Origin of the sequence: Pseudomonas fluorescens, assembly GCF_000730425.1 — a bacterium.
GTDB classification, from domain to species: domain Bacteria; phylum Pseudomonadota; class Gammaproteobacteria; order Pseudomonadales; family Pseudomonadaceae; genus Aquipseudomonas; species Aquipseudomonas fluorescens_X.
Genome location: NZ_CP008896.1, coordinates 4,580,681 through 4,809,405 on the forward strand (window position 1 = coordinate 4,580,681; position 228,725 = coordinate 4,809,405).

209 protein-coding genes, 2 tRNA genes, 3 rRNA genes and 5 pseudogenes (1 of these 219 cut by a window edge) are annotated in these 228,725 nt (G+C 59.5%); 101 read left to right on the top strand and 118 right to left on the bottom strand.

Annotated elements, in window-relative coordinates:
* Positions 1–117 precede the first annotated feature (117 nt).
* The 4 genes from HZ99_RS20400 to ureE are packed head-to-tail and all read right to left on the bottom strand — an operon-like array spanning position 118 to position 2,509.
* Entirely contained in the window at positions 118–690 is a 573-nt protein-coding gene (locus tag HZ99_RS20400) for a HupE/UreJ family protein (protein WP_038445614.1), read from the bottom strand.
* 23 nt (positions 691–713) lie between these two features.
* Positions 714–1,328 (bottom strand): urease accessory protein UreG, encoded by a 615-nt coding sequence (gene ureG / locus HZ99_RS20405; protein WP_003217431.1) that lies wholly within the window; start codon positions 1,326–1,328, stop codon positions 714–716.
* 9 nt (positions 1,329–1,337) lie between these two features.
* Positions 1,338–2,012: an urease accessory protein UreF gene (locus tag HZ99_RS20410; protein WP_038445615.1), complete on the bottom strand. Its 675-nt coding sequence runs from the start codon at positions 2,010–2,012 to the stop codon at positions 1,338–1,340.
* Entirely contained in the window at positions 2,009–2,509 is a 501-nt protein-coding gene (gene ureE, locus HZ99_RS20415) for an urease accessory protein UreE (protein WP_038445616.1), read from the bottom strand. The genes HZ99_RS20410 and ureE overlap by 4 nt, the downstream gene beginning before the upstream one ends.
* A 308-nt stretch (positions 2,510–2,817) precedes the next feature.
* Between ureE and HZ99_RS20420 the strand changes: the two genes are divergently transcribed.
* The gene (locus HZ99_RS20420) at positions 2,818–3,336 is read left to right on the top strand and encodes a C40 family peptidase (protein ID WP_038445617.1); all 519 of its coding nucleotides are present in this window, start codon (positions 2,818–2,820) and stop codon (positions 3,334–3,336) included.
* A 5-nt stretch (positions 3,337–3,341) separates the two neighbouring features.
* On the opposite strand, the gene HZ99_RS20425 is transcribed toward HZ99_RS20420, so the two are convergent.
* Both HZ99_RS20425 and HZ99_RS20430 read right to left on the bottom strand, forming a co-directional pair.
* Positions 3,342–3,974, bottom strand: coding sequence for a TetR family transcriptional regulator (locus HZ99_RS20425; RefSeq protein WP_038445618.1), 633 nt, complete (start codon positions 3,972–3,974; stop codon positions 3,342–3,344).
* A 152-nt stretch (positions 3,975–4,126) separates the two neighbouring features.
* Complete coding sequence (locus HZ99_RS20430) at positions 4,127–4,546, bottom strand: hypothetical protein (protein ID WP_038445619.1); 420 nt, start codon at positions 4,544–4,546, stop codon at positions 4,127–4,129.
* 368 nt (positions 4,547–4,914) lie between these two features.
* On the opposite strand from HZ99_RS20430, the gene HZ99_RS20435 reads away from it, so the two are divergent.
* Positions 4,915–6,984 (top strand): AsmA family protein, encoded by a 2,070-nt coding sequence (locus HZ99_RS20435; protein WP_038445620.1) that lies wholly within the window; start codon positions 4,915–4,917, stop codon positions 6,982–6,984.
* Positions 6,985–7,096: 112 nt separating this feature from the next.
* Here HZ99_RS20435 and HZ99_RS20440 read toward each other — a convergent pair whose 3' ends face one another.
* Positions 7,097–7,627: a ferritin-like domain-containing protein gene (locus tag HZ99_RS20440; protein ID WP_038445621.1), complete on the bottom strand. Its 531-nt coding sequence runs from the start codon at positions 7,625–7,627 to the stop codon at positions 7,097–7,099.
* Between the two features lie 177 nt (positions 7,628–7,804).
* Between HZ99_RS20440 and HZ99_RS20445 the strand changes: the two genes are divergently transcribed.
* The gene (locus HZ99_RS20445) at positions 7,805–8,695 is read left to right on the top strand and encodes an esterase/lipase family protein (protein ID WP_038445622.1); all 891 of its coding nucleotides are present in this window, start codon (positions 7,805–7,807) and stop codon (positions 8,693–8,695) included.
* Positions 8,696–8,744: 49 nt separating this feature from the next.
* Here the strand turns inward: HZ99_RS20445 and HZ99_RS20450 are convergent, their stop codons facing one another.
* Entirely contained in the window at positions 8,745–9,623 is an 879-nt protein-coding gene (locus HZ99_RS20450; protein WP_038445623.1) for a DMT family transporter, read from the bottom strand.
* A 97-nt stretch (positions 9,624–9,720) separates the two neighbouring features.
* Here HZ99_RS20450 and HZ99_RS20455 point away from each other — a divergent pair, with 97 nt between their 5' ends.
* From HZ99_RS20455 to HZ99_RS20465, 3 genes are all read left to right on the top strand, one after another.
* Positions 9,721–10,509: an AraC family transcriptional regulator gene (locus tag HZ99_RS20455; protein ID WP_038448138.1), complete on the top strand. Its 789-nt coding sequence runs from the start codon at positions 9,721–9,723 to the stop codon at positions 10,507–10,509.
* A gap of 71 nt (positions 10,510–10,580) precedes the next feature.
* The gene (locus HZ99_RS20460; RefSeq protein ID WP_038445624.1) at positions 10,581–10,880 is read left to right on the top strand and encodes a PsiF family protein; all 300 of its coding nucleotides are present in this window, start codon (positions 10,581–10,583) and stop codon (positions 10,878–10,880) included.
* 136 nt (positions 10,881–11,016) lie between these two features.
* On the top strand, positions 11,017–12,030 hold the full coding sequence (locus tag HZ99_RS20465; protein ID WP_038445625.1) for an AI-2E family transporter: 1,014 nt from the start codon (positions 11,017–11,019) through the stop codon (positions 12,028–12,030).
* 136 nt (positions 12,031–12,166) lie between these two features.
* On the opposite strand, the gene HZ99_RS20470 is transcribed toward HZ99_RS20465, so the two are convergent.
* Positions 12,167–13,435 carry an Hsp70 family protein gene (locus HZ99_RS20470; protein WP_038445626.1) on the bottom strand — a complete coding sequence of 423 codons (1,269 nt, stop codon included), beginning with the start codon at positions 13,433–13,435 and terminating at the stop codon, positions 12,167–12,169.
* A gap of 272 nt (positions 13,436–13,707) precedes the next feature.
* Here HZ99_RS20470 and HZ99_RS20480 point away from each other — a divergent pair, with 272 nt between their 5' ends.
* The 3 genes from HZ99_RS20480 (at position 13,708) to HZ99_RS29290 (ending at position 19,905) form a co-directional block, all read left to right on the top strand.
* Positions 13,708–14,646, top strand: a complete 939-nt coding sequence (locus tag HZ99_RS20480) for a DnaJ C-terminal domain-containing protein (RefSeq protein ID WP_038445628.1) — start codon at positions 13,708–13,710, stop codon at positions 14,644–14,646.
* Positions 14,647–14,773: 127 nt separating this feature from the next.
* The gene (locus HZ99_RS29285; protein WP_235205537.1) at positions 14,774–16,705 is read left to right on the top strand and encodes a dermonecrotic toxin domain-containing protein; all 1,932 of its coding nucleotides are present in this window, start codon (positions 14,774–14,776) and stop codon (positions 16,703–16,705) included.
* Between the two features lie 2,174 nt (positions 16,706–18,879).
* Positions 18,880–19,905: an NEL domain-containing protein gene (locus HZ99_RS29290; RefSeq protein ID WP_235205606.1), complete on the top strand. Its 1,026-nt coding sequence runs from the start codon at positions 18,880–18,882 to the stop codon at positions 19,903–19,905.
* A gap of 33 nt (positions 19,906–19,938) precedes the next feature.
* On the opposite strand, the gene ureC is transcribed toward HZ99_RS29290, so the two are convergent.
* The 22 genes and pseudogenes from ureC to HZ99_RS20595 all read right to left on the bottom strand — a co-directional run bounded on the left by ureC (position 19,939) and on the right by HZ99_RS20595 (position 40,585).
* Positions 19,939–21,639, bottom strand: a complete 1,701-nt coding sequence (ureC, locus tag HZ99_RS20490) for an urease subunit alpha (RefSeq protein WP_038445629.1) — start codon at positions 21,637–21,639, stop codon at positions 19,939–19,941.
* Positions 21,640–21,750: 111 nt separating this feature from the next.
* Positions 21,751–22,056, bottom strand: coding sequence for an urease subunit beta (locus tag HZ99_RS20495; protein WP_038445630.1), 306 nt, complete (start codon positions 22,054–22,056; stop codon positions 21,751–21,753).
* On the bottom strand, positions 22,053–22,586 hold the full coding sequence (locus HZ99_RS20500) for a GNAT family N-acetyltransferase (RefSeq protein WP_038445631.1): 534 nt from the start codon (positions 22,584–22,586) through the stop codon (positions 22,053–22,055). The genes HZ99_RS20495 and HZ99_RS20500 overlap by 4 nt, the downstream gene beginning before the upstream one ends.
* A gap of 2 nt (positions 22,587–22,588) precedes the next feature.
* The gene (locus HZ99_RS20505) at positions 22,589–23,122 is read right to left on the bottom strand and encodes a GNAT family N-acetyltransferase (RefSeq protein ID WP_038445632.1); all 534 of its coding nucleotides are present in this window, start codon (positions 23,120–23,122) and stop codon (positions 22,589–22,591) included.
* Positions 23,123–23,131: 9 nt separating this feature from the next.
* Positions 23,132–23,434, bottom strand: a complete 303-nt coding sequence (locus tag HZ99_RS20510; RefSeq protein ID WP_038445633.1) for an urease subunit gamma — start codon at positions 23,432–23,434, stop codon at positions 23,132–23,134.
* A 166-nt stretch (positions 23,435–23,600) separates the two neighbouring features.
* Positions 23,601–24,440 carry an urease accessory protein UreD gene (locus HZ99_RS20515; protein ID WP_038445634.1) on the bottom strand — a complete coding sequence of 280 codons (840 nt, stop codon included), beginning with the start codon at positions 24,438–24,440 and terminating at the stop codon, positions 23,601–23,603.
* Between the two features lie 30 nt (positions 24,441–24,470).
* On the bottom strand, positions 24,471–25,169 hold the full coding sequence (gene urtE, locus HZ99_RS20520; RefSeq protein WP_038445635.1) for an urea ABC transporter ATP-binding subunit UrtE: 699 nt from the start codon (positions 25,167–25,169) through the stop codon (positions 24,471–24,473).
* A 103-nt stretch (positions 25,170–25,272) separates the two neighbouring features.
* Positions 25,273–26,133: an urea ABC transporter ATP-binding protein UrtD gene (urtD, locus tag HZ99_RS20525; RefSeq protein ID WP_038445636.1), complete on the bottom strand. Its 861-nt coding sequence runs from the start codon at positions 26,131–26,133 to the stop codon at positions 25,273–25,275.
* A complete protein-coding gene (gene urtC, locus HZ99_RS20530) occupies positions 26,130–27,209 on the bottom strand; it encodes an urea ABC transporter permease subunit UrtC (RefSeq protein WP_038445637.1) in 1,080 nt (359 codons plus the stop codon). The genes urtD and urtC overlap by 4 nt, the downstream gene beginning before the upstream one ends.
* A complete protein-coding gene (urtB, locus tag HZ99_RS20535; RefSeq protein ID WP_038445638.1) occupies positions 27,209–28,711 on the bottom strand; it encodes an urea ABC transporter permease subunit UrtB in 1,503 nt (500 codons plus the stop codon). The genes urtC and urtB overlap by 1 nt, the downstream gene beginning before the upstream one ends.
* Before the next feature lie 142 nt (positions 28,712–28,853).
* Positions 28,854–30,119: an urea ABC transporter substrate-binding protein gene (urtA, locus tag HZ99_RS20540; RefSeq protein WP_038445639.1), complete on the bottom strand. Its 1,266-nt coding sequence runs from the start codon at positions 30,117–30,119 to the stop codon at positions 28,854–28,856.
* 180 nt (positions 30,120–30,299) lie between these two features.
* On the bottom strand, positions 30,300–31,310 hold the full coding sequence (locus tag HZ99_RS20545; protein WP_038445640.1) for a FecCD family ABC transporter permease: 1,011 nt from the start codon (positions 31,308–31,310) through the stop codon (positions 30,300–30,302).
* Positions 31,307–32,254 (bottom strand): ABC transporter substrate-binding protein, encoded by a 948-nt coding sequence (locus HZ99_RS20550; protein WP_038445641.1) that lies wholly within the window; start codon positions 32,252–32,254, stop codon positions 31,307–31,309. The genes HZ99_RS20545 and HZ99_RS20550 overlap by 4 nt, the downstream gene beginning before the upstream one ends.
* Complete coding sequence (locus HZ99_RS20555) at positions 32,251–33,039, bottom strand: ABC transporter ATP-binding protein (protein ID WP_038445642.1); 789 nt, start codon at positions 33,037–33,039, stop codon at positions 32,251–32,253. The genes HZ99_RS20550 and HZ99_RS20555 overlap by 4 nt, the downstream gene beginning before the upstream one ends.
* 37 nt (positions 33,040–33,076) lie before the next feature.
* Positions 33,077–33,235, bottom strand: a pseudogene (locus HZ99_RS20560) (hypothetical protein); the annotation flags it as partial.
* A 174-nt stretch (positions 33,236–33,409) separates the two neighbouring features.
* Positions 33,410–34,792: a PepSY-associated TM helix domain-containing protein gene (locus HZ99_RS20565; protein ID WP_038445644.1), complete on the bottom strand. Its 1,383-nt coding sequence runs from the start codon at positions 34,790–34,792 to the stop codon at positions 33,410–33,412.
* 144 nt (positions 34,793–34,936) lie between these two features.
* A complete protein-coding gene (locus tag HZ99_RS20570) occupies positions 34,937–37,012 on the bottom strand; it encodes a TonB-dependent copper receptor (protein ID WP_038445645.1) in 2,076 nt (691 codons plus the stop codon).
* Positions 37,013–37,106: 94 nt separating this feature from the next.
* Complete coding sequence (locus tag HZ99_RS20575) at positions 37,107–37,526, bottom strand: DUF2946 domain-containing protein (protein ID WP_051903198.1); 420 nt, start codon at positions 37,524–37,526, stop codon at positions 37,107–37,109.
* A 19-nt stretch (positions 37,527–37,545) separates the two neighbouring features.
* Positions 37,546–38,028, bottom strand: coding sequence for a copper chaperone PCu(A)C (locus tag HZ99_RS20580; protein WP_038445646.1), 483 nt, complete (start codon positions 38,026–38,028; stop codon positions 37,546–37,548).
* A 45-nt stretch (positions 38,029–38,073) separates the two neighbouring features.
* A complete protein-coding gene (locus HZ99_RS20585) occupies positions 38,074–38,469 on the bottom strand; it encodes a DUF2946 domain-containing protein (protein ID WP_038445647.1) in 396 nt (131 codons plus the stop codon).
* Between the two features lie 203 nt (positions 38,470–38,672).
* A complete protein-coding gene (locus tag HZ99_RS20590; RefSeq protein WP_038445648.1) occupies positions 38,673–39,383 on the bottom strand; it encodes a cobalt-precorrin-6A reductase in 711 nt (236 codons plus the stop codon).
* Positions 39,380–40,585: a bifunctional cobalt-precorrin-7 (C(5))-methyltransferase/cobalt-precorrin-6B (C(15))-methyltransferase gene (locus HZ99_RS20595; RefSeq protein ID WP_038445649.1), complete on the bottom strand. Its 1,206-nt coding sequence runs from the start codon at positions 40,583–40,585 to the stop codon at positions 39,380–39,382. Before HZ99_RS20595 ends, HZ99_RS20590 begins: the two co-directional genes overlap by 4 nt.
* Before the next feature lie 111 nt (positions 40,586–40,696).
* Here HZ99_RS20595 and cobG point away from each other — a divergent pair, with 111 nt between their 5' ends.
* The 5 genes from cobG (at position 40,697) to HZ99_RS20620 (ending at position 46,074) form a co-directional block, all read left to right on the top strand.
* Positions 40,697–42,001 (top strand): precorrin-3B synthase, encoded by a 1,305-nt coding sequence (gene cobG, locus HZ99_RS20600; protein WP_080727786.1) that lies wholly within the window; start codon positions 40,697–40,699, stop codon positions 41,999–42,001.
* Positions 41,994–42,620, top strand: a complete 627-nt coding sequence (locus tag HZ99_RS20605) for a precorrin-8X methylmutase (protein WP_038445651.1) — start codon at positions 41,994–41,996, stop codon at positions 42,618–42,620. The genes cobG and HZ99_RS20605 overlap by 8 nt, the downstream gene beginning before the upstream one ends.
* The gene (locus HZ99_RS20610) at positions 42,617–43,351 is read left to right on the top strand and encodes a precorrin-2 C(20)-methyltransferase (RefSeq protein ID WP_404942416.1); all 735 of its coding nucleotides are present in this window, start codon (positions 42,617–42,619) and stop codon (positions 43,349–43,351) included. The genes HZ99_RS20605 and HZ99_RS20610 overlap by 4 nt, the downstream gene beginning before the upstream one ends.
* The gene (gene cobJ, locus HZ99_RS20615) at positions 43,351–44,988 is read left to right on the top strand and encodes a precorrin-3B C(17)-methyltransferase (RefSeq protein ID WP_038445653.1); all 1,638 of its coding nucleotides are present in this window, start codon (positions 43,351–43,353) and stop codon (positions 44,986–44,988) included. The genes HZ99_RS20610 and cobJ overlap by 1 nt, the downstream gene beginning before the upstream one ends.
* Before the next feature lie 297 nt (positions 44,989–45,285).
* A complete protein-coding gene (locus HZ99_RS20620) occupies positions 45,286–46,074 on the top strand; it encodes a hypothetical protein (protein WP_038445655.1) in 789 nt (262 codons plus the stop codon).
* Positions 46,075–46,082: 8 nt separating this feature from the next.
* Here the strand turns inward: HZ99_RS20620 and HZ99_RS20625 are convergent, their stop codons facing one another.
* The 13 genes from HZ99_RS20625 to HZ99_RS20685 form a co-directional block, all read right to left on the bottom strand.
* Positions 46,083–46,679 (bottom strand): MarC family protein, encoded by a 597-nt coding sequence (locus HZ99_RS20625; RefSeq protein ID WP_003171467.1) that lies wholly within the window; start codon positions 46,677–46,679, stop codon positions 46,083–46,085.
* Positions 46,680–46,784: 105 nt separating this feature from the next.
* Positions 46,785–49,562 carry a hybrid sensor histidine kinase/response regulator gene (locus HZ99_RS20630; protein WP_038445657.1) on the bottom strand — a complete coding sequence of 926 codons (2,778 nt, stop codon included), beginning with the start codon at positions 49,560–49,562 and terminating at the stop codon, positions 46,785–46,787.
* 102 nt (positions 49,563–49,664) lie between these two features.
* Positions 49,665–50,957: a phosphoribosylamine--glycine ligase gene (gene purD, locus HZ99_RS20635; RefSeq protein ID WP_038445658.1), complete on the bottom strand. Its 1,293-nt coding sequence runs from the start codon at positions 50,955–50,957 to the stop codon at positions 49,665–49,667.
* 155 nt (positions 50,958–51,112) lie between these two features.
* On the bottom strand, positions 51,113–52,720 hold the full coding sequence (gene purH, locus HZ99_RS20640) for a bifunctional phosphoribosylaminoimidazolecarboxamide formyltransferase/IMP cyclohydrolase (RefSeq protein WP_038445659.1): 1,608 nt from the start codon (positions 52,718–52,720) through the stop codon (positions 51,113–51,115).
* An 81-nt stretch (positions 52,721–52,801) separates the two neighbouring features.
* Positions 52,802–53,122 carry a DNA-binding transcriptional regulator Fis gene (gene fis, locus HZ99_RS20645; RefSeq protein ID WP_003186237.1) on the bottom strand — a complete coding sequence of 107 codons (321 nt, stop codon included), beginning with the start codon at positions 53,120–53,122 and terminating at the stop codon, positions 52,802–52,804.
* Positions 53,119–54,132 (bottom strand): tRNA dihydrouridine synthase DusB, encoded by a 1,014-nt coding sequence (gene dusB, locus HZ99_RS20650; RefSeq protein ID WP_038445662.1) that lies wholly within the window; start codon positions 54,130–54,132, stop codon positions 53,119–53,121. The genes fis and dusB overlap by 4 nt, the downstream gene beginning before the upstream one ends.
* Before the next feature lie 186 nt (positions 54,133–54,318).
* Positions 54,319–55,530: a DUF3426 domain-containing protein gene (locus tag HZ99_RS20655; protein ID WP_038445663.1), complete on the bottom strand. Its 1,212-nt coding sequence runs from the start codon at positions 55,528–55,530 to the stop codon at positions 54,319–54,321.
* A gap of 30 nt (positions 55,531–55,560) precedes the next feature.
* Positions 55,561–56,439 (bottom strand): 50S ribosomal protein L11 methyltransferase, encoded by an 879-nt coding sequence (gene prmA, locus HZ99_RS20660; protein WP_038445664.1) that lies wholly within the window; start codon positions 56,437–56,439, stop codon positions 55,561–55,563.
* A 283-nt stretch (positions 56,440–56,722) separates the two neighbouring features.
* Positions 56,723–58,084, bottom strand: a complete 1,362-nt coding sequence (gene accC, locus HZ99_RS20665) for an acetyl-CoA carboxylase biotin carboxylase subunit (protein WP_003188188.1) — start codon at positions 58,082–58,084, stop codon at positions 56,723–56,725.
* 17 nt (positions 58,085–58,101) lie between these two features.
* Positions 58,102–58,557 (bottom strand): acetyl-CoA carboxylase biotin carboxyl carrier protein, encoded by a 456-nt coding sequence (gene accB, locus HZ99_RS20670; RefSeq protein WP_038445669.1) that lies wholly within the window; start codon positions 58,555–58,557, stop codon positions 58,102–58,104.
* 24 nt (positions 58,558–58,581) lie between these two features.
* Positions 58,582–59,037 (bottom strand): type II 3-dehydroquinate dehydratase, encoded by a 456-nt coding sequence (aroQ, locus tag HZ99_RS20675; protein WP_038445671.1) that lies wholly within the window; start codon positions 59,035–59,037, stop codon positions 58,582–58,584.
* A 301-nt stretch (positions 59,038–59,338) separates the two neighbouring features.
* Positions 59,339–61,300: a methyl-accepting chemotaxis protein gene (locus HZ99_RS20680; RefSeq protein WP_038445673.1), complete on the bottom strand. Its 1,962-nt coding sequence runs from the start codon at positions 61,298–61,300 to the stop codon at positions 59,339–59,341.
* Between the two features lie 53 nt (positions 61,301–61,353).
* Positions 61,354–63,024: a response regulator gene (locus tag HZ99_RS20685; RefSeq protein WP_038445674.1), complete on the bottom strand. Its 1,671-nt coding sequence runs from the start codon at positions 63,022–63,024 to the stop codon at positions 61,354–61,356.
* 265 nt (positions 63,025–63,289) lie between these two features.
* Here HZ99_RS20685 and HZ99_RS20690 point away from each other — a divergent pair, with 265 nt between their 5' ends.
* The 4 genes from HZ99_RS20690 (at position 63,290) to speA (ending at position 67,598) form a co-directional block, all read left to right on the top strand.
* Positions 63,290–64,357 (top strand): DUF2333 family protein, encoded by a 1,068-nt coding sequence (locus HZ99_RS20690; RefSeq protein ID WP_038445675.1) that lies wholly within the window; start codon positions 63,290–63,292, stop codon positions 64,355–64,357.
* Positions 64,358–64,360: 3 nt separating this feature from the next.
* Positions 64,361–64,897, top strand: coding sequence for an NUDIX hydrolase (locus HZ99_RS20695; protein ID WP_038445676.1), 537 nt, complete (start codon positions 64,361–64,363; stop codon positions 64,895–64,897).
* Between the two features lie 219 nt (positions 64,898–65,116).
* Entirely contained in the window at positions 65,117–65,488 is a 372-nt protein-coding gene (locus HZ99_RS20700; protein ID WP_038445677.1) for a translation initiation factor Sui1, read from the top strand.
* 196 nt (positions 65,489–65,684) lie between these two features.
* Positions 65,685–67,598 carry an arginine decarboxylase gene (gene speA, locus HZ99_RS20705; protein ID WP_038445679.1) on the top strand — a complete coding sequence of 638 codons (1,914 nt, stop codon included), beginning with the start codon at positions 65,685–65,687 and terminating at the stop codon, positions 67,596–67,598.
* Positions 67,599–67,680: 82 nt separating this feature from the next.
* Here the strand turns inward: speA and HZ99_RS20710 are convergent, their stop codons facing one another.
* Positions 67,681–69,024 (bottom strand): MATE family efflux transporter, encoded by a 1,344-nt coding sequence (locus tag HZ99_RS20710; RefSeq protein ID WP_038445681.1) that lies wholly within the window; start codon positions 69,022–69,024, stop codon positions 67,681–67,683.
* A gap of 282 nt (positions 69,025–69,306) precedes the next feature.
* Here HZ99_RS20710 and HZ99_RS20715 point away from each other — a divergent pair, with 282 nt between their 5' ends.
* Positions 69,307–74,202, top strand: a complete 4,896-nt coding sequence (locus HZ99_RS20715) for an alpha-2-macroglobulin family protein (RefSeq protein ID WP_038445682.1) — start codon at positions 69,307–69,309, stop codon at positions 74,200–74,202.
* Between the two features lie 150 nt (positions 74,203–74,352).
* Here HZ99_RS20715 and HZ99_RS20720 read toward each other — a convergent pair whose 3' ends face one another.
* Positions 74,353–74,646, bottom strand: coding sequence for a hypothetical protein (locus tag HZ99_RS20720; RefSeq protein WP_038445684.1), 294 nt, complete (start codon positions 74,644–74,646; stop codon positions 74,353–74,355).
* A gap of 234 nt (positions 74,647–74,880) precedes the next feature.
* Between HZ99_RS20720 and pbpC the strand changes: the two genes are divergently transcribed.
* From pbpC to HZ99_RS20750, 6 genes are all read left to right on the top strand, one after another.
* Positions 74,881–77,181: a peptidoglycan glycosyltransferase PbpC gene (gene pbpC / locus HZ99_RS20725; protein WP_115284410.1), complete on the top strand. Its 2,301-nt coding sequence runs from the start codon at positions 74,881–74,883 to the stop codon at positions 77,179–77,181.
* A 156-nt stretch (positions 77,182–77,337) separates the two neighbouring features.
* Positions 77,338–77,646, top strand: a complete 309-nt coding sequence (locus tag HZ99_RS20730) for a MazG-like family protein (RefSeq protein ID WP_038445685.1) — start codon at positions 77,338–77,340, stop codon at positions 77,644–77,646.
* On the top strand, positions 77,639–78,388 hold the full coding sequence (locus HZ99_RS20735) for a methyltransferase (protein WP_038445686.1): 750 nt from the start codon (positions 77,639–77,641) through the stop codon (positions 78,386–78,388). The genes HZ99_RS20730 and HZ99_RS20735 overlap by 8 nt, the downstream gene beginning before the upstream one ends.
* A gap of 24 nt (positions 78,389–78,412) precedes the next feature.
* On the top strand, positions 78,413–79,027 hold the full coding sequence (locus HZ99_RS20740; RefSeq protein ID WP_038445688.1) for a DUF4136 domain-containing protein: 615 nt from the start codon (positions 78,413–78,415) through the stop codon (positions 79,025–79,027).
* Between the two features lie 45 nt (positions 79,028–79,072).
* Positions 79,073–79,630 (top strand): DUF4136 domain-containing protein, encoded by a 558-nt coding sequence (locus HZ99_RS20745; RefSeq protein WP_038445690.1) that lies wholly within the window; start codon positions 79,073–79,075, stop codon positions 79,628–79,630.
* A 237-nt stretch (positions 79,631–79,867) separates the two neighbouring features.
* Entirely contained in the window at positions 79,868–81,805 is a 1,938-nt protein-coding gene (locus HZ99_RS20750) for a pilus assembly protein TadG-related protein (protein WP_038445692.1), read from the top strand.
* Here the strand turns inward: HZ99_RS20750 and HZ99_RS20755 are convergent.
* Both HZ99_RS20755 and HZ99_RS20760 read right to left on the bottom strand, forming a co-directional pair.
* Positions 81,802–84,546 (bottom strand): PAS domain-containing sensor histidine kinase, encoded by a 2,745-nt coding sequence (locus HZ99_RS20755; RefSeq protein ID WP_038445694.1) that lies wholly within the window; start codon positions 84,544–84,546, stop codon positions 81,802–81,804. The genes HZ99_RS20750 and HZ99_RS20755 overlap by 4 nt on opposite strands.
* Positions 84,543–84,980: a TadE/TadG family type IV pilus assembly protein gene (locus tag HZ99_RS20760; protein WP_038445696.1), complete on the bottom strand. Its 438-nt coding sequence runs from the start codon at positions 84,978–84,980 to the stop codon at positions 84,543–84,545. Before HZ99_RS20760 ends, HZ99_RS20755 begins: the two co-directional genes overlap by 4 nt.
* Positions 84,981–85,052: 72 nt before the next feature.
* Here HZ99_RS20760 and HZ99_RS20765 point away from each other — a divergent pair, with 72 nt between their 5' ends.
* Both HZ99_RS20765 and HZ99_RS20770 read left to right on the top strand, forming a co-directional pair.
* The gene (locus HZ99_RS20765) at positions 85,053–85,526 is read left to right on the top strand and encodes a prepilin peptidase (RefSeq protein ID WP_038445697.1); all 474 of its coding nucleotides are present in this window, start codon (positions 85,053–85,055) and stop codon (positions 85,524–85,526) included.
* Between the two features lie 126 nt (positions 85,527–85,652).
* A complete protein-coding gene (locus HZ99_RS20770; RefSeq protein ID WP_038445699.1) occupies positions 85,653–86,435 on the top strand; it encodes a response regulator transcription factor in 783 nt (260 codons plus the stop codon).
* Positions 86,436–86,525: 90 nt separating this feature from the next.
* Here the strand turns inward: HZ99_RS20770 and HZ99_RS20775 are convergent, their stop codons facing one another.
* From HZ99_RS20775 to cpaB, 8 genes are read right to left on the bottom strand one after another with little or no spacing between them, the layout of a single operon-like run.
* A complete protein-coding gene (locus HZ99_RS20775; protein ID WP_038445702.1) occupies positions 86,526–86,792 on the bottom strand; it encodes a DUF3613 domain-containing protein in 267 nt (88 codons plus the stop codon).
* Positions 86,793–86,811: 19 nt separating this feature from the next.
* Positions 86,812–87,528, bottom strand: a complete 717-nt coding sequence (locus HZ99_RS20780; RefSeq protein WP_038445704.1) for a tetratricopeptide repeat protein — start codon at positions 87,526–87,528, stop codon at positions 86,812–86,814.
* Positions 87,529–87,538: 10 nt separating this feature from the next.
* The gene (locus HZ99_RS20785; protein ID WP_038445705.1) at positions 87,539–88,426 is read right to left on the bottom strand and encodes a type II secretion system F family protein; all 888 of its coding nucleotides are present in this window, start codon (positions 88,424–88,426) and stop codon (positions 87,539–87,541) included.
* A 1-nt stretch (position 88,427) separates the two neighbouring features.
* Entirely contained in the window at positions 88,428–89,309 is an 882-nt protein-coding gene (locus HZ99_RS20790) for a type II secretion system F family protein (RefSeq protein WP_038445707.1), read from the bottom strand.
* A 10-nt stretch (positions 89,310–89,319) separates the two neighbouring features.
* Positions 89,320–90,591 (bottom strand): CpaF family protein, encoded by a 1,272-nt coding sequence (locus tag HZ99_RS20795; RefSeq protein WP_038445708.1) that lies wholly within the window; start codon positions 90,589–90,591, stop codon positions 89,320–89,322.
* A complete protein-coding gene (locus HZ99_RS20800; protein ID WP_038445709.1) occupies positions 90,588–91,781 on the bottom strand; it encodes an AAA family ATPase in 1,194 nt (397 codons plus the stop codon). Before HZ99_RS20800 ends, HZ99_RS20795 begins: the two co-directional genes overlap by 4 nt.
* A complete protein-coding gene (locus HZ99_RS20805) occupies positions 91,778–92,980 on the bottom strand; it encodes a type II and III secretion system protein family protein (protein WP_038445710.1) in 1,203 nt (400 codons plus the stop codon). The genes HZ99_RS20800 and HZ99_RS20805 overlap by 4 nt, the downstream gene beginning before the upstream one ends.
* Positions 92,981–92,999: 19 nt before the next feature.
* Entirely contained in the window at positions 93,000–93,947 is a 948-nt protein-coding gene (gene cpaB, locus HZ99_RS20810; protein ID WP_038445713.1) for a Flp pilus assembly protein CpaB, read from the bottom strand.
* Positions 93,948–94,275: 328 nt separating this feature from the next.
* Here cpaB and HZ99_RS20815 point away from each other — a divergent pair, with 328 nt between their 5' ends.
* From HZ99_RS20815 to HZ99_RS20825, 3 genes are read left to right on the top strand one after another with little or no spacing between them, the layout of a single operon-like run.
* The gene (locus tag HZ99_RS20815; protein ID WP_038445716.1) at positions 94,276–94,464 is read left to right on the top strand and encodes a Flp family type IVb pilin; all 189 of its coding nucleotides are present in this window, start codon (positions 94,276–94,278) and stop codon (positions 94,462–94,464) included.
* 55 nt (positions 94,465–94,519) lie between these two features.
* Complete coding sequence (locus HZ99_RS20820; RefSeq protein WP_038445718.1) at positions 94,520–94,912, top strand: response regulator; 393 nt, start codon at positions 94,520–94,522, stop codon at positions 94,910–94,912.
* A gap of 42 nt (positions 94,913–94,954) precedes the next feature.
* On the top strand, positions 94,955–95,143 hold the full coding sequence (locus tag HZ99_RS20825) for a Flp family type IVb pilin (RefSeq protein WP_038445719.1): 189 nt from the start codon (positions 94,955–94,957) through the stop codon (positions 95,141–95,143).
* A 105-nt stretch (positions 95,144–95,248) separates the two neighbouring features.
* Here the strand turns inward: HZ99_RS20825 and HZ99_RS20830 are convergent, their stop codons facing one another.
* From HZ99_RS20830 to HZ99_RS20850, 4 genes are all read right to left on the bottom strand, one after another.
* Positions 95,249–96,931, bottom strand: coding sequence for a ShlB/FhaC/HecB family hemolysin secretion/activation protein (locus HZ99_RS20830; protein WP_038445722.1), 1,683 nt, complete (start codon positions 96,929–96,931; stop codon positions 95,249–95,251).
* Between the two features lie 168 nt (positions 96,932–97,099).
* A complete protein-coding gene (locus HZ99_RS20835) occupies positions 97,100–98,779 on the bottom strand; it encodes a collagen-like triple helix repeat-containing protein (RefSeq protein ID WP_181883197.1) in 1,680 nt (559 codons plus the stop codon).
* Positions 98,780–99,091: 312 nt separating this feature from the next.
* A complete protein-coding gene (locus HZ99_RS20845; RefSeq protein ID WP_038445723.1) occupies positions 99,092–99,940 on the bottom strand; it encodes a MaoC family dehydratase in 849 nt (282 codons plus the stop codon).
* Positions 99,941–99,942: 2 nt separating this feature from the next.
* Positions 99,943–101,295, bottom strand: coding sequence for a 3-oxoacyl-ACP reductase (locus HZ99_RS20850; RefSeq protein ID WP_038445726.1), 1,353 nt, complete (start codon positions 101,293–101,295; stop codon positions 99,943–99,945).
* A 106-nt stretch (positions 101,296–101,401) separates the two neighbouring features.
* Between HZ99_RS20850 and HZ99_RS20855 the strand changes: the two genes are divergently transcribed.
* Positions 101,402–102,679, top strand: coding sequence for an acetyl-CoA C-acetyltransferase (locus HZ99_RS20855; RefSeq protein WP_038445729.1), 1,278 nt, complete (start codon positions 101,402–101,404; stop codon positions 102,677–102,679).
* A 174-nt stretch (positions 102,680–102,853) separates the two neighbouring features.
* Positions 102,854–103,750 carry a PA4780 family RIO1-like protein kinase gene (locus HZ99_RS20860; RefSeq protein WP_038445732.1) on the top strand — a complete coding sequence of 299 codons (897 nt, stop codon included), beginning with the start codon at positions 102,854–102,856 and terminating at the stop codon, positions 103,748–103,750.
* Positions 103,751–103,882: 132 nt separating this feature from the next.
* Here the strand turns inward: HZ99_RS20860 and cueR are convergent, their stop codons facing one another.
* The 3 genes from cueR to HZ99_RS20875 all read right to left on the bottom strand — a co-directional run bounded on the left by cueR (position 103,883) and on the right by HZ99_RS20875 (position 107,002).
* Positions 103,883–104,290 (bottom strand): Cu(I)-responsive transcriptional regulator, encoded by a 408-nt coding sequence (gene cueR, locus HZ99_RS20865; RefSeq protein WP_038445733.1) that lies wholly within the window; start codon positions 104,288–104,290, stop codon positions 103,883–103,885.
* Positions 104,287–106,488 carry a heavy metal translocating P-type ATPase gene (locus tag HZ99_RS20870; protein ID WP_038445734.1) on the bottom strand — a complete coding sequence of 734 codons (2,202 nt, stop codon included), beginning with the start codon at positions 106,486–106,488 and terminating at the stop codon, positions 104,287–104,289. Before HZ99_RS20870 ends, cueR begins: the two co-directional genes overlap by 4 nt.
* Before the next feature lie 133 nt (positions 106,489–106,621).
* On the bottom strand, positions 106,622–107,002 hold the full coding sequence (locus HZ99_RS20875) for a hypothetical protein (RefSeq protein ID WP_038445736.1): 381 nt from the start codon (positions 107,000–107,002) through the stop codon (positions 106,622–106,624).
* Between the two features lie 147 nt (positions 107,003–107,149).
* On the opposite strand from HZ99_RS20875, the gene HZ99_RS20880 reads away from it, so the two are divergent.
* The gene (locus HZ99_RS20880) at positions 107,150–107,347 is read left to right on the top strand and encodes a heavy-metal-associated domain-containing protein (protein ID WP_038445738.1); all 198 of its coding nucleotides are present in this window, start codon (positions 107,150–107,152) and stop codon (positions 107,345–107,347) included.
* Between the two features lie 86 nt (positions 107,348–107,433).
* A complete protein-coding gene (locus tag HZ99_RS20885) occupies positions 107,434–108,627 on the top strand; it encodes a multidrug effflux MFS transporter (protein WP_038445741.1) in 1,194 nt (397 codons plus the stop codon).
* Between the two features lie 8 nt (positions 108,628–108,635).
* Here the strand turns inward: HZ99_RS20885 and HZ99_RS20890 are convergent, their stop codons facing one another.
* Together HZ99_RS20890 and HZ99_RS20895 are read right to left on the bottom strand one after the other, a co-directional pair.
* On the bottom strand, positions 108,636–108,815 hold the full coding sequence (locus HZ99_RS20890) for a hypothetical protein (RefSeq protein WP_038445743.1): 180 nt from the start codon (positions 108,813–108,815) through the stop codon (positions 108,636–108,638).
* Positions 108,816–108,964: 149 nt separating this feature from the next.
* Positions 108,965–109,978, bottom strand: a complete 1,014-nt coding sequence (locus HZ99_RS20895; protein WP_038445746.1) for a zinc-binding alcohol dehydrogenase family protein — start codon at positions 109,976–109,978, stop codon at positions 108,965–108,967.
* A 121-nt stretch (positions 109,979–110,099) separates the two neighbouring features.
* On the opposite strand from HZ99_RS20895, the gene HZ99_RS20900 reads away from it, so the two are divergent.
* Entirely contained in the window at positions 110,100–111,029 is a 930-nt protein-coding gene (locus tag HZ99_RS20900) for a LysR family transcriptional regulator (RefSeq protein ID WP_038448143.1), read from the top strand.
* A gap of 134 nt (positions 111,030–111,163) precedes the next feature.
* Positions 111,164–111,862 carry an ArsR/SmtB family transcription factor gene (locus HZ99_RS20905; protein ID WP_038445747.1) on the top strand — a complete coding sequence of 233 codons (699 nt, stop codon included), beginning with the start codon at positions 111,164–111,166 and terminating at the stop codon, positions 111,860–111,862.
* Positions 111,863–111,893: 31 nt separating this feature from the next.
* On the opposite strand, the gene HZ99_RS20910 is transcribed toward HZ99_RS20905, so the two are convergent.
* The gene (locus tag HZ99_RS20910; protein WP_038445749.1) at positions 111,894–112,847 is read right to left on the bottom strand and encodes an adenosine deaminase; all 954 of its coding nucleotides are present in this window, start codon (positions 112,845–112,847) and stop codon (positions 111,894–111,896) included.
* A 194-nt stretch (positions 112,848–113,041) separates the two neighbouring features.
* Here HZ99_RS20910 and HZ99_RS20915 point away from each other — a divergent pair, with 194 nt between their 5' ends.
* Positions 113,042–114,130, top strand: a complete 1,089-nt coding sequence (locus HZ99_RS20915) for a calcium:proton antiporter (protein WP_038445751.1) — start codon at positions 113,042–113,044, stop codon at positions 114,128–114,130.
* Here the strand turns inward: HZ99_RS20915 and HZ99_RS20920 are convergent, their stop codons facing one another.
* The 6 genes from HZ99_RS20920 to HZ99_RS20945 form a co-directional block, all read right to left on the bottom strand.
* A complete protein-coding gene (locus HZ99_RS20920; RefSeq protein ID WP_038445753.1) occupies positions 114,131–115,486 on the bottom strand; it encodes an 8-oxoguanine deaminase in 1,356 nt (451 codons plus the stop codon).
* Positions 115,487–115,710: 224 nt separating this feature from the next.
* Positions 115,711–116,397 (bottom strand): SDR family oxidoreductase, encoded by a 687-nt coding sequence (locus HZ99_RS20925; RefSeq protein WP_038445755.1) that lies wholly within the window; start codon positions 116,395–116,397, stop codon positions 115,711–115,713.
* Between the two features lie 46 nt (positions 116,398–116,443).
* The gene (locus HZ99_RS20930) at positions 116,444–117,025 is read right to left on the bottom strand and encodes an IMPACT family protein (protein WP_038445757.1); all 582 of its coding nucleotides are present in this window, start codon (positions 117,023–117,025) and stop codon (positions 116,444–116,446) included.
* A gap of 13 nt (positions 117,026–117,038) precedes the next feature.
* Entirely contained in the window at positions 117,039–117,698 is a 660-nt protein-coding gene (locus tag HZ99_RS20935; protein WP_038445760.1) for a TetR/AcrR family transcriptional regulator, read from the bottom strand.
* An 87-nt stretch (positions 117,699–117,785) separates the two neighbouring features.
* Complete coding sequence (locus tag HZ99_RS20940) at positions 117,786–119,180, bottom strand: uracil-xanthine permease family protein (protein WP_038445762.1); 1,395 nt, start codon at positions 119,178–119,180, stop codon at positions 117,786–117,788.
* A gap of 86 nt (positions 119,181–119,266) precedes the next feature.
* Entirely contained in the window at positions 119,267–120,187 is a 921-nt protein-coding gene (locus tag HZ99_RS20945; protein WP_038445764.1) for a LysR family transcriptional regulator, read from the bottom strand.
* Positions 120,188–120,312: 125 nt separating this feature from the next.
* Between HZ99_RS20945 and HZ99_RS20950 the strand changes: the two genes are divergently transcribed.
* The 13 genes from HZ99_RS20950 (at position 120,313) to HZ99_RS21010 (ending at position 140,886) form a co-directional block, all read left to right on the top strand.
* A complete protein-coding gene (locus HZ99_RS20950; RefSeq protein ID WP_038445766.1) occupies positions 120,313–121,662 on the top strand; it encodes an aspartate aminotransferase family protein in 1,350 nt (449 codons plus the stop codon).
* A 74-nt stretch (positions 121,663–121,736) separates the two neighbouring features.
* Positions 121,737–123,230, top strand: coding sequence for a CoA-acylating methylmalonate-semialdehyde dehydrogenase (locus HZ99_RS20955; protein WP_038445767.1), 1,494 nt, complete (start codon positions 121,737–121,739; stop codon positions 123,228–123,230).
* 629 nt (positions 123,231–123,859) lie between these two features.
* Positions 123,860–125,396: ribosomal RNA gene (locus HZ99_RS20960) — 16S ribosomal RNA — on the top strand.
* An 82-nt stretch (positions 125,397–125,478) separates the two neighbouring features.
* Positions 125,479–125,555 (top strand) — tRNA-Ile (locus tag HZ99_RS20965).
* Between the two features lie 30 nt (positions 125,556–125,585).
* Positions 125,586–125,661, top strand: a tRNA-Ala gene (locus HZ99_RS20970).
* Between the two features lie 247 nt (positions 125,662–125,908).
* Positions 125,909–128,802: ribosomal RNA gene (locus tag HZ99_RS20975) — 23S ribosomal RNA — on the top strand.
* Between the two features lie 168 nt (positions 128,803–128,970).
* A 5S ribosomal RNA gene (rrf, locus tag HZ99_RS20980) occupies positions 128,971–129,086 on the top strand.
* Together the 16S, 23S and 5S rRNA genes with 2 tRNA genes alongside form the textbook arrangement of a ribosomal RNA operon.
* A 156-nt stretch (positions 129,087–129,242) precedes the next feature.
* Positions 129,243–132,692 (top strand): exodeoxyribonuclease V subunit gamma, encoded by a 3,450-nt coding sequence (gene recC / locus HZ99_RS20985; protein WP_038445770.1) that lies wholly within the window; start codon positions 129,243–129,245, stop codon positions 132,690–132,692.
* Positions 132,689–136,369: an exodeoxyribonuclease V subunit beta gene (gene recB, locus HZ99_RS20990; protein WP_038445771.1), complete on the top strand. Its 3,681-nt coding sequence runs from the start codon at positions 132,689–132,691 to the stop codon at positions 136,367–136,369. Before recC ends, recB begins: the two co-directional genes overlap by 4 nt.
* Positions 136,366–138,414: an exodeoxyribonuclease V subunit alpha gene (gene recD, locus HZ99_RS20995; RefSeq protein WP_038445772.1), complete on the top strand. Its 2,049-nt coding sequence runs from the start codon at positions 136,366–136,368 to the stop codon at positions 138,412–138,414. Before recB ends, recD begins: the two co-directional genes overlap by 4 nt.
* A gap of 138 nt (positions 138,415–138,552) precedes the next feature.
* The gene (locus HZ99_RS21000) at positions 138,553–139,125 is read left to right on the top strand and encodes a YfiR family protein (protein WP_038445775.1); all 573 of its coding nucleotides are present in this window, start codon (positions 138,553–138,555) and stop codon (positions 139,123–139,125) included.
* A complete protein-coding gene (locus HZ99_RS21005) occupies positions 139,122–140,390 on the top strand; it encodes a diguanylate cyclase domain-containing protein (RefSeq protein ID WP_038445776.1) in 1,269 nt (422 codons plus the stop codon). The genes HZ99_RS21000 and HZ99_RS21005 overlap by 4 nt, the downstream gene beginning before the upstream one ends.
* A complete protein-coding gene (locus HZ99_RS21010; protein ID WP_404942417.1) occupies positions 140,371–140,886 on the top strand; it encodes an OmpA family protein in 516 nt (171 codons plus the stop codon). The genes HZ99_RS21005 and HZ99_RS21010 overlap by 20 nt, the downstream gene beginning before the upstream one ends.
* Before the next feature lie 182 nt (positions 140,887–141,068).
* Here the strand turns inward: HZ99_RS21010 and HZ99_RS21015 are convergent, their stop codons facing one another.
* Complete coding sequence (locus HZ99_RS21015; RefSeq protein ID WP_038445781.1) at positions 141,069–142,016, bottom strand: LysR family transcriptional regulator; 948 nt, start codon at positions 142,014–142,016, stop codon at positions 141,069–141,071.
* Between the two features lie 131 nt (positions 142,017–142,147).
* Between HZ99_RS21015 and HZ99_RS21020 the strand changes: the two genes are divergently transcribed.
* Together HZ99_RS21020 and mmsB are read left to right on the top strand one after the other, a co-directional pair.
* The gene (locus HZ99_RS21020; RefSeq protein WP_038445783.1) at positions 142,148–143,674 is read left to right on the top strand and encodes a CoA-acylating methylmalonate-semialdehyde dehydrogenase; all 1,527 of its coding nucleotides are present in this window, start codon (positions 142,148–142,150) and stop codon (positions 143,672–143,674) included.
* A gap of 14 nt (positions 143,675–143,688) precedes the next feature.
* Complete coding sequence (gene mmsB, locus HZ99_RS21025) at positions 143,689–144,576, top strand: 3-hydroxyisobutyrate dehydrogenase (RefSeq protein ID WP_038445785.1); 888 nt, start codon at positions 143,689–143,691, stop codon at positions 144,574–144,576.
* A 48-nt stretch (positions 144,577–144,624) separates the two neighbouring features.
* Here mmsB and HZ99_RS21030 read toward each other — a convergent pair.
* The 7 genes and pseudogenes from HZ99_RS21030 to HZ99_RS21055 form a co-directional block, all read right to left on the bottom strand.
* Positions 144,625–144,786 (bottom strand): annotated as a pseudogene (locus HZ99_RS21030) (cupin domain-containing protein); the annotation flags it as partial.
* A gap of 83 nt (positions 144,787–144,869) precedes the next feature.
* Positions 144,870–145,277 carry a hypothetical protein gene (locus HZ99_RS21035; protein WP_038445787.1) on the bottom strand — a complete coding sequence of 136 codons (408 nt, stop codon included), beginning with the start codon at positions 145,275–145,277 and terminating at the stop codon, positions 144,870–144,872.
* Positions 145,270–147,111, bottom strand: coding sequence for a tyrosine-type recombinase/integrase (locus HZ99_RS21040; RefSeq protein ID WP_051903201.1), 1,842 nt, complete (start codon positions 147,109–147,111; stop codon positions 145,270–145,272). Before HZ99_RS21040 ends, HZ99_RS21035 begins: the two co-directional genes overlap by 8 nt.
* A gap of 364 nt (positions 147,112–147,475) precedes the next feature.
* The gene (locus tag HZ99_RS21045) at positions 147,476–148,453 is read right to left on the bottom strand and encodes an IS5 family transposase (RefSeq protein ID WP_033902000.1); all 978 of its coding nucleotides are present in this window, start codon (positions 148,451–148,453) and stop codon (positions 147,476–147,478) included.
* A gap of 234 nt (positions 148,454–148,687) precedes the next feature.
* A complete protein-coding gene (locus tag HZ99_RS28045; protein WP_080727735.1) occupies positions 148,688–149,251 on the bottom strand; it encodes a transglycosylase SLT domain-containing protein in 564 nt (187 codons plus the stop codon).
* Positions 149,244–149,516, bottom strand: a complete 273-nt coding sequence (locus HZ99_RS28050; RefSeq protein WP_080727736.1) for a hypothetical protein — start codon at positions 149,514–149,516, stop codon at positions 149,244–149,246. The genes HZ99_RS28045 and HZ99_RS28050 overlap by 8 nt, the downstream gene beginning before the upstream one ends.
* A 36-nt stretch (positions 149,517–149,552) precedes the next feature.
* The gene (locus tag HZ99_RS21055) at positions 149,553–150,533 is read right to left on the bottom strand and encodes a ParM/StbA family protein (protein WP_038445791.1); all 981 of its coding nucleotides are present in this window, start codon (positions 150,531–150,533) and stop codon (positions 149,553–149,555) included.
* Between the two features lie 323 nt (positions 150,534–150,856).
* Here HZ99_RS21055 and mobI point away from each other — a divergent pair, with 323 nt between their 5' ends.
* Entirely contained in the window at positions 150,857–151,276 is a 420-nt protein-coding gene (gene mobI / locus HZ99_RS21060; protein WP_051903203.1) for a conjugative transfer protein MobI(A/C), read from the top strand.
* A 652-nt stretch (positions 151,277–151,928) separates the two neighbouring features.
* Here the strand turns inward: mobI and HZ99_RS28900 are convergent.
* Positions 151,929–152,273, bottom strand: a complete 345-nt coding sequence (locus HZ99_RS28900; protein WP_154220709.1) for a hypothetical protein — start codon at positions 152,271–152,273, stop codon at positions 151,929–151,931.
* 466 nt (positions 152,274–152,739) lie between these two features.
* Between HZ99_RS28900 and HZ99_RS21070 the strand changes: the two genes are divergently transcribed.
* The 4 genes from HZ99_RS21070 to HZ99_RS21085 all read left to right on the top strand — a co-directional run bounded on the left by HZ99_RS21070 (position 152,740) and on the right by HZ99_RS21085 (position 158,124).
* Complete coding sequence (locus HZ99_RS21070; protein WP_038445794.1) at positions 152,740–153,225, top strand: hypothetical protein; 486 nt, start codon at positions 152,740–152,742, stop codon at positions 153,223–153,225.
* A 237-nt stretch (positions 153,226–153,462) separates the two neighbouring features.
* On the top strand, positions 153,463–153,762 hold the full coding sequence (locus tag HZ99_RS29030) for a hypothetical protein (RefSeq protein ID WP_169898852.1): 300 nt from the start codon (positions 153,463–153,465) through the stop codon (positions 153,760–153,762).
* 709 nt (positions 153,763–154,471) lie between these two features.
* Positions 154,472–155,668: a hypothetical protein gene (locus HZ99_RS21080; RefSeq protein WP_038445796.1), complete on the top strand. Its 1,197-nt coding sequence runs from the start codon at positions 154,472–154,474 to the stop codon at positions 155,666–155,668.
* Positions 155,669–156,183: 515 nt separating this feature from the next.
* Positions 156,184–158,124, top strand: coding sequence for an AAA family ATPase (locus HZ99_RS21085; RefSeq protein ID WP_038445798.1), 1,941 nt, complete (start codon positions 156,184–156,186; stop codon positions 158,122–158,124).
* Here HZ99_RS21085 and HZ99_RS21090 read toward each other — a convergent pair.
* Positions 158,103–158,993, bottom strand: coding sequence for a hypothetical protein (locus HZ99_RS21090; protein ID WP_038445799.1), 891 nt, complete (start codon positions 158,991–158,993; stop codon positions 158,103–158,105). The genes HZ99_RS21085 and HZ99_RS21090 overlap by 22 nt on opposite strands.
* 589 nt (positions 158,994–159,582) lie before the next feature.
* On the opposite strand from HZ99_RS21090, the gene HZ99_RS21095 reads away from it, so the two are divergent.
* The 7 genes from HZ99_RS21095 to HZ99_RS21120 all read left to right on the top strand — a co-directional run bounded on the left by HZ99_RS21095 (position 159,583) and on the right by HZ99_RS21120 (position 163,921).
* A complete protein-coding gene (locus HZ99_RS21095) occupies positions 159,583–160,113 on the top strand; it encodes a hypothetical protein (protein WP_076965109.1) in 531 nt (176 codons plus the stop codon).
* 36 nt (positions 160,114–160,149) lie between these two features.
* Complete coding sequence (locus HZ99_RS29035) at positions 160,150–160,323, top strand: hypothetical protein (RefSeq protein ID WP_162843699.1); 174 nt, start codon at positions 160,150–160,152, stop codon at positions 160,321–160,323.
* A 216-nt stretch (positions 160,324–160,539) separates the two neighbouring features.
* Positions 160,540–160,968: a LexA family protein gene (locus tag HZ99_RS21100; RefSeq protein ID WP_038445802.1), complete on the top strand. Its 429-nt coding sequence runs from the start codon at positions 160,540–160,542 to the stop codon at positions 160,966–160,968.
* Entirely contained in the window at positions 160,958–162,256 is a 1,299-nt protein-coding gene (gene umuC / locus HZ99_RS21105; RefSeq protein ID WP_038445804.1) for a translesion error-prone DNA polymerase V subunit UmuC, read from the top strand. The genes HZ99_RS21100 and umuC overlap by 11 nt, the downstream gene beginning before the upstream one ends.
* Positions 162,257–162,284: 28 nt before the next feature.
* The gene (locus tag HZ99_RS21110; RefSeq protein ID WP_038445805.1) at positions 162,285–162,926 is read left to right on the top strand and encodes an SOS response-associated peptidase; all 642 of its coding nucleotides are present in this window, start codon (positions 162,285–162,287) and stop codon (positions 162,924–162,926) included.
* 150 nt (positions 162,927–163,076) lie between these two features.
* Positions 163,077–163,409 carry a type II toxin-antitoxin system HigB family toxin gene (locus HZ99_RS21115; RefSeq protein ID WP_038445807.1) on the top strand — a complete coding sequence of 111 codons (333 nt, stop codon included), beginning with the start codon at positions 163,077–163,079 and terminating at the stop codon, positions 163,407–163,409.
* On the top strand, positions 163,406–163,921 hold the full coding sequence (locus HZ99_RS21120) for a helix-turn-helix domain-containing protein (protein WP_235205539.1): 516 nt from the start codon (positions 163,406–163,408) through the stop codon (positions 163,919–163,921). Before HZ99_RS21115 ends, HZ99_RS21120 begins: the two co-directional genes overlap by 4 nt.
* Here the strand turns inward: HZ99_RS21120 and HZ99_RS21125 are convergent.
* A protein-coding gene (locus HZ99_RS21125) for an IS3 family transposase (RefSeq protein ID WP_088500423.1) occupies positions 163,918–165,068 on the bottom strand; the annotation gives its coding sequence in 2 pieces (ribosomal slippage) (positions 163,918–164,834 and positions 164,834–165,068; 1,152 coding nt in all). The genes HZ99_RS21120 and HZ99_RS21125 overlap by 4 nt on opposite strands.
* A 387-nt stretch (positions 165,069–165,455) precedes the next feature.
* Here HZ99_RS21125 and HZ99_RS21135 point away from each other — a divergent pair.
* Positions 165,456–166,214 (top strand): phosphoribosyltransferase, encoded by a 759-nt coding sequence (locus tag HZ99_RS21135; protein WP_038445809.1) that lies wholly within the window; start codon positions 165,456–165,458, stop codon positions 166,212–166,214.
* 620 nt (positions 166,215–166,834) lie between these two features.
* Here HZ99_RS21135 and HZ99_RS21140 read toward each other — a convergent pair.
* Positions 166,835–167,377, bottom strand: coding sequence for a plasmid partition protein ParG (locus tag HZ99_RS21140; RefSeq protein WP_038445811.1), 543 nt, complete (start codon positions 167,375–167,377; stop codon positions 166,835–166,837).
* Between the two features lie 305 nt (positions 167,378–167,682).
* Here HZ99_RS21140 and HZ99_RS21145 point away from each other — a divergent pair, with 305 nt between their 5' ends.
* On the top strand, positions 167,683–167,901 hold the full coding sequence (locus HZ99_RS21145) for a hypothetical protein (protein ID WP_038445813.1): 219 nt from the start codon (positions 167,683–167,685) through the stop codon (positions 167,899–167,901).
* A 114-nt stretch (positions 167,902–168,015) separates the two neighbouring features.
* Here HZ99_RS21145 and HZ99_RS21150 read toward each other — a convergent pair whose 3' ends face one another.
* Positions 168,016–168,204, bottom strand: a complete 189-nt coding sequence (locus tag HZ99_RS21150; RefSeq protein ID WP_130898264.1) for a hypothetical protein — start codon at positions 168,202–168,204, stop codon at positions 168,016–168,018.
* A 102-nt stretch (positions 168,205–168,306) separates the two neighbouring features.
* Between HZ99_RS21150 and HZ99_RS29040 the strand changes: the two genes are divergently transcribed.
* Positions 168,307–168,453: a hypothetical protein gene (locus HZ99_RS29040; protein WP_162843700.1), complete on the top strand. Its 147-nt coding sequence runs from the start codon at positions 168,307–168,309 to the stop codon at positions 168,451–168,453.
* 627 nt (positions 168,454–169,080) lie between these two features.
* Here the strand turns inward: HZ99_RS29040 and HZ99_RS21155 are convergent.
* The 4 genes from HZ99_RS21155 to merR form a co-directional block, all read right to left on the bottom strand.
* Positions 169,081–170,052, bottom strand: coding sequence for an ExeA family protein (locus HZ99_RS21155; protein WP_024015038.1), 972 nt, complete (start codon positions 170,050–170,052; stop codon positions 169,081–169,083).
* Positions 170,042–171,679, bottom strand: a complete 1,638-nt coding sequence (locus HZ99_RS21160; protein ID WP_200876640.1) for a DDE-type integrase/transposase/recombinase — start codon at positions 171,677–171,679, stop codon at positions 170,042–170,044. The genes HZ99_RS21155 and HZ99_RS21160 overlap by 11 nt, the downstream gene beginning before the upstream one ends.
* Before the next feature lie 4 nt (positions 171,680–171,683).
* Entirely contained in the window at positions 171,684–172,259 is a 576-nt protein-coding gene (locus tag HZ99_RS21165; RefSeq protein WP_033902375.1) for a recombinase family protein, read from the bottom strand.
* Between the two features lie 217 nt (positions 172,260–172,476).
* Complete coding sequence (gene merR, locus HZ99_RS21170; RefSeq protein WP_000429838.1) at positions 172,477–172,911, bottom strand: Hg(II)-responsive transcriptional regulator; 435 nt, start codon at positions 172,909–172,911, stop codon at positions 172,477–172,479.
* A 71-nt stretch (positions 172,912–172,982) separates the two neighbouring features.
* Between merR and merT the strand changes: the two genes are divergently transcribed.
* Genes merT through merE form a run of 6 tightly spaced genes read left to right on the top strand, consistent with a single transcriptional unit; the run spans position 172,983 to position 176,130 of the window.
* The gene (gene merT / locus HZ99_RS21175) at positions 172,983–173,333 is read left to right on the top strand and encodes a mercuric ion transporter MerT (protein ID WP_001294667.1); all 351 of its coding nucleotides are present in this window, start codon (positions 172,983–172,985) and stop codon (positions 173,331–173,333) included.
* 15 nt (positions 173,334–173,348) lie between these two features.
* Positions 173,349–173,624, top strand: a complete 276-nt coding sequence (gene merP, locus HZ99_RS21180) for a mercury resistance system periplasmic binding protein MerP (protein WP_000735441.1) — start codon at positions 173,349–173,351, stop codon at positions 173,622–173,624.
* Between the two features lie 2 nt (positions 173,625–173,626).
* Positions 173,627–173,872, top strand: coding sequence for a mercury resistance system transport protein MerF (gene merF, locus HZ99_RS21185; protein ID WP_000654684.1), 246 nt, complete (start codon positions 173,627–173,629; stop codon positions 173,870–173,872).
* On the top strand, positions 173,869–175,515 hold the full coding sequence (gene merA, locus HZ99_RS21190; RefSeq protein WP_000136268.1) for a mercury(II) reductase: 1,647 nt from the start codon (positions 173,869–173,871) through the stop codon (positions 175,513–175,515). Before merF ends, merA begins: the two co-directional genes overlap by 4 nt.
* A 16-nt stretch (positions 175,516–175,531) precedes the next feature.
* Positions 175,532–175,897 (top strand): mercury resistance co-regulator MerD, encoded by a 366-nt coding sequence (gene merD / locus HZ99_RS21195; RefSeq protein ID WP_003465059.1) that lies wholly within the window; start codon positions 175,532–175,534, stop codon positions 175,895–175,897.
* Positions 175,894–176,130, top strand: a complete 237-nt coding sequence (merE, locus tag HZ99_RS21200; protein ID WP_001087809.1) for a broad-spectrum mercury transporter MerE — start codon at positions 175,894–175,896, stop codon at positions 176,128–176,130. Before merD ends, merE begins: the two co-directional genes overlap by 4 nt.
* Positions 176,131–176,182: 52 nt before the next feature.
* Here merE and HZ99_RS21205 read toward each other — a convergent pair whose 3' ends face one another.
* The 8 genes from HZ99_RS21205 to HZ99_RS21245 all read right to left on the bottom strand — a co-directional run bounded on the left by HZ99_RS21205 (position 176,183) and on the right by HZ99_RS21245 (position 183,125).
* Complete coding sequence (locus tag HZ99_RS21205; RefSeq protein ID WP_000904941.1) at positions 176,183–176,797, bottom strand: recombinase family protein; 615 nt, start codon at positions 176,795–176,797, stop codon at positions 176,183–176,185.
* A 60-nt stretch (positions 176,798–176,857) separates the two neighbouring features.
* Complete coding sequence (locus HZ99_RS21210) at positions 176,858–178,075, bottom strand: TniQ family protein (protein ID WP_038445834.1); 1,218 nt, start codon at positions 178,073–178,075, stop codon at positions 176,858–176,860.
* A complete protein-coding gene (locus tag HZ99_RS21215) occupies positions 178,072–178,980 on the bottom strand; it encodes a TniB family NTP-binding protein (RefSeq protein ID WP_003465065.1) in 909 nt (302 codons plus the stop codon). The genes HZ99_RS21210 and HZ99_RS21215 overlap by 4 nt, the downstream gene beginning before the upstream one ends.
* A 2-nt stretch (positions 178,981–178,982) precedes the next feature.
* Positions 178,983–180,662, bottom strand: a complete 1,680-nt coding sequence (locus HZ99_RS21220) for a Mu transposase C-terminal domain-containing protein (RefSeq protein WP_003465068.1) — start codon at positions 180,660–180,662, stop codon at positions 178,983–178,985.
* Positions 180,663–181,183: 521 nt separating this feature from the next.
* Complete coding sequence (locus tag HZ99_RS21225; RefSeq protein ID WP_038445836.1) at positions 181,184–181,555, bottom strand: hypothetical protein; 372 nt, start codon at positions 181,553–181,555, stop codon at positions 181,184–181,186.
* Between the two features lie 61 nt (positions 181,556–181,616).
* Entirely contained in the window at positions 181,617–181,802 is a 186-nt protein-coding gene (locus HZ99_RS21230; RefSeq protein WP_090412651.1) for a hypothetical protein, read from the bottom strand.
* A 46-nt stretch (positions 181,803–181,848) separates the two neighbouring features.
* The gene (locus HZ99_RS21235; protein WP_038445839.1) at positions 181,849–182,301 is read right to left on the bottom strand and encodes a hypothetical protein; all 453 of its coding nucleotides are present in this window, start codon (positions 182,299–182,301) and stop codon (positions 181,849–181,851) included.
* 467 nt (positions 182,302–182,768) lie between these two features.
* Positions 182,769–183,125: a hypothetical protein gene (locus HZ99_RS21245; protein WP_038445844.1), complete on the bottom strand. Its 357-nt coding sequence runs from the start codon at positions 183,123–183,125 to the stop codon at positions 182,769–182,771.
* Positions 183,126–183,300: 175 nt separating this feature from the next.
* Here HZ99_RS21245 and HZ99_RS21250 point away from each other — a divergent pair, with 175 nt between their 5' ends.
* Together HZ99_RS21250 and HZ99_RS21255 are read left to right on the top strand one after the other, a co-directional pair.
* Positions 183,301–183,603 (top strand): type II toxin-antitoxin system RelE/ParE family toxin, encoded by a 303-nt coding sequence (locus tag HZ99_RS21250; RefSeq protein WP_038445845.1) that lies wholly within the window; start codon positions 183,301–183,303, stop codon positions 183,601–183,603.
* Positions 183,600–183,893: an addiction module antidote protein gene (locus HZ99_RS21255; RefSeq protein WP_038445848.1), complete on the top strand. Its 294-nt coding sequence runs from the start codon at positions 183,600–183,602 to the stop codon at positions 183,891–183,893. Before HZ99_RS21250 ends, HZ99_RS21255 begins: the two co-directional genes overlap by 4 nt.
* Positions 183,894–184,433: 540 nt before the next feature.
* Here HZ99_RS21255 and HZ99_RS27430 read toward each other — a convergent pair.
* The 13 genes from HZ99_RS27430 to HZ99_RS21315 all read right to left on the bottom strand — a co-directional run bounded on the left by HZ99_RS27430 (position 184,434) and on the right by HZ99_RS21315 (position 197,129).
* Positions 184,434–185,039, bottom strand: coding sequence for a hypothetical protein (locus HZ99_RS27430; RefSeq protein ID WP_051903205.1), 606 nt, complete (start codon positions 185,037–185,039; stop codon positions 184,434–184,436).
* A gap of 38 nt (positions 185,040–185,077) precedes the next feature.
* The gene (locus tag HZ99_RS21265) at positions 185,078–185,380 is read right to left on the bottom strand and encodes a TrfB-related DNA-binding protein (RefSeq protein WP_038445850.1); all 303 of its coding nucleotides are present in this window, start codon (positions 185,378–185,380) and stop codon (positions 185,078–185,080) included.
* Between the two features lie 130 nt (positions 185,381–185,510).
* Positions 185,511–185,939, bottom strand: a complete 429-nt coding sequence (locus HZ99_RS21270) for a hypothetical protein (protein ID WP_038445851.1) — start codon at positions 185,937–185,939, stop codon at positions 185,511–185,513.
* 56 nt (positions 185,940–185,995) lie between these two features.
* Entirely contained in the window at positions 185,996–186,832 is an 837-nt protein-coding gene (locus tag HZ99_RS21275) for a DUF932 domain-containing protein (RefSeq protein ID WP_038445853.1), read from the bottom strand.
* Positions 186,833–187,632: 800 nt separating this feature from the next.
* A complete protein-coding gene (locus HZ99_RS21280) occupies positions 187,633–188,676 on the bottom strand; it encodes a hypothetical protein (RefSeq protein WP_051903207.1) in 1,044 nt (347 codons plus the stop codon).
* A 53-nt stretch (positions 188,677–188,729) separates the two neighbouring features.
* Complete coding sequence (locus HZ99_RS21285) at positions 188,730–191,696, bottom strand: Tn3 family transposase (protein ID WP_023103787.1); 2,967 nt, start codon at positions 191,694–191,696, stop codon at positions 188,730–188,732.
* A gap of 3 nt (positions 191,697–191,699) precedes the next feature.
* Positions 191,700–192,260 (bottom strand): recombinase family protein, encoded by a 561-nt coding sequence (locus HZ99_RS21290; protein WP_003282175.1) that lies wholly within the window; start codon positions 192,258–192,260, stop codon positions 191,700–191,702.
* Positions 192,261–192,546: 286 nt separating this feature from the next.
* Entirely contained in the window at positions 192,547–193,113 is a 567-nt protein-coding gene (locus HZ99_RS21295) for an OsmC family protein (protein WP_004574805.1), read from the bottom strand.
* 14 nt (positions 193,114–193,127) lie between these two features.
* A complete protein-coding gene (locus HZ99_RS21300) occupies positions 193,128–193,904 on the bottom strand; it encodes an SDR family NAD(P)-dependent oxidoreductase (RefSeq protein WP_004574804.1) in 777 nt (258 codons plus the stop codon).
* A gap of 59 nt (positions 193,905–193,963) precedes the next feature.
* The gene (locus tag HZ99_RS21305) at positions 193,964–194,548 is read right to left on the bottom strand and encodes a TetR/AcrR family transcriptional regulator (RefSeq protein ID WP_004574803.1); all 585 of its coding nucleotides are present in this window, start codon (positions 194,546–194,548) and stop codon (positions 193,964–193,966) included.
* Entirely contained in the window at positions 194,545–195,225 is a 681-nt protein-coding gene (locus HZ99_RS21310) for a cupin domain-containing protein (protein ID WP_004574802.1), read from the bottom strand. Before HZ99_RS21310 ends, HZ99_RS21305 begins: the two co-directional genes overlap by 4 nt.
* 233 nt (positions 195,226–195,458) lie before the next feature.
* Complete coding sequence (cydP, locus tag HZ99_RS29045) at positions 195,459–195,635, bottom strand: cytochrome oxidase putative small subunit CydP (protein ID WP_047229596.1); 177 nt, start codon at positions 195,633–195,635, stop codon at positions 195,459–195,461.
* A gap of 171 nt (positions 195,636–195,806) precedes the next feature.
* Complete coding sequence (locus HZ99_RS21315) at positions 195,807–197,129, bottom strand: sigma-54 interaction domain-containing protein (protein WP_038445861.1); 1,323 nt, start codon at positions 197,127–197,129, stop codon at positions 195,807–195,809.
* Positions 197,130–197,366: 237 nt separating this feature from the next.
* On the opposite strand from HZ99_RS21315, the gene HZ99_RS21320 reads away from it, so the two are divergent.
* From HZ99_RS21320 to HZ99_RS29655, 19 genes and pseudogenes are all read left to right on the top strand, one after another.
* Positions 197,367–198,245, top strand: coding sequence for an MBL fold metallo-hydrolase (locus tag HZ99_RS21320; RefSeq protein ID WP_038445862.1), 879 nt, complete (start codon positions 197,367–197,369; stop codon positions 198,243–198,245).
* Positions 198,246–198,297: 52 nt separating this feature from the next.
* Entirely contained in the window at positions 198,298–199,968 is a 1,671-nt protein-coding gene (locus tag HZ99_RS21325) for a bifunctional protein tyrosine phosphatase family protein/NAD(P)/FAD-dependent oxidoreductase (RefSeq protein ID WP_038445863.1), read from the top strand.
* Positions 199,969–199,996: 28 nt separating this feature from the next.
* Positions 199,997–200,800, top strand: coding sequence for a sulfite exporter TauE/SafE family protein (locus tag HZ99_RS21330; RefSeq protein WP_038445865.1), 804 nt, complete (start codon positions 199,997–199,999; stop codon positions 200,798–200,800).
* 192 nt (positions 200,801–200,992) lie between these two features.
* A complete protein-coding gene (locus HZ99_RS21335; RefSeq protein ID WP_038445868.1) occupies positions 200,993–201,484 on the top strand; it encodes an OsmC family protein in 492 nt (163 codons plus the stop codon).
* A 194-nt stretch (positions 201,485–201,678) separates the two neighbouring features.
* Complete coding sequence (locus tag HZ99_RS28060; protein WP_076964601.1) at positions 201,679–202,176, top strand: PaaI family thioesterase; 498 nt, start codon at positions 201,679–201,681, stop codon at positions 202,174–202,176.
* A gap of 192 nt (positions 202,177–202,368) precedes the next feature.
* Entirely contained in the window at positions 202,369–202,683 is a 315-nt protein-coding gene (locus HZ99_RS21340) for an ArsR/SmtB family transcription factor (RefSeq protein ID WP_038445870.1), read from the top strand.
* Positions 202,680–203,120 carry a YeeE/YedE family protein gene (locus HZ99_RS21345; protein ID WP_038445873.1) on the top strand — a complete coding sequence of 147 codons (441 nt, stop codon included), beginning with the start codon at positions 202,680–202,682 and terminating at the stop codon, positions 203,118–203,120. The genes HZ99_RS21340 and HZ99_RS21345 overlap by 4 nt, the downstream gene beginning before the upstream one ends.
* Entirely contained in the window at positions 203,117–203,536 is a 420-nt protein-coding gene (locus HZ99_RS21350) for a DUF6691 family protein (RefSeq protein ID WP_038445874.1), read from the top strand. Before HZ99_RS21345 ends, HZ99_RS21350 begins: the two co-directional genes overlap by 4 nt.
* Before the next feature lie 13 nt (positions 203,537–203,549).
* Complete coding sequence (locus HZ99_RS28065; RefSeq protein WP_047229595.1) at positions 203,550–203,738, top strand: YgaP family membrane protein; 189 nt, start codon at positions 203,550–203,552, stop codon at positions 203,736–203,738.
* A gap of 137 nt (positions 203,739–203,875) precedes the next feature.
* Positions 203,876–204,739 (top strand): MBL fold metallo-hydrolase, encoded by an 864-nt coding sequence (locus tag HZ99_RS21355; RefSeq protein ID WP_038445876.1) that lies wholly within the window; start codon positions 203,876–203,878, stop codon positions 204,737–204,739.
* A 160-nt stretch (positions 204,740–204,899) separates the two neighbouring features.
* A complete protein-coding gene (locus tag HZ99_RS21360; protein WP_038445878.1) occupies positions 204,900–205,457 on the top strand; it encodes a Tll0287-like domain-containing protein in 558 nt (185 codons plus the stop codon).
* 247 nt (positions 205,458–205,704) lie between these two features.
* Entirely contained in the window at positions 205,705–206,070 is a 366-nt protein-coding gene (locus HZ99_RS21365) for a YidH family protein (protein ID WP_038445880.1), read from the top strand.
* 519 nt (positions 206,071–206,589) lie between these two features.
* The gene (locus tag HZ99_RS21370; RefSeq protein WP_051903209.1) at positions 206,590–207,537 is read left to right on the top strand and encodes a Y-family DNA polymerase; all 948 of its coding nucleotides are present in this window, start codon (positions 206,590–206,592) and stop codon (positions 207,535–207,537) included.
* Between the two features lie 113 nt (positions 207,538–207,650).
* Positions 207,651–208,628 (top strand): IS5 family transposase, encoded by a 978-nt coding sequence (locus tag HZ99_RS21375; RefSeq protein ID WP_033902000.1) that lies wholly within the window; start codon positions 207,651–207,653, stop codon positions 208,626–208,628.
* A gap of 155 nt (positions 208,629–208,783) precedes the next feature.
* On the top strand, positions 208,784–211,342 hold the full coding sequence (locus HZ99_RS21380; RefSeq protein WP_327158194.1) for a class I SAM-dependent DNA methyltransferase: 2,559 nt from the start codon (positions 208,784–208,786) through the stop codon (positions 211,340–211,342).
* Positions 211,335–213,254, top strand: a complete 1,920-nt coding sequence (locus HZ99_RS21385) for a DEAD/DEAH box helicase (RefSeq protein ID WP_038445882.1) — start codon at positions 211,335–211,337, stop codon at positions 213,252–213,254. The genes HZ99_RS21380 and HZ99_RS21385 overlap by 8 nt, the downstream gene beginning before the upstream one ends.
* Before the next feature lie 3 nt (positions 213,255–213,257).
* On the top strand, positions 213,258–214,430 hold the full coding sequence (locus tag HZ99_RS21390; protein WP_038445884.1) for a GIY-YIG nuclease family protein: 1,173 nt from the start codon (positions 213,258–213,260) through the stop codon (positions 214,428–214,430).
* Positions 214,431–217,533: 3,103 nt separating this feature from the next.
* Positions 217,534–217,644, top strand: a pseudogene (locus HZ99_RS29650) (hypothetical protein); the annotation flags it as partial.
* Between the two features lie 228 nt (positions 217,645–217,872).
* Entirely contained in the window at positions 217,873–218,577 is a 705-nt protein-coding gene (locus tag HZ99_RS29655; RefSeq protein WP_370588167.1) for a methyl-accepting chemotaxis protein, read from the top strand.
* Between the two features lie 89 nt (positions 218,578–218,666).
* On the opposite strand, the pseudogene HZ99_RS21405 reads toward HZ99_RS29655, so the two are convergent.
* The 4 genes and pseudogenes from HZ99_RS21405 to HZ99_RS21425 form a co-directional block, all read right to left on the bottom strand.
* Positions 218,667–218,968, bottom strand: a pseudogene (locus tag HZ99_RS21405) (hypothetical protein); the annotation flags it as partial.
* A 165-nt stretch (positions 218,969–219,133) separates the two neighbouring features.
* Positions 219,134–219,415: a type II toxin-antitoxin system YafQ family toxin gene (locus HZ99_RS21415; protein WP_011282522.1), complete on the bottom strand. Its 282-nt coding sequence runs from the start codon at positions 219,413–219,415 to the stop codon at positions 219,134–219,136.
* Positions 219,402–219,665, bottom strand: a complete 264-nt coding sequence (locus tag HZ99_RS21420) for a type II toxin-antitoxin system RelB/DinJ family antitoxin (protein WP_020303033.1) — start codon at positions 219,663–219,665, stop codon at positions 219,402–219,404. The genes HZ99_RS21415 and HZ99_RS21420 overlap by 14 nt, the downstream gene beginning before the upstream one ends.
* A 170-nt stretch (positions 219,666–219,835) precedes the next feature.
* Complete coding sequence (locus HZ99_RS21425) at positions 219,836–220,729, bottom strand: cation transporter (RefSeq protein WP_033902376.1); 894 nt, start codon at positions 220,727–220,729, stop codon at positions 219,836–219,838.
* A 100-nt stretch (positions 220,730–220,829) separates the two neighbouring features.
* Between HZ99_RS21425 and cadR the strand changes: the two genes are divergently transcribed.
* From cadR to HZ99_RS21455, 6 genes and pseudogenes are all read left to right on the top strand, one after another.
* Entirely contained in the window at positions 220,830–221,237 is a 408-nt protein-coding gene (gene cadR / locus HZ99_RS21430; RefSeq protein WP_024015046.1) for a Cd(II)/Pb(II)-responsive transcriptional regulator, read from the top strand.
* Between the two features lie 130 nt (positions 221,238–221,367).
* A complete protein-coding gene (locus tag HZ99_RS21435; RefSeq protein WP_024015047.1) occupies positions 221,368–221,715 on the top strand; it encodes a DUF3703 domain-containing protein in 348 nt (115 codons plus the stop codon).
* Positions 221,712–222,221: a signal peptidase II gene (lspA, locus tag HZ99_RS21440; protein WP_003452327.1), complete on the top strand. Its 510-nt coding sequence runs from the start codon at positions 221,712–221,714 to the stop codon at positions 222,219–222,221. Before HZ99_RS21435 ends, lspA begins: the two co-directional genes overlap by 4 nt.
* Entirely contained in the window at positions 222,221–222,967 is a 747-nt protein-coding gene (locus HZ99_RS21445; RefSeq protein ID WP_024015048.1) for a helix-turn-helix transcriptional regulator, read from the top strand. The genes lspA and HZ99_RS21445 overlap by 1 nt, the downstream gene beginning before the upstream one ends.
* A 68-nt stretch (positions 222,968–223,035) precedes the next feature.
* Positions 223,036–223,902, top strand: coding sequence for a sterol desaturase family protein (locus HZ99_RS21450; RefSeq protein WP_024015049.1), 867 nt, complete (start codon positions 223,036–223,038; stop codon positions 223,900–223,902).
* A gap of 279 nt (positions 223,903–224,181) precedes the next feature.
* Positions 224,182–225,717, top strand: a pseudogene (locus HZ99_RS21455) (Tn3 family transposase); the annotation flags it as partial.
* Here HZ99_RS21455 and HZ99_RS21460 read toward each other — a convergent pair.
* Positions 225,694–226,116, bottom strand: a complete 423-nt coding sequence (locus HZ99_RS21460; protein WP_038445889.1) for a hypothetical protein — start codon at positions 226,114–226,116, stop codon at positions 225,694–225,696. The pseudogene HZ99_RS21455 and the gene HZ99_RS21460 sit on opposite strands and share 24 nt — an antisense overlap.
* A gap of 130 nt (positions 226,117–226,246) precedes the next feature.
* Between HZ99_RS21460 and HZ99_RS21465 the strand changes: the two genes are divergently transcribed.
* Entirely contained in the window at positions 226,247–226,546 is a 300-nt protein-coding gene (locus tag HZ99_RS21465) for a helix-turn-helix domain-containing protein (RefSeq protein WP_038445891.1), read from the top strand.
* Position 226,547: 1 nt separating this feature from the next.
* Here HZ99_RS21465 and HZ99_RS21470 read toward each other — a convergent pair whose 3' ends face one another.
* The 3 genes in view from HZ99_RS21470 to HZ99_RS21480 are tightly spaced (each overlapping or abutting the next) and all read right to left on the bottom strand, a layout consistent with a single transcriptional unit that may run on beyond the window.
* Complete coding sequence (locus HZ99_RS21470) at positions 226,548–227,321, bottom strand: PRTRC system ThiF family protein (protein WP_038445892.1); 774 nt, start codon at positions 227,319–227,321, stop codon at positions 226,548–226,550.
* Positions 227,321–228,022, bottom strand: a complete 702-nt coding sequence (locus HZ99_RS21475) for a PRTRC system protein B (RefSeq protein WP_038445894.1) — start codon at positions 228,020–228,022, stop codon at positions 227,321–227,323. Before HZ99_RS21475 ends, HZ99_RS21470 begins: the two co-directional genes overlap by 1 nt.
* Positions 228,012–228,725 carry the 3' portion of a hypothetical protein gene (locus HZ99_RS21480; RefSeq protein ID WP_169899105.1) on the bottom strand. It continues 561 nt past the right edge of the window, so 714 of the gene's 1,275 nt are visible here — the last part of the coding sequence; its start codon lies off the right edge, out of view — the gene reads right to left on this strand; its stop codon occupies positions 228,012–228,014. The genes HZ99_RS21475 and HZ99_RS21480 overlap by 11 nt, the downstream gene beginning before the upstream one ends.

Consider the following 228,725-nt stretch of genomic DNA (forward strand, 5'->3'; position numbering starts at 1 on the left):
TTGCTACCGCTTTCGCGAGCAAGCCCGCTCCCACATTTGACGCATTCCAATGATGGAACCCGGTCAAATGTGAGAGCGGGCTTGCTCGCGAAGAGGCCCTCAACAGCGCTGCATCACTCAGCCCGCCAGCAACCAAACCCCAGTCGCCGCCGAAGCCGCTCCCACCACCCGCACCAGCGGCGCCGCCGCAGCCGGCAGGAACCGCACCAGCGCGTAACCGGCCGCGTGCAACACCGCCGTCGCCCCCACGAATCCGGCTGCATACGCCCAGGGGCTGGTCATGTCCGGCAGCTCCAGGCCATGGGCCACACCATGGAACAGGGCAAACACGGCTGTTGCGGCCACGGCCACTGCCACCGGTGGACGAATCGCCAAGGCCACCGCCAGCCCCAGGGCCAGCACCGACGCGGCAATCCCGCTTTCCAGGGCTGGCAATGCCAACCCTTCAAAACCCAGCACGCCACCGAGCAACATAGTGCCGACAAAGGTACACGGCAGCGCCCAGCGCGCCGCGCCTTGTTGCTGCGCAGCCCACAGGCCCACGGCCAGCATCGCCAGCAAGTGGTCCAGCCCGCCGAGGGGGTGGCCGATGCCGGCTACCAGGCCATTGTCGCCGTGACCCGGATGGGCAAAGGCCAGGGCCGGGACTAGCAGCAATGCGCAGGTGGCCAATAGTTTGTTGAAGGTCATACAACAGCTCCTTGGTAGAGGGCTCAGGCTGCGGTCAGCAGGCCCTGGCGTTCGATAAAAGCGACGATTTCTTCCAGGCCGACCCCGGTTTTCTGGTTGCTGAAGACAAACGGCTTGCCACCGCGCATGCGCTGGGTGTCGCTGTTCATCAGTTCCAGCGAGGCGCCGACCAGTGGCGCCAGGTCGATCTTGTTGATCACCAGCAGGTCCGACTTGCAGATCCCCGGCCCGCCCTTGCGTGGCAGCTTGTCGCCAGCTGACACATCGATCACGTAAATGGTCAGGTCCGACAGCTCGGGGCTGAAGGTGGCCGAGAGGTTGTCGCCGCCGGACTCCACGAGGATCAGATCCAGGCCCGGAAAGCGCCGGTTCAATTGATCCACGGCTTCGAGGTTGATCGAGGCATCTTCGCGAATCGCTGTGTGCGGGCAGCCGCCGGTTTCCACGCCGATGATCCGCTCGGGCGCCAGGGCCTGGTTGCGCACCAGAAAGTCAGCGTCTTCGCGGGTATAGATGTCGTTGGTGACCACCGCCAGGTTGTAGCGATCTCGCAGGGCCAGGCACAGCGCCAGGGTCAGGGCGGTCTTGCCGGAGCCAACGGGGCCGCCGATACCGACGCGCAGGGGTTGTGTGTTCATGGGGTTCTCCTAGGAACGGAACAGGCGGCTGTACTGGCGCTCGTGGGCCATGCATGCCAGGGACAGGCCGAACGCGGCGCTGCCAAAGTGATGGGGATCGCGCTGGCTGGCGTCCTGCTGGGCTTGTTGCAGCAATGGGAGCAGTTCGCTGGTCAGGCGCTGGGCAGCCTGTTGGCCCAGGGGCAGGGTCTTCATCAGCACCGCCAATTGGTTTTCCAGCCAACTCCACAGCCAGGCGGCCAGGGCATCCTCGGGGCTGATCGCCCAGGCGCGGGCGGCGAGTGCCCAGCCCAGGGCCAGATGGGGTTCACCGGTGGCGTCGAGAAACCGGCGTGCTGCTTCATCCAGCTCCGGCAGGCCACTGAGCAGTTGTTGCAGGGAATAGCCCATTTGCCGGCTTTCCTGGAACAGCTCACGGGTTTCGCGGCTGGCGCGGTGTTCTTCACCGAGTTGACGCAGGCGCCCCCAGTCCTGGTCGACGGCGGCCTGGCAATGGGCAAGCAGCAGCGGTGCTTCGAAGCGCGCGAGATTGAGTAGCAACTGGTCGCTGATCCAGCGTCGGGCGCTGTCGGCATTGCTGACCCGGGCGTTCTCCACAGCCATTTCCAGGCCTTGGGAATAGCTGTAGCCGCCAATCGGCAATTGCGGACTGGCCAGACGCAACAGCGCCCAGGCGGGGTTCACAGGCGCACGCCGAACTGATGCAGTTTGGGCGGGTAGTTGAAGTCTTCATCACCGTGGCGCGAGTGATGATGGCCACCACCGTAGGCGCCGTGCTCTGGTTGGAACGGTGCTTCGAGGGTTTGGGTGTGGGCGCCCAATTGCTCCAGCATGGCCTTGAGCACGTAGTCATCGAGCAGGCGCAGCCAGCCGTCGCCCACTTGCAGGGCCACATGGCGGTTGCCCAGGTGGTAGGCCGCACGGGTCAGTTCGAAGGCACTGCTGCAGGTGACGTGCAGCAGTTGTTCAGGGCGTGCGCAGACACGTACGACACGTCCGTCTTCAGCCTGTAGGAATTCCCCATCGTGCAGCGGCGGCTGGCCGCGCTCCAGAAACAGGCCGACGTCTTCGCCCTCGGCACTGAAACAGCGCAGGCGGCTTTTGCTGCGGGCTTCGAAGTTCAGCAGTAACTCTGCGGCCCAGACAGGTTGGGGGGCGATTCGGCGGTGGATCACCAGCATCAGGAAGCTTCCAGCTATGAGCGATAAACAGGCTAGAGCAAGGGGCTTGCCAACCAGGCTTGGCGTAGGAAATCACCGTAGGCTATGGGGGTTGCGCCACTAAACGGGGCGCTGGCTGGTGCTGAAGTGGTCTTTTTTGGTGCGTGATGGGATGTAAAGGCACCTGAATTGGGCGATTTGACCAGGGCCATTTATATGTAGGGACGATTTGGGATTTGTCCTACGAGCATCTTCGACTTTCCGTTCATCTTGCTACGCATCGCTTCACTAGGATTGCACCCCGTGTTTAATCCACTGCGACGTTCATCATGTTCAAGTCATTTTTATGTGTACTGATTGCCGGCCTGTTTGGCGTCACGTCCTCGGCTTCGGCCAACTTCAATAAGCGCCATACCTCGCTGGCTCCCTTCAGCTCATCGCTGCAGAGCGTGCCGCAGCCGAGCATCGACAATGTGGTCGACCGTGCCCATCAATTGCTGGGCACCGCCTACAAATGGGGCGGCACCTCTCAGGAGCAGGGGTTCGATTGCAGCGGTTTACTGGTCTATCTGTTCAAGACCGAGGCCAACATTGTCATCCCACGCACCACGGCGGCGATGCACCGTTCGACGGCGGCGACGATCAAGCGTGATGCGCTGCAGCCGGGCGACGCGGTGTTTTTCAGGGGCAATGGGCGCAACCAGATCAGCCATGTCGGCCTGTATGTCGGCGAGGGCAAGTTCATTCACTCGCCGCGCAAGGGCAAGAGTATCCGCATCGACTCACTGGCCAACAGCTATTGGAAGAAAAACTACACCACCGCCAAGCGTTTCCAAGCGGTGCGCTGAGCGGCCTATTCGGTGCTGCCCAGGCCTTGCCAGTGCTTGAGGCCGATAAAGATAAAGCGCAGTTGCTGGGTGATCTTGGCCTGGGGTGTGAGGTGCGCCGGCAGGGCGGCAGCGGGAGGGTCGATAATGTCGGGCAGGGTGGCGAACACGCTTTTGACGATCAGGTCGGCCATCACATGCAGGCCCTCGGCGTCCAGGTGCTGGAGCTTGGGCATCAGCGTCAGGTCGGCCGCCAGGTCCGAGGTGATGTCTTCGCGCAGGGCGCCGATGGCTTGGCGCACGGCCAGGCAACCGCCGTATTGCTCACGGGCCAGGAACAAAAATTGCGAACGGTTGGCCGCTACCACATCGAGAAAGATCCGTACCGAGGCATCGATGATGCCGCCCATGACGAATTCGTTGTGGCGCACCAGGCGGATAGTGGCGCGGAAGGTCTGGCCGACCTCACTGACGAGCACCAGGCCCAGTTGGTCCATATCGGCAAAGTGACGGTAAAAACCGGTGGGCACGATACCGGCGCTCTTGGCCACTTCGCGCAGGCTCAGGCTGCCAAACCCTCGGCCACACTCCATCAGATGGCGGGCTGCGTCCATCAAGGCAAGGCGGGTCTGTTGCTTCTGTTCGGCGCGGGGGAGCATTGGCGGGTGGGCTTTGTAGACAAGGACAGCGACGCACTCTAGCAAAACAACTTTACCGGCGTCGAACTTGAAACAGGACAAAGGTGGGGCGGGTCACACAAAGTCAAAGCCCGATCGCTGGGGATCGGGCTTTTTTAAGGGCCAGCACAGGCTTAGCTCGTGGCTTTGTGCATTTGATCCAGACGGTCGGAACCGCCTTCGACGATGAATTCGCGTTTTTGCAGACGGTCCGAACCCCCTTCAACCAGGCCTTTTTGTTCCAGGCGATCACGACCGCCTTCGGTGACGAACTCGCGTTTTTGCAGACGGTCGGAGCCACCTTCAACCAGGCCTTTCTGTTCCAGGCGATCACGGCCGCCTTCAGCTACGGCGTCGCGTTCTTTCAGACGGTCCGAGCCACCTTCAACCAAGCCTTTCTGTTCCAGGCGATCACGACCACCTTCGGCAACGGTCTGGCTGATGTGTGCAGCGTCAGATTTGACTTGTGGAATCGCTTGTTCTGCGGCTGGCAGGGCAAAAGCGCTGGTGGCCAGGACAGAGAGTGCAACACTGAGCAGTAATTGGCGTTTCATGATGAGTTGCTCCTTGGGAGGGCGATAAAGTGGGTACAGGACTCATGCTACTCTCGATAACTCGATATAAAAGTTCATAAACACAATGGTAATAATCAACAGAATTGATTGTTCTGCGCCGGGGCTCTAGGTCGCGCCTCTCAAGCCCGCGCTTTTGCACCGGGGTGGGTATTTTCGACACGGGCATGGGTAACAACGGTGCGCCGTCGAGGCGGGAAACTGTCGGATCAGTCAAAAAAAGCGCTTTTGGCCGCTAATTCCCATCTGCGGTTAAACCCCCAGGCCATTTGCCAGTCGTAGCCATATAAGCTTTAGTCCTTGCGCGCGTTGCCAATGGCACGCGCAGTCGTAATCAGGAGCCCTGTGCAATGACGCGCACTCGTAAAATGCTTGCCTGGAGCAGTGCCTGCTTCGTTCTGTTAATCGCCGCAGTGGTCCTGATCCTGGTGTTCTTCGACTGGAACCGGATCAAGCCGCAACTCAATGCCAAAGTCTCCGAAGAGCTGCATCGTGCCTTTGCCATCAATGGCAACCTGGCGGTGGTCTGGCAGCGTGAGCCGGACGAAGGTGGCTGGCGCGCCTGGGTGCCGTGGCCCCATGTGGTGGCCGAAGACCTGAGCCTGGGCAACCCCGAGTGGTCGAAACAGCCGCAGATGGTCACCCTCAAGCGCGTCGAACTGCGCATCTCGCCCCTGGCGTTGCTGGCCCAGCGTGTGGTGATCCCGCGCATCGACCTGACCGAACCGAGCGCCGAGTTGCAGCGCCTGGCCGATGGTCGCGCCAACTGGACCTTTACCTTCGATCCCAAGGACCCGAATGCCGAACCCTCCAGCTGGGTGGTGGATATTGGCGCCATTGGCTTCGACAAGGGCCGTGTGACCCTCGACGACCAGACCCTCAAGACTCGGCTCGATGTGCTCATCGACCCCCTGGGCAAGCCCATTGCATTCAACGACATCGTCGGCGAGCGCGACGCCAAAAAGGCCCAGGAGCAGGGCACCACGCCCCAGGACTATGCCTTTGGCCTCAAGGTCAGTGGCCAGTACCATGGCCAGAAACTGGCCGGTAGCGGCAAGATCGGCGGGTTGCTGGCCCTGCAAGACGCCGCCAAGCCATTCCCCCTGCAAGCCGAGGCCCGGATCGGTGATACCAATATCGCCCTGGCGGGCACCCTGACCGATCCGCTGAACCTCGGCGCCCTGGACTTGCGCCTGAAACTGTCCGGCACCAGCCTGGGCAACCTTTACCCGCTGACCGGCGTGACCCTGCCGGACTCACCTGCCTATTCCACCGATGGACGCCTGATTGCCAAGTTGCATGAAGCCGGCGGTGCGTCGTTCCGGTATGACAACTTCAACGGCAAGATCGGCAACAGCGATATCCACGGCAACCTCGCCTATGTCGCCAGCCAGCCACGGCCCAAGCTCAGTGGCGCGCTGGTCTCCAACCAACTGCTGCTGGCCGACCTGGCGCCGCTGATCGGTGCCGATTCCAATGCCAAGCAAAAGGCCCGCGGCGGTGAAAGCAAGCAACCGGCGACCAAGGTGCTGCCGGTGGAGGAGTTTCGCACCGAGCGCTGGCGCGATATGGATGCCGACGTCGAGTTCACCGGCAAGCGCATCGTGCACAGCGCTGACCTGCCATTTACCGATCTCTACACGCACCTGGTGCTCAACGATGGCCAACTGAGCCTCGAACCCCTGCGCTTTGGCGTGGCGGGTGGCAGGCTCGATGCGCAGGTCCGCCTCAATGGCCGCATCACCCCGCTGGAGGGCCGGGCGAAGTTGACGGCGCGCAACTTCAAGCTCAAGCAACTGTTCCCCACCTTTGAACCGATGAAGACCAGCTTCGGTGAACTCAACGGCGATGCGGATATCGCCGGGCGCGGCAACTCGGTGGCGGCGTTGCTGGGCAGTGCCAATGGTGAGCTGAAAATGCTCATCAACGACGGCGCGATCAGCCGCAGCCTGATGGAGATCGCCGGGTTGAACGTGGGCAACTATGTGATCGGCAAGCTGTTTGGCGACAAGGAAGTGAAGATCAATTGCGCGGCGGCGGATTTCGGCATCAAGACCGGCCTGGCCACCAGCCGGCTGTTTGTGTTCGATACCGAGAACGCGATCATCTATATCGACGGCACCGCGAACATGGCCAGCGAACAACTGGACTTGACGATCACGCCGGAGTCCAAGGGCTTTCGCCTGTTTTCGCTGCGCTCGCCGTTGTACGTCAACGGGCCGTTTATCAAGCCCAATGCCGGGGTCAAGGCGGTACCGCTACTGCTGCGTGGCGCGGGGATGGTGGCGCTGGGTGTGATCGTTGCACCGGCGGCAGGCTTGCTGGCGCTGGTAGCGCCGAGCGGGGATGAGCCGAACCAGTGTGTGCCGCTGTTGCAGCAGATGAGGGAAGGCAAGGCGCCGAAGACGGTGAAAGGCTAAAGGTGGGAGCGGGCTTGCTCGCGAATGCGGTGTATCAGTCAACCTATCCATTGCTGACCCACCGCATTCGCGAGCAAGCCCGCTCCCACATTAGTGAGTGGTGCTGGCTGGCCTACAGGTCTTTGAGAATGTCCGCCATATCGTCAGCGTGCTCTTCTTCCTGGGCCAGGATGTCTTCAAAGATGCGGCGGGTGGTCGGGTCTTTCTCGCCGATGTACTGGATGATCTCGCGATAGCTGTCCACCGCGATGCGTTCGGCCACCAGGTCTTCGTAGACCATGTCCCTCAAGCTCTTGCCGGCCACGTATTGTGCGTGGGACAGCTTGGACAGCAGGTCCGGGTTGAACTCTGGTTCGCCGCCCAACTGTACGATGCGTTCGGCCAGGGTGTCGGCATGTTCCAGCTCCTGGTTGGCGTGCTCCAGGAACTCATCGGCGGCGACGCTGGCCTTCAGGCCGTTGGCCATGAAGTAATGACGCTTGTAGCGCAAGACGCAGACCAGTTCGGTGGCCAGCGACTCGTTGAGCAGGCGCAGGATCTCTTCGCGGTCGGCGCTGTAGCCTTCGGTCACCGCGCCGTTTTCCACATTCTTGCGTGCACGTTCGCGAAGGGTACTTACGTCAGACAAATGCATGTCGGTCATTTCATTCTCCTCAGGGCGACATCCGGGGTTGCGCCACACTCTCGTGATGTGATCACTCAAAGTTGTGAGTGCCGCGCGGCGCAAAAAGTTTTATCGGATGTCGTCGGGTGCCATATCGATTGCCCCAAGGCTGGTCTAGGATCAGCCCAATCGCCTCTCTCAAGGACGTTTACCCTCATGCCGCAGACATTGGCTACACGTTATCCCCTGGTTCTGGTGCCGGGCATGCTCGGGTTTGTGCGGCTGCTGCTGTACCCGTACTGGTACGGCATCGTCCCGGCCTTGCGTGCCGGCGGGGCGCAGGTGTTTGCAGTGCAAGTGGCGCCGCTCAACTCCAGTGAGGTGCGCGGCGAGCAATTGCTGGTGCAGATCGAGCAGATACGCCGCCAGACCGGCGCCGGCAAGGTCAACCTGATCGGCCATAGCCAGGGCTCGCTTACCGCCCGTTACGCGGCGGCCAAACGTCCGGAATGGGTGGCTTCGGTCACCTCGGTGGCCGGGCCCAACCACGGTTCGGAACTGGCGGACTACCTGCACACCCATTACCCGGCCGACAGCGCCAAGGGCCGCATCATGAGTGCGCTGCTGCGCCTGGTGGGGGCGTTGATGGGCCTGTTGGAAACCGGCTACCGCGGCCCGCGCTTTGCAGCGGATATCCACGCCTCCCATCAGTCGCTGACCAGCGAAGGGGTGGCACTGTTCAATCGCCAGTATCCCCAGGGCTTGCCAGATACTTGGGGCGGGCAGGGGCCCGAGGAAGTGGGGGGCGTGCGCTATTACTCCTGGTCCGGCACCTTGCAGCCGGGCAAGACCGATCGCGGGCGCAACCTGCTGGACGGCACCCACCGCAGTTGCCGGCTGTTTGCACGGACCTTCGTCAGGGAGAAGGGCCAGTGCGACGGCATGGTCGGGCGCTATAGCTCACACCTGGGCACGGTGATCGGCGATGACTATGCGCTGGACCATTTTGATATCGTCAACCAGTCACTGGGCCTGGTGGGCAAGGGCGCCGAGCCGATTCGCCTGTTTGTCGAGCATGCCCGGCGGTTGAAGGCGGCCGGGGTCTAGGCGCAAAAGGCTCCCTTGTAGGAGCCGGCTTGCCGGCGATAGCCATCTGTCAGGCGACGCGCCTGACCGGTGTAGTCCACCGCTCCGACAAAATCACCCCGCCCAACGTCAGCACGCCCCCCACCAGGTGATACAGCGCCAACTGCTCCTTGAGCACCACCGCTGCGATCAACGCGGTGATCAACGGCAGCAGATTGAAAAACAGCGTGGTCCGGCTCGGTCCCAGGTTTTTGACCGAATGCATCCACGCCAGCGGCGCGATCATCGAGGCCAGCAGGCAGGCATACACCACCAGGCCAATGTTCGATGGGCCCAGGCCGACCTTGTCCGAGGCCAGGAACAGCGGAAACAGCACCACCACGGCCACCAGCACCTGCAAATACAGCAGCACCAGCGGCGGCAGGCGCAGCTGCCATTTTTTCAGCAGGGTGCTGTAGATCGCGTAGGCCAGGGTGGCCACCAGCATCATCGCATCGCCCAGGTTCACCCCGTGTTGCAGCAGCGCGCCGAGGCTGCCGGACGACACCACCACCGCCACCCCGGCAAATGACAGCACTGCACCGGTCAGGGCGCCGAAGGTCAGGCGCTGGCCGAGGCTGATAATGGCTGCCGTCAGGGCCATCAACGGCATCAGCGACAGGATGATCCCCATGTTGGTGGCGCTGGTCAGGCTCGCGGCGTAGTACGCCAGGCTCTGGTAGACCGCCATGCCCAGCACGCCGAGTACGGCGATCTTGCCCAGGTTGGGGCGGATCAGCGCCCAGTTGGCCAGGACCGGCTTGAGCATGAACGGGGTAAACAGGAGGGCGGCCAGCAGCCAGCGATAAAAACCGATCTCGGCCGGGAAAATCGAGCCCACGGCGAGTTTGTTGATCACGGTATTGCCGGCCCAGATAAAAATGGCCAACAGCGGATAAGCGTATTGCATTGCAAGGAACCAGGAACGTTAGTGAAGGGTGATTATCCTTTGTCTGGATCGAAGCCTATACTTCGATCCGGTCAAGCCACCTTTGTATCCAGACAACATGTCCAAGACCTACATCAACCTGCCTGATTTCGACGTACTGCCGGCCCCGGTGTACTTTCGCTACTCGGAATTTGCCGCCGACAGCCGTGCCTCCCGCCATCAGCATGCCTGGGGTTCCCTGGATTACTCGGCCCGTGGCGTGATGCGCTTTGAAGTGGACGGCAACCGGTTTATGTCGCCGCCGCAGTACGCGGTGTGGATTCCGCCCAACACTCAGCACAGTTCCTACAACGCCCAGGCGATTGTCTACCGCTCGGTGTACCTGGCGCCGTCGTTGTGCGAGCAATTGCCTACGCAGCCCTGCACCCTGACCATCAGCAACATCCTCAAGGCCATCCTCAGTGATTTTGCCGAACGCGACGTGAACATCCCGGCCAACGAGGCTGACGTGCGCCTGGCCCAAGTGCTGGTGGACCAACTGCGCCAGGCGCCGGTGCATGATTGTTTCCTGCCGTATGCCAGCAGCCCCGGCCTGCTCAGCGTGCTCGAAGGCATGCAGGCAGATCCCGGGGACAACCGCGCGCTGGCGCAGTGGGCGCAGCAGGTGCATGTCAGCGAGCGCACCCTGGCCCGACAATTTGTGCGCGAACTGGGCATGAGCTTTGGCGAGTGGCGCCAGCGCCTGCGCTTTCTCGCCGCCATTGAGGCGCTGGAAAGCAATCGCAGCGTGCAGGAAGTGGCGTTTGACCTGGGCTACAGCACCGCCTCGGCGTTTATCGCGATGTTCCAACGCCAGGCCGGCAGTACCCCGGAGCAGTATCGACGAATGAACCTACGTAGCAGGTGAACGTGTAACAGGCTTTGTCTACACTGCAGGGGAGGCCGCGCCCCTCGGCGTGGTAACAGGGAGAAAACTCCATGAAGATGTTGCGTGTTCCGTTGTTGATGATCGGTCTGCTGCTCTGTTCCCAAGGGTTTGCGGCCACTGCCCAGCAAAACAAAATGACCACCTGCAATGCCGAAGCCTCCACCAAGACCTTGAAGGGCGACGAACGCAAGGCCTTTATGAAAACCTGCCTCTCGGCCCCGGCCGCCAACGACGCCAAGACCCTGACCCCGCAGCAGCAAAAGATGAAGGACTGCAACGCGTCGGCGAAAACCAAGGCGCTGGCCGGCGATGCGCGTAAAACCTTTATGAGTACTTGCCTTAAAGGCTGACCCGCTTAGATACCCATGTGGGAGTGGGCAAGCCCGCTCCCACAGGTGATAGCGTTCATTGCCATCAGACTTCTCGCTTGATTACCCCAAGGCTGGCAGACTGCCCATCCTTTAACGCCGTTCGTTTAGAGGCTGTATGCCAACGTTTTCTTCGCGTCATGTGGTGTTGCTGGCCAGCTACATCATCATTTTCGGCGGTTTGTTACTGGTCCTGCCGTTAAAACTGCTGCCCAGCCTGTTGGCCGGCCTGTTGGTTTTCGAACTGGTCAACATGCTCACCCCGCAACTGCAGCGTCTGATCGAAGGCCGGCGTGCCCGCTGGCTGGCGGTGGCGTTGCTCGGCACAGTGATTGTCAGCGTGCTGACCCTGATCTTCGCCGGCGCCATCAGCTTCCTGCTGCACGAAGCGGAAAATCCCGGGGCCTCCCTGGACAAATTCATGGGGGTGGTCGACCGCGCCCGCGGCCAACTGCCACCGTTCCTTGACGCCTACCTGCCGGCCAGCGCCGCCGAATTTCGCGTGGCCATCGGCGATTGGCTGAGCAAGCACCTGAGCGATCTGCAACTGGTCGGCAAAGACGCTGCCCACATGTTCGTGACCTTGCTGATCGGCATGGTCCTGGGTGCCATCATCGCCCTGCAACGAGTCCCCGACGTGACCAAGCGCAAGCCTCTGGCTGCCGCACTGTTCGATCGCCTGCACCTGTTGGTCCAGGCCTTTCGCAATATTGTCTTCGCGCAAATCAAAATCGCAGCGCTCAACACCCTCTTTACCGGGATCTTCCTCGCGGTGGTGCTACCGCTGGCGGGGATCCACCTGCCGCTGACCAAGACCCTGATCGTCCTCACCTTCCTGCTGGGCTTGCTGCCGGTGATCGGCAACCTGATGTCCAACACCCTGATCACCATCGTCGCCCTGTCGTTGTCGATCTGGGTAGCGGTGGCGGCACTGGGTTACCTGATTGTGATCCACAAGGTCGAGTACTTCCTCAATGCACGCATTGTCGGTGGGCAGATCAGCGCCAAGTCCTGGGAGCTGCTGCTGGCGATGCTGGTGTTTGAAGCCGCATTCGGCCTGCCGGGGGTGGTGGCGGGGCCGATCTACTATGCGTATTTGAAGAGTGAGTTGAAGCTGGGCGGGATGGTCTGAGGATTGAGGGGGCCTGGACTGGCCCTTTCGCGAGCAAGCCCGCTCCCACATTTAGACTGCATTCCCAAGGTGGAACTCGGTCTAGATGTGGGAGCGGGCTTGCTCGCGAAGGGCGCACCACGGTTTTAACTAAAGATCAGTAGCCGTAACGCTTGCTGGCCTCGATCGCCAGCCCGCTGCCGATGCTGCCGAAGATGTTGCCTTCGACATGCCGGGCATTGGGCAGCATCGCCGCAATGCTCTGGCGCAGGGCCGGGATGCCGCTGGAACCGCCGGTGAAGAACACCGTATCGACCTGGGCCACGTCCACCGAGGCATCGTCCAGCAGGTGGGTCACGCTGTTGCGCACCCGCTCCAGCAGGTTGTCGATGGAGGATTCGAACAGGGCGCGGCTCAGTTCTACGCTCAGGCCTGCTTCTACCCGGTCCAGCAGCACATGGCGGTTGTCGTCGTGGGTGAGTTGGATCTTGGTCTCTTCCACTTCCATCGCCAGCCAGTGGCCGGCGCGTTGCTCGATCAACTTGAACAGGCGGTCGATGCCACCGGTGTCTTCGATGTCGTAGCGCATGCTGCCCAGCGCAATCTGGGATTTTTGCGAGTACACCGAGTTGATGGTGTGCCAGGTGGCCAGGTTCATGTGGTGGCTGGTGGGCATGTAGGCGCCGCTTTTCATGCGGCTGCCGTAGCCGAACAGCGGCATCATGCCGGCCAGCGAGAGCTGTTTGTCGAAGTCGGTACCGCCGATGTGCACGCCGCCGGTGGCGAGGATGTCGTCATGACGGTTGTCATGCTTGCGCCGTTCCGGCGACAGGCGCACCAGGGAGAAATCGGACGTACCACCACCGATGTCGACAATCAGCACCAGCTCTTCTTTTTCGATGGTGGACTCGTAGTCGAAGGCCGCGGCAATCGGTTCGTACTGGAACGAGACTTCCTTGAAGCCCAGCTTGCGGGCCACGTCCACCAGGGTGTCTTCGGCCTCTTTGTCGGCCATTGGGTCGTCGTCGACGAAAAAGACCGGGCGGCCCAGTACCACTTCTTCGAACTCACGGCTGGCGGTGGCTTCGGCGCGGTGCTTGAGTTGGCCGATAAACAGGCCCAACAGGTCCTTGAAGGGCATGGCCGTACCCAGCACGCTGGTGTCGTGCTTGATCAGCTTGGAGCCCAACAGGCTCTTGAGCGAACGCATCAGGCGGCCTTCGTAGCCTTCCAGGTACTCGTGCAACGCCAGGCGGCCGTAGACCGGGCGGCGCTCTTCGAAGTTGAAGAACACCACCGAGGGCAGGGTGATCTTGTCGTCCTCCAGCGCGATAAGCGTTTCCATGCCGGGGCGGATCCAGCCGACAGTGGAGTTGGACGTGCCGAAGTCAATGCCGCAGGCACGGGCTGGGGATGGGTTGTTCATGTCTAACAGGTTCCGGTTAAAAAACGGCCGCGCAGTGTATGTCACCCGCGCGCAGATGCGTAGGCCGACTATCCGCTAAATACAGCAGACTTGTTACCTTGAAAGGTCGGCTCTTTGCCCCCAACTCCTGTGCATACGGTTGGTGGCTGTCGAAAGGATCAAGTTTGTCCTGCAAGCCGCCGATGATTTTCTGACGCACCTCGAACCGCCTCGCACTGCCCAGGCAGGCAGGGCCCGACTGTGCGATCTCGATAACGGATGGTGATGCCCCCATGGATTTCAAAGACTATTACAAGATTCTTGGTGTCGAGCCGACGGCCGATGACAAGCAGATCAAGGCCGCTTATCGCAAGCTGGCCCGTAAGTATCATCCCGACGTCAGCAAGGAAAAGGACGCGGAAGCCAAGTTCAAGGATGCTTCGGAAGCGTATGAGGCGTTGAAAAGCGCCGACAAGCGCGCCGAATACGACGAATTGCGCCGCTATGGCCAGCACGGTCAGCCCTTCCAGGGGCCGCCAGGCTGGCAGAGCCGTGGCGGGTTTGACGGTGGCCAGGATACTGGCGACTTTTCGGACTTCTTCAGTTCGATCTTCGGCTCCCGTGGCAATGGTTTTGGTGGCGCTCAAGGGCGCAGCCCAGGCCGTCGCGGCCAGGATGTGGAGATGGAGCTGCCGGTGTTCCTCGAAGAGACGCTGTCCACCGAGTCCAAGGCGATCAGCTTCCAGGTACCGCAATACAATGCGGCAGGCCAGCACGTGAGCAACACCACCAAGAGCCTGAATGTGAAGATCCCGGCCGGTGTGGCCGATGGTGAACGGATCCGCCTCAAGGGCCAGGGCGCACCGGGGGTTGGCGGTGGCGCCAATGGCGACCTGTACCTGATCATCCGTTTTGCCCCCCATCCGAAGTTCGAGGTGGAAGGCGAAAACCTGGTGATTACCTTGCCACTGGCGCCGTGGGAATTGGCGCTCGGTGCGGAAGTGGCGGTGCCGACCCTCACGGGCAAGATCAACCTCAAGGTGCCGGCCGGCAGCCAGAATGGCCAGCGCATGCGCGCCAAGGGCCATGGCTTGCTGAACAAGGCCGGGCAGCGCGGTTACTTGTATGTGCAGCTCAAGGCGGTGATGCCAAAAAGCGCGGATGAGGAGGTCAAGGCGTTGTGGCAGGAGCTGGCGCGCAAGGCTGCGTTCAACCCGCGCGAGCAGTTCTGATCCGCTAGCGTCAAGAGGCATCGGGCGGAGTGATGATTTGGCAGGCGCTATCGAACAACTATATGTGCTTTAAGCGCGAGTTCGTTCGATAGGCTGAAGGCTTATGTCTGTTCACGGATGAGCCTAAATGCCAAATACTCCTTCGCCCGTTTCTCCTTCGCTCAGTGCTGTCGCCTCTGGCTATCGGGGGGTGCATTACGACCTCCTGAAAAACCGTGTGCCCTCCTGGTTCATGCAGGCGCCCAAGGCGCGCCAGGAGGAACTGGCCAGCCATTCACTGCAATTGCCCGCTTGGTACCGTAGGGCAAGCCCCGGGGCCCGGCTTGCCCTGGCCGCCGCTCACACACAGTACCGCGAAGCCCAGAACAGCCTTGAAGACACTCTCGGGCGCATTGACGATGTGCTCGATTTTGCCGAGCCGCTGCTTAAGGCGGCGATCCAGAAACGCTTTAACCTGACCCTGGACGTCAGGCAGGTTTACTTCGCTCGTAAGTACGCGCCTAAAAAAGGGCGGGATGACTTCGGCGGCTTTTTGGTCTTCGAGCAGTCCACCGATTCGCAGCTCAATTACCGCTATCGTGCGGTGACACTGCTGGAGGCTGCGCTGGCCAATTTCGACCCCGACGAAGAGCAGCGATCCAGTTGCAGCGATTGCCAGGTGATCACCCGTTTTTCGGCGTTTGATCGCGAGCTGATTCCCGGATTTGAAGACCTTGAGGCTCAGGCGCTGCCAATTTTGCCCCACGAGTTTGCCCAGTTGTGTCGTTCTCTGGACCTGGGCGCGCGGTATCAGGAACATCTCAAAAGTGTGCTTGAGCCACAGGATCAAGCCAGGCGCAAGGCGTTGGAGGACCAATGGCAGGCCCATCGACGCCAGCAGTTCGTACTGAGTATGGAGGTCGCCAGCCTGCAACTGCAGCTTCATCCTGGAGGTGGTAGTCGAATCAAACACGGTATCAGTGCCGACGCTCGGAAAATGCTTGAGCAACTGCTGATCGACCCACACAAGGCTACCCTGGACGGCCGGCCGGTCACGTTTGCCGCCCCCACGATTTTCGGCTCTGTGCTGGTAGGGCCCTTGTTGATCGGGCCGGATCGCCCGGGCAGCCGTCGTACCGAGCGGTTGGTGGTGTATATCCCCAACGATCCGCAGCAGCCGCTCAAGGAATACCCCTCTGGCGACGAGTTCATGGCCGATTTAAGGGTTCGCTTGCACAGCCTCGCCTATCGGCGTTTCTTCAGTCAGTTTGTGCCCTTGCAGGAACAGGGGAGGTTCTTTCAGCAATTCAATACGTTGTACCAGCCGGAGGGCTCTACCGAGGCCACGACGGATTTTGCGCTAAAGGCCTCGCCAGCCACGTTGGTTATCGGCGAGTTTGCGATTACCGGCAACCTGTGGCGCGAGTTGCATCAGGCGCATATAAGCAAGTTGCTCGCCGATGCCAGGGCCGTTGCCGTTACGACCGATGACGAGGATCGGGAGGCTCGGATCAGGCGGCTGGAAGGTTTTCTCGATGCCGTGATCAACGTGTTCAACATGGCCGCGTTTGTGGTGCCGGGACTGGGACCGATCATGCTGGCAGTGGGGGCGGCACAGATGATGTCCGACGTGTTCAGCGGGATTGAGGCTTATGAGCAGGATGAGATCAGAGAGATGTGGCGCTGTTTCTCGTCGGTGGCGCTCAACACGGCCTTTATCGCCACGGGCGCTACCGTATTGCCCCAGATTCAATGGTCGGGCCATGTCGAAGGCCTGAAACGGGTGACATTACCCAATGGCCAGCACGCATTGTGGCGCCCGCGCCTGGATGGGTACGAGCTGCCTGACTCCCGCCTCAGGCTCAGGCCGATGAGCGAGGCGTGTCTCGGCATAACGGGCAACTCACGCTGCATCTGGAGGGCAGGCACTATCGCATCGTCGAGCAGCCCAGTGGCGATCATTACCGCATCCAGCATCCGACACAGCCCGATGCTTACCAGCCGGCGTTACGCAGCAACGGCCAAGAGGCCTGGTTGCATGAGGCCGATCAGCCCGGCCAGTGGACGGGGGCAGTGTTGATGCGCCGCATAGGCGCCTCGATGGAAGGTTTTAGCGAGAGTGAACTGGAGCAGATCCGCCAGGTCAGTGACGTCGACGAAGGCCGGTTACGCCGGATGCACGCTCATCATGAGCCTGTGCCAGCGGTGCTGCTGGATACCGCCCGGCAGTTTCGTGCTTATCGGGATGCGACGGGGTTCGCAGAGCAAATACGTGCCGGGCGCCTCTCGGCTGATCGGGCCGGGTATGCCGCAACCATGGCGATCGAACTACCCCACTGGCCGGCCACCAAGTGCATCGAGGTGTATGAGGTGGGGGAGCCTGGGGTGCGTTACGGAAACCCCCAGGCCTCGGCGGACGATGTGATTCGCATCAGCCGCATGGAGCTGATGCAGGGCGAGCTGCCCAGGCGCATTGTCGAGAGTCTGACCCACGAGCAGTCAATGGCGCTGCTGGGGGAGCGAGTCGCCTCTGACACCCCGTCTCGCGTCGCCGAGCTGACCAATCGCCTGGCGCAGTATGCGGGCACGCAACTTACGCGGCTGTTCAAGAGCCTGTACAGCTCGCGCCGTCCTCCTGAAAGCCCGGAGCTGCGGATTTTGCTGCGAGACTTCAAGCGCCTGTCGGCTTCTATGGCCCAGGAGTTGCTCGACATGGCCTCCCCGCAGGAACTGGAGACGACCGTCACTAAGGAACGTATTCCGTTACGGTTGGGTGAAGAAGCGCGCAAGCTGCAGGCGCAAAGGCGCCTGTTGCAGGCCTATGAAGGGCTTTACCTGGATGCGTTGGATAATCCGGATACCGAGGCGCTGGTGCTTCACTCCCTGGAAAACCTGCCCGGTTGGCGCGATGACATCCGGATTGAGGTGCGCGAGGCTTCCCTGCACGGCACATTGCGCGCCGCTTTCGGCCCCGAAGGCGCGAGCAGTTGCAAAGTCCTGGTGCGGATGTCGGATGGGCGTTATCAGCCATTCGATGAGCGGGGCAATGAGTTGCACGGCATCAACGGCTTGTATGGAGCCCTGCAACATGCCTTGCCCGATGCCCATCGCAAGGCGCTTGGCCTGCCCCATGTCGGGCAGGGTGAACAACTGCGGGGGCTGATCATTCAGCGGGCACTGCCGCGGGATGCATTACGCACCGTACTGCGTATGCAGCCGCGTAAAAAACCCTTTTTCCGCTCTCCCCGTCGCGCATCGGGCGGCAAACGTGGATACCCACTGAGTGGCCGCGGGTCGGGGAGTCAGGCGCTGAGTATCCGTCGCCGGCTGCGGACACTTTACCCCAGCATGACCGATGAGCAGATGGAGGAATACCTGCAAGGGCGCCCTCCCCACGATGATCGTTGGCTCAGGCTGTTGGAGCATGAGTTTGGGGATTTGCAGGACACAATGCAGATGTGGATGTTGCAGGAGGGGCGTGCACGTTCGGTTTTGCGGGCGCGGTACACGATCATGAAAGCCATCCTGGACGCCTGGCAAAAGAGCGGCGAATGGGATCTCGACGCGGGCGGTCACTATCGGGGGATGAAAATTCATCTGCATGCCAACCGTCTTTCGGAGCGACTGGCCCTAGGCGCAGAGCTGGAAACCTTGCCGGCGCTGCCCGCTAACTTTGATCATGTTTCCAACATGCAGATAGCGGATTGCGGAGTGAGCGATCAAGGCGCGCGCTTTCTCTCGGCGTTTCGCGGGTTGCGCCTACTGGACATGAACGGCAACCGCTTGACCGTGCTGCCCCCCGCCCTGGCGAACATGCCGCTTATGGAGGGGCTGGACCTGGCGGATAACCAGGTGGTGCTGACGGCAGAGACCGCCCAGCACCTCAAACAGATGAGTCGAATGGTTTCGTTGTCCCTGGAGGGAAATCCGATTGGCATGTCGCTGAACGTCAGTCGCATGCCGTACCTGCACTGGTTGCACCTGGCGGGTTGTGGCTTGCAGGAATGGCCGGCCGGCCTTTTTGCCCGTCCCAGGCCGCGCAGTTTCTTTCTGGACTTGAGTGGCAATTCGCTCACGCGTATTGCCGATGTGGCTCCAGGCTCGGACAGGGCGCAGATCCTCGCCAGGACCGTGGTGACTCGCGGGCTGCTGACGCCCAGTGTGCTCGAGCGGCTCAAGCTCTATATCGAGTCCATCGGGCTGGATGCCGAGCGTACTTTTCCGCCTCGGGGGACCCTGGAAAGCGCGCATTGGATGGCTGGTTTGACGCAGCAGCAATGGCTGGAAAAATCCAAGCTGTGGGATGCGCTCGAGGAGGTTGAGGGGAGCGAGCCGTTTTTCAATGAGCTGCGCAAGCTGAGCGAGTCATCCGATGCCGGGACAACGGCCTACAAGGCCGACTTGACCGCCAAGGTCTGGCGCATGATCGAAGCGATGCACGATGACAGCGTATTGCGTGAAACATTGTTCCAGATGGCTTTAGCGCCAACGACATGCGTCGATGCCGGTGCGCAGTTGTTCAACGCCATGGGGGCGGAGGTGTTGGTGCATCAAGCCAATGCGATTCCCAGCGCTGCATTAAAGAAAATCGAGCTTCTGGACCTGGCCAAAGGTCGCTCCAGACTTGAGGAGTTAGGTCGGATCGCCCATGCGCGAGTCGCCGAACTGCTCAAACAGGGGCGCAATTTTCCTCAGTCGGACGCAGAAGGCGATCCCATCCAGCAGGTTGATGCACAGGGCAATAGGGTACGCAGTATCGACGAGGTAGAAATCTATCTGGCCTACGCCACCCGGCTGGCCGAACGCCTGGATTTACCGTGGCAATCCAGAAGCATGATGTTCAGGGAGCCAGACGTCACGGACAGAATGTTGGAGCAAGCCTATCTGCGTGTACGGGCTTTGGAGGAGGGAGATCAGTTGCGGAACTTGATCGTGGAGCAACCTTTCTGGGCCGAGTATGTGCAGACGCTCAACAGCAATGATTTCAAGGTGCTGGAGAACAAGGGCGACGCGCTGACCAGCTTGCTTGCCGCCCAGCAGGAGTGGGCGGCAGACGGGAATCTGTCGGCCCAGCAAAAGCAGGTCCTGCGTGAGACCATCGATGCCTGCGCGCGCACCCTGGGCAAGTCTGCGCAAAACGTCACCCCTGGTACGGTGATGAGTGACGAGGAGTATTTTTCCGAGATGGAAAGCCTGGGGGACCAGCGCAAGAACCTGCTGTGCAGCCTCACGGATCAGATCATGGGCCGTGTTCCGGCTCGCGAAGGGCTGCAGACTTGAGGCCCTGAGAGGGCCTCGGTAGGGGGCGAACCGTCAAAACAGGAAATAGCGTTGGGCCATAGGCAATACCTCGGCCGGCTCGCACCACAGCAGCACCCCATCGGCCTTGACCTGGTAAGTCTGCGGATCGACTTCGATGTCCGGCAGGTAGTCGTTGTGGATCAGGTCGGTTTTCTGCACGGTCCGACAGCCCTTGACCACGCCGATCTGTTTTTTCAGGCCCAGCGCCTGCGGCAGGCCCTGGGCCAGCGCCGCCTGGCTGATAAACGTCAGGCTGGTGGCGTGCAACGCGCTGCCGAAGCTGGCGAACATCGGCCGGTAGTGCACCGGCTGCGGCGTGGGAATCGAGCCGTTGATATCGCCCATCAGGCTTGCGGCAATCGCCCCGCCCTTGAGAATCAGCGTGGGCTTGATACCGAAGAATGCCGGGCGCCACAACACCAGGTCGGCCCATTTGCCGACTTCGATGGAGCCCACTTCATGGCTGATGCCATGGGTGATCGCCGGGTTGATGGTGTACTTGGCGATGTAGCGCTTGGCGCGAAAGTTATCGTTGCCTGCGCCATCGCCGGGCAGGGGCCCGCGTTGCTTTTTCATCTTGTCGGCAGTTTGCCAGGTGCGCATGATCACCTCGCCGACACGGCCCATGGCCTGGCTGTCGGAGCTGATCATCGAGAACGCGCCCAGGTCGTGCAGGATATCTTCGGCGGCGATGGTCTCGCGGCGGATGCGGCTTTCGGCGAAGGCCACGTCCTCGGCAATGCTCGGGTCGAGGTGGTGGCAGACCATCAACATGTCCAGGTGCTCGTCGATGGTATTGCGGGTGAACGGTCGGGTCGGGTTGGTGGAGCTGGGCAGCACGTTGGGGAAACCGCAGGCCTTGATGATATCCGGCGCATGCCCGCCGCCGGCACCTTCGGTGTGATAGGTATGGATGGTGCGGCCCTTGAGCGCGGCGAGGGTGGTTTCGACAAAACCTGACTCATTGAGGGTGTCGCTGTGGATCGCCACTTGCACGTCGTATTCGTCGGCCACGCTCAGGCAGTTGTCGATACTGGCCGGGGTGGTGCCCCAGTCCTCATGCAGCTTCAAGCCGATGGCGCCGGCCTTGACCTGTTCGATCAAGGGCTCTGGCAGGCTGGCGTTGCCCTTGCCGGTAAAACCTAAGTTCATCGGGAACGCGTCCGCCGCTTGCAGCATGCGCGCCAGGTGCCACGGGCCGGAGGTGCAGGTGGTGGCGTTGGTGCCGGTAGCCGGGCCGGTGCCGCCGCCGATCATGGTGGTCACGCCACTGGTCAGTGCCTCTTCGATCTGCTGCGGGCAGATGAAATGCACATGGGTGTCGATGCCACCGGCGGTCAGGATCATGCCTTCGCCGGCAATCACTTCGGTGCTGGCGCCGATGGCCAGGGTCACGCCGGGCTGGATATCCGGGTTGCCGGCCTTGCCGATCCCGGCGATACGGCCATTTTTCAAGCCGACATCGGCCTTGACGATGCCCCAGTGATCAATGATCAGTGCGTTGGTGATGACTGTGTCGACCACTTCGGCGGCCAGCAACTGGCTCTGGCCCTGGCCGTCACGGATGACCTTGCCGCCGCCGAATTTCACTTCTTCGCCGTAGGTGGTGAAGTCCTGTTCGACTTCGATCCACAGCTCGGTGTCGGCCAGGCGGACCTTGTCACCGACGGTGGGGCCGAACATGTCGGCGTAGGCTTGGCGGCTGATTTTCATGGGAGTGTCCTGAAGAATTTGTGTTGAATGTGAATCCGCTATCGCAGGCAAGCCAGCTCCCACATTTGAAATGCATTCCCATGTGGGAGCTGGCTTGCCTGCGATGAGGCCCTAAAGATCACCCATGATCTTCCCGGCAAACCCGAACACCCGGCGCAACCCTGCCAGCTCCACCAACTCCACCTCACGGCTCTGCCCCGGCTCAAACCGCACCGCCGTGCCCGCTGGAATATTCAGGCGCATGCCGCGGCTGAGGGCGCGATCGAAGGTCAGCGCGTCGTTGGTTTCAAAAAAGTGGTAGTGGGAACCGACCTGGATCGGCCGGTCGCCGCTGTTGGCCACGCTCAGGCTCAGCGTGCGCCGGCCCACGTTCAGTTCGATGTCGCCAGGCTGGATCTGATATTGGCCAGGAATCATGCAGGTTGCCCCAGGGTCTTGTAGTAGATGGCGGTCGGGCTGTAGCGCCCGTCCGGGCTTTGGCAGTAGTCCGGCAGTTCGCCGATCTTGGTGTAGCGCAAGGCCTGGTAGAAGGCTTCGGCGGGTGAGCCGGCTTCGGTGTCCAGGTACAGCAGGCCGCGCTTGTGCTGGCGCGCGCACAGTTCCAGGGCGCTCATCAATTGCTGGCCGAGGCCGTGGCGCCGGGCGGCATTGAGCACCAGCAGCTTCTGCACTTCGGCACGGTTGAGGCCGTTGGCTTTCTGGCACAGCGCCAGTTGCACGCTGGCCAGTACCTGTTCATCGCGCACCACCACCCACAGCAGGAGGCTGGCATCCTCGACGCCGGCCTGTACACCGTCGAAGTAGCGACGTGCCTGGGCCGCGTCAAGGTCGGCCATGAAGCCTACCGAAGCGCCGTGCTTCACGGCATCCAGCAACAGCTCAATCAAGCCCTGGCGGTAATGGGCAAAACTTTCGGCATTCACTCGACGCAGTTGGGCAGCGCTCATCGTTATGACTCCTTGTGATCCGCCGGCGGTTGGGCGCCAGGGTTGAGCATCAGTTGCATGAAGGTCAGGTCCAGCCAGCGGCCAAACTTGATGCCCACCTGGGCCATTTGCCCAGTGCTGCTGAAACCCAGGCGCTCATGCAGGCGGATCGAGGCCAGGTTGCCGCTTTCGATGGCGGCGACCATCACATGTTTGCCACAGGCTCTGGCGCGTTCGATCAAGGCCTGCATCAGCGACGGGCCAAGGCCTTTGCCGCGTTGGCCGTTGCGCACGTACACCGAATGCTCGACGGTATGGCGAAAGCCATCGAAGGGCCGCCAGTCACCGAATGAGGCATAGCCGACCACCTGGTCGGCCTCCACGGCCACCAGGATCGGATAGAACTGCGCCTGGCGTGCACTGAACCAGGCCTGGCGGTTGCCCAGGTCCACCGGTTGGTCGTTCCAGATCGCCGTGGTGTTGAGCACGGCATCGTTGTAGATGTCGCGGATCGCCGGCAGGTCGCCGTGTACCGCGTCACGAATCAGCAAGGGCATGGTCGGGTCTCAGGCGATGGGCTGGTGGACGGTCACCAGTTTGGTGCCGTCGGGGAAGGTGGCTTCGACCTGGATATCCGGGATCATTTCCGGGATGCCTTCCATTACTTGCTCGCGACTGAGCAGGGTGGTGCCAAAGTGCATCAGGTCGGCCACGGTGCGCCCGTCACGCGCGCCTTCGAGCAGGGCAGCGCTGATGTAGGCGATGGTTTCCGGGTAATTGAGCTTCACCCCGCGCGCCAGGCGACGCTCGGCCAGCAGGCCGGCGGTGAAGATCAGCAGTTTGTCTTTTTCCCGTGGGGTCAGGTCCATGGTCAGCAATCCGTTTTGAAAAACAATTATTAACAACACAGGTCCACTGTGGGAGCGGCGGTGCGACTTGCTCGCAAATGCGGTGTATCAGTCAACATATCCATGACTGACCCACCGCATTCGCGAGCAAGTCGAATCGTCGCACCGCCGCTCCCACATTTTGATCTCATGTGTTCCAAATTCTTGGTGGCATGGCCTCACGCCCCAGCAGCGCCGGGCGCAACAGCCGCCATAAAGCAATCAACCAGGCCCTGGCCTGCAACGTCTCGCCGGCCAGGCAGCGTGCCACCAGCAAACCCGGCAACTGGGTCAGGTCGCCGCGCACCGCGTGGGGCAGGGCGCGACACTGTTCAAGCAGTTCGCTGTCGATTTCACCGGTCACCAGCAAGGTGGCAAACACCGGCTGGCCGTCCAGGCCAATCGGCGAGTCGAGCAGGCCGTCGTCGCCCACGATGCGCTGGCGCTCATGCCAGAGCAACTGGCCGTCGCGGCGGATATCCAGGTGCGACTGAAAGTGCCCAAGGTCGAAACGCTCGCCACTGGCCGGACGCCCCAAGGCGACCACGTCCCAGTAGAACAACCGGGCGTCGCCTTCAAGGTCGATGCGGGTGCGCAGTTCGGCCTGGGCAGCGCTGAACACGATGGTTTCCTGGGGCAGCCATTCCAGGGTGGCGCCGGCTTCGACCGTCAATGCCAACTGCTGATACGCCGGCCCGCTGGCGCGATACCACTTGGCGGCGCCGGGGCTGGTCAGTTGCGCCCATGCGCCCTGCGCGAGATGGGCGGTGATGTCCAGGCGATCCCCCCCGGCAATCCCGCCCGGTGGGTGCACGATGATGTGCTGGCACACCTCGGGGCCTTCGGCATACAGGTGCTTTTGCACCCGCAGCGGGCCCAGGTGGCGGCGCAGCACCGGACGCGTGGTCGCGCCGAATCGTGCATAGCCCAACTCCAGCGCGGCGTGCCAGCTGGGGGTGAACAGGGCGGAGGGGGCAGGAAGGGTCATGGCCGGTGCTTGGTAACGAGACGCTACAGATTAGATGGTAACCAGGCCGCGTACACCCTCGGCCTCCATATTTTCACCACGGCCCTGCTGGACGATTTCACCCCGGGACATCACCAGGTAGTGATCGGCCAGTTCGGCGGCAAAGTCGTAGAACTGCTCTACCAGCAGGATCGCCATATCGCCGCGCTCGGCGAGTCTCTTGATCACCGCGCCGATCTCCTTGATCACCGAGGGCTGGATGCCTTCGGTGGGTTCGTCGAGGATCAACAGGCGTGGACGGCTGGCCAGGGCGCGGCCGATGGCCAGTTGCTGCTGCTGGCCGCCCGACAGGTCGCCCCCGCGCCGGTGTTTCATCTGCAGCAGTACCGGGAACAGCTCGTAGATAAACGCCGGGACTTGCTTGGCTTCGCGGCCGGGAAAGCGCGACAGGCCCATCAGCAGGTTCTCTTCCACCGTCAGCCGGGCGAAAATCTCCCGGCCCTGGGGCACGTAGGCAATGCCGGCGTGTACCCGCTGGTGCGGCTTGAAGCCGGTGATGGCCTTGCCTTCCCAGTTCACTGCACCTTCCTTGGCGGGCAACAGGCCCATCAGGCATTTGAGCAGGGTGGTCTTGCCCACGCCGTTACGGCCGAGCAGGCAGGTGACTTCGCCGACTTTTACCTCGAACGAAAGGCCGCGCAGGATATGGCTGCCGCCGTAGTACTGGTGCAATTTATCGACTTGCAGCATGTTCAAACTCTCCTCAATTCCCCTGTGGGAGCTGGCTTGCCTGCGATGGCGGTGTGTCAGTCACCCTCGCTATCGCCGGCAAGCCGGCTCCTACAGGACGCAATCAGCGACCGAGGTACACCTCGATCACCCGCTCGTTTTCCTGCACCTGTTCCAGTGACCCTTCGGCCAGCACGCTGCCCTGGTGCAGCACCGTGACATGGTCGGCAATCGAGCCGACAAAGCCCATGTCGTGTTCCACCACCATCAGCGAATGCTTGCCCGCCAGGCGCTTGAACAGCTCGGCGGTGAACTCGGTCTCGGCGTCGGTCATGCCCGCCACCGGTTCATCGAGCAGCAACAGTTGCGGGTCCTGCATCAGCAGCATGCCGATTTCCAGGAACTGCTTCTGGCCGTGGGACAGCAAGCCCGCCGGGCGCTGCGCCGAAGTCGTCAGGCGAATGGTGTCCAGTACTTCGTCGATACGGTCTTTCTGTTCGCTGTTCAGGCGTGCGCGCAGGCTGGCCCACACCGATTTGTCGGTGTTCTGTGCCAGTTCCAGGTTCTCGAATACGCTCAGGGCTTCAAACACCGTGGGCTTCTGGAACTTGCGACCGATGCCGGCCTGGGCGATCTGCACTTCACTCATGCGGGTCAGGTCCAGGGTTTCGCCGAACCAGGCCTTGCCGTGGCTGGGGCGAGTCTTGCCGGTGATCACGTCCATCAGCGTGGTCTTGCCCGCGCCATTGGGGCCGATGATGCAGCGCAGTTCACCGACGCCGATATACAGGTTCAGGTCGTTGAGCGCCTTGAAACCGTCGAAGCTGACGCTGATGTCTTCCAGGGTCAGGATCGTCCCGTGGCGGGTGTTCAGGCCCTTGCCGGCGGCCTGGCCGAGGCCGATGGCGTCGCGGCTGCTGCCGGCATCTTTGTTGGGGTCGAGAATAGGTTCGAGCATAAATTCAGCCGTCGGTGTGATTCTCATTGTTCGCCCCTCTTCTTCAGCAAGCCGATGATGCCCTTGGGCAAATACAGCGTGACGATGATGAACAGCGCGCCGAGGAAGAACAGCCAGTATTCCGGGAAGGCCACGGTGAACCAGCTCTTCATGCCGTTGACCACACCGGCGCCGAGCAACGGCCCGATCAACGTGCCTCGCCCGCCCAAGGCGACCCACACCGCCGCCTCGATGGAGTTGGTCGGTGACATTTCGCTGGGGTTGATGATGCCCACCTGCGGCACATACAGCGCGCCGGCCAGGCCGCACAACACCGCGCTCAACACCCAGACGAACAGCTTGAAGCCGCGTGGGTCGTAGCCGCAGAACATCAGACGGTTTTCCGCATCGCGCAACGCCGTCAGCACCCGGCCGAACTTGCTGCGGGCCAGGCGCCAGCCGATGTACAGGCTGGCGACCAACAGCAGCACCGTGGCCAAAAACAACACCGCCCGGGTGCCGGGCTCGGTGATGCCAAAGCCCAGGATGCTGCGAAAGTTGGTAAAGCCGTTGTTGCCGCCAAAGCCGGTCTCGTTGCGGAAAAACAACAGCATCCCGGCAAAGGTCAGGGCCTGGGTCATGATCGAGAAGTACACGCCCTTGATCCGCGAGCGGAAGGCGAAGAAGCCGAACGCCAGGGCCAGCAAACCAGGGGCCAGTACCACCAGGCACAGGGCCCAGAGGAAGTGCTCGGTGCCCACCCAATACCACGGCAGTTCGGTCCATGACAGGAAGGTCATGAACGCCGGCAACTCGCTGCCGGCGGCCTGGCGCATCAGGTACATGCCCATGGCGTAACCGCCGAGGGCGAAGAACAAGCCGTGGCCCAGGGACAACATCCCGGCGTAGCCCCACACCAGGTCCAGCGCCAGGGCGACGATGGCGTAGCAGAGAATCTTGCCCACCAGCGTCAGGGTGTAGGCCGAGACATGCAATGCACTGTCTGCGGGCAACAGCGACAACAACGGCAACGCCAGCAGCACGGCGAGGATCACCGCGCCCACTGCAATCGTCACCTTGGGGCCGGCCTTTTGCGCGGCCGTGAGCATCAATGGCTGGTTCATCAGTCGATCACCCGTCCTTTCAGTGCGAAGAGTCCCTGCGGGCGTTTCTGGATAAACACAATGATCAGCGCAAGGATCAGGATCTTGCCGAGCACGGCGCCGATCTGCGGTTCAAGAATCTTGTTGGCGATCCCCAGGCCAAAGGCGGCCATGACGCTGCCGGCCAACTGGCCAACCCCGCCAAGCACCACCACCAGGAAGGAGTCGATGATGTAGCTCTGGCCCAGGTCCGGGCCGACGTTACCGATCTGGCTCAGGGCCACGCCACCGAGGCCGGCGATCCCCGAGCCGAGGCCAAAGGCGAGCATGTCCACGCGCCCGGTGGGCACGCCGCAGCAGGCGGCCATGTTGCGGTTCTGGGTCACGGCGCGCACGTTCAGGCCCAGGCGGGTTTTGTTCAGCAGCAGCCAGGTCAGCACCACCACGCACAACGCGAAGGCGATGATGACGAGGCGGTTGTAAGGCAGCACCAGATTGGGCAGCACCTGAATCCCGCCCGACAGCCAGGCCGGGTTGGCCACTTCAACGTTCTGTGCGCCGAACAGCAGGCGCACCAACTGGATCAGCATCAGGCTGATGCCCCAGGTCGCCAGCAGGGTTTCCAGCGGGCGCCCATAGAGGTGACGGATCACCGTGCGCTCCAGGGCCATGCCGATGCCGGCGGTGACAAAAAACGCCACCGGCAGCGCAATCAACGGGTAGAACTCGATGGCCTGGGGCACGTAGCGCTGCATCAGCAACTGCACCACGTAGGTGGAGTAGGCGCCGAGCATCAGCATCTCGCCGTGGGCCATGTTGATCACCCCGAGCAGGCCGAAGGTAATCGCCAGGCCCAGGGCCGCCAGCAGCAGGATCGAGCCCAGGGACATACCGCTGAAGGCTTGCCCGAGGACCTCGCCCACCAGCAGCTTGCGCTTGACCTGGGCCAGGCTGGTTTCGGCGGCGGTGTGCACCCCGGCGTCGGCCTCCACGCCGGGAGCCAGCAGGGCCTCCAGGCGGGTGCGGGCCAGCGGATCGCCGGTGCTGCCGAGCAGACGCACGGCGGCCAGGCGCACGGCCGGGTCGGGGTCGACCAGCTGCAGGTTGGCCAGGGCCAGGCTCAGGGCGCTGTGTACCTCGTCATCGGTTTCGCTGGCGAGTTGCCGGTCGAGGAATTTCAACTGCGCAGGCTGCGCGCTTTTTTGCAAGGTTCGGGCGGCGCTCAGGCGCACCTTGGGTTCGGTGGCGAGCAGTTGTTGGCTGGCCTGTACATTGTCGATCAGGCCGCGCAGGCGGTTGTTCAGGCGCACGGTCCGGGTTTCGCCGTTGACGCTGATTTGGCCTTGTTGCAGGGCGTTGATCAACTCGGCACGCGCCGGGTCGGGCTGGGCGGCCCAGTCCTGCAACAGCTTGGCCTGTTGCATGGGGTTGGCCGCAAGGAAGTCTTCGGCATCGCCGGCGTGCGCGGCCAGGGGCAGCAACAGCAGGCAGGCCAGGAGGAAGCGGTGGAGGGCAGTGGGCATAAACAAATGTCCTGGTCATGCACGGACTAGGTTTATGTGGGAGGGGGCTTGCTCGCGAAGGCGGTGCGTCAGTGATGGATATGTTGACTGATACACCGCCTTCGCGAGCAAGCCCGCTCCCACATTTGATCTGTGTTGGGGCTTAGTTGCTCTTCACCGCGTGATCCGGCTTTTTGTCGTTGCCAGGGATGTACGGGCTCCATGGCTGGGCGCGGATCGGCCCTTCGGTCTGCCACACCACCGAGAACTGGCCGTCGGACTGGATCTCGCCAATCATCACCGGCTTGTGCAGGTGGTGGTTGGTCTTGTCCATGGTCAGGGTGTAGCCCGACGGTGCGGCGAAGGTCTGGCCGGCGAGGGCTTCACGTACCTTGTCGACATCGGTGGATTTGGCTTTCTCCACGGCCTGCGCCCACATATGGATACCGACGTAGGTGGCCTCCATCGGGTCGTTGGTCACGGCCTTGTCGGCGCCCGGCAGGTTCTTCGCCTTGGCATAGGCTTTCCAGTCGGCGACGAACTTGGCGTTGACCGGGTTTTCCACCGACTGGAAGTAGTTCCATGCCGCCAGGTTGCCCACCAGCGGCTTGGTGTCGATGCCGCGCAGTTCCTCTTCACCCACCGAGAACGCCACCACCGGTACCTCGGTGGCTTTGAGGCCCTGGTTGGCCAGTTCCTTGTAGAACGGCACGTTGGAGTCGCCATTGACCGTGGACACCACAGCGGTCTTGCCGCCAGCGGAGAACTTCTTGATGTTGGCGACGATGGTCTGGTAATCGCTGTGGCCGAACGGGGTGTAGACCTCTTCGATGTCTTTGTCGGCCACGCCTTTGGAGTGCAGGAACGCGCGCAGGATCTTGTTGGTGGTGCGCGGGTACACGTAGTCGGTGCCCAGCAGGAAGAAGCGCTTGGCACTGCCGCCTTCCTCGCTCATCAGGTATTCCACCGCCGGGATTGCCTGCTGGTTCGGCGCTGCACCGGTGTAGAACACGTTGGGCGACATTTCTTCGCCTTCGTATTGCACCGGGTAGAACAGCAGACCGTTGAGTTCTTCGAACACCGGCAGCACCGATTTACGCGACACCGAGGTCCAGCAACCGAACACCACGGCGACCTTGTCCTGGGTCAGCAACTGCCGACCCTTCTCGGCGAACAGTGGCCAGTTGGACGCCGGGTCCACCACCACCGCTTCCAGCATCTTGCCGTTGACGCCACCCTTGGCGTTGATTTCGTCGATGGTCATCAACGCCATGTCTTTAAGCGAGGTCTCGGAGATTGCCATGGTCCCGGACAGCGAGTGCAGGATGCCGACCTTGATGGTCTCGGCAGCCTGGACGGTCCAGGTCAGGCCCATGGCGGCAATGCTTGCCGTGAGTGTGAAAGCCTTGATCAAGCAGCGACGCTTCATTGTGCAATCTCCGTAACTCAACAGTGTTTAAGGACAATTGAGAGAGGCATTGCAAGGGATGTGCCTAGTCGCGTGAAAGCAGGAAATGGTCGTTTTGAGCCCAGCAGGGCTTGAGGGGTGCACCATGAACTGGCAGGCCGGGCGAGTGGGTGCACGTGCGTGCGCTACAACGGGGCGCGGTCAGCGCTTGCGCATCAAACCGATGAAAAACAGCCCGCCAATGGCTGCCGTGGCGACGCCAATCGGCAAGTCTTCCGGGGCAATCAGCGTGCGTGCGGCCACATCGACCCAGACCAGGAAGACACTGCCGAGCAACACGCACACCGGCAGTAGTCGACGATGCTCGGCGCCCACCAGACGCCGGGCAATGTGCGGCACCATCAACCCGACAAAACCGATGGAACCGCTGATCGAGACCAGCACGCCGGTCATCAGCGAGGCGATCAGGAAAACCTTGAGGCGCACATTGCGTGCATTCAGGCCCAGGGTCACGGCGGTCTGCTCGCCGGCCATCAGCGCGTTGAGCGGGCGCGCCATGCCCAGCAGCAGCAACAGCCCGAGCAGTACGGTAATGGAGGGGATCGCCAGCAGTTCCCAGCGCGCCAAACCGAGGCCGCCGAGCATCCAGAACATCACCGCCGGCGCCGCCCGATGGTCGCCCATGAACAACAGCAGGTTGGCTGCGGCCATCATCACGAATGACACCGCCACACCGCAGAGCAACAGGCGATCACTCTCCAGCCGGCCATTGCGGCTGGCCACGGCCAGCACCGCCAGCATACTCAGCAGTGCGCCGATAAAGGCGGCGAGGGGCAAGGTCAGCAGGCCGATGATTTCGCCCACATGCAGCACCACGATCACCGCGCCCAGGGTGGCCCCCGAGGTCACCCCCAGCAGGTGTGGGTCGGCCAGCGGGTTACGTGTCACCGCCTGCAATACCGCACCGATCAGCGCCAGCCCGGCGCCTACCAGGGCACCCAGTAACATGCGCGGTACACGGATCAGCCAGACGATATGTTCCTGGCCCACCGACCAATCCACCGGCCCGATACCGAAGGCCTTGTGCAGCAGGATCCGCCACACCACGTCCACCGGCACCCGCGCCGAACCGAAGCCCAGCGAGACGACACAGGACACCAGCAGCACTGCGCCAAGGGCGGCCAGCAGCAGGGCGTAGCGGCGCTGGATCATTGGCGGTGGAACCCCTTGGCCAGGGTTTGCACGGCCAGCACATTGTCGATACCCGGCGTGGCCTGCACGTAGGGGATCACGATAAAGCGTCGCTGTTTGATCGCGTCCACCGATTGCAGGGCCGGGTTCTCCAGCAGGAACTGGATTTTCTGCTCGGCGGTGATTTCGCTGTAGTCGACGATCACGATCACCTGGGGGTTGCGCTCCACCACGGTCTCCCAGTTGATCCGGGTCCAGCTGGCGTCCACGTCATCGAGGATATTGCGCCCTCCGGCGGCATCGATCAGTGCCTGGGGCATGCCCAGGCGGCCGGAGGTCATGGCGCGATCTTCGCCGCTGTCGTAGAGAAACACCCGTGGTTTTTCGGCGGGCAGGGTTTTGTGCACCGCGCTAACCTGGGCCTGCATCCGGGCGATCAGGGCATTGGCGCGGTCTTGCACGTCGAAGATCCGGCCCAGGTTGCGCAGGTCGTTGTAGGTGTCGTCCAGGGTGGCTGCCGGGCGCTTCATCACGAAGGCACAGGATTCGGTCAGTTCAAGTACATTGATGCCCAACGGTTGCAGGGTTTGTGGGGTGAGGTCGCCACCCACGCGCATGCCGTAGTCCCAGCCGGCGAAGAAAAAATCCACATTGGCATTGAGCAGGGTTTCCACCGAAGGGTACTTGCTTGCCAGTTCCGGCAGGCCGTCCAGCAGCGAGGCCATTTGCGGGGTCACGGCTTTCCAGCCGGTCACGCCGCTGTAGCCGGCCATGCGCGACTTGAGGCCCAGGGCGAGCATCATCTGGGTCATGTTGATGTCGTGGCTGACGGCGTGCTCGGGGGCCTGATTGAAGGTCACCTCGCGGTTGCAGCTCTGGATCTTCAACGGGTAGCGGGTGGCCTCGGCAAAGGCCTGGGCCGCCCCGCACAGTAGGGTAAGGCACAGCAGGGAGCGCAGGATCATGGTTGGGTTATCCAGGTGATTCGCGGGTAGCCGGAAAGTGGATGGGTATCGATCAGTGCCTCGACACCGAACACCTCGCGCAGCAGTTTTGCGGTCAGTACTTCATGGGGCGTGCCGCTGGCAACGATCTGCCCGTGGTTGATCACGTACAGGCGATCACAGAAGGCTGCGGCCAGGTTGAGGTCGTGGATGCTGGCCAGGGTGCCGATCTGCAGGCGCTTGACCAGCTTCAGCAGCTCCAACTGGTAGCGTGGGTCGAGGTGGTTGGTCGGCTCGTCGAGGATCAGCAGTTGCGGCTGCTGGGCCAGGGCACGGGCCAGGATCACCCGCTGTTTTTCACCACCGGAGAGGGTGGCAAAGGCGTGGTCTTCAAAGCCCAGCAGGCCGACGGACTCGAGGGCGCGTTGAGTCAGTTGGCGGTCGAGCAACGTATCGCTGTCGAACAGCCCTTTGTGGGGTGTGCGCCCCATGGCGACCACTTCGTCGACCCGCAGGCCGAAGGCGTCGGGAAACTCTTGCAGCACCACGGCGATGCGCTGGGCGCACCAGCGTGAAGATTGCTTCCAGACGTTCTGGTGATCGAGGCGCACTTCACCCTGGTCGGGTTTGCTGAAGCGATAGGCGCAGCGCAACAGGCTGGTCTTGCCGCTGCCATTGGGCCCGATCAGCCCGACAAACTCCCCCGCACCCACTTGCAGGCTGGCATCACGCAGTTGGAACTGGTGATGGCAGTGGCCGTGGCCCAGTGGGGCCCAGGCGAGGTGGTGAAGGTCTAGAGTGGGCATCAAATCTCTCAAGTCAAACAGCGATCCAGTGTGGTGGTTAGAAGGTGTAGTCCGCCGTCACAAAGAACGAGCGTGGCTCACCCAGTATCCATTGCGGGCCGTCATTGTGTTGGCTCACGGCGTAGGTGCGGTCGAACAGGTTATTCAATTGCAGGCCCGATGTCGTGTTGCGCATGGCTTTCCAGGTCACGCCGGCACCGGTGCGGTACTTGCTCATCGGACGACAGATCGCTTCTTCGAGACGGCACTCGCCGCTGGACGCGACGAGTAGGGACAGTGCAGCAAGTGTTATAAGTTAACACTTGTTGCGGTGGGGGTGAAAGCCCGCGTAAGACTACACAACGCCTCTATTTAGGGCATCTCGCCTGTCTCATGCAGAAGATGAGGCCGATTCACGTGGCTTGAAAAAACGCGCCAACACCAGACGATCCAATACCCACACCACGATCAGCGACGCGCCGACCAACGGGAAAATGATCGCCAGGCCCAGCATGATCAGCATCGCGGTTTTCCACTTCGGCAGGTCATGGCGCAGTGGCGGAACCCCCAGGCCGCCCTGTGGCCGGCGCTTCCACCAGATCACCACGCCGCTGACCGAACTCAGCAGGATCATCAGGCACACCAGCAGCACGATGATCTGGTTGACCACGCCGAACATCTTGCCCTCGTGCAACATCACCCCGGACTCGGTGACCCGTGCCACGGTGTTGTAGTGTTCCCAGCGCACATCGGCGAGGACCTTGCCGCTGTATTGGTCGATATGCAGGGTCGCGTCATTGCGCGGGTCGTTGGCGAATACCGCGACGGTGAACACGCCCGTGGCCGTGGTGGGGAAGGTGATGCTGTAGCCCGGCTCGACCTGGCGCGCGGTGGCCAAATCCACGACCTGTTGCAGGCTGATCGCCGGGGCGGCCGGGCCGTGATTCATGCCGCCGTGCTGCCTGTGTTCGGCATGCTCGCCGGACAGGGGCATGGGGGTGTTTTCCAGGGCCCAGGGGACGGTCTGTTGGGTTGCGGTGTTGAGGCGGCGGGCCTGTTGGTCGGACAGCGGCACATCGTTCCACATCGCCGCCGGAAAGCGGTTCCACAGGTCGGCGTACTGCTTGCCCCAGAAGCCGGTCCAGGTCAGGCCGCTGAGGATCATCAGCAGCAAAAAGGCGGCCCCCCAGAACCCGGTGACCGCATGCAGGTCCCGCCAGAACAGGCGCCCGCGACTGCCCAGGCGCGGCCACAGGATCCCGGCGCCCGACCTGCCGCGGGGCCACCACAGGTACAGGCCGGAGACCACCAGCATCACGCCCCAGCCCGCCGCGAGTTCAATCAGGCGGTCGCCGGTGGTGCCGATCATCAACTCACCGTGCAGTGCGCGGACGATGGCCTGCAGGTTGTATTTGGCGTCCTGTTCGCCGAGTACGTTGCCGCGGTACGGGTCGATGAAAACGGTCAGCTCGTTGCCCGCGTCGAGCAGCACAAATTGCGCACTGCCGGTGGCGCCCGTGGGCGGCAGGTATTTGCTGAGCGTGGCCTGGGGGTAGGCGGCCTTGACCCGTTGCAGTTGTTCATCGGCGCTGAGGGCCTGCTCGGCAGGCTGCACGGTGAGCAACTGGCCGTACATCAGTGGGTCAAGCTGGGGCTTGAACAGGTAGATGATGCCGGTCACTGCCAGCAACACCATGAAGGGGGCGACAAACAGCCCGGCGTAGAAATGCCAGCGCCAGGCCAGGTTGTAGAAGGACATCTTTGGAGGGTTCATCAGGGGGCTCCGCAAGGCTGGTATTTTATTGGTTTTGATGACGCCATCGCTGGCAATCCCCCTGTAGGAGCCGGCTTGCCGGCGATGGCGTCCTCAAGGGCTTCATCGCCGGCAAGCCGGCTCCTACGGGGGGGCGCGATGCTGTTAGAAGCTCATATCCACCTTGGTCCAGAGCGTGCGCCCCGGTTCATTGATGGCTTGCGGGTCGTTGGCCGGGTAGCCGAACCCGGCATTGCCGGCCAGGTTCAGGTGCTCGGCGTAGGCCTTGCCGAACAGGTTGTCGACCCCGGTGCTGACCTTGAAGTTCTTATTGATGCGGTATGCCGCGTTCAGGGAGAACACACCAAAGCCACCACTTTTGTCGAAGTCTTTGCCGACGACGTTGCCTTTGTTCTGGTCGATGCGGTTTTGCGCTGCCACCACACGCCACAAGGCACCGGCGCTCCAGTCGTCTTCGCTGTAGGTCAGGCCCAGGCGCGCATCCAGTGGCGGCATTTGTGGCAGGGCCTTGCCGTCGCTGCTGTTTTTGCCCCAGGCATAGGCCAGGGTGGCATCGGCTTTCCAGTGGGACGTCAGCTTGTAGGCGGCACCCAATTCACCGCCCATGATTCGCGCGTCGATGTTCTGTGCCTGGGAGGTCATGCCCATCATGCCGGGGGTGTAGTTGAACAGGATGTAGTCGCGCACCTGGCCGACATACCCGGAAGCCCAGGCTTCCAGTTCAGCGGTCTTGTACTGCAGGCCGAAGTCCAGTTGGGTGGTTTTCTCCGGTTTGACCGAATCGAAAGCATTCACCGAGCCTGAGGGGCCACGATTGGGCGAGAACAACTCCCAGTAGTCGGGGAAGCGTTCGGCGTGGCCTAAACCGGCGTAGAGCGTGGTCGGGCTGTCGGCCAGATCGTGTTCGTAACGCACGAAACCCGACGGCAAGGTGTCGGCACGGGTGTCGCCGGCGGTGGGGTTGGCGCGGCTCATCATGCCGCTGCCGATGCGCTGGCGGTAATCCTTGGCGGCAGCGCGATCCAGGCGGGCGCCGGTGATCAGCCGGTCATTGTCGGCGGCATACCAAGTCAGTTCGCCGAACACCCCGTAGTTGTGGGCGCTGGCGTCTTTGCTGCGGGGCAGGTTCTTGTAGGTGTCGACACCGGCGCTGCTGCGCTGGCGGTGCTCGTCGGTCTGCGCATCGATGCCGCTGATCAGTTGCACATCGGCCCAGCGCCAGGTGGCTTTGATCCGCGCGCCGAGGGTGCGGCGGTCGACGTTGGAGGCCATGGGCCCCGCCATCATCCCGGTGCCTGAGGGCGTGCGCAGGCTGTAGTTGTCCATCACGTGGTCGGCGTAGTTGTAGTAGACCTGGGCTTCGACCTTGTCCAGCACCTCGCCGAGATTGGATTTTTCCAAGCGCAGCCCGAGGCTTTCGCGCAGGAACTGCGCCCCATCCATGCCGCGTCCGGCGTAGCGTGCCTGGCCATCGCCACGGCCGGCGGTGAGTTCCAGCAGGGTGTCGGCGTCCGGGGTCCAGCCGAGGGCGACATCGCCGTTCCATTTGTCGTAGCGGGAGGCGACGGTGTCGTTGTTGCCGTCCTTGTAGTCATCGGCGTGGGCCTGGTTGCCGATCACGCGGATATACCCCTGCGAGCCACCCGCGGCGGCATCCAGCACTTTGTCGAAACGCCCGTTGGAGCCGGCGAGGAGGCTGGCGTTGACCCGGGTACCCCGTTCGTCGAACTGCTCCGGCTCACGCTCGAACAATACCGTGCCGGCCGAGGCGCCAGGGCCCCAGAGTACGGTTTGCGGGCCCTTGATGACGGTCAGCTTGTCGTAGGTTTCCGGCGAGATGTAGGACGTGGGCGCGTCCATGCGGCCAGGGCAGGCACCGAGCAACAGGCTGCCGTTGGTGAGGATGTTCAGGCGCGAGCCGAACATCCCGCGCAGCACCGGGTCGCCATTGGTGCCGCCATTGCGCACCAGGGCAAAGCCGGGGATGGTCTTGAGGTAGTCACCGCCGTCACTGGCCGGCACCGGCTGGCGCGGGTCCTTGGGGTTGGTGACGATGGTCAGTGGAGAGCTTGGGGCAACGCCGGTAATCACCGTCGGGATCAGTTCATTGTGGTGCTCGGCGTGGTCGTCGGCATACGCCTGTGGCGCCAAGAGTGCGCCGCACAAAACGGCGAGCACGGGGGTCGATCCCATACGGGTGTCAGCAGGAAACCTGGACATGAAAAATTCCATCAATCAGTCGTAAACAACACGGCCAGCAGCCTGTGGCTGTCTGTGTGAAGGCGGCCGTGGGAAGTTGTTTGTCAGTGGCGGTCTACGACTGGATCGGCGGGGCGCGACTGCGGGCGCCGGGGAAGATGCTCTGCCGGGCATGGCCCAGGCGCGGTGCGGGGATCAGGCCGGTGGCCGGCAGTGGGTGGCCGAGGGCCACGAACGAGACACTGCCAGGCAGGGCCGGGCAACTGAACAACAAGCTGCAATAGCCGCATTTTTCCCACATGACGTGGTCGGCGGCGGGAGCCTTGGCATGCTCGGCCGGGTGCTGGGGTGCGGCATGGCAGATGTCGTCCATGGACATCTGCATGGACATACCGGCGTGATGATCCATCGGCATCGCTTGGGAAATCAGCGGTCCGATAAAGATCATCAGCATGGCAAACAGGCTGATCCAACTGCCGCGTGCCAGCCTTACGGGCTGGCGGCGCAGGGTCGACCTGTTGGCGGATGCACCCATGGGGAGCGGCCTGGACGGGTTACTGGGCGTGCTTGTGCTCGTGGCCGACCGTCGGCGGTACTTTTTGCACCGAGACTTGCACTTTTACCGGCCCGGCCTTTTCGAAGTTCAGGGTCAGCGGAAAGCGCTGGCCGTCGCGCAGCTGGCTGCGATCTTGAAGATCCAGGAGCATCACGTGATAGGCCATTGGCGCGAAGGTCAGTTCGCCCTTGGGTGGCACGGCCACGCTGGGGACCTGTTGCATCTTCATCAGGTCGCCCTGCATCACATGCTCATGCAGCTCGGCCTTGGCCGCCACCGGCGTATCGACGCTGAGCAGGCGGTCCGGGGCGTCGCCCTGGTTATGGATCACAAAGTAGGCGGCAACCGTCGGTGCGTTGGGCGGCAATTCCTGGGACCAGGGATCGCTAACCAGCAGGTCGCCGGCCTTGTAGTCATCGGCATTGGCAGCACTGAACACAGGCAGCAGCAAGGCCGCCAGAAGCAGGGAAGATTTGAGCATGGCAGTTCTCCAGAACGATTCAAACGCAGTTCAATTGCGAAGTGATCAAACGTTCGGAGAGGCGCGGGGGTTGAGGCTGGGCCATTGCTGGCGCGGGGTCGGGCTTTGCAGGGCGGGCGATGGCAGGCCAGTCGCCGGGTCGATCCGTGTGAGATACAACTGCGGCACATGCCCCGGCAGCGCCACCAGCGGCGCCGAGCCCGAACAGCACCAGCAATGCTGCATGGCGGAGTGCTCGTCCTGTTGTGGTGCCGGTATATCCAGCTTGCCCAGGGAGATCGCCACCAGCTTGCTGGCGTTGGACGAACAGAAACTGCCCCACAGCATTTGCTCGGCAGGGCTCTGGCCCTGCTGCATCGCCCCGGCCATCGGCATGGCAAACGCATTGAACAGCACTGCAAGGCAGGCGATCCAGGCAAATGCAAAGCGTTGACGGGCCATGGCGGACAATCCGTAGGGTTAAGCGATCAAGTGGGTATTTAGCCTGATCGGGGGGCATAAGTAAAAGTGAGGGGTGTGGTTTGGTGTCGCAGTGATGCGTATGGGCGATGGCTTTGATGATAGACGCGAACGAGAGAATGCCAATCTCCAAAGTCTAAATGTGGGAGTGGGCTTGCCCGCTCCCACATTTGAGCTGCGTTGTTCTATAAGGCCTGTAGTACCGAATCGACTGTCAAAAACTCCCGATCCACCCCCGCCAGCACCGGCCGCCGCAAAACCACTACCGGCACGCCCCGCTCGCGGGCCACTTGCAGCTTGGGCTCGGTGGCGCTGCTGCCGCTGTTTTTGCTGATCAGCACATCGATCTGCCGCCGTTCGAACAACACCCGCTCATCTTCGATCAAAAACGGCCCACGGGCGCCGATCACTTCGCAGCGTTCGTTGCCGGGGTAGGCCTCCAGCGCGCGCAAGGTCCAGAATTGCCCGGCGGGGATTTCGTCGAGGTGTTGCAGGGGCTCGCGGCCGAGGGTGAACAGAGGGCGCTGGAACGGTTTCAATGCCGCGATCAGCCCGACCCAGTCGCTGACTTCGCGCCAGTCGTCACCGGGTTGTGGCTGCCAGGCGGGACGGCGCAGGGCCCAGCAGGGGATATTGCACAACTGCGCAGCCTGGGCGGCGTTGGCGCTGATTTGTGCGGCGTAGGGGTGGGTGGCGTCGAGTATCAGGCTGATGTTTTCGGCGCGGGCAAACTGCGCCAGCCCCTCGGCACCGCCGTAGCCGCCGACGCGCACCTGGCATGCCAGGTCGCGGGGCACCCGGCCGATCCCGGCCAGGCTGTAGATATGTGGCGGGCCCAGGGTGCGGGCGATGGCCAGGGCCTCCGTCACGCCGCCCAGCAGCAGGATGCGCTTCATCGCGGCTTGATCACTTCAAGCAAGGTGATGGGCAGCGCCTGGCGCCAGGTGTCGAACTCGCCCAGGGGCTGGGCCTGGGCCACATGGATGCGGGTCAGTTCACCGCCATGTTGGGTGCGCCAGTTCATCAGGGTCATTTCACTTTGCAGGGTCACGGCATTGGCCACCAGCCGCCCGCCCGGGCGCAGGTGTTGCCAGCAGGTGTCGAGCACGCCGTCGCGGGTCACACCGCCGCCGATGAAGATCGCATCGGGCGACTCCAACCCCACCAGGGCCTGGGGGGCGCTGCCGCGAATCAATTGCAGGCCGGGCACGCCAAGGGCATCGCGGTTATGCTCGATCAACTGCTGGCGACCGGCATCGGCTTCAATCGCCAGGGCGCGGCAACTGGGGTGGGCGCGCATCCATTCGATGCCGATGGAGCCGCTGCCGGCGCCGACATCCCACAGCAACTCGCCGGGGGTGGGGGCAAGACGGGCGAGGGTCATGGCCCGCACATCGCGCTTGGTCAGTTGGCCGTCATGTTTGAAGGCTGCATCCGGCAGGCCGGCCAGGCGCGACAGGCGTGGGGTATGGGCGTCGGCGAGGCAGTCGATGGCGACCAGGTTCAGCGCGGCAATCGGCGGGGCCTGCCAGCTTTCAGCGCGGCCATCGATGCGCCGTTCGGTGGTGCTGCCCAGGTGTTCAAACACACTCAGGCGGCTCGGGCCAAACCCGCTGGTGTGCAGCAACGCGGCGATGGCGGCCGGGCTCCGGCCGTCGTTGCTCAACACCAGCAAGCGCACGCCGCTGGCCAGATGGGCATTGAGTGCGGCCACTGGGCGGGCGACCACCGACAGGGTCACCACGTCCTGCAACGGCCAGCCCAGGCGCGCCGCCGCCAGCGACACGGACGAGGGCGCCGGCAGGATCAGCAGCTCATCCGCCGCCACCTGCCGCGCCAGGCTGGCGCCGACGCCGTAGAGCATCGGATCGCCGCTGGCCAGCACGCAGACAGGTTCAAAGCGCCGCGCCAGGAGCGGCTCCAGGGAAAACGGGCTGGGCCACAGCTCGCGTTCGCCGCGGATGCACACCGGCAGCAAATCCAGCTGGCGCTGGCCGCCAATGATGCGCGAGGCGCGCAACAGAGCATGCCGGGCATTCCTGCCCAGGCCCTTGAAGCCGTCTTCACCGATGCCTACTACTGTCAGCCAGGGCGACATATTGATTCCTTGAACGACATCCGACGGGCAGGCTTTTCATGCCGCCGGACAAAGCAGGCATAATACCGCGCCTTTACCCGTGAACCGGTAGCCCCTGTGAACCCACTTCCTCTGTCCACTAGCAAACGCCCCTCGGGTTGCCCGGGGTTGCTGCGTATTGTCCAGGCATTGGATGGCGGGATTTGCCGGATCAAATTGGCCGGTGGGGCCATCACGGCTGCGCAGGCAATGGCTGTGGCGCATGCGGCGCAGACTTACGCCACAGGGGTGATCGAGGCAACCAACCGCGCCAACCTGCAGATTCGCGGCATTGGCCTGGCGCACGAGGGCCTGATCGCGGATCTGCTCGCCGCCGACCTGGGCCCGACCACCGCCGGCGGCGATGACGTGCGCAATGTGATGCTCAGCCCCGGCGCTGGCATCGACCGCGCCATGCTGCTGGACACCCGGCCCCTGGCGGACCAGATCCTCGCCACCCTGCAAACCCATCCTCGCTTCCATGAATTGTCGGCCAAGTTCGCCGTGCAACTGGATGGCGGTGAAGCCCTGGCGATGCTCGAACATCATCATGACCTATGGTTATCGGCCTACCAGGTGCAGGGCCAGACCTTGCTGGCGTTCGGCCTGGCCGGTTGCCCCGCGCACGAGGCGCCGCTGGCCGCCGTCCCCCTGGATCAAGGGCATGGGCTGGTCGTCGCGGTGCTGGAGCTGTTTCTCGACCTGGCCCGGGCCGATCAACACCGCATGCGCGACCTGCTGGCGCAAATCCCTGTGGAGACCTTCGTGGGGCGCTTGAACCTGGCGTTGCTCCCCGTCGATGGCTATCGCCGTCGCGCCAACCCGAGCAGCGTGCGGCTGGGTACTTATCCACAGCGCCAACCCGGGCAAGTCTACGTGGCTGCAGGCACGCCACTGGGGCGCCTGGACTCGGCCATGCTGCGCGGCGCCGCGCAACTGGCCCTCGACTACGGCGACGGCACATTGCGTTTCACCCCGTGGCAAGGTCTGCTGCTGCCCAACCTGGCGCCGGACACTGCCGCGCGCGTTACCGAAGGCCTGGCCCAGTTGGGCTTCCTCTGCTCGGCCGAGCAGGCCCTGGCACGGATGATTGCCTGCACCGGGTCCAGCGGCTGCGCCAAGGCCCAGGCCGACACCAAGGCTGACGCCCTGCACCTGGCCACGCTGCTACAGGACCAGGGCCAGGGCCTTGACGTGCACCTGTCCGGCTGCCTGCGCACCTGCGCGGCGGCGCACGTTGCCCCGGTCACCCTGCTGGCGGTGGGTGCTGGTCACTACGACCTCTATTTTCGCGAAGCAGGCCAGCCGGGTCTCGGCCGCCTGCACGCGCACAACCTTTCTATAGAAGCGGCGGGCACCGTGTTGCGTACCCGTCCACGGAGCAGTACCGATGATTGATTACATCCGCGACGGTCAGGAGATCTATCGCAACTCCTTTGCGATCATTCGCGCAGAGGCCCGGCTTGATCGCATCCCCGCCGACCTGGAAAAACTCGCCGTGCGGGTGATTCATGCCTGCGGCATGGTCGAGGCCATCGACGGTCTGCAGTTCTCCGAAGGCGCGGGCAAGGCCGGGCGTGAGGCCCTGGCCGCTGGCGCGCCGATCCTGTGTGATGCGCGGATGGTTTCTGAAGGCGTGACCCGTGCACGCCTGCCGGCCAACAACCCGGTGATCTGTACCTTGCGCGACGACAGCGTGCCGCAGCTGGCGCTGGAGTTGGGTAACACCCGCTCCGCTGCCGCCCTGGAGCTGTGGCGCCCGCATCTGGCAGGCAGTGTGGTGGTGATCGGCAATGCGCCCACTGCTTTGTTCTACCTGCTGGAGATGCTTGACGCCGGCGCACCCAAGCCGGCGTTGATCCTTGGTTTCCCGGTAGGTTTTGTCGGCGCCGCCGAGTCCAAGGCGATGCTCGCCGCCGACAGCCGTGGCGTACCGTTTGTGATCATGCAGGGCCGCCTGGGTGGCAGTGCAATGGCCGCCGCTGCGGTCAACGCCCTGGCCACGGAGATCGAATGATGCAGGCACGCGGACGTTTGATCGGCCTGGGCGTCGGCCCCGGCGACCCGGAGCTGATTACCCTCAAGGCCCTGCGCCTGTTGCGCGAATCGCCGGTGGTGGCGTACTTCGTCGCCAAGGGCAAGAAGGGTAATGCGTTTGGCATTATCGAAGCGCACCTGGTGCCCGAGCAGAGGCTGATGCCGCTGGTGTATCCTGTGACCACCGAAGCCTTGCCGGCGCCATTGTCCTATGAACGGGTGATCAGCGATTTCTACGACGCCGCCAGTGTCGACGTGGCCGCGCACCTGGAGGCCGGGCGCGATGTGGCGGTGATCTGTGAGGGCGACCCGTTCTTCTACGGCTCCTACATGTACCTGCATGACCGCCTTGCCGAGCGCTATGACGCCCAGGTCATTCCCGGCGTGTGCTCGATGCTTGGCGGCGCTTCGGTGCTCGGCGCACCGTTGGTGTATCGCAATCAGAGCCTGTCGGTACTGTCCGGGGTACTGCCCCATGACGAACTCAAGCGCCGCCTGGCCGACGCCGATGCGGCGGTGATCATGAAGCTGGGGCGCAACTTTACCAAGGTGCGCCAGGTACTTGAGGAACTGGGGCTGGCCGGGCGCGCGTTGTATGTGGAGCGCGCCACCATGGCCAACCAGAAAATCGTCGCGCTGGATCAGGTCGAGCCCATGTCTTCGCCGTATTTCTCGCTGATCATCGTGCCGGGCGAAAGGTGGCAAGGGTGATGACGCCTGCGATCGTAATCCTCGGCCAGGGCAGTCTGGCCACGGCCCGCAGCATCCAGCAGGTGTACCCCGGCGCCTTGATCCATGGCCTGGCCGGCCGGGTGGAGGGCGCCGACCAGGCCTACAGCGAATTTGGGGCGACCCTGCGCCAGTTGTATCAGCAGGGCACGCCGATCATCGCCCTGTGTGCGGCGGGGATCGTGATCCGCACGTTGGCCGCGCTGTTGCTGGAAAAGGGCGAGGAGCCGGCGGTGCTGGCCGTCGCTGAGGACGGCAGCGCGGTGGTGCCACTGCTCGGAGGCCTGGGTGGGGTGAATATCATGGCGCGGGAAATCGCCACAGCCCTGGGTGTGGCGGCCGCGATCACCACCAGTGGCGAGTTGCGTTTTGGCACCTGCCTGCTCAACCCGCCCCAGGGCTATCAACTGGCTGACCTGGAATTGGGCAAGCGTTTTGTCTCGGACCTGCTGGCCGGCGAGCACGTGCGTATCGAAGGCGTCGCGCCGTGGCTGGACCAGGCTAATCTGCCCCAGGACCAGCAGGCGCGCCTGAGCATCCATGTGGGCAGTGCCCGGCGTGCGCCGGCGGCCAACGAGTTGCTGATCTATCCGAAAAATACCTGGGTGGCCTGTCGTCCCGGCGACGCATTGGCCGCACGGGTTCGCCAGGCGTTGCAGCAGGACGGCATCGCCGTGCAGTCCCTGGCGTGCCTGCTGGCCGATGAGGCCGATATGGCCAATAGCCAATTGCATGAGGCCGCGCTGGAACTGGGCGTGCCACTGCGGTTTACGGCGCTGGCCGCTGGGCCGGATATGGTCATCCATTGCGCTGCCGCGCCGCTGGATCTGACGCAACTGGGCCGCCCTCGTGGCCGCCTCGCGGTGATCGGCCTGGGCCCCGGCGCTGCCGAGCTGATGGTGCCGGCAGTCAAGGCTGAACTGGCGCGTTGCACCGATGTGCTGGGTTACGAAACCTACGTGCGCATGGCCGGGCCGTTTCGGGCCGACCAGGTGCAGCACTGCACCGACAACCGCGAAGAGATGCAGCGGGCGCGGCATGCCTTCGAGCTGGCGGCCCAGGGGCGTTCGGTGGTGGTGGTGTCTTCTGGCGACCCCGGCGTATTCGCCATGGCCGCGGCGGTGCTGGAGGCGTTGCATGAGTCCAGCGACCCGGCCTGGCAGCGGGTCGAGCTGGAAATCCTGCCGGGCGTCTCGGCCTCCCTCGCCACGGCGGCCCAGGCGGGTGCGCCGCTGGGGCATGATTTCTGTGTGATGTCACTGTCGGACAACCTCAAGCCCTGGGCCATCATCGAAAAACGCTTGGACCTGGCATGCCAGGCCGACCTGGCCCTGGCGTTCTACAACCCCATCTCCCGTTCACGCCCATGGCAACTGGGGCGCGCCCTGGAGATCGTTGCCCAGCACCGCCTCGCCGCCACACCGGTGGTGCTGGGGCGTGATATCGGTCGCCCCGGGCAGACGCTGCGCACTACCACCCTGGGCCAGTTGACCCCGGACCAGGTGGATATGCGCACCATGGTGTTGATCGGTTCGTCCACCACGTGCACCTTTCCCCGGGTGGGCGGTGGAGAGTGGGTATACACGCCGCGCTGGTACGGCGACAGGCCGCGCTCGTAAGGCGACAGCGGCCCCGCAATGGGGCCGCTGGGCTGTCAGAAGTAGCCTGCCTCCAGCTAAGAACTTTCCGTATTCATGTCCGCCGTTTCGCCTGCTTGCAGCGGTTCCTCTTCATATCGTTGCAGAAAGTAAGTCGGCACTGTTCAGGCTTTGCCTTGGCCCCCTATTTGTCGGGCGCGCAGCTGGCGTCGATTTCTCCTACGCCTCAAGGCGTCTGTGCTTACCCTCTGAAAAACCCTGGTGAGTCCGGCTAGTGTTGCCAATAAGCCCGTGTGGGTTTTTTGCGGAGAAACAGTAATGGAGCAAAAACATAAACGAATCAGCCTGGCGAAAAAGAGAAAACTGATTGCCACGTATCGCCTGCCGGTGGCTACGCGACCGCAGGAGGCACCATCACCCGCGTCGACCCAGGCCGACAGCGACTTGAATGGCGCGGTGATCAACAACAGTGTGTTTTCGTTTGTCGCCGGCATGAGCCGCCTCAACAAGGAGTACACCCGCAAGAGTTACCTGTTGGCCAGCGCCTATGTGAGTGATGTGCTCAACGTGGGGCGCGGGACCCAAGCCTGGTACGACGAGTTCATCAAGGTCATGACCAACCTTGGGTGGCTGCCGATTCGCAGCAGCTTCGAGCGGGTGACCACCTCGCGCCAGGGCCTGAGTGTGCAGATGGCGGCGCTGAACATCATCAGTTCCACCGTGGCCTCGACAACCCTTGGCGGCTCGTTGGCCATGGCGCTGCCCAAGCTGGCGGCGGATGCCTTCGAGGCCTTGAAACAGCAAGCGACGCCGTTTGAGTTGTTCAAGCGCAACATCGTCAACCATGAGGGCGGCGACTTTGGCCTGGCATCCTGTTCCGAGGTCGACGGTGAAGTGTTGATGGTGCTCGTGACCTATAGCGCCCATGGCGTTGGCAAGAGCATGGGCATCCCGTTCTTCGAGTGGGACAGCTCCACCGTCGAAGCCTTCAGTGGCCAGACCTGCCTGATGCTCAACCCGGCAGTGGTCAACGAGGCAACGATCCAGCAATTGCGCGCGAGTGCAGGCGACAAAGTAATGCTGGCCATCGCGCAATACCAGATTTGAGCGGGGCTTCAGGGCACGAGGTAACCGCGCACCCCGGTAAAGATGATCTGCGCCGCCAGTGCGCACACGAACAATCCCATCAGGCGGCTGACAATCTGCAGCCCCTGGTCGCCGAGGATGCGTTCGATACGGTTGGACAGGTACAGCACCACTCCCACGGTCAGACTGGCCAAGGCGATACTGAGAATGGCGGTGAGCTTGTCATCCCAATGGGGCTGGCTGACCCCCATCACCAGCAGCGCGCCGATGGTGCCGGGGCCGACGGTGAGGGGGATGGTCAGCGGAACGATGGTCACGTCCTGCTGCACATTGTCGGTCTGTACGGCTGACTTGCCCTGGGCCATGCCCAGGGCCGAGATAAACAGCACACTGCCGGCGCCGATACGGAAGGCGTCCACGGTGATGCCAAACACACTGAAAATCACCCGGCCAAACAGGTAGAGCAACACGCTAGACACCAGCGTTGCCAGAGCGACCTTCCAGGCCAGGCGCCTGCGTTCCTTGCTGGAGTAGCCGCGGGTCAGGCTGATAAAGCAGGACAGGACGAAGAAGGGGCTATACAGCACCAGCATCTTCAAATAAACGCTGAACAACACGTGGAGCATGGCGGGAGCTCACAGCGAAGGAAGGGCGAGTGGGAGTTTATCAGGCTTATATGCCAGAAAGCGCGACACCGAACCAATGTGGGAGCGGGCGTATGTCGTTCCAGTTCAGGACGTATGCGCCTGCTCCACCGGCTGTTCGCGCTGTGTCACCCAGTACTCCACCAGTTCCCGCAGTTGCGACAGCTCCACCGGCTTGGCCATATGGCCATCCATCCCGGCCTGGCGTGCGCGTTCCTTGTGTTCCGAGAGAATGTGTGCGGTCAGCGCCACCACTGGCGTGCGGGTGCGCTGATTGCTGACTTCCCAGACCCGCAACTGTTGGGTCGCGGAGAAACCATCGAGGATTGGCATTTCGCAGTCCATCAACACCAGGTCGTAACGCTGGGCCTTCATCGCCTGCAACGCTTCCTCACCATTGCTGGCGGTGTCGGGTTGCAGGTTGAGCTTGCCGAGCATGCCGCGAATCACTTTGGTGGAGATGCTGTTGTCTTCAGCCACCAGGATGCGGAAGTCGCTGGGCACGGTGATGGCCACGGGCACGTTCGGCGCAGTGTGGCGAGGTTGCACGATGCCTTTGCTGCGCTGGGTCAACTCGTCGGCCAGGGTGGTCTTGAGGGTGTAGCCCGCGACCGGCTTGGCCAGGATGCGCTTGATCCCGCAGTTGCGCGCGATGATTTTGCTCGGTGCATTACTGATGCCGGTGAGCATGATCAGCAGGATGTCGTGGTTCAGGCTCGGGTCTTCCTTGATCTTCGCTGCCAGTTGCATGCCGGTCATGCCAGGCATGTTCTGGTCCAGTAGCACCACGTCGAAATAATCGCGCAGGTGCGCCTTGGTTCGCAGCAGGGCCAGGGCTTCCTTGCCCGACGGCACGGCGCTGACATTCAGGCCCCAGGCGGTGCATTGCTGCACCAGCACTTTGCGGCAGGTGTCGTTATCGTCGACGACCAGGACCCTCGCGTCTTGCAGCGGGCCGTCGAGATCGGAAGTCGGATGCTCCAGGCGTTCAGGGTCCAGTGGCAAGGTCAGCCACAGGGTGCTGCCTTGCTGGCTGCCAGCCTTGATGCCGAATTCGCCATTCATCAACAGGATCAGTTGGCGGGCGATCACCAGGCCCAGGTGGCCGCTCAGGCGGGTGGCCGAGAGGAAGTTCTGGCTGTGCAGTTCGCTGTGTAGCAGGGCATCGCGCTCGGCGGCGTCCATCGGCAGGCCGCTGTCTTGCACGGCAATGCGCAGGCGCGGTTTGCTGCTGCGTTCATCCAGGGCGACCACGATCAGCACTTCGCCTTCGTCGGTCTTTTGCAGGGCATTTTCCAGCAGGCTCAACAGGGCCTGGCGCAGGCGTGTCGGGTCGCCACTGATGACCCGTGGTACCTGGGGCTGGATAAAGCTGATCAGCTCGACGTTCTGTTGTTCGGCCTTGGCGCGGAAAATACTCAGGCAGTCTTCGATCAGGGCATTGAGGTCGAACTGCACGTCATCGAGTTCAATCTGCCCGGATTCGAGCTTGGAAATGTCGAGAATCTCGTTGATCAGGGTCAGCAGCTCATTGCCGGCACTGTGGATGGTCTGCACGTAGTCGCGTTGCTTGACCGACAGCGGTGTACCCAGCAGCAATTCGGTCATGCCCAGCACGCCGTTCATGGGGGTACGGATCTCGTGGCTGATCTTGGCCAGGAACTCGGCCTTGGCTGCGATTTCGGCGTTGCTGGCAGCCAGGTCGCGGCTGAGGCTGAAGCGATCCTCGACGATGCTGCGCTGGCGCTCGCCCAAGGCCTGGCTCATCAACAGGCCGCTGACGCAGATCACCGCCAACAAGGTGATGATCAAGCCTTGCGGGGCCACCAGGGTCAGGCCCAGCAAGGCCGGCAGGATAATCAGCGTACCGGTGTTGAACACCACCATAGCGAGCAGGAACAGCCGTGCCGGCCGATAGCCTTTTTGCCAGTGGTAGGCCGAGACAAACAGCATGCTCAGGCCGGCCAGTGCCACCAGGGCGTAGGTGATGATGTTCAGCGGCAGGGTGTTGACGAACAGCAGCAACAGGCCGCAGAGGACGATCAGCAGGATATCCGCCATCAGTAGCTTGTTCAGCGGGTGCGGCCCCAACGGCGCGAAGAAGCGGTAGGCGAACATCAGGCCGCACGGCGCGGTCAGCAGCAATGCCATATAGGCGCCCGGGGTTTGCAGGGCATGCCAGTTCGGCAACCAGGGGCCCAGCAAGTTGAGCAGCAGCACCAGGCTGAGCAACAGCAGCACTTCGCAGGCCGCCAGCCACAGGCTGCTGCGCGAACGGTGGTAGGCGTAGCGGGCGAGGTTGTGCAGGATCAGCATCAACAGGCAGCCGAACAGCAGGCCATAGACCAGCGTCTGGGTCTGGTTGGCGGCAACCATCACGGCCGGTTCCAGGGTCAGGTAGGGCCGCAGTTCGTGCTCTGAAACCAGGCGCACATACACATCCAGGGGCTTCTGGCTCTGGGGCAGGGGCAGCATGAGGTCGCTGCTGGGCAACGGGCGTTCAGCCTGGGGTTGGCGAGTGCCGGTGTTCACTTGCTCGATCAGCGTGTCGCCGTCCAGCACATACAGATTCAGGTACGCCAGGTCTGGCGCAAAGACCCGCAGCAATTGCTCGTGCTTGCCGGGTTGCAGCTTGAAACGCACCCACAGTGCACCATTGGGCTCGGCGGCGGTGATCCGGTCCAGTTCGATAGGGCTGAATTGGTTGGTGTAGCGTGATGAGCGAATGTCGCTCAATTGCAGGTCGGCCTGCTCATCAAGCAATACGGCCCAGCCACTGCCTTGTGCATGGGCCTGGGCCGGCAACAGGCAGAGCAGGGTCATTAGGCTGACAGTAAAAACTATGGCGATCCTGAGCCAGCGCACGGCGAAATCCCTTCGTAGGTTAATGCACGGGGTTAACTATGCGCGGGACCGTAATAGGACGGCAAGGGCCAAAGGCCCCTGCCTAGCCGAACGGATAGCTGTTTACTGATCTTCGCCCTGCTCACGGGCAATGGCGCGATAGCCGATGTCCTTGCGGTAGAAGCAGCCCTGCCAGTCGATCTTGGCAGCCAGCGTGTAGGCTTGCTGCTGGGCGGCATCGACACTGGCGCCCATGGCGGTGGCACACAACACACGGCCACCGGCAGTCACGACCTGGCCATCCTTGAGCGCGGTACCGGCATGGAACACCTTGCCTTCCAGCGTAGCCGCTGCGTCCAGGCCCTGGATCGGGTCACCCTTGGCGTAGTCGGCCGGGTAGCCGCCAGCGGCGAGCACGATGCCGACGCTTGGGCGTGGATCCCACTGGGCTTCAACCTTGTCCAGCGCCTGCGCCAGGGCGGCTTCTACCAACAGCACCAGGCTCGACTGCAGGCGCAGCATCACCGGTTGGGTTTCCGGGTCGCCGAAGCGGCAGTTGAACTCGATGACTTTCGGGTTGCCGGCCTTGTCGATCATCAAACCGGCGTACAGAAAGCCGGTGTAGACATTGCCTTCATCGGCCATGCCGCGCACGGTCGGCCAGATCACCAGGTCCATGACACGCTGGTGTACCTGGGCGGTGACCACCGGGGCAGGGGAGTAGGCACCCATGCCACCGGTGTTCGGGCCGGTATCGCCGTCGCCGACGCGCTTGTGGTCCTGGCTGGTGGCCATCGGCAAGACGTTCTTGCCATCGACCATCACGATAAAGCTGGCTTCTTCACCGTCGAGGAATTCTTCGATCACTACGCGCGAACCGGCGTCACCGAAGGCATTGCCGGCGAGCATGTCGCGCACGGCGTCTTCGGCTTCCTGCAGGGTCATCGCCACGATCACGCCTTTACCGGCGGCCAGGCCATCGGCCTTGATCACAATCGGTGCGCCTTTTTCACGCAGGTAAGCCAGGGCCGGCTCGATCTCGGTGAAGTTCTGGTAGTCGGCGGTCGGGATCTTGTGGCGCGCCAGGAAATCCTTGGTGAAGGCTTTCGAGCCTTCCAATTGGGCGGCACCGGCTGTCGGGCCGAAGCAGTCCAGGCCACGGCTGCGGAACAGGTCCACGACGCCCGCCACCAGCGGTACTTCCGGGCCGACGATGGTCAGGGAAACGTTCTTTTGCGCGAAGTCGGCCAGTTGCTCAAGGGCCAGTACGTCGATGGCGACGTTTTCGCACTTGGCTTCAATGGCGGTGCCGGCGTTGCCGGGAGCGACGAAGACTTTCTGCACGCGTGGGTCCTGGGCAACTTTCCAGGCCAGGGCGTGTTCACGGCCACCGCTGCCAATGATCAAAACATTCATTTCAAAAACCTCGAATTCTGTAGGCGCTGCAGGAGCGCTTTAAAATGTGGGAGCGGGCTTGTTCGCGAAAGCGGTGGGCCTGTGAGGAATGTGTCGAATGACACACCGCATTCGCGAGCAAGCCCGCTCCCACATAAGCCCCTCCCACATTTGGATCAGTGACGGAAGTGGCGCATGCCAGTGAAGACCATGGCGATGCCGGCTTCATCAGCCGCGGCGATAACCTCGGCATCACGCATCGAACCACCCGGTTGGATCACGGCGGTGACGCCTGCTTTCGCAGCATTGTCCAGGCCGTCACGGAACGGGAAGAACGCGTCGGAGGCCATCACTGAGCCCACTACCTGCAAGCCTGCGTGTTCGGCCTTGATTGCCGCGATACGCGCCGAGTTCACGCGGCTCATCTGGCCGGCGCCGACACCGATGGTCTGGCGATTCTTGGCGTAGACGATGGCATTGGACTTGACGTACTTGGCTACTTTCCAGGCGAAGATCAGGTCGTTGATCTCTTGTTCGGTCGGCGCGCGCTTGGTCACCACTTTCAGGTCTTCGCTACCGATCATGCCGATGTCGCGGCTCTGTACCAGCAAGCCGCCATTGACGCGCTTGTAGTCCCAGGCAGCGGCACGGTCAGCCGACCATTCGCCGCAGGCCAACAGGCGCACATTGGCCTTGGCTGCAACGATGGCACGGGCCTCTTCGCTAACGCTTGGCGCAATGATCACTTCAACGAACTGACGCTCGACGATCGCCTTGGCGGTCTCGGCATCCAGCTCGCGGTTGAACGCGATGATGCCGCCGAATGCCGATTCGGTATCGGTGGCGTAGGCCAGCTCGTAGGCCTGGCGGATCCCGCCTTCAGCGTCCGGGCTCACGGCCACGCCGCACGGGTTGGCGTGCTTGACGATCACACAGGCCGGCTTGACGAAGCTCTTCACGCATTCCAGTGCGGCGTCGGTGTCGGCCACGTTGTTGTAGGACAGCTCCTTGCCTTGCAGTTGGGTCGCGGTGGCGATGCCCACTTCGGCTGGCTTGGCCTCCACGTAGAACGCCGCGCTCTGGTGCGGGTTCTCGCCGTAGCGCATTTCCTGGGCCTTGATGAACTGGCTGTTGAACGTGCGTGGGAACTGGCTGCGATCTTCTGTGCTCAGGGTCTGGGCAGCCTGGTTCACGGTGCCCATGTAGTTGGCGATCATGCCGTCGTAGGCGGCAGTGTGTTCGAACGCCTTGAGCATCAGGTCAAAACGCTGGGCGTAGGTCAGGCCGCCGGCTTTCAGGCTTTCCAATACTTGGGCGTAGTCGCTGGCGTTGACCACGATGGCTACGTCTTTGTGGTTCTTGGCCGCCGAGCGCACCATGGTCGGGCCGCCGATATCGATGTTTTCGATGGCGGTCGGCAGGTCGCAACCTGGCTTGTTGATGGTGGCTTCGAACGGGTAGAGGTTAACGGCCACCAGGTCGATCGGCTTGATGCCGTGCTCGTTCATGATGGCATCGTCGATACCGCGACGGCCGAGGATGCCGCCGTGGATTTTCGGGTGCAGGGTCTTGACCCGACCGTCCATCATTTCTGCGAAACCGGTGTAGTCCGCGACTTCCACTGCGGCCACGCCGTTGTCCTGCAGCAGTTTGAAGGTCCCGCCTGTGGAAAGGATTTCCACACCCAGGGCTTCCAGCTCCCGGGCAAATTCGAGGATCCCGGTCTTGTCGGAAACACTGATCAAGGCGCGGCGGATCGGCAGGCGGGTAGTCTGGTCGGTCATCTCAATTTCCATCAAAAGCAAAGGAGTCAGCAAAAAAGGCGACCGGTTTTACGCGGGCGCCTTTCTGGTTTGATTGAATGCTTACAGCAAATCGTACTGTTTGAGCTTCTTGCGCAGGGTCCCACGGTTCAGGCCCAGCAGCTCACTGGCTTTGGTCTGGTTGCCCTTGACGTAGTTCATCACGCTTTCGAGCAAGGGCGCCTCGACTTCGGAGAGCACCAGGTTGTACACATCCGTGACGGCCGCGCCCTCAAGGTGGGCGAAATAATTGTGCAGCGCTTTCTCGACGCTCCCGCGAAGGGTCTGGCCTTCTTCGCTCGGCGTGTTGAGGTGCTGTTTCAAATTGACGTTGTCGCTCACGGGTGTTGTTCCACTCACTAAAGTCTCGGTCATCATCGTCATGCGGCCACCCCTTCTCCGTCCCCTGCTCTCAGGCTCTTGTCTCGTTCGGCAAAGAACTCACGAACGGCGGTGACCTGTGCTTGCGTTTCATCCAAACGATTGAACCCGGCGCGAAACTCCTTGGCGCCAGGCAGGGTTGCGAGATACCAACCCACATGCTTGCGAGCAATGCGCGCGCCCATCACGTTTCCATAGAACGTGTGCAGGGCGGCCAGATGCTCTAGCAGAATACGTTCCACCTCGATCAACCCCGGTGCCGGCATGATTTGCCCAGTACGCAGGAAGTGCTCGATCTCACGAAAAATCCATGGCCGCCCCTGGGCGGCCCGGCCGATCAACAGGCCATCGGCACCGGTTGCGTGCAGCACGCGCCGGGCTTTCTCGGCTGAATCGATGTCGCCGTTGGCAAAGACCGGAATCGACACGGCCTGCTTGATCGCAGCAATGGTGTCGTATTCAGCCTCGCCGGTATAAAGGTCAGCACGGGTGCGGCCATGTACCGCCAGCGCTGTAATGCCCGCCTGTTCGGCGATCTTCGCCACCGTCAGGCCATTCTTGTTGTCCCGGTCCCAGCCGGTCCGGATCTTCAGGGTGACTGGCACATCCACTGCGCCAACCACGGCCTGCAGGATCTCGGCCACCAATTGCTCATCCTTCAACAGGGCGGAACCGGCGGCCTTGTTGCAGACCTTCTTTGCCGGGCAACCCATGTTGATGTCAATAATCTGTGCACCCAGCTCCACGTTGGCTCGGGCCGCATCCGCCAGCATCTGCGCATCACCCCCGGCGATCTGTACCGAGCGGGGCTCGGGATCGCCTTCGTGGATCATGCGCATCCGCGATTTGCGGGTGTTCCACAAGCTCATGTCGCTGGTGACCATTTCCGAGACTACAAGGCCTGCCCCCAAACGTTTGCACAGCTGACGAAAGGGCTGGTCGGTGACACCCGCCATCGGGGCGAGAATCAAAGCGTTTGGCAATGTATATGGGCCGATGCGTACCGCCGACATAGGACTTCCCTGTTGTGGGGCCGGATCATTAGAGTTCGAAAAAGGGTTGGCATGATACCCGCTCTCGATGACTGGTTAAAGGCTGAATTGGATAAAATCTGAGCAGTTATTTTCTTATCGCCGGCGGTTTGGTCGTGGACGGCCAAGTCAATAACCAGCCGTCCGAACCTTGACGCGCGCCGCGAATCACTCGGGGGAGTGGAAACTGAGACTGTAGTTCACAGCTTTGTTGCCTGGGTCGAGAATGTCCAAGGCGATATGGATCGGGGTCTGGGAGGGCATCTCGGTCTGGCCGGCCAGCTCGCCGCTCAGGTATTCGGCAGGCTTGAAACGCCGGCTGGCGATCATCCGGCCATTAAGGTCGGCGAAGCGCAGTTCCAGCAGTGGGAACGGTTGAGAGAACGTGGCGCGGTTGTAGATGATGGCATCCACCACCAGGGCACCAGCGAACTCGGGATGGCTGCGCACCACCAGGTTGCTGCTCTTGATGTGGGCAATATCGACCCGCGATGGCACGGTGCAGCCCAATTTCGGGCACAGTTCCTGGAACCACGGTCGGTATCTGTCCTGGCGGGCCAGGTCGTCGAACTGGTAGGCGATGTACTGGCCGGCGAGGGTGGCGGCGGCCAGCACCACCAGGGTCAGCCAGAGCAGGCGTCGGCCCCAGCCGGCGGGGCGTTTGCCGGTGTAGAGGTGCAGCGGGTCGTCTTCCAGGTCCTGCAGCATTTCGTCGTGGGCGTTGGACGTGGCGCGGGGGCGCTTGCGGCGTGGTTCGGGCTCGACGGGCTGATCCGGCTCATTGCCGATGATCGGCTCGGGCGGGTCGCGGGCTTCGTCGGTATGCACCGTGGGCTCGTCGTCCACCTCATGAATATCGAAGGACATCGAAGGTTCGGTACGTGGGGGCTTGCCCGTGGAGGCAGGCGCCGGCTCGGCGGTTTCCTCGACGTGGGCGATTGTCGCAGCCCGTTCGTCCGGCGGCTCGCTGAACAGGCTGGCGGCCCACTGTTCCTCTTCGGCCTTGGCTGTGTCGCGGCTGGCGCTCATCGACTCGTCCTTTTGCCGACGGTCTGTGCTGGTCAGGCGCCGTTCGCTGCCCTGGGGTTGGGTGTGTTGGATCTCCCGGCGTTCCAGCTTGGCCAGTTCTTCGTCCAGGTCCAGGTTGTCCAGGTCCAGCTCTTCGGCGGTCCACTGTTTCTGGCTGATGGCGCGTGGTGCAGCTTCGGCGGCCGGCGCTTCAGGTGCGGGGGCACGTTGCTCCAGCAACTGGCGGGCGGCATTGAACACTTGCAGGCAAGAGCCGCAGCGAACCACGCCGCGGGCCACGCTCAATTGAGCATGGCTGACGCGAAAGCGGGTTTGGCAATGCGGGCACTGGGTGACGAAACTGTCGGTCATGCGGCCATCCGATTCATGCAGGCGCTCATTCTAGCGCCGACGACCGCTGATGCGTACCCAGCCATCGCGGTTGGCGATGGGGTCCAGGTCAAAGTCCTGGGCGTAGGCGGCGGCGACTTCTTCGCCCTGCTCGGCGAGGATCCCTGACAGCGCCAGGCGCCCGCCGGTCCTGACCAGGCTCGACAGCTGCGGGGCCAGCGAAACCAGAGGCCCGGCGAGGATGTTGGCGACCAGCACGTCAGCCTGCACCTGGGGCAATTGCTCCGGCAGGTACAGTGGGAATTTGCCTTCAGGGATGTTATTGCGCCCGGCGTTATCGCGGGAGGCTTCCAGGGCCTGTACGTCGATATCGGTGCCGACGGCTTCCTTGGCGCCCAGCAGCAGCGCGGCGATGGCCAGGATGCCCGAGCCGCAGCCGAAGTCCAGCACGTTGCAGCCTTGCAGGTCCTGGCCGTCGAGCCATTCCAGGCACAGGGCGGTGGTCGGGTGGGTGCCGGTGCCAAAGGCCAGGCCAGGGTCCAGCAGCAGGTTGACGGCGTCAGGCTCCGGGGCCGCATGCCAGCTTGGCACGATCCACAGGCGCTGGCCGAAACGCATGGGCTGGAAGTTGTCCATCCAACTGCGTTCCCAATCCTGGTCTTCGATCACTTCGCTATGGTGCTCGGGCAGCGGGCCGCCGGTGAGCAGTTCCATATGGGCAAGCACGCTGCTGGCGTCGGTGCCGTCTTCGAACAGGGCCAGCAGGTGGGTATGGGACCACAGCGGCGTGGTGTTCAGCTCAGGCTCGAAAATCGGCTGGTCTTCGGCGTCCATGAAAGTCACCGACACGGCGCCCACTTCGAGGAACGCGTCTTCATAGGTTTCGGCTTGTTCTGGGCTGATGGCGAGACGGACTTGCAGCCAAGGCATGGCGGGCACCTTTGAAAAAATGAGTGTGCAGCGGGGTGGGGCTGCGAAAGGGCGCAAGTTTACGCGAGAGCAGGCCAGAAGACGACAGTGCCGACGATATGCGGTGCAGCGGGTGTGCACGGAGCAAAATGTGGGAGCGGGCTTGCTCGCGAATGCGGTGGTCAGTGATGGACATGTTGACTGATACACCGCATTCGCGAGCAAGCCCGCTCCCACATTTGGATTGTGTGCATCCATAAACGACAAAACCGCCCGAAGGCGGTTTTGTGGGTGGAGCACAAACTTACTGGTTGGCCAGCTTGTGTTCCAGGTAGTGAATGTTCACACCACCTTCGCAGAAGCCTTCATCACGAACCAGATCCCGATGCAGTGGGATGTTGGTCTTGATGCCGTCGACCACGATTTCGTCCAGGGCATTGCGCATACGGGCCATGGCCTCATCGCGGGTGGCGCCCCAGGTGATCAGCTTGCCGATCAGCGAGTCGTAGTTGGACGGAACCTTGTAGCCGCTGTACAGGTGCGAATCGACGCGAACGCCGTTGCCGCCCGGAGCATGGAAATGCTTGACCAGGCCAGGACTGGGGATAAAGGTCTTCGGGTCTTCGGCGTTGATCCGGCACTCCAGGGAGTGACCGTGCATCTTCACGTCGTCCTGGGTGAAGGACAGGACGTTGCCGGCGGCGATGCTCAGCATCTCCTTGACGATGTCGATGCCGGTGACCATCTCCGAAACCGGATGCTCTACCTGCACACGAGTGTTCATCTCGATGAAGTAGAAGCGGCCGTTCTCGTAGAGGAACTCGAACGTACCCGCGCCACGGTAGTTGATGTCGATGCAAGCCTTGACGCAGCGTGCCAGGACTTCCTGGCGTGCCTTTTCATCCAGGCCCGGTGCCGGTGCTTCTTCCAGCACCTTCTGGTGGCGGCGTTGCAGCGAGCAATCGCGGTCGCCCAGATGAATGGCGTGGCCCTGGCCGTCGGACAGTACCTGGACTTCCACGTGACGTGGGTTGGTCAGGTATTTTTCCAGGTAGACCATCGGGTTGCCGAACCAGGCACCCGCTTCCGAGCGAGTCTGCTTGGCCGCTTCGATCAGGTCTTCTTCCTTGTGCACCACGCGCATGCCGCGACCACCGCCGCCACCGGCGGCCTTGATGATCACCGGGTAACCGACTTCACGACCAATGCGCAGGGCGGTTTCCTCGTCTTCGGGCAGCGGGCCGTCGGAACCTGGAACGGTTGGCACGCCGGCGGCGATCATGGCGTCCTTGGCCGAAACCTTGTCGCCCATCAGGCGAATGGTCTCGGCTTTCGGGCCGATGAAGGCGAAGCCGGATTTTTCCACCTGTTCGGCGAAATCGGCGTTTTCCGCGAGGAAGCCGTAGCCAGGGTGGATGCCATCAGCGCCGGTCACTTCCGCCGCGGCGATGATGTTCGAGACTTTCAGGTACGAGTTCGTGGCCAGTGGCGGGCCGATGCAAATGCTTTCGTCCGCCAGTTTCACGTGCATCAGTTCGGTATCGGCCGTCGAGTAAACAGCGACGGTCTTGATGCCCTCTTCCTTACAGGCGCGCAGGATCCGCAGCGCGATCTCGCCGCGGTTGGCGATCAGGACTTTTTGCAGTTTCTTCGCAGGTTTCAACATCGAAGGCGCTCCGCGGTTCAAACGATGGTGAACAGCGGCTGGTCGTACTCAACCGGCTGACCGTTTTCTACCAGGATGGATTCGATGACGCCGGCTTTTTCGGCCGTGATGTGGTTCATCATCTTCATCGCTTCCACGATGCAGATGGTGTCGCCCACTTTCACGGTCTTGCCCACTTCAACGAAGGCTGGCGAGGTCGGTGCCGGAGTGCGGTAGAAAGTACCGACCATTGGCGACTTGACCACGAAACCGTTGAGCGCAGGCGCAGCCGGTGCAGCGGCAGCAGCAGGTGCGGCGACTGGGGCAGCTGCGGCCGGAGCCGGCGCTTGCATTTGTGGTGCGTAGAACTGTTGGGCTGGGGTCTTGCTGTGGCGGCTGATCCGTACGGACTCTTCGCCTTCCTTGATTTCCAGCTCGTCGATACCGGATTCTTCCAGCAGCTCGATCAACTTCTTAACTTTACGGATATCCATGAATCATCAACTCCCAAGGGTCGGTCAGGGGCGTTTAGCCTGTTCTTCAATGTGTTCCAGGGCGGCCTCCAGGGCCAGTCGGTAACCGCTGGCGCCAAGGCCGCAGATCACACCTACCGCTACGTCGGAGAAGTAGGAGTGATGGCGGAAAGCTTCGCGTTTATGCACGTTCGATAAATGCACTTCGATGAATGGGATGCTCACCGCCAGCAGCGCGTCACGTAATGCAACGCTTGTGTGCGTAAAAGCGGCGGGATTGATCAGGATAAAGTCCACGCCTTCGTTGCGCGCGGCGTGAATGCGATCAATCAATTCATACTCGGCATTGCTTTGCAGGTAGAGCAGATGGTGGCCGGCTTCACGGGCCCGTCGTTCCAGATCGAGGTTGATCTGTTCGAGGGTGACTGCACCGTACACACCCGGTTCGCGGGTGCCGAGCAGGTTCAGGTTGGGTCCGTGCAGAACCAGTAGGGTCGCCATCGGCTGTTCCTTGTTATTGATGTGGGTACGTCAGAACCCGGCGACTATGCCGCAAAGCCTTTGTGACTGTCCAGTTCCCTGCAATAGCCAGCACGATTAGCGAGGATTGCGCAAAGTATGTGACCGAGGTGCACGATCCGGTCATTGGTAATACGGTCCCGAGTGCACAGGAGATCAAAATGTGGGAGCGGGCTTGCTCGCGAATGCGGTGTATCAGTCAACCTATCCATCATTGACCCACCGCATTCGCGAGCAAGCCCGCTCCCACATTTTTGATTCCCGTCTGATTTGGGCGATGGGGTCAGAGGCGGAAGGCCTGCACGGCTGTGTTGAGTTGCCCGCCGAGCACCAACAAGTGCTCGCCCTGGCTGCGCCCCTGGCCAATGCGCAGCAGATTGTCCTCGCCCAACTGGTGGATCCGCTCGCTGTTATCGCGGATTTCGCTGACCGCGCCGCTTTGCTGGGCCGTGACATCGGCAATGCGGATGGCCGTGTCGGAAATGGTCTGGATCGCGCTGACGATTTCATCCAGCGCACCGTCGGCCGCCTGGGCTTGCTGGGCGGTGGCTTCAGCGTGTTCGACCTGGGTACGCATGCCCTCCACCGATTGCCGGGCAGCCGTTTGCAGGCCGGCGATCAGTGCCTGGATTTCAGCGGTGGCACCTGCCGTGCGCTGGGCCAGGGAGCGTACTTCGTCGGCGACTACGGCAAACCCCCGCCCGGCCTCACCGGCGCGCGCGGCTTCGATGGCGGCGTTGAGCGCCAGCAGGTTGGTCTGGTCGGCAATCGAGCGGATCACCGTCAGCACGCTGCCAATGGTCGCGGACTCTTCGGCGAGTTTTTCGATCATCTGCGCATTGCCCTGCACTTCACCCACCAGCGCGTGCAGGCCGGTGAGGCTCAAACCGATTACGCGCTGGCCATGCTCCACCGCCTCGCCGGCGCTGCGGCTGGCCCCGGCGGCCTGGCTGGCATCGCCGGCAACCTGTTGGATCGTGGCCTCCAGCTCGCCCAATGAATCACGGATTTGCGCGGTGTCCCCGGCCTGGCGTTCAGCGCCGTCATGCAGGCCGCCGCTCAGTTCGGCCAGGGCGCGGCTGCTGCCGGCCACTTCTTCTGCATTGGCGCGAATAGTGCCCACCAGGTTCACCAGGTAAGCCCGCAGGCGATTAAGTGAGGCTTGGATGTCATGCAGTTCGCGGTTGGTCGCGCCCAGTGCGATTTCTTGGCTGAAGTCGCCTTCGGCCCAGGTCGACAACGCCGGCGCCAGGCTGGTCAGCACTCGCGCCAGGCGGCGCTGCAGGGTGTCGATCAGCAGGGCGATCAGCAGGATCAGGCCGATCATCACCCCTTGGATCACCCGCACTTCGCCCTGGATTCTGGCGTGCTGGGCGCGTACTTCGGGTTCCAGCGCGGCAATGGCTTGTTGTACGGTATCGATTTTCAGGTGCGTCGCGGCGGCCAACTCGGTGCGTTTCTGGATTTGCTCGCGGGTACGCGCCAGTTCGGCCGGGTAGCGCGTGAGCAGGCTGTTGAGCTCGCGCTTGAGGCCCACGCCGGTGTCCTCGGCCACGCTGGCCTCGCTGCTTTCCAGGCCCATCAACGCAGAAAAGTCGTCGCTGTTGGAGGCGCTGCTGGCGGTCACGCCCAGCAGTGGCAGTTGCTCAAGCAGGTCGGCCTGGCTGCGGATATTGGCCAGTTCGCGCTCGACATCGTCGGCCAGTTCACTGCGCCCGCTGCTCACCAGTTTGTCCCGCGCCAGGGATAGCCGGCCCAGATGCTGTGCGGCGGCGAGCAACGGTGGGAGATACCGCGGCGCGTCCGCCGCATTGGCTCCCATGGCGTACTGGCTCAGTTGCTCCAGATTGGCCCCCAACTCCCGCTCGGCCTGCAGCAGCAAGGCCTGTGGATCACCGGCCAGTTTGCCGGCAGCCAGCAGGTCGGTCTTGCTGAAGCCATCGAGGTCGAGCAGGCCGGGCCGCAGTTTGTGCGCCAGTTCGGGCGGCAGCTCATCCAGGTGCAGCAGCAGGTTTTCCAGGCTCTGGCCGGCAGCACTCAGGCGCAGGGCGTCGCCGCTGGTCAGGTAGTCGTCGATATTGCGCGCGGTCTGGTTCTGGAAGGCCTGGGACAGGCCCAGATAGCGCTCCATCAGCAGATAAGGGCGTTCGAGGGCGCGCTGCGACCACCAGAGCGTAGCGCCCAGGGCCAGGCAAACGGCGACCAGCAGAAGGGTGTTCAGATTCGTCAGCAGCTTCAGGCGCATGCGTGGTTCAACCAACGGCGGAAAGATAAGTGCCTGAAGTTATTGCGTTTTCGTTACAGCGTTATGACGGAGTGAGCGGAATCCGATGAAAAGGTGGCACTTTGCCTTGAGGTGCCCGCTGCGTGTACTCGATTACGCCCGGCGTCCTTGGCGCGGTACAGCGCCTCGTCGGCCTGGGCGGCCATCATCAGGCTGTCGGAGCCGTCGCACAACTGCACAACGCCGGCGCTGAAGGTGCACCACAAATCCTGGGGCTGGGCCGGGTAGTGGATTTCGGCAAAGCGTCCACGGATTTCGTCGAGCACCTTGCAGGCGGCGTCCAGGTCAGTGTCGGGCATGACAATGGCGAATTCTTCGCCGCCGTAACGGCCGATGTAATCGGTCTTGCGCAAGCGCTGCTTGAGAAACAGCGCCAGGCTCTTGATCACACGGTCGCCCATGGGGTGGCCGTGGCTGTCGTTGACCCGCTTGAAGTGGTCGATGTCGAGCATGGCAAAGCTCAGCGGCTTGTTCTCGCGGCGCGAGCGGAAGCTGCAGTCTTCCAGCAGTTGCAGGATATGGGTGTGGTTGTACAGGCCGGTCAGGCTGTCACGCACCATCCGTGCCTTGAGATGGCGGGCGCGGGCGGCGCGGTTGCGCACGGTGGTGATCAGGTGGCGCGGTTTGATCGGCTTGGTGAGGAAGTCGTCGCCGCCTTCGCTCATGGCGTCCAGTTGTTTATCCAGGTCATCCTCGGCCGACAGGTAAATGATCGGCACGCTGACATAGCGGTCATTGTGGCGAATCACCTTGGCCAGTTCGGTACCGGTGCAGGCGGGCATATACATGTCGAGGATGATCAGGTCGGGCTGGAAGTCCGCCAGTTCCGCCATGGCCTGGATCGGTTCGATCAAGGTGCGGGTGACGATCCCGGCGCTGTTGAGCAGGCGCTCGGTGTGCATTGCCTGGGCGCGGGAGTCGTCGATGATCAGCACTTTATAAGGTTCGTACTGGGCGACGCAGGTCAGGACTTCGATTTTTTCCAGCAGGCTCGAAGCTTCCAGGGTGCCGGTGAGGAACTCCTGGCCACCGGCGCGCACGGCGGCCAGGCGGGTGGGGGTGTCGGTTTCGTGCAGGCTGAAGAACAGCAGCGGCAGTTTCTGCTCCAGGCCTTCCTGGGCTTCGGCGGCCAGTTTCAGGCCCAGGCCGGTGCCGCAGAAATCCACATCCATCACAATCGCTGCCGGCAGGCGTTCGGCCATGGACGAGCGGAAGGCGGCCACGCTGTCCAGGGACTGGGCGCTCAACCCAAAGAACTCCAGCTGCTTGGCCAGGCGCTCGGCACGGTCGTGGTCGGCCAGCATCACGTAGATAGGCTTGCGCATCGGCGGCAGGAAGGTCTGATCCAACTGGTCGCCCTGGCGCAGGCCGGTTCGCGACAGGCGCTGCATCAGGCGGTTGAGGTCGGTGATCAGGTTACTGCTCAGGCGGCCACGGTTTTCGTCCACGGCTTTGAGCGACTCGATAATATTGCGGGCCAACTGGCCATGTTCGGGTTGTTCAAAGCGCTCGGCAAAACGCAGCAGGCGCAGGTTGGCCTCACTGAGTTCGATCAATTCGGCGTGCGACCATTCGCTGCGCTGCAAGCGCTGCCAGATCTCAAGAATTTGACGCGCCTGATGAATTACCCGCTGGGCAAAGTGGTGCTTGAGACGCTCACGGCTGGGGTCTTCTGGCTCGGTCATATCCTGACTACTAGGTAAGGGTGCATGCTGAGGTCGACTGGTGGCTCTATGCTAGCACCTCTTTTCATTTGCACGAGTGTCATACGTCAATTAACTGCAACCACCAGGGCATTCATTTGCAGACTGTTGGGTCGCATCAGCGCCCATCCTTTATAGTTGAGTGCCAGCTTTGCGCCACCTTGATTAAAAGCCCGCACAGGCGGGCACGATGGGGTAGGGTTGTGGTCGTAGCTATTGAACTCAAGTGACTGAAAGGATATCCGCCATGCTGGACTGGAAAAACCGTGCAGGCAGCGCCCCAGGCCCAAGCCCTGCGCCCAAGTCGGCCTCCCGCAGCTATTTTCGTAATCTGCTGATGAGCCGGGCCCTGCTGACCCTGATAGTGATTTATCTGTTGGTCACCGGTGGCCTTGGCTGGTATTGGAGCCAGGAGCCGGCCTTGTTCCCGGTCCAGCAAAACGCGCAAATTGCCGCCGAAAAAGAAGGCCGGCAAATGGTGGTCGGCTTTACCACCGTCGAAACCGTCAAGACCGTGGTCGGCACGCTGCTGAACAAACCAGGCGGCTATATCTCCAATGACCGCTTCCCGCCAGGGTTGTGGATGGACAACATGCCCAGCTGGGAATATGGCGTGTTGGTCCAGGTGCGTGACCTGACCCGCGCCCTGCGCAAGGACTTCGCCCGCTCGCAATCGCAATCGGCCGAAGACGCCGACCTGGCCAAGGCCGAGCCGCGTTTCAACTTCGATAACAAGAGCTGGGTACTGCCCTCCAGCGAGTCGGAATACCAGGAAGGCATCAATTCCCTGAGTCGCTATCAAGCGCGGCTGTCCGACCCCAATCAGAAAGGCGCCCTGTTCTACGCGCGCGCCGACAACCTGAACAACTGGCTGGGTGATGTCGCTACCCGCTTGGGGTCGTTGTCGCAGCGCCTGTCGGCCAGTGTTGGCCGGGTCAAGCTCAACACCGCGCTGAAAACCGAAGCGCTGGCGCCGGGCGAAGTGCCGCAGGTCGATGAAGAAGTGGTAGAAACCCCATGGATGCAGATCGACAACGTGTTCTACGAAGCCCGTGGCCAGGCGTGGGCCCTGTCCCACCTGTTGCGTGCCATCGAGGTCGACTTTGCCGACGTGCTGGCCAAGAAAAACGCCACGGTCAGCGTGCGCCAGATCATTCGTGAGCTGGAGGCGTCCCAGGAAACCCTGTGGAGCCCGATGATCCTCAATGGCAGCGGCTACGGCGTATTGGCCAACCACTCGCTGGTGATGGCCAACTACATTTCCCGTGCCAACGCGGCGGTGATCGACTTGCGTCAACTGCTGAACCAGGGTTGAGGCATGGTCGATAGCGCCAAGGAGGTCGCGCACCGCGCGGCCTCGGATGCCGAGCACATCGCCTGGGTTGACGAACAGGACAACCTGCTCGGCGCCCTGGTGCGTGCCGACCTGCGCGAACGCGGGCTGATCGGGCGCGGTACCTACATCATGTTGTTCAACTCTGCCGGTGAGCTGTGCGTGCATCGGCGCACTCTGAGCAAAGCCATCTATCCCGGTTACTGGGACGTGGCAGCGGGCGGAATGGTGGCGGCTGGCGAGACCTATGAGCAGTCGGCGGCCCGTGAGCTGGAAGAAGAGCTGGGCGTCAGTGGTGTGCAACTGACTGCTCACGACCACTTCTTTTTCGAGGATACGGGCAACCGCCTCTGGTGCTCGGCGTTTTCGGCGGTCTGGGACGGGCCGCTGCAGTTGCAGCCTGAAGAAGTGCTGGAAGCGCGTTTTATGAGCATCGAGGCGGTGCTTGCCGATATCGAGCAAAAGTCCTATTGCCCCGACTCCCTGGCCGCATTAAAACGCTATCTGGCGGCACGTCGCTAAAGTTGCATAAATTGGCGCCATTTGGCTCTTAGCAAGTAGGCTTTTTGCCGTTACACTGCGCGACTTTTCAAGCCGAACCGCTACAGCGACTCCCCGGCTCCTACAGGGGGCGGGGAGGCCCAGGCGGTTTGGTAGCGCTGCCCCTGCCTGAGTGGGGCTTCGCGGTCAGCAGCCCGTTGCGGGCACTGATCAGTCTTCATCCTCCCAAGAGGATTGCCGGTGGCCAAAAAAGCCGCATCCTTCGCCGCCCTTGGTGGCCTGGTGTTTTCCACCGACGCAGGTCGGCATTGCCCGGACTGTCGCCAGCCCGTGGACGCCTGTACCTGCAAACAGACCCTGATTCCCGAAGGTGACGGTATTGCCCGCGTACGTCGCGAGAGCAAGGGCCGTGGCGGCAAGACGGTGACCACCATCACCGGCGTGCCCCTGGCCAGCGACCCGCTCAAGGAATTGGCCACCGTGCTGAAAAAGCGCTGTGGCACCGGTGGCGCCCTGAAAGACGGGGTCATCGAAATCCAGGGCGATCACGTCGAGTTGCTGTTGGCCGAGTTGATCAAGCTGGGTTACAAGGCGAAGAAATCCGGCGGCTAGCAGCCTCTGTGAAACCCGCACCGATGAGCATGCTCGTCGTCTCCATGGTTTCACAGAGCCTGTTCCTGACCGGTGTCTAAACTCTGTCCTGCAAGCGGGGTCTATCCCTCTCACAGGCAAATCGTCATTTTCACTCTTTAGACTGCGCCAGCCTCTGACTTGGGTGGCGCTCTTCGACTTTATATAGGGGACTTCGATGTCCGTACGACGCACACGCAAAGACGATGGCAGCCAATGGACAGTTGCGGACAGCCGCAGTGTTTACGGGATTCGCCATTGGGGGGCCGGGTATTTCGCGATCAATGATGCCGGTCGCGTTGAAGTCCGTCCGAACGGCCCGAACAGCTCGCCCATCGATTTGTACGAGCAAGTGGATGAACTGCGTAAAAGCGGCCTGTCCCTGCCATTGCTGGTGCGCTTCCCGGATATCCTGCAAGACCGCGTGCGCCAGTTGACCGGTGCCTTCGACGCGAACATCGAACGCCTGGAATACCAGAGCAAATACACCGCGCTGTACCCGATCAAGGTCAACCAACAGGAAGCGGTGATCGAGAACATCATCGCCACCCAGGACGTGTCCATCGGCCTGGAAGCCGGTTCCAAGCCCGAGCTTCTGGCGGTGCTGGCCCTGGCGCCGAAGGGCGGCACCATCGTCTGCAACGGTTATAAAGACCGTGAGTTCATCCGCCTGGCGCTGATGGGCCAGAAGCTGGGCCACAACGTGTTCATCGTGATCGAGAAAGAGTCCGAAGTGGGCCTGGTGATCGAAGAAGCGGCCAGCCTCAAGGTCAAGCCACAGGTTGGCCTGCGGGTGCGCCTGTCTTCCCTGGCATCGAGCAAGTGGGCAGACACCGGCGGCGAAAAATCCAAGTTCGGCCTGTCGGCGGCGCAACTGTTGTCGGTGGTCGAGCGCTTCCGCGCTGCGGGCCTGGACCAGGGCATCCGCCTGCTGCACTTTCACATGGGTTCGCAGATCGCCAACCTGGCGGACTACCAGCACGGTTTCAAGGAAGCCATCCGTTACTACGGCGAGTTGCGCAACCTCGGCCTGCCGGTGGACCACATCGACGTCGGCGGCGGCCTGGGCGTGGACTACGACGGTACGCACTCGCGTAACGCCAGCTCCATCAACTACGACATGGACGACTACGCCGGCGTGGTGGTGGGCATGCTCAAGGAGTTCTGCGATGCGCAGAGCCTGCCGCACCCCCACATCTTCTCCGAAAGCGGCCGCTCCCTGACCGCCCACCACGCCATGCTGGTGGTGCAGGTGACCGACGTCGAGAAACACAACGACGATGTGCCGGTGATCGAGAACAAGGAAAGCCTGCCCGAAACCGTGCAATGGCTGGTCGACCTGCTGGGCCCGACCGATATTGAAATGGTCACCGAAACCTACTGGCGCGCCACCCACTACATGAGTGACGTGGCTGCCCAGTACGCCGACGGCAAGCTGACCCTCGCGGAAAAGGCCCTGGCCGAGCAGTGCTACTTCGCGGTATGCCGCCGCCTGCACAACTCGCTCAAGGCCCGCCAGCGCTCGCACCGCCAGGTGCTGGACGAACTCAACGACAAGCTGGCCGACAAGTACATCTGCAACTTCTCGGTGTTCCAGAGCCTGCCGGACACTTGGGCCATCGGCCAGGTCCTGCCGATCCTGCCGCTGCACCGCCTTGACGAAGAGCCGCTGCGCCGCGCGGTATTGCAAGACCTGACCTGCGACTCCGACGGCAAGATCAAGCAATACGTCGACGAGCAAAGCATCGAGACCAGTCTGCCGGTGCACGGCTTGAACGAAGGTGAGGATTACCTGCTGGGGATCTTTCTGGTGGGCGCCTACCAGGAAATCCTCGGGGACATGCACAACCTGTTTGGTGACACCGACTCGGTGAACATCTATCAGCGCGAGGACGGCTCGGTGTACAGCGCCGGGATCGAGACCCACGACACTATCGAAGACATGCTGCGCTACGTGCACTTGTCGCCGGAGGAGTTGATGACTCACTACCGCGACAAGTGCGCCAGCGCGAAGATCACGGCGGCAGAGCGCACCCAGTTCCTGGATGCGTTGCGCCTGGGCCTGACCCGCTCCTCATACCTGTCCTCCTAAGACCGGCAGGCAGCGATTCAAACTGTAGGAGCGCTTGTGTGGGAGCGGGCTTGCCCGCTCCCACACAAACCAGCTCCCACCTTCAGTGTGCGCCCAGCCACAGCCCTTGCCGACTCAGGCGCCAGGCAATCGCCCATAACGTCAGACTGCGCACGGCCATAAACAGCAGGAAGGTTATCCACAGCCCGTGGTTGCCCAGCCCCTGCAGCGCCCAGGCTAGCGGCAGGACAATCAGCACCGTCAGCAACATGCCATTGCGCATCTCCCGCGCGCGGGTCGCGCCGATAAACAAACCGTCCAGCAGATAACTCCACACCGCAATCAACGGCAGCACCGCAAGGTACGGCAGGTAGATATCGGCGGTGGCGCGCACGCTGGGGATATCGGTCTGCATGGCGATAAACAAGTGGCCGGCGAAGGTAAACAACAGCACAAACCCGAGGCTGGCGATCAGTGACCAGCCGCAGGCGACCACCAATGAGCGACGCAGGGCCTGGCGGTCATGGGCACCAATGGCATGGCCGCACAGCGCCTCCACCGCGTGGGCCAAACCATCCAGGGCATGGGCGGTCAGCAATAGCCCGTTCAGCAGCAGGGCATTGGCCGCCACGGTGGCATCGCCCAGCCGTGCGCCTTGCACCGTGATCATGAAAAACACCGATTGCAGCGCCAGGCTGCGGATAAAGATGTCGCGGTTGACCGCCAGCAACGCACGCCAGCTTTGCCAGACCTTGAGCGCCGCCCAGGCGATATGCCCGGGATAGGCACGCAGGGCTTTTTGCGTCAGGGCCAGGCCGAGCAGGGCGCCGGCCCATTCGGCAATCACCGAGGCTCGCGCCGAACCGACCACACCCCAGTCCAGTCCCAGTACAAACCACAGGTTCAGGGCAATGTTCACCAGGTTGGTAGTCAAAAGAATCGCCAGCGGCGCCCGGGCGTTTTGCGTGCCGAGGAACCAGCCCACCAGCGCATAAGTGGCCAGGGCGGCGGGCAGGCCGAACAGGCGGGTGTGGAAGAATTCGCGGGTCAGTTGGTTCAACTCGGCCGAAGGCTGCATCCATTCCAGCGCCAGATGGCTCAGGGGAATGCCCACCGTGCCCAGCACCATCGCCAACCCGAGCGCCAACAGCAGGCCTTGCAACAGGATTTGCCGCAGCGCCGCGCCATCATTGCGTCCAGCGGCCTGGGCGGCGAACCCGGTGGTGCCCATGCGCAGAAAACCCATGGCCCAGGCCAGGAAGGTATATAGGCTGGCTCCCACGGCCACGGCGCCCAGTTGATGGGCATGGGGCAGGTGGCCGATGACCATGCTGTCCACCAAGGCCACCAGCGGCACCGAGATATTCGACAGAATCATCGGCGCGGCCAGGGCCCAGACACGGCGATGGGTGGGGCGGTGGCGCCAGTCGGCAAGTAAGGTGGGCATGCGGGCTCCTTGGGGGAGCGGCATTGTAACTGGCCCTCAACAGCGGCGCAGATCCAAATGTGGGAGCTGGCTTGCCTGCGATCGCGGCGGATCATTCACCGGATGAGTCGCCTGAAACTCCGCCATCGCAGGCAAGCCAGCTCCCACATTTGATTCTGTGTTGCCTTTAGGTTGCACGCAGAACCAGGCCACCCTCTGTCGGTCAATGTGAGCAGCGCCACAGCCACTTCGCTGGCACTGATATATAGTTCACCCCTCAGACACCCCGACAACGAGTACCCCATGCTTAACAAAGGATTGTTCCTGGCCTGCGCGCTGGTTCTGCTGAGCGCCTGCGATTCTTCCGAAAAAACAGCATCCCCGGCCGCGCCTGCCGCAGCGGTGACGGTGCCGGCCAAGCCTGCGGTGGATGTGGCGACGCTCAAGCAGCGTTATGCCGGCCGTGAGTTAAGCGTGGTGGACGTGTCTGAGGTGCAACTCGATGGCGCCAGCACCTTGTCGGTGAGTTTCTCGATCCCGCTGGACCCGGACCAGAAGTTTGCCGACAAGCTGCACCTGGTGGACAGCAAGTCCGGCAAGGTCGACGGTGCCTGGGAGCTTTCCGACAACCTGATGGAGCTGCGCCTGCGCCACCTGGAGCCCCAGCGCAAGCTGGTGCTGACCGTGGACGCCGGCCTGCGCGGGGTCAATGACGCCAAACTCGCCGCCGAGTACGTCAGCCGCCTGGAAACCCGCGACCTGCAAGCCACTGTCGGCTTCGCCAGCCGTGGCACGTTGCTGCCGACCCGCCTGGCTGAAGGCCTGCCGGTGATCGCGCTGAATGTCGACAAGATCGACGTCGAGTTCTTCCGCATCAAACCCGAATCACTGCCGGCCTTTCTCGCCCAATGGGGCCGCAATACCAGCCTGCAAAGCTACGAGTCCCGTGAGCTGCTGCCGATGGCTGACCTGGTGTACGGCGGCCGTTTCGACCTCAACCCTGCACGCAATACCCGCGAAACCCTGCTGTTGCCGATCGCCGGTCTCAAGCAACTGCAACAGCCGGGGGTGTACCTGGCGGTGATGCGTGCGTCGGGCACCTACAACTATTCGCAACCGGCCACGCTGTTCACCCTCAGTGATATCGGCCTGTCGGTGCACCGTTACGCCAACCGCCTGGATGTGTTTACCCAGGCGTTGGAAGGCGGCAAGGCGCTGGACGGTGTCGAGCTGGAAATCCTCGATGCCGAAGGCCGCGTGCTGGGCCAGGGCAAGACTGAGAAGGGCGGCCACGCTGAACTGCCACTACCGAAAAAGGCCCAGGTATTGCTCGCCAAACAGGGCGAGCAGACCAGCCTGTTACGCCTCGACAGCGCAGCGCTGGACCTGGCCGAGTTCGATATCGGCGGCCAGCCCGCGCACCCGTTGCAATTCTTCGTGTTCGGCCCGCGCGACCTCTACCGCCCTGGCGAAACCGTGCTGCTCAACGCATTGCTGCGCGACAAGGACGGTAATGCCGTCAAGCCGCAACCGGTGAGCGTCGAAGTACGCCGCCCGGATGAGCAGGTCAGCCGCAAGTTCGTGTGGGATGCGGATGCTTCCGGCCTCTATCAATACCCACTGCAACTGGCCGGCGAAGCGCCGACCGGGCGCTGGCAACTGGTGTTCGACCTGGGTGACGGCAAGCCGCAGTTGTATGAATTCCTCGTCGAGGACTTCCTGCCCGAGCGCCTGGCCCTGGAACTCAAGGGCAGCGATGCACCGTTGAGCCCGGCTGAGAATGCAGTCATCGAGGTCAACGGTCGTTACCTCTACGGCGCCCCGGCGGCGGGCAACCGCCTGAGCGGGCAAGTGTATGTGCGGCCGTTGCGCGAGGCGGTCAAGTCGCTGCCCGGTTATGAGTTTGGCTCGGTGACTGAAGAAGAACTGAGCCAGGATTTTGAACTCGATGAAAGCGTGCTCGACGCCAAGGGCCAGGAAAAACTGACCCTGGAAAGCAAGTGGAGCGAGGCAAAGTCGCCGTTGCAACTGATCGTCCAGGCCAGCCTGCAAGAGTCGGGCGGGCGCCCGATCACCCGGCGCCTGGTGCAGCCGGTATGGCCGGCCGAGCAACTGCCCGGCCTGCGTGGGCTGTTCGATGGCAAGGAAACCAATGGCGATGGCCCGGCGGAATTCGAAGTGCTGCTGGCCAACCAGGATGGCCAGAAACTTGCCGCCGACAACCTCAAGGTCCGCCTGGTTCGCGAGCGCCGCGACTACTACTGGAACTACTCGGACAACGATGGCTGGAGCTATCACTACAACGAAAAATTCCTCAACCTCGATGAGCAGACCGTCAATATCAAGGCTGGCGACACGGCCAAGGTCAGCTTCCAGGTGGAGTGGGGCCCGTACCGCGTCGAGGTCGAAGACCCGCAGACCGGGCTGATCAGCAGCAAACGTTTCTGGGCCGGCTACCAGGCCCAGGACAACACCGAAGGCGGCGCCGTGCGCCCGGACCAGGTCAAGCTGGCGCTGGACAAACCGGCGTATGGCGATGGCGATACGGCCAACGTTACCGTCACCCCGCCGGCAGCTGGCAAAGGCTACCTGTTGGTGGAGTCCAGCGAAGGCCCGTTGTGGTGGCAGGAGATCGAGGTGCCGGCCGAAGGCAAGAGCTTTGCGGTGAAGCTTGACCCGAAATGGTCGCGCCATGACCTGTATGTGAGTGCGCTGGTAATCCGTCCCGGCGAGCGCAAAGCCAATATCACCCCGAAACGCGCCGTGGGCTTGCTGCATCTGCCGCTGGACCGTACCCAGCGCAAACTGGGCCTGACCCTCACCGCGCCGGAAAAAATGCGCCCCAAGCAGCCGTTGACGGTCAAGGTCGCGGCCAAGAATGCTGATGGCAGCGTGCCCAAACAGGTGCATGTGCTGGTGGCTGCGGTGGACGTGGGCATCCTCAATATCACCGAATACCCGACCCCGGATCCGTACTCCAGCCTGTTTGGCCGCAAGGCTTATGGCGTGGACCAGTTCGATATCTATGGGCAGTTGATCGAAGCCGGCCAGGGTCGCCTGGCCAGCCTGGCCTTTGGGGGTGACGCAGCGCTGGCCAAGGGTGGCAAGCGCCCGGACACCAGCGTCACTATCGTTGCCCTGCAAAGCGCGCCAGTGACGTTGAACGAGCAAGGCGAGGGCGAAGTCAGCGTCAATATCCCCGATTTCAACGGCGAGCTGCGCCTGATGGCCCAGGCCTGGAGCGATGACCGCTACGGCATGGCCGAAGCCAAGACAGTCATTGCCGCGCCGCTGATTGCCGAGCTGTCGGCCCCGCGCTTCCTCGCCGGGGGGGACCAGACGCGCCTGGCGCTGGACCTGTCCAACCTGTCGGGCAAGGCGCAGAAGCTCGACGTGCAATTGACAGCCGAAGGGCAACTGACCCTGCTGGGCGAACCCTCGCAAAGTGTGCAACTGACCCAGGGCCAGCGCACCACCTTGCAGATTCCGGTGCGTGCGCTGGGCGGTTTTGGCCAAGGCAAGATCAAGGTCACGGTCAATGGCCTGGACCTGCCGGGCGAGAACCTGCCGGCGTTTACCCGTGAGTGGACATTGGGCGTGCGCCCGGCTTACCCGGCGCTGCTCAAGCAGTACCGCGCGGTGCTCAAGGATGAGGCCTGGAGCTTGCCGGACAGCGAGCTGGCGTTGTTTGAGCCGGCGGGGCGCGAGGCGCTGTTGAACCTGTCGAGCCGCCCGCCATTGAACCTTGGCGAGCAGATTCGTGCGCTCAAGGCGTACCCGTATGGCTGCCTGGAGCAAACCGCCAGCGGCCTGTATCCGTCGCTGTATGCCGATGCCGCCGTGCTGACGCGCCTGGGGTTGACGGGCGAGCCGGATGCCGAGCGCAAGCGCAAGATTGAACTGGGTATCGAACGCCTGTTGGGCATGCAGCGCTACAACGGCAGCTTCGGCTTGTGGGGCGCCGAGGGTGAGGAAGAGTACTGGCTGACAGCGTATGTCACCGACTTCCTGCTGCGCGCCCGCGACCAGGGTTTTGCCGTACCACCCGAAGCGCTGAAAAAGGCCAGTGAGCGCCTGTTGCGGTATGTACAGGAGCGCAATCTGATTGAAGTCGACTACAGCGACAACGCCGACCACACCCGCTTTGCCGTGCAGGCGTATGCCGGCCTGGTGCTGGCGCGTACCCAACAGGCACCGTTAGGCGCGTTGCGCAGCCTGTTCGAGCGCCGCAGCGATGCGCGTTCCGGCTTGCCCCTGGTGCAGTTGGCGATTGCCTTGCAGAAAATGGGCGACCAGCCGCGTGCCGACCAGGCATTGCTGTCCGGTCTGGCGGTGCGCCGCAAGGCCAATGAATGGCTGGCCGACTATGGCAGCCCGCTGCGTGACCAGGCGATGATCCTGGCCTTGCTGGAAGAAAACGACCTGGCCAAGGGCAAGCGCGAAGAGCGACTTTTTGAACTGTCGGACCAGATGGCGGCCAGCCCATGGCTGTCGACCCAGGAGCGCAACTCGCTGTTCCTTGCCGGCCGTGGCCTGCTGGGCAAGCCGGAAACCAACTGGACTGCGCAGTTGCGCAGCGGCGGCGAAACCCGCGAGCTGAACAACGGCCAGTCCGGCCTGAAGCTGGAAGGTCCGTTGCTGGCCTCGCCGCTGACCTTGCTTAACCAAGGCAGCGAGCCGATTTACCAGCAACTGAGCATCTCCGGTTATCCACAGCAGGCGCCGGCGGCGGGGGGTGAAAACCTGAGCATCCGTCGCGAGTACCTGGGGATGAATGGCCAGCCGCTGAACCTGCAAAACTTGCGCAGCGGCGACCTGGTGCTGGTACACATTGCGGTCGGCGCCAACAAGCAAAGGGTGCCAGACGCGCTGGTGGTAGACCTGTTGCCGGCTGGCCTGGAGCTGGAGAACCAGAATTTGGGGCAAAGCGCCGCCAGTCTTGAAAATGCCAGCAGCCAGGTCAAGGAGTGGCGTGAGTCGATGCAGAACGCGTCGATCAAGCACCAGGAGTATCGTGATGATCGTTATGTGGCCGCGCTGAACCTGGATGGCTACGGCACCACGCACCTGCTGTACCTGGCCCGTGCGGTAACGCCTGGGACCTATCGCGTACCGCCGCCGCAAGTGGAGTCGATGTACCGGCCGAACTGGCAGGCAGTGGGGGAAACCCCGGCGGATATGGTGATCAAGGGGCGTTAAGCGCCCTACCTGTGGGAGCAGGCTCTATCTTTAATGTGGGAGCGGGCTTGCTCGCGAAAGCGGTGTATCAGTCAAGTATTCATCAACTGATCCACCGCTTTCGCGAGCAAGCCCGCTCCCACACAAGCCCTTCCTCCATAGGTTGTGTATTTAATGCACCACCCAACTGAGCAGCCACAACCCAAGCATCAACCAGATAATCCCCATGATGATCGAGGCCCGCATAAATGCCCGGACTGCCGAGTACAGCAGCATCAGGCCAATGACCAGGGTGATGATGCTGATGATCGAGGTATCCATGCCCAAGGTGCGGGACAGGCCATCGATAAAATTGCCGCCGGCATTGGTCAGGGCGCCGAACAGGCCGCTGAGCCCGTCGACGATAAAGCGGATGACCGAACCAAGCGCCTGGCCCAGCCATTCAAAAAAGCTTTCTACCTGCATATGAGTTTCCTGATCAAAGAGTGGGCGTATCTGCCGGACTTGAGCCTTTGGTCGCCAATCCCCTGGGCGAGTTCCCTTGAAGCATAGAGGTTTGCCCGTTTGAATTTGCGATTACTGATCCAAAAGCTGCGCCGCCTTGTAGGCGCCGGCTTGCCGGCGATGGCGCACGACCAGGCGATACCTGACCCGGCCGGTCACACGCGATCGCCGGCAAGCCGGCTCCTACGGGGGATTTTGATCAGCGTAGTCACGGTCATTGCCCTGCTCTGGCTGGCCGACCGTCTCTGGCCCCTGCCGCTGCCCAAGGACGACCTGGCCCGCGTGGTGCTGGCCGAAGACGGTACGCCCTTGTGGCGTTTTGCCGATGCCAACGGTGTGTGGCGTTACCCGGTCGCTACCCAAGAGGTCTCGCCGTACTACCTCGATGCGTTGCTGACCTATGAAGACCGTTGGTTCTACCAGCACCCCGGCGTCAACCCGCTGGCCCTGGTGCGGGCGACCTGGCAGAACCTCAGCGGCGCGCGGGTAGTGTCCGGTGGCAGTACCTTGTCGATGCAAGTGGCGCGCCTGCTCGATCCCCATTCGCGCACCTTGCCAGGCAAGTTGCGCCAGTTGTGGCGCACCGCGCAGTTGGAGTGGCACCTGTCCAAGGACCAGATCCTCAACCTGTACCTGAACCGCGCGCCGTTCGGCGGCACGTTGCAGGGTGTGGCAGCGGCCAGTTGGGCGTATCTGGGCAAGTCGCCGCAACAACTGACCCATGCCGAAGCGGCGCTGCTTGCGGTGCTGCCCCAGGCACCGAGTCGCCTGCGCCCGGATCGCCACCCGCAGCGTGCCCAGGAGGCGCGGGACAAAGTACTGCGGCGCCTGGCCGAGTTCCAGGTCTGGCCGTCGTCGGCGGTCGACGAGGCCCTGGAGGAGCCGCTGCTGCTGGCGCCGCGCCTGGAACCCAGCCTGGCCCCTCTGCTGGCGCGCCGCCTGAACCGTCCCGACAGCCCGCCGCTGATTCGCACCACTGTCGATGCGACCCTGCAACGCCGTCTCGAAGACCTGCTGCTGGGCTGGCGCGCACGGCTGCCGGAGCACACGTCGGCGGCCATCCTCGTGGTAGAGGAAGAGAGCATGGCCGTGCGCGCTTACCTGGGCTCGGTGGATATCAACGATGCGCGGCGCTTTGGCCATGTGGATATGATCAGCGCCCTGCGCTCGCCGGGCTCGACCCTCAAACCTTTCCTGTATGGCATGGCCCTGGACGCGGGGCTGATTCATTCCGAATCGCTGCTGCAGGATGTGCCGCGACGCTATGGCGATTATCGGCCGGGCAACTTCTCCATGGGTTTTACCGGCGCGGTGCCAGCCAGTACGGCGTTGTCCAGCTCACTGAACCTGCCGGCGGTGCAATTGCTGGAGGCCTACGGGCCCAAGCGCTTTGCCGGGGAAATGCGCATCGGCGGCATGCCCCTGGCGTTGCCGGCACTGGCCGAGCCGAACCTGGCATTGATCCTGGGCGGTGCCGGCAGCCGCCTGGAAGACCTGGTCGGCGGTTACAGCGCCTTGGCCCGTGACGGCAAGAGCGCCGCTATCCGTTTGCGGCCCGGTGATGTGCTCAAGGAGCGCCCACTGTTATCGCCGGGTTCGGCGTGGATTGTGCGACGTATCCTCAGTGGCCAGGCGCGGCCAGACCGTGATCCCCGGGCCGAACTGGTGCAGCGCCCGGTGCTGGCCTGGAAGACCGGCACCAGCTACGGCTTTCGCGATGCCTGGGCCATTGGGGTCGGGCCGCGCTACTTGATTGGCGTGTGGATCGGCCGTCCGGATGGCACCCCGGTGCCCGGCCAGTTTGGCCTGGCCTCGGCGGCGCCATTGATGCTGCAAGTGCACGACGTGTTGGCCAACCGCGACAGCCAGCGCGGCATAACGGCGCCCGTTAAACCGGTGCCGATGAACGTCGGCGTCGCGGCGATCTGTTGGCCCCTGGGCCAGCCCATGGGCCGCAGTGACCCCAACTGCCGGCGCCAGCGGTTTGCCTGGACGCTGGACAACACCACGCCGCCGACCTTGCAGGCCCTGGATCAGCCCTTGGGTGTTGGCTTGATGGAAACCGTATGGGTCAATGCCAAGGGCTTGCGCGTGGCCGCCAGTTGCCCGGGCGCGGTATCGCGGGATATCGCCCTGTGGCCCGCGCCGCTGGAGCCTTGGTTGCCGAGGATTGAGCGGCGTGATGCACGCATCCCTGCGCCAGACCCGGATTGCCCGCCACCGGCGCTGGCGGCGTCCTCGCCGTTGTCGGTGGTGGGCGTGCGCGAAGGGGACCAACTGCGCTTGCCAGCAGGCAGTCAACAACAACTGCGTCTGAAACTCTCGGCGTTGGGCGGCAGTGGGCGGCGCTGGTGGTTCCTCAATGGTGCGCCGCTGGGGGACAGTGCCAACCAGGACAGCATCAATGCCAGCCTGGAACAGTTGGGGCGCTATCAACTGAGTGTGCTCGATGAGGCGGGGCAGACGGCCAGGGTTGAGTTCAGCGTGGTGGATTAGATCGCTATCGCCGGCAAGCCAGCTCCCACAGTTTGATTTGTGCACGCCGTCAAATGCAGGCGCTGGCTTGCCAGCGATAGCGCCCTGACAAACGCCACAAATTTAGTTGCCATCCCCACCTTAGAGCCCGAAGCTATACCCCTTCAGGAGCCCCCCATGAATCTCGAACACCTCACCGAACGCATGCATCGCATCCGCGATAACAACGACTGGAAACAGTTCCACAGCCCGAAAAACCTGGCCATGGCCGCCAGTGTCGAGATGGCCGAACTGGTGGAAATCTTCCAGTGGCTGAGCGAAGACCAGTCTCGCCAGTTGCCCGCCGACAAACTTGCCCACGCCGGGCAGGAAGTGGGGGATATCGTGCTCTATCTGCTGTTGCTATGCGGCGAGCTGGGCCTGGACATGAACCAGGTGGTCAGCGCCAAGCTGGCTGACAACGAACGGCGGTTTATCCATGAGTGATCGTCATTTCGACCAGTTGGCCACGCGCTTTGCCGAGAAGATCTACGGCGGTGCCAAGGGCGCGATTCGCCTGGCCGTGCTGCAGGCCGACTTGGCCGAGGCGTTGCCGGATCGCCCCTTGCGTGTGCTGGATATCGGCGCCGGCCTGGGCCATATGTCGTTGTGGCTGGCCGAGCGCGGGCATCACGTCACCTTGGCCGAGCCCGCCGAGCCGATGCTCGAAGGCGCGCGCCAGCGTTTCGCCGAGGCGGGACAGGATGCAACCTTCATCCAGGCGCCATGGCAGGACCTGCTGGGCCAGCTTACCGAGCCCTACGATCTGGTGCTGTGCCACGCCGTGCTGGAATGGCTGGCCGAGCCCCATGGGATCCTGCCGGTGCTGCACCAGTTGACGGCGTCGGGTGGTTGGCTGTCCCTGGCGTTCTATAACCGCGATGCGCTGATTTACCGCAACTTGCTCAAGGGCCACTTTCGCAAGATGCGCAAGAACGACATGGCCGGCGAAAAGCAGAGCCTGACCCCGCAACAACCCCTGGACCCACGGGAACTGGCGGCGCAACTTGATGGCCTGTGGCAGGTCGAAAGCCAGAGCGGGGTGCGGGTTTTCCATGACTATATGCCGGTGGAATTCCAGGCCCGCGCCGACTTACAGGACGTGTTGGAGATGGAGCTCGCTCACCGTCGTCACCCAAGCTTTGCCGGACTTGGGCGTTATTTGCACTGGATCTGCCGTCCGGTTTAAGCGGCCCAGTCTGCGGAGATCGAAATGAAACGCTGTGGTGGATTGATTCTGCTGTGCCTGGGGCTGGGTGCCTGCTCCAGCAACAACCCTTATGTGGCGGCTTCCAAACCCATGCCGCCGGCGCCTGCCCAGGCGGCCAACACCTTTGATGCCAGCGCCTACCCGGCCCCGGTGCGTGACTATGGCGCGTACCGCAACTGGGCCTGGCGCAACGGCCAGTTGCCGGCGGGCTCGGCCTGGGCTGACCCGGCACAGATCGCCGACGCCGTCAGCGGTGCCCTCGACCAGCGCGGCCTGCGCCCGGTGCATGACCAGCGTGCGCCGGACTTGCTGGTCAGCGCCGATGTGCATCTGGAGAAGCGCCTGCGCCAGGTGCAGGACGATTATGGCTATGGTTACGGTGGCTACGGTGGCTACAACCGCTACGGCAACAGTTACGGCATGTACAACTCGGTGCCGATCGTGCGCACCTATGAAGTGCAGGTCGTGGTGGTGCGCGTCAACCTGTTCGATGCCCGCACGGGCCAGCCGGTATGGAGCGCCAGCGCCGAAACGGGCAGCCAGGGCAGCCTGAGTGAACGCGGCGATGCCTTGCGCCAGGCTGTGCAGAAGGCGATGACGGCGTATCCTCCGAGTTAACAGCTATTCTCATCTCAGGATCGGTTTGCCCTTCGGAGAACTACCATGTTGCGTCGTATCGCTTTGCTTGCTTTTGTCGTGCTGCTGGGCGGTTGCCAGACCAGCCAGGTCAACCATGATTTTGATGCCAGTCGCGACTTTGGTGCCTACCGCAGTTGGGCCTGGAAAGACCCGGCGTTGCAGTACCGCCCCGACGATCCGCGGATCAAGAGCGACCTTACCGAACAGCGCATCCGCCAAGCGGTGGCCGACCAGCTCGACCAGCGCGGCTTGCGCCCGGCAGCCAGTGGGGCCAAGGCTGACGTGAACGTGCAGGCCTACCTGATCGTCGAAGACCGCCAGCAGCAAGTCACCACCAACTACGGCGGCGCCTGGGGCGGCCCGTGGAATGGCTATTGGGGGGCGCCGATGTACAACGAAACCCGCAACATCACCTACAAGGTCGCCACCATCCAGATCGACCTGCTCGACGGTAAGGACGGCAAGCTGGTGTGGCGCGGCAGCGACGAGCAGATGATGAGCAGCTCGCCCAACCCACAGGACCGCAGCGCGGCGATCCGGGCGACAGTGACCAAGGTGCTATCCAACTACCCGCCACGGTAAGGGGTATTCGGCCCCTGTAGACGCTGGCTTGCCGGCGAGGCGGGCGCTACGGTGTAACAGGTACACCGAGGCGATTCCATCGCCGGCAAGCCAGCTTCTACAGGGTTTTGTGTGCCCTTGAGCGTTCCGTCAGTCGCCAAAGTGGCGACTTGCCAGCGTACCTTCCAAGCCTTGTCTACACTGCAGTTCACTACAGGAGAGTAAGCGCTCGGCAGTTCGCCGGCAAAGGAGTGCTCGATGTCTCCCCGACTTCGTTCTGGCCAACGTGGCGCAATCGGTCTGGTGTTTGCCGGTACCCTGGCATTGGCTCTGGTGTTTCTGTTGCTGGTGGTCGATAGCGGTCGCCTGTATCTGGAAAAACGCAAACTGCAGGCCGTCGCCGACACCGCGGCCCTGGAGGCCGCCAATCGCGGCGGGCAGTGTTCCGGCAGCACCACCGCCGTCGATTACGCCAAGCAGAATGCCACTCGCAATGGCTTCACCGTGGTCGCCAACGACCCCAGCCGCGCGCTGGCGGTGACATGCGGGACGTTATTGACCAATGCCCTCAACACCCGCGTCTTCACCGCCGACGCCACCAAGAATGATGCGATTCGCGTTGTGGCCAGCCGCACGGTCTCCACGGGTATCGCCAATGGGGTGTGGAAGCTGTTCAGTGGCACGTACAACGCCAATACGACATTGACCGCGACAGCGGTGGCGGCATTGGCGCCGCCGGTGGCGCAGCTGACGATTCGCAGTTCGTTGCTGACGATTAGTTCGGCTCAGTCAGACATTTTGAACAAAACCATCGGTGGCCTGCTCGGTGGTAGCCTTTCCCTGACTGCCGTGGGTTGGCAGGGCCTGGTCAACACCAATGTGAACCTGCTCAGTTACCTGGACCAGTTGGCCATTCAAGCGAATGTGGCAGCGGGTGACTATACGACGCTGCTCAACACCGCCGTGTCGGCGACTCAATTGATCGACGCAGCGGTCAAGGTTTTGCAAGCCAACGGCTCGGCGGTAGCTGCGACGATCACCAATGTGCTGGCCATTGAGGCTATTGCTCCGAATACAAAAGTGCTCAAGCTAGGTGACCTTTTAAATGTCGCGACAGGTACGCCAACGGCCGCTTTGAACACGGATGTGCAGTTGTTCCAGCTGCTACAGGGCGTAGTCCAGCTTTCCAATGGCAACAGCCTGGTGAAGGCCGATTTTCAGTTGAGCGTGCCACTGATCGCTACCTTCTCAGTCAAAACCAAAGTCATGGAGCCGCCACAGCTTTCCGCCATCGGCAACCCGGCCCTGGCCAAGGCCGGGTTGCTCGCGGGGACCAATCAGATTTCCGTGCGGACTGCGCAAGTGCGTACGTTGATATCGGTGGATGCGCCGATATTGAGGACGGTTTCTTCTGTGCTATCGGGGCTGTCAGCCTTGACCGACCCAGTGACCAAGGTGGTGAAGGGGCTTTTGAATCTGGATCTGGCGGCTATTGTGAATGCGCTTTTATGTGCCTTGAGTTGTGAGTACACGAGCGTTGATATTGCCAGCAAGCTGGATATCTACATCGAGGCTGCCAGTGGCGAAAGTCATGTCACCGATTTCACCTGTGCAACGCCCGCCACCAAGACACTGACCGCGCAAGCCACCAGTTCATTGGCTACCCTGGCAGTCGGCAACATTGACCCGGCCAAGGCGTTTTCCTCATCGGTAGCGGTTGATGTCCAGCCGATACGCCTGATTGATATCGGGACCCAGCATTGCACGTTGCTGGTGGGCTGCGACCCACGCAAGGCCAACGTCGGCGGCGGATTTTTGCTGATGGCTCAGTCGGCCGTGGGGCAGAGAACGGAAAGCCTGTTTTATTCACCGGTGGCAGAAATGAACCTGCCGCCGACCTATAAAAGTATTTCCAGTATCAACATCATCAACAGCCTGGGTACCACGTTGAACGGGCTTCAGGTGACCTATGCACCGCCTCCTGCCCCGGCTGTTCCGAATGGCGCCCTGGCGGGTGTCGCGACACTCCTGGCAACGATCACCACGACCCTTGTCGGGCTCGTTCAAGGGCTCTTGTCGCCGCTGCTGGACCCCATCGTCAATACCCTACTGAGTGCCTTGGGCATAAGCCTGGGCAATGCTGAAGTCGGCGCCAACCTCACGTGCCATATGGGCCGCGCCTACCTAGTCATCTAACCCCCACCCACCAGCGGCAACTCCACACAAAACCGCGCCCCGTGCTCACTGTTGGCGACGCTCAGGCGCCCGCCCATGTTTTCTACGATGCCGTAGCTCACTGACAATCCAAGCCCGGTGCCAACCCCTATGGGCTTGGTGGTGAAGAACGGCTCGAAAATCCGCTCCAGCAACCGTGCATCAATCCCGCCGCCGTTGTCTTCGACCCAGATCCGTACATGGCGGCTGTCGTGTTCGCTGTACAGCGCGATCCAGGGTTGGAAGCCGGGTTTTTTTTCGTGCCGTGCCATCAGTGCATCGCGGGCGTTGACCACCAGGTTGATCAGCACCTGTTCCAGTTGGTCGACGTGGCCGTTGACCTGCACGGGCATGTCCAGGGGCGTGATGCGCAGGTCCACGCCTTTGCCGCGCAGGCCTTCGCCCAGCAGCGACTGGGTGCCTTCCACCGCCTGGGCCGGGTCGAAGGGCTGTTGCTCGACCTCCGAGCGGCGGCCGAATACGCGCATATGGTCCACCACCCTGGCGGCGCGTTGGACCTGGGCGTCGATGCGTTGGAGTTTTTCCGTCAAGTAATCGATTTGCACCTCGCCGTTGCCCAGGCGCTTGAGCACATTGACGATGGCCATGCGCATGACGTTCAGCGGCTGGTTGATTTCATGGGCCAGGCCCGTGGCCATTTCGCCGAGGGTGGCCATTTTTGCGCTTTGGGTCAGTTGCTGCTGGGAGCGGCGTACTTCGGTGTTGTCGCGGCCCACGGCCTGGATTTCCTGCAACTGGCCGTGCGCGTCGAATACCCCACGGTCGGACCAGACCCACCACGCATGCTCGCGCCCCGGCAGTTGCAGGCTGATTTCGGCGGTGCTGACGGGAAACTCCGGGCTCAGCTGGCCGATGCGTTTTACAAAGGCGTTGCGTTGCTCGCTCGACAGCCATTCACCCAGGTTGATGCCCGGTAACTGCGCGGGTGTGCATTCCAGATAGTTGGCCAGTGGCGTGTTGCCGAAGGTCAGGGTCAGATCCGGGCGGTAGCGGCAGATCATCGCCGGCGAGTCTTCGACGAGGATGCGGTAGCGTTCTTCGCTGTCCTTGATCTGTTGCGCCGCCAGGGTCGCGTCGGTGACATCCAGCCACAGGCCGACGGCTTCCACCGGCAAACCGAGGTCGTCGCGCAGTAGCTTGGCTTCGTCCAGTAGCCAGTGGTAATTGCCCTGGCGATCGCGCACACGGTAGCGGCTGCGCACGCTGCCTTCGCGCAACAATTGCCGGGTGCGTTCAAAGTACAGGTCACGGTCTTCGGGGTGTACCCATTCCACGGAGGTGTCGTGGGTGCATTCGGCCAGGGTCCAGCCCAGCAGCGGCAACAGGCTGTCGCTGAAGAACGCCGGGTGCAGCGCGCCGTTGACGTAGCGCTGGACGTAGATCACCGCCGGGGAGCTGGCGATCAGGTTGTCCAGGCGCGCATGGGCGGCGGCGGCCTGTAGTTGCTGGTTCTTGATATCGCTGATGTCGAGCATGAAGCCGATCCAGCGCCGCTGCTCGCCGGCGCCCAGCACCTGGCCCTGCACGCGGTACCAGATGGGGTTGTGCTTGGCGTCGGTGCGTTGCAGGCGCACGCTGGTCAGCAAGGGTTTGCCCAGGGCCTGCAGGTCTTGCAGGCGGCTGTTGAGTTCCTGGCGGTCGGCGGGGTGGATCAGCTCCAGCCAATTGGCCAGGACTTGTCTGGTCGGTGCATCTTCCGAGCTCAGGCTGTGCATCAGTTGCGGCGCCAGCAGGATCTCTTCACCGCTGGACAGAAATTCCCACCAACCGGTGCCGAGCAGGCCTTGCAAGGCTTCCACCCGTTCCAGTTGCTGGTGGTGACGCTGCTCGCGCAGGCGGCTGAGCAAGGGGGCGGCGAGGGCGGCAGCGAGGTTCAACCAGTCACGCTCGCTGACATCGGGGTGGCCACTGTAGAACCCGCACAGCAACCAGGCGGCGACCCCCTGGCTATCACGATAGGGCACCAGCAGGCCCTCGGCATTGCCAAACACGCTGTACAGGCGCGGGTGCTCGCTGCGGCCCAGGAGGTGTTTGAGGCTCAGCGGGGTGTTGCCGTTGAGGCTGTCCAGGCAGGTGCCCAGGCGTTGGCCCGGTTGCCACAGCTGCGGCGCGTCATGGGCGCTGTAGCCGCTGTAGACCAGCCAGTCCTGATCCTGCAGGTCGAGCAGGACCATGGCCACGCAAGGGATGCGCCAGCGCTGGGCCAGGCTGCGCAGGTGCTCGTTGAACACCTGCGGCAGGCGCGTGAGGCTGCATACCCGCAGTTGCTCGCTCATCTGGCTGGCGAGTTGATGGTTCTGTTCGCGCTGCTGGGCCAATTGCCGGCCGGTCAGCAAGTCACTGATATCCAGCAGGTGCAAGGTCCAGCCATCGCCGTCCGGCTCGATCCAGCCCCGGGTATGCAGCACCGTGTCGCCAAGACCTTGGAAGTCCAGGTCCAGGTTGTGCCGCTGCCAGTCGGCGGGGGTGCCTTCGATGCTCAGTGCGCCAGGCAGGCACAGCAGGTCGCGCAAGAGTAGGTGGGGCTGGGCGCCGAGGTGATGGGCCAATTGCTGGTGCAGCGCACGGCTGATCTGCAGCACATGGCCTTGCGGGTCCAGGTGCACGTGCAAGCCGGGAGCGGGTGGGCTGGCAGGCGTCTCCAGGGCCTGGGCGTTGCTGCGGCCGAGCAGCCTGCCGAAGATTTTGTCACCGGAGGTCAAAATTGCAGGCTCGACTGGGCGTGCAACGTAGCCGGCAACCGGGGCACTGTGCCAATGCCCGGCAGCACAATAAACGGCAGGACGTTCTTCAGGTTGGCCGAGGGGTAATTGATCTCGACGGTGAGTACCCCAGCGGTGTAGGTCGGGTTGATATGGGTCGCCTGGAACTGGAAGGTCGCAGGAATCCACTGCAATTGGCTTTGCACGGTCTGGGTCGCCCGCTGTATGAGCGCCGTGTTGTAGTTGGGGGTGCTGGGGTCCAATGCCACGCTGCGGCGCACGGCTTCGGCGGTGGCCTGGTTGAACGACTGCAACAGCAGCAGTGGCAGGCTGTAGCTGACCATGGCATAGAACACGGCAAAAAAAATCACAAACACCGCCGCAAATTCGATGGCGACGGCGCCTTTTTGCTTTCTAGGGAGGCTGGTTTTCATCACTGCGACTACCCTGACGGCTACTACCTGATATCAGCATAGAATCAATCAGCAAAAAGGGACGGTTTTTACGTGATCCAAGGCCTCGTGGTAGTTGTCTGGTTGGTGGTGTGTGCGGTGCAGGATGTTCGCCAGCGGCAGATTGCCAATCGTTTGACCCTGGGCGTTGTGCTGCTGGCGCTGCTTTACCTGATAGGGAGCGGCTCGACATGGCTGGGCGCTTCCAGGGCTGACGGTATCTGGGCGTTCTTCCTCGCGCTGCTGTTGACGCTGCCTGGCTACGCCCTCGGGCGGCTGGGGGCCGGTGATGTGAAGTTGCTCGCGGGGCTGGCGCTGGCGTCGAATTCGACCTACCTGTTGTGGTCGTTGATCGGTGCCGGTGTGGCCAATGTGGCCTGGCTGGTGTATGGGCCACGGCTGTTACCTCTTGCCAGTCAAGGCGTTAGGGCGCGCCTGGGCTACCTGGTGGTGGACTCGTCAAAAAAACTGCCCTTTGCGCCGTTTCTCTTGGTGGGTTTCACCCTGGCCTGGCTGTGCCTCCATTAGTCGCAGGTGCTCTCTATCGCTATGTACATAGTCGGAAAGTACGTCTACGTTTATTCATACAAGTAAGTAGGAAAGTTCTTCGGGACGGATAGGTCAATTTTTGGCTTGCCAGGCATGGAGTAGCGCGTGAACAAGCTTACGTCTGCAGTAAAAGTGCTCGTGGTTGACGATCAGCCGCTGATCGTGGAAGAGCTTTGTGAATTTCTCGAAAGCAGCGGTTATCGCTGTGTCCCGTGTGGCTCCAGCCAGCAGGCTGTGCAACGTTTCAGTGAAGACCCGCAGATCGGCCTGGTGCTGTGTGACCTGCATATGCCGGACATGGACGGCATCGAGCTGGTGCAGGCCCTGCAGAAAATCGCCGGCAAGCAGCGGGCATTTGAAGCCATCATGTTGACCGGCCGGGCGGACAAGCAAGACGTGATCAAGGCCTTGCGTGTGGGAATCTCCGATTACTACCAAAAGCCCATTAACCTCAATGAATTGCTCGAAGGCTTGCAGCGCCAGGAAGCTGCGTTGCAAGAGCGCCACAAGAACCTGCATCTGGGGAATTTGAACCAGAAGCTGCAGTACCTTTCCGAGTCCATCGATGACTTGTACCAGGATCTGGACAAGGTCCGTCGTGGCCCGGCGCCGCAAGCCGATGGCGAGGGGGCAAGTGAGGAGGCCGAGCGCCTGGAAGTCCCGGCGATCTTCAATCAGCTGTCACCGCGGCAACTGGATGTCGCACGGTTGGTGGGCAAGGGCCAGACCAACTACCAGATTGCCTGTGAGCTGGGTATCACCGAGAACACGGTCAAACTGTACGTGTCCCAGGTGTTGCGCTTGACCCATATGCACAACCGCACCCAACTGGCGTTGGCGCTGTCGCCGAGCAACTCGGCATTGCGCCAGCGGGTGACGGCGCACTGAGATCGCATATCCCCTGCAGGAGCGGGCTTGCCCGCTCCTGCATTTTGAATGGGATAGGGCTGCCATCGCCGGCAAGCCGGCTCCTACAGGTTATTTGCTGCTGCCTGGGCTCTTGCTGTCTTCATCGAATTTTTCCGGGATCGCGAATTTTTTGCTTTGCAGTAAACGCTGCATCGCCAGTTCGCGCTCTGTGGCGGTTGCCTGCTGTACCGTGGGCGAGGCGGCTTGCCCACTGACTTGCAGCCCCAGCCAGTGCTCGGTTTCCTGCTGGGCCTTGGACGAGGGCCCAGGCTCGATGGCCAGTGCCGCCAGGGGGAGGGCCAGCAGGGTCAGGCTGGCGAGGTAATGGAATTTCATTATCGGCTCCTTCAAGCGCTTACTGGATTATGGCGGGGGCTGAACCATGGGCCGCCGCAACCTGGCCTTTGGCCGCTGAGGCGTGGGTGGCCTTGAGTTGCTCGGCCCGGGCCTGGGCCTGGGTGACCTGCTCGGGGCTCAGGCCCACCTGGCTGGCCAATTGCGCGGCCTGGCCCCAGTTGTCCTGGTAGATCAACAGGGTTACCAGGTTGACCGCCGCCAGTTGATCGCTTTGCTTGAGCTCCATGGCTGTCATGAACTCAAAGCGCGCCTCTTCCAGGCGCCGTTGGTTGAGGTAGACCACCCCCAGGTCGTTGCGGATTTTTTCATCGGTGGGTGCCAGTTGCGCTGCCCGTTGCATATGGGCCAAGGCTTGCGCGTTGTCGCCCCGGGCTGCTGCCAGTTGACCCAGGCCGTGTTCACCTTCGGCCGCCATGCAGGTGCCCAGCAGGCTGCGGTACAGCGGTTGCGCTTCGCTGCGCCCGAGCAGGCGGTAGACCTTGGCCTTGCGCTGGCGCACTTGGGGCAAAGAGTCCGGCAGGCTTTGCAGGTTGGCCAGGCTGGCGTGCATCTTCCCTTCATTGGCCATGTCGTCGGCCAGGTTCAACGACAGTTCCTGTTCGGCGCTGGGCTTGGCGCAACTGCCCGGGGCCATCAGCGCCGACCAGGGCGTCTGGCCGTTGCTGGCACAGCCGCCGAGCATCAACAGGCTCAGGCCTGCAATCAGTGCTTTCATCGTGCGCTCCTCAAAAACTGCTCAGGGCCCGGGAGATCGCAATGAATGCCGGCCCCCCCAGCACAATCAATAAAGCGGGAAACAGGAAGACCATCATCACCACCGACATCTTGGCCGACATCTTCGAGATGAATTCCTGTAGACGGGTCAGGCGACGGTCATCGAGCAGTTGCTTGAGGGCCAGCAGCGACTTCATGGCGCCGCCGCCCTGCTGGATCAGTTGCTGAAGAATGATGCAGGTGTCGGTGAACTCGTCCACGGCCAGCAGCCTGGCGGTCTTGCCCAGCTCTTCGCTCAGTTCCAGGCCGGAATCGACCCGTGACAGGATCAAGCGCAGTTCCTGGGTCAGCGCGGGCAGCAGGCGCTGGGCTTCAACGCTCAACACCCGCAGGGACTGCTCTACGGCCATGCCCGACTCGAACAAGATGCGTAGCAGCGGGATAAAGGTCGACACCTCGCGGGAGATTTGCTGCTGCCGGGCCTTGGCCGCGCTGGCGAGGATGCGCTTGGGGATCAGGTAGCCCACGCCCAGGCCGAGCAGGGGCGCGATCCACGGCGAGTCGGCTCCGGGGAAGATCAGTTCCTCGCCCACCAGGATCACGCCCGCCAGTACCAGCGGCACGCCAATCTGGCAGGCGGCGAAGATCGAGCGCTGATTGGCTTTGCGCCAGCCCACGCGGTTGAGCAGGATCTGGGTTTCGTTATCCATGCTCACCGAGCGCTGGGCCAGTTGGCTGCTGCCAAACTGGCTGAGCAGGGTGCCGAGACGGTCGCCCCGCACCATCTGGCCTTGCAGGCGCTGGTTGACCAGACGCTGGCGGCGGCGCTGGGCCAGCAGTTGGCCGGCGATCAGTACGAGCGCAGCCAAAAACAACAAGGCACTGATCAGCAGGACCATCTCAAATACTCCGCAACATGCGCCACATCGTCAGACAGCCCAGCACCTGCATGGTCAGGGCGGCCAGCAGCATGTAGCGGCCGCTGTCGTCATTCCACATGGTCAGCAGGTAGCCGGGGTTGATCATCATGAAATAGCCCACCATCGCAATCGGCATGCCGGCCAGCACAAACGCGGTGACGCGCGTCTCGCCGGTCATGGCGCGTAATTGCCGCGCGCCTTGTTCCCGCTCGCGAATGACCTTGATCAGGTTCTCCAGCAAGTCGCTGGCGTTGCCCCCGTAACGGTGGTTGACCTTGAGCCCCAGGGCGAGCATGCGCAACTCGTCCTGCTCGTAGAACTCGGCGAAGTCATTGGCGGCCTCGGGCAGGCTGATGCCCAGTTGCACGTTGCGCTGGATGCGCCCCATGGCGGCTTTCAAAGGGTCCTCGGTGCTGTCGATCGAGCCCAGCAAGGCATCGGCCAGGGTGCGCCCGGACTTCAGGCTGCGCACCGTATGGTCGAGCACTTGCGGCAACTGTTCGATCATGCGTTTGACCCGCCGCCGATAGCGCCAGGCGATGTACAGGCGCAACACCAGTGGCGGAACGACTACCATGACCAGTAAGCCAACCCAGCTCCACACCAGAAACCCCAGGAGTGCGCCCAGCGCCCAGCAGGTCACCCACAGGCCCAGGCTGTCGGTGGGCTTGCCCAGGCCTGCGCGCTGGAACATGCGCTCCAGGCCGACCCAGCGCCCACGCTCTTCGGCCAGCAGCGGCTGGCCTTCGGCGAGCCGTTCCAGGACCCGGTCGGTTTCCGCCTGGCGCAGGCCACTGAGGAACAGGTGCAACGACACGCCAATCAGGATCACGCAACTGAACATCAGGATGGCGCCGGTCATGGTGACGCTCCTATAGCGACAGGACGGATTCGCGGCGCAGCTTGTCACCCGCCGGGTTGACAGCCTCGCGCAGGAAGCCGAAGCCAGTGCGTCGGTCATGGCGGAACAGGGTGTTGGTGACATACACGTCATCGCGCACACCCACCACTTCCACCACTTCGCTCACGCAACGCCGGCCATCGGGCAGGCGGGTCAACTGAATCACCACATCCAGTGCCGCGCAGATCATCTGGCGCAGGGTTTTTTCCGCGACCACACGACCGGTCAGGCCTACCAGGGTTTCCAGGCGCAGCAGGGCGTCCTGGGCGTTGTTGGCGTGCACGGTACTCATGGAGCCGTCGTGGCCGGTGTTCATCGCGGTCATCACATCCAGCACTTCCACGCCCCGGATCTCGCCGAGGATGATGCGGTCGGGGCGCATCCGCAGGGCGTTGCGGATCAGGTCGCTGGCTTTCACCTCGCCATGCCCCTCGGCATTCGGCGGGCGTGTTTCCAGGCGCACCACGTGGGGGTGGCCCAATTGCAATTCGGCGACGTCTTCGATGGTCACCAGGCGCTCGTGAGGGTTGATCAACTGGCTGAGGATATTGAGCAAGGTGGTCTTGCCGGTGCCGGTGCCGCCGCTGATCAGGATATTGCAGCGCTTGCCCACGGCTTCCTGGAAAAACTCAAAGATCGATTGGTCGATGGTCTGCATCGCCACCAGGTCGCTGCTCTTGAGCATGTCCTTGCGAAACTTTCGAATCGACAGGCACGGACCGTCCAGGGCAATCGGCGGGATGATCGCGTTGACCCGGCTGCCATCGGGCAGCCTTGCATCGACCATCGGTGACGACTCATCCAGGCGCCGGCCCAGTGGCGCGAGGATGCGCTGCATGACCCGCTCCACATGATGGGCGTCGATAAAGCGCAGATCGCTCTGGTGCAGCAGGCCGTCGCGCTCGACAAACACCCGGTGCGGGCCGTTGACCAGGATCTCGGTCACCGAGGGGTCGCGCAGCAGCACTTCCAGCGGGCCGAAGCCAGTCAGTTCATCAACGATTTCTTCGGCCAGGCGTTCCATTTCGTAGCGGGAAATCGCCAGGTGCATGCGCGTGATGTACTCGGAAACCTTGTCGATGACAAATTGCGCCAGGGATTGGCGCGAGCCTTCCAGCAGGTTTTTCCCCGATTCTTCGATGGCATCGATGATGTAGCGGTGCAGCACCAGTTTCAGGCCGTCGTGATCCACCGCGCTGTTCAGCCCACGAGCGGGCGCGCCGAAGAGTTTTTCGCTGCTCATTTGGCGGTCCTCAGCAGCCGTTCAAACCAGCGGGTGGAGGGTTTTTCAAGGCCCTCGGAGCGTTTGGCCAGGCGTTCGCCCAGGGTTTTCAGGTTCTGTGTCAAGGTTTCCCGGGGGGCGAGGTTGAACAGGGTCTGCCCCTGGTTTTTGGCGTTCAGGCGCACCTCGGGGCTGAACGGCAGGACGGCGATGACTTCCAGGCCGAAGCTCTTTTCCAGGGCTTCGGTGTCGGGGGCGGCGCCCTTGAGGTAGCGGTCGATCAGCAGTCGCGCGTGCTCCAGTTTCATGCCCTTTTCCCGCCACTGGTTGAGTACGGCCAGGTTGCGCCGGCAGTCGAGGACGTTCTGGTCGGTACACCACAAGAGCTTGTCGCAGTGGCTGACAAAGGTACGCAAGGCTTCGCTGTCACGCTGGCCGGTGAGGTTCACCACGATATGCTGGAAGTGTTGGCGCAATGCGCTGAGCAGCATATACAGCTCGGCGGCGCTGGTCATTTCCAGTGGGTCGTCGCTTTCGGTGTAGGCGAGGATGCGCAGGCCGCCGTCGGTGGCCGTGAAGGCGCTGTTGATCAGGGTGGTGTCCAGCCGGCGCAAGTGACGCAGGGCGTCGCCAAAGTTGAACGAACTTTCCAGGCCCAGCAGGGCCAGGCTGTCGCCACGGGGCAGGCCCAGGTCCAGCAGCAGGGTCTGTTGGCCGCTCTTTTGCACCACCATTGCCAGGTGGCTGGCGAGCAGGGCGCCATCGGCGTTGCCCTGGGTGCCATACAGTACGGTGAGGCCGCCCAGGTGCGCGTTGTGGGCGACTGGCGGCAGGCGTTTGCTCAGGCGCCGCACCAGGCCGGCAACTTCGCTGGAACGCGAACCGTAGGCGACAAAATCCCGCGCCCCGGCCCGCATTGCGTTGAGCACCAGTTGGTTGTCCATGCCGTCGCCCAGGGCGACGATGGCGAGCATCGGCTTGGCCTCCAGGGCGCCTTCGATCAAGGCGCTTTGCGCCACCACATGCTCGCGGTCCAGGCCGACGAACACCAGGTTGGCAAAGGTCACGTCCACCAGGGCCAACAGTTCATCGAGGCTGCCGCCACCGGCACTGACCACCTGGCCCAGTGGCGCCAGGGCACCTTGCAGCCATTCCAGGTCGGTGGTGTTGCGGGTGATTGCCAGGAACGTCTGGCTCAGGCTGTCGCTCATTGGGAAAGTCCTGTGCGTCGGTCGAAGTTGCCGTTTTCCAGGAAGTACAGGCGATACCAGTTGGGGTCGTAGTTGCGCAGTTTCTCTCCAGGCAGGGACGGCAGGCGTGCGTTGGCGGCCAGGGGCTGGACCAGATGCGGAGTGACGATCATCAGCAGCTCTTTTTCTTCGCGGCTGACGTTACTGTCACGGAAAAACGCGCCGAGGATCGGGATATCGCCCAGGCCTGGAAACTTGCTGATGGTGGAGCGGTTGTTGTTACTGATCAGGCCGCTGATCACAAAGCTTTCGCCATCGGCCAGGGACACCGTGGTGTCGGTGCGGCGCACGGTCAGGGCTGGTACCTGGATGCCTTCTACCTGCAGGGCGTTGGCGTAATCCAGCTCGCTGACTTCCGGCGCCACCTTGAGGGAAATCCGCGTGCGGTCGATTACGGTCGGGGTCAGGGTCAGGCGGATACCGAACTCTTTGTACTCGATGGAGATCGTGTTGCTGCCGGTACTTGGCACAGGGATCGGCACTTCGCCACCGGCGAGGAAGCTCGCACTGTGGCCACTCATGGCGACCAGGCTGGGCCGCGCCAGGGTGTAGGCAAAACCACTGCGTTCCAGGGCATTGATCAGCGCCGAAAAGCGCCCGCCGCCAATGCCGATATTAAAGCTCTCGTTATCCAATGGCAGGCTCATCCCGGCTGTACGCGGGCTGCCGAACAGGAAGTTGCGGGTGCCGCCGAAAATCGAGGTGCTGGCCTCCTTGAGCTTGGTACGGCTGACTTCGACAAAGCGAATATCGGTCTGTACCTGGCTGGGCAGGGACGGGTCATCGGAAGGCGACAGGGCCAGGCTGGTCAGGCTTGAGCTGGCCTTGCCCTTGACGAACACCATGCTCTGGCGCGGCGTACTGGAACAGTGGGTCCAGACCATCAGACTGGTGGCGCCAGACCCAACGCCGGTGAGCAGGAAGCTGCGATCACCGTTGAGGTGTACATCGGCGACTTTCGGGTCGCCAATGGCCAATCGGGTAATCGCCACGGGTGACTGCAGGGTTTGTTGCAAGCCTTCACCGACCTCGACCACGGCCGGCAGGGAGCCCAGGTTGCTGCAACTGTCGGAGGCTGCGAACGCCACGCCGACAGGCAGGCTGGACAATATCAGTGCCCAGGCCATTTGCGTGAACGCAGGTGCAAAACGATGGCGCATTCAAGGCATCCTTGCTCAATCAGGGGTTTTGTTGGGTCGCTTGGTTACCGCGTATGACCTCGATGCCGGAGCGCCTGGATTCGTTGGCCCCCCCAGCCTGTGCGACTCTTTTCGGCGCGGCGACCATGGCCAGTTGAGTGAACTGGTACAGCTCGCGATTGGCACTTTGCAGCTTGGCGAATGCCTCGTTGTTCCCGGCCCAGTACTGGCTGAGCAATTGTTCATCGGCACTGCGCACCGCCAGGCGCAAGGCGCCGACGCTGGTAGCCAGCATCAGGCGGCTCATCAACGGCTCCGGTACTGCCAACACCACGGTGCGCGGTGGGTTCGCCTGGCGTTGGGCCTGGCGGGCTTTTTCTTCGTCGGTGCTGGGCGGTGCAACGGCGGGCTTGCCATCGTTGGTCGGGCCGAGGTTATCGCCCACGCTGAGCAGGCGCAGGGCCGGCACGATGATCTGCGATGTCGGCTCCGGGTTGGTGCCTTCCGGGCGCAGGAACAGCAGTACATCCACATAATCCCCAGGGCTCAACTGGCCAGCCGCGCCGATGACCTCATCGACGGCCACCGCCAGGGCGCGTTCGTCAGGGCGGATCATGCGGGCCAGCGGGCCACCGGCATTGAAGCTGGCATCATCCAGCCAGGTGCCGGCACGCAGGGCTCTCAAGGGGGTGCGGCCAATGGCCTGGTCGAGGCTGGTCAAGCTGCCGGCCGGCGCAGTGCGTAGCTTTTCCAGGGTCAGGTCGGCGGCGGTGAGGGCAATATACGGCGGCACATCATGGGCCAGGACCACCACGGGTTGGCGAGTCTGGTCCTCGACGGCGGCGACGGTTTTCTCCACGGAAACGCCAGGTGGCGACGGCTCGGCAGCCGGCTCAGGCGGACGACTCAGCACCAGCCCCCAATAGCCTGCAAACAGCGCACCGATTAATAACAACCCGGCCAGGATCATGCTGACACGACTGTTCATGAAGGCTCTCCCTTTCCTGTTGCACCACGGGCCTCGTTTTTCCCAACGAGTTGATTTCGCAACCAGGCAGCTATGAACATCTAACGATTTCGCTATTTGACCGTAGCCGAGCTAGGACAAAATGCCATTAGTCACCGTGATTTATTTTGGAATAAACGACATTCCTCCCGGAAACACGGGTTTATGGCGCCAGTTTTGCGACTAATACTTTGTGATTAATCCGTTCTTACAGTTGTTGAGGTGGGGTTTGTTGACAATGCTCTAGTGGCACGCAGCAATCACCGTGCAGCACCGCGATCTGCGCAAGCAAGCGCAAAGGAGAAGTCATATGTTCCTTACCTTCATGATGAAGCTCTACGTCCAACTCCAATTGTTCTTTCACCGCAAAGAGGGCGCGACGGCAATCGAGTACGTGATCCTCGTGGCCGTTATTGCGCTAGTCGTGCTGGCAGCGGGGAAATTGCTCGGGCCTCAGATCGCGGCCATGTTCGCTAAAGTCGGGGCTGCCTTGACCTGATTGGTGGTAGTGCCTTGAGCAAGCCCATCAGTGATTGTTTTGGAAGGTATTGCTCATGAGCGCCGTTGTTGCGAGCCGCCAACAGATCCTGTTGGTGGATGACGAAGAAGATGCCCTCGTTGAACTGGCGGAGTCGCTGGGAAACGAGGGCTTCGTTTGTTTTTGCGCCACCTCCGTCACAGACGCGTTGCAGGAACTGACCCTGCACCCTGATATCGGGCTGGTCATCACTGACCTGCGCATGCCCGAGGAAAGCGGTATTTCCCTGATCAAGCGCTTGCGTGAGCACACCTCACGCCAGCACCTGCCCGTCATTGTCATGTCCGGTCATGCCGAAATGGATGATGTCAGTGACATGTTGCGCTTGCAGGTCCTGGACCTGTTTCGCAAACCCATCTACCTGGTTCGTTTGATCGACACCCTAAACAATCTGTTTCCCAGGGCGTAGGGAACAGTTGGCCAGTGCGTAGCGCCCCTGAGGAGATCTCCTATGTTGCTTGCCTTGCTGCTGAGGATTTGCGCAGGCTCGATGCTGTTCTGGCGCCGACGGGACGGTGCGACGGCTATCGAATATGTGATTTTGATTGTGGTGATTGCGCTGGTGGTGCTGGCAGCGGGGAAATTGCTGGGGCCGCAGATCGCAACATTCTTTGGCAAGGTGGGGGATGCGCTGACCTGAGCGTGCAGCTGCATTCCCCCTGTGGGCGCGGGCTTGCTCGCGATGGCGGTGGGTCAGCCCATCTATTGATCGACTGAGACACCGCCATCGCCGGCAAGCCGGCTTTTACAACTGATAGCTGAAGCTCAAGGTATAGCGCGGCCGCCGGTTAAAGCTGTCCAGCGCCATATCCGACATCGGCTTGGCCGCCTCCAGCGCAATGTTGTAGTACTTGGCATCGCCAAACCGCAGGCCGACAGCGGCAGAGGACATGTCGCTATCCTTGACCGGCAAGCGGTTGAACCAGGCCTTGGCCCGGTCGAGCACGATGTAGGGCTGCACGATCCTTACCCAGTCGCCAGCGCGGTTGTAGCTGTAGTTGACCTCATAGGCCACCCCCCAGCCCTTGTCGCCCGAACCCTGGTCATCCGGGTAGCCTCGCCCGAAGTTCTGCCCGCCGAACACCGCCCGTTCGCTGTCGGGCAGGGTGTCATCGCTCCAGTACAGCGCTGCCGACAGCACGCCTTGCCAGTTGTCGAAGAATTTGTCGCTCTGCACCCCGGACAGGCGCAGGCGGAAGAAGTCCAGGTCTGACTTTATCCCTGCCAGGTCGCTGCGCGTCTTGGCGCCCATGCCGTCGATGCCCTGGTACAGGCCGGCACTGAGAATGCGCAGTTGGCGATTGTCGGCCTTGCGCCAATCGCCTTCAAAGGCCAGGGCGCGCAGGTCGGTTTCCACGTCGAAGCGTTGTGGGTAACCCACCAGTTGATAGCGGGTCCTGTCGTTCACCCCATAGAAGCGGGTGCCCAGGGTCAGGGACTCGCTGGGCGAGGCGATCAGCGGATGGCTCAGGCCGATGGAGAAGCGGTCATTCTCGCGGTGTGGCTTGAGCGAAAAGCCGCCGTCCAGGCGGATATGGGTGCTCGGGTCGCTGCGATAGCGCGCGCCATACAGGCTTAACTGCGTGCCTTCGGCATTGATGAACTGGCTGTAGTCGAGCCGGTAGTAATGCTCTTTGTCATCCCCTGGCGGGAACAGGCCGCTGAGGCTCACTTGCTCGCCCATTGATGTGTGGGAGTTGCTGGTGCCGGCGATCAAGGCTTGCAGGCCGCCACGGCTGTCGTCGGTCATGCTCATGCTGCTGGTGAACGGTTTGCGGCTGGCCTGGATATTCATGTGCGCGGCACCGTCGGTGGTGCCTGGCGGCGGTACTTGCGCCTGCAGGGTCACACCGGGAATACGCCCCATCAAAGTGGTGTAGCGCTCAAAGGTCTTGCGGGTCAGCGGGCGTTCGGCCTGGAGCTTTTGCGCCAGCTTGTCGACGTAGGCCGAGACCGAACCAATGTCGCCTTGCACCTGGTAGTCCTTGATATAGCCCTCGACCAACACCACGCGCACCAGGCCCTGTTCGAAGCGCTGGTCGGGCAGGAAGGCGTAGGACAACAGGTAGCCATCCTGCTGGTAGCGGCGGGTGATGCTGCGGGTGGCTTCGATCAGTTGCGCGAGGTTGGTTTCATGGCCAATCAGCGGCTCGAACACCTGGGCGACTTCCTGGAGCGGGTACACCGTGCCGCCTTCGATCTGCAGTTTGCTGATGGTGACCTTGGTGTCCATCAGCAGCGGTTGCGCTTGTGCGGCCGGGGTCGGCGGCAGCTGGGTTTGCGGCGTCACCGGGCGGTAGGCATCGGCTGGCAGGTTGGGTACGGGGAGGTTGCGGATGGTGTCGTTGCTGTTGAGGAAGCTGGGTCGGGTCTCGGCGTGGACATAAGCGCTGAGGGTGAGCAATAACAAAGGCGTCAAAACGCGCATAGGACACTCCATGGTCAAAACTGCAGCGGCATTTCGCAGGGTCCCGCCGGGTTCTGGAGCACGGTTCGGGAGTTCCAATAAAAAAGACGAGAGACCCATTGGAATCTCTCGTCTCAACCAAGCGTAGGCGCTGTAGGGGAGGCCGTCTAATGGCCAGGTGCAATTCTTCTATTTGCCGGTCAGCCCTTTGAGCAGGCCACCTACGCCGGTGTTTGCAGTGGCAGATCCAGACGCAGTGGCATTGGCGTTGATGTTCAGGCCGCCGAGCAAGCCACCGCTGCTACCACTGGTGCCGCCGGTAACCAGACCGCCCACCGAGGACACCACACCACCGACTGCAGTGACGGTCTGGCCCACGGTATTGGTGACCGGGCTGGCGTTGGCCGCGGTGAGGTTGGCGCCGAGGCCGCTGACGGCGCCGCCTACTTGAGTGACCAGGCCGTTGACCGGAGCACCGATGCCGGTGGTGGTACCGATGTTCTGGGTCAGGCTGCTGACGCCCGACGTCACAGGGTTCAGCGCTGCGCCCACAGTGGTCGCAAGACCCGCCACCGGTGCGGTTGCCGCCGTGTTGGCGACGCCGTTGCCACCGATCACTGTGCCCAGCGAGGCCACGGTGTTACCCAGTGCGCCACCTGCCACACCGCCCGCACTGACGGTGCCATTGGTGTTGCCCGCATTCAGGCCGTTACCGACGTTGGCCACCAGGCCGCCCACCAGCTCAGGCAGACCGGATGCCGGGGCGCTGCCACTGCCGGTCCCGGCAGACGGTGCGACATAACCTCCGGCAGTGCCCGCCACCGCACCGACACCGCCAAGCACGGAGCCCAGGGCACCGGTCACGGGGTTGCCAGTGCCACCAGCGCCTGCCACCTGGGTGCCGAGGCCGGTGACGGTAGAGCCGACTTTATCCAGCAGACCATTGACCGGGTTGCCCAGGCCGGTGGCCTTGCCCAGATTGCCGGTGGTGTTTTCCACCAGCGAGACCACAGGCACCAGCACTTTGCCGCCCAGGGTGCTGGTGACCGACCCCAGTGGGCCGGTGGTGCTGGCGGTGCTCAAGGTATCGCCAAGCATCGTGACCGCCTGGCCAACTTTATCCACCAGGCCACCGGCTGCCCCACCGACGCCGCCGGTAAGACCGCCGACTACCGGGATGCCACCCAAGGTGGTCGACAGTGATTTGCCGGTGTTCGAAACACCCGTGCCCAGGTCGGCGACGCCGTTGGCCACGCCGGCCACGGTAACGCCCAGGGAGTTGCTGTTGGTACCCAGGGAGCCCAGGCCATCGCCGACGCCAGTGCCGATGCTGCCAACGGCGGTGCCCACGCTGGTCACCAGGCCGCCTGCGGTAGTGCCGACTACCGGAACGCCGCCAACGGTTGTGCCGATGCCACCGATAGCGGTACCGACGTTGCCGAGGGTGTCGCCCAGGTTGGCTGCAATCTGGCCCGTGACCAAGGGGCTGGTGGTCGAGCCGGTGCCGCCACCTGTGCCGCCGCCAGTGCCACCGCCGGTTCCGCCGCCAGTGCCACCGCCAGTGCCACCGCCGGTTCCGCCACCCGTGCCGCCGCCAGTGCCACCGCCGGTTCCGCCACCCGTGCCGCCACCGGTGCCACCGCCGTCGCCGCCACCCGTGCCGCCGCCAGTACCACCGCCAGTGCCGCCACCGGTACCGCCGCCATCACCACCACCCGTACCACCACCGGTACCGGCGCCAGCATCCGGGGAGGAAGAGGCAACGCTGCTCTTATGACCGCCACCACCACTGCTGCAGCCTCCCAGGCTCATCGCCAGGATAAGGGCCAATGCAGTACTTGCTTTCCACAACACGACTTGAGTTTTCATGATGAGTTCCTTAGCACCTGGTACAGCCTTTGTTGGTTTCGCAAGTTCGCCTGTTCTTCGGCAGGCAATACATGCGTCCGTTGTGGCTATAACAGTCCTCGGTACTCTTTATCGCAACGCTCAACTTGGTATTAACGATTTATATACAGGCAGGTGTATGCGTCTTGGTGATTAATACCAACGGTATAGAGGGACATTTTTTATTTGGGGTGATGTTATGAAAATCAACAAGTTGAATAAGTTAGCGGGCTATCGATAGCCCGCTATGACTTAGGGTGTATATATACAATTAATCAGCAGATTGTCCCGGTTTCAGGCAATTGGCTGCCACTTGCCAAGCATATGTTCGATATCGCCACTGCCCTTGAGTTGCAACTCACCGCTGGAACCGGGTGCACTGCTCAACAAGATAACCTCGCCAGGCAGGCGTACCGGTTTCTTGAATTCAACGTAGATCTCGATATTCGCCGTGGGCAGATGCTCATGCAGGGCTGCCACGGTGCGGGCCTTGTTCCACAGCCCATGGGCGATCGCCTGGGGGAAGCCGAACAGCTTGGCTGTGATGGTGCTCAAGTGGATCGGGTTGTAATCGCCGGACACCCGGGCGTACCGCCGCCCGATGTCGGACGGCGCCCGCCAGCGGGTCAGCTCGCTGACCGTATTGGGCGCTGCCAGGGATTGCTCTGACGCCTCGCCATCGAGTTTCACCCCGCGACAGAGCATTTGGCTTTCACCTTCCCACAGCAAACCCAGGGAATCTTCAACGGTGGTGATCAGGTCAAACGTCGCGCCCTTGGCATGGGGTTGCAGGTTGCGCGTGTGCACACTGACCCGCACATCGCTGACCCCGCCCATGGGGCGAAACACACGGATGCGGTTGCTCAAATGCACCAACCCCAGCAGCGGGAAAGGAAACTCCCGCGCCGTCAGCAATTGCAACTGCAGGCTGAACGCCAGGATGTGTGGATAAGTTGCCGGCAGTACCGGGCTCTCGGCAAACCCGCAGACCTTACGATAGGCCGCCACCGCTGCGGGATTGACCTGTACCCGGCAATGCAGCCCTGAAGTGGGCAGCGTGGTGCCGGTGATCTTGCGCTTGAGCGCGGCGCGCCAGTACAGCGGTGGTAGCGCCGGGCTGCTGGGTAATGTGTGCCACAACATGGTTACGCTCCCAGCAGGCTTTGCCCGCATACGCGCAACGCCTGGCCACTGACCGCGCCTGACCCCGGCTGGCCGAGCCAGGCCACTGCTTCGGCAACATCCTGGGGCAAGCCACCCTGGCCCAGTGAGCTCATGCGCCGTCCGGCTTCACGCAGGGCGAAAGGAATGTGCGCGGTCATCTGGGTCTCGATAAAGCCCGGGGCAACCGCGTTGATGCTGATACCCCGTTGCGCCAGCAGCGGCGCCCAGGCCTGGGCCAGGCCGATCAACCCGGCCTTGCTCGCGGCGTAGTTGGTTTGCCCGCGGTTGCCGGCAATGCCGCTGATGGAGGCGAGTAATACCACACGGCCATTGTCCTGCAGGGTGCCGCTGTCGAGCAGGGCCTTGGTCAACACTTGTGGGGCGTTGAGGTTGACCGCCAAGACGGCGTCCCAGTATTCCGGCGTCATGTTGGCCAGGGTCTTGTCGCGGGTGATCCCTGCGTTGTGCACCACGATATCGATGCCGTCCGGCAACTGCTCGATCAACTGTGTGGCGGCGTCATCGGCGCAGATATCCAGGGCAATGCCACGCCCGCCCAAGCGAGCGGCGAGGGCGTCAAGGTCGGCCTTGGCCTGCGGCACATCCAGCAATACGATTTGGGCACCGTCGCGGGCCAGGGTTTCGGCAATCGAGGCGCCGATCCCGCGGGCGGCCCCAGTCACCAGGGCCTTGAGCCCGGCCAGCGGACGCGTCCAGTCATGCACCTGGGTCGGGCAGGCGCTCAGGCGCAGCACCTGGCCGCTGATGTAGGCACTTTTGGGCGAAAGGAAAAACCGTAGCGCGCCTTCCAGCTGAGGCTCGGCGCCTTCGCCGACATACAGCAATTGCAGGGTGCCGCCGTTGCGCAGCTCCTTGGCCAGCGACCGGCTGAAACCTTCGAGGGCGCGCTGGGCGCTGGCGGCAAACGGTTCGCCGAGGTTTTCTGGGGGGCGGCCAAGAATGACCAGGTGTGCGCTGTGATCGAGATTTTTCAGCAGCGGCTGAAAGAATTCGCGCAGTTGCTTGAGTTGATCGGTGTGCTGCAAATGGCTGGCATCGAACAGCACGGCCTTGAGCTTGGGACCATGCCCGGGAATCCACGCGGCGGCCTGCAACGGCTCGGGCCCGTAGCGGTAGATGGCTTCGGTGAGTTTATTGGCAAACCCCAGCACCTGGGCCGCCAGCGGGCCGCCACCCAACAGCAGGGCACCCTCCACCGGGCGCAGGCGTCCGGCTTGCCAGCGCTCCAGGCGTACCGGGGACGGCAGGCCCACGGCCGAGACCAAGCGATGGCCGAGGCTTGAGTTGGCGAAGTCGATATAACGGTCAGACATGGAACGCTCTCCGGCTGCTGGGGTTCAAAGGGTGGACCATCAACAGGTGACAGTCGTTCCTAGTCTAGGCTCAGGATTGCACCTACCACCTAACAGGGAGCTTTCCATGACTCAACTGCGCCGTGTCGCGATCATTGGCGGTAATCGTATCCCCTTCGCCCGTTCCAATGGCCCCTACGCCACGGCGAGTAACCAGGCCATGCTGACCGCGGCCCTGGAAGGTTTGATCGAGCGCTACAACCTGCACGGCCTGCGCATGGGCGAAGTGGCCGCAGGCGCAGTGCTCAAGCATTCGCGGGACTTCAACCTGACCCGCGAATGCGTGCTGGGCTCACGCCTGTCGCCGCAAACCCCGGCCTATGACATTCAACAGGCCTGCGGCACCGGGCTGGAAGCGGCGCTGCTGGTGGCCAACAAAATTGCTCTGGGCCAGATCGAATGTGGGATCGCCGGCGGTGTGGATACCACTTCCGACGCACCCATCGGGGTGAACGAAGGCTTGCGCAAGATCCTGCTGCAAGCCAATCGCAGCAAATCCATGACGGATAAGTTAAAAGTCTTGTTACAACTTCGTCCCCAGCACCTCAAGCCGGAACTGCCGCGCAATGGCGAGCCGCGCACTGGCCTGTCCATGGGCCAGCATTGCGAACTGATGGCTCAGACCTGGCAGATACCCCGCGACGAACAGGACCAACTGGCCCTGGACAGTCACCAGAAGATGGCCGCGTCCTACGCCGAGGGCTGGCACAACGATTTGCTCACGCCGTTCCTCGGCCTGACCCGTGACAACAACCTGCGCCCGGACCTGACCCTGGAAAAACTCGCCAGCCTCAAACCGGTTTTTGAGCGCAGTGCAAAGGGCACCCTTACCGCTGGCAACTCCACGCCGCTGACCGACGGCGCGTCTCTGGTGCTGCTGGGCAGCGAAGCCTGGGCCAAGGAGCGTGGCCTGCCGATCCTCGCCTACCTGCGTGATGGCGAAGCGGCGGCGGTGGATTTCGTCAACGGTGCCGAGGGGCTGTTGATGGCACCGGTGTATGCCGTGCCACGTTTGCTGGCGAGAAATGGCCTGACGTTGCAGGATTTTGACTACTACGAAATCCACGAAGCCTTCGCCGCCCAAGTGTTGTGCACACTCAAGGCCTGGGAAGACGCCGATTACTGCAAGACCCGACTGGGCCTGGACGCGCCGCTGGGCGCCATTGACCGCAGCCGCCTGAACGTCAAGGGCAGCTCCCTGGCCGCCGGGCATCCCTTTGCTGCCACCGGGGGGCGTATTGTCGCCAACCTGGCCAAGCTGCTGGACGCAGCGGGCAAGGGGCGCGGGCTGATCTCGATCTGTGCGGCGGGCGGGCAGGGCGTGACGGCGATCATTGAGCGTTGATCTCGGCTATCATCCGCACGCCCCGAACAATGGCGGCTTTGTCGGATTAATCTGGCATATTGGATGCATTCTTTAGCAGATCAGAGCTCGTTACCCTCTCCCCGCTGTGCGAGGATTGCCGTATAACGAGTGCCATACGCGTGTTTGGTAATAAAGGACCCACAATAAAAGCTGATGAAGACTCCTAAACGCATTGAACCCCTGATCGAGGACGGTCTGGTCGACGAAGTGCTGCGCCCACTCATGAGTGGTAAAGAAGCAGCTGTTTATGTGGTGCGCTGCGGCAACGAGTTACGTTGCGCCAAGGTCTACAAGGAGGCGAATAAACGAAGTTTTCGTCAGGCGGCCGAATACCAGGAAGGCCGCAAAGTCCGCAACAGCCGGCAGGCCCGGGCCATGGCCAAGGGATCCAAGTTCGGCAAGAAAGAAACCGAAGACGCATGGCAGAACGCCGAAGTGGCGGCTCTGTTTCGTTTGGCCGGCGCCGGCGTGCGTGTGCCCCAGCCCTACGACTTCCTGGAAGGCGTGTTGCTGATGGAACTGGTGGCCGACGAATACGGCGATGCGGCGCCAAGGCTCAATGACGTGGTGCTGGAACCGGATCAGGCCCGTGAGTATCACGCGTTCTTGATCTCGCAGATCGTGCTGATGCTGTGTACCGGTCTGGTGCACGGTGACCTGTCCGAGTTCAACGTGCTGCTGACGCCGACGGGCCCGGTGATCATCGACCTGCCTCAAGCGGTGGATGCAGCGGGCAACAACCATGCGTTCAGCATGTTGGAGCGGGACGTGGGCAACATGGCTTCCTATTTCGGGCGCTTTGCCCCGGAATTGAAGAAGACCAAGTACGCCAAGGAAATGTGGGCGCTGTACGAAGCCGGCACCTTGCACCCGGCCAGCGTGCTGACCGGCGAGTTCGACGAGCCGGAAGAACTGGCGGACGTCGGCGGCGTGATGCGTGAGATCGAAGCGGCGCGGCTTGACGAAGAGCGACGCCAGGCGATCCGTGCCGCAGACGATGCGCCACCGGGCAAGCCGGCGGAAGAACCGCCGCCGCCTTGGATGCAGTGATCGCCCAGCACACTGGGGGTTAAAAATGTGGGAGCGGGCTTGCTCGCGAAAGCGGTGTATCAGTGCCAGATTTGTTGGCTGGCACACCGCCTTCGCGAGCAAGCCCGCTCCCACATTGGGTTTTGTGTTCGGTCAGTTGGATCCGCAACAGCTACCTGACGCCAACTCCTTGAGAATCGGGCAATCCGGCCGGTGGTCGCCCTGGCAGTGCTCCACCAGGTCTTGCAAGGTATCGCGTAACTGCCCCAGTTCGCGGATCTTGTGGTTCAGCTCCTCGATATGCTGGCGCGCCAGCGCCTTGACGTCGGCACTGGCCCGTTGCCGGTCCTGCCACAGCTCCAGCAGCTTGCCGACTTCCTCCAGGGAAAACCCCAGGTCCCGCGAGCGTTTGATAAACCCCAGGGTGTGCAGGTCGTCATCGCCATACAGGCGATAGCCGCTGTCACTGCGATGGGCGGGCTTGAGCAGGTTGATGGACTCGTAATAGCGAATCATCTTGGCGCTCAAGCCGCTTTGCCGGGCTGCCTGGCCGATGTTCATTGACGGTGATCCTCCAGATCCTTGGGTTTCCAGGTTTTCAACAATAGCGCATTGCTGACCACGCTCACGCTGGACAGGGCCATGGCGGCGCCGGCCAATACCGGGTTGAGCAGGCCGAACACGGCCAGGGGGATGCCGATCAAGTTATACACAAAGGCCCAGAACAGGTTCTGCCGAATCTTTGCATAGGTCTTGCGGCTGATTTCCAGGGCGGCGGGCACCAGGCGCGGGTCGCCGCGCATCAAGGTGATACCCGCTGCATGCATCGCCACGTCGGTGCCACCGCCCATGGCGATGCCGATATCCGCGGCGGCCAGGGCCGGGGCGTCATTGATGCCGTCGCCGACCATGGCCACCACACCGGTCTTTTTCAGCTCGGCAACGGTGGCGGCTTTGTCGGCGGGCAGCACTTCGGCGTGTACATCGTCGATGCCCAGCGCGTGTGCCACCACCCGGGCGCTGCCGCGGTTGTCGCCGGTCAACAAGTGGCTGCTGATATGCCGCGCCTTGAGCTGCTGTACGGCCTGCAGGGCACCGTCCTTGAGGGTGTCGCCAAAGGCAAACAGGCCCAGCACCCGGGGCTGTGGGCTTTGCTCGATCAGCCAGGACAAGGTGCGACCCTCGGCCTCCCAGGCGCTGGCGTTGGCGGCCAGGTCTCCCGGCAACAAGCCGGACTCATCGAGCATGCGCCGATTGCCCAGGGCCAGTTGCCGCCCGTCCAGGGTGCCGGCAATGCCGCGTCCGGTCAGGGATTGGCTGGCGCTGACATCGGCAACCGGCAGGCCTTGCTCATTACAGGCGTCCAGCACGGCCTTGGCCAAGGGGTGTTCGCTGCCGCGTTGCAGGGCGCCGGCCTGTTGCAGCAGCAACGCCTCATTGCCATCGACTGCACTCAGATGGGCGATTTTCGGTGCGCCGGAGGTGAGGGTGCCGGTCTTGTCGAACACCACCGCGCTGACTTCGTGGGCGCGCTCCAGGGCTTCGGCGTCCTTGATCAAAATCCCGTGACGGGCCGCAACACCGGTGCCGGCCATGATCGCGGTCGGCGTGGCCAGGCCCAATGCACAGGGGCAGGCAATCACCAGCACTGCGACGGCATTGATCAAAGCCGTTTCCAGGGGGGCGCCGTACAACCACCAGCCGACCACGGTGGCGAGGGCAATCACCAGCACGGTTGGCACAAATACCTGGCTGACTTTATCCACCAGTTTCTGGATCGGCGCCTTGGCCGCCTGGGCGTCTTCGACCAGGCGAATGATCCGTGCCAGCACGCTCTCGGCACCGAGGGCCAAGGTGCGTACCAGCAAGCGGCCTTCCCCGTTGATGGCGCCGCCGGTGACTTTATCCCCCGGCTGTTTCGGCACCGGCAGGCTTTCACCGGTGATCAACGCTTCGTCGGCATGGCTTTGGCCTTCGACCACTTCACCGTCTACCGGGAAGCGCTCACCGGGCTTGACCAGCACCAGATCGTTGAGACGCAGGGCGCTGATGGCAACGTCCTGCTCGCGCCCGTCAATCACCTGAATCGCCCGTTCCGGCCGCAGGGCCTCCAGGGCTCGAATGGCGCTGGCGGTCTGGCGCTTGGCGCGGCTTTCCAGGTACTTGCCGAGCAGTATCAAGGCGATCACCACCGCTGAGGCTTCGAAGTACAGGTGCGGTTCAACACCCGCCGGGGCGGTGAGCCACTGGTAAATACTCAAGCCATACCCGGCGCTGGTGCCGATGGCGACCAACAGGTCCATATTGCCCGCGCCGGCGCGCACGGCTTTCCAGGCGGCGACATAGAAGCGCGCACCAAAGATGAACTGCACGGGGGTGGCCAGCAGGAATTGCACCCAGGCCGGCAGCATCCAGTGCAGGCCGAAGGGTTGCACCACCATGGGCAAGACCAGGGGCAACGCCAACGCAATGGCCATCAGCATCGACCAGCGTTCGTGTTTCAGACGCTGTTCCTGGCTGGCTTGGGTGGCGGTTTCGCTTTGGGGCAGGGTGGCGGTGTAGCCGGCCTTTTCGACGGCAGCGATCAGCACGGCGGGGTCCATCTGGCCTGTCACCTCGACATGGGCCCGTTCATTGGCCAGGTTGACGCTGACGCTCTGCACGCCGGGCACCTTGTTCAGGGCGCGCTCGACCCGCCCGGCGCAACTGGCACAGGTCATGCCGCTGATCGGCAGGTCGAAGGTGGTGGATCCGTTCATGGGGCGTTCCTCCAGGAGAAGTTGCCTGTAGGATCAACCTTGACCTGATAGGAAGGTCAAGCTCCATTATTTGTATCGCGTCGCAGTCCTGCTTTTTTGTAGGAGCCGGCTCCTACAGGGATTTGCGTGTAGCTCAATAGCCCAGCTTCGCGGCCTTGAGGTACATGCCGTCCGCTCCCTGGGCAATGCGCAGCTTGCGCACATCGCCGGCTTTAAGCTCGATAGCTTGTGCCGTGGGTGCCAGCATCCCCGGCAGGCAGCCAGGGGCCTGGCCCGGCAGCAGTTTGAGGCGCAGCGAAACCCGGCCAGCAGGGAAGTTGAACGAGGTGGCCTGCTCCTGGAACAGCCGCCCGGCCAGATGGTCATTGACGTACAGGCCAATCTCACAGTTGGTGGGCACTTCCAGGCGCTCCCTGGAAATGATCAGCACCGCATAGTCCTCGGCGGCACTGGCCTGGGGGGCTGCGGCAAACAGGCTCAACAGGCTGACAAGGCCAAAAAGCGACCAGCGCATGATGAATTCTCCGGGTTTCAAATCGTGGATGGTTGCAGCTTGGCCGACGTCGTCAGGGAATACCAGCCCGGCTGTGGTTTTCAGCGCTTGACCTTGCCATCGTGGCAAGGATGAGACTAGGGGCAACCTCACTCAAGGAGTCATGTCATGCAAATATTCAGCGTTGAAGGAATGACCTGCGGCCACTGCGTTCGGGCAGTGACCCAAGCGGTACAAGCCAAGGACCCGGCCGCCAGTGTGAATGTGAATCTGGCAGCCAAGGAAGTCGGTGTGGAAAGTCGTTTGTCGCCGGAGGAAGTGATCAGCCTGATCACCGAAGAAGGCTACAGTGCCAAGCTCGCCTGATTATTTAATAGGTAGCGAGCTAACATAATGTTCAAGGCACCCAAGCGCGGCTAGACTGTCGGGCTGCCGACTCTTCCGGGTGCCTGATGAACCTTCGCACAATTCTGATTCTGGGGGCCTTGAGCGCATTTGCGCCGCTGGCCATCGACTTTTACCTGCCGGGTTTCCCGGCCATGGCCGTAGCCTTCGGCACCGACGAAAAACATATCCAACTGACCCTGGCGGTGTACTTCACTGGCCTGGCGATTGGCCAGTTGATCTATGGGCCGCTGGCGGATCGTTTTGGCCGGCGCATCCCGCTGTTGAGTGGTGTCACCTTGTTCACCGTGGCCTCCCTGGCGTGCGCCTATGCACCGTCACTGGAGTGGTTGATCGGTGCGCGCTTCGTCCAGGCCCTGGGCGGTTGTGCAGGGATGGTGATTTCCCGGGCGGTGGTCAGCGACAAGTGCGACGCGGTGGGCTCGGCCAAGGTTTTTTCGCAACTGATGCTGGTGGTCGGGCTGGCGCCGATCCTGGCGCCGATGCTTGGTGGGGTGATGGTCAGCCTGTGGGGTTGGCAGTCGATTTTCCTCGCCTTGACGGTTTTCAGTGTGGGCGCTGGTGTGGCGGTGGCGGTGGGGCTGCCGGAGAGTTTTCCGGCCCATCAGCCTCGGCAGCCGTTGTCCGGGGCAATGCGCCAGTATGGGCGCCTGCTGGCTGACCCGGTGTACCTGGGTTATGCCGTAACCGGTGGCATCGCGATTGGCGGGATGTTTGCCTACATCGCCGGTTCGCCTTTCGTATTTATCAAGCTCTACGGCGTGCCGGCCGAGCATTATGGCTGGCTGTTCGGCACCAATGCCGCAGGCTTTATCCTGGTGGCCCAGCTCAATGCGCGACTCTTGTCCAAGCGCGGCCCGGCGTTTTTGCTGACCCGCACGGTGTGGGTCTACCTCGTGGCGGCGCTGGCGTTGCTGGCGGTCAGTGCCTTGCATACCGAAGCGTTGTGGCCGCTGCTGGTGCCGCTGTTCCTGTGTATCGCCAGCCTGGGCTGCATCATGCCCAATACCTCGGCGTGCGCCATGAGCGGCCAGGGCGCACGGGCTGGCAGCGCTTCGGCACTGCTGGGCTGCATCCAGTTTGGCGTGGCGGCGGGTGCGGCATCGTTGGTGGGGGCGTTGCACGACGGCACGGCCATGCCGATGTCGATCGTCATCAGCCTGTGCGGGGTGCTGGCGGTAGTGGTGGCCATGTTGACCCAGCGCCTGCAACGGCAGCGAGCCTTGCAAGCGCAGGTCTGACGGCGTTTTCAGCCAGTAGCGCGCTGCTGGCTCTGGGGAAAGCGATGGGGCGCCTGGATCCTGCTTTGCAGGGTGCTGGCGAAGGCGCGGGCCTCGGCTTCAGTGCGGAAGGTAAAGGTGTCATGGTCCAGGCGGACCTGCCATTTGTTGCCTTGGGATTTTGCTAACGCTTTTATCAGGATCTTCATTGCTGACTTCCTCACGTAAAAGATTGCGTGGCAAAGGCGGCCAATATAAACCCGAATACGCTCACAAATATGACAAGGATCAAGTGTCTGACTAGCGGTGTCATCCGTTACTCACAGCGATAACGGACGACACTGATAGAGCCTTTGTCTTAGAAACCTTCCAGTACGATTTTGCCCTTGGCCTGGCCGCTTTCCAGCAGCGCATGGGCCCGGCGCAGGTTTGCCGCATTGATCACGCCGAAGTGTTCGCCCACCGTGGTTTTCAGGGTGCCGGCGTCAATCAGTTCGGCCACTCGATTGAGCAGGTTGTGCTGCTCGATCATGTCAGCGGTCTCGAACATCGAGCGGGTGTACATGAACTCCCAATGCAGCGACAGGCTCTTGCGCTTGAGCTTGGTCACGTCCAGCGACTTGGGATCATCGATCAATGCCAGTTTGCCCTGGGGGGCGAGGGCTTCGACCAACTGGTCCAGATGCTGGTCAGTCTGGGTCAGGCTGGCGACGTGGGTCACTTGGGCGTGGCCTGCGCGCTTGAGCTCTTCGCTCAGGGGCTGGCGGTGATCGACCACCAGGTCGGCCCCCAGGTCCTTGGCCCAGGCCTGGGTTTGCGGGCGCGAGGCGCTGCCGATCACCTTGAGTGCGGTGAGTTGCGCAGCCAGTTGGGTCAGGATCGACCCGACGCCGCCGGCAGCGCCGACAATCAGCAGGCTCTGGCCTTGATCGGTCTTGCCTTGTGTTATTTGCAGGCGCTCGAACAGCAGTTCCCAGGCGGTGATGGCGGTCAGCGGCAGGGCGGCGGCTTCGGCAAAACCCAGGCTCTTGGGCATATGGCCGACGATACGTTCATCCACCGTATGCCATTCACTGTTACCGCCAGGGCGTGTCAGGGAGCCGGCGTAGAACACCTTGTCGCCGGCCTTGAACAGCGTGACTTCGCTGCCGACGGCCTTGACCACGCCGGCCACGTCCCAGCCCAGCACCTTGGCCGCACCGTCTTGCGGGGCGACGTTCTGGCGGATCTTGGTGTCGACCGGGTTGACCGAGATGGCTTTGACTTCCACCAGCAGATCGCGCGGGCCGGCCACTGGTTCGGGCAACTCGATATCTTGCAGGGACTTGGGGTCGTCGATCGGCAATGCGGCGTAGTAGGCGATGGCTTTCATGAGGGGTCCAGAGAGTGAGGAATGGAATGGACAGATCATTGGCTATTTCTCTGGCAGATAAAACCCGCTAAAAGAGCAGTCTCTTTCAATTTTTTTTTGATAATCCCTTGGGGCGATGGCCATGCTGCGTTTTGATGATTTGCAGTTGTTCGTGCGGGCGGCGGATTTGGGGAGTTTGTCGGCCGCCGCGCGGGTCATGGATATGTCGGCAGCGGTGGCCAGTGCTGCGTTGAAACGCATCGAGCAGCAATTGGGCGTGCGCTTGCTGGCACGCTCCACCCGCAGCCTGCGCCTGACCGCCGAGGGCGAAGGTTTCTTGCAGTACGCCCGTGGCGCGTTGAGCCAACTGGATGAAGGCCGGCGTCTGCTGGCCAGCGGCCAGGATCATGTCAGCGGTGTCCTGCAACTCTCGGCGCCTTCGGACTTCGGACGCAACCTGTTGTTGCCGTGGCTGGACGAGTTCCAACGCGAGCATCCGCAGTTAAGTGTGCGCCTGCTGCTGGGTGACCGGATCGCCGATCTGTTCCGCCAGCCGGTGGATATCGCCTTGCGCTACGGCGAGCCCGAGGATTCGAGCCTGGTGGCCTTGCCGGTTGCGCCGGACAATCGCCGGGTGCTGTGCGCGGCCCCCAGCTACCTGGCCCGGCATGGCGAGCCGCATCATCTGGAAGAGCTGGCCCAGCACAATTGTCTGCTCTATATGCTCGGCAGCCGGGTACACGACCACTGGCGTTTTCAAGATGCCAGGCGGGAAATCGGCCTGACCGTCAGCGGCGACCGTTTCAGCGACGATGCCGATGTGGTACGGCGTTGGGCCGTGGCCGGGGTGGGCATTGCCTACAAGTCCTGGCTGGATGTCAGCGCCGATGTGTTGGCCGGCCGCCTGCAGTTGCTCTTGCCACAGCTGCAGGGTGAGCGTACACCGCTCAACCTGCTGTGCGCCCATCGCGCACAACTGAGCAAACCGATCAACCTCCTGCGTGAAATGCTCGTGGCACGTTGTGGGAGTTTGAGTGCGCAGTTGCCTGAACGGCGGGGGACTACGCAATAACCTCAGAGGATTCAGGAAAATTCAGGCAGTTTCTGTCGCTGATTTGGCTGTAAGACGCCACGGAATCGGCGGCTTACACACTTATACTTTTGCGCGAAACGGAGCAGACCAACGATTCAACAGGGAGTGAGTATATGGAACAGGCACCTTGCATCAGCCAGATCGCCACCTTGCTGGCCGACCCCAAGCGCACCGCGATGATCTGGGCATTGATGGACGGCACGGCCAAGCCGTCCGAGGAGCTGGCGAGGTTGGCGGGGGTGTCGGCGTCATCGGCCAATGCGCATTTGGCCCGGTTGGCGGCGGGGGGATTGCTGCGCATTGAAGCCCGCGGGCGCAAACGCTTCTTCCGCATGGCGGCGGCGGACGTGAGCGCGGCAGTCGATGCATTGGCCAGTACCACAATGGCCAGCGTGGCGCGCGGTGCGCCCTGCCGGCCGGTGACGGCATTGCTGGCGCCGGCTCCGTTGCGTCAGGCGCGGCTTTGCCATGACCATCTGGGTGGGGAAATGGCGGCCGCACTTTATCAACGCATGGTGCTGGCGAAGTGGATTGAACGCTTTGAACAGCGGATCCATGTGACGCCCCTGGGCGCACGCCATTTGGCCGAGCATGGCATTTTTACCCAGGCCCTGGCCCAGCACAGTTACTCGACGATGGCCTGCAATTGTTTTGACTGGAGCGAACAGCAGCCACACCTGGGCGGGGCATTGGGGGCGGGGTTGTTGCAGTTGTTCATGCAGTCGCGCTGGTTGAAAACCATCAATGAGTCGAGCGTACTGCAGGTCACCGAGACCGGGCGCCTGGAAATTGCCCGGATAGCGGCCTTGTAGGAGCCGGCTTGCCGGCTCCTACAGATGAGGGTCAGGGCTTGACCAGGCGTGCATCCAGGCTGTTTTGCGCCAGGCGTCGGGCCTGGTCCTGGGTCATGCCCAGCGAGGTGTGCAGCGCATGGAAATTCTCGGTGACATAACCACCGAAGTACGCCGGGTCATCCGAGTTCACCGTGACCTTCACCCCGCGCTCCAGCATATCGAGGATGTTGTGCTGGGCCATGTCGTCGAATACACACAGTTTGGTATTGGACAGCGGGCACACGGTCAGGGGGATTTGCTCGTCGATGATCCGCTGCATCAGACGCTCGTCTTCGATGGCGCGCACGCCATGATCGATACGCTCGATCTTCAGCAGGTCGAGGGCTTCCCAGATGTATTCAGGCGGGCCTTCTTCGCCGGCATGGGCGACGGTCAGGAAGCCTTCGCCACGGGCGCGATCGAACACGCGCTGGAACTTGCTCGGTGGGTGGCCCATTTCCGAGCTGTCCAGGCCCACGGCGACAAACGCGTCGCGGAACGGTAGCGCCTGGTCGAGGGTCTTTTGTGCGTCTTCTTCGCTCAGGTGGCGCAGGAAACTGAGGATCAGGCCGCTGGTGATACCCAGTTGCTGCTCGCCATCCTTGAGCGCGCTGGCGATGCCATTGAGCACCACTTCGAAGGGAATGCCGCGGTCGGTGTGGGTCTGCGGGTCGAAGAACGGCTCGGTATGAATCACGTTCTGCGCCTTGCAACGCAGCAGGTAGGCCCAGGTCAGGTCGTAGAAATCCTGGGACGTGCGCAAGACATCGGCGCCCTTGTAATAGAGGTCGAGAAACTCCTGCAGGTTGTTGAAGGCGTAGGCCTTGCGCAGGGTTTCGACGTCGCTCCATGGCAGCGCGATTTTGTTGCGTTCGGCCAGGGCGAACAGCAACTCGGGCTCCAGCGAACCCTCCAGGTGCAGGTGCAGTTCGGCCTTGGGCAGGGCGTTGAGCCAGTCGTACATGTGTGCGTTCTCATCAGGTGCAATGGCGGCATTCTACAGGCCAGGGCGCAAATAATCGGTAAAACCTGACCGAGCGGTAAGCATTCTTCGTGCCTGCGGCAGTAGGTGAATGGACTAAGGTGTAACGAAACGTTAGCGATGCACCGCAGTCTGTACCCCATCAATGACTGATTCGCTGCTCGAAAAGGCCCGCAATGCTCACATCCTTCAAGCAAGAAAAGTTCCTGTGGCTGGCGCTGATCGCCGCCATCGTGGCCTACCCGCTGGAACACTGGCTACTGCACAGTGGGCAGATGACGGCGCTGCTCGGTGGCCTGGTGCTGATCGGCTTTATTGTCATGGCCTCGATGCGGGTGGCCCACCATGCGGAACTGCTCGCCGAAAAGGTCGGCGACCCCTACGGCACCATGATCCTGACCCTCGCAGCGGTGCTGGTAGAAGTGGTGATCCTGGCGATCATGATGAGCAACGAGGCGTCGCCGACCCTGGTGCGCGACACGATTTACTCGGCAGTGATGCTGGATATCAACGGCATCCTCGGCCTGGCCGCGCTGATGGGCGGCATCAAGCATGGCGAGCAGTCCTACAACGATGATTCGGCGCGGACCTACAGCGTAATGATCCTCACCGCCATGGGCGTTTCCATGGTGGTGCCGGAATTTATCCCCGAGGCCGACTGGAAAATCTACTCGGCCTTCACCATCGGCGCGATGGTGGTGTTGTATGCCTTGTTCCTGCGCATGCAGGTCGGGCCACACAGTTACTTCTTCAGCTACAGCTATCCGCAAAAACGCCGTAAACCGTTGCCGCAAGAACAGGCTTCGCCGGTCAGCCTGACGTTCTCCATCGCAACCCTGGTGCTGGGTGTGGTGGTGATTGGTGCACTGGCGGAAGTGATGTCCAAGACCCTGGACCTTGGCCTGGAGGGTACGGGCGCGCCGCCGGTGATCACGGCGATCCTGGTGGCCGCGATTTCCGCCGCCCCCGAAATCCTGACCGCCTTGCGTGCGGCCCTGGCCAACCGCATGCAGTCGGTGGTCAACATTGCACTGGGTGCTTCGTTGTCGACGGTGATCCTGACTGTGCCGGTGATGGAAGCCATGGCGCTGTACACCGGCCAGCCGTTTCAGATGGCGATGACGCCGGTGCAAACCGTGATGGTGTTTATCACGCTGATTGTCAGCGCGATCAACCTCAACGATGGCGAAACCAACGCCATCGAAGGGATGACCCATTTTGTGCTGTTTGCGACCTTTATCATGTTGTCGCTGCTGGGGTTGTAGTCAGCCGGCGATCAGCTGCCGCGCCGCCTGGCTGTGATCGGCGATGAGGCCCTTGAGGTCCATGCCCTCGATTTGCCCGTCGATCACCCGCCACTTGCCGCCCACCATCACTCGATCTGCGCGATCGGCGCCGCATAGCAGCAGCGCCGAAACAGGATCGTGGCTACCGGAGAAGCGCAGTTCGTCGAGTTTGAACAGGGCCAGGTCGGCCTGTTTACCCACCGCCAGCTCACCGATATCCGTACGGCCGAGCAGTTGGGCAGAGCCTTTGGTGGCCCAGCCCAGCACGCCTTCAGGGGTGATTTTTTCCGCTCCGTAACGCAGGCGCTGGATGTACAGGGCCTGGCGCGCTTCGAGAATCATGTTGGACGCATCGTTAGAGGCCGAACCGTCCACCCCCAGGCCAATCGGCGCGCCGGCGGCGATCAGGTCCAGGGTCGGGCAGATGCCGGAGGCCAGGCGCATGTTGGAGCTTGGGCAATGACAAATCCCGGTACCGGCCGCGCCCAGGCGAGCGATCTCATCGGGGTTGAAGTGAATGCCATGGGCCAGCCAGGTACGGGGGCCTAGCCAGCCGACACTGTCGAGGTAGTCCACAGTGCGCAGGCCGAAGCGCTGCAGGCAGAAGTCTTCTTCGTCGAGGGTTTCCGCCAGATGGGTGTGCAGGCGTACGTCCAGTTGGTTGGCCAGTTCGGCGCTGGCGCTCATGATTTGCGGGGTCACCGAGAACGGCGAGCAGGGCGCCAGGGCGATCTGGATGTGTGCGCCGTCGCCACGTTCGTGGTAGCGCTGGATCAGGCGTTGGCTGTCTTCGAGGATCACTTCACCCTGTTGCACGGTCTGTTGCGGTGGCAGCCCGCCGTCGGCTTCGCCCAGGCTCATGGAACCGCGCGTGAGCATGGCGCGCATGCCCAGTTCACGCACGCTGTCGACTTGCACGTCGATCGCATTTTCCAGGCCGTCGGGGAACAGGTAGTGGTGATCCGCTGCGGTGGTGCAGCCCGAAAGCAGCAGTTCGGCGAGGGCGACTTTACTGGCCAGGGCCAGCTTTTCCGGGGTCAGGCGCGCCCACACCGGATACAGGGTTTTCAGCCAGGGGAACAACGGCTGGTTGACCACCGGCGCCCAGGCACGAGTCAGGGTCTGGTAGAAGTGATGGTGGGTGTTGATCAGGCCGGGAAGCACCACATGTTCGCGGGCATCGAAGACGTGTTCGCAGGCCAGGCTCGGTTGTTGCCCTAAGGCGAGCACTTCGACGATCACACCGTCTTGCAGCACCAGGCCGCCACGGGCGTCGAGGGCATTGGCAGTGAAAATCGCGAGAGGGTTTTTTAACCAGATACGGGTCGCAGGCATTGGCCGGCTCCTCTGAATGATGGGTTCAGGTTTGCCAGCTCAGTGTTGCCCTGTCTGCTGATCCAGGGTCGTCGGTAAGGACGAGGTGGGCAGTCTACGTGGAGTGGGCGGCTCGGTCTATCCACCGCTCATCTGCCCAATCGCCAACCTCGCAGGAGCCGGCTTGCCCGTGATGGCGCGCACTATTGGCGGGCCTCATCGTCGGCAAGCCGGTTCCCACAGGGTTACCAGGGAATAGTCTCGCCCTTGTAGTTGACGAAGTGATGGCCACCCTTGCCGGTGTAGGCGTTCACTTGGGCAATCAGGCCGCGCACGCTGGTCTCTACGTCCAGGTCGGCACCTTCGCCGCCCATATCGGTCTTGACCCATCCCGGGTGCAGCGACAACACCGTCAGCTTCTGCTCGCCCAACTGCGTCACAAAGCTGTTGGTCATGGAGTTCAGTGCGGCTTTGCTGGCCTTGTACAGCGCAAGGTCTGGCGCATCGGGCATGGTCACGCTGCCCAGTACCGAACTCATGAATGCCAGTACGCCACTGCCCTGGCGAATTTGTGGGGCAAAGCGTTGGGCCAGGTTGATCGGTGCCACGGCATTGGTGAAAAACAGTTGGCCGACTTCGGCCTGGGTAGCGTGGCCCGGGGTCTGGTTGGCCGGGCCCTTGACGCCGGCGTTGACGAACAGCAGGTCGAAGGTACGGTCCTTGAGGCGCTGGCTCAGGGCGATCACGGCTTGCTGGTCGTCCATATCGAGCTTCTCGATCCGGACCGGGCCAACGGCTTTCAGGGCATCGGCTTTGCTCGGATCCCGCACGCTGGCGGTCACATCCCAGCCGCCCTCGAGCAATTGCTTGACCAGACCAAGGCCCAGCCCGCGCGAGGCGCCGATGATCAGTGCGGTTTTTGGGGTAGACATGAAGGCTTCCTTTGACGTCAGGGTTCAGTGAATGACCTTATCAGTTTCAACGTTGTAGCAGGATTCGTCCGCGGCTCAGGTCGGCCAACTGCGTTTGCAGGGTGTCGATATGGGCTTCGCCGAGTGCCAGTTGCAGTTCCACGCCGTTGGCGGTGAAGGTTTCTTCCAGCACCAGGCCACCTAGTTCGGCGACACGCAGCTTTACCAGCGTCAGCTCAGCGAAGCCACAGGTGCAACTCAAGGGCACGCGGCTGATCAGTTCAACCCGCTCGGCGTTTTGCAGGCATTTGTTCGCGCCGCCCCCATACGCCCGGGCCAGGCCACCGGTGCCCAGTTGAATGCCGCCATACCAGCGGATCACCAGTACCACGACCTGGTCAAAACCCTGGGCCTCGATGGCGGCCAGGATCGGCCGCCCGGCAGTGCCGCCGGGTTCGCCGTCGTCGTTGCTGCGGTATTGCCCACCCAGTTTCCAGGCCCAGCAGTTGTGCGTGGCGTTGAGGTCGCTGTGCTGCTCGATAAACGCCTGGGCGTCTTGCGGGCTGGTAATCGGTGCGGCATAGGTGATGAAGCGGCTTTTGCGGATTTCTTCGCGAAATTCGCAAAAGCCCGTCAGGGTGAAAGGCATCGGGTCGCTTCGTTCAGGGGGTCGGCTTGATGCCACAGCCTTTGAGAATAATGTGGATAAGGTTGCTGCCGGCGTCTTCCATGTCCTGCTTGGTCAGCTTGGTGCGACCGGTCACACGGCAGATCTGGGTCGCGAAGTCAGCGTAATGCTGAGTGCTGCCCCACAGCAGGAAGATCAAGTGTACCGGATCCACGGGGTCCATCTTGCCCGCATCGATCCAAGCCTGGAACACCGCGGCCCGGCCGCTGAACCAGGCGCGGTAGTCCTGGCTGAAATATTCGGTAAGGCATTCGCCACCGCTGATGATCTCCATGGCGAAGATCCGTGAGGCCTGTGGCTGGCGTCGCGAGTATTCCATCTTGGTGCGGATATAGCGGGTCAGTGCTTCGGCGGGATCATCCTCGGCGGTCAGGGTGTTGAAGGTGCTGTCCCACAGTTCGAGGATATTGCTCAGGACCGCGATGTACAGGCCCAGTTTATTGGTGAAGTAATAATGCAGGTTGGCCTTCGGCAGCCCGGCACTCGCGGCGATGGTGTTCATGCTGGTGCCTTTGTAGCCATGCCGGGCGAATTCGTCTTCGGCGGCCTGGATGATCGCTTGCTCGTTCTTTTGTCGAATGCGGCTGGCGGGTTTTCCCGCGTGGCTGTTGTGGGCAGGAACTTCGAGGCTCATGGAGGTTTCCGTGCAGATCGATGAATGCGATTGCTGCACAGATAACCCACCCTCAAGCCTCAGACAAGTCCCGATACGATAAAAGCGTCAAAGCGGTTCCAGCGTGTCGTTTTCCGCGAGCGGATTTGCGGCAGGCGCTGCTGCCTTGGATTCCGGCAGGATCAGGCACAACACAATCGCTGTCAGCCCGCCGCTGGTGATGGCCGAATCGAACAGGTTTTGCACCAGGGTTGGCATCAGGTGCAATAGGTTCGGTTGTGCGGCGATGCCCAGGCCGACCCCGAACGAGGTGGCGATGATCAGCATGCTGCGCCGGTCCAGCGGGGCCTGGGCCAGGATGCGCACGCCGGCGGCGGCGACGCTGCCGAACATCACCAGGGTTGCGCCGCCGAGCACCGGCTTGGGGATTTGCTGCAATAGCGCACCAATCAGCGGAAACAGCCCCAGACAAAACAGCACCACGCCGATGTACAAGCCCACATAGCGGCTGGCCACGCCGGTCAGTTGGATCACGCCATTGTTCTGGGCAAAGGTGGTATTGGGGAAGGCACTGAAAGCGGCGGCGATCATGCAACTGACGCCATCACCCAGTACGCCGCCCTTGAGCCGGCTTATATAGGACGGGCCGCTGATGGGCTGGCGGGCGATCATGCAGTTGGCGGTGAGGTCGCCCACGGTTTCGATGCTGCTGATCAGATAAATCAGCGCAACCGGCAGGAAAGCGCTCCAGTCGAAGTTGAAGCCAAAACGAAATGGTGTCGGCAGGCTGATCAAGGGCAAGTCGGGCAGGGGCTGGGGCACCAGCTTGCCGCTGAGCCACGCGGCGATGCTGCCCAGCACCAGGCCGATAATGATTGCGCTCAGGCGTACCCAGGGCGTGTTCGAACGGTTGAGCAGGATAATCGTCAGCACCACGAACAGACCCAGGGCCAGGTTGGTCGGCGCGCCAAAGTCCGGTGCATTGAAGCCGCCACCCAGGTCGGTGATGCCCACCTTGATCAGGCTGATACCAATCAGGGTAATCACAATCCCTGTCACCAGCGGTGTGATGACCCGGCGCAACTGGCCGATAAAGCGGCTCAGCACGATCTGCACCCACGCGCCGAAAAAGCACACGCCAAAGATCATCGCCAGGATGTCTTCCGGGCTGCCGCCACGCTGTTTGACCAGGAACCCCGCCGACAACACGGCACCGAGAAAGGCAAAGCTGGTGCCTTGCAGGCAGATCATTCCTGCACCAATTCCAAATGGCCTACGGGCCTGGATGAAGGTACCGACACCGGAAACCATCAGCGCCATGCTGATCAGGTAGGGCAGGTGGGCGGCCAGGCCCAGGGTCGAGCCGATGATCAACGGTGGAGTGATGATGCCGACAAAGCTGGCGAGTACATGTTGCAGGGCCGCGAGTAAGGCAGGCAGTGGTTTGGGGCGGTCGTTGAGGCCGTAGATCAGGTCGCTGGCGCTGGAGGATTCTGGTGGCATGGCATGGGGACTCAGGGCTGACGGTTCATGGTCCCCGTGCCTTGCAAAAAACTGTCCACTTGCTCAGGTTTTACGTGACGCCCATATCAGCGGGTCGCAGCCAGGCTTTCGAGAAAGCTTTCCAGCACCAAATGAGGGCGGCGGCCTTTGCGGGTGACCGAAGCCAGGCTTAAATCGTAAAAACGTGTGGTCGGTTTCAGCGCGCGCAGTCGGCCTTGTTGCACCCACAGGCTGGCGTAGTGATCGGGCAGATAACCAATGTAACGCCCGGTGAGAATCAGGAAGGCCATGCCTTCGCGGTCGGAAGCGCTGGCACTGCAGTTGAGCGCTTGATAGTGGGCCTGGATATCGGCAGGCAGGCGGAAGGTCGGCGCGATGGCGTCCTGGCTATTGATGCGCTGATCGTCCAGTTGCTTGTTGTCGGCATAAAACAGCGGATGGCCCACTGCGCAGTAGAGCAACGAGCGTTCGCTGTATAAAGGTTGGTACTCCAGCCCTGACAGTGCGCTGGCCTGGGGAACCACGCCGACATGCAGGCGACCGTCGAGCACGCCTTGTTCCACTTCATTGGGGGCGATCATACGGATCTGGATCTGCACGTCGGGGCCGCGCTCTTTCAACTGTGCCAGGGCATGGGTGATACGCATGTGGGGCAGGGTCACCAGGTTATCGGTCAGGCCGATGATCAGCTCTCCGCGCAGGTGTTGGTGCAGACCGTTGACCTCGGTGCGGAAACTCTCCAACGCACTTAATAGCTGCAATGCCGATTGGTAGACCTCGCGGCCTTCTTCAGTCAGGGAAAAGCCGGCGCGCCCGCGCTGACACAAGCGCAGGCCCAGGCGCTGTTCAAGGTCGCTCATCTGCTGGCTGATGGCAGAGCGGCCGATGCCCAGTACGGTTTCCGCCGCTGAGAAGCCGCCGCATTCCACCACGCTGCGGAAGATGCGCAACAGGCGGATATCGAAGTCACTGACTTGGGCCAGGGGATCGGTTCGGCGGCTGCTCATAGTTTAGTGAAGGCCTGACTGAAGGTTAGAAGAGTTGGATTTCACAGACTTTATCCCCGTGGCAATTTAGCTGCAACAACGCTTTTCAATCCCGACGCTGCCTTTTGCCTTGCGAGGTTTTGCTGATGAACATGCCCGAAAACGCCCCATCCACCCTGGCCAGCCAATTGAAGCTGGATGCTCACTGGATGCCTTACACCGCCAACCGTAACTTCCAGCGTGACCCGCGTCTGATCGTGGGGGCCGAAGGCAGTTGGTTGATCGATGACAAGGGGCGTCGGGTCTATGACTCGTTGTCGGGGCTGTGGACCTGCGGTGCTGGGCATACGCGCAAGGAAATCCAGGAAGCAGTCGCCAAGCAACTGGGCACCCTGGATTACTCGCCGGGCTTTCAATACGGTCATCCGTTGTCGTTTCAATTGGCAGAAAAGATTACCGACCTGACCCCAGGCAATCTGAACCACGTGTTCTTCACCGACTCTGGCTCCGAGTGCGCCGATACGGCGGTGAAGATGGTGCGTGCTTATTGGCGCCTGAAGGGCCAGGCCACCAAGACCAAAATGATCGGGCGTGCCCGTGGGTATCACGGTGTGAACATCGCCGGGACCAGCCTGGGCGGCGTCAACGGCAACCGTAAGATTTTTGGCCAGGCGATGATGGATGTCGACCATCTGCCGCACACGCTGCTGGCGAGCAATGCCTTCTCCCGTGGCATGCCGGAGTTGGGCGGGATTGCCTTGGCTGACGAGTTGCTCAAGCTGATCGAGTTGCATGATGCGTCGAACATCGCCGCCGTGTTCGTTGAGCCGATGGCAGGCTCGGCGGGTGTGCTCGTGCCGCCGCAGGGCTACCTCAAGCGTCTGCGTGAAATCTGTGACCAGCACGGCATCCTGCTGGTGTTCGACGAAGTGATTACCGGCTTTGGCCGTACCGGCTCGATGTTCGGTGCCGATAGCTTCGGTGTGACGCCGGACCTGATGTGCATCGCCAAGCAAGTGACCAACGGCGCGATTCCGATGGGTGCGGTGATTGCCAGCAGCGAGATCTATCAGACCTTCATGAACCAGGCGACCCCTGAGTACGCGGTGGAATTCCCGCACGGCTACACCTACTCGGCACACCCGGTGGCCTGTGCTGCGGGGCTGGCCGCATTGGATCTGTTGCAGAAGGAAAACCTGGTACAGAGCGTGGCCGAGGTCGCGCCACACTTTGAGAATGCGCTGCATGGCCTCAAGGGCAGCAAGAATGTGATCGACATTCGTAACTATGGCCTGGCCGGTGCGATCCAGATCGCCCCGCGTGATGGGGACGCCATCGTGCGCCCATTCGAAGCGGGCATGGCGCTTTGGAAGGCCGGGTTCTATGTGCGCTTTGGTGGCGACACCCTGCAGTTCGGCCCAACCTTCAACAGTAAGCCGCAGGACCTGGATCGCTTGTTCGATGCGGTCGGTGAAGTGCTGAACAAGATCGACTGATTTCTTCTTCTATATAGAACAACTGTCGGGCGCGACACGTGTCGCGCCTGTGGACAACTTTTCAGGAGCCTTGCATGAGCCTTATCCAGCATTTGATCAACGGTGAACTGGTGAACGACAGCGGGCGTAGCGCCGACGTCTACAACCCGTCCACAGGCCAAGTGATTCACCAGGTGCCATTGGCCAGCCGCGAAACCATTCAACAGGCGATCGACTCGGCCAAGGCCGCATTCCCGGCCTGGCGCAATACGCCACCGGCCAAGCGTGCCCAGGTGATGTTTCGTTTCAAGCAATTGCTGGAGCAGAATGAAGCCCGTATCTCCCAGTTGATCAGCCAAGAGCATGGCAAGACCCTCGAAGACGCCGCCGGTGAGTTGAAGCGCGGGATCGAGAACGTCGAGTACGCGTGCTCGGCGCCGGAAATCCTCAAGGGTGAGTACAGCCGCAACGTTGGCCCGAACATTGATGCCTGGTCCGATTTCCAGCCGCTGGGCGTGGTGGCCGGTATTACGCCGTTCAACTTCCCGGCCATGGTGCCACTGTGGATGTATCCATTGGCCATCGTTTGCGGCAACTGCTTTATCCTCAAGCCGTCGGAACGCGATCCAAGCTCGACCTTGCTGATTGCCCAGTTGCTGCAGGAAGCCGGCTTGCCTAAAGGCGTGCTAAGCGTGGTGCATGGTGACAAGGGGGCGGTGGATGCGCTGATCGAGGCGCCTGAGGTCAAGGCCTTGAGTTTTGTCGGTTCGACCCCGATTGCCGAGTACATCTATAGCGAAGCGACCAAGCGCGGCAAGCGCGTGCAGGCGCTGGGCGGGGCGAAGAACCATGCGGTGCTGATGCCGGATGCGGATCTGGATAACGCGGTGAGCGCTTTAATGGGGGCCGCCTACGGTTCCTGCGGCGAGCGTTGCATGGCGATTTCGGTTGCGGTCTGTGTGGGTGACCAGGTGGCGGATGCATTGATTGCCAAGCTGGTGCCGCAGATCAAGGCGCTGAAGATTGGTGCGGGTACTGCCTGTGGTCTGGACATGGGGCCGCTGGTTTCTGCGCAGGCACGGGACAAGGTCAGCGGTTATATAGAAGACGGCGTGTCTTCGGGTGCTGAGCTGGTGGTCGATGGGCGTGGCCTGAGCGTTGCCGGTCATGAAGACGGTTTCTTCCTGGGCGGCTGCCTGTTTGATCGCGTGACGCCAGAGATGCGTATCTATAAAGAAGAGATCTTTGGTCCAGTGCTGTGCGTCGTCCGGGTGAATAGCCTGGAAGCGGCGATGCAACTAATCAACGACCATGAATATGGCAACGGCACCTGCATCTTTACCCGTGACGGTGAGGCGGCGCGTCTGTTCTGTGACGAGATTGAAGTGGGCATGGTGGGGGTTAACGTACCCTTGCCGGTGCCGGTGGCTTATCACAGCTTTGGCGGCTGGAAGCGTTCGCTGTTTGGCGACTTGCACGCCTATGGGCCGGATGGGGTGCGTTTCTACACCCGTCGCAAGGCGATTACTCAGCGCTGGCCGCAGCGTGCAAGCCATGAAGCATCGCAATTCGCCTTTCCCAGTTTGTAAGGTCGGATGAGCAGAAGGCCGACCCCTTGGGGTCGGCCTTTGCGTTTTTGGGGCTTTTTTGACCGATATGACAGAAATGTGAAAGTAACGGTTGACGGCGATTTATATCTGTCTATAATTCGCCCCACTTCCGGCGCAGTCGAAACGGAAAACTCTTTGGTAAACAAAGAGTTATGCAGGATTCGACAGCGAGGCGCTTCAGTTCATCGAAGCCCAGAAGGAGTGGGTAGGGCAGGGTTGTTTGGCTCTATCGACGTTTCGATCCTCTGGTTCGAAAGCGGAGAAAAAGAGGTGTTGACAGCAGCGTGTAACGCTGTAGAATTCGCCTCCCGCTGACGAGAGATCGAAAGCGCAAGTGGTTGAAGTTGTTGAGGAAATCCTCGAAAACTTCTGAAAATAACCACTTGACAGCAAATGAGGCTGCTGTAGAATGCGCGCCTCGGTTGAGACGAAAGATCTTAACCAACCGCTCTTTAACAACTGAATCAAGCAATTCGTGTGGGTGCTTGTGGAGTCAGACTGATAGTCAACAAGATTATCAGCATCACAAGTTACTCCGCGAGAAATCAAAGATGTAACCAACGATTGCTGAGCCAAGTTTAGGGTTTCTTAAAAACCCAAAGATGTTTGAACTGAAGAGTTTGATCATGGCTCAGATTGAACGCTGGCGGCAGGCCTAACACATGCAAGTCGAGCGGTAGAGAGAAGCTTGCTTCTCTTGAGAGCGGCGGACGGGTGAGTAATGCCTAGGAATCTGCCTGGTAGTGGGGGATAACGTTCGGAAACGGACGCTAATACCGCATACGTCCTACGGGAGAAAGCAGGGGACCTTCGGGCCTTGCGCTATCAGATGAGCCTAGGTCGGATTAGCTAGTTGGTGGGGTAATGGCTCACCAAGGCGACGATCCGTAACTGGTCTGAGAGGATGATCAGTCACACTGGAACTGAGACACGGTCCAGACTCCTACGGGAGGCAGCAGTGGGGAATATTGGACAATGGGCGAAAGCCTGATCCAGCCATGCCGCGTGTGTGAAGAAGGTCTTCGGATTGTAAAGCACTTTAAGTTGGGAGGAAGGGTTGTAGATTAATACTCTGCAATTTTGACGTTACCGACAGAATAAGCACCGGCTAACTCTGTGCCAGCAGCCGCGGTAATACAGAGGGTGCAAGCGTTAATCGGAATTACTGGGCGTAAAGCGCGCGTAGGTGGTTAGTTAAGTTGGATGTGAAATCCCCGGGCTCAACCTGGGAACTGCATTCAAAACTGACTGACTAGAGTATGGTAGAGGGTGGTGGAATTTCCTGTGTAGCGGTGAAATGCGTAGATATAGGAAGGAACACCAGTGGCGAAGGCGACCACCTGGACTGATACTGACACTGAGGTGCGAAAGCGTGGGGAGCAAACAGGATTAGATACCCTGGTAGTCCACGCCGTAAACGATGTCAACTAGCCGTTGGGAGCCTTGAGCTCTTAGTGGCGCAGCTAACGCATTAAGTTGACCGCCTGGGGAGTACGGCCGCAAGGTTAAAACTCAAATGAATTGACGGGGGCCCGCACAAGCGGTGGAGCATGTGGTTTAATTCGAAGCAACGCGAAGAACCTTACCAGGCCTTGACATCCAATGAACTTTCTAGAGATAGATTGGTGCCTTCGGGAACATTGAGACAGGTGCTGCATGGCTGTCGTCAGCTCGTGTCGTGAGATGTTGGGTTAAGTCCCGTAACGAGCGCAACCCTTGTCCTTAGTTACCAGCACGTAATGGTGGGCACTCTAAGGAGACTGCCGGTGACAAACCGGAGGAAGGTGGGGATGACGTCAAGTCATCATGGCCCTTACGGCCTGGGCTACACACGTGCTACAATGGTCGGTACAGAGGGTTGCCAAGCCGCGAGGTGGAGCTAATCCCATAAAACCGATCGTAGTCCGGATCGCAGTCTGCAACTCGACTGCGTGAAGTCGGAATCGCTAGTAATCGCGAATCAGAATGTCGCGGTGAATACGTTCCCGGGCCTTGTACACACCGCCCGTCACACCATGGGAGTGGGTTGCACCAGAAGTAGCTAGTCTAACCTTCGGGAGGACGGTTACCACGGTGTGATTCATGACTGGGGTGAAGTCGTAACAAGGTAGCCGTAGGGGAACCTGCGGCTGGATCACCTCCTTAATCGACGACATCAGCTGCTCCATAAGTTCCCACACGAATTGCTTGATTCATTGAAGAAGACGAAAAGAAGCAGCCCGAAATTGGGTCTGTAGCTCAGTTGGTTAGAGCGCACCCCTGATAAGGGTGAGGTCGGCAGTTCGAATCTGCCCAGACCCACCAATTTTGTGTGGGAAACGCCTGTAGAAATACGGGGCCATAGCTCAGCTGGGAGAGCGCCTGCCTTGCACGCAGGAGGTCAACGGTTCGATCCCGTTTGGCTCCACCACTACTGCTTCTGTTTGTAGAAAGCTTAGAAATGAGCATTCCATCATTGTGATGGTGAATGTTGATTTCTAGTCTTTGACTAGTTCGTTCTTTAAAAATTTGGGTATGTGATAGAAAGATAGACTGAACGTTACTTTCACTGGTAACGGATCAGGCTAAGGTAAAATTTGTGAGTTCTCTTAATTGAGAAATTCGAATTTTCGGCGAATGTCGTCTTCACAGTATAACCAGATTGCTTGGGGTTATATGGTCAAGTGAAGAAGCGCATACGGTGGATGCCTTGGCAGTCAGAGGCGATGAAAGACGTGGTAGCCTGCGAAAAGCTTCGGGGAGTCGGCAAACAGACTTTGATCCGGAGATGTCTGAATGGGGGAACCCAGCCATCATAAGATGGTTATCTTGTACTGAATACATAGGTGCAAGAGGCGAACCAGGGGAACTGAAACATCTAAGTACCCTGAGGAAAAGAAATCAACCGAGATTCCCTTAGTAGTGGCGAGCGAACGGGGACTAGCCCTTAAGTGGCTTTGAGATTAGCGGAACGCTCTGGAAAGTGCGGCCATAGTTGGTGATAGCCCTGTACGCGAAAATCTCTTAGTCATGAAATCGAGTAGGACGGAGCACGAGAAACTTTGTCTGAATATGGGGGGACCATCCTCCAAGGCTAAATACTACTGACTGACCGATAGTGAACTAGTACCGTGAGGGAAAGGCGAAAAGAACCCCGGAGAGGGGAGTGAAATAGATCCTGAAACCGTATGCGTACAAGCAGTGGGAGCCCACTTTGTTGGGTGACTGCGTACCTTTTGTATAATGGGTCAGCGACTTATTTTCAGTGGCGAGCTTAACCGAATAGGGGAGGCGTAGCGAAAGCGAGTCTTAATAGGGCGTCTAGTCGCTGGGAATAGACCCGAAACCGGGCGATCTATCCATGGGCAGGTTGAAGGTTGGGTAACACTAACTGGAGGACCGAACCGACTACCGTTGAAAAGTTAGCGGATGACCTGTGGATCGGAGTGAAAGGCTAATCAAGCTCGGAGATAGCTGGTTCTCCTCGAAAGCTATTTAGGTAGCGCCTCATGTATCACTGTAGGGGGTAGAGCACTGTTTCGGCTAGGGGGTCATCCCGACTTACCAAACCGATGCAAACTCCGAATACCTACAAGTGCCGAGCATGGGAGACACACGGCGGGTGCTAACGTCCGTCGTGAAAAGGGAAACAACCCAGACCGTCAGCTAAGGTCCCAAAGTTATGGTTAAGTGGGAAACGATGTGGGAAGGCTTAGACAGCTAGGAGGTTGGCTTAGAAGCAGCCACCCTTTAAAGAAAGCGTAATAGCTCACTAGTCGAGTCGGCCTGCGCGGAAGATGTAACGGGGCTCAAACCATACACCGAAGCTACGGGTATCACCCTCGGGTGATGCGGTAGAGGAGCGTTCTGTAAGCCTGTGAAGGTGAGTTGAGAAGCTTGCTGGAGGTATCAGAAGTGCGAATGCTGACATGAGTAACGACAATGGGTGTGAAAAACACCCACGCCGAAAGACCAAGGTTTCCTGCGCAACGTTAATCGACGCAGGGTTAGTCGGTCCCTAAGGCGAGGCTGAAAAGCGTAGTCGATGGAAAACAGGTTAATATTCCTGTACTTCTGGTTATTGCGATGGAGGGACGGAGAAGGCTAGGCCAGCTTGGCGTTGGTTGTCCAAGTTTAAGGTGGTAGGCTGGAATCTTAGGTAAATCCGGGATTCTAAGGCCGAGAGCTGATGACGAGTTACCCTTTGGGTGACGAAGTGGTTGATGCCATGCTTCCAAGAAAAGCTTCTAAGCTTCAGGTAACCAGAAACCGTACCCCAAACCGACACAGGTGGTTGGGTAGAGAATACCAAGGCGCTTGAGAGAACTCGGGTGAAGGAACTAGGCAAAATGGCACCGTAACTTCGGGAGAAGGTGCGCCGGTGAGGGTGAAGGACTTGCTCCGTAAGCTCATGCCGGTCGAAGATACCAGGCCGCTGCGACTGTTTATTAAAAACACAGCACTCTGCAAACACGAAAGTGGACGTATAGGGTGTGACGCCTGCCCGGTGCCGGAAGGTTAATTGATGGGGTTAGCTAACGCGAAGCTCTTGATCGAAGCCCCGGTAAACGGCGGCCGTAACTATAACGGTCCTAAGGTAGCGAAATTCCTTGTCGGGTAAGTTCCGACCTGCACGAATGGCGTAACGATGGCGGCGCTGTCTCCACCCGAGACTCAGTGAAATTGAAATCGCTGTGAAGATGCAGTGTATCCGCGGCTAGACGGAAAGACCCCGTGAACCTTTACTATAGCTTTGCACTGGACTTTGAATTTGCTTGTGTAGGATAGGTGGGAGGCTTTGAAGCGTGGACGCCAGTTCGCGTGGAGCCATCCTTGAAATACCACCCTGGCAACTTTGAGGTTCTAACTCAGGTCCGTTATCCGGATCGAGGACAGTGTATGGTGGGTAGTTTGACTGGGGCGGTCTCCTCCTAAAGAGTAACGGAGGAGTACGAAGGTGCGCTCAGACCGGTCGGAAATCGGTCGTAGAGTATAAAGGCAAAAGCGCGCTTGACTGCGAGACAGACACGTCGAGCAGGTACGAAAGTAGGTCTTAGTGATCCGGTGGTTCTGTATGGAAGGGCCATCGCTCAACGGATAAAAGGTACTCCGGGGATAACAGGCTGATACCGCCCAAGAGTTCATATCGACGGCGGTGTTTGGCACCTCGATGTCGGCTCATCACATCCTGGGGCTGAAGCCGGTCCCAAGGGTATGGCTGTTCGCCATTTAAAGTGGTACGCGAGCTGGGTTTAGAACGTCGTGAGACAGTTCGGTCCCTATCTGCCGTGGACGTTTGAGATTTGAGAGGGGCTGCTCCTAGTACGAGAGGACCGGAGTGGACGAACCTCTGGTGTTCCGGTTGTCACGCCAGTGGCATTGCCGGGTAGCTATGTTCGGAATAGATAACCGCTGAAAGCATCTAAGCGGGAAACTAGCCTCAAGATGAGATCTCACTGGAACCTTGAGTTCCCTGAAGGGCCGTCGAAGACTACGACGTTGATAGGTTGGGTGTGTAAGCGCTGTGAGGCGTTGAGCTAACCAATACTAATTGCCCGTGAGGCTTGACCATATAACACCCAAGCAATTTGTTTGCCTGAAGCTGAAAAGCCCAAGAGCACCAGATTGCGGTGTGTGAAGACGAAACGAACCGAAAGTTCGAATGCACAAGACACCGACTCTATTACATACCCAATTTGCTGAAGCGAGGCCGTTTGGTCACGACTCAGTACCCGAATTTCTTGACGACCATAGAGCATTGGAACCACCTGATCCCATCCCGAACTCAGCAGTGAAACGATGCATCGCCGATGGTAGTGTGGGGTTTCCCCATGTGAGAGTAGGTCATCGTCAAGATTAAATTCCGAAACCCCAATTGCGAGAGCAGTTGGGGTTTTGTTTTGGGCGCTCGAAAAGAGGCTGATGCGATTTGGCCTAGAGTCCAACTCCGTCCATAACCTCCTTCAATGCTAAAGTCCCTCCCTCGATTTCGCTTTTCCCAAGGAAGCCGTTATGCCGGATGCAACGTCTCTCAGCGCTGGATTTATGGTCGTCCATGGCAATCGCCTGGATGAACTGCGCAGCCTGGTCGTCAGTTGGATGCGTCGTTATCCACTGGCTCCCCTGGAAAACGAAATCGCCCTGGTGCAAAGCAACGGCATCGCGCAATGGCTCAAACTGGCGCTTGCTGAAGATCCGGAGGACGACGACATGGGTGGTTGCGGCATTGCCGCTGCAATCGACGTGCAACTGCCCGGTAGCTTCATGTGGCAGCTCTATCGCATGGTGCTGGGCCGCGACGAAATCCCAGTCAAATCCCTGTTGGACAAGGCCCCACTGACCTGGCGCCTAATGCGCCTGTTGCCTGAGCTGATCGACCAGCCACACTTCGAGCCCCTGCAACGCTTCCTCACCGATGACACCGACCTGCGTAAACGCTACCAACTGGCGGAGCGCCTGGCCGACTTGTTCGACCAATATCAGGTCTACCGTGCGGATTGGCTGGAAGACTGGGCCGCTGGCCGCCACCAACTGCGCAACGGCCGAGGCGAAGCCAAGCCCCTGAGTCCGGCCAACTGCTGGCAGGCCGAGTTGTGGCGTGCATTGCTGCTGGATGTCGGCGAGGAGGGCATGGCGCAGAGCCGTGCCGGAGTCCACCAACGCTTTATCGAGCGCATCAATAACCTGGATACGGCCCCGCAGGGCCTGCCGTCCCGAGTCATCGTGTTTGGCATTTCTTCCTTGCCCGCCCAGGCTCTTGAAGCACTGGCCGGCCTGGCTCGTTTCAGCCAGGTATTGCTCTGCGTGCATAACCCTTGCCGTCACCATTGGTCTGACATCGTTGCCGACAAAGACCTACTCAGAAACGAATACAAGCGCCAGGCGCGCAAGACCGGGATGCCTGTCACCATCGACCCGCAAACCTTGCATCAGCACGCCCACCCCTTGCTCGCCGCCTGGGGCAAGCAAGGTCGCGACTACATCAACCTGCTGGACAGCTACGACGATCCCAACAGCTATCGTTCAGCATTTCGCGACGGGCGCATCGACCTGTTCAGCGACAGTGAGCCCACCACAATCCTCAACCAGCTACAGGACGATATCCTCGAACTGCGGCCGCTTCCTGAAACCCGCGAGCGTTGGCCTGCGGTCGATCTGCAGCACGACACCTCGATCCGTTTCCACATTGCCCACAGTGCCCAGCGCGAAGTGGAAATCCTCCACGACCAATTGCTCCAACGCTTCAGCGAAAACCCCGCATTGCGGCCTCGCGACGTTATCGTCATGGTCCCGGACGTCGACAGCTATGCACCGCATATCCGCGCGGTCTTCGGGCAGCTGGATAAAAAGGACCCGCGCTTCATCCCCTTCACCCTGACTGACCAGGGCCAACGGGGACGCGATCCATTGCTGATCGCCGTCGAACATCTGCTGAAACTCCCAGACAGCCGTTTCCCGGTCAGCGAAATCCTCGACTTGCTGGACGTTCCCGCGCTGCGCGAACGCTTCGCCATCCAGGAGCGCGACCTGCCCACCCTGCACCGTTGGATAGAAGGCGCCGGCATCCGCTGGGGCCTCGACGCCGAGCAGCGTGCCGGCCTTGGCCTGCCCAGTGCGCTGGAACAGAACAGCTGGCGTTTTGGCCTGCGTCGCATGCTGCTGGGCTATGCCGTTGGCAGCGGTGCCGCCTGCGCAGGCATTGAACCCTATGACGAAATTGGCGGGCTCGACGCTGCGCTGATCGGTCCATTGGTCGCCTTGCTTGACGCACTGCATGCTGCACACCAAACCCTGTCACAACCCGCGCCCCCGCACGCCTGGGGCGCACGCCTGCAAGAGCTGATGCAGCGCTTCTTCCTGCCCAGTAATGAACACGATGACTATCTGCTGGGCCAGCTTGAGCAACTGCGGGAAGACTGGCTGGAAACCTGCGAGTCTGTTGGCCTGTACGACGAATTACCGCTGACTGTAGTTCGTGAGGCCTGGCTTGCCGGCCTCGACCAGGGCCGCCTGTCTCAGCGCTTCCTCGCCGGCGCTGTGAATTTCTGCACCCTGATGCCGATGCGCGCCATTCCGTTCAAGCTGGTATGCCTGCTGGGCATGAATGATGGCGACTACCCTCGCGCCCAGCCGCCACTGGATTTCGACCTTATGGGCAGCGACTACCGCCCCGGCGACCGCTCCCGCCGCGAAGACGACCGCTACCTGTTGCTTGAAGCGCTGCTCTCGGCACGCGACCAGCTCTATATCAGTTGGGTTGGCCGCAGCATCCGCGATAACAGCGAGCGCCCGGCATCCGTGTTGATCGGCCAGTTGCGCGACCACCTCGCCAGCGGCTGGCAGTATGCCCAGGAACCACCACTGCTGGAGGCAATGACCCAGGAACACCCATTGCAGCCCTTCAGTGCGCGCTATTTCCACGAGGGCGATCCGTTGTTCAGCTACGCCCGCGAATGGCAGCTGTTACACGAAGCCCAAGACCCGCCTCGCGAAGCAACGTGCCTGGCGCCTTACGTCCAGGAAGAGCCTCTGAGCCTGGGGCAGTTGCAGGACTTCCTGCGCAATCCCGTCAGGCATTTCTTCAGCCAACGCCTGAAGGTATTTTTCGAAGCCGCCGAAGTGCCTCTGGCCGATGAAGAGCCCTTCGTCCTCGACGCCTTGCAGCGCTACACCTTGAGCGACAGCCTGCTCAGCGCCGCGCTGGCCGACCCGGATCATCTGGAGCAAGCCCTGGAGGCTCAGGCACAACGTCTTCAAGGCAGTGGCCTGCTGCCCATGGTCGGTTTCGGCGAGTGCCTGCGCAACGAACTGATCGAACCCTTGCCTGACTTGCTGCAACGCTACCAGCAACTCCTGGCACTCTGGCCGACGCCACACAACACCGCAGAACCTGTCAGCTTTGCGCACCAGGGTATCCAGCTCGACGGCTGGATCAGCGGCTTGCACCGCCGCAGTGATGGCGGCTTGCTCAGCGTGAGCACCATCCCCAACAGCATCGGGTCGATCAAGACCCGCAAATGGCATCGCCTGATCCGCCCATGGGTCAATCATCTGGTGGCTTGCGCCTGCGGCTTGCCCCTGAGTACCGGTTTGGTCGCGAGCGATGACACACTCTTGCTGGCGCCGCTGGAGCAAAACCTTGCCCAGAATGTGCTTGGCAATCTGCTGCTGGCTTGGAAAGCAGGTATGGGCGAACCGCTGCCGATTGCAGTCAAGACCGCCTTCGCCTGGCTCGGCCAAACCGATCCGGACAAAGCCCAGGCCGCCGCCCTTAAAGCCTACGAAGGCGATGGCATCAACAGCGACGGCGAGCGCCGCGAAAGCCCGGCCCTCACCCGACAGTTCCCCGACTACGCGGCCCTGGTTGCCAGCGAAGAGTTCGAAGGCTGGTGCGAAACCCTGTATCGCCCCTTGATAACCGCCCCCTGGCGATCACTGACCAGCGAGGAGGCCCGCCCATGAGCGCCATCAAACCACTGGCCCTGGCTTTCCCCTTGCGCGGCAGCCAACTGATCGAAGCCAGCGCCGGCACCGGCAAGACCTTCACCATTTCTGCGCTGTACCTGCGCCTGGTGCTAGGCCACGGCGGCGACGAGGCGGGTTTTGGCCGCGAATTGCTGCCGCCGCAAATCCTGGTGGTGACCTTTACCGATGCGGCCACCAAAGAGCTGCGCGAACGCATCCGCACCCGGCTGGCACAAGCGGCGCGCTTCTTTCGTGATGAAATCGAACAGCCCGATGCCTTGATCGCCGAGTTGCGTGATCAATACGGTGCCGAGCAGTGGCAAGGTTGTGCCAACCGCCTCGATATCGCTGCGCAATGGATGGACGAGGCCGCCGTCTCGACCATCCACAGTTGGTGCCAGCGCATGCTGCGCGAACATGCCTTCGACAGTGGCAGCCTGTTTACCCAGACCCTGGAAACCGACCACAGCGACCTGCTCGGCGAAGTGCTGCGCGACTACTGGCGGCTGTTCTGCTACCCGATGCACGGTGATGCCCTGAACTGGGTCCGCAGCCATTGGGGCGGCCCTGCGGCGTTGATGCCCAGGGTGCGCGCGCTGTTCGGCAGTGAGCGCCCCAGTGGCGAACCTCGCGAGCCCGCCGAACTGATTGAAGCCTGCCTGCATGAACGCCGTGAGGCCCTGGTGGCGCTCAAGGCTCCTTGGCTGCACTGGGCCGCCGAGTTGCGCGAAATCTGCCTGCAAGCCGTCGCCGCCAAGGCTGTCGATGGGCGCAAGATGCAGGCCCGCTATTTCGAGCCCTGGTTCGAAAAAATCAGCGCCTGGGCCGCCGACGAAACCCTGGAACAATTGGATATCGGCACCGGCTTCACCCGCCTGACGCCCGATGGCATGGCCGAAGCCTGGAAAGGCGATGCGCCCCATCATCCGGGCCTGGAGGCCATGGCGGGCCTCAAGGCCAGCCTCGACGCCTTGCCCACGCCCGACGCTGCGGTGTTACAGCACGCGGCCGCCTGGGTCGGTAAACGTTTTGAAGAGGAGAAGCGCCGGCGTGCCGAGATGGGGTTTGACGACATGCTCATCCGCCTGGACGCCGCCCTGCAAACCGAGGGTGGCGAGCGCCTGGCCAGCGTGATCCGCGAGCAATTCCCGGTAGCCCTGATCGACGAATTCCAGGACACCGACCCGGTGCAGTACCGGATTTTCGAAAGTATCTACCGCATCGAAGAGAACAACCTGCACAGCGGTCTGTTCCTGATCGGTGACCCCAAACAGGCGATCTACGCCTTTCGCGGCGCCGATATCTACACCTACCTGCGCGCTCGCCAGGCGACGACCGGACGCTTGCACACCCTGGGCACCAACTTTCGCTCCAGCCATGCCATGGTCGAGGCGGTCAACCATGTGTTCGAGCGTGCGGAAACCGGGCGTGGGGCGTTTCTGTTTCGCGAGCCAGACGGCAAGAACCCGGTGCCATTCCAACCGGTGTCATCCCAGGGCCGCAAGGAGCAATTGCAGGTCGATGGCCACACACTGCCAGCCCTGAACATCTGGCACCTGCCCACCGACCAGCCGATTTCCAATGTGCTCTATCGCCAACAACTGGCCGGTGCGTGTGCCAGCCAGATCGTCGCGTTGCTCAATGGCGGCCAGCAGGGCACTGCCGGGTTTATCCAGAAGGCGCACTTCGCCGCAGTGAAACCGTCGAACATCGCCATCCTGGTGCGTGATGGCAAGGAAGCCCAGTCGGTACGCAGCGAACTGGCCGCGCGCGGTGTACGCAGTGTGTACCTGTCCGATAAGGATTCGGTGTTTGCTTCCCAGGAAGCCCACGACCTGCTCGCCTGGCTCAAGGCCTGTGCCGAACCGGATGTGGAGCGCCCGCTGCGTGCGGCCCTGGCCTGCGTCACCCTCAACCTGTCGCTGGCGGAACTGGAGCAATTGAACCAGGACGAACTGACCTGGGAGCAGCGCGTCATGCAGTTTCGCGATTACCGCGTGATCTGGCGTACCCAGGGCGTGTTGCCGATGCTGCGGCGCCTGCTGCATGACTTTAAGTTGCCGCAAACCCTGATTGCCCGCAGCGATGGCGAACGGGTGCTGACCAACCTGTTGCATCTGTGCGAGCTACTGCAACAGGCCGCCGCAGAACTGGACGGTGAGCAAGCCTTGATCCGTCATCTGGCCGAACACCTGGCACTCTCGGGCCAGGCCGGTGAAGAGCAGATCCTGCGCCTGGAAAGCGATGAGCAACTGGTCAAGGTGGTGACCATCCACAAGTCCAAGGGCCTGGAGTACGACCTGGTGTTCCTGCCGTTCATCTGTTCGGCCAAGCCGGTCGACGGCAGCCGCCTGCCCCTGCATTACCACGATGCCAATGGCAAGTCCCAGGTCAGCCTGAAACCCACCGTCGAACTGATCGCCCAGGCTGATGACGAACGCCTGGCCGAAGACCTGCGCTTGTTCTATGTGGCCCTGACCCGGGCCAGGCATGCCTGCTGGCTTGGCGTGGCCGACCTCAAGCGCGGCACTACCAACAGTTCGGTGCTGCACCTGTCGGCGCTGGGCTATCTGTTGGGGGGCGGCGCGGCCCTGGGCGAATCCGCCGGGCTGGCCCGCTGGCTGATGGATCTGCAGGACGGCTGCGCGGCGATCGCCTGCGGGCAAATGCCGCAAGCCGACACCCGCACCTACCAGCCACCGCGCAATGACGCGACCTTGCTCGCGCCGCTGCTGCCTAAGCGCAAGGCGGCGGAAAACTGGTGGATTGCCTCCTACAGCGCCCTGCGCATCGGCGAAAGTATGAGCGCTGCCAGCCTGGAGGCCCCGGAAAGCCCGCAAGCGCAGAAGCTCTTCGACGACGAACGCCTGGACCCGGATGCACCACGGGAAGTCGCCGTATCCGGCGGCGACATCCATCGTTTCCCACGGGGCCCCAACCCCGGGACCTTTCTCCACGGCCTGCTGGAGTGGGCCGGCAACGAAGGCTTCAACGTAACGCCGCAAGCCATCGAAGATGCGGTCGCAAGGCGCTGCAACCGGCGTGGCTGGGAAGGCTGGATCGGCACTCTCAGCGGTTGGCTCGGGCACCTGTTGCAAGCGCCGCTGGCGCTGGGCCATGGCCAGGCAGCGGTGACCCTGGCGGGCTTGCGACACTATCAGATCGAAATGGAGTTCTGGTTCGCCAGTCACAAAGTCGATGTACTCGCCCTCGACCAACTGGTCTGCCAATACACCCACGCCGGCGTGTCGCGGGTGGCTGCCGAGCCGGTATTGCTCAACGGCATGTTCAAAGGCTTTATCGACCTGACCTTCGAACATGACGGCCGCTACTATGTGGCCGACTACAAATCCAACTGGCTCGGCGCCGACGATGCGGCCTACACCCGCGAAGCCATGGAGCAGTCGATGCTCGACCATCGCTATGACCTGCAATATGTCCTCTACCTACTGGCCCTGCATCGCCAACTCAAGGCGCGCCTGCTCGACTACGATTACGACCGGCATGTGGGCGGCGCGCTCTACCTGTTCCTGCGCGGCAGCCAGGCCGTGAGCCAGGGTACGTATTTCACCCGGCCGCCACGTGTACTGATCGAACGCCTGGACCTGTTGTTCCAAGGCAAGCCACAACCGCCCAAGGTCGAACCGGCCTGGGAACAAGGAACCCTGCTATGAGCCTCTCGACTATGCCGCTGGAGGCACTGGCACCGCTGGACCGTGCTGACGACTTGATGCACCTGCTGGAGCGCTGGGTCGAGCGCGGCTGGCTGCGGGCGCTGGACAAGGCGTTTGTCGGCTTTCTCCACGAACTCGACCCTCAGGCCGATCCCCTGGTGCTCCTGGCCGCAGCCCTGACCAGCCACCAACTGGGCCACGGCCATGTGTGCCTGGACCTGTTCGAGACCCTGAATGCCCCGGATTTCGCCCTGTCGCTGCCCCCTGAAGGTGATCTTTCAAGTGGCGTGATGCTGCTGCCTTCGCAACTGCTCGATGGCCTGGCCGGCGCCCATTGGTGCCATGCCCTGGCCGCGAGCCCATTGGTGGCGCAGGCCGTCGATGGCAGCGCGGCGGCGCAAAGCCGGCCTTTGGTGTTGTCAGGCAAGCGCTTGTATCTGCGCCGATATTGGACCTATGAGCGACGCATCGACAGCGCCTTGCGTCAGCGTCTGGCGGTGCAGGACGCGGTCTCGGCGGACCTGTCCCAGCGCTTGAATGGCCTGTTTCACCAGCCACCGCCGGATGGCGTGGTCGATTGGCAGAAACTCGCCTGCGCCCTGGCCACGCGTGGGGCGTTCAGCATCGTCACCGGCGGCCCCGGCACTGGCAAGACCACCACCGTGGTGCGCCTGTTGGCATTGCTGCAAGCACCGGCGGTGGAGCAGGGCACGGCATTGCGCATTCGCCTGGCGGCGCCTACCGGCAAGGCGGCGGCGCGCTTGACCGAGTCCATCAGCCAGCAAGTGCGCTCGCTGCAAGTGCCCGAGGTGGTGCGCGAAAAAATCCCCACCGAGGTCACCACCGTGCACCGCCTGCTGGGCAGCCGCCCCGGTACCCGGCATTTCCGGCACCACGCGGGCAACCTGTTGCCGCTGGATGTGCTGGTGGTCGATGAAGCGTCGATGATCGACCTGGAAATGATGGCCAACCTGTTGGATGCCTTGCCCCCCCATGCGCGACTGGTGCTGTTGGGAGACAAGGATCAATTGGCCTCGGTGGAGGCCGGCGCGGTGCTCGGCGATTTGTGCCGGGATGCCGAGGCAGGCTGGTACAGCCCCGGCACCCGCCAATGGCTGGAAAATGTCAGCGGCGAGACCCTGGCGGGCAGTGGCCTGCAGGAAGACCTCGACGCCAGCCATCCCCTGGCGCAACAAGTGGTGATGCTGCGTTATTCCCGGCGTTTCGGCGAAGGCAGTGGCATCGGCCAACTGGCGCGTTGGGTCAACCAGCAAAACCCCGAACAGGCCCGGAAACTGCTGGACGCCAGCAGTCACGACCTGTTCTGCCTGCGGCTCAAGGGCGAGCATGACCGTAACTTCGAGCACCTGGTGCTGGACGGCCAGGGCACCGATGCCCTGGGCTATCGCTACTACCTGAACCTATTGCGCAGCACACGCCCGGCAGCCGGGATACCCCGCGACGATCCGCGCTGGACCGACTGGGCGCGCCAGTTGCTGCAAGCCTTCGATGCGTTCCAGTTGTTGTGCGCGGTGCGCAAGGGCCCCTGGGGCGTGGAAGGCCTCAACCTGCGCATCACCGCCGCGCTGCTCAAGGCCCGGCTGATTGACAGCGACCAGCAATGGTACGAAGGCCGCCCGGTGCTGATGACCCGCAATGACTATGGCCTGGGCTTGATGAACGGTGACATCGGTATCGCCTTGAAACTGCCCGAAAGTGACGGCGGGGCGCAGGTACTGCGCGTCGCGTTCCCGCGCAACGATGGGCAGGGCGGTGTGCGCTTTGTCTTGCCCAGTCGGCTCAATGATGTGGAAACCGTCTACGCCATGACCGTGCACAAGTCCCAGGGCTCGGAGTTCGCCCACACCGCCCTGATCCTGCCGGATGCGCTGAACCCGGTACTGACCAAGGAGCTGATCTACACGGGCATCACCCGCGCCAAGGAGCACTTCAGTTTGATCGAAACCCGCAGTGGTGTTTTCGAGGAAGCAGTGCGGCGCAAGGTGAAACGGTTGAGCGGGCTGATGCTGGAGCTAGGTGCATGAACAGTAGGAAAATACTGGTAAATATGTCGGGTTTTTCGTGATAAATGACAGAATCTACCTAGGCCCCACCTCGCTGGGGTTTCCGCCAATATGCTATCGTTGCGGCATCATCCTGAGAAGATCATAGAGAATCGCTGCATGAACGTGGCTGTCTCGCCCACAGAGCGTAGTTGGAGCTGGAGACGATTGCTGCTATCGGCCGTTCTGTGCCTCGTCACGCCTCTGGCTTTTGCCCAGGCGCCCACCGCCAGTGCGGCCGACCAGCGAGCCCAGGCAGTCACCCAAGTGGTACTGGGGATTCTCAGCTACGCCCGTTGGCCGGTGGAGCCCGCCCAACTGCGCTTATGCATCGTTGGCCCGACCCAATACACCGATGACCTGGTCAAGGGCACTACCCAGGCCACTGGCCGACCGGTGGTGGTCCAGCGTCTGCTGGCGGACAACCCTGATATCGTCAATGCGTGCGACGCGTTGTATATCGGCAAACTCTCCACTGAAGAACGCAACCACTTGTTCACGGCGTTGATCGGCCGCCCGGTGCTGAGCATCAGTGAAGGCGGCGACCAATGCACCGTGGGCAGCCTGTTCTGCCTGCGGGTGAGCGATGCGCAGGTGTCGTTCGAGGTCAACCTCGACTCTGTGGCCCGTAGCGGCGTGCGCATTCATCCCAGCGTCTTGCAGCTGTCCCGTCGTCGAGCGCCGGAGCCATGAGGCTGCGCAACGCCACAACCCGCCCCACATTACGTTCGGTCCTTGGCCGCGGGCACTTGAGTGTGGCGCTGGTGGCGGTGGCCATGGCCAGTATCTCCCTGACCTTGCTGGGGGTGCTGGCCCTGCGAGTGTATGCCGACCACAACCTGCACCTGATCGCCCGTTCGATCAACTACACCGTAGAGGCTGCGGTGGTGTTCAACGACCGCGTCGTGGCCACCGAAGCCCTGGCGTTGATTGCTTCCACTGAAGAGGTGGCCGAAGCACGGGTGCTGGACCTCAATGGCAGCACCCTGGCTCACTGGGTGCGCCCGGAAACGGGGGTGCTGTCCAGGGTGGAACTGGAGCTGGCCCACACGCTGCTGGAAGAACCCATCAGCCAGCCGATCCTGCATCAAGGTAAAAAGATCGGTGCTGTCGAATTGAGTGGCCACGGCGGTAGCCTGTTGCGCTTTTTGCTCAGTGGCCTGGCGGGGATCATTATCTGCACCGCCTTAAGCGGTTGGGTCGCGATTTACCTGGCGCGCCGCATGCTGCGCGGCATCACCGGCCCATTGCACCGCCTGGCTGACGTCGCCCACGCCGCGCGCAGCGAGCGGGCGTTCGACCGGCGCGTGCCGCCGGCGCAGATTGCCGAACTCGACAGCCTGGGCAATGACTTCAATGCCTTGCTCGACGAATTGGAAGCCTGGCAAACCCACCTGCAGAGCGAAAACGAAACCCTTGCCCACCAGGCCAGCCATGACAGCCTCACCGGGCTGCCCAACCGGGCCTTCTTCGAGGGCCGACTGATCCGCGCGCTGCGCAGTGCGGCCAAGCTCAACGAACGGGTGGCGGTACTGTTCCTCGACAGCGACCGCTTCAAGGATATCAACGACAACTTCGGGCATGCCGCCGGTGACGCCGTACTGGTCGCCGTCGCCGCGCGCGTGCGGGCGCAACTGCGCGAGAGCGACCTGGTGGCGCGCCTGGGCGGCGATGAGTTTGCGATCCTGCTTTCGCCCCTGCACAAGCTCGAAGATGCCCAGCGCATCGCCGACAAAATCATCGCCAGCATGGACCAGCCCATCCCACTGCCGGGCGATACCGAAGTGTTGACCTCACTCAGTATCGGCATTGCGGTTTATCCCGATCATGGCGTCACTCCCGGCGCCTTGCTCAACGCCGCCGATGCGGCGATGTACCAGGCCAAACGCCTTTCCCAGGGTGGCCAGCACACGGCGGAGTCGGAGTACTCTGCCGCCAATGTTCAACACAGGAGTTGATCCCTTGTTTGCTAACACACGCGTTCTCTTTATTACCTTGTTTGTTGCGCTGCTGGCGCTGAGCGGCTGCCAGACCGCCCCGCCCAAGGGCCTGACACCTGCGCAAGTGGCGGTGCTCAAGCAACAAGGCTTCGAACTGACCGACGAAGGCTGGGCGTTTGGCCTGTCGGGCAAAGTGCTGTTTGGCAGCGACGTCGAAAAACTCAACAAGCCCAGTACTGAAATCGTCGAGCGTATCGGTAAGGCCCTCACAGGCGTGGGCATCGAGCACGTGCGCGTAGACGGCCACACCGACGCCTCGGGCAAGGAAACCTACAACCGGCAACTGTCCCTGCGCCGGGCGAAAAGCGTCGGCAAGGTCCTGGTGAGCGTGGGTATGAAGGAAGAAAATGTGCAACTGCGCGGCCTGGGCAGCAGCGAACCGGTGGCCTCCAACAGCACCGTTGCGGGCCGTACCGAGAACCGCCGAGTATCGATTGTGGTGATCGCCGACTGAGCCGACAGGCCGGTCTAAATTTGAAATACGTTCAACGGTGGGAGCGGGCTTGCCCGCGAAGGCGGTGGTTCAGCCAGGTATGTATCGACTGACCCACCGCTATCGCGGGCAAGCCCGCTCCTACAGTTATTGGTGTCGCCCCAAAACTCCATGCCCGCCACTACTCACCTGTGGGAGCCGGCTCAGTCGGCAAACACGATCTCCCGCGTCTCGCCCATCAAAAGCCCCTGATTCTGCTCCGTGACCTCGCGGATGTAATCCCACAACAACGTAATCCGCTTCAACTTCCTCAGATCCTCCCGGCAATACATCCAGAACTGCCGGGTAATGGTGACCTCCTCCCCCAGCACCGGCAGCAACCGCGAATCCTGCGCGGCCAGGAAACACGGCAAGATCGCCAGTGACCGCCCCTGTTGCGCCGCCACGTACTGCGCAATCACGCTGGTGCTGCGCAGGCTGGCGCTGGCGCCCGGGACCACATTGGCCAGGTACAACAGCTCTGAGCTGAACGCCAGGTCATCCACGTAGCTGATAAACGGATGGTCGGCCAGGTCGGCCGGGCGGCGGATGGGCGGATGCTGGTCGAGGTATTCCTGGGTCGCGTACAACTGCAATTTGTAGTCACACAGTTTGCAGCACACGTAGGGCCCGTGTTCCGGGCGCTCCAGGGCGATGACGATATCGGCTTCGCGCTTGGACAGGCTGATGAAGTGGGGCAGGGGCAGGATGTCGACCGAGATCGCCGGGTAAGTGTCGACGAAGTGGCTCAATTGCGGGGTAACGAAAAAACTGCCGAACCCTTCGGTGCATCCCATGCGCACATGCCCCGACAGCGCCACGCCGGAGCCGGAGACTTGCTCGCAGGCCATGTGCAGGGTGCTTTCGATGGACTCGGCGTAACCCAACAGACGCTGGCCCTCGTTGGTCAGGACGAAGCCGCTGGTCCGGGATTTTTCGAACAGCAGGGTGCCCAAAGATCCTTCCAGCGAACTGATGCGCCGCGACACGGTGGTGTAGTCCACCGCCAGACGCTTGGCGGCGACGCTGGCCTTGCGGGTGCGCGCCACTTCGAGGAAAAACTTCAGGTCATCCCAGTTCAGCGACCCTAAGGAAGTGATGTTTTTTTGCATGTTGGACCGGCTTTTATGTGGGTTCTTATTGGAAGTTTGCACATCTATACTCCAAAAATCGCCCGAACGCCTCATCCTCAAGGCGCTTCACGCCTTGGCTCTCTGCATAACTACAAGACCTGGAGACCACAATGAACGCATCGCTTACGTCTGCCGATACCACCGTGAAACAGGCCAAACTGTTGATCAACGGCCAATGGGTCGAGTCCAAGACTACCGAGTGGCAAGACATCGTCAACCCGGCGACCCAACAAGTCCTGGCCCGTGTGCCCTTTGCCACGGCCGATGAAGTCAACGCAGCCATCGATGCCGCCCATCGCGCCTTCCAGACCTGGAAGCTGGCGCCGATCGGCGCGCGCATGCGCATCATGCTCAAGCTGCAAGCACTGATCCGCGAACACTCCAAACGTATTGCCGCCGTCCTCAGCGCCGAGCAGGGCAAGACCATTGCCGATGCCGAAGGCGATATTTTCCGTGGCCTGGAAGTGGTCGAGCACGCCTGCTCCATCGGCACCCTGCAAATGGGTGAGTTTGCCGAGAACGTCGCCGGTGGCGTCGACACCTACACCCTGCGCCAACCCATCGGCGTGTGCGCCGGCATCACCCCATTCAACTTCCCGGCGATGATCCCGCTGTGGATGTTCCCCATGGCCATCGCCTGCGGTAATACCTTCGTACTCAAGCCTTCGGAGCAGGATCCGCTGTCGACCCTGATGCTGGTGGAACTGGCGCTGGAAGCCGGGGTGCCGGCCGGTGTGTTGAACGTGGTCCACGGTGGCAAGGATGTGGTGGACGCCCTGTGCACCCACAAGGATATCAAGGCCGTGTCCTTCGTCGGCTCGACCGCTGTCGGCACTCACGTCTACGACCTGGCGGGCAAGCACGGCAAGCGCGTGCAGTCGATGATGGGCGCGAAGAACCATGCCGTGGTACTGCCGGACGCCAACCGCGAACAAACCCTCAATGCCCTGGTCGGCGCCGGTTTCGGTGCCGCTGGCCAGCGCTGCATGGCCACCTCGGTGGTGGTGCTGGTGGGCGCGGCCAAGCAGTGGCTGCCGGACCTCAAGGCCCTGGCGCAGAAGCTTAAGGTCAACGCTGGCAGCGAAGCCGGCACCGATGTGGGCCCGGTGATTTCCAAGCGCGCCAAGGCACGTATCCTCGACCTGATCGAAAGCGGCGTGAAAGAAGGCGCCAAGCTGGAACTGGACGGCCGCGACATCCAGGTGCCGGGCTTCGAGCAAGGCAACTTTGTCGGCCCGACCCTGTTCTCGGGCGTGACCACTGACATGCAGATCTACACCCAGGAAATCTTCGGCCCGGTGCTGGTGGTGCTGGAAGTCGATACCCTCGACCAAGCCATTGCCCTGGTCAACGCCAACCCGTTCGGCAACGGCACCGGCCTGTTCACCCAGAGCGGTGCGGCGGCACGCAAGTTCCAGAGCGAAATCGACGTGGGTCAGGTGGGCATCAACATCCCGATCCCGGTGCCGGTGCCGATCTTCAGCTTCACCGGTTCCCGTGGTTCAAAGCTCGGCGACCTCGGCCCGTACGGCAAGCAAGTGGTGCAGTTCTACACCCAGACCAAAACCGTCACCAGCCGCTGGTTCGACGACGACAGCGTCAATGATGGCGTCAACACCACCATCAACCTGCGTTGATCAAGGAGACGACCATGAAGATTGCATTTATCGGCCTGGGCAACATGGGCGCACCCATGGCCCGCAACCTGATCAAGGCTGGCCATGCACTGAACCTGTTCGACCTGAACCAGACCGTACTCAACGAACTCGCCGCGCTGGGCGGCACCATCAGCGCCTCGCCGCGGGATGCAGCCCAGGGCGCGGAGCTGGTATTGACCATGCTGCCCGCTGCCGCCCATGTGCGTAGCGTCTGGCTGAATGAAGACGGTGTGCTCGCCGGTATCGGCAAAGGCGTGCCCGCAGTGGATTGCAGCACCATCGACCCGCAGACCGCGCGTGACGTGGCGGCTGCGGCGGCCAAGCACGGCGTGGCGATGGCCGATGCGCCTGTTTCCGGAGGCACCGGTGGGGCGCAGGCGGGGACCTTGACCTTTATGGTCGGCGCCACCGCGCAACTGTTCGCCACCCTGCAACCGGTGCTGGCGCACATGGGCCGCAACATCGTGCATTGCGGTGAAGTGGGCACCGGGCAGATCGCCAAGATCTGCAATAACCTGCTGCTGGGCATCAGCATGGTCGGCGTCAGCGAGGCCATGGCCCTGGGCGATGCACTGGGCATCGATACTCAGGTGCTGGCGGGGATCATCAACAGCTCGACCGGGCGTTGCTGGAGTTCCGATACCTACAACCCGTGGCCTGGGGTGATCGAAACCGCGCCGTCATCGCGCGGCTATACCGGTGGGTTTGGGGCTGACCTGATGCTCAAGGACCTGGGCCTGGCGACCGAGGCCGCACGCCAGGCGCACCAGCCGGTGATTCTCGGCGCCGTGGCGCAGCAGTTGTACCAATCGATGAGCCAGCGCGGGGAGGGGGGCAAGGACTTCTCGGCGATCATCAACAGCTATCGCAAGCCTCAATAGAGGATTTTCCGGGAGCCCGCGTCGGGCGGGTTCCCGGTTTTTTCGCAATCAGGCGAATACAAAGTACTTACGCACCGTCTCGACCACTTCCCACGTGCCCTTCATGCCGGGCTCCACCACAAAGATATCCCCAGCCCGCAGATGGATCGGCGCCAGGCCGTCCGGGGTGATCACGCAGTAGCCTTCCTGAAAGTGGCAATACTCCCACTTATTTGGTAGACCTTGTAACAGTGTTACTGGCATCCAGGCCCCGTATTTTCGGGCTCTCCGGGCAGTAACACTAATCGGGGGTTTCAGCGTTTTCTGATGTCTACAACGTTGTTGCTTTCGAGCCTTGAATGCAGCTCCGCATTCTGAAGCATCAAGGCGGCGTTTACGGAGGCGATCTCAGCTAACTGAGCTCGTAGCTCCTTAATCTCCGCTCGAAGCTCTGAAGCCTTCTGACGCTGCTCGCTAAGGGCCTGCCTGGTCACATCTCTCTGTTGTCTAACGTCGTTGTTCGCCAGCAACCGAATCTGCTCTGCGAGATCCGGGTAATTGTTATGAATAGTTGCGTTGCTTACCCCTGCCTCTTCAGCGACAGCTTTGATGGATATCTTCCGATCTTTCGCTATAACTTTTGGTCGGCCATTCGTGATTGCAGTAATCGCCAGGCGAATCGACCTTCTAGTCTGTTCGCCCTTGGAAAGTATTTTATCCATGTGTCATCTCCACTGGCGCCCCAAGGTCTTTGAGCACCTTCTCGCACCTTGCTACATCCCTACGGACACGCTCTAGACCTGATTCACCTATATCAGTCAGGTCAAGCAGCTCAATTTGCTGTTCATAGATGCCTTGCCAGACCGGCAACTTAGTGTCGTCGATCAGAGAGTTAACACAGTCTCCGCAACGGGTTGCTTCTAGGCCAGAGCCTCCCACACAGTTTCCAAGGTCGTTAGTGCACCAAGCAACGGAGGTTGCTCGGATGTGAACAAAATCAGCAACTGTCTTCACCATCTCCGAACGATCCTGATAGGTCTTGATTTGGGCAGCCCGGAATTTCATTACGCCATCTGCGAGGCCACCACTAAGTGGAGTAGTCTCATCAAGCATATGATCGATGATGCTTTCTTTTGCCTCGCTGTAAGCCTGCATGAGCTCGTCCAGCAGGTCAGAGTCCTTTTGCTCATTTGCGGCGTAGAGAGCGGTCATGTCCAGACTCCAGTGCTTGAAGTGTTTCTTCAAGTATCGAAGATCACCATGGGCACTCCGAACAACATATACAGCGAAAGTTCTTCGGAACTGGTGCGAGGTCAGGTTCCAGTCAAGCCCCAGGTCGGTGCAATAGCCGGTTAATAAGTTACCTAAGTTGGCGAGAGTGCTTATCTCGCCCGTGATGGTATGTTTCCCTAGGAAGATCACATCCTTGTGGCGCGATAATTGTGCGGCAATGTGGCAGTCAGCGTTCTCAGAGAATAGCTCATCTATTTTCTGTTTTAGCTCCTCGCGTAGTGGGGCCGTTATCTTGGCTGCAACTGAAATAGCTTGGTGGGTAGCCTCGGTAACAACCCACTCCGTGTCACCTTCTCCGGTTTTCTCTGAGCGCCCGCGCATCCAGTAGATGGTTTTTCCATCAGAGTCTTCCGTCGTAAAACGACAATCCTCTTTGAGAGAATGCAACTCATGGATTCTCACTCCGCTGGTAGTCAAAATTATAACTGCGCAAGCTATATACGTTTTCCTGAGTTCACCAAGAACTTCTCTTAACCCACCGTCGAAGCCCTGACTCTGCAGAAAAGGAGATGTATATAAAGTTTGGTTTCCGCGTGAGGTCAGCGTCGAAATGATCTGGCGGGATTCATCTCTCAGCTCGATAAGATACTCCGCTCGCTCCATGTGACTTACTGACTGTTGAAAAAGCACAGCTAGGATGTCATCCGGGATCACAGGCGTTTTACCCTTGAGATACCATTCAGTTCCATTTTTTCCAGATAGTGTTGATGCAGAGGAATCCGGCCAAGGATGTCGCATGGGATCAACAGTATCTTGACTCAATAAGTGAAGCTGTTCCACGCCAGTAAATCTCAGGCGCAGAGCGTCGATAGTGAGCAAGGCCTCTTTACGGCCTTTGACAAGCTTGGTGTCCAGCGTGTAGTTGGAGAACAGTAGAGGGTTGATCGCGTTAAGGCTGTCGGTGTGTTTGCTTATGTAGTTTAAAAAGCTTAACGCGTTCGTGAAAAATAGCTTAATGGTGCTCCCTCTAGGTGGTTGTCCAAAGAGGCCAAATAATGAATATTTCAAAACGCACAATTTCAGAATATGAACAAATTTGGATGGCACGGTTTTGAAGTTTAGACGTTTGAACGACTTTGTTACGCTGGTGGTAAATTGTGAATCAGGAATAATCCAAACATCATCAAAAAAGCTACTAAGTACCAACAGCTTACCACTCGGAGTGGTCGTGTAAGAAAAGATGACCTTGGAGAAGTCATTGGTTATCAGTGCCTCGCTTACTTCTAAATTGTTCCGCACGATAACTGCGTCAGCGCTATTCATTGTACTTCCTCAATTTCGATGAGGTCAGTGTTTTTGATTGGCGATCTCCATAGGAGGTGTGGCTTGCTTGCTGCCAATTCTTTCGCCCCTTGAATTTTCGCTGCGTCAAATTTAGGCGCAATATCTCTATTAATGATTCTAAGAATGTAGGAATACTCGCGATTCCATCGCTTAGCACCCAACTCAGATCTCAGAGATACCACGTGGTTGTAGAAGCTAGGGAAGGTCTGAAGTAAGCAGCCGTTTTTAACGGCCTCGCTGTCTGAGGTTCAAAAAACACCGACTTAATCGAAAATCAGACCTTTCCTCCTGTCAGTTCACTGTTTTTTGCGGAATAGCACCTTTTCAGGGCTCATTGTCCACATCACAGGCGCACCTCGCCTGCATTCAACAGTCGTTTTCGCATCATCCACAGGTTCGATAAGGCAAACAGTGTGGTCTGCTGCGCGGTGTTTTTCACCAAGCCTCGGAAGCGGACTTTCGTATAACCAAACTGGCGCTTGATCACCCTGAATGGATGCTCAACCTTGGCCCGGACTTGAGCTTTCGCGTATTCGATTTTGCGGCGCATGCGACCGATCAGGCTCTTTTTTGCATGCTTCTTATAGCTGCTGGGGCGCGCTGCGATCGACCAGATCATCTGGCGATGTTGATGCTCCGCACGCTTCTCCACGCCGGTGTAACCGGCATCGCCAGAGACGTAAGTTTCCTCGCCATGCAGCAACTGATCGACCTGAGTCACGTCCGCCACATTCGCCGCCGTGCCCACCACGCTATGTACCAGACCGGATTCAACATCGACACCGATGTGCGATTTCATCCCGAAATAGTACTGATTTCCTTTCTTTGTCTGGTGCATTTCGGGGTCGCGTTTACCGTCCTTGTTCTTGGTCGAACTGGGCGCATGAATGATCGTCGCATCGACCACAGTTCCCTGACGCAGCAGCAAACCTCGGTCGCCCAAATAGCCGTTGATGACCTGCAAAATCCCACCGGCCAGCTCATGTTTTTCCAACAGCCGGCGGAAGTTGAGGATCGTGGTTTCATCCGGAATCCGATCCAAATGCAGCCCGGCAAACTGGCGCAGAATCGTGGTTTCGTAGAGGGACTCTTCCATCGCCGGATCGCTGTAGCCGAACCAGTTTTGCATCAGATGAACCCGCAGCATGGCCATCAACGGATACGCCGGACGACCGCCTTCACCCTTCGGATAATGCGGCTCGATCAACGCAATCAGGCCTTTCCAGGGCACGACCTGATCCATCTCAATCAGGAAACGCTCACGGCGGGTCTGCTTACGTTTGCCTGCGTACTCGGCATCAGCGAAAGACATTTGCTTCATCGGGGCTCAACCGTTCAGTTCGTGGGACAGCCGTATCTCACCAGATTTGGAAGTCTTTTTCAGAGTTTCCTTAACTGACGCTGGTTTGCGCTCAAAGAAGAAAGCCAAACCATATCGCTTTGAGTCAATCGTTGCTCGGCGAGAATTACATTGAAATCTCGCAAGCCAGACGTTAGCCAGCGCAGACCCATTTGTATCATCGATGCATTGATCTTAACCCGCATGTCTTTGCCCTTACTTCAAACGCTGTAGTGAACGCCAAATGCTGAGCACATTACTCGCATACTGGCGTGCGTCAAGTTCCCGCCTAGGGTTTCGAGTATGGTACCCGCCAATAGCAAGTTGCATATCGACAGGGTATTGCGCAATCGACTCGCAAAGTATCTGGGCACCAATTCGGATGTTTACTTCAGGGTCAAGAAGAAGCTCTGGGCGCGCTACTCGATTACCATTCCAACGGTAATTTATTTGCATAATCCCTATATCGGTCAGAATGTCTTCGGCAATATACTTGCCGAGTACAACCTTGGCATCCATATAGGTATTAGGGTACAGGGCACCACTAGGCGCGTTCCGAAGCGCAAATGGGTGTGGTGCAACCATCCCTTTTCCGGCGGAAGTTTTAGATTCATTCAGGGCCAGTGAATATAGAAGCAGTGGGTCCGGCTTGCATGCGGAGGCCTTTGAGGCTCGCTCCCACATTGTCCCTTTTAATGAAAACCCATTAGCGCTTGCTGAATTAAATATAGCAATGCATGCATAGACAGCAATAAAGGAGCTGGCGCGGATATTAAACATTAGCCCCCCTTATCCAGTTAGCAACTGGGCGAGACGTTGGCTCATTACTAATTGGTTCTTTTCTGCCCTCAGAGACATTATTATTCTGCTGAGTATCAGCCTGCTTGCTTTTAGTATCTTCGGTCGCGCTAATCATACTTAGATACAGTGCTGCCATTGCAACAAGCCTTTTGCCCCGATAATCGGGGTCAATAGTTTCAAGATGCGCGTGCAATTCTTGTGTCGCTGGCGTGACTCGACATTGTAGTCTCATCGTTTTATCCACATTCCCTCCTCAGCGCTTCCCTGCGCAGCCGTTTAATTAAGAGCGTGCTATATGCCAGAAACCTTCGGCATTGCTTTTTACACTATTAACGGGCTTAACTACCAACGCATCGGGGAATTCTTTTCTAGCATATGGCTCATACAATGAGGCTCCCCCACCGCCGAGAATCACACAGTCGATAGCGCGCCCCTTCAGGAATCGAAGTCCTTGTTTGATCTCAGTGAAGACGGATGGGATAACACGTTCGGCAGCACGCTCGAGATATTCAGATAGTTCAACTTTGCGGCCATAAATCAAAATGTAAGACTTACCCGACTGAAGCGCATGTTCGATCTTTTCTACACCAGGAATACCGCCATGATCCTTCGCAATTTCTTCGTTGCATGCTTCAAGTACAACAGACATAGCTTTGAGGCTGCTGCTGCTGGAGTTTACTACTAGCTCGCGATGGTCAAATACCACCCAATCAACACTGAAAAACCCCGGATCAATAATGATTGAAACTGACTCCTCAATAACTTCCGAAGCATCTGAGTTGCAGTAAATCTCCGTCAGAGTCCCGATAGGCTGAGCAACAACCTCTACTTGCTTAACCGTAACCTCTCGCTTGGGCGTAATCCGATGCGTCCCGGTCATACGCTTCATCAGGGCTTCTACATAGGGCTTATCGCGAGCCTGCGAGACAGGAAGGCCAGTTACTAAGCAGTCAATCACGTCTTTATCACCGGCCGCATGAAGCAGAGCCCCCTTAAATAGGGCCTCATAGGCGTGCGAGGAAGTGTAGTCCTCGTGCAGCTCTCGTCCATCCTGAACTCGGCCGGGCGCGGCAAATGCCACCCAGGGCGCGCCATCAACTTCAACGATTACTTCACCGGGGCGTAACCCAGAATCCCCAGGCAGAACGCTCAAGGGAGCGGCCTGCGAGGGACGAATAATCGACTCCGGTTGCCCATCGCCACTGCCAAAAACGCAAATGACGTTGCTGTAACCAATATCCAGACCTAAGGCGTTACCCATTCGTATGCCGCTCCCAGCAAAAAAATGACAAAAGAAGTGCGTCAGATGACGACGCGCATGACCCCGCAGCACATGAAACCCCATATCCAAAGAATCCCAAGCGCTATATCTGCATCACCCGGTCACCAGATGACGACACACCGTAATAATCAGCCTTCCTGAAAGCTTTGGGCTTCGTTTTCAGGACGTTTTAGCGTCTGAAAACGATCCGCGCCTTCTCTGTCGACCCGCAAAATGCTCCCATCCACAAAGGAGCAACACATGAACTCACCCTCTGAAGCACCCAAGCACCCAAGCACCCAGCAGTAGCTGAAATTGATCGGATGTATGCAGTTCTCGTTGAGCGTGCGGAGGATTTGCGGGAAGCCTTTTTCAAGACAGCATTGGATCTTCATGCGGGCAAGCCTGGGCATATCCCCATTGGCATCAATGTCAAGCAGTCGAGCCCCAATGCTTACTCGTTTAACTGGGTGAAAATTGAGCTAATCAAGGGCGACGGGAAGAACGGCAGTCAGAAGATCACTACCCTAGATAAGGGACGGGGTAGCAATTACCCGCTGAATGGCTTCAACTTTGTGAAAGGCAGCTTGAACCCTATCGTGCGTGGTTATGAGCTACAGCTTCGGGAGATACGGGTAGCCGGTTCAATGCTCCAGAAGATCCGCAGATCGCTGATCGCAGCAGCGACGAGGGTAGCGTCAGTTGAGCAAAGGGTGGCCATTCTCGCGGAGGACCGGCGCTAAGTAGTGCTGTATTACGGTAGTCAGGCTGCGACATCTCTTCACGACACCCCTTCACAACGCCGATTTCCCATGACGACACCTCTTCACGTATACGGGCTACCGAACCAGGACGTGGCAAAACCCACAAGCCGCGTGCCATGCGGCTTTCAGCCACGACACCTCTTCACGACACCTCTTCACAACGCCAATTTCCCATGACGACACTCCATGACGACACCCCTTCACGCTCGATATGCCTGAAAGCCGCATGGAGCGGGCTTAAAGCCAAAAACGCGGATTGACCGCGTGAAAGGCTGCTCTCTATGGGAAGTTACACCTCAGACTTCCATAAATAAAAGATGGGGAGTGGGGCTCAAAACTTTAAACCTGTGTCGCGAAGCGGGGGAAGGCGGTGTATCGGAAGTGAGAAAACGCCTGCGGACGGGAGAGGGCAGCTAGCGGATTCGGAGCGCACTAAATCCTTGGGATTGATTGCGATGGTGGGAGCATTGGCACAACGCAAATTTGCGGGCTGGAGTAAGCAGCCAGGATTGAGAGGGAGTAAATCTCATGCACGGGAGCGAACAACTGGAACTACTGCTTGGATCAATCGGCGCATTGAGTGCCGGGTTAGCAACCGCCTGGCTGACCTGCTACGGATCGAGGTATGTACTCAGCGATGCGAAAACCGACTGCGCGAAACTGCGGGCGGCGATGAAAGCCTTGGCTGGCAAATATGCGAGCGTAAGGGGAGGGCCAAGCGAATGATCTTCGCGAACCTGCCATACCTCGGAGCATGGACATCAGCGATCCACGGGATGATTTTTCCTGGCATGTGCATTACCGGCATCGCTTGCTGCGTAAGCTTGTCGATCAAGTCAGCATTGGTTGTCACCAGCGTGATATCGAACATAAAGAGCCGGCGAAACACGGCAATGAACAGGCGGTGACATTTGGAGTTTAGAAAAAGAGATGACGGTAGGTTATTCCCGCCGGTGCTACCAAACGGCGATTTCATAGGCGTTGCCCATGGGAGCCAACTCCGGCAGGTTCTTTTTTCAGTGCGAGAAGACGGCCTGTACGGGGAGGGTGTATTTCTCCTATGGCACGAGATAGCCGGCGTATCCATCACTGACGCCAAAGGATTCCAGATTCGGAGCGGAAAATATGCCAGCGGCGGAATTGGATTTAACGCAGGGGCATCTGCGCTGCTCGATCTGACTGGGGAAATCGTTACCCGGATAGACGGATACACTGTCGACTACTGCCTGATGAATCGCATCAGCTACGAGTCAAAACGAAAGGTGTTACCCAGTCATTAGTAGTGAGGCGACAGCCCAGCAAGACGACTGGGCCATCAACCGTGTTAGAAGTGAAGCGACTTACTTCCATAAAATAAACTTTGGTGGATCTTGTAGAGGTCAACCTGTGTCGCGTAGCGGATAGCCCTGACGGCCGAAAATAGATGAAATGACGAGGCAGGCATGAGCAAGCTAAAGGGGATACGTCTGTACGGATCAAGTGGCGATCAAGCTGTATACCAATTCTGTATTCCCGGCGAACCGAGTTGGATACGGCAGATGTTTGTTGAGCTAGAAAGGCGCGTCCCTGGAAGTCATGACCTGCTGATTGTGCTGCTTAATGTACAGAAGTGTCGAGAAATGAGGGGGCTTGGCTCTGAGGCAGTATTCCGTCTGCTTAAAGATGCGGAGGAAGAACTTAACGCTGGAGATCGCAATTTTCTGTTGAGAACGTTTTACATTGGTTTTCTCACAGAACTAAAAATCCTGTTTGATCGTTTGAACACGATGCGAGTTGATGAGCGGGACAAGGTTCTTGATGGCATGCGTCCATACTACAGATCTACAGGGAGCTATATGGAAACCTCATTCGATGAGCTTGAGCGAATCTTACTTATGGGAAATCAAAATATTGAAAGTTATTGGTCTGCCGTGAAACGCGATCTATGAAATGTGTCGCGAAGCGGATGAATGCAGGCCGTTACGGTGACCTACAAAAATACGGAATAGATGTTTTATGTATGGAGTTAATGAGTTGATCGGGGCCAGCGTTAGTTTTTCTTTCGATGGCTACAACCTACCTGGTGACATGGGGTCGTCTGAGGAAATATTAGAGGTCCTGCATGCGGACATTCCTGGAGTCAGGATCTCCTAAATGCAATCTTGCTGACTCAAGAGTGTGCAGAGTTGCGTGAGCGAAGTTCTATGGTGATGGCGGTATTGCTTAGTGAATACGAGCCAACACTCGGGCACGCTGATGCGTTGCGAGCAAGAACTTTTTTTGCCGCGGCTATCACAGAGCTGAAGATGGTTCTTGATGAAATTAAAGATTATCCGCAAGCAGAGCAGGAAAAAGTATTGTCGCGTTTGGGTGATTATTTAGGTGAAGGCGTCAAAAAGTTGGACACCTCGTTTGAAGGTATGGAACATGTATATTTGCTGAGCAACCCGAATACGGGGAGATATTGGTTGTCGGTGAATCGATAAAAAAACATGCGTCTTTGTATTGGAGATAGTTGAATGCATTCAAGTGCGAGCTGTAAAAATCGAATGCTGTGCTGGAATCCAGGAACTGACCAGGTAGTTTTAGTACCATGGCCAGATTTAAACGGACTGAGCGATAGTTACAGGATGAGCGCTCTGGCTTGTTATCCTCATGTACAGCAAATGAGTGATGAGCAAAGGAAGGCACTGGTCTTTATCGAAGGGATGACGCTAATTATTCGTGAAGGTTGCTCACCCGCAGCGGTGCACCAAGCACTCTGGGGGCTAAGTGAGTACCGTAGTGGCTGTCCAGAAGACATGCCCAGTGCAGAAGCTTCGGTGATTCCTTTCAAAAACTAGATCTGAGAAATACGAATACTGTCTTCTTGCCCAGTGCTTTCTCCATCATATTTACCCCCTGAAAATGGGGGTAAGTCTGTGGATAAAGCCCTGCCGCAGCTGACGGGGAACGCTCCCCCGGCGATGCTCAAATTTCAATCAGCAGGGCGAAATCCGGCATCACACTTGACGTTCGCAATCGAGACAGAGATATTCCCCTCGGCACACTGGTAGGTGCCTGCCGTCCACATTGGCAAAGCGAAAGCTCTACCGACAAACCATACGCATCGCGGATCACCCTAGTTGCGCTACTCTACGATTTGGTATCAGCCAATAATGTATTGGATTCGAATCGTCTGGAGCTTTGCAAAACATGGATGCTCAAGCCAGTGAGAAACTTCTCGACCTGATCAACAGCCCGGGCGAGACTCTAGTACCCTATCGCGAAGGTTGTACCTTCTTCCCTCCACTTGAATTCGTCTTCGATGTGCTCGGCATGCCTGAGTTGCCCAAGCAATGCTATGAGCAAAATCATCAGCCTGGCTGGTTGACCTGGAAGACCTTCAGCAAATGGATGAGCAAGCCGCCTGCTGCCATGCAGTTGCGGCCAAGCCAGATCCTAAAACTCACTAAAACACTCGCGACCAACCCTAGTTCCCATGGGCTGCTACATGACTCGTTGCGGAAGGATGCCCTCTGGAAGCCTTACGCCCAATGGATTGTCCTTGTTCACCGCACTTTCCAGAGTGAAGTTTGCAGCGCTTACTGGGCGGGCTTGCTAGAAACGGAATGGCAATTGATGTGCAAAATTCTCCCAGCGATGCCTACTAACCGGGCCAGATTGGAAGCTCTGGCCAATAGCTCGCTGATGCACACGTTGGGTGCTCCAGGCTCCCCCGAGCGTATGCTGCAACTGCTGGCTTGTGAGTCCGATGCTGACAAGGTGGTGGCGGGCTCTGACTTCATCAATTATCGGCTAGCGGACCTGGCTAGTTTCCTGCTTCGCTTCGCCGCCTGGCACATAGTGGACAGCAGTTTGGCCCAATGGGTGCTTACGATTCGGGCGGGGAAACAGAACGAAATGTTGTTCGCGGATCTGCTTCCTGTGAGGCAGAAAGCGGGAGGCTGGACGAATGCAGTTGAGTTCTGCCTGAAATATTTCGCTGTGCTGTGCCGTTGCCCAGCCGACGATACCCTTTCATCTTCCTTGGGTCGGATCTGGGCCGAGCACGACTACGATCAAAATGAATTCCCGGAGATTGCTTCCCGGCAACACACGCTGCGTGATTGGCTCTCTGGCGAGAAAGGGCGACCCAAGCGCAACAGCGTGCTGTCGTTCGCCACGGCGGTCGCACACAAGGCGACTGTTTTACGCGGTCTAACTGCAAGCGAGGCCCAGGCTGAGGTCACAGGCTTGGTTTACTGCTTTCATTTCGCTGAGACCAGTCGGTATATGCTGGGTGAAATGCAAAAGAGACGTTTCTCAGAGTCGCTAATCGAGGCGGTTTTTTTTTCCTATGTAGAGGAGTACCGCAAGGCTCGAAATTTACTAGGCCAGCCCCTGGTCTGATCGGGAAGAGTCGAGTTGATGTCGACCCTTCCCGTTGCACATCAGTCTGCTATTTGGTCTTCCCAGTCCACCGGGCGCTCATCTTCGCCACGGGAACTCCAGTAGGCGTCGCTAGTAGGATTCAGTTGGTTGGAGCGGTTGTCATCGTCATGCTTTGCCATGGGTATTTCCTCTTGAGTGAAAGGCGATGCTTTGGTAAGCGAGGCCATCATGAGTCAGGTGATGGAAATACCAGAGGAATTGGCTGGGAAGAAAGTAACGACCTCAGCCGCTCTCAAATGCTGCTTAATGGCACAGACTCGGCCCGCCGACTGCGAAAAGTTTTAGTCGGTATCTCGACTACCTGCGACCGCCTAACCAAATCCTCATGGCCGCTAGGTGCTGCCAGCTCAACTGGTACCGGCGGTGAGATGCTGTGACGTTTGGCCGACCTGGCATACACTGGGTAGCTAAGCCCTGCCACTGGCGCTACTGGTGGTGGCGTTCGTAGACGTGCATCCCATTGAGAACAATGCGTGAGCGATTCGGTTCTTTACATCCCGCTGCTGGCTTCCCAGGCCAATTCCTTGGTTGATCCGAGTACTTCTGCTCGCGTCCTGTTGGGGCAGTGGGACGTCCCCCAAGTGGCTTCGGTGGCAGTCCTCCAGAATTTGCCGGCTCTGGACGGTAAACCGAAAAGCGAAATGCTCGTAGAGAAAGCCCTGGCCGAGTTGATTTCGATTGGAACAGAGCTGAGCCACACGCATCCACCAGGTACTTTTTCTAATCTGATCGCAGGCAAATTTAAGCCAGAGTTGTTTGAGCGCGGGCTGGCGCTCATGCCTCGACTGCGTGTTCGCTTCCTTGATGAGGAGACGTTGGACGCAAAACAATTCCTCAACGGTGGGATCTGGGACTTCAATTTCCGTGCTGCGCACGCCCAGAAGCTCAACCCGCTCAAGCATTCGTTCGAGACGTCATCGGGAAAAACAATTTCTCTGTCGAATCAGCAGAGCCGTACATTCCGCATTATTCATGCCGAACCCGATGAGAGCATTCATATCCAGGGCCTCGCTGGTACCGGTAAGACCCATATGATCGAACGCTTAGTGGACTCGCTTTCCTCAAGCCGACCACTCGTGCTGGCTTTCACCGCGGTCCAGCTCCAGGCATTGATGCAACGAATCGGAGCCGCGAACGTGAGAGGAATGACGTTCGGAGATCTCGCCAACTATGTGCTCGAGCGAGGTGTCGGCTATTACCGACCAGGTAAGCGGGCATCTGCTCGGCACCAGGTTACCCCGGAAGACATTGCGTCACGGTTGGGTTTCGGATGGATCAGTAGGCTCAGCCCAGCTCAAGTAGCCACGGCCTGCGCAAGAATGGTGGCCGCATTTTGCAACAGCATTGATTTTGCGTTAGCCGAGCAGCACATCCCAAAGGGGCTTGCTCTTGATGCCGTAGATCGATTGGTGCTGGTGGGGTATGCGCAAAAATTGTGGGAGCAGACCATAGAGCCGACCGATCCGCGCCTTCAGCTCCCGCTTCGTGGGTATCACCGAATTAAGCACATGACCCTGCTTCATGAGGCAGTGATAGGCCTAGAATTCACCCACATTATTGTCGACGAAGCGCACGACCTTAGCTGGCCACTCTCGGTATTTCTCGACCGCTGTACTCAGCCCGTGATTACATTGGGTGATGCATGCCAGCGCCTTGATGGGAGCTACCACCAGCGTGCTAGCACCCTCCGCAAGCACGAGATCACACACTCCATTCGCGCCGGCCGGCAAATCGAGGGAGTCATAAACCCCCTCATCGACAAACACCCGATCCTGAAATTGGCCTCGATCGAGGGCAACAACGGTATCGAGACGAAGATTGTTTACTACGACAAGCCAGAGGTTCCCACTGGGGCTGTGACAATTCTCGTAGATTCCGAGTGGGGATTATTCGAGTGGTTTCAGCGCCTGGCCATCGCTGGCGCGCGTTTCAGTTTGCTACCGGGTGCAGTCAACACCTTCCGCCGGTTCATTCTCGACTGCATAGGCCTGTTCCATGATCAAGAACGGCCAAAGCATAGCGCGCTCTTCAAATACACCCACTGGGATGATCTCCGGGCGGACATGGGCAGCAAAAATAGTAGCTTTCAGCGCATCGACCGGATGCTCAGCAAAGGCTATAGCTCATATGAGTTCGAGGCATCGTTACTCAACCTCGATGTGTCAGGTACAGCCCTGCTTCAGCTTGGCCGGGTCATGGACGCACGCAATTCCGAAATCGACGCAGTGATGCTCGCTCCAGACTTGCTCAGTCAAGTAGGGCCTGGCGACCGAATTGCAGCGAGCAGGGCTTTTGCAGCCCTTTACACGGGTGGATCGAGAGCTCGTCACAAGCTCATCGTTCCTGGTTATCTCCGGGACTGGGCGTCTGATATGTCCACGGCAGCGAAAGCTCAGATAACCTCATCTTCATGATGGTGGGCTCCATCAAAACAGTGCTGTCTCGAAGGCAGCGGCCAACAGCAATTGAATGGCGTTGCCGCAACGTCCTCCTTGGCTAGAGAGAAAAGATCACCCTGATAATCTGCATAGCATAGTGCGGCATGGAGCGCAGGCAGCGTGTCGGCGAAGCGTGTCACGCTGGTCCCGTCGAAGGAATTTGCACTGGCGGCAGCGCACATTCCGATCCGTCGAGCGCTGTTTACCCGGCCAACGTGGTAGTAGCAGTTGCGGCGACGAGAAAGGACACCCCATGCAGCCATGGTTTGCAGCTTCCAAGGGGTGCTCCCTCCGAGAAATATCCCTACGGATGGGCTCAGGAACTCACGCACATCGTCTGGCTCCATTCCATCCTGCACAGCAATGAGCAACCTTCGAGGAAATCCCTTCAGCCGATCCAGCCAGCGCAGGCTGAAATCCAGAGACTCTATCCCACCTGCCACGATGTCAGGTAGGACAACCCAGTCAGCGTCTTCGCCAAGAAGATCCACGGCACGGCCGAAAGCACGCTCATCGAACTGCGTGCCCTGCTGGTAAGCGCTCCACGCTCCGTTGTCCAAAGCGTAATGCTCGAACCCCTCAGTGCGCAGAACCCCGGCCGCAGAAACGAGTAAGCGCCAACCCGCCCCGCGCATTGCTGCGAGGTTGCGGCGTGTGCCGGTTCGGCTTGCATACGAGACCATCGGCGGGGGGATGTAGCCAAGCCGCTCCTCAATATCCAACTCCATGTCGGCTGACCCGTCCATACAGTAGTAATCGGCATATGCTGCTAGCGCTTGGGCGTTGCCTTGACGATGGCCATCGCGGTAAGCCTGAAGCCAAGCGGGGAGGCGGTTGAGTTCCATGCTGGTGGTTCCTGGTAGGAGGTGGCCACCGTCTCATCTCCTACCGAAATCCCAACGCTTCAAGGTGTGATGTCTGATTAGGCAGCACACAAACACGCCGAACGTAAAATCCCCGGCGAAGCTGCGATTACCAGAACCCGGGAAAGCGAGCGTTAGCTCGACACCAGGTCACTCCGGACGATATCGCCTCACGGCTAGGTTTCGGACCAGTCAGTTGGCTCAGCCCGGGGCGGTTAGCGAACACCTGTGCAAATATGGTGGCCTACCTTTGTGCCAGCAACGATCCAGTGGTCACAGAAGAGCGTGTCCCGAAGGGATTTGTGCTCAAAGCGGTAGATAGTGCCGTGCTGGTTGTGTACGCCCAGCGATTGTGGGATCAAACCATCAAACCGCCTAGGCCGAGCCTTCAGATCCCTCTTCGCAGGTACGTTCTCGGCAGCGAAAGCACAGCCGTTGTGTTCCCCGTAACGCACCGCCGGCAATAGAGTTCGAGTGGATGTTTTCCGACTGGTTTCCGTCCTGAAATCGGCCTTGCGTTCGAAGGGTGAATGAAATAATCGCTCAAACCCCGCGATTAAATGGCCCTCAAATGAACGAAATCTCAAAAGCTTTGCTAGCGATGTCAATAGCGCCACTGCCTTTGGTAGCATCGCTCACCCCCTGGACCGGGGAACCGATTGGTTACGGAACTTGGTTCTTTGCTGGCGCGATCACCCTTGGCGCGGGGGGAGGGGCATGGTTACTGGAACGGTCGTGGCAAAAAATGATAGCGAATCGCATCGTCATCGACATCAAGCCCAACCAGGTGATCGTTGACGGGGTGATACTCAACTGCGAATTTTCCTCACTCATTCGACTTTTCAAGAGTCGCGTGGCGTTGGCCGAGATGCTCGGGATCATCGTGAATGAAGCGATGTTCAAGCGAGGACAAAGCGTCGGCATTCGTAAATCTGCACATATCAAGATCTGGCCTGGGAGCCTGCAGGTATCTGACTTCGAATTGGAGTCGCTGTCCGAAGCAATTGCGGCAGAGTTCATCTCGCCGGTGTTCGAAGTCATAGACCGGCATATCGAGTTTCCGAGTCGCGATCTGCCATGTACCGCGCCAGCTACTCGCTGAAGAAAATCTCCCAAAACTTGATATCGGACTCGAACCATGGCCATCGACGAAAAAATTCAAGCAGTTCTCAACAACCCTGCTACCAGTGACTGGCTGAAAAGCTGTTTGGAGAAAGCGCTGCTCCGCGATTGCGTGGATGCGGCCAATGACGCCGAAATACTGCATGATCTGCTGGCAGCCCGTTGTGATGAAGCTTTGCGGGCGCTCTGACTGTAACTGCCTCTTGGACCGAATTTATCCTGAGCCAAAGTCAAAGAAAGCATCCCCCCGTCTGGAAAGTGGTTGAAGGCGGGCTGGTCTTCAAAGCCCACTGCGCGTCCTGGTGGGGTACCTCTAACGATTGTGCATCCGGTCGGCGAAGATTGACGGCGCGTTGAGTACGCAGTTAACTGTGTATCCATACAGTTATTTCTTCAGGCCAGGTTTATGAGCGTGACCCTTCTTGGTCCCATTGCGAGCGGTGGTAAATCGCTACCGCTGTATTCGTGTCAGGTATCTGCTGGCTTTCCGTCGCCGGCAGCGGACCATCTTGAAAAGCTGATATCTCTGGACGAGCTGTTTGATATCAGGGCACCGCATGTGTACCTAGCCAAGATCCTGGGCGACAGCATGCAAGGCGCGGGCATTTTCAGCGGTGATCTGGTGATCGTTGATCGAAGTAAAACGGCGCGACATGGCGATATCGTCATTGCGGCGCTCAACACCGAGTGCGTGTGCAAACGTCTGCACAAGCGAGATGGCCAAGTGGTGTTGATGGCCGAAAACCCCAAATTTCCGCCTAGATATGTGATGGAGGGCGACGAACTGGTGATATGGGGTGTGGTTAACTACAGCGTTCGCGATCATGAGCGTTAATACTGCCGTCGATCCAGCCTTGCCGATTTTTGCGCTGGCTGACTGCAACAGCTTCTACGCCAGTTGTGAGCGTGTTTTTCGGCCGGATCTGGCCAGCACGCCGATTGTCGTGCTGAGCAATAATGATGGCTGTGTTATTGCCCGTAGCTACGATGCCAAGCCCTTCGTCAAAATGGGCGCACCCTATTTCCAGATCAAGGACACCTTGCGCCGGCACGGAATCGTGGCTTTCAGCAGCAATTACGCGTTGTACGGTCAGTTGTCCGAAAGAGTCATGACCATAATAGAATCAATGGTTTGCGACTCAGAAATTTATAGTATCGATGAAATATTTTGTACGTTGACCGGCATGCCCGGCGACCTCACCGAATTCGGCCGAAAGATCCGTGCCAAAGTCCTAAAACACACCGGTATCCCGGTGGGTGTGGGCATTGCCCATACTAAAACACTGGCCAAACTGGCCAATCACACCGCAAAACGGCTGCAATCGCAGACTGGCGGGGTGGTGGACCTGTGCGATCCTTTCAAACGCGACTGGGTATTGCGTAACACCGCCGTTGAAGAGGTGTGGGGCATTGGTCGACGCATGTCGGCACACATGCAGGCCTTGGGCATTCGCACAGCAATGGACTTGGCCACGGCGGACCCGGTCCTGCTCGGCCGTAAATTCAGCGTCGTCCTTGAGAAAACCATACGCGAGCTTGCCGGCACTTCTTGTCTGGCGCTGGAAGACGCAGCTCCGTCCAAACAGGAGATCTGTTGCAGCAGAATGTTTGGTGTGCGATTGGAGACGATCGAGCCGATTAAGGAAGCGGTGGCCACCTACGTGCAACGGGCTTCGGAGAAGCTGCGAGCTCAGCATTCTCTGTGCAAAAAGATCCGCGTGAGTATTCGAACCGGCATGTTCAACCCGGACGAAGCGCGTTACGCCAACGGCGTTCTTGTGGAGCTTCCCTATCCCACCAATGACGTGCGCCTGATCACCAAGGCAGCGACACAGGCAGTAGAACGCCTGTTCCGCCCCGGGTTTCGATACAGCAAGGCCGAAGTTTTGCTCATGGATCTGCGTCAACCTGGTGAATTCACAGATGATCTCTTTGCGCATACGCAACCAGCCGCGGCGGATAAGGTGATGAATGTCCTCGATGAGATCAATAACCGGTGGGGGCGGGGTACGCTGCGCGCCGCAGCAGTGCCGGCAGCGCCGGCCTGGGCGATGCGGCGTGAGTTGATGAGCCAGAGCTACACCACGAGGCTTGACCAGTTATGGACGGTGAACGCCAATTGAGGCGTAAATAATCTGAGGGAGTTTTTACATGTGCAGTCATTATGAAGCGCCGACGCCGCGGCTGCTCGCCCACACATTCGGCATCGATCCCTATGAGCAGGGCAAGTTGGACCTATGGCCAGGCTACATCGGGCCTTTCGTCCGCCGCGCGGAACAGGTTGATCACGATGGAGCGGTGCAGATGCCGGTAGAGGCGCTGTCCGGTTCATTTGGATTGATACCGTCCTGGAGCAAGGACACCAAAATTGCGCGGCGTACTTACAACGCCAGGTCTGAAACCGTCGCGGAAAAACCGTCTTTTCGCAGTGCCTGGCGTCTGGCCCAGCACTGCATTATTCCCGCAGCAGCCATCTATGAGCCTGACTGGCGATCAGGAAAGGCAATAGCCACGCGGATTGCGCGGACAGATGGCGAGTTGATGGGCATCGCGGGTCTATGGGAGCAATGGCGCGATCCCGGCACCGGGGAGATCTTGCACAGCTACACCATGTTGACCATCAACGCGGACGATCACCCATTCATGCGCAACTACCACAAACCCCAGGATGAAAAACGTATGGTCGTCATACTGCCCCGGGGGCTATACAGCGACTGGTTGAAAGCTCCAGCCTGCGAGAGCATGGAATTCATGCGGCAGTACCCAGCAGATCGGATGGCCGTGGCTGTGTGATTTTCTGTGATTTATCAGTGTCGACCAGAAGCCTGAGCATCGGCACCACCCATGTACAAAAAAAGTGGCACTTCGCTGAAGGCGGATCGAAATATCAGTTGTCAAAATACACAACTGGAGTATTCTTGATCCTAAATGTTAGGAAAGCCCATGGACGTATTGCTCAAGCAGCGGTTTCAAGATGCCGCGAATCGCTACCCGAACGATCGGAGCGGGCTTCAACGATGTTACAGATTGCTGACGGAGGCAGAGCCAAAGAGCTACACGGATCTGGAAAAAATATTCGGTCACACTATCGATCTCTTCAAATACCGCGCTGATGACTGTTGGGTAGTAATTGATATTGGTGGGAACAATTTGAGGCTGATTGCAGGCGTTAACTACGCCAGGCAAAAGCTTTATGTGAAGCACATTTACACCCATGCTGACTACGACACGGCTACAGAGTGGTATGCCAGCAACAAACGAGGAATCAAACCATGATCACTGTTCTAGAGAATTCGCAGACCGTGCGCGCCGCGCTCGAAGATCTCCAAATGCTTCTCGAGCAGCTGAGCGGCCAGTTCGTCAATGGCATTAATGACGCCGCGGACTACGCACGCGCCTCGGTCTTGCTTGATGAGCTGACCGACGGGCATGACCTCAACAAGTATGAGGAAAAGATTCTGGTCGAGCTCGAGGACGCTATTCTCGCTTACGAGCAAGACGGTGAGCAGTTCAAGGCCTTCAACGAATCTTTCACAGCCAAAACCACGCCGGTGCAGCTGCTTAAAGATTTGATGGAAACACTGCAGCTCACAGGTTCAGATCTACCGGAAATTGGCGATAAGGCAGCTGTATCAAAGGTGCTCAACGGCAGATTACCGATCAGCCATAGAATGGCGTTCGCTCTAGCTGAGAGATTTAGCATGGACCCGAAAGCATTCGCCCCAACACCTGGTAAGGCTACTGTAGATGCCGCCTTAGCGATGTCTGAATCGCCCCGGGTTTCCTAGACACTCTCCAGGCTCGCTGCGTAACGCTTTTCAAACTCTACCGGTGACAGCTGATTGTTGAAACTGTGGCGTCGTTTTGGGTTGTAAAACATCTCGATGTAATCGAACACATCATCCCGAGCATCCTGGCGTGTAGTGTAGATTTTACGCTTGATCCGCTCCCGCTTTAGCAGCTGGAAAAAGCTCTCCGCTACAGCGTTGTCGTGGCAGTTACCTCGACGACTCATGCTGGCTACCAGGTTGTTAGCTTTCAAGAAGCTTCGCCAGTCTGAGCTGCTGTACTGACTGCCTTGATCCGAGTGGATCATCACCTCTTGCTTCGGCTTACGTCTCCAAACCGCCATCAGCAGTGCATCAATGGCTACGTCGCTGGTCATCTGCGACTTCATTGACCAACCAATGATCTGGCGTGAAAACAGATCGAGCACCACGGCCAAATACAGCCAGCCTTCATATGTTCGGATGTAGGTAATGTCTGTGACCCAGACTTTGTTGGGTTCTCTGACATCGAATTGGCGCTTCAGTAAGTTCGGTGAGGCAACGGCTGGTTTACCGCCATATTTTCCCGGCCTCCGTCGATACCCAGTCTGAGAACGTAAACCTTCAAGGCGCATCAACCTAGCTACCCGGTGACGGCCACAGCTCTCACCAACCTCTCGCAGGTCATCATGGATCTTGCGATAGCCATAAACACCACCGCTTTCCAACCAGGAGTGTTTGATCAGTCCAAGCAGTCGCTGATCGTCCTTGGCTCGCGCAGATTTTGGTTCTGATAGCCACGCGTAGTAGCCGCTGGGATGAACCTTGAGCGTCAGGCAAAGCCGTCGAATCGCGTAATGACCCGCTTGCTGCTTAATAAAGGCGTACTTCAGCCGCACTCCTTGGCAAAGTACGCGGCGGCCTTTTTTAAGATGTCTCGCTCCTCCGTCACCCGTTTCAGCTCGGCCCGTAGACGACGAACCTCAGCGCTCTGATCATCCTCCTCAACGCGCTGTTCCTGGGGCTTGGTGTAGCGCTTAACCCAGGCATAGAGGCTGTGCACGGACACACCCAATCGTGCAGCCACCTCCGAGACAGGAAGCTTCTTTTCGGTCACTTGTTTGACCGCCTGGATTTTGAATTCTTCGGGATATCGCTGGTTGCTCATGGCACCTCCTAATGGGCCTCATTTTAAGGCTTGGAGGTGTCTACGAAACTAGGGGCGATTCACTTTTGCTGGAAGCATGCCCTTCGAAGCGGCTGATCGATTGGAGCGAAAGGGCTGATCTTGCTCCAATGACCCATTGGCGGGGTGTGAGCATATTTTCTATAGCTGCACCTCGACATGTGGAGGAAGTCGCTCAGGCACGATTGTGGAAGGTTGCTTTGATGATGTAGCAGCTTGTATCAACTGCAACGGATACGACATAGCTGAGGTGCATCTGTACCCGAGACAGGTCCGCGAAAGCGGCTTTTATTCCGGAATGACTTCTGGCTCGGATTTATTTGCCTGGTATGGTAAAACGCCATCCTGAGCTAGGAGCGGGCATAGCAAGTGGGTATAGACGTAGAAAACAAGGTTGTTTCGTACACTGATGAGCATCAGTTTTTGGTGGACACATCCACAGAAAAAAACCCATTTGTGCAGTCCATTAAGGGCACGGAGGTCATTTCTGTATTCCGTCGGCGTAAGAGCGACAGTCATCAAGGTGATGGTAACCCGCTGATTTTCGCGCTGAAAAGAATGCGTAAATATCAGATATCGACTGAAACTATCACTGAATTCATGCCGAATTTACGCATTATTTTGAACCTTATGACGGCTCATCGAACCTATGACCTTATCATCGCGTTGCCCTCAAGCCATCCGATCGCGAGCGGCTTGGCTAGGCGGGTGGGGCGCGCTTTACCGACAGTCCCGATCTCCTACGAATTCTTCGTGAAGTGCAGCAACGCTGAGGTTGCACAAGCGCTGCGAGATAAGAAATCAAATGGGGAGATCCGCAAACAACATTTGCGCGACATAACCTCATTGATACACACGCTGAGTGTGTCTGAAGGCGAACCATTTAAGCTCAAAGAGGTGGATAATCACCTTCGAGGCTATACGTTCCCGTTCAAAATAAACGAAAATCTCGACGTTAAAGGGATGTCGGTGTTGGTGGTGGACGATTTGCTATCGTCTGGAACCTCAATTCTGACTGCCAAGCGCTTGCTGGTCGCATCGGGAGCAGATAAGGTTTCCGCCCTGTGTCTCCTGAGCTCTTTGGATAGCGGTCGGCCGTGGGATACTGTAATTGGCGAGCAGAAATAGCATGATTCATACCCCATTACTTGACATAGCCGTAAGGAAATGATCAAATTTGAGGCGTAGGAAAGACCACTTGTATGCCCGGTGGTCGATAAATATGAAGCAGGTTTACCTGCGGGCCCGAGCGAGCACCCTCAAGCGAGGTCCGGTTTTAAGAACCATAAATCGCTACGTTAGGCATCGGCTAACAATGCACCATGAAAGGGGACCCTGGAAACAGGGGCCCCTTTCGTCTTTTTGCGCCACCAGAATGCTCGTTTTGTCGGCGTGCATCAGGTAAAACTATCCCGTCATAGCTGGTCTAGCTTCGTTGTATAGCCTTGGCTCAGCAGTTCACGTCGGCGCTCTCTAGACTCCCGTTTTAGGCGTTGCCCACGTTACGAGCCGGGCTTGTACGGCACATCGAGCCGGGTCAAAAAAGCCGACCCGTCTCGCCCCTTCGGGCTTCAATTCCTAACGTCTGCGGCCTTCGGCCTGCGCGCGGTCCTAGTGATGACGGTCTCAGGTGGCCATTCGCGGCCATAGTTACCTGTGACGGGAATAAATTTTCCCCTCACAAGAGGAACACCGTCTGATCACCGGCACTGCAGAATAATGAGCGGTAGGCCGAGGCGTGGGCTCAGTCATTGCATCCACTGGACAATCAACTTGGCCAGCACGTCTTGCATGTCCACTTTGCGACGCACACAAAGCGCCTTGAAATCATCGTGCAACGCCTCAGGAATATTTGCATTCACGCGTTTGACCGGTCCCTTTCCCAGCTGCGGTTCGTTGAGCTGGAGCCAGAGCGCACATTCCGTGCGATTGTTAAATGCCGCCACCGGCGTTCGATAGCGCTCGGTCACCTCAACCAGCTGGACGGTTTCGCCGATCTGGTCGAGCACATAGCGCTTGCCCTGCCGATAGCCCAGCAACTGCGCCTGTTGGGTCAGTTCGTCAATGTCGTACAGCTCAGTATCCACGGCCTGGTCGTGGATAAACTCATCCAAGGCCTCCTGGATGGCATTCAAGGTTTCGTGGTCAAGATCCAGGCTGGAGCGGTCGAGCAATCCACCGTCAGCCAGTCTATGCCCATAGAGTTCACCGTCCACGGTGAACTCTGCGACGACAAAGCGCAGGCCGTCCTCGGAATCGTGTTTAACGCTGTGGATGATGATGATGTTCATGGGGATCTCCTGTTATTTTAATGATCATGTAATCATATGATTCCATGATCATGAAAACAAGAAAGGTTTCGAGTAACGAGCGTTGACGTCAAATCGCGCTCACAAAAAAGCCCGCCAATCGGCGGGCTTTTTTGTGCATCAGGCAGATGCATTAGCTTTTCTTTGTTTTCTGAAAACCCGGCCGAATTCAAAAAACCGGACAGTCAAACAGGGGCCGCCCGTCGACTTTCAACGCGAAATCCGCCCCGGACCGCGTGTCGTGACAGCACCGTTCAAGCATCATCCCTACCCCCAGCGAGACCTCCATGACTCATCAACAACGCGACTATGACTGCCCACTCTCCGGTGCCCGCGTCATCCTCAGCAAGCAAGTGTTCCGCCTCTCCGGCCTGGGCAGCCCCCAGGGTGATCTTCAGCGCGAGTTCAGCTGTTCCGCCGAGAATGGCTGTGCGCAGCGCAACGACCCCAACTGCCGCCTGCGCCGACTGCAAGCCAAGGCCGACCGGCTGAGCCACTGCGAATAACGGGGCATTCGTTCAATCGCCCCCTACAAACAGGCCCACCTCGGTGAGCTTTTTTGTGGCTGCTGGATACCAGTCGGTGGGGGGGCTGGCCTACCATTCCCTTAGTGAGGGGTTTTAGGCGTACCCACCCAGCTCTCGCGGGATGCGACGGCGATCTTCCTCACTGGCTTCACCTCTATCCTGGTACTCGTAGTTTGTCCGCGGCTGGGTCGCCGCTCCCCAGGGAGTGAAAAATTTGATCTGCATGACGCGTTCGATCACCTCGATGAGGTTCCCATTGTCAGTAATAAAAAACGTATTCATCTGCATTTCTCTCGTTTTGGATTTCCCCTATTGTCCCACCGGTTTTGAGGGTGATTTTCATGGGGTTTGCATGGTTGAGACGGACGAACAGGACGACGAAAAATGCGCGCTGGGATTCATGAAGACGCTCTGCAGGTGATGATCGAGGGCGGCGCGGTGCGCGAAGCGCTGCGCACCTGGGCGAGTCTGATAGCGGTGGGCCGCTTTGCCGAAGCCCAGGGCATCAAAGGGTTTGCCGTCGAGCTGTGACGCGTCACGCCAGCAAATTTCGGGCAAAAAAAAGCCGCCTTAGGAGGGCGGCTTTTTCGTCGAAAGCCCAGTTAGTGGCCGAGCTTTCGTACTCACAGGGAGCATTCACGTACCGACAGGGTACAAGGTGGCACTTGCAGTGGCAATAATTAACGATTGGCGGTTTTTGGGGCGCACGATAAACACAAGATGTAGGGATTGGTGCGACCCTTTTGGTAAAAAAGTTCTTTTTTGATGGTTTTTTTGTGCAGTCGAGCAAATAGGCCCATTTTTCGAAAAAAATCTTTCCCCCGCCAAAGCCCCGTAGTGCCTCGCTCTGGCCGAAAAAGTGCTCTTTTATACACAGCCAATGAGCCGATACGCCGCACCACGTTGGAAATAAATTCGTTACCATGCAGGCACTCGTACGGTGTTAGCAAATGCCGTGCGGCGGCCTTACTGACACGGGCTAGTTGTAGCGGCCTGCATTTAAAAACGTCCCGACCTGCAATCAATACGATTTTCGACCGGAATTAACTGCGACTGACCGGCCCGGCAAACCAGCATTAACTGCGAATGAGCCTGCATTGATCCGCGCCGACCTGCATTCCATCGTCGCCAGCCTGCATTATTTGCAAATGACAGGACTCAGATAGGCAAGCCCGCTGCCAGCATCTTGTCACGTAACTCAACCGCCCGCGCCGGGTCTAGCGCATTACTGAACAGAGCCTTGATTTCGGTGGGTTTGGCATCGAATTGCTCCACTAGATCCTTGATGCGGTAGCCGTGACGAGTGAGGGTTGGCTCCAGATCATCCAGTTGGCGCGACAGCACCGATTGCACGAGTTCCGCCGAAACGGGTTTCTCGCCGGTCAGGTAGCCGGCTTCCAGTGCCAGGCTGAGGTGCAGTTGGATTTGCAGTGGCGTGCGCAGTTTAGTGGCGAGTAGGTCGATCGCGTCTTCGGTCAGAATCGACTCGGGTTCGACCTTCCCCGCAGTGCAGGTTTCCAGCAGCCACTGAATGTATTCCCGCTGACTGCCAGCAATGCCATCGAGCGAGAAGATGTCGGTGCGGTAGCCGATTTCCTCCATCGTCGGTCGGCGCAGGTCGTTACGCAGCTTGGGATGCCCGGCCAACACGATCGACAGCCGCCCGTCACCGTCCTCCACCAGCTCCATCAGACGCTTAAGACCGGTCAGGGTATGGCCGTTGAGGTCATGGGCCTCATCGACGAACAGGGCGACCGGGCGCTTGTTCTTCCTCACCAACTCGCGTAGGTCACGCTCACGCTTTTCGCCCTGGGTGGGGATGCGTACCTGCTTCTCGGTGGAGAGGTCATAGAAGAGCGCTGCGATGAAAGTGGCCAGCTTGATGCTGTGCTTTTCAATGGCGAGAGACTTGGAGACCGTGATCTTCTTTTCCTCTTCCATCGCTTGTTGAAGCCGGCGCAGCATTACGGTCTTGCCGCTGCCGATGACGCCGCACAGTGCAATCAGCCGTCCTTCGAAGATCGCCCCCTTGATGTCCTTGATCAACTGCTGATGGTGGGCGGTTTCAAAATAGCCGGCCTGGTTCAGTGGCAACGCCAGTCCGTAGTGCTGCATTACTTCAGCCCGCATGTTCTTCTCCTGTTTTCTTATGGCGGAAGTAGCCCCGCACGCGCTCCAAGACAATGCGGCGTGTCAGGGTTTCGCTCAGCACCTGATGGATGAAGGCTTGATCGTCGGGAGAGAGCTTAGCCAACGGCTGCGCTAGGTCATCGGCAATGGCGAGCTTGGCGGCGATGGCATTGGGAAACCGGTATTCGTGCGCCTCGGCATCGAAGGGTTGGCGTGGCAGTGCCGTCGGAATAATAGAGGGTGTGAGTCGCACATCGTCGCCAGCCAATGCGGCGATAGGCAGGCCAAGCTGGCCGGCTAGCAAGCGGATGCGATCAGAGCGCTCATCCGCCTTGCCGCGTTTGAAGGCGCGGTAACGATGTAGGGGAATTGGCCCGGAGACGGGGTAGTAAGGTCCGAAGCGCTCCCCCTCGAACTCGGCATAGAGTTCGTCATCGAACAAGCCCCAGAGCAACACCACGGTTTCGCCCGCCATGTCGGGCTCCACCTCGTAGGCCGTGCCGTCGATGGTGACGCGGGCATCGACGCCGACCTTGCGTCGTTCCGGCTCGCGGGCAAAGCGGCAAAACTGTTCCCAGGTGCACATTTCGCGCAGGCCCTCGACGGGCAGGTTGGCCAGCCAGTCCTCAATCCGCGAATGCGGTTCGGAGCGATGATCCTGCACGTTGTAGGTGCGCACCAGATAACGCAGCAGCCACTCATTGGCCTGCGCTTCGGTTTCCGGTTTGTGGAAGTGATACAGCGTCTCGTGGGCTTCCTTCACCGTGCGGAAGGGGCGCTCCACTTTGCCTTTCGAGCGAGCCGTGGTGCGGGTGCCATCCTTGCCGGCCGGGATGTGTGTCTGCCATTCGATGTCCAGCGCCTGCATGACGTTCTGGAATACTCGGCGTTTGGCCACCGGGCCGTTGTCCAGGTAGATCATCTTCGGGCGGCCTTGGAAGGGAAAAGTCGGGTCCGCCTTCAGCGTCATGGCGTTGAACAGGAAGCGCAGCGCTGACTCCGCGTCCTCGCCATATACACAGTGGTACTCCTGATAGGCCACTCCGCTGCGGTCATCCACCACGCTGAACAGCATCAGCGTCGGCATGCCCCTAGCCGGATCGATCCAGTCCGGCTTATCGATGTGCTTGAGGTCGGAGGGCGACAGGTCGAACTGCCAGCAGTCATTGCTGTGCGCAGCCTGAAAGCGGGTGGCCGGTGGTTGCCGCAACAGCCGCGACTGGTCCAGGTGCCAGCGGCTTAGGTACTCGTTCACCGTGCTGCGGGTCAGAACCCCTTTGGGCGCCTTGACCAAGCCTTGCTCGGTTTCCACCCCATAGCCCTCCAGCAGCTCGATGGCACGGCGGGTAGATAGGTGCCGCCCTTGTTTGTTGGTGGTGCGCAGTTTCAGCGCGGCAATTAGCTCGCAGTAGCGCTCCAGCTCGGCCTGCTGCAATACCCGCGGCTTACCATGGTCGGCGCGGTGAGCCGCGTGGGGTTTATGGATGAGGTTCAGCGCCCGGTATACGGTGCTTGGGGACACGCCGTACAACTCGGCTATCGCGGCCACCTGAGTAATCCGTTCCGGGCTTTTCTTGGGCAGACGGTCGAGCCGCTGCCGCAACTGCATCAGCGAATCGGTCGGGATGGCTTTACGCCGCCCGCTGGGCATCACGCTCGGCCTCGGTGAGATAGTTGTAGAGCGTCGAGCGGCCGATGCCCATCATCCGACAGATTTCCGCCACGGTATGTTTCCGCTCATGGTAGAGGCGCAGGGCAAGCTCCTGCTTGGCCGGGTCGAGCCGTTTCTTGCGTCCGCCCTTGCGGCCTCGCGCCCGTGCAGCGGATAAGCCGGCTTGGGTGCGCTCGCGGATTAGGTTGCGTTCGAACTCGGCCAAGGCACCGAACAGGTGAAACACCAGGCGGCCACCAATCGAGGCGGTGTCGATGTTTTCCTGCAAGCTGCGCAAGCCGACGCCGGCGGCGTCCAATTGCTCAACCAGCCGGATCAGATCCTTCAGCGAGCGGCCGAGGCGATCCAGGCGCCAAATCACCACGGTGTCGTCACGGCGTAGCGTGGCCAGCAAAGCGGTCAAGCCAACCCGCTCAGCCTTGGCACCGCTGGCGGTATCCTCGAACACCCGCTCGCAGCCGATCTTCGCCAGAGCATCGCGTTGCAGATCGAGGAGTTGGTCGTCGGTCGAGACGCGGGCATATCCAATCAACATGGCGTTGTCCAACTATTCAGCGATAGTTCAGTGTAGTCGGATACTGAAAGATGGAGACTGTAGTTGGATGCCAACGATGCGGGTTTGCGTGGGAATTGCTGTCACTTTCAGAAGGCGACAGCACGAAATATCAAAAGTCGACCGCACGGTCTTTTCTGACGTTGGAGTCGCCTCAGAAAACGGAAAATAAAGCACGCTAAGGCGTAGTTCCCTCGGGCTACACCGCGTCCGCACTGCGCGGTTCTTTCTTCCCTTGCAGTGACGCAATCAGCGGGCAGGAAACGTTCCCCTTCCGCGCATGGCAGGCGCACACCAAATCAGACAGCACGGCCTCCATGCGCGCCAGGTCAGCCATCCTCTCGCGCACGTCCTTGAGCTTGTGCTCGGCCAGGCTGCTGGCTTCCTCACAATGGGTGCCATCCTCCAGCCGCAGCAGCTCGGCGATCTCATCCAGGCTGAAGCCCAACCGCTGGGCTGATTTCACGAAGCGCACCCGCGTTACATCCGTCTCGCCATAGCGGCGAATGCTGCCGTAAGGCTTGTCCGGTTCCGGGAGCAAGCCCTTGCGCTGATAGAACCGGATGGTCTCCACATTGACCCCGGCCGTCCTGGCGAAAACGCCAATGGTCAGGTTCTCCAAATTGTTTTCCATATCGCTTGACTCCGTACATAACTACGGAAGTAAGCTTAAGCTATCCAATTCAGATTCGAAAGGACAAACGTATGTCTGAACCTCAAAACGGGCGCGGCGCGCTCTTCACTGGCGGGCTGGCCGCCATCCTCGCCTCGGCTTGCTGCCTCGGGCCGCTGGTTCTGATCGCCTTGGGGTTCAGCGGCGCTTGGATCGGCAACTTGACGGTGTTGGAACCCTATCGCCCCATCTTTATCGGCGTGGCGCTGGTGGCGTTGTTCTTCGCCTGGCGGCGCATCTACCGGCCGTCAGCCGCCTGCAAACCGGGTGAGGTTTGCGCGATTCCCCAAGTGCGAGCTACTTACAAGCTCATTTTCTGGGGCGTGGCCGTGCTGGTTTTGGTCGCGCTCGGATTTCCCTACGTCGTGCCATTTTTCTATTGATCACAGGAGTTCACCATGAAAAAGCTGCTTTCCGCCCTTGCCCTCGCTGCCGTTGTTGCCCCCGTGTGGGCCGCCACCCAGACCGTTACGCTGTCCGTACCGGGCATGACCTGCTCGGCCTGTCCGATCACTGTCAAGAAGGCGATTTCCAAGGTCGATGGCGTCAGTAAAGTTGACGTGACCTTCGAGACGCGCGAAGCGGTGGTCACCTTCGATGATGCCAAGACCAGCGTGCAGAAACTGACCAAGGCTACCGAGGATGCGGGCTACCCATCATCAGTCAAGAACTGATCATGAAAGACCCGAAGACACTGCTGCGGGTCAGCATCATTGGCACAACCCTCGTGGCGCTGTGTTGCTTCACCCCTGTTCTGGTCATTTTGCTCGGTGTGGTCGGCTTGTCCGCGCTGACCGGCTATCTGGACTATGTGCTGCTGCCTGCGCTGGCGATTTTCATCGGCTTGACCATCTACGCCATCCAACGAAAACGCCAAGCCGATGCCTGCTGCACCCCGAAATTCAATGGAGTAAAAAAATGACCGAAATCACCGTGAATGGCATGACCTGCACATCCTGCGCCACCCATGTCAAAGATGCTTTGGAAAAGATTCCCGGCGTGAATGCCGCTGTGGTGTCCTATCCAGAAAGCCGCGCGCAAGTCATGGCAGACACCGCCGTGAGCCACAACCAACTGCTGGCCGCCATCGCCGCATTGGGTTATCAAGGCTCGATCCGGGTTGGTGATTTCAAAGATGAACCAAAAATCCGTGATGCACTTGAGGGCGCCGGTTTGCATATCGCCATCATTGGCAGCGGCGGGGCCGCGATGGCGGCGGCGCTGAAGGCCGTCGAGCAAGGCGCGACGGTCACGCTGATCGAACGCGGCACCATCGGCGGCACCTGCGTCAATATCGGCTGTGTGCCGTCCAAGATCATGATCCGCGCTGCCCATATTGCCCATCTGCGCCGGGAAAGTCCGTTCGACGGCGGTATTGCGGCAACTGTGCCTGCGATTGACCGCAGCAAACTGCTGGCCCAGCAGCAGGCCCGTGTCGATGAACTGCGGCACGCCAAATACGAAGGCATCCTGGACGGCAATCCAGCCATCACCGTTTTGCACGGTGAAGCGCGTTTCAAGGACGACCAGAGCCTGGTCGTCCGTTTGAACGAGGGTGGCGAGCGCGAGGTAACGTTCGACCGCTGCCTGGTCGCCACCGGTGCCAGTCCGGCCGTGCCGCCGATTCCGGGCCTGAAAGAGTCACCCTACTGGACTTCCACCGAAGCGCTTGTCAGCGACACCATTCCCGCACGCCTGGCCGTGATCGGTTCGTCGGTGGTGGCGTTGGAACTGGCGCAAGCCTTTGCCCGGCTCGGCAGCCAGGTCACGATCCTGGCACGCAGCACCTTGTTCTTCCGGGAAGACCCGGCCATCGGCGAGGCCGTGACAGCCGCTTTCCGCGCCGAGGGCATCGAGGTGCTGGAGCACACGCAAGCCAGCCAGGTCGCCCATGTGAACGGCGAATTCGTGCTGACCACCGGACACGGTGAATTGCGCGCTGACAAGTTGCTGGTTGCCACCGGTCGGGCACCGAATACGCGCAGCCTCGCGCTGGACGCGGCGGGGGTCACTGTCAATGCGCAAGGGGCCATCGTTATCGACCAAGGCATGCGCACGAGCAACCCGAACATCTACGCGGCCGGCGACTGCACCGACCAGCCGCAGTTCGTCTACGTGGCAGCGGCCGCCGGCACCCGTGCCGCGATCAACATGACCGGCGGCGACGCAGCCCTCAATCTGACCGCGATGCCGGCAGTGGTGTTCACCGACCCGCAAGTCGCCACCGTGGGCTACAGCGAGGCGGAAGCGCACCACGATGGCATCGAGACCGACAGTCGCACGCTGACACTCGACAACGTTCCGCGAGCGCTTGCCAACTTCGACACACGCGGCTTCATCAAGCTGGTCATCGAGGAAGGTAGCGGACGGCTCATCGGCGTGCAGGCGGTGGCCCCGGAAGCGGGCGAACTGATCCAGACGGCGGTGCTCGCCATCCGCAACCGCATGACGGTGCAGGAACTGGCCGACCAGTTGTTCCCCTACCTGACAATGGTCGAGGGGTTGAAGCTTGCGGCGCAGACCTTCAACAAGGACGTGAAGCAGCTTTCCTGCTGCGCTGGATAAAAAAAGGAGGTTTTCAATGAGCGCCTACACCGTGTCCCGGCTGGCCCTTGATGCCGGGGTGAGCGTGCATATCGTGCGCGACTACCTGCTGCGCGGATTGCTGCGTCCGGTGGCGTGCACCCCGGGCGGCTATGGCCTGTTCGATGATGCCGCCTTGCAACGGCTGTGCTTCGTGCGGGCGGCCTTCGAGGCGGGCATCGGCCTGGACGCGCTGGCGCGGCTGTGCCGGGCGCTGGATGCTGCGGACGGCGATGAAGCGGCCGCGCAGCTTGCCGTTCTGCGCCAGTTCGTCGAGCGTCGGCGCGAAGCGTTGGCCGATCTGGAGGTGCAGTTGGCCACCATGCCGACCGAGCCGGCACAGCACGCGGAGAGTCTGCCATGAACAGCCCCGAGCGCTTGCCGTCCGAGACGCACAAACCGATCACCGGCTACCTGTGGGGCGCGCTGGCCGTGCTCACCTGTCCCTGCCATTTGCCGATTCTCGCCATTGTGCTGGCCGGCACGACGGCCGGCGCGTTCATCGGAGAGTACTGGGGTATCGCAGCCCTCACGCTGACCGGTTTGTTCGTCCTGTCTGTGACACGACTGCTGCGGGCCTTCAAAGATCGATCATGAGCGCTTCCCATTGAGACAAACCACGCTGTCGCTACGTTGCCTCATGCCGGCATCAAATTCGGCTGAGTAGCTTCTCGCCATCTGGACGTAGCTCACCCTTGGGTGAAACATGCCGATACAGGGTCTGCCGCGTGACGCCAAGTTCCTGGCACAGGTCGCCGACCTTGGTCTCTGGCTGACCCATTGCCGCCATCGCCAGCCGCAGCTTGGCGGCGGTCATCTTGAACGGCCGGCCGCCTTTCCGCCCGCGCGCGCGGGCCGAGGCTAGGCCGGCAATCGTGCGCTCCGCGATCAACTCGCGCTCGAACTCGGCCAGGGCGGCGAAGATGCCAAAGACCAGCTTGCCGGCGGCGGTCGTGGTGTCGATGGCCGCGCCGTGCCCGGTTAATACCTTCAAGCCGATGCCGCGCCCAGTCAGGTCGTGCACGGTGTTGATGAGATGTCGCAGGTCGCGTCCGAGCCGATCCAGTTTCCACACGACCAGTGTGTCGCCAGTTCGCAACGCCTTCAGGCAGCTCGTCAAGCCGGGCCGATCCTCGCGCATGCCGGATGCCTGGTCCTCGTAAAGATGTACTGGATCGACCCCGGCGGCAATCAGCGCGTCGCGCTGCAAATCGGTAGCCTGGGAGCCGTCCGCCTTCGATACCCGCATGTAGCCTATCAGCATGTCGTACCTGTCACATATACGTTCGATTATGTGACAGTGTGAGCCAGAAAGTTCTCGCCGTCAAAAACTGTCACTTAACCCGTCATTTAGTCTAAGACCTGCAAACGGCCATTCAGGCTCGTAATGTGACAAAAACTCCGGCGGGATGCCCTCCTTGGTGAACGTGGCGCGCAAACGTTCCAGGGATTCGGGGTCGCGTCGCCCGTAGGACGCCAGTGTGAACAGCAAGCGGGCCGTCTCCGGGTTGTGTCGCGCTTCAATGATGGCCTCATCGATGGCCTGGGCTGCTCGTTGCCAGTGGTTGATGGGTTCCGGCTTCGGCACCTTCGCCGGCAGGCCGTTGGTGAAACCAGTGTGCGGCTCCGTCTGAAACAGCGCGGCCTGTTCCCCGCGCGGGATCAGCGCCTTTGACTCGATCAGCGTGATGGCGGTGGCCGCCGCCTCCAGCATCTGCCACTGCACCGCCGGGGCCAGAATCTCGTAGGGACGCCACAGACTCTGCCCGGCGCGCAGCGGATGGCCGCAGCGCTCCCAGACATGGCGGATGCTCGCCGAGCAACTGCCGCAGTGCGAGAGCAGCGTGTTCAGCTCATCAAGCAGGGTGCGCAGCAGCCGGAACCACAAGCCGGCGTGGACACGCCGACGCGGCAGCTCCACAAAACCCGTCGTCAGCGCCTGCCAGGTGCGCCGGTCCATGCAGGCGATTGCGTCATCGGCAGGGCGCGGCGCAGCATCGGCGATTTCCCACTGAAGATACCGGCCGGGCATGCCCCAGTAGGACTCCAGCCAGCAGCCATGCTGCGGGCAGCTCAGCATCAAGGGGAGCTGCCAGACGAGTAGCACAGCTTGATTCGTTGGATCGTTCAGACACTGCGGACACGCCCGGCGAATCGTCTGGCTCGGTAGCCAGGCACGCCAGCGAGTGATGGACCGCACCTTGCGGGTGCGCTTGGGCAGGAGCACCGCGCATTGGAATGTATAGGTTTCCAAGGCTGCTGGTACCGAATCGTCGAGACTGTCGAGCAGCCACGGCACCCAGCCTGCAAGACTCATGCTGCGCAACCGCTCCAGCTCGACGCCACTGCGCTGGCAGAGCGCCGTCAGCAACGACAAGGATGGTGCGGTATCCAGGTCATCAAGTTGGCTGTGACCAAGATCGTGGGCCAGCAGCTCGTGCACGTCCATCTGGTAGCAGGCGGCGACCCGGTTGAGCCATGAGGACAGGGCTTCGCCTTCCTTGGGTGCCGGATGCAGCGGCCAGCGCGGCGCGGACTTCACATCAGTTCCCGCTCGAACTGTCGCCGCCGCTCACTGGGGCCGATGTAGTCGGCCATGCTGAGCGTGCGGTGGTTGATCGCTTCCTCGCCACTCTCCACGGCGGCGACGGCCGCCGCCACCAGCAGATGTGCAAGCTCGCCGATGGTGCCTTCGCTCCGGGTGAGCAGGTAGCGGGCCATGTCCAGCGTGGCAATCGGGGATGGCCGCCGTAGCGGGAGTGACGCCGCGAAGCTGGCCAGCAGCGAGCAGCAGTCCTCATTGGCCTCCCACGGCGGCAGCAGCATCGGCTCGAAGCGGTTTTCCAACTGATCGTCCGAACGGATGGCCAGGTACGCCTCGCGCGTGCCGACCCCGACCAGGGGGATACGCAGCTCGTTGCCGAGGAAGCGCAGCAGGTTGAGGAACTCGCGCCGGTTAACGCTGTTGCCAGCCAGTACATTGTGCAGTTCGTCGATCACCAGCATGCGCACGCCGACCTTGCGCAGCAGGGCCAGCGCCAGTTGCTCCATTTCCGGCAGCCGTGGGCGCGGGCGCAGCGGCGCGCCCATCGCAGCCAGCAGCGCGACATAGAAGCGGATCACCGATGGCTCTGACGGCATCTGCACGACCAGCACCGGGATATGTTCTTGGTCAGCGTCGGTGCCGACCGGGTGCGCCCGCCGGAATTTCTCGACGATCATCGACTTGCCGTTGTTGGTGGGGCCGACCAGCAGCAGGTTTGGCATGCGTTGCTTGTTCGGCCACGCATACAGAGTTTCCAGCCGGTTCAGCGCCTCGACCGCGCGCGGGTAGCCGATCCAGCGGTCGGCGCGAATGCGCTGGATGCGCTCGTCTGCCGGCAGCCTGGCCAAACCCTGTGCCGCTGGCAGCAGGTGGGACAGGTCAATGACGGGATATTCGTCCACGGCTACCACTCCTCGATCTGATCGAACGGTTTGGCCGGCGGCAGGTTGTCTGCCTGCGGGTCAGCCATGTCCACATCCGGCGGTATGGGCTTGGCCGGTGGCTCCGACGTCTTGAGGTGCTGGCGGCGATCAGCGTCGCGCCGCGCCTTGCGCGTGGCCTTCTGGGCGGTGGTCACGATCTCGCGCATCTGCCCGATCATGCGGAACAGCGCCGACTCGTCCACCTGCTCGCGCCCGAGCTGACGCAATTTGGCCAGCGCCTGGCGTTGTTCCCAGAGGGTGACGGCCGGATGGGACAAGGTGCGGTAGTGGATCTCCAGATAGTGCTGACCTTCCGGTTCCAGTACCCAGATGCGGCTGATGTCGCGCGGATCGCGCCGGATCAGGAAGGCGGGCAAGCGCTCGCGCCGGGCAATCCACGGCTTGAGGGCGTCGGCGTAGTAGTGGATGTGGTCGATGACAAAGCCGGTGCGGGTCAGGGTGCGGCGGATCACCGGCAGGAAATCGACCAAAAACGCGGTGGGGCGGGTAACGACGGCCGGGACGCCAACGCGCTCCACGGCCTCGGCCCAGCGCGCGGCCGGCGGCTGGAGCAGGCCGTTGTGCACGGAGCCGTGATAGGTGCCTACCGCCAACGCGAGCCAGCGCTCCAGCTCGCGCAGCGTCAGGGTGGCCATCTTCTCGGAATCGTACTCGCCGCGCTGGCCGGGATTGGAGAAGGTCGTCCCCGGTAATTCGTCGTGGATCATCTGCATCGCCGTGCCGATGATCCGTTCCACGATGCCGCCGTAGTGCGGCTGGCCTGGTGGGCGATAGTCCAGCCGGATGCCATGCTGTTCGCAGCCACGGCGCAGCGCTTCGCTTTTGAACTCGGCCGCGTTGTCCAGATAGAGCAGCCTGGGCTTGCCGCTCATCGGCCAGTCCATTTCCACATTCAGCCCTTCCAGCCAGGGCCGCTTGTCGCAGGCGGCATGCGCGAGGCATAGGCCGACCGAGACGGCGGACGGCGCTTCCAGCGTGACCACCATGCCGAGTACGCAGCGCGTGAACACGTCGATGGCGAGGGTCAAATATGGGCGGCCAATCGGTTGCCGGTCGCGCTCGTCGACCACGATCAGGTCGATGACGGTGTGGTCGATCTGCACCTGTTCCAGCGGCATGGTGACTTCGGGCGGAATGCCACCCGCGCCTTGCAAGGGACGGGCAGCGTCCTGCCCGCCCCGGCTGCGGGCTATTTTCGCCGGGTGTAGTCCGGCAATCCGCTGGGCCACGGTGTTGCGCGCCGGCACCGGCAGCTTCTGGGTTTTGCACGCCTGCGCGACTTCGCGGTGGAACGCCGCCAGGCTGCGTTTCTGCTTGGTCAGGAAGCGCTTTTGCAGCAGCTCGCGGATGATGCGCTCGACCGGTTCCGGCAAGCGCCCCTTGCCTTTGCCGCCGCCGGATCGGCCGGGCGTCAGGTCTGTTACCAGGCCAGTACCCTGCCGGGCGCGACGGATCAGGACATATACCTGTCGCCGGGACAGGCCCAGCGCTTGGGCTGCCTCATCGGCGGCTTCATGCCCGACCACCTCAAGCGCTGCCAGTGGCCCGATGATTTCCGTCCGGTGCCGGGCTTGCGCCCATGCCTCGTCGGGCAGGGTGGCCACGCCTTGCGCGGCAATCGGTGGAGTGTCTGATGTCATGCCCAAACCTCGCTTTGGTGCACACGAGTATTGAGCATAGTCGAGATTGGTGCAGACGACTCCTGATATTGGGCTGTCAGGAGCCGTATGCACACCAGGCGTTACATCCAGTCAGATGGTGCGGTCGTCTTCTGAAAACGACAGTTGCCTGCCGAGAGGCTGGCGTCCACCAAACCCTGGTTTGTTGGACGGATTGTGGTGGTGATGTTCAGTTGCAGAAAGCGTGAGCCCATCGCGATGGAATGCAAGCCGGCGCGGGTGAATGCAAGTTCACTCGCAGCGAATGTGAGCCCGAGCGCATCGTCAGTCGCAGTTAATCTGAGCTGGAAATGGAGATGATTGCGAGTCCGGCCGTTTTCAAATGCAAGCCGTTACACGTAGGCTTCGACCGGGTTAACCTGGTGCTGGCCGCAAGCCGAGAAAAACGGATTGCGAATGACCTGGCCCGCGTGTTTGAACGTCAACTCTTTCATACCACCTCCAGCAAAAGCGGCGGGATATGGCCCCGCCGCTTGATCAGGTCACAGGGTGAACGGTGCGGCGGCGTAGCCGTCGAGCTGGGCGATTGCTTGTGCGCGCATTGCGCGAATTTCATATGCGGCGGTGTTGTAGTAGTAACCGCCAAATTCGCTTGTGTGGGACTCGTAAAACTCGATCAGCTTGAGTGCCTGCAAGGGTGTCGGAAGAACTTGGCCAGCCACCAAAATGCAAGGCGGCTCATCGATGCCGGGTTCGTCCATGTTTACCTCGTTGTACGCGTCCACATTCATGGATTTGAGGCAATCCGCGATGCGCTGTGCCTCTACCCGCTGTTCGGGCGCGTGCCAGTTCTCGCCTAATGCGAATGCGACTAGGGCGGTGATGTGCGTGTCGCTGACGATGGTTACGCTCATGATGTATTTCCTTCGCAGAACCCCGGCGCGGTTGCCGCCGCTGATGCCGGGGTTATTGGGTTTATCGCGGGTTACATTCGAAACAAGTGCAGGCCATGCCTTCTTGCTTGAGCTGGGCACCCCGGGCATATGCCTCGGAGTAGGCCGTGTAACTGACGCGATTTTCGGTATAGATCCGCAAGGCGGTCTTTGTGTCGCCGTGGTATCCGGCGAGCTTGATTAGTGCAATTGCATCTTTGCGGGTCATGTTCATGGCCTTTGCAGGTGGGAGCGGCGAACCGCTCCCGGTCTGGTTAGGCGGTCGCTACTTGCGCCGCGAGGAGATTCGGCGCAGCTGCGCGAACGATGGCAACAGCATCGGCGTGAGACATGGTGTATTCAGCCGAGAAACGGAAATAGTGGCGACCGAGGCGAACATAGATCCGGGTGACTCGCCCGTTAGTGCGCTCGCTCATTTTGAATGATGAGGCGTCGCAGTCATGAACCCAGCCCATGGGAGGGAGCATGTTGAGCGCGTCGTCGTAGGCTTCTGCATCAATCAGGATGGGTGCCTCTTTGCTGAGCGCTTCGATCTTGGCGACAGCTTCATCACTGGTGATGATTTCCATGCCCGGATAACGGCCGGCGAGCTTTTCAAGGTTGGCCCCGCATTGGTCAACCCATTCGCCCGAGGCGGATTTTTCGGCGTAGGCCCAGACCCAGTGTTGGCCCGGTTGGTAGAAAACGTGCTCGGTGGTAGTAGTCATGATGTTGCCTCTTTCGCAGATGGCCCCGGAGCGGTTGCCGCCGCGTATTCCGGGGTGTCGAGGCAGTATTGCTTCGACATGGTTATTATCTCAAACCACGTCTTTACCGTCAACTGTTTGTAAAATCTAATTTTACAATATACTAATATCCATTAGGCAACTTTGGGTAGGCTTTCCATATCCTGACCATGAAGGGACGATCCCAGTGATTGCATCCTGAATGCTGCATGGCTTCGGGTTCTGCTACCCCTTTAGCGATTAAGTCCTGGGCAACCTGTATGTGCCTGGTGAGGCGTTTGCCGTCCAGACTTACAAGCAGCCCTATTAGCACTGTGATAATTGGGATAGCAAACCAGATGATCTTCAACGACATAATGCCTACTCCATTCCCCTACTTTCTCGCATGCGAGAAACCAAATTTAGAACATCCCTTAGCGTAAAGCCCCGCTTTAGCGGGGCCTTACCGTTTACTCCTGATCCCTTCTTACTTCGTCCATGCATTCACTTTCAGCCTGCTCAGCCTCTGCGATTGTCTCATCATCGATCTTGATCCGGCGAACCCACAGCGCTTGCTGAAACGCGAATTTGTCAGCGCCTTCGAGCTTATCCAGTTCATTGCGAAGGCCGCGAAGCAAGATGGCCTCGTACAACTCAAAGTAACAGCCACAGCAACGGCTAGCCTGCTTCTGGTGAGCGTCGATGACTGCTGCGGGATCGTAGTCGGATGCTGGAGCATCACCGTTAGGGCGACCGTTCCAAAAGGCGAAAAGGTCATGATGGGAAAGGAAGTTTTCAACGCTGGTGATCTGAGCTGCATTAGACATGGTGTATCTCCTTCGCAGATTTACTGGAGCGGTTGCCGCCGCTTTGCCCAGTGTCGAGGCTGACTGCTTCGACGGGGTTAGTGTCTCATTTGCCTAGCCGCGTATCAACTATTTGTAAAATCCAATTATACAAATAGTTTTTGCCAAGGTGTGATTTATACGCTACAATGCACCTATGAAAACGATCAAACAAACCGCGACGTTTCGCACTTGGGAAAGCAAGCTCAAAGACCGGACCGCAAAGGCCGCGATTGCCGCTCGGATCATCCGGGTAGCAAACGGACTGATGGGGGATGTTTCCCCAGTTGGTCAAGGCGTTAGCGAGTTGCGTATTCACTATGGGCCGGGGTATCGGGTGTATTTTCAGCAGCGCGGCGATGAGCTGGTAATTTTGCTGTGCGGAGGCGATAAGGCCACGCAATCCCGCGATATTGAGACGGCTAAAATCCTTGCAAAAGATTGGAGCGACAATGAATGAAAGAGCCACTTTATGACTACGACCCAGCGGCGGCGCTGGTTGATCCTGAAACCATTGCCGTGTTCATGGCTGACGCCTTTGAAACTGGTGACGCGGGCCACATCGCTAAAGCGCTCGGCATAGTTGCCAGAGCCAAGGGCATGACCGAAATTGCCAAGGAATCCGGCCTGTCCCGCGAGATGCTTTATCGGTCATTCAGCGAGAAAGGGAACCCCACGCTGAAAACCATGTTGGCCGTGATGCGCGCCGTTGGTGTGGATATGACAGCCCGTCAGCACGCCCCTTCCTGATCAGGTTTTGAGCCGGTGTGCTTGACGCCGCTGGCTTTCTGATCTGCTCCGAGTGCTGAGCGTTAGAGCGGGAAATAAACGCCCCTGACAGCGCTCGCGCAGCGAGCCTCAAAACCCTTCGCCCTGGAGCGCGCTGCCGGTGGTGGATCTGCTCGTCGGCTTCGGTTGGTCGCGGTAAGCCCGTTCTATCCAGAGACGGGCCGCGTGCAAGGTGACGTGGAATACCGCAGGGCAGTTTCACCGCCCGAGGATATGCCGCGAAAGCACCTTGCACGCAAGGCACGGCGGCGGATAGAACATCGGGGCGTGCGCGACCAAACGATGACGGCGGGCCACCTGGTAACTCGCGGATGGGTGGGGGCAAACCGTCCTGCAGGACGGTGCGCAGGTCGCTTGCGACCGGAGGCAAGCGGAGCGCGCAGCCCGTTTACGGGCGAAGGCGTGAGGATGGAAGCCCGAAGGGCCAAGCCCCGGCGCGCTCTTGGCCGGGGCTTGGTTCACGACAGCCGCTGAGGCGCAGCCGAGCACGCCAAGGGATCATTAAAGGGGCAGCCATTTAGTGAGCCATGCGTGATTCAACGGGCTGCAAGACCGCACTGCAACACAGCCTGATTTCCCTTCCAAAGCAACAACCGCCGTATGACCTTCAAGAATGTAGGCAGGACCGCTGACGCTATGGCGTTCCGGATCTGCATCAGGAAAGGGAACGTAAATGACCAGATCACCTGGTTTGACGTGACCGTTCCAAAGCCTGATTTCCCGTTGGGCCAAACGGTTTTGGCTTAAGCCCCATTTCCTATAATCCGCAGTTTCTTGGCAGGCCGGGCATTTCCATATGTAGGTGATCGACTCATCATCATCCGGTGTTTCCAGTAGATTTAAATCAGCCTCATTCGACGCAGCAAAGCAAACCGGGCAAATGGCTGTGCCCGACTGGGGGAAGATCCCAGCTTGTAGGCGCAACTCTTCATCGACAGCGGCACTCAGGTTTTTTGAAAACTCTTTAAGGCGCTTTAGCTCAGGCGTGCTGATGTAACTGAGATTCATCCAGATGCCAACCGGTGGTCGCTCAAGATCGTCAAGTAGATCTTCTAAGATTTCCTCGGCGTTTATTTCCGGATCCGGGGTATTGATCAGCGGTTCCATTGCGAGCCCTGCCCATGTGTAGTTAGTCGGAAGTAATCTTACTTCGATTTTGGCTGGTCATAAGGTGCAGCCATCTGGCGCACCTTCTCTGCCAGCTCGGGCGGGAGCCAGACCATAACCGGTACAAGTTCCTCCGCGTCGTGTTGTTGCAAGATTCCGCGGACGCGCTTCACTGCTGCATAAACGAGCTGTCGTGAATCGCCAGTCTTCTTGGCCAAGTCCGAGGGGCGAACCCCGTCGACCAAAACCGCACGGGCCAGCTCGACGGTTCCGATGTTCAAGCCGCGAAAGGCGTCCTTGAACTCGTCCCACTGTTCGGCGGTGTATTTTGGTTGCTGCATTCAAGCTCTCCTAGATGGGGGTGGGTGCGCGTCTTGTAGTCGCTTTCCTTTCTTGATGTCGTCCCACTCGTACGTTTCAGAACGGGGGTTATTCACTTGATTATTGGGCATTGCCCCACTCCCGGCATGATCAAATCGTAGTAGCGCCTGTGCGGCTCTGTGAGAGCCTTTCTACGATGACCTGGTGCGGAAGGTTGGCCAAACCAAGGAACGTCCAATACCGACCATCCCAGTGCGCAAAAATACGGGTCACGTTCCCGACTTCGCAGCACTCAAGTTTGAATGAATCACACTGCTCGTCGGCTGCGAAGTCGGACACCGCAAGGTGACTGAATGCGTAATCGTATCGGGTAGCGGTTGTTTCAGTTGGCCGGGTTCCGTGGGTGGCCTCTTGATCGAGCAAAAATGCTTCCTCGTTGCCAAGTACCGCGCCGGGGTGGCTGATCTGTAGTTCAGGCAGCATCAGCAACCGGCAGCGGGTGGCCCATTTGCCGGGGGCAATTTCCCGGGCGTAGTCAATGATCGAGGTTTGGCCGGGTACATAGAAAACTTTAGACATGGCTGAATCTCCTACCGCAACAGGTTCCGGGCGCTATAAGCGCCCGGTGTTGGTGGTTACGCTGCTTGCTGGCCAGCGCGCAGCGCCTCGGCCATGGCCCACAGGGCGCGATTGAGTTTCACGTCCTGATCAATGCCGTTCACTTGACGGGTAGTGGTGCGGCGGCCTTGTTTGTTACGGCCACGCAATCCGCCTCGTATGGTGTTTTCCTGAATGCGGTTGAAGGTCGTCCAGAGGTCGTCGGAACGATCCTCGGAACGGCGAGCTGAAAGCAGTTGGCTGGCTGTGACCGGGGCGGGGCCTTCGCGTACATCGTAGCGATAGGCAAGCGCGCCTTGAGCTAAGGCCAGTTGCTCGAACTCGCGCAGCTTCGTTTGCTTCATGATGTCGCGCTGTTCTTCGATGGCGTCAAACTGGTTCAGCACTTCATAAGCGCCTTCGATGACTTCGCCTACGATGTCAGCGCTGCCCATGTGGCGCACTTTCTGATCCATGGTCGCATCGCCCAGGACAAGACCATTGGCGCACACAAAGCGAAAGCAACCGGCCATCATTTGATAACTGCTAGTGCCATCATGGCTGTTCAGCAGAATGATTTCGTTAGCCTCTTTGCTCATGATCTGGTCAGCATGGCGCAGGCGAATCATGTGCTTTGTGTGGTCGCGCTTTTCTTCATTGCGTACGCGGGTTTGGCAAGCCATGAAAGGCAGGAAACCTTCGCGGCGCAGGCTTTCCAGCACGTCAACGGTAGGGATGTACAGATAACGATCGGAGCGGCTTTGGTGGGCTTCGTTAGCGAAGATCGACGGCGCAACGCGGGCGATTTCGTCGTTAGTCAGAGGTACGTCGCTGCGGATCATTTGCGGGTTACGGAAATTGCTGGATAGACGCATTTTGAAACTCCTTCGCAGATTTCCCCGAGGCGGTTGCCGCCGCCTGTTTCGGGGTGTCTTAGCGGTATTGCTTCGACGTGGTTAGTATCTCAAATCCCGCCCAAGTCGTCAATCTTTTGTAAAATCTAATTTGTCTAAATGGCTAATTAATAATGCTTTCTCGCACGCGAGAATTCCGCTTTTTCCTTGACACCGAGTCCGTGCTGATCTGCTCCGAGTGCTGAGCGTTAGAGCGGGAAATAAACGCCTTTGACAGCGCTCGCGCAGCGAGCCTCAAAACCCTTCGCCCTGGAGCGCGCTGCCGGTGGTGGATCTGCTCGTCGGCTTCGGTTGGTCGCGGTAAGCCCGTTCTATCCAGAGACGGGCCGCGTGCATGGTGTCGTGGAATACCGCAGGGCAGTTTCACCGCCCGAGGATATGCCGCGAAAGCACCTTGCAGGCAAGGCAGGGCGGCGGATAGAACATCGGGGCGTGCGCTACCAAACGATGACGGCGGGCCACCTGGTAACTCGCGGATGGGCGGGCAAACCGTCCTGCAGGACGGTGCGCAGGTCGCTCGCGACCGGAGGCAAGCGGAGCGCGCAGCCCGTTTACGGGCGAAGGCGTGAGGATGGAAGCCCGAAGGGCCAAGACCCGTCGCGCTCTTGGCCGGGGCTTGGTTCACGACAGCCGCTGAGGCGTAGCCGAGCACGCCCGGTCATTGGCCAGCCAGAACACTACATCTTGTGTTGAAAGAGTGCGCCGGCAGCTGAGTTCCGCACTACATCTTGTGTTCGAGCGTTTATGTCAAAACCGTGCACCTAAGATCCCCTCTGGTAGTGCCAATCATCCTCCGAACATCGATCACAAAGCGCACCCCCTTCGAGTACAGCAATATCAGGCAAGGGATTTTTGCACCTGGCACATTTTGGCCAAACTGTTTGACGACCGCACCAGTAGCACAAGCCATCGGCCATCAAGTACATCCTCACGTTACATATCTGGCATTCGCAAACCGGCTCTCCATGCTCATCAAAGGGGTCTTCGTGGATTAACGAGAAATCGTATTCCAACAGGTCCAACAGGGAACCCCGCTGATAGCAGGCAAAACACTCGTACTGAAAGTCACTCGAATCAATCGGAACGCCGTTTTCTACGTCGTCACGTGCGGGCTGTAAGAGAGGTGATGCGCAGGCCGGGCACTTGCAGGTATGAAGAAATTCCAATGCTTGGACCGGATACCCAATCCGTTCCCATTCGGCTTTGATCGCATTTTCAGCGTCGCGAAAAAGCTCATGGGTGTCGAGCATTGTTGTCCAGGTGTCGCCTAGAAGGGCCGCTGGATGCTCACCCAGCTCCTGAGGTATGAACCTGCTCAGCATCGGAAAAAGTGCGGCTATTGAGGATTGGATAGCGCTCGTGGAGTCAGTCGGGTGCAAATGCTCAAGTGCATTACGGCAATTGCTTAGCGCCTGAATGACAGTCCAGTCATGGTAGATATTGAGACTTTTTAGGCGCGCCTCAATTTGAGCAGTATTAATCGTGTTGTTGGTGCTCGGTGGTGAAGGCACCCAAGCTATTGAGCCGCTGTCTGTAATTTCTGGAAGAATAGGCCCTGGGACGTAGATCAATTCTCTTGCTTGCTCCGGAGTGGTCGCAAGCGAAGCGATTTTGTACTTAAAAAGCAGCAGCACTCCGGAATATAGGTTCCGAACCGCTGAAATAGCTCGGGCCTCCTTGCCCGGCACATCACGGCTCATGATGAAGTCTTCAACACCAAGCTGAATTGAGCTGACAGCATTTTTGCGAATCTCCTCAATTACAAGGACCGGCTTGGCTTTCTTCACTTGGATTCGCTTTACCATTTTTTGCCTTCCTGCTTATTGGGGAGCCCGCAGAATTCGGAAAAAATCGTACGCTAAGGTTTTCCGGGCATTCGCAACGGTCGGAACTTCCCGTCCTCCAGCCTGCGGCTCTGCCGCCAGACGTAATCGCCGGTCAGGTTAATGTGCTCCCAGCCCAGCGGCGACAGGTATTGCAGCAGTTCGCCGTCCACCGGCTTGCCCGTGTCGCACATCGCATGGGTGGCGCGCTCTAGGTACACCGTGTTCCACAGCACGATGGCCGCCGTCACCAGGTTGAGGCCGCTGGCCCGGTAGCGCTGCTGCTCGAAGCTGCGATCCCTGATTTCCCCAAGGCGGTTGAAGAACACCGCCCTGGCCAGCGAGTTGCGCGCCTCGCCCTTGTTCAGCCCGGCATGCACCCGGCGGCGCAGCTCAACACTTTGCAGCCAGTCCAGAATGAACAGCGTGCGTTCGATCCGGCCCAGCTCGCGCAGGGCCACGGCCAGGCCGTTCTGGCGCGGGTAGCTGCCGAGCTTGCGCAGCATCAACGAGGCGGTGACCGTGCCCTGCTTGATCGAGCTGGCCAGGCGAAGGATGTCGTCCCAATGGGCGCGGACGTGCTTGATGTTCAGGCTGCCGCCGATCAGCGGGCGCAGCGTCGGGTAGGTCTGCGCGCCCTGCGGCACATACAGCTTGGTTTCGCCGAGGTCGCGGATGCGCGGCGCGAAGCGGAAGCCCAGCAGGTGCATCAGCGCGAAGACGTGATCGGTGAAGCCGGCCGTGTCAGTGTAGTGCTCCTCGATCCGCAGGTCGGACTCGTGGTACAGCAGACCGTCGAGCACATAGGTGGAATCTCGCACGCCGACATTCACCACGCGGGTGCTGAACGGCGCGTACTGGTCGGAGATATGAGTGTAGAACAGCCGTCCCGGCTCGCTGCCGTACTTCGGGTTGACGTGCCCGGAGCTCTCGCCACGGCCGCCAGCGCGGAAGCGCTGGCCATCGGAGGATGAGGTGGTGCCGTCGCCCCAGTGGGCGGCGAAGGCATGGCGGTACTGGTGGTTGACCAACTCGGCCAGGGCTGCCGAATAGGTTTCGTCGCGGATATGCCAGGCTTGTAGCCAGGACAGCTTGGCGTAGGTCAGGCCGGGGCTCGACTCGGCCATCTTGGTCAGCCCGAGGTTGATCGCATCGCCGAGGATCGCGGACAGCAGCAACGTCCGGTCTTTGGCCTCGGCACCGTCCTTCAGGTGGGTGAAGTGGCGGCTGAATCCCGTCCAGTCGTCCACGTCCATCAGCAGTTCGGTGATCTTGATGCGCGGCAGCAGCTGGCTGGTCTGGTCGATCAGCGCCTGCGCCCGATCCGGCACCGCCGCATCCAGTGGGGTGATCTTGAGCCCGGACTCGGTGAGGATGGCGTCGGGCAGCTCGTTGTCCTTGGCCAGCTGGGTGACGGTGGCCAACTGTTCGTCCAGCAGCTGCAAGCGCTCTTCCAGGTACTGGTCGCTGTTCGGGTTGATCGCCAGGGGCAGGGCCTGCGCACGCTTGAGCGCGGCGAACTTATCTGCTGGCAGCAGGTAGTCGTCGAAGTCGCGGAACTGCCGAGAACCTTTGACCCAGATGTCGCCAGAACGCAGGGCGTTCTTCAGCTCGGACAGGGCGCAGATTTCGTAGAAGCGCCGGTCGAGGCCTTCCGGGGTGATCACCAGTGGCTTCCAGCGCGGCTTGATGAAGGCGGTGGGGGCATCGGCCGGGACCTTGCGCAGGTTGTCGGCGTTCATCTCGCGCAGCGTCTGCACGGCTGCTAGCACGCCCTGCGCGGCCGGGGCGGCGCGCAGCTCCAGTACCTCCAGCAGGGCCGGTGTGTAGCGGCGCAGGGTGGCGAAGTTCTCGCCGACCAGGTGCAGGTGGTCGAAACCCTCGGGCCGGGCCAGCAGCTCGGCCTCGCTGACGCTCTCGGTGAACTCGTCCCAGGGAATCACCTCCTCGATGGCAGCATAGGGATCGCTGCCGCTTTCCTTGGCCTCCAGCAGAGCCTGGCCGATCTTGGAGTACAGGCGCACCTTGTCGTTGATCGCCTTTCCCTGCTTCTGGAACTGCTGCTGATGCTTGTGCTTCGCGCTGCTGAACAGCTTGACCAGGATGCGGTCGTGCAGATCCACCAGCTCATCAATCACGGTTGCAGTGCTCTCCAGTACCACGGCGGCCAGGGTCGCGTAGCGCCGCTGCGGCTCGAACTTGCCGAGGTCTTTGGGCGTCATCTGCCCACCCTCGCGGGCCAGCTTGAGCAGGCGGTTCTGGTGGATGTGCCGGCCCAGGCCTTCGGGCAAGTCCACCAGCTGAAATGTCTTCAGCCGCTCGATGTGTTCGAGCATGTGCCGGGAGTTGGGTTTCAGCGGTGCCTGCCTCAGCCAGGTCAACCAGGTGATGTTGCTCCCGGCCTTCAGCTTCAACAGCTCGTCCAGCTTGGCCCGATGCGAGTCCGTGAGTGGATCGACCAGAGCGCGGTAGACCCGCCGATTGGCCCGCGCCATGGCTTCCGAGCAGGCCCGGTCGATCACACTCAGCGCCGGCAGGATACGCCGCTTCTGCCGCAGGCTCTCCAGCGCCTGACCGGCCAGCAGCAAGCCCTTGTCGGTCTGCTGGGCCAACTCGGTCAGCTCGCGCACCAGGGCGCGGAAGTCGGACAGGCCGAACGGGGCCAGTTGCAGGTAAGTGCGCAGTTCCTGGGCGTGCTCGCGGCGGGTCACGTCGCGCTCGCCATATTTCGCCCAGCTTGCCGGGTCGGCCTGGACTTGCTTGGCCACCCATAGGATGACCGGCTCGGGCGGCGCGCTGTCGGTGCCCAGCGCGTAGCCGGGGTAGCGCAGCAGGCAGAGCTGTACCGCGAAGCCCAGACGGTTGGCGTCGCCGCGCCGCTGGCGGATCAGCGACAGGTCGGAGTCGTTGAAGGTGTAGTAGCGGATCAGGTCATCCTGGCTTGCCGGCAGCGCGAGCAGGGTGTCCCGCTCCGTGGCCGAGAGGATCAAGCGACGCGGCATGTATCAGTCGTCCGTGCGGAGGTACTGGTAGAGGGTTTCCCGGCTGATGTTGAACTCGCGGGCGAGCTGCGCCTTTGGTTCCCCCGTAGCCGCTCGCTGCCGCAGGGTAGCAGCCTGCTCGTCGGACAGGGCCTTCTTGCGGCCCCGGTACGCACCGCGCTGTTTGGCCAGGGCGATACCCTCGCGCTGCCGCTCACGGATCAGGGCGCGCTCGAACTCGGCGAAGGCCCCCATCACCGACAGCATCAGGTTGGCCATGGGCGAATCCTCGCCCGTGAAGACCAGCCCCTCCTTCAGGAACTCGATGCGCACGCCGCGTTGGGTCAGGTTTTGCACCAGCCGGCGCAGGTCATCGAGGTTTCGGGCCAGGCGATCCATGCTGTGCACCACCACGGTGTCACCCTCACGGACGAAGCTCAGCAGCGCTTCGAGCTGGGGGCGCTGAGTGTCCTTGCCGGAGGCCTTGTCGGTGAACACCTTGCTCACCTCGGTCTGTTCCAGTTGGCGTTCAGGGTTCTGCTCGAAGCTGCTGACCCGAACGTAGCCGATGCGGTGCCCCTGCACGATGTCTCCTTGGTTGAAGGCGGCTTAAGTGCACTTTCTGTTCCGTTGCGCCTCAAAGCCAGTTTCTGTCAGGCTGAAATCTATAACCTTCGCGGGCATGTGTCACAAAATGCGGAAACGGACTCTATTCTAACTAAGCGGCGCGACCCTGCCTGACATCCGGTTAGGGTGTACCTCAAATTGACACTGCGTATTCCAGAGAACGTGATGACGGAAGGTTGAACCTTCCGTCATAGCGCATCTGGTTTGGCCTCCCGTCAGCCAACCACGGGAAACACTGACTCGATCATTGGAGAATGGTCAGCTTGGCCTTGAGATCAATGGCTCTCGCGAAGTTGTGGTAATTCGGCGATGTTCGCTGCACCTGCGCGTGCAATGCTTTCAGCGCCGCCGAATCCGCCGACGACTCCATTTCGACCTCATACTCGACCTGGTCGTACCCTGGATTGATCCCAGGATCGATTCCAAGAAAACCTCTCAGATCGAGGCTTCCCTTCGTGCGGATAGTCAGCGATTGCAACTCGATGTTCATTGCCGCCGCATTTGCCGCGTAGGTTGCAGTCATGCATGCGTTCAACGCAGCCAGGATCAATTCTTGTGGATTAGCGGCCGTGTCGGTACCGAGCAATTCTGCCGGTTCGTCCGCGTCGATGACAAAGCCGCGCGCCAAGGCCGTGTCACCTAGTACGAGCGGCATGGTTCGCGCACGCGTCCGGGTGCCACCCTCCCAGGTTGTCACGACGCCGAACGTCGCGATGCCTGCGGCGGGCTTTGCTGCGACCTGATCTGCAAACTCACGCAATGCGCCGACGTTGATCCCGTTGCCGGGAGTTCCTTTAATGTTTGTGTTCATTTCTCGTTCCCCCATTATGTGTTACGCCCGGCCATCACGCCGCCGTCAACGTCCCAGATTGCGCCCGTCACCCATGCTGCCTTGTCCGACAACAGGAAGAGGATGACCTCGGCGACGTCTTGTGGCGTCCCAACCCTGCCGATTGGGTGGAAGCTGTTGAATCCCTGTAAGGCGCCATGAACCTCGGCCTTGGGTATGAATCCCTCGTAAATCGGCGTTTCGACAACCGCCGGAGAAACGGCATTGACCCTGATTTGTTTGGATGCCAGCTCCATCGCAAGGTGCTGGGTCAGCGAATGCAAACCTGCTTTTGCCATCGAATACGCGGACGACGGCGTAGCCGCAATCGCCTGCTTGCCCCACATCGAGCCGATGTTCACAATGGCGCCGGGACGCTCGCTGGCCACGAGATTGGCCACGACTTTTTGTGTGATGAAGAAGAACGCTTTATTCAACGTCAAATATTGTTCGTAATCACTTTCCGTGTGCTCAAGAAACGCCTTCGGGAAGAACACCCCAGCCGCGTTGACCAGAAGATTGATGTCCTTGTGGTGTTCATCGATGGTATGCAGGAGTCGCTTCACATCTTCGGCTCGCGAGAGATCGGCAGTCAGGGCGGTCACGGTGCCCAACGACGACAGCGCCTTGCGGGCCTCTTCGGCCTTGTCTTCACGGTGACCGACGATGACGACGCTTCCGCCTTGCTCAAGAACCATGCGGGCAGTTTGCAGTCCCATCCCGCTAGTGCCGCCGATGACCAACAACTTCTTGCCATTAAATTCAGTACTCATAATAATCTCCTTAACTACCAACTAAATGGTAGGGTTGTGTTGCAAAAAAAGTGCCGACCTCAGGTCAACACGGTGGAAAGAAAAGTGTTTCCAACTTCGGCCGGTCCGCGTGACGACCGCATGCCACGGCCCACCATCATCGAGCCTTCCAACGCGCACAAGAATGCCTCTGCGAGAGCCTCTGGGGTGGAATTCGAGGTGATCAGCGCGGCACGCTGACCATCGGCAACGACAAGAGTCAACCAGTCGAGATTGACTTTAAAGAATCGCTCGACCTCGCTCACAACGGCGTCCGGCAGCGAGTCCGACTCGGCACCCAACATGCCGCAGACACAAAGGCGCCGGTCCTTGGCGAAGGTGCGTTCGAAAAGTGCCGCATACGCAGTTAGCCTGTCAGGCGCTTTCGCATGCTGCCCTTCGATGCTCAGCAACTCCTCACGAAACCGGTGCGTGTAGCGCTGTGCGACCACGGCCACGAGTTCACCCTTCTTGGGAAAGTGGTGGTGGATACTTGGTTTTTTGATGCCTACCAACTGGGCCACGTCGTCGTATGAGAAGCCGTTGTAGCCGTGCTGCTGTACCAACCCTTCAGCGGCATCGACCACCCGCTCGGCGGTCGGCGAGATTTCGGAGAAATGCTTCATGCAAGCGCCTCATTTGATTCGGCGACTGGCAGGTGGCCTGTCTTGACCAGGATGGTGCAGCCTGTATTGCTGAAGGGACGGTGAGCACTCAAATGCGGACTGCGCATCCATGTGCCGGTAGGGTAGCTTCCGAACTCATCCTCAAAGACGCCTTCCAACACATAGATTTCTTCACCGCCGTAGTGACGATGCGAATTGAATCGTGTCCCCGGGGCCCAGCGCACCAAAGCCGTATGTTGTGTGTCGAACTCAGAAAGTGGCATCACCGACAGACCCGGCACGAGGCCTGGAAACCAGGGGCCGTTACGGGTGTCGACCACGGTGCGTTGGCTGTCGGCTAGATCAAGATGGCGCAGCTTGACGAACAACGTGCAACCCGTCGCGGAGCTCGGTGCATGCGAAGAACCTGGTGGATTCTTGATGTAAGTCCCAGGCCCGAAGGTCCCGGATTCGTCGCTGAATTCGCCGTCCAGGACCAGAATCTCCTCGCCCAAGTCGTGCTTATGATTTTCAAAAGCGGAGCCCGGCGCGTATCGCACGATCGAGGTGGCACGCGCCACTTCGTCGCCATCACGCTCCAGTAACTGGCGTTGAATCCCGGTCGCTGGCGAATCGACCCACTGTAAGCTTGAAGGCTCGACGACAACACGCTGCGAAAGATCTGAATTGAGTTTCATGGCTTTATTTCATCTACCGACTACTTGGTAGGTAAGTTATAAGATCCCGATTTGTTTGTCAAATAGCTTTCGCCATTTTCTTTCATCCATTGAAAAAACAATGAATTGGTTACAAGAACTCGCGAAGCTTAGCGTACGATTTTTTCCGAATTCTCTATCGTCCCCAAAAAGAAAGTGGTAAAGCGCAGTGGCTGCAAACTGCAGCCGAGACAAATCCACCAGTTGTTCTGAAATCACTTGCTTGCCCCTTGAGTCGAGGTGGGTACACCGAACCTGGCGCCGATGGTGTTCGGGTCGACGCTGACGTGCGAATCCCGGATGAACAGCCACCACAGCACTGTCAGCACCAGTAGCTTGATCACTACTGCTGAGAGCAGATGGCGTCGCAGTCGTTTGTCGGAAATGGTCATGACTATGCAGTTTGCACACGGCATGCCAAGGGGGGAGTTTTTATTTTTATCGTTTAATAACAGTTACTTAATGATAAAACTGCCAAGGCAGTGGATGTCTTGGCAGGTTAATACGCTGCCAATCTGCCAGAGTGGCAGTCATTGGCAGTCGTGCGGCGTGAGCACTAGCTACTAGGCCAAACCTTGCTCTTTCAGTCGTCTGTACAAAGTACGTTCGCTAATACCCATGTGCTTGGCCAGCTCACTGCGGGTACCTTTAAAAGTAGCGAGTGCCTGTACCAGCGTGCCGCCGTCGAAAGGGGTGGAAGTCGAGGACTGAGACATCACGACGGAGGCCTGGGGTAAATGTATGGAGCGGATCACTCCATCGTCAGCGAACAGACTGGCTCTTTCCAGAACATTGCGTAATTCACGGATATTGCCGGGCCAGGAAAACCGCTGCAATTGTGTCAGTGCATCCGCATCTATTGTCAGCCGGCGCTTGCCTGTACCGGCACGTTGTAGAAATGAATTCACAAGCAAACCAATGTCTTCAACTCGGTTACGCAAGGGTGGTAACTGAATTGGAAAGGCGCTGATGCGGTAGTACAGGTCCTGTCTGAACTCTCCTTTCTCCATCATTTTTTCCAATGGTTTGTGGGTCGCAGCAATTAACCTGAAGTTGGCGTGAAGGGTCTCGACACTGCCGACACGGCGATAGGTGCCCGATTCGATCAGGCGCAACAGTTTTACCTGCATTGCCAGCGGAACATCGCCAATCTCATCAAGAAACAACGTGCCGCCCTGGGCTGTTTCGACCAAACCAGGCTTGCGCGTGGTGGCACCGGTGAATGCTCCTTTTTCATGGCCGAACAGCTCGCTCTCAAACAACGTTTCGGTCAATCCTGAGCAATCTACGACTACAAAGGGTCCAGTGGCCCGCTCGCTGGTTTCATGTACCGCGCGGGCGAACAACTCTTTGCCCGTGCCGGACTCGCCTAACAGCAGTACCGGGAGCATTGATGGTGCGACCCGCTGCAGCTCAGACAGGGCGAGGTTAAAGGCGGGTGAACAGCCAACCAGCCCTTCGTTGCTGGGTCGCGCTGACGCGCTGCGGACCAGTGTGAGACGCTCCACATAGGCGGTAATAACACCGTGCTCATCTAGAATCGGGCGCAATTCGACGTCGACATGCTCAGGTCCCCGTGGCGTGTGGTGAATGTGCAAAACACGATCAGGCCCGCGCATTTCCTGCGCCTTTTTCATCGGACAATTCTCACCCGCCTGATCACAAGGGACATCGTAATGGTGTGAGATTTGATAACACTTATGACCGATAAAGGGTTTTTCAGCGCTGCCGAACTGCCGCTGATAGGCAGTGTTGGCAGCCAGGATGTTGTACTCCGGATCGAGCACGATCATCGGCTGGGGTTCGTGTTCAAGAAACGAAACAAGTGACTGCACTTGATCCGGGTGTGGGAGTGAGTTGTCAGAGGTGGGCAGGATGGTCTTCATGGTGGCTCCCGAGAATTCCTCCATCCTGTTGTGGCACTGCCACCTCTGTCAACAGGCACTGCCAATGGCAGTGGATTTGGGTCGACGTAGAAAAAAGCCAACCTCAAACAAATAATTAAACTTAATGAAATCAAGTAGATAAGATTATATTTCTGTACGATTTTGGCCTGGCAAACTTATTGCTATGTCAGTCCTTAGTGTGAGCGGCTCGCTAAAAGCCCCCTAAGGAGACAGGTCATGAGCGTAAAACTTCACGTCGAAGGATTCTTCGATTCTGCTACCAATACTGTCAGCTACCTCGTGCTGGATGAAGCGACCAACCACTGCGCCTTAGTGGACAGCGTACTTGACTACGACCCCAAATCCGGCCACACCGCCACAACGTCTGCCGACAAGTTGATTGCGAGGGTGAACGAACTCAATGCGAGGGTCGACTGGATTCTTGAGACCCACGTCCACGCAGACCACCTGACGGCCGCGCCCTACCTGAAGGAAAAGCTCGGTGGAAAAATAGGGATCGGCAGTCAGATTTCGACGGTGCAGGAGGTGTTTGGCACTCTGTTCAATACAGCTGGCGATATGGCCCGCGATGGAAGCCAGTTCGATCACCTGTTCGTTAATGACGAGCCGTTTGCCATTGGCACGCTGCAATGCCACGCGCTCCATACACCGGGCCATACACCAGCCTGTATGACTTATGTGATCAGCGATGGGACCGAAACGGCTGCGTTCGTCGGCGATACCTTGTTTATGCCGGACTACGGTACTGCACGCTGTGACTTTCCCGGAGGCAATGCGCGTACGTTGTTCCAGTCAATCAACAAGGTGCTAAGTCTGCCGGCCAATACCTTGCTGTACATGTGCCACGACTACCAGCCTGGTGGCCGCGAGGTGCAGTTCGTCAGTACCGTTGCAGACCAACGCGCGCACAACGTTCATGTGCGTAATGGCATCAGCGAGGAGGAGTTCGTGGCGATGCGCACCAAGCGTGATGCATCGATGGACATGCCGACACTGATCCTGCCATCCGTTCAGGTCAACATGCGGGCAGGGCACTTACCTGAGCCCGAATCGAACGGGACGCGCTACCTGAAAATCCCGCTCAACGTCGCCTGACGTTGCCTCCCCCAAAAAACCTATAAGAAAAATACCCATAACGGAGACCCTTATGGACATTCGCTGCCTTGCGCCTGGACTGTCGGTATCAGAACAGATTTTTCCCAACCAATTGGCTGAACTAAAAGAAAACGGTTTTCGCGCCATTGTGTGTAACCGTCCTGATGGCGAAGGCGGCGATCAACCCTTGTTTGCCGAAATCAAACGTACGGCCCAAGCGAACGGTATTGAGGCGCACTACCTTCCCGCTGAATCAGGCAAAGTGACCGACGAGCAAGGTATTGCCTTCGGCAAGCTCCTTGAAACTCTTCCAAAACCGGTGTTGGCCTATTGCCGTTCCGGCATGCGCTCGACAACGATGTGGGCACTGTCACAAGCGGGCCAACAACCCCTGCCATACATCGTCGAGACGGCCAAAAAAGCCGGGTTCGATATGAAAGGCGTCATTCGCCGGATTGCGAATCAGGGGCGCACGCCGGTCGAAGTGGCTGAGGCGCAGCATACCGTGGTCATCATCGGGGGCGGTGCGGCAGGTATTGCGACTGCATCCAGTTTACTGGCGCGAGATCCTGGACTCGACGTTGCCATCATCGACCCGGCAGATGTGCACTACTACCAGCCAGGCTGGACACTTGTCGGCTGTGGTGTCTTCGATGCGCCCCAAACTGCCCACACGATGGGCACGACCATCCCCCGCGGTGTGCACTGGATCAAGTCGGCGGTCGCCGCTTTCGAACCCGAGAGAAATGCCGTCATTCTTGATGGATGCAGAGTCGTCAAATACGAGCAACTGATCGTGTGCCCTGGCCTGAAGCTCAATTGGCATGCAATCGAGGGTTTGTCGGACACCCTGGGTCGCAACGGCGTGACTTCAAATTACCTGTATCACCTTGCCCCTTATACGTGGGAACTGGTGCAGCAACTGCGTGGTGGGCGAGCCATTTTCACGCAACCACCCATGCCGATCAAATGTGCCGGGGCGCCGCAAAAAGCAATGTACCTTTCTGCCGATCATTGGAAACGTACCGGTGTATTGGACAACGTCAAGATCGAGTTTTGCAGCGCCGGCGCGGTGCTGTTCGGAGTTCCCGACTATGTGCCCGCACTGATGGAATACATCAAGGCCTATGGTATCGACCTGAACTTCGGCAACACACTCACCAGCGTGAATGGACCCGCACGGACTGCAACATTCAACTGCGTTAGTCCGGATGGCAGCGCCCATCTTGTTACTCGAGACTTCGATCTACTTCATGTTGTACCACCGCAGATTGCGCCGGATTTTGTCCGAGTCAGCCCTCTCGTCGATGCGGCCGGCTGGATCGATGTCGACCCTGCCACTCTGCGCCATAAAACCTGGGTAAATATTCACGCGCTGGGAGACGCCGCCAACTCCAGCAACGCCAAAACCGCGGCGGCTGCACGCAAGCAGGCTCCCGTTGTTGCCCATAATGTGTTGGCTGCCATGGGTAAAGCAAAAGGCAGTGCCCATTACGACGGTTACGGCTCCTGCCCGCTGACGGTTGAACGCGGCAAGATCGTACTGGCGGAGTTCACCTATGGTGGCAAGGTCGCCCCCAGCTTCCCATCCTGGCTGATTGAGGGTACCCGGCCATCGAGGCTGGCATGGCTGCTCAAGGAGCGAATTCTTCCACCGCTGTACTGGAAGGGAATGCTCAAGGGCCGTGAGTGGATGGCGAAACCCGAGTTGGCTGACCTATGAAATCAGACCTGAAAGCAAGGAGACTGAGATGATCATCGTCTTACTGCTCGGGCTTACTGTTGGAGTCATTCTGGCTCTGACCGGCGCCGGCGGAGGAATACTGGCTGTTCCCTTGCTGGTGTTTGGAGTGGGATTGAGCATGGCCGAGGCTGGGCCAATCGGTTTACTGGCTGTCGGTTTAGCCTCGACCCTGGGTGCCGTGATAGGACTCAAAAACGGCACCGTCCGCTATAAAGCGGCGCTTTTAATTGCTGGAGCGGGGATCGTCTGTTCTCCCCTTGGCCTTTGGCTGGCGCAACGCACGCCTAACCGTCCGTTGACGATCATGTTTGCCTTCGTGCTGATGTACGTTGCGTTCCGGGTCTATCAACGATCGCTCACTCCCTCCACGGAGTCGAAGACACCAGTTATATCCAAACCACCGCCTTGCCTATTGGACGCCAATCGAGGAAAGCTAAACTGGACTGCTCCGTGTGCATGGGCGCTCACTGCTTCTGGCATTGTCGCGGGTGGGCTTTCTGGCTTGCTCGGCGTGGGCGGTGGCTTTGTGATGGTGCCGGCGCTCCAGCGATACACCAATTTGACAGCACAGTCAGTGCTTGCCACGTCTCTAGCCGTTATTGCGCTGGTTTCAATTTCCGGCGTTGCTGCGAGCTCGGCAGCTGGGCACTTACAGTGGGCAGTTGCCATTCCATTTTCCATTGGGGCATTAGCCGGCATGATCTGCGGGCGCTTTGTCGCTGCCAAGCTGTCGGGGCCAAACTTACAAAAAGGGTTTGCCATTGTATCTGCAGTGGTTGCAGTGGCCTTGCTGGTAAAAGCTATTCAGTAGATCAAGTGGGCGGAGGACTTACCCGCCTGTTGACGGCTGTCCTGAAAGCCTTCAGCTAATCCATGACTGCCAGATCCGGCTGCAATGGTTCTTCTGCTGGTATTTATCTCGGCCGCCCCACAGATCCACTTCCTGGTCCGCTCCTGCGGAGCTGGATTGAACCTACCGTCAAATGAACGAAGGATTGGACTCATGAACGACAGCACTCGTGTGAATTTGCGTTTGGAGCAACAACATGACTATCGCTGCACGCTGCATTTCGAAGAAGGTGCGCCGACTCTGACCGTGGATGAGCCACCACCACTGGGTGAGGCTGTTGGCCCCAGCCCGGTAGAGCTGCTGCTCGGTGCGGTAGCCAACTGCTTGACTAATAGTCTGCTGTTCGCGCTGCGTAAGTACAAGCAGGACGCCGAACCGCTTTCTTGCAAGGCCAGTGCTGAGGTCGGACGCAATGCTGAAAATCGCCTACGGGTACTCCATATAGACATCGAACTGCAGTTAGGCAAATCAGCTGCCAAGCTGGAGCACTTACCGCGCATCCTTAGCCAATTCGAAAGCTTTTGCACCGTTACACAGAGCGTGGCCCAAGGCATCCCAGTCCAATTACGAGTCATAGACTCCGAAGCGCTGGTACTAAAAGGCGATCTGCATGCTTCCACTGAACCCGCTTCGACAGGGGCTTGAAAACTTGCAGCGGACAGGTAAAGCATTGTGGATTAGGGCGTCCGATTGGCATTGGAGTCGGTGACGTTCTAGCGCGTACGAGCATATGGATGCACGGTACAAGGGTGCTGCAATCATGGTGCGGGGACTGTCGTGTCAACATCAGCTCTTCTCTTCAATGTTTCCCCGACAGCCAATCAATGAAAGGACAAATAATGAACATCCAAGCTCTTCCATTACAAGATCGGGCCGCCCCGGACGGCATCTGTTTCGGGTGCGGAAGCGCGCATCCAAGCGGTCTCCAGATAAAAAGTCACTGGGATGCCGACGGTATTCATATTGTGTGCAAACACACTCCATCCCCCGAGTTTACCGGATGGCCAGAGTTGGTTTACGGTGGTTTCATTGCAATGTTGGTGGACTGCCACTCGAACTGGACCGCGATGGCCTATCACTATCGTGCAGAAGGGAGAGAACCTGGAACAGCGCCCCGCATCGATTGCGTTACTGGGCAATTGAACCTCAGCTTTCATAAGCCCACGCCAATGGGGGGTGAACTCATCTTAAAAGCATGGGTTGAAGGAGAGGTCGGACGCAAGTCACGGGTTATTTGCGAGGTTTGGGCAGGTGATGTTTTGACCGTAACCGGCGACTCTATCTTTGTCAGAGTCAGCACTGAGAAATTAAGGGCTCAAGCACAAGCAATAAACTGAGCTGCTGTATAGGTATCCGGAAATACTCTGGTGTGTTAGGGCGGCGGTAATGCAACGGGCATCCGCATTAAAAAATGAGGCCGCAAGGCCCGGCTAGTACGTCACGTGATCCGGCTTTGAATCAGTGCAGTCGATCAATTAATAATAGTATATAATGTATATTAATATATTGAGAGGCTAGTGAGCGCTCATATGCCCGAATTAGACATCCAGCAGCTTCGCGCAAATGCCGATGCTGCCAGCCAGTTCCTAAAGGCTTTGGCCAACCCGGATCGCTTGATGCTGCTGTGCCAATTATCCCAAGGTGAGCGCAATGTCAGCGATCTGGAGTCACTGCTGGGGATACAGCAACCGACTCTCTCTCAACAGCTGGCGGTGCTTCGCCGCGAAGGACTGGTGGAGACCCGCCGTGACGGAAAGCAGGTGTTCTATCGCATCAGCAGTCCCCCAGCATTGGCAGTCATCCAAACCCTGTACCAACAATTTTGCGCCGGAGAAGCTTCATGAATGTCGACTGGCTCAACTTCACTCCCTGGTCATCCCTTGCAGGCGGCGCATTGATTGGCCTGGCTGCCAGTCTATTCGTTGTCGCCAACGGGCGTATCGCAGGCATCAGCGGTTTGATGGGCAGTCTTTTACAGCGTGGCAGCGAGGGGGTGAGTGAGAAAGCTCTTTTTCTCTTGGGTTTGCTCATCGCACCACTTCTATGGGGCTTGTTCGCCACACTGCCGCAGATTGAGTTCCAAAGTGGCTGGTTCGGACTGATCGTCGCCGGTGTATTGGTGGGCATCGGCACACGATACGGTTCAGGTTGCACCAGTGGCCATGGGGTGTGTGGCATCTCGCGCCTTTCGCCGAGATCGATGGTCGCCACTGCGTGTTTCATGTTCAGCGGTTTCGCCACAGTGTTTGTCCTGCGTCATCTTCTGGGGGGTTGGACATGATCAAACTGACCGCATTCATTGCTGGTCTGCTGTTCGGCTTGGGTCTGCTTCTGGCAGGCATGGCCAACCCAAGCAAAGTGCTCGCTTTCCTGGATTTAACCGGTGCTTGGGACCCTTCCTTGGCGTTGGTCATGGTCGGGGCCATTGGCATAGCCGTTGGCCCGCTAACCTGGGCGCGCCAACAATCCAGTTCGCTGCTGGGAAGGCCAATGCAGCTACCGATCAAACGTGAGTTGGACCCGCGCTTGATTGGCGGGAGCCTGTTGTTTGGCATCGGCTGGGGAATAGCGGGCATCTGTCCTGGCCCCGCAGTGGCAATTCTGCTGACAGGACGCTGGCAAGTGATCGTATTCATGTTGGCCATGCTGGCCGGCATGTTGTTGTTTACTGCGCTGGAGACCCGGCGCAGCCATTGATCGGGAGATCGCCATGAAAGCGAACATTGGAACCATTGACCGTAGCCTGCGCATTGTCGCCGGTCTGCTTCTCATTGGCCTCAGTCTGTCCGGTGTGATCGGCGTGTGGGGTTGGATAGGTTTAGTGCCGCTGGCCACTGGCATTTTCCGTTTCTGCCCTGTCTATACGTTGCTAGGCATCAAAACCTGTAACCGTTGCTGAGCGACAGCCGTTTGCACACTAGCGGGTGCCTGAAGGTGCCCGTGGTGGTTTAGGTACGCAGCTCTGATCACGGTTCCTTACCAAAGCCCGTTGGTAGATCAGCACTCCACTTCGTATATCGAAAAGAGAACTCCATCATGAAACCACATGTAGAAGCTTTTTTTGATTCCGCTACGTATACCTACAGCTATGTTGTCAGTGACCCGACTACAGGGCACTGCGCCATTATCGACTCGGTGCTCGATTACGATCCTGCATCAGGTCACACCTCTTGCAAAAGCGCGGAACGTTTAATTGCCTACGTGCGTGAGCAAACCCTTACGGTGGAGTGGTTATTAGAAACCCATGTACATGCCGACCATCTTTCCGCAGCTCAGTATCTAAAGCGCCAGTTGGGCGGCCAACTGGTCATCGGCGATCAGATCACGTCGGTTCAGTACACTTTTGGGAAGTTGTTCAACGTTGGCAGCGAGTTTGCCACTGATGGTCGTCAATTCGACCGGCTGCTGAAAGACGGTGAGTGCTTTTTGATCGGAGGAATCGAAGCTCACGCCATCCACACACCGGGACACACGCCGGCCTGCATGACCTATCTAATCGGTGATGCTGGTTTTGTCGGTGATACGCTGTTCATGCCTGATTACGGCACTGCCCGATGCGACTTTCCCGGTGGCGATGCGCGAAAACTCTTCCAGTCCATTCAAAAGTTGTTCGAGTTGCCCGACGATACCCGTTTGTTTATGTGCCACGACTACAAGGCCCCGGGTCGAGATGTCTACCGCAATGAAACAACCATTGCTGAGCAACGGGCTCATAACGTCCATGTGCATCAGGGCACCAGCGAAGCAGATTTCGTTGCTATGCGCCAGGCGCGGGATGCCACCTTAGGTATGCCGACACTTATCCTGCCATCCGTGCAAGTGAACATGCGGGCCGGTCAATTGCCTCCAGCTGAAGGAAATGGCACTTGCTACCTGAAAATCCCTCTTAACGTGCTCTGAACTGCTGTCGTTAATTGACTCACTTAAACAATTGGCATGCACCAATGCCGTCGCCACCTGACAAGGGCAGATGCACGTTTTAGATCGTGGTTCAACACCCCGCCAAGGCCATGTTTGTTAACCCCAACAGTTCGATCGACAAAAGTACGAGGAGATTGATATGCGGATGGTAATGATTTTTCTGAGCGGAGCATTGAGTGTTGCAGCCTATGCTGACGACCTCGAAAAGATGACTGCTGAAGGGGCCACTCTTATTCCCCCCTTCCAGCAGCATCTTATGGACACCGTGAAATCAGCCATGCAAACAGGTGGACCAGTTAACGCCGTTGAGGCTTGCCAGTTGCTCGCACCGCAAATTGCTGATCAGCACAGTCAAACACCGTGGGTTGTGGGCCGGACAGCATTAAAGGTTCGAAATCCGGATAACGTACCAGATGCTTGGGAAAAGCAGATTCTTGAGCAATTTGTTAAGCGCGCTGCGGCAGGTGAAGCATTATCTGGTTTAACGTATTCGGAAATCGTAAAGGGTGAATTCCGAATGATGAAGGCTATCTCTACAGGTGAAGCGTGTTTAGGATGCCATGGTAAGGAGATAAAACCAGAACTGACTGCGGTAATAGATCAACGGTACCCGCAGGATAAAGCCCGCGGCTTTGCTCTAGGAGAACTGCGCGGTGCGTTTACTCTACGTCGAATCATAGAGACAGCAAATGATTAACTCAGGAACGCAAAAAAACTAGAATATGCCAATCCTGTGTGAGCGGTATTTCTGTTAAACCTACAACATCCGATCCTTGAATCGGGTACTAGAGCAGTTCAATTTTTATTAGACCACTACATCGGGCACCTAAGTAAGAAAAAACATCTACCGTCTACGTATCTTACTTAATCAAGTTAACAATCGCAGAGTAGGTTTGCTACCTGACTGGAGCCGAATCAACAATCGTTTAAACAAGGATAATTTAATGTCTGACCTGAACGATCCACGAGTGTTTTTTGCCGCTGAGAGAACCTTGCTGGCCTGGAACCGAACCAGTCTTTCGCTTATGGCATTTGGCTTCGTGATTGAGCGATCCGGATTACTTTTTCAGTTGATAAAACCAGGCGCGTTGGGCAGCCCAGAAAGACATTTTTCCTTCTGGATCGGACTGGCTTTTCTCATGCTGGGCTCATGGGTTGCATGCTGGTCATCCTGGCAGTACAAACGCGTGGTCAAATCTCTGAAGCCAGTAGAAATCCCAGAGGGGTACAGCATCAACTCTGGCCCTACAGCAAATGTGCTCACCGCCGTCCTAGGAGCCTTGCTCATGGTCTACCTTGCCATCATATGAGCAAAGCTCAGCCTCAACGTTGTATTGTGAGACCTGTGCCAGTCAGGCGTATTCCGGCTCGAAATCACCCGATCTGACTCAGGCCTTCACCTCTCCCAAGTCGCCCTTCACATCAAAAAAGTACAAATGATTCACCGGCGACCTTTTCGCCCCATCACAGCCAGAGGCAAGCGGGCGAGTGATGAATGTTTTGGATGAGATGAATGCCAAAGGGGGGCGAGTACGTTGCGGACTGCCAGCGTCCCTGTATCACCTGAATGGGGAATGAGGAGATAGCTTAACAGCCCCAGTTATACAACCAGGTTGGATGAGCCTCGGACTGTTGGATCGGGCTCATCTTGATCACGCTAGCTTTCGTCGCCGCAAAATTCGCGTATTTGCCATGGACACCACGTGATCCATTTTTGTGAAAAATGCGTGTGTCTATGGACATCGGATACCTAATTTAAACCCTCACAAATATTCATCAAAATCGATGTCCATGGGTTGACATCTTTCCTTTACATCGATGAAAGTTTCGTGCAGCTCGACGGGCTTCCTGAACCGCTGATCGACGTGGGCCGAGCCATTCAGGCGCGCGTCCTCCAATGGGCGGCTCTTCCTGTCGGTGTTGGCATCGGTCACACAAAGACCCTGGCAAAAGCAGCACAACACGCGTCAAAGGTCTGGAAAGAGAAAACGGGCGGGGTTGTGGATCTACGCAAGCCGGAGGCCGTTGAATGGCTTCTTCGGCGCATGCCGGTCGAAGAAGTTTGGGGGATTGGTCGCCGGATGAAAGCCAACCTTGAACTGGATGGCATTTCTACTGCGTGGGATCTCTCATTAGCAGAACCTAAATCCATGGGCCGCAAATACTCTGTCGTGCTCGAACGGACGATTCGCGAGCTGCGCGGCGAGTCCTGTATGGATCTGGAACAAGTCGTTCCGTCGAAGCAATCCATATGCTCAAGCAAGATGTTCGGCCAGCGGGTTTACTCGTTGGAAGGTCTGCGGCAGGCATTAGCCAGCTACATGCATCGAGCATCCGAAAAGCTTCGGGCGCAGCGATCACTCTGCGGTTCGTTTCGTATTGGCATACAAACGTCATTCCATGGTGACGGGCCAAAGTACGCTAACGGCGTGACATGTACCCCTGAATACCCAACCGATGATGTGCGCTTACTGACCAAACACGCCTTGCGCGGGTTGGAATCCATTTACAGACCGGGCTATGCCTATAGCAAAGCGGAGGTGATGTTGATGGATCTTCGTCAACGTGGTGAGTTCACAGCGGATCTGTTCACTGAAAGCCAGCCTGTTAAATCTGACGCACTCATGCGTGTGATGGATAAGGTTAACCGACGGTGGGGCAGGGAGTGTTTGCGCACAGCGGCGGTGCCCATGGCCCCTGACTGGGGGATGCGCCGGGAGCTGCTAAGCCCGAGCTATATGACCGACTGGGATCAGCTTTGGAAAGTGAAGACATAAGAGCGGTCGCAAATCGGTATCTGCTCCGAGTGCTGAGCGTTAGGGAAACTCTGAAAAAGACTTCCAAATCTGGTGAGATACGGCTGTCCCACGAACTGAACGGTTGAGCCCCGATGAAGCAAATGTCTTTCGCTGATGCCGAGTACGCAGGCAAACGTAAGCAGACCCGCCGTGAGCGTTTCCTGATTGAGATGGATCAGGTCGTGCCCTGGAAAGGCCTGATTGCGTTGATCGAGCCGCATTATCCGAAGGGTGAAGGCGGTCGTCCGGCGTATCCGTTGATGGCCATGCTGCGGGTTCATCTGATGCAAAACTGGTTCGGCTACAGCGATCCGGCGATGGAAGAGTCCCTCTACGAAACCACGATTCTGCGCCAGTTTGCCGGGCTGCATTTGGATCGGATTCCGGATGAAACCACGATCCTCAACTTCCGCCGGCTGTTGGAAAAACATGAGCTGGCCGGTGGGATTTTGCAGGTCATCAACGGCTATTTGGGCGACCGAGGTTTGCTGCTGCGTCAGGGAACTGTGGTCGATGCGACGATCATTCATGCGCCCAGTTCGACCAAGAACAAGGACGGTAAACGCGACCCCGAAATGCACCAGACAAAGAAAGGAAATCAGTACTATTTCGGGATGAAATCGCACATCGGTGTCGATGTTGAATCCGGTCTGGTACATAGCGTGGTGGGCACGGCGGCGAATGTGGCGGACGTGACTCAGGTCGATCAGTTGCTGCATGGCGAGGAAACTTACGTCTCTGGCGATGCCGGTTACACCGGCGTGGAGAAGCGTGCGGAGCATCAACATCGCCAGATGATCTGGTCGATCGCAGCGCGCCCCAGCAGCTATAAGAAGCATGCAAAAAAGAGCCTGATCGGTCGCATGCGCCGCAAAATCGAATACGCGAAAGCTCAAGTCCGGGCCAAGGTTGAGCATCCATTCAGGGTGATCAAGCGCCAGTTTGGTTATACGAAAGTCCGCTTCCGAGGCTTGGTGAAAAACACCGCGCAGCAGACCACACTGTTTGCCTTATCGAACCTGTGGATGATGCGAAAACGACTGTTGAATGCAGGCGAGGTGCGCCTGTGATGTGGACAATGAGCCCTGAAAAGGTGCTATTCCGCAAAAAACAGTGAACTGACAGGAGGAAAGGTCTGATTTTCGATTAAGTCGGTGTTTTTTGAACCTCAGACAGCGAGGCCGTTAAAAACGGCTGCTTACTTCAGACCTTCCCTAAAGCCTCGATCACACGACTCAAGATGGTCGGAAGAGGAAGCTACAATCTCGCTAAAAAAGAAGGTGAAGTACTATGGAAAAAGCAGGTTTATTATAAGTCGACAGTTAGCGATAAACTGCTTTCAACTATTGACGAAATGAAACATTCGGAATCAGCGAAAAAACACCAGCCGCGTTTTATAATTGCTGTAAACGATACTCAGCTAGTCGCTATAGATACTAGAACAGCAGATACTCTAGATATACAGATAACCCAGCTTAAAAATAGATTTGATTTCTTTTTACCATGGGCGAATATGGAAAAGGCTCAATTTCAGCCTGAAAGCCCAGCGGATGTCAAAGCAGCCGAAAAAATGGCAAAATTGTTCGACATGCTTCGCTTGAATAATGCAGCCAACGACTCTAACCAAATCCATGCACAAAACGTATTTCTATCAAGGATACTGTTCTGCTACTTTGCAGAAGATACAGGAATATTTGAACCGAGGTTGTTCACTGGACACGTTGCCTCACACACAGCCGAAGACGGTTCAGATCTTGCCGACTATCTGCGCCAAGTGTTCGACGTAATGAATCTAGAGGTTAGGACCAATGTACCTAACTACTTAGAAGATTTTCCGTATGTGAACGGCGGCCTATTTGCAGATAAGCTACCTGTACCGACATTTGATCGAAAATCCAGAGCAATGCTCATCGAGTGTGGCTCTGATCTAAACTGGTCTGAAATCAATCCGGATATATTTGGCTCGATGATTCAGGCCGTAGTTGACCCCAGCCAACGGGGCAACATGGGTATGCATTACACGTCTGTACCCAACATCATGAAAGTCATAGAACCGCTATTTTTGAATGAATTAAAGGCAGAGTTCGCAAAGCATCATAGTAGCCGAGCAAAACTTGAGCAGTTATTGCTTCGCTTAGAACATATAAATATATTTGACCCGGCATGTGGATCGGGAAATTTTTTAATCATTGCGTATAAAGAGCTACGCGAGCTAGAAATGGAAATCTTCAAGCGCTTGCAGGAAATAACTAAAGACGGTTTAATTCCGCTACCCCGGATCAAAATTTCGCAGTTCTATGGCATAGAACTGGATGACTTTGCGCATGAAGTTGCCATTTTATCTCTATGGCTAGCAGAGCATCAAATGAACCTAAAGTTCAAAGAAGTATTTGGACGCTGCAATCCAGCGCTTCCTCTAAATAACAGCGGCAATGTAGTTAGAGGTAATGCGTTGCAAAAAGATTGGAAAAATGTTTGTCCTTTATCTGATAACACCCAGGTATTTATACTTGGAAATCCACCTTACTTGGGGTCTAGCCTACAATCTGACCAACAGAAGGAAGATATTGCACATGTGTTTTTCGGTATCGAAGGCTACAAAAGTATCGACTTAATCGCAAGCTGGTTTTACAAAGCTGCTCGCTATATTGCGGGAACAGGCTCACGCGCTGCATTCGTATCTACCAACTCTATTTGCCAGGGTGAGCAAGTGGGGCTTTTATGGCCAAATATTTTTGAGAATAACATCGAAATTGATTTTGTACACCAACCTTTTAAGTGGGAAAATAATGCGAAAAAGAACGCAGCTGTTTATTGTGTCATTGTTGGGCTAAGAAATTCTTCAAATAGTGAAAAATATTTATTCAAGGAAGGGCTATCCCAAACTGTAGAAAACATAAACCCCTACCTTGTGGCGACCAAGCGTAATATTATCTTACCAAAAAGGCAAAAGCCACTATCCAGAATTCCATCGATGACTTATGGCAGTAAACCCACGGACGGAGGCAATCTTTTACTTGAACCTAATGAAAAGGATGAATTTGTAAAGAAGTATCCTGAAGCAAAGAAATACCTCAAACGGTTCATTGGAGCCTCTGAACATACCAATAACAAAGAACGGTGGTGCTTGTGGATTAACGATCAGGAGCTTAACGAAGCACTGACCATTAGAGGAATAAGCGAACGCATCAATAAGGTAGAAGAGTTCCGACTAAACAGCACAAAAGCTGCAACGAGAGCGATAGCAGGTGTTGCGCATCGATTTGGCGAGCCTCGTTACATAGCAAGCAACTCTATCCTCGTTCCTATTCATGGCTCGGATCGCCGCCAGTACATCCCATTTGGATTTCTGGATAAGTCATTTGTGGCCTCGAATGCTACACAAGTCATTTATACCGGGGAGCTATATGTTTTCGGACTTATATCATCTCTGATTCACAACGTCTGGATCAAAGCTTCTTGCGGAAAAATCAAGGAAGATCCACGATATTCCTCTACGTTAGGCTATAACAATTTTCCAGTTCCATCATTAACAGACCAAAATAAGCTGGATATTTCCGCTTTAGTCCTCGAAATCCTAAGCTCTAGGGAGCAATACCCTGAGTTAAGCCTCTCAGATCTTTATGATCCAGATCTGATGCCCCCTGATTTGATGGAAGCGCATTCCAGATTAGATGCGGTCGTGGAACGATGCTATAGAGCCAAAGATTTTGTGAATGACGAGGACCGCCTCGACTACCTCTTCAAGCTGTATGAAAAGATGACCGGAGCCCCAAATGCCTAATTTAGTCGAAGTTTCCTACGCTCATACTGGGCAGAGTACCAGCATTAACAAATATGGTATGCGTGAGATGCAAGCGAGCGCATTCGAAGCCAGGAACGCTCAATACCTCTTACTGAAAGCTCCTCCGGCCTCAGGAAAATCAAGGGCTTTGATGTTCATCGCCCTCGACAAGCTAATCAACCAAGGGATATCAAAGGCAATTATTGCCGTGCCAGAGAGGTCCATCGGTGGGTCCTTTAGTAGTGTTGAACTGAGTAAGTTCGGCTTCTTTTCTGACTGGAAGGTAGAACCCAAAAACAATCTTTGTACCCCAGGCGGCAACCAGAGCAAGGTTCAAGCCTTTGTGAATTTTCTGAAAGGTGAAGACCAGGTTTTAGTCTGCACCCATGCAACCCTTCGCTACGCGTTTGAAGCTGTTGACGAATCAGAATTTGACAACGTACTTCTTGCGATAGACGAATTTCACCACGTATCTGCGGACGGCGAAAATCGTCTTGGGGAGCTTTTGCGCTCAGTTATGGCAAAATCTGAGGCACATATAGTCGCAATGACCGGTTCCTACTTCCGAGGCGACAGCGTTCCCGTCCTTCTCCCTGAGGACGAGGCACAGTTTACAAAAGTCACTTACAACTATTATAAACAGCTAAACGGCTACACTTACCTCAAATCGTTGGGCATCGGTTATCATTTCTACCAAGGTAAATACACCAGCGCTATAGATGAGGTGTTGGATACAGACATAAAAACAATTCTTCACATCCCCAATGTACAGTCCGGCGAATCCACAAAAGATAAATACGATGAGGTGGATCGTATACTGGACATTATTGGTACGGTGACGCACCGCGACCCTGATACATGCGTCATTCATTTAAAGCGTCATGGTGATGGTAAAGATCTGAAAGTTGCAGACTTAGTGCATGATGAACCTAATGCTCGGGAACGGATTGTTGAGTATTTACGCAATATTGAGAAGCCGGAAGATATGGACCTTATCATAGCTCTGGGAATGGCTAAAGAAGGTTTTGACTGGAAGTTCTGCGAACATGCCTTAACAGTTGGCTATCGAGGCTCCCTTACTGAAATTATACAAATCATTGGTCGCTGCACTCGTGACAGCGATAATAAGATCCATGCACAGTTTACAAATCTTATAGCTCAGCCAGACGCGACCGACGAGTTAGTCAAACTTTCAGTAAATAACATGCTAAAAGCCATCACGTGCTCTCTACTAATGGAGCAGGTTTTGGCGCCTAACTTTAAATTCAAAACAAAACTTAATGATGAAGATAAAAGCACTGAAAATGAGATCAAAGTCCGGGGATTGAAGGAGCCATCTTCTAAAAGGGTACGCGATATCATAGAATCTGACCTAAACGACCTTAAAGCGGCGATCCTCTCAGACGACAAAATAGTGAAGGCGTTGCCAGGCAACGTAGATCCTGAAGTCATTAATAAGGTCATGATCCCAAAAATTATTAAAATAAAATACCCTGAATTGAGTGACGAAGAAGTTGAAGAGGTTCGTCAGCAAGTAGTTGTTGACTCAGTGATAAAGAACGGTGAGATTAAAGAAGAAGGTAACAAACGCTTTGTTCGTATGGCTGATAAATTTATTAATATAGACGACCTTCACATTGATCTGATTGATCGAGTGAATCCGTTCCAGAAAGCATTTGAAATTCTTTCTAAGTCTCTTACTACCAAAATATTCAAAGTCATACAAGATACTATCGAAGCTACCCGCATCCAGATGAGTGATGATGAGGCCATTTTACTATGGCCAAAAATAAAAGATTTTTACAAATCGCGACAGCGTGAACCGGAAATCAATTCACCTGATCCCCTTGAACGGCGCATGGCCGAAGCGCTTGTTTATATCAAAGCGCAGCGTAGACAGCAGGGAGTATAAAATATGGAGAAGGAAACGCTGCTGAAAATGTTACAAGACGATGATCTTGGCTTGCTCAATATAAAGCCTACTCGTACTGCCATTTCCATTGATGAGCGCTTGCTTCAATCTTTTGTTCAAATCAACAATTTTTACACAGAGCACAGCCGTGAGCCACAGTCGAATCCTACTGACATTTTGGAGTTTCAGCTTTTCAATAGATTAAAAGGTATACGAGCCAATAAGCAAAAATGTGATTCTCTGCGCCACGCTGACGAATTTAAGTTACTAGATCATATCGAGCCTGAAAAGAATATTTCTTCAGTCGCTGATATTTTTGATGATGATGCTTTCGGTCTGCTGGACAACGAAGCTGACGGCATTTTTAATCTAAAACACGTTCCTTCATCTCCTATAAACATGCCTGATAAAATCGCGCAGCGGAAGCGCTGCGAGGACTTCGATAAATTTGAACAGTTATTTAAAGCGTGTCATTCTGAACTTACGTCTGGCATCCGGGAGGCACGGCCGTTTACGGGTGAGCAGCAGATAAAACCTGGACATTTCTTCATTCTTCACGGTATTACGGCTTATGTAGCTGAGGTAGGTGAGAAAGAAGTAAAAAACGGGAAAGTAAATGCCCGATTACGCTGTATATTTGAGAACGGTACAGAGTCAAATATGCTCCTTCGTTCCCTAGCTACTGAGTTGTATAAGGATGAAACTGGGCGGCGAATTCTTGATCACCAAGAAAAGGCTTTAGAGGCTTTGGAGCTTATTAAGTCGGAAGATGTGAAGTCAGGCCATCTTTACATTCTAAGTTCTCTCAGTCAGGACCCTGGAATTTCATCAATCGAGAATCTCTATAAGATTGGATACTCTACGGTGCCGGTGAAAGAACGCATAAAAAAAGCTGCAGATGAACCTACTTATTTGATGGCCAACGTCAAAATTATCTCCGTATTCGAATGTTATAATTTAAATCCTCAAAAACTTGAACTTCTACTTCATACTTTTTTTGGAAGCTCCTGTCTTAATGTCGACGTTTTTGACAAAAAAGGAAATAGATTTTCCCCTCGTGAGTGGTTTATAGCTCCGTTACGAATTATCGAAGCCGCTGCATATATGCTGATAAACGGAGAAATTCTTAACTATCGATATGACTCGGAATCTATGGAAATTGTTGAAATACGATGATATTTATTTAACTCACAACGACATTGCATGCTAAGCATTCAGCCTGTCAGATTGTGGCTAAAGAGGTTGACGCCAAAGCGCCAGAAAATGCACATTTCTGCCCTACTCTGACGCTACGCGAGTGATCCGCCCGACGCCAATTGAGGTGTGCGCCATTTGGACACCGCCTGCCCAACGTATGGTCTTGCAAACTGCCAGCTGGGGTTGTCGTAAAATTTTACCGTGTTGTCTATGCACCCCTGCTTGGCCTTGAGTAGGACGTCGGAACCTGCGCTACCAAACGATGACGGCGGGCCACTTGGTAACTCGCGGATGAGCGGGCAAACAGTCCTGCAGGACGGTGCGCAGGTCGCCCGCGACTGGAGGCAGGAAAAAATTCAGAGTCCAGCCTTATTGTCAGATACTCTTTGCCGCTCGCCTGGAGCTAGAGCGGTCCTATGAGTTATACGGTTTGCTACACCATTGATAATAAGAGGATCGTAACCCGCTTGCAGGTGGAGAACCTAACCCCCTATGCGGCTGTAGCCTATGCGTTATTGGAATCAGGTATGGTAGAAGGCGAGCCTCATACATGGCCTCCATCCTATGAGGGACTTGTCGAGGCCGCTCGCAAGATTGGTCTAACGGACGTCTGTTTTCATCGAACGCTTGGTAAGAAGCGGTAGGTCTTGCCTGATGTCCCTCACAAGACTGCGAATTAGCAAACCGGCTACCTACTGATGCCCTCCAAAATGCCCCCTCATTGCTGTTCCACAGCGGTTTGGTATACTGCGGGCTTGCGCTCCTTCGCAGAGCCAAAGAAACCCGTTAGCCTTGCCGGGCGCGGGTTTCACCCCTTTTACTTCCCCCGTCACTTGCTGCGTCTCCACATTGGCCCTAGTTCACAGCACTTAAGCGCTTCATCAAGCGTTGGGAATGTGCCCCAGTTCGTGGGTCTATCGCATGCACCGCCGTCTAGACAGTGGACGCTGTACGATTTTCCTTCTGGATACCACTCAAAGAAATCGGCCTTGTCCTTTGTTAGCTTGGCGTTGAATTCGTCGTCACTAAGAACAAACTCGTTACCCTCGTAACGATGATGACCTTGAACGCTCCGAGTGTGTGCCTCGCTTTGTTCCTAGGAATACGATTCGATGTAAAGCAAACCCTCCCAATCTTCTAACCCCAGCGGTTCGCGATGCTCATTGGCGGTGTTACCAAAATCGTCACGCAGTGTCGGATTGAATGGGTATTCATTTCCGACAGTCGATTGATTCTGTGGCCGGTGTTTGGCCAGGCAGACATCAACGTTTGTGCGCTGTCTATCGAAGCCGGGGATTGATCTTGTCTTTGCGGTCATCGGCCTCCTTATTACTGGGGTTCGTTGTTGGTCAGTTGAATTGCTGGAAGGTCTGGCAGCAATTCGTCAAAGATTTCTTGATTAGGTGGGGGCAATCCATCGCCGTGCGGCATTTGGATGTCTCCCTTATCTGTACCGGCTTGCAATCGAAAACGGCCGTGCTCGCAATCAGCGCAATTTCCGGCTCAGATTAACTGCGACTGACGGAGCCGTCTGGCTCAGATTATTTGCGAGCGAGCTTGCATTCAGCCGCGCCGGCTTGCATTCCATCGTTCCCTACTCACATTAACTGCAACTAGCCCCGTCTTTAGAGGTGGTAAAGATGCCGATGATGGCCATGGTGTTCTCCTTTCGGATTCATGGTCGCGCCCATCGCGTCCTTGTTGTGAGCCGATCGGCGGGTGAGGGCCGAACGCACTGCCAATGCAGCCGAAACGTAGAGAAGGACCTTGAGCTCCGAACAATTTGTTGCGCGAGAAAGCCGCTCGCCGGCGGGGAAAATGTTCGGTGGGAACGGTTGTGGGCCCAGGTCCGATCCCGCCAGGATTCACGACGACTCAAGGACGCATGGCTGACCGGCCGGACAGGAGTATTGGCCGACTCTAAACACCAGTCGTAGGCGCTGGAATCTCGCGACATGCGTAGCCCTTGCTTGGCGAAAAATATTCCCGATCGCCGAGCGCTCGATCTGACATTCGTCGTTCGGTATAGTAAAGAGTGCAGACCAGGCAGATAGGGGCGCCGGTAGCTTAAGGCCAAACCAGAGACGAGCCGCGCGAATGCTCGCCGAGGACCCGGTTTTCAAGCGCATGAGCTTATTTGACCGCGACGGAAACTTGGTCTCCTCAAGCCACGCGGATGAACCGCAAAAACTCCCTGCGGGTTGGCTGTCGCAACTGCGCGAACACACGGGTAGAAGTGCCCCGGCCAGGCGCGGAGGCTTCGATGAGCGCGGATCGGACATCTTGTCCTAACGGTCGACCCCGCCAGCGGGGGCTTCGTCAGCACCGCGCTGCAATTGCCGGCAGGGCTCTGGGACAACCATCTGCGTCTGGTCTGAAAGCGTTCAAGTATCGCAGCGGTACGCCGACATAAGGGGGCGAACGAACGGTCATTTGGCTGACCGCTCGCTCAATCTTGCGTATGACTCAAGCGCCCCCCTTTCGATACGAGACCGCCCAGATGCTCTTGAAAAAATCCCTGCGCGCTCAGCTGCTCACACTGATCGGCGGCAGCCTGTTGGTGATATTGCTGATCGCCTTCGCCAGTTTTTCCTTCTTGTCGGATGACATTTCCAAGTATCAACAACTACTCAAGGGTCCGATCGAAACGTCGCGCCTGATCGACGAAGCCAACGTGGAATTCAAAGTGCAGGTGCAGGAGTGGAAGAACGTCTTGCTGCGTGGCAAATCACCTGAAGCCTTGAGCAAGTACTGGCAAAGCTTCGAGAACCAGGAACGAAAGGTCCAGGACATCCTGGGCAGACTCGTTGAGCGAAGCGAGCACAACCCTGCCCTGTCAAAGCAGCTCCGCGACCTGCACGAGGAGCACCGGCGCCTCGGCGCCGCCTACCGCGCGGGCCGTGCGGCCTACATCGCCGGCGGAAACGATCCATTCGCCGGCGACGAGGCGGTTCAAGGCATCGACCGTGCCACCAGCGAACAGCTCAGTGGTTTGGTCATCCAGCAGCGCGATTCGGCGCTGCATCGTTCGGAAACCATCAGCGAAGCCGCAGATCGTAAAATAGTCGTCGGCTCGTTGGTAATGCTAGCCGCTGGCGTTTTCATCGCCTTGCTCAGCCTATGGTTGGTAAACCGCAATCTGATCGCCCCCATCCGTCACCTGATCGACCACATCGCCAAGCTCAGCCAGGGCGACTTTGCACAGCGCGTCGATGCGTCCCGTGCTGACGAATTGGGACGTCTGGCAGTTGCCGCGAATATCCTGCGTGACTTCCTTGCCGATACGTTCACCCTCCTGCAACGCAACACCTCGGACCTGGACAGCGCCAGTGGTGAATTGAGCGCCATCGCCGCACTGATGGGCCAAGGCACTCGCGAGCAGTTCTCGCGCACCGATCAGGTCGCTACCGCCATGCATGAAATGTCCGCTACGGCGCAGGAAGTCGCCCGTCACGCCGCCGAAGCCGCGCGTGCAGCGGATGCGGCCGATCATTCGGCGCAGCAGGGTGAGACCATGATGCGTTCGACTATCCAGACCATTACCCACATGCGCGGCGAGATCAGCAACACCGCCGAGGTAATACGCCGTCTGGAGACCGATAGCGGTCGCATTGGCAAGGTGCTGGAAGTTATTCGCGGCATCGCCGACCAGACCAATCTGCTGGCGCTAAACGCAGCCATCGAAGCCGCCCGCGCGGGCGATGCCGGACGCGGGTTTGCCGTCGTTGCCGACGAGGTGCGCACGCTGGCCAGGCGCACCGCCGACTCCACCGCTGAAATTCATCAGATTATCGACACGGTGCAGACCGGCGCGGTGGATGCGGTGCGTGCGATTGAAAATGGACAAACCCGCAGCAACGAAGGTGTCGAACAGGTTACGGAAGCGGGCAGCATGCTTCAGCGCATCACCCAAGAAGTCGAAGCGATCCGCGACATGAACCGTCAGATCGCTACCGCTGCCGAAGAGCAGACGTCCGTGGCGGAAGATATCTCGCGCAATCTGACCGAAATTACCGCCATCGCCACCACCAACCAGGACAATGTCGAGCGTACCGAGGCAGCCAGCCAGAACCTGCATACGCTGTCGGCCCAGCTCAGCGAAGTGACGCACCGCCTCGCGGGCTGACACAGGCTCTGCTCCGGCCCTAGATGATCGGTGTCACCACGTTGCTAGGTCCGACTCATCCGAGTTCGAGGGAGTTGGGGCAGGGCCGATCAACATGGCTTGTCTCGTGCTTGGTCGATTCGTTCCTGCATCGCCTGCATGACTTCTCGTGGGTGTACGACTTGGCGTTGGGGTCGTCGGCCTCACGGAGAGCTTCTTCGACCTCGCGGGTCATCCGCTCATATTCTTCTGGCCACAGCGCTTGCTCCATGCGCAGCGACGCCTGCCCCAGTAGGTGCAGACCGAACAGACGCATGTCATTGGTGGCGATGACGTGCTCTCGAATCCGCACCTGGATCACCTCATCGCCAGTTGATGCAGCTTCAACAGGTCGGTGCGCAGTTGCGGAGGCCCGCCGTCTGCGTTGTCACTCAATCGCCGCGCAGCTCGTCCACGGCATCGACTGCCCGCAGCAGTGCGGTGGTATCGAAACTCTCGGGAGTCAGTTCGTTCCAATCGTCGTCGGTGATGCTGATTGTCATGTAGCTTCTTTCCTTGTCCTGGGCAGACCCCGGCGTTACAGGCCAAGCTCGCTATGCGATCCGAGACGCACGAGTTGCAGCACGGCGTCATCCGGCTTGCGGTAAATCAACACCAGGTCGGGCTTGATGTGACAGTCCCGGTGGTCTTTCCAGTCGCCGGTGAGGGCGTGGTCACGGTGCTTCTCGGCCAGAGGCTGGTTATTCGCCAGGGCTGTGACGACGGCAATGAAATCGCTCGCCAGCGTCTGACGATGCGGGCCTTTGGCTTCGCGTTTATAATCGCGTTTGAACCGGCTGGTCTGTTCAATCGTCCGCATTCAGATCCGCCATCAGATCCTCGACGGAAGCGAACGACTTCAAGCCGCCACGGCGCGCTTCCTTCATCGCCTCGATGGTGGTGGCGTTCGGAATCAGCGGCTCGAACGGCAAGGCTTTCTCGCGGGCGACTCGGGTCAACATGATGCGGAAGGCGTCAGACACGGTGAGTCCCATCGCTGCCAGCACGACGGTCGCCTCTTCCTTGATGTGCTCGTCGATACGGGCACGGACTACAGCATTTGCGGACATGGTTTGATCCTCCAGATTGATGAGCTACATTGTAGCTCAATCCTTCCAGGAGTGCACCCAGCACACCTCGCCAGAGGCGTCTATCAAACGAAGGTTTATTGGACTGTCCGTACCATTGATGTTCACTTGTAGAAAGTGAGCCCATCGCGATGGAATACAGGATCGGTTGGTCAGGCTTTCAATGCCAGGATTCGGCGCGCACCGTTCAATACGATGAGGCCAACGACCGTACCAATCACCAAGTCTGGGTAGGGAGAGCCCGTCCACGCAACCAGCGCGCCGGCGACGATAACGCCAATGTTCGCGAGCACATCGTTGGCCGAAAAAATCCAGCTCGCTTTCATGTGTGCACCGCCTTCGCGATGGCCATAGATCATCAAGAGACAGCTGGCGTTTGCGACGAGTGCAACTAAGCCAATCCCCATCATCAGCATCGACTCAGGTTCGCTGCCATAGTGGAAGCGTCTAGCCACCTCCACGAGTACGCCCAGTGCCAACAGGATCTGAAAGAAACCCGCCAGGTGCGCAGCGCGAACTTGCAGCTGTGCACTGCGGCCGACGGCAAAGAGAGCCAAGCCATAGACGGCAGCATCCGCAAACATGTCCAGCGAGTCGGCAATAAGGCCCGTCGACTGAGCGATCAACCCTGCGCCCATCTCGATAACAAACATGGCAGCGTTGATGCCGAGCAAAATTTTCAGGGTGCTCGCCTCTTTCGACGCCGCTAATTCCTCATCAGCGCGATTGGTCGAGGCTGCTTCCTGACTAGCTGGTTGAGTCCCCAGTAGCGCTGCCCCTAGACCCAGGGACTCCAGCTTGGTAGTGATTGGGTCAACCGCCCCGTCATGGAAAGCGAGTACCTGCCTGCTGCTCAGATCAAAGGACAACGAACGAAGCTCAGGCAAGCTATTCAGCGCGAGCCGAATCATTCGCTCTTCCGAAGGGCAATCCATCTTGGGTACAGAAAAATGGCTGACCCAGGCTCCTTCGGTCGAGGGCGCGCTCGCTGCTTCAGCAGGCGCTGACACTGAACCGCAGCCACAGGATTTTTCACACGAGCTCATGATCCGCCTCTCCTATCAGGTTCAATTCTGGCAATTGAAAACCATATAGCAGGTATAGGGTCAAGCCTGGATATACTGGCTGTTTATCGAGGAGCAGCCTATGCGCATTGGTCAACTTGCACAGCTGACGGGAGCGGACATTCAGACCATTCGTTTCTATGAGCGCCAGGGCCTGCTTGCATCGCCCAATCGCCAGGCAAATGGCTACCGAGCCTACGAAGCGGATCATGTGGAGAAACTGCTGTTCATCCGCCGTTGCCGGTCCTTTGGCATGTCGTTGGACGAAATTGGTGTTTTGCAGAGCGTTCAAGCACAGCCGCAGCAACCGTGCGCGGCGGTCAATACGCTGCTTGATAGCCATATCGCCCAGGTCAGGGCCCAGATCGCATCCTTGCAAGCCCTGGAAAACCAGTTGGTGACGTTACGCAGCTGCTGCGATGACGAACGACAAAGCCTGGACTGCGGAATACTTTCGGGTCTAGTGGAGGGAGGCAAACGGCTTCCATAAGGCGCGCTAGAAAAGTGCCATTCGCTTCTGCTCAAAGCGTAGAGCTTGACCCTATAGCGGCTACAGGGTGTTCACTTGCACGATCGGCCCAGAATCATGGCCTTCCAACTGCTGCGCAAGTGAGTTCCAGATGAATACCGCCCTCCGCAATGCCATCGATGAAGCCTTTTTCCAGGCAAGGACAGCACTCCGTGAAAAGGCGCCAACCGAGGCATTCCCCTGGCTCGAGCGCGCCCACATCTTGAGCCAGCACATGCCCGTCCTGCATGCGCGGAGCCATTGGTTGATGCTAAGGGCTGGCTGGCAGTTGCGCGACTACCGGGAAATGTTCGGCCAAGCACCACGGATCATCGCTGCCGTGTTGTTCTCGAAGATCTGGGTACCGCTCGGCAATACCGGACGCGCGAGGATCAGTGCATTCGCGCCGATGCCCGTCTCACCCGGATTGCAGCGACTGTTTCAGGGAGCGAAACAATGAAATCGCCACTTGGAATGGCGCACCGTATCACTCCCGGGCTCTGGTGGACGCTATCGCTAGCCGTTGCCCTGGCCGACCAGGCGATCAAATATGTAATTGAGGGTTCGCTCTCGGTCGGCGCCGTGGTTCCTCTGACCCCAGTCTTCAATCTGGTCCATTTCTGGAATACCGGCGCAGCGTTCAGCTTCCTAGCTGACGCGGGCGGTTGGCAGCGCTACTTCTTCATTCTCCTCGCACTGGTTGTTTCGATTGGGCTCGCGTTGCTCTTGCGTAAGCCCAGGGCCAAGCTCGAAGCGCTGGGCTATAGCCTCATACTGGGAGGGGCAGTGGGGAATCTGATCGATCGCAGCTTCCGAGGCCATGTGATCGACTATCTGGATTTTTTCTGGCAATCCTGGCATTGGCCTGCATTCAACTTGGCGGACATCGGCATCGTGGGCGGTGCCGCCATGTTGCTCCTGAGCAGTGTGCTGAGTCCAAGCGCGGAACTGGACCGGGGCAGATAATGCGAAGCTCGGATGCCGCAGAAGTGGCTCGCTGGTCAGGCCATGCCTGGGTCGGCCCCGGTATCGGCGTCTTTCTCGGCCATGCCGCCCACCAGGATTGGCACCATCATCAAGCACATCAAATTGCAGTGGGGCTCGACGCCGCGATAACGGTTGAAACGCCGTTGGGTGGGCAATCTGGGGCTGCCATCTTGATTCCGGCAGGCTTGAAGCACCGGCTCAGTGCTGGGCATGTCCTGTCGATCTACCTGGATGTGCTGTCCGATGAGGCGCGTGCCTTGCGGGTGAGCGGAGCCGTGAGGCTGATGGAGATCGTAGCGGCCGATATTGCTGCGATGGTCGAGGCACTGAGGGCGTCGGGGCATTCGCCTGTCCAGTTGCAGGCGCAGGTACGTCGGCTGTTGCGGCTTGCCGATCCACCAATCCCTGATCCGCGCTTGACCAAGGTCACCGCAGCGCTGCGCGAAGGCCAAATGGGGCGTGAGGCAATGGCCGCGTTGGTGCATTTGTCACCCACGCGTTTTTCCCATTGGTTCGTGGAGCAAACCGGCCTGCCGTTGCGCAGCTATGTCAAATGGCTGCGCCTCACCCAAGCCCTGCAACACCTGGCCAAAGGGGGACGGCTGACCGAAGCCGCGCATGCGGCAGGTTTTTCCGACTCGGCGCATTTCTCCCGGACATTCAGGGCGCTGCTGGGCATCGATCCGTCCTCCGCCCTGGCTGCGGTCGATCTCCAGAAGTCATAGCTCTTTCGTTCAAGTCGAACGTCGTCCTCTGCACCTACCGTGAAGGCTCTCTACATAGGAGCTGAGCGATGTCCACTTCTCTTCGATTCGCCCTACGCTGGTTGAGCTATCCGCTCGTGTTTGGTGGCAGCGCCGCCTTCATGGTCTGGGCCTTGTACGCCGGGGTGCCGTACTGGCCCAGCACACCCTTGGTAGCCGCAGTCGGTCTATTGGCCGTCGCGGGGCTGGAGCGTATCCAGCCTTTCCGGGAGGGCTGGCTGGAGGATCACCAGGACACCCTGACCGACCTGGTGCATATGCTGGTGAATCTTTCCGTCATCCAGTTCACCGCCGAAATCCTGGCCAGGCTGGGCGATGCAGTGCCGGCTACAGTTCGTCTCTTCCCAGTCGAGAGTCCACTTTGGGTTCAGCTGCTGCTGGTCGCCGTCGTGCTCGATCTGAGCCTGTATGCCATGCACCGCATCAGCCACCACGTACCCTGGCTGTGGCGTTTTCACATGATTCACCACAGCGCCGAGCGCTTGTACTGGATGAATGGGGAGCGCCGGCATCCCCTACATGCGATGCTCATGGCTGGCCCGGGATTGGTGCTGCTGTTTGCATCCGGCGCGCCTTCGGCAGTGGTTGCCACCTGGTTCGGCATTCTGACCGTTCACTTGGGCTTTCAGCACTCGAACCTGGATTACCGGCTGGGTTGGCTGCGCCATGTCATCGGGGTGGCTGAAATTCATCGTTGGCACCACAAGCGCGACTTCGAAGATGCCCAGGTGAACTGCGGCGAATTTCTGATGGTGTGGGATCGGCTATTCGGGACGTTCTACGACAGTACAGGAAAGCAGGGCGACGCCAATGTCGGCTTGCGTGAGAGGGACTATCCCAAGGGTTACCTTGGTCAGTTGACCGAACCCTTTGGGCGAGACCGAGCCCGCACATAGCGTAGTGGGCCTCAAAGCTGTAGGCCCCATGTGTTTGCCTGGAATGATCTGGCTCGTGGGCGGAAGAGACTAGATGTTCCCGCATGCCAAGCAGACATGCGCTCTAACGAGGCAATCGATTCACTACCTATAAGCCCCGTCATTTGCAATTAATGCTGGTTGGTAGCCATGGAATGCAGGTCAGCGCGGATAAATGCAGGTTCATTCGCAGCTAATACTGGTTTGCCGGGCCGGTCAGTCGCAGTTAATTCCGGTCGAAAATCGTATTGATTGCAGGTCGGGACGTTTTCGTTTGCAAGCCGTTACAATTACCTGATACCGCCCGCGACGTTTGCCGCGCTCAAGCAGAAACAGGCGCTGCCATTGGCGATCAACCCAAATAGCGACCAGTACCTGGAAGAGCGCTTGCAGTTGCTGGATGAGCAACTGGCGACCGTCGCCAAGCTGGCCAAGGACAACGAACTCCCCGACGCCATCCTCACCGAGTCCGGACTGAAGATCACGCCGCTGGATTTGGCGGTGCCGGATACCGCCCAGGCGCTGATTGACAAGACCAGTCAGTTACTGCCGCGCATCAAGATCACCGAACTGTTGATGGATGTGGATGAGTGGACAGGGTTCACACGTCACTTTACCCACCTGAAGGATGGTGCCCAGGCCAAAGATCGGACACTGCTACTGTCCGCGATCCTCGGCGATGCCATCAACATTGGATTGACCAAGATGGCCGACTCGAGTCCGGGTATGACCTACGCCAAGCTGTCTTGGCTGCAAGCGTGGCACATCCGCGACGAAACCTACTCGGCGGCGCTCGCCGAACTGGTCAACAGCCAGCTCCATCACACCTTTGCCACCAATTGGGGGGACGGCACCACATCCTCCTCCGATGGCCAGCGCTTCCGTGCAGGTGGACGAGGCGAGAGCACTGGGCACGTCAACCCGAAGTACGGCAATGAACCAGGACGACTGTTCTATACCCATATCTCCGACCAGTACGCGCCGTTCAGCACCCGCGTGGTGAATGTCGGTGTACGGGATTCGACCTACGTGCTCGATGGTCTGCTGTATCACGAGTCGGATCTGCGGATCGAGGAGCACTACACCGACACGGCAGGTTTTACCGATCACGTCTTCGCGTTGATGCACCTGCTGGGCTTTCGCTTTGCGCCGCGCATCCGCGACCTGGGCGAAACCAAGCTGTATGTGCCACAGAGCGTCCAGGACTACCCGACACTGAGGCCAATGATCGGCGGCACCCTGAACATCAAGCACGTCCGCGCTCACTGGGGCGAAATTCTGCGTCTGGCAGCATCGATCAGGCAAGGCACTGTCACCGCCTCGCTGATGTTGCGTAAGCTGGGCAGCTATCCACGCCAGAACGGCCTGGCCGTCGCCCTGCGGGAGTTGGGCCGGATCGAGCGCACGCTGTTCATTCTGGATTGGCTGCAAAGTGTCGAGCTGCGCCGTCGCGTGCATGCAGGGCTGAACAAAGGCGAGGCGCGCAACTCCTTGGCCAGAGCGGTGTTCTTCAACCGTCTCGGTGAAATTAGGGATCGGAGCTTCGAGCAGCAGCGCTACCGAGCCAGCGGCCTCAACTTGGTAACTGCTGCAATAGTGCTGTGGAACACGGTCTACCTGGAACGTGCCACTCAAGGGCTGACAGACGCCGGAAAACCGGTGAACACCGACCTGTATCAATATCTGTCGCCGCTGGGCTGGGAGCACATCAACCTGACCGGCGAATACGTTTGGCGGCAGAGCCGCAAGCTAGAAGACGGGAAATTTAGGCCGCTACGACAGGTCGGAAAACCTTAGCGTACGATTTTTTCCGAATTCTGTAGGCTCCCCAGGTAGATGATTTGGTACCAGCGCATAGCCGGTGATGACCTGTTCAATCGTAAGCAAATTCTCCTCCTTGGTTTCATGACACAGCAGCACCCGAACGTCGCGCTCGCAACTGATCACACACCACGCTAGACCTGTCTGATTTGGTCGTGCAGCCTCGGCCAAGGCCAAATCCTCACTCTCCTGGTACACAACAAACCCAACCGGGAAAAAAATCTCCGCAATCATGCGGTCAATCTGGACCAACGAACGACGATGAATGCCGGTTCCCTCGGACTCAATCAATGCAAGAAGGGTAGCCCGCGATGCGCTCAATTCATGATAAAGCTCCAGCAAATGCTGGGGGATGGAGTTAGTAACTCGGTTCATATGCATGTTCCTTTTGCCGAGGTGGTAAGCAAGTAAGCAGATCGGCGAACCACTGAAGCAATAGCGTATCCAGTAAAATGGGTATTCTTAAACGTGGTTTTAATTGTTCCTGCCGATAACGCTTCTGTCTATGGAGAAGCGACCACCAACACGCGGGCGACCGGCAGGAAAATCGAGCTTTGACCCTCGGGTAGCAAAAGCTTTCGGTAACGTTGTGCGCGAAGAACGCCTAAAATCGGGCCTGGCCCAGGAGAAACTTTCTCTCCTGGCTAGGGTGGAGCGGGCGCACCTGGGAAAAATTGAGCGTGGGGAGAGCCTCCCCACGCTTCCCCTGATCATGAGATTGTCCAAAGCGCTCGATGTTAAAGCTGCTTACCTGATATCGCAGATGGAGCAGCAACTGGATCAATGCGAAGGCGGTGGCCGTTGATTTAGGCGCAGTGCTGAACAGCAGGGAACGGAAATGCATTTTGGCAACCGGACGCCAGATCCACGGTGATCCAGTGCTTGTCAGTTTCCCCCGTTCGTAGCAACTCCCACACAATACTCATTCCGGCAGTCGTAACTGCCCGGTTGACCAAGCAGTCCTGCGAGCGAATGGCTTCCGCTACTGAGCAGGACTTCTTCGTGTCATCCTCGAGCGTTCCGATTTCCGGATAAGCATCCATTACGTTGGGATAGATGCTCCGCTTGTCTACGTGCGCGGCTCCGAACACAACCTGCCCATGGCGTGCCTCGTTGCCCAGGTCAAGCCACATGCAATTTCGGGGTAGGAGAGGGCTGCTGGCAATTGCGCGGCGCGCAGAAGGAAGGTCAACGGCGGAAATGATCACGTCGGCAGCGCGGATCACTTCTTTGCTCTCATGACTAGGGAACCGGAAGGGCAGGGCCACCCAAGTAGTACCCAGCATGAGGTTGTAACGATTCACCAAGCTGATTGACTTGTATTGGCCCAAATCGCACGGCCAGAAACGCTGACGCACGAGGTTAGGCTCGCGCACGATGGCATCGTCAATGACGGTGACATCCAAGCCTTTTGGGTGTCCTAGAGAACGAAGTGCATGATGGAAGCTGGCCAGCGCATCAACTACCTCGCTGCCATTGCCGCCCGCTCCAATAACCAAAATTCGGGGTGCGCGTTCAAGCCACGACGCTGGCGTCTTATAGATTGGTAATTGTTTAGCTGTGATCGGATGAACGCTCATTACTCACCCCCTTTGATAGCCTGCGCAAGCGACAGCGGGCCACGGTAAGAACCAGCAGAAACCAGTTTCGAGGCTGGGAACCGCTTCGATCCTTTCTCGTTCAATGCTCGATAGAACTCCTTCAATCGCTCAAAGGAGCGGCAGCCCGCCACCGGCTCAATCGTGCCGCTGTGTGTGTTTTCGCTCTCAAGCACGAAGTTCTCCCATGCCGGAATATTTTCACGTCGAACATCGCGGGGAACGTTGCCGCTGCCGGTGCAGAATGTCCCACCCTCATACACATTCCCCAGCGGGGCATAGAACAGTTCTGTGTCCGGTGTCGGGCGCTGATTACCTTTGAACGCAAAGCAACGGAAAGATTGATTTGCCGCTGCGATGAAGATCAACCCTGGCAAGGGGGCGCGGATGCGCTCATCACGGAACGGAATATCGTGAAGGCCGGGTCGGCGGTACCAGGTCAACACTGTGCGTGAGCTGAACAGATATCTCTCTGGCAGAAATTCCGCCCCCGAATCCTCATTCAACAGCAAAGCAGCCAGTTCGGTTTTGTCATAGGAGCTAAAGGCCCTGCCAGCACCAAGCGTGAAGCCGGCCTTACCATCTTCCAGCGGGATGACGCTATGACTTGTGACGGAAACCACGCCAGTCTGACTGTGGTGGTGTATCAGCATGGCCTTGCTCGAAACATTTTCACTCAGCATTACAGCATTCCTCTAAAGCGTCGGCGATTCGCTGCAACAGACCCAAGGTCAGAGATAGCGCATCTAGAACTGGCAGAGTGACGGATCGCAATTGCTCAGGGTTCAGCGGTAATCCGATGGCTGGGAAGCCAGAGCCGCCGACGATGCCGTCAAATCCGTCATTGCTACTCTGCTCCAGATTCGGGAAATCCCTAGTCAGGCGAACCAGAATGCTCTCGAAAAGGGTTACGCCATCACCGGCTGTGCCTGGGAAATCAGAAGGATGGAACCCCTTGAGTGATTCATTAGCCTCCTGCTCCAGGCAGTGATGCAAAGCTTCCCCCAGCACTTGCACCAGCGCGCGGTGATCGTCATCGCGCTCACTGATTTGCCGTGCCTGCTCGTGAAGCTCCAAAATTTCTGCCCTATCTCCCTGACTGAGGCTGGCTCCAGCTACCTGTTTCAACTCGCCCATCTCGTAGACAGAATCGATCAAGGTGTTTACCGCATCCTCATCTTGGCCATTGCAGTAGAAATATTCAGCGATGTATTCCTCATGCTCGACCGATTCGTCCAACAAGAACGTGCAAAGATCTTCTCTCGTGTGTGTAGCCAAACGCGGGGCCAGCTCCTCGTAAGCCTCTGAAAGCCCATGATTGAAGTAGCTAAATTGCCCCAAGAAGGTCATTGGCGTGTGGAACGGCAGTAGGTGGCGAGTCATCGC

Bases quoted from the DNA above. Each gene is read 5' to 3' on its own strand.
- HZ99_RS20400 (WP_038445614.1), bottom strand. From the start codon at position 690: ATGACCTTCAACAAACTATTGGCCACCTGCGCATTGCTGCTAGTCCCG.
- ureG (WP_003217431.1), bottom strand. From the start codon at position 1,328: ATGAACACACAACCCCTGCGCGTCGGTATCGGCGGCCCCGTTGGCTCC.
- ureE (WP_038445616.1), bottom strand. From the start codon at position 2,509: ATGCTGGTGATCCACCGCCGAATCGCCCCCCAACCTGTCTGGGCCGCA.
- HZ99_RS20420 (WP_038445617.1), top strand. From the start codon at position 2,818: ATGTTCAAGTCATTTTTATGTGTACTGATTGCCGGCCTGTTTGGCGTC.
- HZ99_RS20425 (WP_038445618.1), bottom strand. From the start codon at position 3,974: ATGCTCCCCCGCGCCGAACAGAAGCAACAGACCCGCCTTGCCTTGATG.
- HZ99_RS20430 (WP_038445619.1), bottom strand. From the start codon at position 4,546: ATGAAACGCCAATTACTGCTCAGTGTTGCACTCTCTGTCCTGGCCACC.
- HZ99_RS20435 (WP_038445620.1), top strand. From the start codon at position 4,915: ATGACGCGCACTCGTAAAATGCTTGCCTGGAGCAGTGCCTGCTTCGTT.
- HZ99_RS20440 (WP_038445621.1), bottom strand. From the start codon at position 7,627: ATGACCGACATGCATTTGTCTGACGTAAGTACCCTTCGCGAACGTGCA.
- HZ99_RS20445 (WP_038445622.1), top strand. From the start codon at position 7,805: ATGCCGCAGACATTGGCTACACGTTATCCCCTGGTTCTGGTGCCGGGC.
- HZ99_RS20450 (WP_038445623.1), bottom strand. From the start codon at position 9,623: ATGCAATACGCTTATCCGCTGTTGGCCATTTTTATCTGGGCCGGCAAT.
- HZ99_RS20455 (WP_038448138.1), top strand. From the start codon at position 9,721: ATGTCCAAGACCTACATCAACCTGCCTGATTTCGACGTACTGCCGGCC.
- HZ99_RS20460 (WP_038445624.1), top strand. From the start codon at position 10,581: ATGAAGATGTTGCGTGTTCCGTTGTTGATGATCGGTCTGCTGCTCTGT.
- HZ99_RS20465 (WP_038445625.1), top strand. From the start codon at position 11,017: ATGCCAACGTTTTCTTCGCGTCATGTGGTGTTGCTGGCCAGCTACATC.
- HZ99_RS20470 (WP_038445626.1), bottom strand. From the start codon at position 13,435: ATGAACAACCCATCCCCAGCCCGTGCCTGCGGCATTGACTTCGGCACG.
- HZ99_RS20480 (WP_038445628.1), top strand. From the start codon at position 13,708: ATGGATTTCAAAGACTATTACAAGATTCTTGGTGTCGAGCCGACGGCC.
- HZ99_RS29285 (WP_235205537.1), top strand. From the start codon at position 14,774: ATGCCAAATACTCCTTCGCCCGTTTCTCCTTCGCTCAGTGCTGTCGCC.
- HZ99_RS29290 (WP_235205606.1), top strand. From the start codon at position 18,880: ATGGCTGGTTTGACGCAGCAGCAATGGCTGGAAAAATCCAAGCTGTGG.
- ureC (WP_038445629.1), bottom strand. From the start codon at position 21,639: ATGAAAATCAGCCGCCAAGCCTACGCCGACATGTTCGGCCCCACCGTC.
- HZ99_RS20495 (WP_038445630.1), bottom strand. From the start codon at position 22,056: ATGATTCCTGGCCAATATCAGATCCAGCCTGGCGACATCGAACTGAAC.
- HZ99_RS20500 (WP_038445631.1), bottom strand. From the start codon at position 22,586: ATGAGCGCTGCCCAACTGCGTCGAGTGAATGCCGAAAGTTTTGCCCAT.
- HZ99_RS20505 (WP_038445632.1), bottom strand. From the start codon at position 23,122: ATGCCCTTGCTGATTCGTGACGCGGTACACGGCGACCTGCCGGCGATC.
- HZ99_RS20510 (WP_038445633.1), bottom strand. From the start codon at position 23,434: ATGGACCTGACCCCACGGGAAAAAGACAAACTGCTGATCTTCACCGCC.
- HZ99_RS20515 (WP_038445634.1), bottom strand. From the start codon at position 24,440: ATGACCCTTCCTGCCCCCTCCGCCCTGTTCACCCCCAGCTGGCACGCC.
- urtE (WP_038445635.1), bottom strand. From the start codon at position 25,169: ATGCTGCAAGTCGATAAATTGCACCAGTACTACGGCGGCAGCCATATC.
- urtD (WP_038445636.1), bottom strand. From the start codon at position 26,133: ATGAGAATCACACCGACGGCTGAATTTATGCTCGAACCTATTCTCGAC.
- urtC (WP_038445637.1), bottom strand. From the start codon at position 27,209: ATGAACCAGCCATTGATGCTCACGGCCGCGCAAAAGGCCGGCCCCAAG.
- urtB (WP_038445638.1), bottom strand. From the start codon at position 28,711: ATGCCCACTGCCCTCCACCGCTTCCTCCTGGCCTGCCTGCTGTTGCTG.
- urtA (WP_038445639.1), bottom strand. From the start codon at position 30,119: ATGAAGCGTCGCTGCTTGATCAAGGCTTTCACACTCACGGCAAGCATT.
- HZ99_RS20545 (WP_038445640.1), bottom strand. From the start codon at position 31,310: ATGATCCAGCGCCGCTACGCCCTGCTGCTGGCCGCCCTTGGCGCAGTG.
- HZ99_RS20550 (WP_038445641.1), bottom strand. From the start codon at position 32,254: ATGATCCTGCGCTCCCTGCTGTGCCTTACCCTACTGTGCGGGGCGGCC.
- HZ99_RS20555 (WP_038445642.1), bottom strand. From the start codon at position 33,039: ATGCCCACTCTAGACCTTCACCACCTCGCCTGGGCCCCACTGGGCCAC.
- HZ99_RS20565 (WP_038445644.1), bottom strand. From the start codon at position 34,792: ATGAACCCTCCAAAGATGTCCTTCTACAACCTGGCCTGGCGCTGGCAT.
- HZ99_RS20570 (WP_038445645.1), bottom strand. From the start codon at position 37,012: ATGTCCAGGTTTCCTGCTGACACCCGTATGGGATCGACCCCCGTGCTC.
- HZ99_RS20575 (WP_051903198.1), bottom strand. From the start codon at position 37,526: ATGGGTGCATCCGCCAACAGGTCGACCCTGCGCCGCCAGCCCGTAAGG.
- HZ99_RS20580 (WP_038445646.1), bottom strand. From the start codon at position 38,028: ATGCTCAAATCTTCCCTGCTTCTGGCGGCCTTGCTGCTGCCTGTGTTC.
- HZ99_RS20585 (WP_038445647.1), bottom strand. From the start codon at position 38,469: ATGGCCCGTCAACGCTTTGCATTTGCCTGGATCGCCTGCCTTGCAGTG.
- HZ99_RS20590 (WP_038445648.1), bottom strand. From the start codon at position 39,383: ATGAAGCGCATCCTGCTGCTGGGCGGCGTGACGGAGGCCCTGGCCATC.
- HZ99_RS20595 (WP_038445649.1), bottom strand. From the start codon at position 40,585: ATGTCGCCCTGGCTGACAGTAGTAGGCATCGGTGAAGACGGCTTCAAG.
- HZ99_RS20605 (WP_038445651.1), top strand. From the start codon at position 41,994: ATGATTGATTACATCCGCGACGGTCAGGAGATCTATCGCAACTCCTTT.
- HZ99_RS20610 (WP_404942416.1), top strand. From the start codon at position 42,617: ATGATGCAGGCACGCGGACGTTTGATCGGCCTGGGCGTCGGCCCCGGC.
- cobJ (WP_038445653.1), top strand. From the start codon at position 43,351: ATGACGCCTGCGATCGTAATCCTCGGCCAGGGCAGTCTGGCCACGGCC.
- HZ99_RS20620 (WP_038445655.1), top strand. From the start codon at position 45,286: ATGGAGCAAAAACATAAACGAATCAGCCTGGCGAAAAAGAGAAAACTG.
- HZ99_RS20625 (WP_003171467.1), bottom strand. From the start codon at position 46,679: ATGCTCCACGTGTTGTTCAGCGTTTATTTGAAGATGCTGGTGCTGTAT.
- purD (WP_038445658.1), bottom strand. From the start codon at position 50,957: ATGAATGTTTTGATCATTGGCAGCGGTGGCCGTGAACACGCCCTGGCC.
- purH (WP_038445659.1), bottom strand. From the start codon at position 52,720: ATGACCGACCAGACTACCCGCCTGCCGATCCGCCGCGCCTTGATCAGT.
- fis (WP_003186237.1), bottom strand. From the start codon at position 53,122: ATGACGATGATGACCGAGACTTTAGTGAGTGGAACAACACCCGTGAGC.
- dusB (WP_038445662.1), bottom strand. From the start codon at position 54,132: ATGTCGGCGGTACGCATCGGCCCATATACATTGCCAAACGCTTTGATT.
- HZ99_RS20655 (WP_038445663.1), bottom strand. From the start codon at position 55,530: ATGACCGACAGTTTCGTCACCCAGTGCCCGCATTGCCAAACCCGCTTT.
- prmA (WP_038445664.1), bottom strand. From the start codon at position 56,439: ATGCCTTGGCTGCAAGTCCGTCTCGCCATCAGCCCAGAACAAGCCGAA.
- accC (WP_003188188.1), bottom strand. From the start codon at position 58,084: ATGTTGAAACCTGCGAAGAAACTGCAAAAAGTCCTGATCGCCAACCGC.
- accB (WP_038445669.1), bottom strand. From the start codon at position 58,557: ATGGATATCCGTAAAGTTAAGAAGTTGATCGAGCTGCTGGAAGAATCC.
- aroQ (WP_038445671.1), bottom strand. From the start codon at position 59,037: ATGGCGACCCTACTGGTTCTGCACGGACCCAACCTGAACCTGCTCGGC.
- HZ99_RS20680 (WP_038445673.1), bottom strand. From the start codon at position 61,300: ATGCGCCTGAAGCTGCTGACGAATCTGAACACCCTTCTGCTGGTCGCC.
- HZ99_RS20685 (WP_038445674.1), bottom strand. From the start codon at position 63,024: ATGACCGAGCCAGAAGACCCCAGCCGTGAGCGTCTCAAGCACCACTTT.
- HZ99_RS20690 (WP_038445675.1), top strand. From the start codon at position 63,290: ATGCTGGACTGGAAAAACCGTGCAGGCAGCGCCCCAGGCCCAAGCCCT.
- HZ99_RS20695 (WP_038445676.1), top strand. From the start codon at position 64,361: ATGGTCGATAGCGCCAAGGAGGTCGCGCACCGCGCGGCCTCGGATGCC.
- speA (WP_038445679.1), top strand. From the start codon at position 65,685: ATGTCCGTACGACGCACACGCAAAGACGATGGCAGCCAATGGACAGTT.
- HZ99_RS20710 (WP_038445681.1), bottom strand. From the start codon at position 69,024: ATGCCCACCTTACTTGCCGACTGGCGCCACCGCCCCACCCATCGCCGT.
- HZ99_RS20715 (WP_038445682.1), top strand. From the start codon at position 69,307: ATGCTTAACAAAGGATTGTTCCTGGCCTGCGCGCTGGTTCTGCTGAGC.
- HZ99_RS20720 (WP_038445684.1), bottom strand. From the start codon at position 74,646: ATGCAGGTAGAAAGCTTTTTTGAATGGCTGGGCCAGGCGCTTGGTTCG.
- HZ99_RS20730 (WP_038445685.1), top strand. From the start codon at position 77,338: ATGAATCTCGAACACCTCACCGAACGCATGCATCGCATCCGCGATAAC.
- HZ99_RS20735 (WP_038445686.1), top strand. From the start codon at position 77,639: ATGAGTGATCGTCATTTCGACCAGTTGGCCACGCGCTTTGCCGAGAAG.
- HZ99_RS20740 (WP_038445688.1), top strand. From the start codon at position 78,413: ATGAAACGCTGTGGTGGATTGATTCTGCTGTGCCTGGGGCTGGGTGCC.
- HZ99_RS20745 (WP_038445690.1), top strand. From the start codon at position 79,073: ATGTTGCGTCGTATCGCTTTGCTTGCTTTTGTCGTGCTGCTGGGCGGT.
- HZ99_RS20750 (WP_038445692.1), top strand. From the start codon at position 79,868: ATGTCTCCCCGACTTCGTTCTGGCCAACGTGGCGCAATCGGTCTGGTG.
- HZ99_RS20760 (WP_038445696.1), bottom strand. From the start codon at position 84,980: ATGAAAACCAGCCTCCCTAGAAAGCAAAAAGGCGCCGTCGCCATCGAA.
- HZ99_RS20775 (WP_038445702.1), bottom strand. From the start codon at position 86,792: ATGAAATTCCATTACCTCGCCAGCCTGACCCTGCTGGCCCTCCCCCTG.
- HZ99_RS20780 (WP_038445704.1), bottom strand. From the start codon at position 87,528: ATGAAAGCACTGATTGCAGGCCTGAGCCTGTTGATGCTCGGCGGCTGT.
- HZ99_RS20785 (WP_038445705.1), bottom strand. From the start codon at position 88,426: ATGGTCCTGCTGATCAGTGCCTTGTTGTTTTTGGCTGCGCTCGTACTG.
- HZ99_RS20790 (WP_038445707.1), bottom strand. From the start codon at position 89,309: ATGACCGGCGCCATCCTGATGTTCAGTTGCGTGATCCTGATTGGCGTG.
- HZ99_RS20795 (WP_038445708.1), bottom strand. From the start codon at position 90,591: ATGAGCAGCGAAAAACTCTTCGGCGCGCCCGCTCGTGGGCTGAACAGC.
- HZ99_RS20800 (WP_038445709.1), bottom strand. From the start codon at position 91,781: ATGAGCGACAGCCTGAGCCAGACGTTCCTGGCAATCACCCGCAACACC.
- HZ99_RS20805 (WP_038445710.1), bottom strand. From the start codon at position 92,980: ATGCGCCATCGTTTTGCACCTGCGTTCACGCAAATGGCCTGGGCACTG.
- cpaB (WP_038445713.1), bottom strand. From the start codon at position 93,947: ATGAACAGTCGTGTCAGCATGATCCTGGCCGGGTTGTTATTAATCGGT.
- HZ99_RS20815 (WP_038445716.1), top strand. From the start codon at position 94,276: ATGTTCCTTACCTTCATGATGAAGCTCTACGTCCAACTCCAATTGTTC.
- HZ99_RS20820 (WP_038445718.1), top strand. From the start codon at position 94,520: ATGAGCGCCGTTGTTGCGAGCCGCCAACAGATCCTGTTGGTGGATGAC.
- HZ99_RS20825 (WP_038445719.1), top strand. From the start codon at position 94,955: ATGTTGCTTGCCTTGCTGCTGAGGATTTGCGCAGGCTCGATGCTGTTC.
- HZ99_RS20830 (WP_038445722.1), bottom strand. From the start codon at position 96,931: ATGCGCGTTTTGACGCCTTTGTTATTGCTCACCCTCAGCGCTTATGTC.
- HZ99_RS20835 (WP_181883197.1), bottom strand. From the start codon at position 98,779: ATGAAAACTCAAGTCGTGTTGTGGAAAGCAAGTACTGCATTGGCCCTT.
- HZ99_RS20845 (WP_038445723.1), bottom strand. From the start codon at position 99,940: ATGTTGTGGCACACATTACCCAGCAGCCCGGCGCTACCACCGCTGTAC.
- HZ99_RS20850 (WP_038445726.1), bottom strand. From the start codon at position 101,295: ATGTCTGACCGTTATATCGACTTCGCCAACTCAAGCCTCGGCCATCGC.
- HZ99_RS20855 (WP_038445729.1), top strand. From the start codon at position 101,402: ATGACTCAACTGCGCCGTGTCGCGATCATTGGCGGTAATCGTATCCCC.
- HZ99_RS20860 (WP_038445732.1), top strand. From the start codon at position 102,854: ATGAAGACTCCTAAACGCATTGAACCCCTGATCGAGGACGGTCTGGTC.
- cueR (WP_038445733.1), bottom strand. From the start codon at position 104,290: ATGAACATCGGCCAGGCAGCCCGGCAAAGCGGCTTGAGCGCCAAGATG.
- HZ99_RS20870 (WP_038445734.1), bottom strand. From the start codon at position 106,488: ATGAACGGATCCACCACCTTCGACCTGCCGATCAGCGGCATGACCTGT.
- HZ99_RS20875 (WP_038445736.1), bottom strand. From the start codon at position 107,002: ATGCGCTGGTCGCTTTTTGGCCTTGTCAGCCTGTTGAGCCTGTTTGCC.
- HZ99_RS20880 (WP_038445738.1), top strand. From the start codon at position 107,150: ATGCAAATATTCAGCGTTGAAGGAATGACCTGCGGCCACTGCGTTCGG.
- HZ99_RS20885 (WP_038445741.1), top strand. From the start codon at position 107,434: ATGAACCTTCGCACAATTCTGATTCTGGGGGCCTTGAGCGCATTTGCG.
- HZ99_RS20890 (WP_038445743.1), bottom strand. From the start codon at position 108,815: ATGAAGATCCTGATAAAAGCGTTAGCAAAATCCCAAGGCAACAAATGG.
- HZ99_RS20895 (WP_038445746.1), bottom strand. From the start codon at position 109,978: ATGAAAGCCATCGCCTACTACGCCGCATTGCCGATCGACGACCCCAAG.
- HZ99_RS20900 (WP_038448143.1), top strand. From the start codon at position 110,100: ATGCTGCGTTTTGATGATTTGCAGTTGTTCGTGCGGGCGGCGGATTTG.
- HZ99_RS20905 (WP_038445747.1), top strand. From the start codon at position 111,164: ATGGAACAGGCACCTTGCATCAGCCAGATCGCCACCTTGCTGGCCGAC.
- HZ99_RS20910 (WP_038445749.1), bottom strand. From the start codon at position 112,847: ATGTACGACTGGCTCAACGCCCTGCCCAAGGCCGAACTGCACCTGCAC.
- HZ99_RS20915 (WP_038445751.1), top strand. From the start codon at position 113,042: ATGCTCACATCCTTCAAGCAAGAAAAGTTCCTGTGGCTGGCGCTGATC.
- HZ99_RS20920 (WP_038445753.1), bottom strand. From the start codon at position 115,486: ATGCCTGCGACCCGTATCTGGTTAAAAAACCCTCTCGCGATTTTCACT.
- HZ99_RS20925 (WP_038445755.1), bottom strand. From the start codon at position 116,397: ATGTCTACCCCAAAAACCGCACTGATCATCGGCGCCTCGCGCGGGCTG.
- HZ99_RS20930 (WP_038445757.1), bottom strand. From the start codon at position 117,025: ATGCCTTTCACCCTGACGGGCTTTTGCGAATTTCGCGAAGAAATCCGC.
- HZ99_RS20935 (WP_038445760.1), bottom strand. From the start codon at position 117,698: ATGAGCCTCGAAGTTCCTGCCCACAACAGCCACGCGGGAAAACCCGCC.
- HZ99_RS20940 (WP_038445762.1), bottom strand. From the start codon at position 119,180: ATGCCACCAGAATCCTCCAGCGCCAGCGACCTGATCTACGGCCTCAAC.
- HZ99_RS20945 (WP_038445764.1), bottom strand. From the start codon at position 120,187: ATGAGCAGCCGCCGAACCGATCCCCTGGCCCAAGTCAGTGACTTCGAT.
- HZ99_RS20950 (WP_038445766.1), top strand. From the start codon at position 120,313: ATGAACATGCCCGAAAACGCCCCATCCACCCTGGCCAGCCAATTGAAG.
- HZ99_RS20955 (WP_038445767.1), top strand. From the start codon at position 121,737: ATGAGCCTTATCCAGCATTTGATCAACGGTGAACTGGTGAACGACAGC.
- recC (WP_038445770.1), top strand. From the start codon at position 129,243: ATGCCGGATGCAACGTCTCTCAGCGCTGGATTTATGGTCGTCCATGGC.
- recB (WP_038445771.1), top strand. From the start codon at position 132,689: ATGAGCGCCATCAAACCACTGGCCCTGGCTTTCCCCTTGCGCGGCAGC.
- recD (WP_038445772.1), top strand. From the start codon at position 136,366: ATGAGCCTCTCGACTATGCCGCTGGAGGCACTGGCACCGCTGGACCGT.
- HZ99_RS21000 (WP_038445775.1), top strand. From the start codon at position 138,553: ATGAACGTGGCTGTCTCGCCCACAGAGCGTAGTTGGAGCTGGAGACGA.
- HZ99_RS21005 (WP_038445776.1), top strand. From the start codon at position 139,122: ATGAGGCTGCGCAACGCCACAACCCGCCCCACATTACGTTCGGTCCTT.
- HZ99_RS21010 (WP_404942417.1), top strand. From the start codon at position 140,371: ATGTTCAACACAGGAGTTGATCCCTTGTTTGCTAACACACGCGTTCTC.
- HZ99_RS21015 (WP_038445781.1), bottom strand. From the start codon at position 142,016: ATGCAAAAAAACATCACTTCCTTAGGGTCGCTGAACTGGGATGACCTG.
- HZ99_RS21020 (WP_038445783.1), top strand. From the start codon at position 142,148: ATGAACGCATCGCTTACGTCTGCCGATACCACCGTGAAACAGGCCAAA.
- mmsB (WP_038445785.1), top strand. From the start codon at position 143,689: ATGAAGATTGCATTTATCGGCCTGGGCAACATGGGCGCACCCATGGCC.
- HZ99_RS21035 (WP_038445787.1), bottom strand. From the start codon at position 145,277: ATGGATAAAATACTTTCCAAGGGCGAACAGACTAGAAGGTCGATTCGC.
- HZ99_RS21040 (WP_051903201.1), bottom strand. From the start codon at position 147,111: ATGAATAGCGCTGACGCAGTTATCGTGCGGAACAATTTAGAAGTAAGC.
- HZ99_RS21045 (WP_033902000.1), bottom strand. From the start codon at position 148,453: ATGAAGCAAATGTCTTTCGCTGATGCCGAGTACGCAGGCAAACGTAAG.
- HZ99_RS28045 (WP_080727735.1), bottom strand. From the start codon at position 149,251: ATGTTTAATATCCGCGCCAGCTCCTTTATTGCTGTCTATGCATGCATT.
- HZ99_RS21055 (WP_038445791.1), bottom strand. From the start codon at position 150,533: ATGGGTAACGCCTTAGGTCTGGATATTGGTTACAGCAACGTCATTTGC.
- mobI (WP_051903203.1), top strand. From the start codon at position 150,857: ATGTATGCAGTTCTCGTTGAGCGTGCGGAGGATTTGCGGGAAGCCTTT.
- HZ99_RS28900 (WP_154220709.1), bottom strand. From the start codon at position 152,273: ATGAAATCGCCGTTTGGTAGCACCGGCGGGAATAACCTACCGTCATCT.
- HZ99_RS21070 (WP_038445794.1), top strand. From the start codon at position 152,740: ATGAGCAAGCTAAAGGGGATACGTCTGTACGGATCAAGTGGCGATCAA.
- HZ99_RS21080 (WP_038445796.1), top strand. From the start codon at position 154,472: ATGGATGCTCAAGCCAGTGAGAAACTTCTCGACCTGATCAACAGCCCG.
- HZ99_RS21090 (WP_038445799.1), bottom strand. From the start codon at position 158,993: ATGGAACTCAACCGCCTCCCCGCTTGGCTTCAGGCTTACCGCGATGGC.
- HZ99_RS21095 (WP_076965109.1), top strand. From the start codon at position 159,583: ATGAACGAAATCTCAAAAGCTTTGCTAGCGATGTCAATAGCGCCACTG.
- HZ99_RS29035 (WP_162843699.1), top strand. From the start codon at position 160,150: ATGGCCATCGACGAAAAAATTCAAGCAGTTCTCAACAACCCTGCTACC.
- HZ99_RS21100 (WP_038445802.1), top strand. From the start codon at position 160,540: ATGAGCGTGACCCTTCTTGGTCCCATTGCGAGCGGTGGTAAATCGCTA.
- umuC (WP_038445804.1), top strand. From the start codon at position 160,958: ATGAGCGTTAATACTGCCGTCGATCCAGCCTTGCCGATTTTTGCGCTG.
- HZ99_RS21110 (WP_038445805.1), top strand. From the start codon at position 162,285: ATGTGCAGTCATTATGAAGCGCCGACGCCGCGGCTGCTCGCCCACACA.
- HZ99_RS21115 (WP_038445807.1), top strand. From the start codon at position 163,077: ATGGACGTATTGCTCAAGCAGCGGTTTCAAGATGCCGCGAATCGCTAC.
- HZ99_RS21120 (WP_235205539.1), top strand. From the start codon at position 163,406: ATGATCACTGTTCTAGAGAATTCGCAGACCGTGCGCGCCGCGCTCGAA.
- HZ99_RS21140 (WP_038445811.1), bottom strand. From the start codon at position 167,377: ATGAACATCATCATCATCCACAGCGTTAAACACGATTCCGAGGACGGC.
- HZ99_RS21145 (WP_038445813.1), top strand. From the start codon at position 167,683: ATGACTCATCAACAACGCGACTATGACTGCCCACTCTCCGGTGCCCGC.
- HZ99_RS21150 (WP_130898264.1), bottom strand. From the start codon at position 168,204: ATGAATACGTTTTTTATTACTGACAATGGGAACCTCATCGAGGTGATC.
- HZ99_RS29040 (WP_162843700.1), top strand. From the start codon at position 168,307: ATGCGCGCTGGGATTCATGAAGACGCTCTGCAGGTGATGATCGAGGGC.
- HZ99_RS21155 (WP_024015038.1), bottom strand. From the start codon at position 170,052: ATGCGGGCTGAAGTAATGCAGCACTACGGACTGGCGTTGCCACTGAAC.
- HZ99_RS21165 (WP_033902375.1), bottom strand. From the start codon at position 172,259: ATGTTGATTGGATATGCCCGCGTCTCGACCGACGACCAACTCCTCGAT.
- merR (WP_000429838.1), bottom strand. From the start codon at position 172,911: ATGGAAAACAATTTGGAGAACCTGACCATTGGCGTTTTCGCCAGGACG.
- merT (WP_001294667.1), top strand. From the start codon at position 172,983: ATGTCTGAACCTCAAAACGGGCGCGGCGCGCTCTTCACTGGCGGGCTG.
- merP (WP_000735441.1), top strand. From the start codon at position 173,349: ATGAAAAAGCTGCTTTCCGCCCTTGCCCTCGCTGCCGTTGTTGCCCCC.
- merF (WP_000654684.1), top strand. From the start codon at position 173,627: ATGAAAGACCCGAAGACACTGCTGCGGGTCAGCATCATTGGCACAACC.
- merA (WP_000136268.1), top strand. From the start codon at position 173,869: ATGACCGAAATCACCGTGAATGGCATGACCTGCACATCCTGCGCCACC.
- merD (WP_003465059.1), top strand. From the start codon at position 175,532: ATGAGCGCCTACACCGTGTCCCGGCTGGCCCTTGATGCCGGGGTGAGC.
- merE (WP_001087809.1), top strand. From the start codon at position 175,894: ATGAACAGCCCCGAGCGCTTGCCGTCCGAGACGCACAAACCGATCACC.
- HZ99_RS21205 (WP_000904941.1), bottom strand. From the start codon at position 176,797: ATGCTGATAGGCTACATGCGGGTATCGAAGGCGGACGGCTCCCAGGCT.
- HZ99_RS21220 (WP_003465068.1), bottom strand. From the start codon at position 180,662: ATGACATCAGACACTCCACCGATTGCCGCGCAAGGCGTGGCCACCCTG.
- HZ99_RS21225 (WP_038445836.1), bottom strand. From the start codon at position 181,555: ATGAGCGTAACCATCGTCAGCGACACGCACATCACCGCCCTAGTCGCA.
- HZ99_RS21230 (WP_090412651.1), bottom strand. From the start codon at position 181,802: ATGACCCGCAAAGATGCAATTGCACTAATCAAGCTCGCCGGATACCAC.
- HZ99_RS21235 (WP_038445839.1), bottom strand. From the start codon at position 182,301: ATGACTACTACCACCGAGCACGTTTTCTACCAACCGGGCCAACACTGG.
- HZ99_RS21245 (WP_038445844.1), bottom strand. From the start codon at position 183,125: ATGTCTAATGCAGCTCAGATCACCAGCGTTGAAAACTTCCTTTCCCAT.
- HZ99_RS21250 (WP_038445845.1), top strand. From the start codon at position 183,301: ATGAAAACGATCAAACAAACCGCGACGTTTCGCACTTGGGAAAGCAAG.
- HZ99_RS21255 (WP_038445848.1), top strand. From the start codon at position 183,600: ATGAAAGAGCCACTTTATGACTACGACCCAGCGGCGGCGCTGGTTGAT.
- HZ99_RS27430 (WP_051903205.1), bottom strand. From the start codon at position 185,039: ATGGAACCGCTGATCAATACCCCGGATCCGGAAATAAACGCCGAGGAA.
- HZ99_RS21265 (WP_038445850.1), bottom strand. From the start codon at position 185,380: ATGCAGCAACCAAAATACACCGCCGAACAGTGGGACGAGTTCAAGGAC.
- HZ99_RS21270 (WP_038445851.1), bottom strand. From the start codon at position 185,939: ATGTCTAAAGTTTTCTATGTACCCGGCCAAACCTCGATCATTGACTAC.
- HZ99_RS21275 (WP_038445853.1), bottom strand. From the start codon at position 186,832: ATGCGTCTATCCAGCAATTTCCGTAACCCGCAAATGATCCGCAGCGAC.
- HZ99_RS21280 (WP_051903207.1), bottom strand. From the start codon at position 188,676: ATGGTAAAGCGAATCCAAGTGAAGAAAGCCAAGCCGGTCCTTGTAATT.
- HZ99_RS21285 (WP_023103787.1), bottom strand. From the start codon at position 191,696: ATGCCGCGTCGCTTGATCCTCTCGGCCACGGAGCGGGACACCCTGCTC.
- HZ99_RS21295 (WP_004574805.1), bottom strand. From the start codon at position 193,113: ATGAACACAAACATTAAAGGAACTCCCGGCAACGGGATCAACGTCGGC.
- HZ99_RS21300 (WP_004574804.1), bottom strand. From the start codon at position 193,904: ATGAGTACTGAATTTAATGGCAAGAAGTTGTTGGTCATCGGCGGCACT.
- HZ99_RS21305 (WP_004574803.1), bottom strand. From the start codon at position 194,548: ATGAAGCATTTCTCCGAAATCTCGCCGACCGCCGAGCGGGTGGTCGAT.
- HZ99_RS21310 (WP_004574802.1), bottom strand. From the start codon at position 195,225: ATGAAACTCAATTCAGATCTTTCGCAGCGTGTTGTCGTCGAGCCTTCA.
- cydP (WP_047229596.1), bottom strand. From the start codon at position 195,635: ATGACCATTTCCGACAAACGACTGCGACGCCATCTGCTCTCAGCAGTA.
- HZ99_RS21315 (WP_038445861.1), bottom strand. From the start codon at position 197,129: ATGAAGACCATCCTGCCCACCTCTGACAACTCACTCCCACACCCGGAT.
- HZ99_RS21320 (WP_038445862.1), top strand. From the start codon at position 197,367: ATGAGCGTAAAACTTCACGTCGAAGGATTCTTCGATTCTGCTACCAAT.
- HZ99_RS21325 (WP_038445863.1), top strand. From the start codon at position 198,298: ATGGACATTCGCTGCCTTGCGCCTGGACTGTCGGTATCAGAACAGATT.
- HZ99_RS21330 (WP_038445865.1), top strand. From the start codon at position 199,997: ATGATCATCGTCTTACTGCTCGGGCTTACTGTTGGAGTCATTCTGGCT.
- HZ99_RS21335 (WP_038445868.1), top strand. From the start codon at position 200,993: ATGAACGACAGCACTCGTGTGAATTTGCGTTTGGAGCAACAACATGAC.
- HZ99_RS28060 (WP_076964601.1), top strand. From the start codon at position 201,679: ATGAACATCCAAGCTCTTCCATTACAAGATCGGGCCGCCCCGGACGGC.
- HZ99_RS21340 (WP_038445870.1), top strand. From the start codon at position 202,369: ATGCCCGAATTAGACATCCAGCAGCTTCGCGCAAATGCCGATGCTGCC.
- HZ99_RS21345 (WP_038445873.1), top strand. From the start codon at position 202,680: ATGAATGTCGACTGGCTCAACTTCACTCCCTGGTCATCCCTTGCAGGC.
- HZ99_RS21350 (WP_038445874.1), top strand. From the start codon at position 203,117: ATGATCAAACTGACCGCATTCATTGCTGGTCTGCTGTTCGGCTTGGGT.
- HZ99_RS28065 (WP_047229595.1), top strand. From the start codon at position 203,550: ATGAAAGCGAACATTGGAACCATTGACCGTAGCCTGCGCATTGTCGCC.
- HZ99_RS21355 (WP_038445876.1), top strand. From the start codon at position 203,876: ATGAAACCACATGTAGAAGCTTTTTTTGATTCCGCTACGTATACCTAC.
- HZ99_RS21360 (WP_038445878.1), top strand. From the start codon at position 204,900: ATGCGGATGGTAATGATTTTTCTGAGCGGAGCATTGAGTGTTGCAGCC.
- HZ99_RS21365 (WP_038445880.1), top strand. From the start codon at position 205,705: ATGTCTGACCTGAACGATCCACGAGTGTTTTTTGCCGCTGAGAGAACC.
- HZ99_RS21375 (WP_033902000.1), top strand. From the start codon at position 207,651: ATGAAGCAAATGTCTTTCGCTGATGCCGAGTACGCAGGCAAACGTAAG.
- HZ99_RS21385 (WP_038445882.1), top strand. From the start codon at position 211,335: ATGCCTAATTTAGTCGAAGTTTCCTACGCTCATACTGGGCAGAGTACC.
- HZ99_RS21390 (WP_038445884.1), top strand. From the start codon at position 213,258: ATGGAGAAGGAAACGCTGCTGAAAATGTTACAAGACGATGATCTTGGC.
- HZ99_RS29655 (WP_370588167.1), top strand. From the start codon at position 217,873: ATGTCCGCTACGGCGCAGGAAGTCGCCCGTCACGCCGCCGAAGCCGCG.
- HZ99_RS21415 (WP_011282522.1), bottom strand. From the start codon at position 219,415: ATGCGGACGATTGAACAGACCAGCCGGTTCAAACGCGATTATAAACGC.
- HZ99_RS21420 (WP_020303033.1), bottom strand. From the start codon at position 219,665: ATGTCCGCAAATGCTGTAGTCCGTGCCCGTATCGACGAGCACATCAAG.
- HZ99_RS21425 (WP_033902376.1), bottom strand. From the start codon at position 220,729: ATGAGCTCGTGTGAAAAATCCTGTGGCTGCGGTTCAGTGTCAGCGCCT.
- cadR (WP_024015046.1), top strand. From the start codon at position 220,830: ATGCGCATTGGTCAACTTGCACAGCTGACGGGAGCGGACATTCAGACC.
- HZ99_RS21435 (WP_024015047.1), top strand. From the start codon at position 221,368: ATGAATACCGCCCTCCGCAATGCCATCGATGAAGCCTTTTTCCAGGCA.
- lspA (WP_003452327.1), top strand. From the start codon at position 221,712: ATGAAATCGCCACTTGGAATGGCGCACCGTATCACTCCCGGGCTCTGG.
- HZ99_RS21445 (WP_024015048.1), top strand. From the start codon at position 222,221: ATGCGAAGCTCGGATGCCGCAGAAGTGGCTCGCTGGTCAGGCCATGCC.
- HZ99_RS21450 (WP_024015049.1), top strand. From the start codon at position 223,036: ATGTCCACTTCTCTTCGATTCGCCCTACGCTGGTTGAGCTATCCGCTC.
- HZ99_RS21460 (WP_038445889.1), bottom strand. From the start codon at position 226,116: ATGAACCGAGTTACTAACTCCATCCCCCAGCATTTGCTGGAGCTTTAT.
- HZ99_RS21465 (WP_038445891.1), top strand. From the start codon at position 226,247: ATGGAGAAGCGACCACCAACACGCGGGCGACCGGCAGGAAAATCGAGC.
- HZ99_RS21470 (WP_038445892.1), bottom strand. From the start codon at position 227,321: ATGAGCGTTCATCCGATCACAGCTAAACAATTACCAATCTATAAGACG.
- HZ99_RS21475 (WP_038445894.1), bottom strand. From the start codon at position 228,022: ATGCTGAGTGAAAATGTTTCGAGCAAGGCCATGCTGATACACCACCAC.